Consider the following 204,403-nt stretch of genomic DNA (forward strand, 5'->3'; position numbering starts at 1 on the left):
GAACCCGGACGAGTTCGCGCTGGCCTTCGCCAAGGCCTGGTACAAGCTGCTGCACCGCGACATGGGTCCGGTCAGCCGCTACCTGGGCCCGTGGGTCGCCGAGCCGCAGCTGTGGCAGGACCCGGTCCCGGCCGCCGAGGGCGCCCTCGTGGGTGACGCCGACGTCGCCGCCCTCAAGGCGAAGGTCCTGGAGTCCGGCCTCACGACCGCCCAGCTGGTCTCCACCGCCTGGGCCTCGGCCGCGAGCTTCCGGTCCACCGACAAGCGCGGTGGCGCCAACGGCGCCCGACTCCGTCTCGAGCCGCAGCGCAGCTGGGAGGTCAACCAGCCCGAGCAGCTCGCGACCGTCCTGGCCACCCTCGAGGGCATCCAGCGGGAGTTCAACGAGGCTGGCGGCGCGCAGATCTCGCTCGCCGACCTGATCGTGCTGGCCGGTTCGGCCGCCGTCGAGAAGTCGGCGCGTGACGCCGGCGTCGAGGTGACCGTGCCGTTCCGGGCCGGCCGCACCGACGCCACCCAGGAGCAGACCGACGTCGAGTCCTTCCGGGTCCTCGAGCCGCGGGCCGACGCGTTCCGCAACTACCTGCGTCCCGGCGAGAAGACCCAGCCGGAGGTGCTGCTCATCGACCGTGCCTACATGCTCAGCCTGACCGCGCCCGAGATGACCGTCCTCATCGGCGGTCTGCGTTCCCTCGGTGCCAACGTCGGCGGCACCCAGCTCGGTGTCCTCACCGACCAGCCGGGCGTGCTCACCAACGACTTCTTCGCCAACCTGCTCTCCCCGGGCACCCGGTGGAAGGCGTCGGAGTCCGACGAGCACGTGTACGAGATCCGCGACCTGTCCACCGACGAGGTGAAGTGGACCGCCTCCGCGGTCGACCTCATCTTCGGCTCCAACTCTCAGCTGCGCGCCCTCGCGGAGGTCTACGCCAGCCAGGACGCCCGCGAGAAGTTCGTGGTCGACTTCGTCGCGGCCTGGACCAAGGTCATGGAGCTCGACCGATTCGACCTCGCCTGACAGTCTCCAACCGACGAGCCCGGCCGATCCAGCAGCGATCGGCCGGGCTCGTCGGCTCTTTCCGGCCGCCCCAACCGGGCGGCGCGGCCTGTTGCGCTACGACGGCAACATCCTGGTCCTGCTCGCCGACGGCGGCGACCACTTCGCCGCAGGCCGGCATCTTCTGTGTACGTGGTTGACGCTCGCCCGGCACGGCCTGGCGGTGCATCCACTCAGCCAGCTCATCGACTGCCCGGAGACCGCCGACCGGCTCGCCGAGCGGGTGGGCGGCCGACCGCTCGCGGTGTTCCGAGTCGGTCGACCCCTTGCCGAACCGGTCCGCTCGGCCCGACGGTAACCCGCCGCGAGAGCCCGGCGCCGGGCTGCGGATCGTTACTCGGGCGCGGCTTGCACGGCGAGGCGATCCTGTAGCCGTGCGTGCCGGAACTGGTATCGCGGGCCGACGGTGCGCAGGACATGCTTGGCCCGGGCGTCTTCGAGGAAACGCATCATCCGCAGCGGCGCATCGCCCTTACGGCGTAGCCAGACGAAGACGAGCAGCGCCCGCCACACCCGAGTCACCGTCACGCCAAGTCCCAGTCCGAACGCCAGGTTGAAGGCGATCGCGCCCGGCGAGGGCACGCCGGTGGTGAGGATGAGGATGCCCCCCAGCGCGAACACCGCACCGACCAGGAAGCCGCAACCGAGATCACGCTTCCAGCTGGTCCACGGACCGGCGGTGCTCCGGTCGGTGCCGGAGGGCCGGGTCCCCGCGTACGCGAGCATCAGCGCCAGGGTGAACAGCCCGGCGGTCACCAGCGTGTGGCTGGGACTGGGCACGTCTTCGCCGGGCTTGGACGCGTAGGTGATCCGCAGCCGTGTGAGCACGATCTCCGCCGCGGCGAGCATCAACCACACCAGGATGGCATTCGGGGTAGCCAACGAGCGCAGCCGATTGAAGGTCCACGCGCGAGGCTCGTCGGAGGTACTACCGAACATCAGGTCACCGCCTTGATGCGTGAGTAGCCCGGTGGTCATGCCGAAGAGCAGCCCGATGAGGATGGGCGTCCCGATGGGGGTGGTGGCTTCGTCGCCGAACTTGAGGAACAACCCCAGGACGATGGTGCCGATCGCCGCTGAGATGGCGAACGTCATGGCGAGCTGTTCGGAGAAGGGCAACCAACGGTAGACGCGCCACCAGGCCAGGTCGCGATCCCCGGTCGCGTCGAGCCGCCAGGCGAGCCGGCCGAGCCAACGTCGTGCCTGGTCGACCGTGTAGCTCGGGGGGGAACTGTCATCGTCGGGATCCTGGCCGTAGGCGTTGAGCAGAATGCTGTCGAGCAGGTACTCCTCGGCAGCTCTGCGGCTACGCCGACGTCCCGGGTCGAGCAGCTCGCCGAGCCGGTCCTCGTGCCCGTGCAGGTCGCGAACCAGGCTGAGCATCAGGGGGTTCTCCAGCGCCTTGACGAGGCCGTCGCGAGACCCGCCGCGCAGGCGCTGAAGTAGGCGTTTCCAGGTGGTCGTCGGCGGACCGGCGAAGCTCTCCAGATAGTCGGCGGCCTGCGCCGCGGTGGGAGGCATGAGCTCAAGGGTTGCCGCTCCGAACAAGAGGCCCCGCCTGGCGGCCGCGTCGCCCATCTCATCGCCGCGGCTGAGCAGCACGAATCGCTGCGCCGTCAAGGCGTTCAGCTTCTGCAGGACGGCCGGGCGCAACTGCGGCGGCACGGCGTCGAGGCTGTCGAGGACGAAGGCGACACGACCAGCGGCCAGCAGCTCGCGTACCACCTCCGGCCCGATCTCCTTCGATCGCAGGAACGAATAGGTGCGAAGCAGCTCGGATGTGGCCCAGGACAGGAAATCCTGGTGGCCCGGATTCCAGCCGTGCAGCCCCAGTATCACCGGCACGGGCGTACGGGCTCGGTCGGTCGGATCGAGCAGGCTGCGGTGGTTCAGCGCACTGAGCACAAGGTGCAGCGCGGCGCTGGTCTTGCCCGCCCCGGCGTTCCCGAGCAACACCACCCGCCCGGACGCCACGCCGCCGTAGACCTGGAGGAGATCCGCCAGAGTTCCGCTGTCGAGTTCGCCGAGACCGATCTCGTTCATCCCCGACAACGGTGCCTCGCGCCGTGCGGACCATGTCGGATTGACCGCAGCCTCCCTTGACGCGCCCAGGCTGCGCGTCGACCACTTCCACCGAAGCGGTATGGGTGGCAGCAGGCGCAGACCACGTTGTTCCAGCTCAGAGCCGACTCCGCCGCGCACGTCGTCGGCCAGCCGATCGACGACGCGGTCGGCCAACTCCGGTGCGGGATCCGGTCGGTGCGGGATCGGTTGCCAGAACGCGGCAACAACCCCTACGACGGACGCCAGCACGCCGGTGACGGCCTGGATGGGTCCGATGTGCTCCGGATTCGCGAACATGTCGTACCCGACGACGATGGCCCCCGTCAGTCCTATCAGGATGATCAGCGGCCGGGCTCGGCGGGGATTGAACATGGTGAGCAGGTTACCCAACGCGTCGCAGCCGGCACCGCCGTCCCGGCTGTGAGGCGGACGAGCCAACGCCGTTCAGTCCTGGTCAGGATGGCCCATCGCCAGCGGGTCCTTCGTCGGCCCGCACGGAGACCGACTTCGGTCGTGTGTTCGAAGCCAGACCCGCCGCCGAGCGGCTCTCGATGTCCTTCGCCTGCTGCTACGTCGTCGACTCGGACGAGGATCGACTCGATGTGCACCACCGCGCGAAGCGCGGTGATGTCGCCCTGAGCATTTCAGCGCGTCGTGAAGCTCGCCGACGAACCGATCCGGACCACCATCCGGCACGACCGTCGTCCTCGCGCTGGTCAGGCTCGCGGTGCCCGACCTGGCCCATGACATGATTGCGCCCATGGGGAAGCAGCAGGACGTCGGCGAGCCCGACCGTCACAACGGGTCGGACACCACCGCACAGCAGGCCGGCGGTGACAGCGTAGACGCACGGCTCGCCCTCGCGCAGGCCCCCACAACGCCCCAGATGACCCTTTTCGACCTGGCGTCCGACCCCTCGGCCGTGGTCCGTAAGGCGGTCGCCGCCCGGGCCGACGCGCCCGCGCAGGCACTGCGGCCGCTGACCCGAGACCATGATCGTGACGTCCGGGAGGCCGTGGCGCGAAACCCCTCGGCCTCGATCGCCAATCTGCTGCGTCTCGTCAAGGACGCCGACCGCTGGGTCCGCTGGGCGGTCGCCGGCAACCCGGCGTGCGACGAGTCGGTTCGCCGGGTGATGTCCGAGGCGCCCGACAAGGAGCTTCGCGGTCTGCTCGCGGAGACGCGGGAGCTGGAGCCCGAGCTGGCCGCTCGGCTCGTCGACGACGTCTCGCCCGAGGTACGGGAGCGACTCGCCACGCACACCCACGACCCGGACGTCATCGCCGCGCTGCTGGCCGATCGCACCGCGCGCGTACGTAAGGGGCTCGCCCGCAATCCGCGTACCAGCGCCGAGCAGCGCAGCGCGCTTGCCCAGGACCCGGTGGTCGACGTCCGCGCCGAGCTGGTCCGCGCGGTGGAGCTGGGCGAGGCGGATCTGGAACGCCTGATCGACGACCGGTCGGTGCAGGTCCGACTGGCGATGGCGAAGTCCGAGGTCGTCCCGCCGCACGTCCGGCAGGCCCTCGTCCGCGATCCCGACGAGACGGTGGCCGGCGCGGCGCGAGATTTCCGCCCGGGCTCCGGCCACGCCCCGGTGATCCGGGCTCCGCGCGTCGGTCACCGGCGTTCCGGGCCCGGCTCGGGTCGACGCGGCGGCGCGGAGCGCTGAGGTCACCTACCAGCACCACCTGACCGCTGGCCGGCATCCCGAACCCAAGGGTGCCGGCCAGCGGTGTACCCAGCCGGAGATCTTGGACAGTTCCCGTTACGCGCTAACGGAAACTGTCCAAGATCCGCTGGCCTCTGGCGTCGCAAACACCACGGTGTTGGAGGCGTAACTAATCGACGACCGTCATGATGTCAAGGCTAACTTTCTCCGAAAAGACTTGTACTTTCGTCGATGGATTGCATAAGTTGTTGATATCCATCGAAAGTTCTGAGTCGTCCGAGCAAAGTTCGCGGCGAGCTCCACGAAGTCGCGCTACCGCCTGCTCGGCGGTCGCTGCACCGTGCCTCGTCGCGGCCTGCCCGGTCGTGAACGGAGATCCATGGACGACCACGCCACCCGCTCCCACCACCACCTGTCCCGCAGATCCCTGATCGCCACCGGAGCCCTCGCCGCCGGAGCGCTGGGCGCGTCCGCGCCCGTCGTCGGCGCCGCGTTCGGGGGCGGCCCCGCCCGAGCCGCGGCCGGCGCCACAAAGAAGATCACCATCTACGCCGAGCAGTTGCCCGGAGGCCTGTACGGCTACGGGCTGGCACCCGGCCAGGCCACGGTGCCCGGCCCGGTGCTGGAGATGTACGAGGGTGACACCCTGGAGATCACCCTGGTCAACACCACCAGCCAGCGGCTGTCCATCCATCCACACGGGGTGGACTACAGCACCGACTCGGACGGCAGCCCGCTCAACGCCTCGTTCAACAATCCCGGCGAGACCCGGACGTACGTCTGGCGCTCGCACGAGATGGTGGCCGCGGCGGGTCGACGGTTCATGCCGGGCAGTGCGGGCTACTGGCACTACCACGACCACGCCATGGGCACCGACCACGGCACCGGCGGGTTGGCCAAGGGCCTGTACGGGGCGCTGGTCGTTCGACGCCGCGGCGACATCCTGCCGGAGAAGCAGTTCACGGTCGTGTTCAACGACATGATGATCAACAACAAGATGGCACCGGACACCCCGATGTTCGAGGCCAACCTGGGCCAGCGGGTCGAGTGGATCGCCATCGGGCACGGCGGCACCTTCCACACCTTCCACCTGCACGCGCACCGCTGGGCGGACAACCGCACCGGAATGCTGGAGGGCCCGAGCGACCCGAGCCTGGTGATCGACAACAAGGACCTCAACCCGGGCAGTTCGTTCGGCTTCCAGGTGCTGGCTGGCGAAGCCGTCGGGCCCGGAGCGTGGATGTACCACTGCCACGTGCAGTTCCACTCCGATGGCGGCATGGCCGGGATCTTCCTGGTGCGCAACGCCGACGGCAGCATGCCGCCGGGCGCCGAGGAGGCGATCCACCGGTTCCAGGGCCACACGCACACGCATGGAAGCTGAAGCGAGAGCGGGGACGCGGATGACCAGGAAAATACGACGAGCCCTCGCCGCGGTTGCGGCCATCGCAACACTGCTGCCGGCAACGGCGGCGGCAGCCGCACCGGCGACGACCCCAGACCAGAAGCCGGCAGCGGCCGCGGAGCAGAGGACCGCGGTCCTCGTCTTCCACGGCCCGGTGGCCGAGCAGCAGGATCCGGTGGCGCGCGCCGCGGCAGCCATCAAAGATCTTGGTGCCGGTCATGACATCGATGTCACGGTCACCACGGACCCCGCCGTATTCACGACGGCCGGGCTGTCCGCGTACCGCAGCGTGGTCTTTCTCTCCGCGACGGGCGCGGTGCTCAACCGCGACCAGGAGGCGGCGCTGCAGGGCTACATGAAGGCCGGCGGCGGCTTCGTCGGCATCGCCGACGCCGCCAAGGCGCAGGTCGACTCGGCCTGGTTCACCGGCCTGATCGGCGCCCGCCCGGCGGGCGCGATCCCGGTGGCCGAACCGGTGACCCGGGTGACCGCCAGCGGCGAGAACCCGCCGAACGAGACCAAGGAGAAGCTGACCGACGGCGACTCCGGCACCAAGTGGCTGGTCCGCACCCCGACGGCCTGGGTGGCGTACGAGCTGAGCGCACCCAAGGCGATCACCGGCTACGCGTTGACGTCGGCCAACGACTCCTCCGGGCGGGACCCGAGGGACTGGACGCTGCAGGGGTCCGCCGACGGTCAGAACTGGTCCACCGTGGACCAACGTGCCGGGCAGGTCTTCGCGGAGCGGTTCCAGACCCGTCGGTTCGACATCGCCACGCCCCAGGAGTTCAAGCACTTCCGGCTGAACATCACCGCGAACAGCGGGGAGCCACTGACCCAGCTCGCCGACCTGCGCCTGTTCACCGGCAGCACCGCCACCCCGGAGCCGCCCGCGGTGAACCAGGCGGTGATCGACATCCTGGACCGCAAGCACCCGGCCACGGCCGCGCTGCCGCTGACGCTGACCCGGTCGGACCGTTGGTACAACTGGGATCCGAACCCGATCGGCACGGTGCACACCGTCGCCCAGGTCGAGGAGCGGCACTACAACCCGGGCCCGGGCGCCAACGGGCCGTTCCATCCGGTGTCCTGGTGCCGGGACTACGACGGCGGCCGGTCGTTCTACACCGGCATGGGCCACACCGAGGGCAGCTACGGTGAGGCGGCGTTCCGGACGCACCTCGCCGGGGCTCTCGCCTGGACGACCGGCCTGCAACGCGGTGACTGCCAGGCGACGATCGCCGCGAACTACAAGGTCGAGCGGCTGACCGCGGCCAACCAGACCGGGCAGCTCGACCAGATCGGCGAGCCGCACGGGCTGACCATCGCGCCGGACAACACCGTCTTCTACGTCGGCAAGGCGGCCTGCCCGAGTGGCCCGGTCGTGGACTGGGCCGACCCGAACGTCGGCCTGGGCTGCGGCACCATCCACTCGTGGGACCCGCGCACCAAGGCCGTCAAGCTGCTCACCACCCTGGAGGTGATGGGCAACCGGGGCAGTGGCTCGGAGCTGGTGAAGAACGAGGAGGGTCTGCTCGGCATCGTGCCCGACCCCGGCTTCGCCGAGAACGGCTGGCTCTACGTCTACTGGATGCCGCACGACTCCATCGACCGGGTGCAGCGGGTCGGGCAGCGGACCATCTCCCGGTTCACCTACGACCGCGCGACGCAGACCATCGACCAGGCCACCCGCAAGGACCTGCTGCAGTTCCCGGTGCAGATCCACAGCTGCTGCCACGCCGGCGGCGGCATGGCGTTCGACGCCAAGGGCAACCTCTATGTGGGGTCCGGCGACAACAACTCGTCCGAGGGATCGCAGGGCTACTCCGGCAACAACTGGACCCAGGAATACCAGGGGATCTCGTTCCAGGACGCCCGCCGCACGTCGGGTAACACCAACGACCTGGCTGGCAAGATCATCCGGATCCACCCGGAGCCGGACGGCACCTACACCATCCCGCAGGGCAACCTGTTCCCACCGGGGACCGAGCGGACCCGACCGGAGATCTACGTGATGGGCGTGCGCAACATCGCCCGCCTCCAGGTCGACCCGGAGCACCAGTGGCTGACCGCCGGCTGGGTGGGCCCGGACGCCGCCTCGCCGAGCCCGACGCTCGGCCCGGCCAAGTACGAGACCGCCACCATCATCACCTCGGCGGGCAACCAGGGCTGGCCGTACTGCATGGGCAACCGGCAGCCGTACCGGGACCGCAGCAGCACCGACGCCACGGTGCTGACCGGCTGGTACGACTGCGGCAACCTGAAGAACGAGTCGCCGCGTAACACTGGCCTGGTGGACATCCCGCCGGCCCGGGACAACATGATCTGGTACTCCCCGGACGGCGGCGGCCCGGTGTTCCCGAAGCGGACCGACGGCAGCGGTCTGCCCACCTACGTCGCGGCCGACGCCACCTACACCCAGCCGTACCTGCGCGGCGGTGGCCAGGCCATCATGTCCGGCCCGACCTACCACCGCGACCTCGTCGACACCGACAGCGGCGTGGCCTGGCCGGAGTACTGGGACGAGAAGTGGTTCATCGGCGACGAGTCGAACCCGAACAACCGGGTCGCGGTCACCGTCGACCCGCAGGGCGTGCCGCAGGCCGCCCCGCCGGTGTACGCCGAGTCGCTGCGGGCCATCATCCCGAGCGGCAACGGGGACACCCGACTGCAGAGCTGGATGGACGCGAAGTTCGGCTCGGACGGCGCGCTCTACCTGCTGGACTACGGCGGCGGCTTCTTCAGCCTGCACCCGAACCAGAAGCTGATCCGGATCACCTACACCGGTGGCGCACCCACCCCGGTGCCGGCCGCGCACTCGGTCGCCGTACAGAACAAGCCGCTGACCGTGGCCTTCACCGGCTCTCGCTCCGGCGGTGTCAGCTACCGGTGGGAGTTCGGTGACGGCGCCACGTCGACCGAGGCGAACCCTCGGCACACGTACGCCCGGGTCGGCACCTACACCGCGAAGCTGACCGTCACGTACGCCGACGGTGAGACGGCGACGGTGCAGACCACGGTCACGGTGGGTTGCGCGGTGCCGGACAGCCGGGACACCGTGTGGCTCGGCGACACGGACACCGGGGTGCCCAGCCGTACGGTCGGTCAGGGCTGCACCATCAACGACCTGATCGACGACGAGAGCACCTGGCCCGATCACAACAGCTTCGTCCGACACGTGACCGCGGTGACCCGCGCGTTGCAGGACGACGGCCTGCTCAGCGCTCGGGAGACCGGCACGTTGACCCGGCTGGCCGCCGCGTCCGAGATCGGCCGGGACGGGCACACCGGGTACGAGCCGCTCTTCGACGGCACCGAGGAGTCGCTGCGCGGCTGGCAGCAGGCGCCGTCCGGGTCGTTCAGCATCCAACCGGACGGGTCACTGCGCTCCAGCGGTGGCCTGGGCATGCTCTGGCACACCAAGGAGCTCGCGGACTTCTCGCTGAAGGTGCAGTTCCGGGACATCGCACCGGGCACCGGCCGGGCCAACAGTGGCGTCTTCACCCGATTCCCGGACCCGCGGATCCCGCTGGAGCAACGCCCACCGGGCAGCTGCGGCACGGTCGGCTCGGCCCGGACCTCACCGGCCTGGGTGGCGATCTACTGCGGCCACGAGATCCAGATCTACGACGGTGAGACCGGCGAGCCGCAGAAGACCGGTTCGGTCTACAACTTCGATCCGGTGCCGCTCGCCCAGGCCGGTGTCACCCCGAAGGACCAGTGGAACGACTACGAGATCCGGGTGGTCGGGCAGCACTACACGATGATCCGCAACGGCGTGGTGATCAACGAGTTCGACAACACGCCGGGCAAGCAGTCATCGCGTGCCGGTGACCCGCCGACCGACCTCCGGCAGTTCCTCAGCGGCTTCATCGGGCTGCAGAACCACGGTGACAACGACCTGATCGAGTTCCGCAACATCCGTGCGCGGGAACTCTAGGAGAGAGCATGACCCGACGACTGACGGCTGCGCTGGCGGCGCTCCTGCTCACGGTGACCCCGTTCGCCGGTGCGCCCGCCTCCGCTGCGCCCGCCTCCGCTGCGCCGCGCGTCGCGGAACAGGTGCTGACCTGGACCGCCGACGACAACATCACCCGCTACAAGTCCGCACCCACCACGGCGGTGGCCGGCGCGACCACCATCATCTGGGAGAACAGCGCGGCCACCGGCAACACCACCGGGATGCCGCACACGCTGACCTTCGACACCACCACCGAGGGCTACAACCACGACGTCACGCTCAACATCCTGGCCAACCCGTTCGACGCGAACGACGGACGGCACCAGGCGACCGTGACGCTGACGCCGGGCCGGTACCGGTACTTCTGCTCGATCCCCGGCCACAGCCAGATGGTCGGCGAACTGGTGGTGACCGACGGCGGCGGAGGCGGCGACACCACACCGCCCACGGTGACCGCCGAGGTGTCGGGCGACCGTGACGCGGACGGCAACTACCTCGGCGCGGCCACGGTGACCGTCACGGCCACCGACGCCGACTCGGGCGTGGACACCGTCGAGTACCAGGTCGACGACACCAACTTCCAGCCGTACACGCAGCCGGTGGTCGTGACCGCCGTCGGGGACCACTCGGTGCAGTTCCGCGCCACCGACCAGGCCGGCAACACCAGTACGGTCGGCTCGGTGTCGTTCCGGATCGTCGAGCCGGACGAGGAGGACACCACCCCACCGGCGGTGACCGCCAACCTGGCCGGCGAGCAGGACGATGACGGCAACTACATCGGTACGGCCACCGCCACGCTGGCCGCCACCGACGCGGGGTCCGGCGTCGCCACCATCGAGTACTCGTTGGACGGCGCCGCCTTCACCGCGTACACCGAGCCGATCGTCGTCGACGGCGTCGGCATGCACATGCTGCACTACCGGGCGACCGACGTCGCCGGGAACACGTCGGCCGAGCAGATGGCCCACTTCACGGTCGTCGCCCCGCCGGTCGAGGACACCACCCCGCCGACGGCGACCGCCGCGGTCGCCGGCGAGCAGGACGAGAACGGCGCGTACGTCGGAGTCGCGACCGTGACCGTCACGGCCACCGACGCCGGTTCGGGTGTCGCGACCATCGAGTACGCGCTCGACACCGGCGGCTGGACCCCGTACGCCGCACCGGTCTCCGTCCGCACCACCGGTGCCCACACCCTGCGGTACCGGGCGACGGACACCGCCGGGAACACCTCCGCCGAGCAGTCGGCGACGTTCACGGTGGTGGCGGACGGCACCGACGCGTGCCCGGCGTCGGACACGCGGGCCACGGTGATCATCGGCGGTGACGACACCGGGGTCGCCAACGCCGACACCGGCGACGGCTGCACGATCAACGACCTGATCGACGAGGACGCCGCCTACCCGGGGCACGCGGAATTCGTCCGGCACGTCGAAACGGTCACCGGCGCCCTGGTGGTCGCCGGCACCCTCACCCGCCGGCAGCAGGGCGCCATCGTCCGGGCCGCGGCCCGATCGGACGTCGGCGCATGAATCACCGAACCTCATCGACAGGGAGTACAGCGATGCCCAGACGTACCGCCGCCAAGCTGGCCACCGTGACCGCCGTCGTCGCCTCCTCGGTGCTGGCCCTGGCGCCCAGCGCACACGCCGACCTGGTCACCTACTGCATCGGCACCGGCGGTGCGGTGACCGTGCCCAACGACCTGTACGTGCCGGCGGGCGAGTCCTGCGCGCTCACCGGCACCACGATCACCGGCAACGTCAGCGTCGCCGCCGGCGGCAACCTGGTGGTGGCCGGTGGCAATGTCAGCGGCGATGTCCGTGTCGCCGCGGACGGCTACCTGGACGCCACCGACACGACCATCGGCGGCAGCGTGGTGCTGGCCGCCGGCGGGTACGGCACGTTCCTCAAGGACGCCCGGACCGGCACCGTGGTCGTACGGCCGAAGGGCTCCGCGACGATCGACAGCTTCCTGTTCGTCGAGGCCTCGACGATCGCCGGGCACGTCACCACCGGCGCCGGTGAGGTCCGGCTGGACCGCAACACGCAGGTGGAGGGCAACCTCAGCAGCACCGGCACCTACTACACCGACGTGCACGACTCGTTCGTGGACGGCACGCTGTCGGTGCTGAACAGCGCCACCGGCAGTGTCGTGTGCGGCAGCGCCATCCGGGGCCGGGCCACCTTCGCCGGCAACCTGGGCGGCGTGCAGTTGGGCCCGAACGGCAACCTCGACGGCTGCGCCTCCGGCAGCTACTGGGGCCGGGACGTCAGCATCACCAACACCACCGGCGGCGTCACCGTCGACGACAACATCATCGACGGCACGTTGACGGTGACGTCCAACAACCCGGCCGCCCAGGTGGCCGCCAACAACCGGATCCGCGGTGGCGTGACCGGTGAGCAGGCGGGTGCGAACGCGGCACGGGCGACCCAGGCCGCGGCCGGTGGGGATCGCGACGAGGCCGGCGACCAGCGGGCGGCGGTCCGGCGTACGTCGGCGGTGCAGGAGGCCACCGCGTCCGGCGACGCCGGGCTCTAGACACGCGACGCCCGATCGCACCGGGTCGGACGCCACACGGCGTCCGGCCCGGTGCCGCGTTCGCTCAGTGGTGGGCGCGCTGGTCCGACCACGCCTGCCACAGCGTGGCGTATGGGCCGTCCCGCTCGACCAACTCCTGGTGGGTGCCGGTCTCGACGATGCGGCCGGCCTCCATCACCACGATCCGGTCCGCCGTCACGGCCTGGGTGAGCCGGTGCGCGACGATCAGCGCGGTACGCCCGGCCAGGGCGGCGGTCGCCACCCGTTCGAGCAGGCGGGCGCCGGCGCTGCCGGCCTCCGCGGTGGCCTCGTCGAGGATCGCCACCGGCGGGTCGGCCAGGATCAGCCGGGCGAACGCCAGTTGCTGGGCCTGCGCCGCGGTGAGCAGGTGACCGCCCGCACCGACCTCGGTGTCCAGGCCGTCCGGCAGTTGCTCCACCCAGCCCAGCGCGTCGACGGCGGCAAGCGCGGCGCGCACCTCGTCGTCGGAGGCGTCGGCACGGGCCAGCCGCAGGTCCTCGGCGAGCGGCCCGGCGAAGACGTGCACCTCCTGGGTGATCAGCGCGACCTCGCCGGCCGGCACCGCGACACGTCCGCCGGTCGGTTCGTGCACGCCGGCGATCACCTTGGCCAGGGTGGTCTTGCCCGCACCACTGCTGCCGACCACGGCGACCCGTTCACCGCGGGCGATCGTCAGGTCAACCCCGGCCAGCACCGGACGGCCCGGTACGTAGGCGAAGTCCAACCCGTGCACCACCACCGCGTCCGGCCCGTCGCCGGCGGTCGCCCGCTGCCGCGTGGGCGGGTCCAGGTCGGCGACCCCGATCAGCCGGTCCAACCCGGACGAGGCCGCCTGGGCGTCGTCGACCAGGGCCAGAGCCACGTTGATCGGGGTGAACAGGCCATGGAAGTACAGCGCCGCCGCGGTCGCCGCACCGATGCTCACGGCGTCCGCGCGCAACAGGAAGAAGCCGGTGGCCAGTACGGCCGCGAGTCCGGCGAACTCGGCGACGTGCAGCCGGGCATAGAACCGGGTCTGCAGTGCGATGCCGCGCAGGAGCAGATCCACGGCCTGCTGGGACTTGGAGGCGACGCGGTCCCGGTGCTCGTCGGCGATCCGGAACGCACGGATGGTCGACGCGCCGTCGATGGTGGCGAGCAGGTGGTGCTGCTGCGTGGCGACGGCGACGCGTTGCCGGGCATAGAGCGGCACGGCGTGGCGGGTGTACCAGCGGACCGTGTGCAGCTGGACCGGCACCGCGATCAGGGCCGCAATGAGGAAACGCCAGTCCAGCACCGCCATCCCGGCCAGGGTGAGCACGATGGTCAGCACGGCACGGGTGAACTCGGGAAGGGCGCTGCGGGCCGCCTCGGCGATCACCGCCACGTCGTTGGTGACCCGGGAGGTGAGGTCGCCGGTGCCGGCGCGCTCGACCTGGTCCAGTGCAAGGCGCAGGGCCGAGGAGACGAACCGCTCGCGCAACCGGGCCAGCATGCTCTCGCCGATCTGCGCGAGCAGGGCGACGCCGAGCCCGGCCAGCGCCGCCTCGACGAGCACGCCGGCCACCAGGCCGACGCCGGTGAGGACGAAATCCGCGGTGCTGCCGCCGGTGGTGGCGAGGTCGACGATGTGCCCGAGCAGCGGCGGGGAGACCAGGCCGGCCGTGGTGCCGGCGACCAGCAGGGCGAGCGCGCCGGCCAGCCGGGCCCGGTGTGGTCGTACCAGTACGCGGAGCTGTGCCCGGGTGCGGCGTCCGGTCGCGATCGGCAGCAGCGCGGTCGAAGTGGAGTCGGTCATGCCAGCACGGTCTCCCGGTACGTGTCGTTCTCGGCCACCAGATCGCCGTGCCTGCCGTCGGCGTGCACGGTGCCGCGGTGCACGACGATCACCCGGTCGGTCACCGCCAGCAACGCGGGGCTGGCGGTGACCAGGATGGTCGTACGCCCGTCGCGCATCGACCGCAGTCGCCCGGCGATCCGGGCCTCGGTCACCGCGTCGACCGCGGTGGTGGGGTCGTGGACGACCAGCACCGGCGGATCGCCGGCCAGCGCGCGGGCCAGCGCGATGCGCTGTCGCTGCCCGCCGGAGAGCGAGTGGGCCCGGTCGTCCAGCACGGTGTCCAGCCCGTCCGGCAGGTTGCGCGCCACCTCGTCGGCGTCGGCGGTGCTCACCGCCGCCTCGACGGTGTCCGGCCGAGCGCGCCCGGAGAGCGAGACACCGGCCCGGATGGTGCCGTCGAACAGGTCGGTCTGGTGTTCGACGGCCAGCACCACGGCCCGCAGGTCGTCCGGCGCGAGATCGGCGAGCGGTACGCCGTCCAGCTCGATCACCCCGGCGTCCGGGTCGGACGTGCGGCCGAGCAGGCGTACCAGCGTGGCCGCCTCGGCCGGATCGGTGGCGACGATTCCGACCAGCTCGCCGGGGGCGATGTCCAGGTCGAGCCCGCGCAGCGGCGGGCTGTCCAGCCCACGCAACGCGAGAGCACCCCGGGTCGGAGTAACCGGGCTCGCCTCCCCTCCGCGCACCGCGACGGGCGCGTCCAGGACGGCGGCGATGCGCCGGGCGGACGCCCGGCCCTGGGCGAGGTCCGCACCCACCCAGCCGAACGTCGACATCGGACCGACCAGGAACTGGGCCAGACCGAGCGAGGAGATGAGCTGACCGACGCTGATCTGGCCGCGGACCGCGAGCAGGCCACCGACGACCGCGATGACCGCCAGGAACGCGCCGCCGAGTGCGAGCACCACGCTCTTGTACGCGGCCTCGGCGCGGGCCGCCCGGACGGTCGCGGCGAGCGCGCCTCGACTGCGCTCGGAGTAGCGGGCGACCGCCGCGCTCTCGGCTCGCAGGCCCTTGATCACGCGCAGCCCGGTGACCAGGTCGGCGGCGATGCCGGAGGTGTGTGCGCCGTGCTCCTGCTCGGTCTCGCTGCGTGCCTCCAGCGGCTTGCCGAGTAGGCGGGTGAGCAGCATCAGCGGCGGAGTGCCCAGGAGCACCAGCAGCCCGAGTGGTATCGACACGGAGAGCAGCAGGACCGCTGCGAAGATCAGGCTGACGACCGCGGCCGTGCCATAGATGACCGCGATGGCGACCCCGCCGACCCGGGACGCGTCGCTGGTGGCGATCGAGACCAGGGCACCGGGCAACCGGTCGGTCTCGGCGCCGCCGCGCTCGTGCAGCACCCGGCGGGTCACCCGCAGCCGTAGACCGTGGGCCGCCTGTTCGGCGGCGCGCTCGGCGGCGCGTGCGCCGTACCGGAAGCTGTAGCTCAGGCCGAGGTAGACCGCGGCCAGCACGCCCAACCACAGGGCGAGGTCGCCGAGGCCGCCGGCGACCGCGCGGTCGATGATCACGCCGATCAGGAACGGAACCGACGCCTCGCCGGCCTGATGGAGGGTGGCCAGGAGCGTGCTCAGCGCGAGGGTCCGGCGCTGCCCGCCGAGCGCGTCGGCGAGCACACCGCGTCCGTCGCTCATGCCCAGGCCCGCTGGGCCGTGGCCAGAGTCATCCCGTTCCGGGCCGTCCGGGAGGCGTCGGCCGGCAGCGCCGGGTGTACGCCGCTGCCTGTGGCCAAGACGTGCTCCATCCCGCGTTCGTGGAATTAGGTGAGGCTAACCTACACTCACGGGTCGAGGCCGTCGCCCGGGGCCTCGCGCGCATCCTGGTGCGGCGTGCCGCCGGGCGGTCGGCAGCGCGCGTGGCGTCCGTATTCAGTGCGAGGTGAGCTTCCAGTAACCGCAGAAGTAGACGCGCGCCTTGGCGATGCCGCGATCGGTGCACAGGTGTCGGCGGACGGTCGTGACCATGGACGACTCGCCCGCCACGAAGGCGTACGGCGTGCCGGCCGGCAACGCCAGCTCACGCAGCGTGCGGATCACCACGTCGCTGCTGCCCGCAGGTGTGCCGCCGCGGTGCAACCAGGTCAGCGTGACACCGGCGGGGGTGCGTACCTCGATCTCGTGTTCGGCGGAACCCACCTCGATCAGCGCGATGGCCCGCGCCTGCGGCGGCAGCGCCTCGATGGCCGCAGTGACGGCCGGCATGCCGGTCTCGTCGCCGATCAGCAACTGCCAGTCGGTGTCGGCGGGCGGAGCGTATTCGGCGCCGTCGCTGAGCACGCCGACCTGGTCGCCGCGCGCGGCGGTGCGCGCCCAGGCCGAGGCCGGGCCGCCGTCACCGTGCAGCACGAAGTCGATGTCCAGCTCGCGGCGGTCGGCGTCCAGGCGTCGGACGGTGTAGTTGCGGACCACCGGGCGTACCTCCGCCGGCATGGCCTGCACGGCGGTCCACCACTGCTCGGAGTCCGGCAGGTGCAGGTCGGCACCGGGTGTTGGCGCGAGGAAGACGCGCGCCAACTGGTCCGGCCCCTCGTACGCGAAACGGTCGAGTTCCGCGCCGGTCAGGGTGATCCGCCGCAGGTGCGGTGTGAGCGGCCGGTTTGCGACGACCTCGGCGAGCATCGGGCGTCTGATCAGCCCGGTCTCGACCGGAGTGGTGTCGACGGTCATGATGGCGCTCCTTCGTGGATCGTGAACCAGGCTCTGCGGACGCAGCTTAGGTTAGCCTATCCTTTGAAGAAGTCGTGCCCGACCGAGGCCTGAGCACGCCAGGTGGCCAGCGGAGGCCTCGCCCCCGCTGGCCACCGGTCAACGCGGCCGGTCGTACGCCTAGACGCCGTAGCGCAGGTAGATGGTGTCGCCGACGTTCACGGTCGTGCCGCGGGTCGCGGCGGCCAGGGCGCCGCCGTCCTTGGCCACCTTCCAGGTGGAGGTGCCGCTGTTGGCCAGGCCGTTGATCGAGGTGATGGTGCCGGTCCCGGTGGTCGGGTTGACCGCGGTGACGCAGCCGCTGGGGGCGGCGGCACCGATCGCGGCGTCCAGGACGGTGCCGAGGGTGGTGGTGGCGGCAGTCGGGGTCAGGGTCACCGCGCACGGCCGGATGGTGCCGCTGCCGTTGTCGACGACGACGGCGAGCCTGGTGGCGGTGCCCGCGGTGAAGCCGCTGGCGGCGACCCAGGTGGGGGCGCCGGCGGTGACCGGGGTCGGGGGAGCGGCCGTGTAGCCGCCGCCGGCCAGCGCACGGACCGCGTCGATCGAGGCGTACGCCGATGGGGTGGTGTTGGTGGTCAGGTACTTGAAGCCGCCGCCGGCCAGCTGCTGCGCGCGCAGGAAGTCGATCGGGGTCTTGCCGGCGGCGGTGGTGAAGTCGGTGCCCTGGCTGGGGATGCCGCAGGCGTTGAGCCCGGAGACCGCCCACGCGTTGGAGTCGGTGTTGACGCCGAACATCGAGCTGAAGGCGCCCGACGCGTTGACGAGCTTGCCCTTGAGGAAGTTCTTCGCCTGGACGACGTCGGTGTCGGTGTTGGGTACGCCGGCCGCGCAGAGGGCGGCCATCGCGGCGCCGGTCATGTCGATGTCGCTGGCGGCGGCGAGCTGGGTGGGGTTGCCCTCGGCCTGGCTGAAGGTCCAGCCGCCGTCGTTGTGCTGGTTGTTGCGGATCCGGGTGACCGACAGGTTGAGCAGCGCCTGCGGAACGCGGGCGGCGCCGGTCTGGGTCTTCGCGCCAGCCAGGGCGAGGGTGGCGAAGATGGTGCCGTTGACGTTGGCCGGTGGGCCGTAGTAGCCGGCCGAACCGGTCTGCCAGTAGGCGATCGTGTCCGCGATCAGGTTGCGGGCCGGGGAGACCCGGGCAGGGTCGATGCCGGCGGCGTAGGCGTTCAGGACCCCACGCTCGTAGTCGGTGACGACGGGGGAGGCGCTGGGCCAGGACGCGGCGGAGAGTTGGTTGCGGTAGACGGTGCGGGCGTTCTTGGTGGTGTCGCCGCCCGGGTAGACGTCCACGGCCGCGGTGCCGGCGGGGGCGAACGCGCTGAACGCCCACTCGTTGGACAGGCCGCCGGTGGCGTAGCTGCCGTCGGCCGCCTGCAGGGTCCGCAGGTAGGCGACGCCGTTGGTCTTGGCGGTGGTGATCTGTGCCGGGGTCGAGGTCGCGGCCGCCGGAGCCGCGCCGGCCACCACCGTGACGACCGTGGCGAGAAGCGCGGCGGCCGGAGCGAGCGCGAGCGCTCTGCGGTGGACGCCGGAGTGCGGGCGTGAGGACATCGGGTCTCCTTGGGGTTGCGGGGCGCGACTGCCCTCGACCCGGGAGCCCGGCACGCAGGCCGGCGGAGCGGGGCGGGCCGGCCGCAGGACGCGTGGGACGGATACCGCAGGTGCTGCGTCACCACGTGGGTAGTCGGGCTGTGGACGGGTACGCCGTCCTCACCGTTGCGCGTCAGCCCCGGATTCCCACCGGGTTCCCCCACGCGATGACGCGGTCACCGTATGGGACGAAGCCCCCACCGCGCGCTGTTAGCTACGTGACACGGGTTCGCGTTGACGGCGTGGTGCCGCCTGTGGTCCGATGGCCGCGATCCAGCAGTCAGGGGAAGCCGGTCAAAGTCCGGCACTGGCCCGCAGCCGTAGGTCCCGTTCGGGACGAGTCGGATTACCTGGCTGGATAGAGCACCGCAGCGCCGTCGAGGTACACGGCGCGGAGCCAGGTTTCCGAGGGCTGTCCTCGGGGTCCGCGTCCGCGCCTGCGCCGCTACCCCCGAGAGAGTCGCCATGTCCCCACTGGTCAGTCGAACATCGCGGATCCACCTGGCGTGGCTGGCGCTCGCCGCGGCGGTGACCGTCGCCGCGTCGGCGCTCGTGGTGCCGACCCGTGCGGCGAACGCCGATCCGCTGGAGTCCTGCACCGACACCCGGGGCGCGATCGTCGCGGTCGACTTCGGCCCGTGGGGCGGGTCGGTGCTGCGGGGCTGCGACGCCACCCCGACCACGGGGCTGGACCTGCTGCACGAGGCGGGATTCACCACGACCGGAACCGTCCACGACGGCCCGGGCTTCATCTGCCGGATCGGGTCGCCCGCCTTCGAGTCCGGTGCCGAGCGCCCGGCGCTCGCCGACGAGCCGTGCGAGCTGACGCCACCGGCGACCGCCTACTGGTCGTACTGGATCGCGCCGGCCGGGCAGGACCACTGGACGTACAGCCCGCTCGGTGCGATGGCGCAGCGGCCGGGGCCGGGTGAGGTCGAGGCATGGGTCTTCGGCGGCACCGACATCGGCGGCACGACCGGTGCCCCGAGCTTCACCCCCGCCTCGGTCCGCGCGAGCGGCCCGGGTCCGTCCGGGACGCCGACTCCGACGCCGACCGGGACGGCCGGGCCGACCGACCCGCCGGTACGCCCGACCGAAGGCCAGGTCAAAGCCGTTGCGAGTTACCTGGTGGGGCAGCTCACCGACGGCGACCACGTCGACAACGGGGCGATCGACTACCACCGGACCATCGCCGTCGCCACCGCGCTGGCCGCGACCGGTGGGCAGGACCAGACCCTCACCAGGATCGTCGACTTCCTGCGGGCCCACGTCGACGCCGCGATCTTCCCGGACGGCGTCACCGCCGTGCCGCACCCGGCCACCATCGCCAACCTCGCGCTCCTGGTCACCAGCACGGTGGGCGACCCCCGCGCGTTCGGCGGCCGGGACCTGCTCGCCGCGCTCACCGACCGGGTGTGTACCAGGACCGACTACGACGCGGGCTGCGCCGCCGCCGGGGATTTCGCCGGGTCCACCACGCCGATGACCCACGCGACCGCGCTGCTCGCCCTCAAGCGGGCCGGCGTCACTCCGCCGGCCGCGACCGTCACCCGGTTGACCCAGCAGCAGTGCGCGGGCGGTGCCTTCGGCGGCATGTGGCTCGCGCCGGGCGAGTTCTGTGACCCGGACGTCGCCGGCACGAGCCTGGCCGTCCTGGCACTGCACGCGCTCGGTGGTCAGGAGGCCGCACTGGGGTCGGCCACGGCGTTCCTGACCGGTGCGCAGGAGACCGACGGCGGCTACCAGCCGTACACCGGGGCCGGGTTCACCGACACCTACGCCACCGGGCACGCCGCGCAGGCCCTCGCCGTGCTGGGCGACGCCGACCGGTCGGCCAGTGCCGTCGGCTTCCTGGTCAGCCGCATCGCCACCGGCGGCGGGCTGAGCCCGGACGTCAACAACCCGGACGCGGACCTGTCCGCCACCGGCGCGGCCACGCTCGCGTTGGCCGGCACGAACCTCGCCGCCCTCACCCACCCGCTGGGCGGCCCGCCGCCGGCCGGACCGAGACCCGACCTGGTCAAGGGGGTGGCCTACCTCGTCGCACCGGCCAACCTGATCGACGGCAGGTACTACGAGTCGTTCCCCGGCTACCCCGACTTCGGGCTGAGCATCGACGGCGCGTACGCCCTGGCCGCCACCGGCGGCGACGACACCCGGCTGCGGGCGATCGTCGAGTTTCTGCGCGGCGGCGGCGTGGTCGGTGAGAGCGGGTTCACCGTCGACACCTGGCTCGGTATCGGCACCGACTACGCCGCTGGCGGCGCGATCGGCAAGGTGGCGCTGCTCGCCCAGGTCACCGGGTACGACCCACGAGCCTTCGGCGGGCACGACCTGATCGCGGCGCTGCACGACGTGACCTGCACCAAGCTCGACGCGCAGGCCGGCTGCGCCGGCGCCGGCAACTACCGCTACGCCACCTCGGTCTTCGGGCAGTCGCTGGGCATCATGGCGCAGCTGCGGGCGGGCCGGGGCGAGGAGGCCACCGCGCCGATCACGTTCCTCAAGGGACTCCAGCGCGCCGACGGGTCGTTCCCCAGCCTGATCCCGGCCGCGAACGACGACCGGGACGTCGACAGCACCGCGATGGGCGCGATGGCCCTTGCGCTGCTGACCGACGACCCGGCGGCGGTCACCGCCGTGGACAGGGCGCTGGCCTGGATCGCCGGGGCGCAGAAGGAGCACGGCGGGTTCCCCGGCGCGGCCGGCGACTCCACCAACTCCACCGCGCTCGCGATCCAGGGCCTCACGCTGCGCGGCAGCACCTACCCCGGTCAGATCGACAAGGCGCTGGCGTTCCTGGCCGGTCAGCAGAACGACGACGGCGGGTTCACCGTCGCCGCCGGTGGCCAGGCCGGTTCGGACGTACGCGCCTCCACCCAGGTCGTCGGCGGTGCCACCGGCGTCTCCTTCGCCGCGCTGACCCGCGACGTCCACGAACTGCCGGGCTCGGACCCGTCGGGTACGCCGACGCCGACGCCGACGGCGACCGCGACTCCCACGTCGTCGGCATCCTCGTCGGCGTCGCCCAGCGCGACCTCGTCGTCGCCCGGCACCGGGGGCCACTCGTCGGGCAACCTGCCCCGCACCGGAGCGCCGATCGTGACGCTGGCCCTGCTGGCCCTGGTGCTCGTCGTCGGGGGCGTGCTGCTGCGGGTCGCCGCACGCCGCCGCGCGACCGCCGACCAGGGCGGTACGCCGTGACGACCCGCTGGCTCCGCCCGGTCGTGGCCCTGGCGATCGTCGGGGCGGTGCTCGCGCCCCCCGCGCCGGCGCTGGCCGACGCGCTGCCGATCGGCCAGTGCACCACCTCGTCCGGGGTGATCCTGGCGGTCGACTTCAGCAGGTGGGGTGGGCCGCTGCTGCGGTCCTGCGGCACCACCCCGACCACCGGGTATCAGCTGCTCAACCAGGGCGGCTGGCGTACGACCGGCACCCAGCACGACGGGCCGGCGTTCATCTGCCGGATCGGGTACGCCGGTCACCAGGGCGGCACCCAGTACCCCACCCCGGGGGACGAGAAGTGCGCGCTCACCCCGCCGGCCAGCGCGTACTGGTCGTACTGGCACGCCGACCCGGGGCAGAACAGTTGGGTCTACAGCCAACTCGGCGCGATGAGCTACAAGCCCCGACCCGGCAGCGTCGACCTGTGGATCTTCGGTGCCACCGACATCGGCGGCACCCAGGGACGGCCCACGGTCAGCCCGAACAGCGTCCGGGCCCAGAACAGCAGGCCGATCAGTGCCACCACCGCCCCGGCTCCCGCCGCACCCACGACCGCCGCGCCCGGCGTCGGGAAGCCACCGGCCGCCGGGAATCCGCCGGTGGTGGGCGTTCCCGGCGGCGGCAACCTCCCGCCCGGAGTCCCGCCGACGGGCGCACCGGTTCCGGTCCCGCCGGGCAGCACACCGACCGCGCCGGTCGCCACGGCCGCAGGCACCGTACCGCCGGGGCTGCCGTCCGCGTCGCCGACCGGCACCCCGGACGGGCCGCGCATCCTCGACGCGGCACCGACCCGGACGGCGTCCCGCACCGACAGCGGATCGGCGCTGCCGGCACTGATCACGGTAGGGCTGCTGGCCCTCCTGGCCGCGACCGGCGGTGTCGTCGCCTGGCGCCGCCGTCGTACCTGACCCGATGCGTACGCCCCGCGCCGGCCTCGGCCACCGCCTGGCGGTCGCCCGGCTGCCCCGGCCCCTGCACCCGGTGGCCTGGTGGCTGTGGGCGCTCGCGCTGGCCACCGCCGCCAGCCGTACCAGCAATCCACTGCTGTTGCTGCTCATCTTCGCGGTGCTCGGTCTCGTGGTCACCGCCCGTCGCACCGACGCGCCCTGGGCACGGGCGTTTCGCTACTACCTCGGTCTGGCGCTGCTGGTCATCGCGATCCGAGTGGTGTTCCGGTCGGTCTTCGCCTCCGGCATCACCCCCGCGGACCACATCCTGTTCCGGCTGCCGCACCTGCCGACACCCGACTGGTACGCGGGCATCCAGATCGGCGGCCCGGTGTCGTTGGAGGCGACCCTGTCCGCCACCGTCGACGGGCTTCGCCTGGCCTGCCTGCTGTGCTGCATCGGTGCCGCCAACAGCCTCGCCAACCCGAAACGCGCCCTGCGGGTCCTCCCCGGCGCCCTGTACGAACTCGGCGTCGCCGTCACCGTCGCACTGAGCGTCGCGCCGCAACTGGTGGAGAGCGTCCAGCGGGTCGCCCGTGCCCGCCGGCTGCGCGCCGGGCGGGCCAAGGGCATCGGCGCGCTGCGGGCGATCACGATTCCGGTCCTGCACGACGCGCTGGACCGGTCCCTGCGGCTGGCGGCCGCCATGGACTCCCGTGGCTACGGGCGGGTCGGCGCGGCCACCCCGGCAGCGCGTCGGCTCACCGGCGTACTCATGCTCACCGGAATGGCCGGCCTCTGCGTCGGCGCGTACGGCCTGCTCGACCCGGGGGTGCCCCGCCCGGTCGGGCTCGGCGGGCTCGGCGGCGGGGTCCTGCTCTGCGTCGCCGGCATCGCCCTCGGCGGTCGGCGGGTCTCCCGCAGCCGGTACCGACCCGACCCGTGGCAGTGGCCGGAATGGACGGTCGCCGGCTGCGGCGTCGTCACCGCCGTCGTGCTCGGCGCGGGTACCGGGTACGACCCCGCCGCGCTCAACCCGAGCCTCTATCCGCTGCACTGGCCCGTCCTGCCGCCGCTACCGGCCGCCGCGATCCTCGTCGCCGCCCTCGCGGCGGTCGCCGCGCCGACACCACCGCCCCGGCACCGACCCGAGCCCGCCGCCGGGCAGCGTCACGTTCCCAACACCGCAGGAGCACCCTCATGATCCGCTTCGAGCGCGTCAGCGTCACCTACGACGGCGCGCACCGACCCGCCCTGCGCGACGTCGACCTGAGCATCGACGAGGGCGAGCTCTGCCTGGTCGTGGGACACACCGGCGCGGGGAAGTCGACCCTGCTCGCCGCGATCAACGGCCTCGTCCCGCACTTCACCGGCGGCACCCTGGCGGGCAGCGTGCGCGTCGCCGGTCGGGACACCGCCCACCACCCACCACGGGAGCTCGCCGACCTCGTCGGTGTCGTCGGCCAGGACCCGGTCGCCGGGTTCGTCACCGACACCGTCGAGGAGGAGCTGGCATACGGCATGGAACAGCTCGCCCTCGACCCGGCGGTCATGCGTACCCGGGTGGAGGAGACCCTGGACCTGCTCGGCCTGGCCGACCTGCGCCACCGGGGCCTGCACGAGCTCTCCGGCGGCCAGCAGCAACGCGTCGCGATCGGCGCCGCGTTGACCGCCCACCCGCGGGTGCTGGTCCTCGACGAGCCCACTTCCGCGCTCGATCCGACCGGGGCCGACGACGTCCTCGCCACCATCACCCGCCTCGTCCACGACCTCGGCGTCACCGTCGTGCTGGCCGAGCACCGTCTCGAACGCGTCGTGCCGTACGCCGACCGGCTCATTCACATCGCCAGCGACGGCACCGTCCGGCACGGCGGACCGAGCGCGCTGATCGCCGGCAGCACCGTCGCGCCGCCCGTGGTCGAACTCGGCCGGCTGGCCGGCTGGACACCGCTGCCGCTGTCGGTCCGCGACGCACGCCGGCACGCCCCCACCCTGCGGGACCGGCTTCCGAGCACTCCGCCGCAGCCACACCGTCGGTCCCGGGCCAGTGCCCGGCCCGCGCTCACCGCGGCCGGCGTGATCGTCCGGCACGGCCCGGTCGTCGCCGTCCGCGGTGTCGACCTGACTCTGGTACGCGGTGAGATCACCGCACTGATGGGTCGCAACGGCTCGGGCAAGTCCTCGCTGCTCTGGGCGTTGCAGGGCTCGGGTCAGCGTGCCGGCGGCAGCATCGAGGTCCCCGACCCGGACGGCGGTGGTGCCGACCCGGGAAGGGTCGGAGCGAGCCAGGCCCGGCGACTCGTCGGTCTCGTCCCGCAGACCGCCACCGACCTGCTCTACCTGGACACCGTCGACGCCGAACTCGCCCAGGCCGACCGGGACGGCGCCGAGCCGGGCACGGCCCGTGGCCTGCTCGACTCGATCGCCGCCGGGATCGACGGCGACAGCCATCCCCGGGACCTGTCCGCCGGGCAGCAGCTCGCCCTGGTCCTGGCGATCCAACTCGCCGTCACTCCGGGCGTCCTGCTCCTCGACGAACCGACCCGTGGACTGGACTACCAGGCCAAGGCCGCACTGACCCGTACGCTCGACACCCTCGCCGGGCAGGGCCGTGCCGTCGTCGTGGCCACCCACGACGTCGAGTTCGCCACGGCCACCGCCGACCGGGTCGTCGTCCTGGCCGACGGCGAGATCGTCGCCGACGGTCCCGTACCGGCCGTGCTCACCGCGTCGCCGACGTTCGCCCCGCAGGTCGCGAAGATCCTCGCCCCGCTGCCATACCTGACCGTCGGGCAGGTCGCCGCCGCCCTGGCCGATCCGGCGGTGTCCGCGTGACGACCCGGACCGTCGCCGTGCGCGTGCCCACCCGCGCGGTCCTCGCCATCACCATGGCGTCGTTCCTGGGCTTCGTCGCGTTCCTGTGGCCGTTCGTCGTCGCGCCGGGGACCTTCGGCTCGACCCAGACGCCGCCGCTGATGTTCGGGGTGCTGCTGCTCCTCGTCCTCGCCGTGATCTTCGCCGAGATCGCCGACGGCAGGATCGACGCAAAGGCCCTGGCCATGCTCGGCGTGCTGTCCGCCATCAACGCCGCACTGCGACCGCTCGGCGCGGGTACGGCCGGCATCGAGACCGTCTTCTTCCTCCTCGTGCTCGCCGGTCGGGTCTTCGGACCCGGCTTCGGCTTCGCGCTCGGCTGCACCTCGCTGTTCGCGTCCGCCCTGCTCACCGGGGGAGTGGGGCCCTGGATGCCGTACCAGATGTTCGGCTGCGCCTGGGTCGGCATGTTCGCCGGCCTGCTGCCCAGGGCGAAGGGCCGGGCCGAGATCGTGCTGCTCGCCGGCTACGCCGCGGTCAGCGGATACTTCTTCGGGTTCATGCTCAACCTGTCGTTCTGGCCGTTCTCGCTCGACCCGACCAGCTCGATCGCCTACCAACCCGGTCTGCCGGTCGCGGAGCAACTCCAGCGGTACCTGACCTTCTTCACCGTCACCTCGTTGGGGTGGGACACCGGCCGGGCGGTCACCACCGCGGTCCTGGTCACCCTGGCCGGGCCGGCCGTACTCGGCGCGTTGCGCCGTGCGTCCCGACGCGCGAGTTTCCGGGCCACGGCGACGTTCACGCCCGCCGCGCCGACGGACCGGCACGCTGGCCGGTGACGGTGATCACCAGTTGACGTCCGACACGCCCGGGAACGACATGTGGGGTGTGACAACGGCGTCCTGACCTATATATGGTGTCGAGCGCAGCTGGTTCGACCACTCATCCGGAGTGGACGAGGCAAGAGGGAACCCGGTGGAAATCCGGGACTGTCCCGCAGCGGTGAGTGGGAACGACCGCCGTCATCAGCACTGGGCCGCCAAGCGGCCTGGGAAGCGACGGCCAGTAGGAGACCGGTCAGCCCGGTCGCGCCCGCGAGTCCGAAGACCTGCCAGCGCGCCGCGTACCCGCACCCGGGTGGGCGGCGGTCCGAGGCCGCGTGGGACGGCCGACGCCACCTGACCCACGCCCGTCGGGCGTGGCGTCCGCCGGTGTCTGTCCCCTCGTGCCCGGGCCATCAGGTCTCGAACTCGCGAGGAGTGAGTAGTGACGGTCACCGAGGTACTTCCGGCCAGCGGCGACGCGGCCCCGCCCGGCCAGCGCCGGACCCAGATGCAGGTCCGCAAGCGCGACGGCGCCAGCGAACCCGTGGATGTGAACAAGATCGTCCGGGCGGTCGAGCGGTGGGCCGACGACCTGGCCGACGTCGACCCGCTGCGGGTGGCCACCCGGACGATCAGCGGCCTGTACGACGGCGCGACGACCGCCGAGCTGGACCGGCTGTCCATTCAGACCGCGGCCGAGATGATCGGCGAGGAACCGCAGTACTCCCGCCTCGCGGCCCGCCTGCTCGCCGGCTACGTCGACAAGGAGGTACGCCGGCAGGGCATCACCTCGTTCAGCGCGGCGATCCGGATGAGCCACGCCGAGGGCCTGATCGGCGACGACACCGCCGCGTTCGTCGCCGCACACGCCCGTACCCTCGATGACGCCGTGGACGCGGGCGGCGACCGACGGTTCGAGTACTTCGGCCTGCGCACGGTGTACGACCGCTACCTGCTGCGCCACCCGACCAGCCGGCTCGTGCTGGAGACCCCGCAGTACTGGCTGCTGCGGGTGGCCTGCGGCCTGTCCGACACGCCGGACGAGGCGGTCGAGTTCTACCGACTGATGTCCAGCCTGGCCTACCTGCCCAGCTCACCGACGCTGTTCAACTCCGGAACCCGGCACACCCAGATGTCGTCCTGCTACCTGGTCGACTCCCCGCGCGACGAACTCGACTCGATCTACCAGCGGTACGCCCAGGTCGCCAACCTGTCCAAGTTCGCCGGTGGCATCGGCATCGGGTACTCCCGGGTCCGGTCCCGGGGCTCGCTGATCCGCGGCACGAACGGACAGTCCAACGGGATCGTGCCGTGGCTGCGCACGCTGGACGCGAGCGTCGCGGCGGTCAACCAGGGCGGCCGGCGCAAGGGCGCGGCCTGCGTCTACCTGGAGCCGTGGCACCCGGACATCGAGGAGTTCCTGCAACTGCGGGACAACACCGGCGAGGATGCCCGGCGTACCCACAACCTGAACCTGGCCAACTGGATCCCGGACGAGTTCATGCGCCGCGTCGAGGCCGACGAGATGTGGTCGCTGTTCGACCCGCACGAGGTGCCCGAGTTGCCCGACCTGTGGGGGGAGCGGTTCGACGCCGCGTACCGGGCGGCCGAGGCGCAGGGCCGCTACGTGCGGCAGGTCCCGGCGCGGGAGCTGTACGGCAAGATGATGCGCACCCTGGCCCAGACCGGCAACGGGTGGATGACCTTCAAGGACGCCTCGAACCGGCTGTGCAACCAGACCGCCGAACCGGGCAACGTGGTGCACCTGTCCAACCTCTGCACCGAGATCATCGAGGTGTCCAGCGACGCCGAGACCGCCGTGTGCAACCTCGGCTCGGTGAACCTCGCCGCCCACCTCGTCGCCGACGGCATCGACTGGGAGCGGCTGCGTGCCACGGTCCGTACCGCCGTCACGTTCCTCGACCGGGTCATCGACATCAACTACTACCCGACCCCGCAGGCGGCGGCGAGCAACCCCCGCTGGCGGCCCGTCGGGCTCGGGCTGATGGGTCTGCAGGACGTGTTCTTCGCGCTGCGGCTGCCGTTCGACTCGCCGGCCGCGCGCGAGCTGTCCACCCGGATCAGCGAGGAGCTGTACCTGACCGCCCTGGAGACGTCCGCCGACCTGGCGCGCCGCTTCGGCGCGCATCCGGCGTACGGGCAGACCCGGGCCGCCCGCGGGCAGCTGCAGCCCGACCTGTGGGGTGTCGAGGGTACGCAGACCGCGCGCTGGGACGCGCTGCGCGAGCGGATCGCGGCGCACGGGCTGCGCAACTCGCTGCTGGTGGCGGTCGCCCCGACCGCGACCATCGCCTCGATCGCCGGTTGCTACGAGTGCATCGAGCCGCAGGTGTCCAACCTGTTCAAGCGCGAGACGCTGTCCGGTGAGTTCCTCCAGGTCAACACCGCCCTGGTACGCGAGCTGAAGGCCCGTGGCCTGTGGACCGGCCGGGTCCGCTCGGCGATCAAGCGCGCCGAGGGGTCGGTGCAGGACGTCGCCGAGCTGCCGGCCAGTGTCCGGGAGCTGTTCCGCACCGCGTGGGAGCTGCCGCAGCGGGCGCTGATCGACCTGGCCGCCGCCCGCGCACCGTTCATCGACCAGTCCCAGTCGCTGAACCTGTTCCTGGCGTCGCCCACCATCGGCAAGCTCTCCTCGATGTACCTGTACGCCTGGAAGGCCGGGCTGAAGACGACCTACTACCTGCGGTCCCGCCCCGCCACCCGGATCCAGCAGGCCACCGTCGCCGTCGTCGCGCCCCTGACGACCGACGCGGAGGCGCTGGCCTGCTCGCTGGAGAACCCCGAGTCGTGCGAGGCCTGCCAGTGACCGCGACCGACCACACGACCGACACCGACACGAGGACCACGCACATGCTGCTCGACCCCGGAATGGACCTCACCCTCCGGCCGATGCGTTACCCGCACTTCTTCGACCGGTTCCGGGACGCCATCCGCAACACCTGGACCGTCGAGGAGGTCGACCTGCACGCCGACCTCGCCGACCTGGACCGGCTCTCGCCGGCCGAGCGGCACCTGGTCAGCCGGCTGGTGGCGTTCTTCGCCACCGGTGACACGATCGTCGCCAACAACCTGGTGCTCAACCTCTACCAGCACGTCAACAGCCCCGAGGGTCGCCTCTACCTGTCCCGGCAGTTGTTCGAGGAGGCGGTGCACGTCCAGTTCTATCTCAACCTGCTCGACACGTACGTGCCGGACGAGACCGAGCGGTTCGCCGCCTTCGCCGCCATCGAGAACATCCCCTCGATCCGCCGCAAGGCCGAGTTCTGCTTCCGTTGGATCGACTCCCTGAACGAGCTGCGGGAGCTGCGCTCCCGCGAGGACCGGCGCCGGTTCCTGCTCAACCTGATCTGCTTCGCCGCCTGCATCGAGGGCCTGTTCTTCTACGGCGCGTTCGCGTACGTCTACTTCCTGCGCTCCCGTGGCCTGCTGCACGGCCTGGCCTCCGGCACCAACTGGGTGTTCCGCGACGAGTCCATGCACATGGCCTTCGCGTTCGACGTCGTGGACACCGTCCGCCGCGAGGAGCCCGACCTGTTCGACGACGAGCTGGCCGACGAGGTCCGGCAGATGCTCACCGAGGCCGTCGAGTGCGAGGTGCAGTTCGCCGAGGACCTGCTCGGCCACGGCGTGCCCGGGCTGACACTCGCCGACATGCGCGAGTATCTCCAGCACGTGGCCGACCGCCGGCTCGCCCAGCTGGGCATCGCCCCGCACTACGGCTCGACCAATCCGTTCGCCTTCATGGAGTTGCAGGACGTGCAGGAGTTGTCCAACTTCTTCGAGCGGCGGGTGTCGGCGTACCAGGTCGGGGTCACCGGCACGGTCGCCTTCGACGACGACTTCTAGGACGCGGGACGACGCCCCGGCTACTGGTGCCAGCAGGGTCGGGGCGTCGGTCGCGCAGAGCGGATCACGCTCACCCGTCGCGGCTCGTCCACTCCAACGACCTGCAGTACTCCGGCGCGGTACGCCGGGGTCGCCGCGGTGTCGCGCCCCGGGTCGACAGCGCCGGGCCGTCGATCACCGCGAGGGCGGAACTCGCGGATCCACCATGGTCTTCGGCCCCGGGCCGCCTGCACCAGGCACTCGGCCGGTCAGGGCCGCACCAGCATCGTCCAGCCCGACGACGGCACGGACCAGGGGTGCGGTCCGGATCCGGCCGGTGGCCAGCTCGGCGAGCGCCAGGTCGAAGTGCGCCGCCGCGGAGTTGATGCCGACGACCGTGAGGTCGTTGAGCGTGATCTCCCGTAGGTCCGCGACGCTCGGCGTATCGGCGATCCCGACCAGCACGACCCTGCCGCCCGGCTCGGCCCGGCGCAGGGCGAGTTGGCCCACGCTCGGGGAGGGGCTGGTGTCGATCACCACGTCGTAGTGGTCCGTCGGTTCGGTTCCGGCCCGCCAGGCGTTGGCCGCACCGAGCGTGCGGGCCAGTTCCAGCGTGTGCCCCTGGACGCCGACCACGTCGACGCCTACGCCTCGTGCCGCGATGAACTGCACGGCCAGCAGCCCGAGGGTGCCGGGGCCGAAGACGCACACGCGCTGCCCCGGCCGCAGTTGCGCGGCCACGACCGCCCGATGCGCACACCCGGCCGGCTCGACCAGCGCGGCGGTGGTGTCGTCGACGCCGTCGGGGACCGGCCGCAGGCAGGCCGCCGGGACCCGCAGTTGCTCGGCCAGCGCACCCGGCCAGTTGCCGCGGATGCCGATCTCGTACCTGTCTTCGCACATCTGCTGGCGACCGGCCGAGCACCGCCGGCAGCGGCCGCACCCGATCACCGTGTCCGCGGTGACCCGCCGGCCGAGCCACCCTCGGTCCACACCGGCACCGAGCCGGGACACCACCCCGACCCACTCGTGACCCGGGACGAACGGTGTGATCTGCTCCCCGCTGGCCAGGTAGGGCATGGTGCCGGCGAGCAGCTCGGTGTCGGTGCCGCACAGCCCGACCCGGGCCACGTCGACGACCACCTCACCGTCGGCGGGAACCGGTGGGTCGACGTCCTCCACACGCCCTCGTCCCGGCCCGGAAATGACGAACGCGCGCATCGCGACAGTCTGACACGCGCCTATCTCCGGTGGCGTGGGCTGGCTATCATCCAGGTAGCTTTCGACCCCTGATGGGACTCCGCCGTGTTCGCACTCGACGATGCACTTCTCGGCTGGTTGATCTCCTCGGCCGGCACCGAAATGTTCCGCCGCCTGCGTGGCGACCGCGTCAATGCCACGATGCGCAAGGTCGTTGCGGAGGCCGTCGACGCCACGATCGACGAGGTGGCGCAACGCGGCCACCAGCTCGGCCCCGACGTCGCCGACGAGCTGCGGCGGGCGCTGCTGAGCCGCCGGGACGGCATCGGATCGGCCCAGGTCGGCGACCGCTTGGAACTTGAGACGACACTGCTGCGCTGGGTCGACTCGAGCGCGATGACCCAGCTTGCCGAGCGCGGCGACCCGACGACCCCCGAGCTCGTCGCGGAATGCCTGGCCCGCAACATCATTGTGAGAATTCATGCGAACGCGCGGGGTGGCGGAGCCCTCGCACCATTGTCGGACTGGTTGTGGCGGGGTGAGGCCGTCGAGATTCTGGGTCGGATCGAGTACAAGGTGGATCGTATGCAGGTCGCGAATTATTCGGGGAGTCATCTGCCCGGGGAGACGCCGGACTTCACCGGCCGGGAACGGGCCGTCGAGGAGTTGTCCGGGCGACTGGAGGCGCACGACCCGTCCGGGACCGTCGTGTCGATCAGCTCAGTGACCGGCATGGCCGGTGTGGGCAAGACCGCGCTCGCGCTGCACGTGGCGCACCGCTTCACGGCGCGGTTCCCGGACGGCCAGTTCTTCATCGACCTCTACGGGTTCACCCCCGGCCTGCCGCCGGTCACCCCGCTGGTGGCGCTGGAGCAACTGCTCGGCCAGGCCGGTGTGCCGAGCCACAGCATCCCACCGGACCTGGAGCGCAGGCAGGCCCGCTGGCGTACCCACATGGCCGGACGCGCGGCCCTGGTCGTGCTGGACAACGCGCTCAACGCCGCGCAGGTCGCGCCGCTGCTGCCGATGTCGCCCGGCAGCCTGGTGATCATCACAAGCCGTAGCCGGTCCGCCGGTCCGCCCGGCGCCCGGCCACTCTGGCTGGACGTGCTGACGCCGCCGGAGTCCGCGACCCTCCTGCGCCGACTGGCCGGTGCCGAGCGTTGCGCGGACGCGACGCAGGTAGCGACCGTGACGGAGCTGCTGGGCCATCTGCCGCTCGCGATCACGGTCGTCGCCGGCCGGATGAACGCCGACCCGACCCTCGACCTCGTCGACGTGCTGGCCGACCTGACCGACACCAACCGCCGCCTCGGCGAGAGCAGCGCGGAGTACGCCGGCATGCGGGGCAGCTTCGAGGTCTCCGTCGACCGGCTCGACGCGCCGACGATCCACGCGTTCCAGTTGGTCGGCGTCCACCCCGGCCCCAGCATCGGTCCCGGGCAGCTCGCCGCACTGCTGGACCGCCCCCTGTCCGAGGCCGCCCGCGTACTGCGCGATCTCGGCGACCGCAACCTGGTCAAGCCGCTGACCAAGTTCGGCGGCCGGCGCTACTACGAGCAGCATGACCTGCTCCGCGACTACGCCCGGGACCAGGCACGGGAGGCCCTGTCGCCCGAGTTCCGCAGGACGGCGGTGGCCCGCCTCACCCGGTGGTATCTCGACGCCCTGGACACGGTCGTACGGCACTGGTACGCGGCCGTACCGGCGGGCACCGACGACGGGTCGGGTCGGCTCCAGCTCGACGGCCCGGCCGACGCCCGGGGCTGGCTCGCCGCCGAGCAGGACAATCTGATCGCGCTGACCGCCGTCGCCGACGACTCGAACGCCGCGATGCTCGGCACCGCCGCCGCTCGACGGCTCTATCTGCTGGACCACCACGTGTCGGCCAACCGCCTCGCGCAGCGCAGCATGGAGACGTTCCAGGCACTCGGCGACCGGGGCGGCGCCGCCCGCGCCCAGCGGATCCTCGGCGACGTCGCTCGCGCCACCGGCGACTTCCCGGTCGCGATGAAGCACTCCTCAGGGGCGGTGAAGGTCAGCCGGGAGGTCGGCGATCACCTCGGCGAGGCCCTCGCGCTACAGAGCCTGGGTGATGTGCTGAGGCTGCGTGGCAGCTTCGTCGAGTCACGGCAGCAGTTCGAACGCTCGGTGGAGATCTGCCGCGAGGTGCACGAGCGGCGTGCCGAGGCCCACGCGCTGCGCGGGCTGGGCGACGCGTTCGTCGCCGTGGGGGATTACTCCACGGCCGCGCAGCACTACACGGTGGGGGCGGAGATCTTCGTCGACATCGGCGAGCGGCTGGGCGCCAACCACATCCTGCGCGGCCTGGGCGATGTCGCCGCCGGGCAGGGCGACCTCGTCCTCGCCGCCGAGCGATACCGCGAGGCCTTCGTCACCTACCAGGAGCTCGCCGACCGGTACGCCGAATCGCGTGCCCTGCGTGACATGGGCGACCTCGTCCTGCTGCTCGGCCAGCGCGCCGTGGCCGGCCAGCACCACGCCCGCGCGCTGAGCATCTGCCAGGACATCGGCGACCGGCTCGGTGAGGCGCACGCGCTGCGTGGCCTCGGCGACGTGGCCGCCGCCGAAGACCGGCCGGACGACGCCGAGCGGCACTATGTCGCCTCGTCGGCGCTCTGCGAGCGGCTGGGAGACCTCGTCGGGCTGGCCCAGGCCTGCTGGGGAGGAGGGCAGATCGCCCTGGCCCGGCAGCGGCCCGACCTGGCCCGGCCCCTGTGGGTCCGCGCACTGGCCAACCTGGAGCAGACCGGCCACCCGCTGACCGAGCGGGTCCGGGACGGGTTGCGCGACCTGCCGTCCCCCGACCCGCGATGACCGCGCAGCCCACCACCGCACTGGCGGACCTCTCACTCGTGGCGGGGCTCAGCGAGGCGTCGTGCGCGGCGCTGCCGCTGGCCCGCTGGGTACGCGAGGGCGCCGGCGCGGTCGCGGCGCACGTCACCCTCGTCGAGTTCTTCTCGGGACGGGACAGCCCGCTCGCGCCCGCCCTCACCCGCGTCGCCCGTGCCTGGCATGACGCGCTGCCGGAGCCCGCGCTCGCGGCGTTGCTGCCACTGGACTTCCGCACCGGCAGGACGGTCACCGACGCCCGGGGCAGCCGGGTCGAGGTCCAGCCCGCCACGCCGGGTGACGCCCGGCGGCTCGCCGAGATCGCCCGTCGTGCCACGAGCCTGGCCCGTCCCGTCTGGATGCCCGCGCCGACCCGGCCACCGCTGCACGTCACGCTCGCCCGCGAGCCGGGCGACGAACCGGCGGTCGTCGCGCCGGGCAGCACCGTACGCTGCGACGCCCTGCACCTCGCGGTCGCCACGGCACTGCCGTACGGCGGCATCGTCCACCAGGTGACCTACCGGCCGATGGCCGGCTACCCGACCGCGACGGGTTCCTCCTGACTGAACTGGGTGCGATACAGCTCCTGGTATCGGCCGCCGGCGGCGAGCAGTTCGGTGTGCCGCCCCCGTTCGACGATGCGCCCGCCCTCGACGACGAGGATCTGGTCGGCGGCCCGGATCGTGGACAGTCGGTGGGCGATGACCACACTCGTCCGGCCGGCCAGGGCCTCGGCGAGGGCGTCCTGCACCGCGGCCTCCGACGTGGAGTCGAGGTGGGCGGTCGCCTCGTCGAGGATGACGACCTGAGGGCGGGCCAGGAGCAGCCGGGCGATGGTGAGTCGTTGACGTTCTCCGCCGGACAGGCGGTACCCACGTTCGCCGACGACGGTGTCGAGCCCGTCCGGAAGGGAGCGGATCAGGCTGTCGAGCCGGGCCCGGCGCAGGACCTCCCACATCTCGTCCTCGGTCGCGTCCGGCCGAGCGAACGCCAGGTTGGCCCGGATGCTCTCGTGAAAGAGGTGCCCGTCCTGGGTGACCACGCCGAGTGCCGTACGGATCGAGTCGGCCGACAGGTCGCGTACGTCGACGTCGGCGAGCTTCACCGTGCCCTGCTCGACGTCGTACAGCCGTGGGACGAGCTGGGCGATCGTCGACTTGCCCGCTCCGGACGAGCCGACCAGGGCAACCATCTGCCCGGCTTCGGCGCGGAACGACACGCCGTGCAGCACCTCCTCGGCGTCACGCGTGTCGAGCTTCGCCACGTCCTCCAGCGAGGCGAGCGACACCTTGTCGGCCGACGGGTAGCCGAACCGTACCGAGTCGAACTCCACGGCCACCGGCCCGTCCGGTAGGGACCGGGCGTCGGACCGGTCGAGGATCAGGGGCTTGAGGTCGAGGATCTCGAACACCCGCTCGAAGCTCACCAGCGCGCTCATCACCTCGACGCGGGCGCTGGCCAGCGACGTCAACGGCGCGTAGAGGCGGGACAGCAGCAGCGCCAGCGCGACCACCGTGCCGGCGTCGAGGCTGCCCCGAAGGGCGTAGACACCGCCCACCCCGTAGACGAGGGCCAGGGCCAGTGAGCCGACGACGGTGAGCGCGGTGATGAAGATCCACTGGAGCATGGCGGCGCGGATCCCGATGTCGCGTACCCGCCGCGCCCGCGCGGCGAACTCGGCCGACTCCTCGGCCGGGCGCCCGTACAACTTGACCAGCGTCGCGCCGGGAGCCGAGAAGCGTTCGGTCATCCGGGTGCTCATCGCCGCGTTGTGCTCGGCGGCCTCGCGCTGCAACTGGGCGAGCTTCGCGCCCATCCGTCGGGCCGGCAGGACGAAGATGGGCAACAGCACCAGTGTCAGCACCGTGATCTGCCACGAGAAGCTGAGCATCACCGCCAGCGTCAGGGCCAGCGTGACGGTGTTGCCGACCACGCTCGACAGGGTGGTGCTGAACGCCCGCTGCGCGCCGATCACGTCGTTGTTCAGCCGGCTCACCAGTGCCCCGGTGCGGGTCCGGGTGAAGAACGCCACCGGCATCCGCTGCACGTGGTCGAAGACGGCGGTCCGGAGCTGGACGATGAGCCCCTCACCGATGCTCGCGGACAGGTAACGCGTCACCAGACCCAGGGCGGCTTCGGCCAGAGCGATCACGGCGATCAGCACGGCCAGACGAATCACGACGCTCGGATCGGCTCCGTAGGCGATGGCGTCGATCACGCGGGCCGCGAGCACGGGCGCCGCCACCGTCAGGGCCGCCGTCACCACGCTCAACAGGAGGAACCTGGTGATCAGAGCCCGGTGTGGCTGTGCGAACCGGGCGATGCGCCTGACGGTGGCCCGGGACAGTGGCCGTCGGTCCTTCGCGTTCATCGCGTGGTGCAGGGACGTCCACGCGGTCATTTCCATGCTCATGCCGTACCTCCGGAATGGAGGTTAGAACCTCAACCGAGATCGAGGTCAAGCGACTTCGTGCGGAGCGCGTCCTGTGCGCCGGCCGTCCCGGAGTTCCGCCCTTGTGGGTGATTAAGGAGGTATTGTCCCATTACCTCCATTTCGGCCGAGTCAAGGAGCATCTGTGGCCGTTATCAGCCCGGTGGCCGTCCGCCCCAGGGTCACCGCGATCCGTCGCCTGGCCACGGCGTTGGTCCTGGTCTCGGCAGCCACGGTGGTGGTCGAGGTGGCCGCGCCCACGGTCGCGCGGGCGGAGACGGTGCAGGTGCCGCTGGGCTCGGCTGCGGACTACGCGGTCCTCGCCGGCACGACGGTCACGAACACCGGTCTCTCCATGATCACTGGTGATCTCGGAGTGAGCCCGGGTACCGCCGTAACCGGGTTCCCGCCCGGCCAGATCGACGGCGCGATCCACTCGAACGACGGCCCGGCCGTACAGGCCAAGTCGGATCTGGCGGTCGGCTACAACAACGCGGTGGCGCGGACGACCACGGACATCATCTCGGGTGGCCTCGGCGGAACCACCAGGACCACCGGCGTGTACAGCTCCGTCAGCGGGACCTTCGGTATCGACGGCACACTGACCCTCGACGGCCAGGGTGACCCGAACGCCGTCTTCATCTTCAAGGCCGTGTCCACGCTCATCACGAGTGCTGACAGTCAGGTGAACCTGATCAACGGTGCCCAGGCCTGCAATGTCTTCTGGCAGGTCGGTAGCTCCGCCACGCTGGGTGCCAACTCCACCCTGCGGGGCGACATCCTCGCCTTCACCTCGATCACCGTGGGTGCGGGGCTGACGATCGACGGCCGGGCGTTGGCGGTCAACGGCGCGGTCACCCTGGACACCGACGTGATCACCCTGTCGACCTGTGTGCCGGGAGAACTGTCGATCACCGCACCGGAAACGGTCGACCTCGGTACGACCACTCCCGGCGGTACCGTCTCGGACAACCTGGGGACGGTGACGGTGACCGACCAGCGCCGGGTCGCGGACGCGGCCTGGATCGCGACGGTGGTCGCGTCAGACTTCGTCACCACCGGCAGCCCGGTCCGGACCATCGCCAGCGTCAACGTCTCGTACTGGTCGGGGCCGGCGACCTCGACGAGCGGGTCCGGCACCTTCACCTCTGGCCAACCCACGGCAGGGGACGCTCAGACCCTCAATCTGTCCCGGACCGCCTTCACCCTCACCGGCGGTGACGGTGTCAATTCCGCGACCTGGGACCCCGTCGTGTCCGTCCATGTGCCCTTCACGTCCGTGGTCGGTCAGTACACCGGGACGCTGACCTTCTCCGTCGCCTGACGTGCTCAGCGGCCGTCGGGGACGGCCATCTCGCCGAGCAGCGACCAGTCCTGCTGCGGCACGGTGGCGTTGACGATGCGCGGCGTCTCGGCCAGGTGCGGCGGCAGATCCTGCTGCGCCTTGCGGAAGTGCGCGGACTGCACGTGAGCCCCGCCGGCCTCGTCGTCACGAAACGCCTCGACCAGCACGTACTCGGTCGGGTCGTCCAGGCTGCGGGACCAGCCGAACCACAGGCAGCCCGGCTCGGCCCGGGTCGCCTCGGTGAATTCGGCGGCGATCCGGGGCCACTGCTCGGCATGCTCGGGCAGAACGCGGAACTTGGCGGTAATGAAGATCATGGCCCTCAGGCTACCCAGACCGGAGAGCCGACATCGCCCCGCGCCGCTCAGCGCAGCCGGCGGATGTCGCCGTACGCCCGGTAGAACCCACCTCGGCCGGACTCGCGGACCTCGGTCACCAGATAACGTGCGCCCGGCTCGCGGATGCCCTTGGGGAACTGCACCGACCAGTCGCGCCGGTAGCCGTCGGAGACCACCTGGACCCGCAGCCGACCCCGATCGTCCAGGCACTGCACCACCACGCCCGCGCCGGCGTCGCTGGTCACCTCGACCACGGTCGGCTCGATGGGCCGCGGCGCCTGGCGGGGGGCCTTGACGTCGAGCACCTCCGGCACGTCCCCGACCTGGGCCGCCCGGATCGCCGGCTCGCTGGCGTCGATGCAGGCCAGATGGCCGCTGGTGGTGACGACGTAGAGCCGGTCGTCGCGGTACTGCATCGAGTACGCCGAGCCGCAGCCGGTGCCGAGCTTCCACAGCCGGGTGCCCGCCGCGTCGAAGCAGTAGATCGAGGACTGGCTGTCGCCGGCGAAGACGTACTCACCGCCCTCGGCCGTGGCGCAGGAGAAGACCGGGGCGTCGCACCGGTAGCTGCGCTCGACCCGACCGTCCTTGGCCAGGCGTACCACCTGCCGGGTGCCGGTCCCGGCGAACACGCTGCCGCGTTCCTGCCAGCCGAAGAGCACCGAGCCGGTCGTGGTGTGCCACAGCTCCCGGCCGGTACGCCAGTCGTAGCCGGTGACCCCCTGGGAGTGGCCGTGGTAGAGGGCGTCGGTGTCGCAACGGACCATCCAGGCGGCGCGGCCCCGCCCCGGCCGGCGCCAGAGGAACTCGTCCTCGTGGTCGATGGCGGCGATCCCGCCGTCGGCGTCCGAGACGCCCAGAACGCCGTCGTGAATGTCCAGCCAGTAGATGTCGATCTCTGGGGCGATCGCGTACGCGACCCGGGGCACCTTGCCGGAGAGGTCGTAGACGTTGCCGTCGTCGCAGCCGGCGTAGATCCAGGAGTCGTCGGCGACCAGGCACTTCACCCCGTCGGGGAGGCGGACCTGGCTGCGCACCTGGGCGTCGTGGCCGAGGGTGGTGATCACGCCGTGCTCGTTGCCCACCATGCAGTGCTGCTCGTCGACGAAGATGCCGAAGGCGGGTGCGCCGGAGTTGTAGCGCCAGAGCACGGGGGCGGTGCGGGCGGTGGAGCGGGTGCTGACGATCTGTCGTCGGGAGACGCTGCGCTTCTGTCGGACGCCGGGGACCGCCGGGGCGTACCCCTTGCGGATCTTCTCCCCGATCTTCTTCGCCGCGGCGGCCCGGGCCCGGGCGTTGTCCGGATAGGCGCTTGCCTTGACCTGCCCCTGGTCGCCGATCCGGCCGTAACGCACGGTCAGTGTGGTGTCCTCGACGACGACCTCGTAGAACTTGTGCGCACCGTCCACTTCGGACAGTTCGAGGTAGGTCGTCTCCTGGGACATGGGGGCCTCCGAGGGGTCGGCGACCGGCCCGGCGGGGGCCGGCGCGGCGGCAGTGACCACACGCTAACCACCGCCCCCGACAAGATCCTCGACGTGGCGTTCTCGACCGAGCCGCCCGGGGGCACCGTCAGGAAAGCGGCGAGGCGCGGACGCCGCGACCGGCCGACCGGTGCGGCGGCGACACTCGCGGAGAGTGCGAGCGGCGGACCGCGCCGGATGTTATTGGTGCTTCTGGGCTTATTGTCCTAATATTCAAGCCCGCGCCCTCACCTTCACCAGTTCGACCCACCCCGGATAGGTACAGATCATGTTTCACATCGCGGGCGCGCTGCTGCCTGTACTGCTGGCGTTGCCGCCGACCGTGCCGGTTGACCTCGCCGCGCCGGATCAGTCGGACTTCTCGCTGACCGTCAGCCCGAACCGAATGGTCGTGCCGCCCGGCGAGATCGGGCAGCCTCGGCAGTTCACCGTGACGAACAAGGGGCCGTCGGCAATCGACGTGTCGGTGCGTACCGCGAGCTTCGTGGTGGATGCCGAGGGAGATTTCGTCTTCCGGTCGGACGTGCCGCACACGGCCATCGACTGGGTCGCGGTGCGGCCGGAGCGGCTTCGGCTCGCGGCCAATTCGGCCGAGATGGTGGACCTTCGGATCGCCCTGCCGCCGACCGCCGAGCCCGGCGAGCACCAGGTCGCGGTGCTCTTCTCGACGGAACCGCCGGCCGACACCCCCGGCATGAGTGTGCGCCGCAGTGTGGGGGCGCCGGTCTACGTCACGGTGCCGGGCGAGGCGGTGGACTCGGTGCAGGTGACCGAGCTCGGCGTCCCCGGCTTCACATTGGGCGGTCCGATGGCACTGACCGCCACCGTCCGCAACGCCGGTACCCTGCACCGCGACTTCGTCGCGGCCGATCGGCTGCGGGCCCAGGTCGCGGGGCAGGACGTGACGTTCGACGAGTTCACGCTGCTGCGCGACGCCAGTCGCCGGGTCAGTGCCCGATGGGAGGACCCGCCGCTGGCGTGCGTCTGTCAGGTGGCCGTCGCGGTGTCGAATCCGGACGGCTCGTCGGGGAGCGCGCGGGCAACCGTCGTCATCCTGCCGTTGCATCTGATGGGTACGGCAGCGGGGGGTCTTCTGCTCCTGGTCCTGCTCGGTTGGATGCTCCGGCGCGGACGGCGTGGATCTGCCGGTGCGGCGGAGGCGGATCCGATATCGGCCGACGAGGAGCGCCATGCCCTCGCGGCATGGTTTCCAGGAAGCCAGATTCGTCAGCCCCACGTCGGTCCTGATTGGTCCGCGCGGTCAGTCCACGCCGAACCATCGAGTGGCTCTCATGATTCATGACCGTGCGGTGATGCACGAGCAACGCCGTCATTGACCCATTTGTTCCGAAAACGCCTGATTGACGCCGAATGACTGCCATAGCCTGACTGCGGCTTATGGGGGTTGAGGCATGGTCATGGCGATGGTGAATGGCTTTACGGTACGACGGCGTCGAAGTGGTGCGGCCGGGTTGGTCGGCGTGCGCGCCACCACGACGTCCACGTCCGTGCACGGCTCGGACCTGCTCCGGTGAAGGCTCGCACCAGTACCCGGCGCGGTCGGATGTTCGGTCGGGAGAGACTCCGGCGCCGGACCGCCTTCGGTCTCGTCAGCACACTGCTGGCCACCCTCATCGCGGTGCTCAACCCGGTCGCCGCCGAGGCGGTGGGCACCGTCCTGTTCAACCAGCCCTTCCACAACAACACCCCGGACGGTCTCGGGCCCGTCTTCCTGCCCGCCCTGCCCCCGACCTCCACCACCCCGAACTTCGCCTGCCTGAGCGCCTCCGGCAACGCCAGCACCGGCGCCCTGCACAGCTGCGCGACGCAGACCGACGCACCCGGCAGCGGCAAGCTGCGACTCACCGACGCCACCATCAACCGGACCGGTGGGCTCTTCGGGGCGACCAGCGTGCCCACCGCGTCCGGGCTGGACATGACGTTCAACCTCTACCAGTACGGCAACACCGGCGGCGCGGACGGCATGACCCTGGTGCTCGCCGCGGTCGACCCCGCCAACCCGGCCGCGCCGGCCAGCATCGGCCAGTCCGGCGGAGCGCTGGGCTACACCGGCACCAGGAGCCTCCCCGGCCTCGCCAATGGCTACCTGGGCATCGGCTTCGACGTGTTCGGCAACTACAGCACCACCACCTATGAGGGAAGCGGCTGTACCGATCCGGCCTTCGTCACCGCCTCCAGAATCCCGGGCCAGGTGCTCGTCCGGGGCCCGGGCCGGGGCACGGTCGGCTACTGCGGACTGAACAGCACCGCCACCAACGGGTCCTCGCCGGTGGTCCCGCTACGGGCGAACACCCGCGCCGCCTCGGTCGTTCCGGTCGAGGTCGTGATCAACCCGACCACCTCGTCGTTCACCACCGCCTCCGGCCTGGTGGTGGCGTCCGGCCGGTACATGGTGGTCTTCAGGCCGGTCGGCGCCAGCGTCTCGCGGGTCCTGGAGGGTCCGCTGCCCGCCGTCGCCGCCGGCCTCTACCCCTCGCCGACCTGGCTGAACAGCAACGGGGTCCCCCGCCAACTCGCCTTTGGCTGGGTGGCGTCCACCGGGTCGGTGGTGGACAACCACGAGGTCGACAACGCCAACGTGGTGACCTTCAACCCGGTGCCCGACCTCAACGTGACGCAGACCAGTTACACCGGCCCGAACCCGCAGCCTGGTGACCCGGTCAACTACACGGTCGTACCGTCGGTCAGCGTCGGCTCCAACGAGGCCGCCCCGATATCGGTGACCGCGACCACGCCGACCGGTGTGGTGCCGGTCGGCGCCTTCGGCAGCGGCTGGGTCTGCGCGGCCCCGTCCGGGCAGACCGTCACCTGCACCAACAGCAACGCACCGTTCGCCAACGGGACCTCACTGCCGCCGATCTCGGTCGTCGCCATCGTCACCGGGTCGGGTGTCACACCCTCGATCATTCAGACCCAGTCGACGGTGACCGCGTCGTCCATCGACGCCAATCCCGGCATCTCCACCACCACCGTCGTGGGCACGCCACCAGCGACGCCGAGCGGGATCACCGTCTCGCCGGCGACGAGCACGATCGCCGGCGGCGTCGCGGTGACGGTCGGTGGGACGAACATCGCCGGGGCGACCGCCATCGAGATCGGCACCACGGCGCAGCAGCAGGCCGGCACGCCGGTCGTCCTGCTGCCCTGCCCGTCCGGCCCGGCGGCCGGCTGCTTCACGGTGAACGGCGACGGGACGCTGAGCATCTCGTCCATGCCCGCCCGCAGCAGCGCTGCCACGGTGAACGTCACCGTGGTGACCCGGGGCGTCGCCGCCGCGGCCAGCTACGTCTACACCGACGTGCCGGCCACCCCGGCCGCGCCCACCGCGACTGCCGGCCTGGCCAGCGCCACCGTGAACTGGACAGCGCCGGCGAGCAACGGCAGCCCCATCACCAGCTACATCGTCACTCCGATCCGGAACGGGGTGGCGCAGACCCCGATCACCTACGACGCGTCCACCACCAGCCGGGTGATCTCCGGGCTGACCGTCAGCGCGAGCTACACCTTCACCGTCGCGGCGGTCAACTCGATCGGCACCAGCGCGACGAGTCCGGCGTCCAACGCGGTGGTGCCGTACGCGGTCCCGGGTGCCCCGACCATCACAGCGGCCAGCGCTGGTGACTCGTCGGCGAGGCTGACCTGGACCGCGCCCAGCGCCAACGGCAGCCCGATCACCTCCTACGTGATCACTCCATACATCGGTGGGGTGGCGCAGACGCCGCAGACCTTCGCCAGCACGGCGACCACCCAGACGGCGACCGGGTTGACCCCGGGCACCGCGTACACCTTCACCGTGACGGCGGTCAACGCGGGCGGCGCCGGACCGCCCTCGGCGCAGTCCGCGCCGGTCACGCCGAACGCCTCGCCCAGCCTTGCGAACCCGCCGCCGCCCGCCGGCGAGGTCAGCGTCCCCTACAGCAGACAGCTCACGGTGACCGGTGGCACGGCGCCGTTCGCCTGGTCGATCAGCGCGGGCAGCCTGCCGCCCGGGGTGACCCTGAACGCGAGCACCGGTCTGCTCTCCGGCACCCCCACCACCGCCGGGACCTTCGATTTCACCGTCCGCGTGTTGGACGCCAGCAGCCAGTCCGCCACCCAGGCGCTGAGCATCGTCATCGCGCCGCTGCCCACGCTGACCTTCCCGCCGCCGCCGCAGGGGCAGGTCGGCATCGCCTACAGCACCCAGCTCACGGTGAACGGGGGCACCGGGCCGTTCGCCTGGTCGGTGAGCGCGGGTAGCCTGCCGCCGGGGGTGACCCTGAACGCGAGCACCGGTCTGCTCTCGGGAACCCCCACCACCGGCGGGAGCTTCTCCTTCACCGTGCGGGTGGTGGACTCGTTCGGCCAGGCCGCAATCAGGACGGTCTCCCTCGGGATCACCGCGTCACCGACGCTGACGTTCCCGCCGCCGCCGCCCGGCCAGGTCGGCATTCCCTACAGCACCCAGCTCACGGTCAACGGCGGTACCGCGCCGTTCGTCTGGTCGGTGAGCACGGGAACGCTGCCGCCAGGTCTCACGCTGAACGCGAGTACCGGTCTGCTCTCCGGCACCCCGACCACCGTGGGCAGTTCCACCTTCACGGTGCGGGTGGTCGACTCCTATGGTCAGCAGGCGACCCAGCCGGTCACCCTGGTGATCACCACCGGGCCGCTGGTCGTGATGAAAACCGCGAACGTGTCCACCGCGGCCGCCGGCGCAACGGTGAACTACACGATCAGCGTGACCAACACCGGCACGGCCGCCCTCAGTGGCCTGACCATCACCGACCCGCTCGGTGGGGTGCTGGACGACGCGACCTACAACGCCGACGCGACCGCCACCTCGGGCACCGTCTCGTTCGTCAGTCCGACCCTGAGCTGGACCGGCAACCTGGCCGCCGGGGCAGCCGCGACCATCACCTACTCGGTCACCGTGGCCACCCCGCCAACCGGTGACCTGGTGCTGACCAACACGGTCAAGTCGCCGCCGTCTGGCAACTGCGCCACCGGCAGCGTCGACGCCCGGTGTACGGCCAGCGTCCCGATCTCCGCGCTCACGATTGTCAAGACGGCGAACAGGACCACCGCGACGCCGGGCGACGTGGTCAGCTACACCATCACGGTCACCAACACCGGCCAGGCCGCCTACCCGGCGGCCACCTTCACCGATGCGATGGGCGCGGCACTCGACGACGCGGTGTACAACGCCGACGCGGCGGCGACGACCGGTGCCGCCTCGTTCAGCTCCCCGAATCTGACCTGGACCGGCATTCTGGCGGTCGGCGCCAGCGCCACCATCACCTACACGATGACCGTGCGTGCTCCGGACCCCGGTGACAAGGTCATGACCAACACGGTCAGCTCCGGCAGCCTGGGCAGCAACTGCCCGGCCGCCGCGAACGACGCCCGCTGCACCGTGACGGTCACCGTGCTGGTGCCGGGCCTGGTCCTGACCAACACGGCGAGCAGTTCGAACACGACACCCAACTCGACGGTCGGCTACACGGTGACCATCACCAACAGTGGGCAGACCGCCTACACGGGTATCAGTGTCGCCACCTCGCTTGCCGGGGTGCTCGGTCGGGCCACGTACAACAATGACGCGACCACCACCGCCGGGGCGCTGTCGTACACCAGCCCGAATCTGACCTGGAGCGGCGACCTCGCGGTCGGTGCGACGGTGACCGTGACGTTCAGCGTGACGGTCAGCCCCGCGACCACCGGCGAACCGGTGCTGACCAGCGTGGTGTCGTCCTCGGCGGTCGGCACCAACTGTGCCCCCGGCAGCATCGACCCGCGGTGCACCGCGTCGGTGACCATCCTGATCCCCGGGCTGACGCTGCTCAAGACGGCGAGTGTGCCGAGCACGACGCCCGGATCGGTGGTGGCGTACCAGATCGTGGTGACCAACACGGGTCAGTCCGCCTACCTGGGGGCGAGCTTCACCGACTCGCTGGTCGGGGTGCTCGACGACGCCGTCTACAACGGCAACGCCGCCGTGACCTCCGGGGTGGTCAGCTACAGCACTCCGACCATCTCCTGGACCGGTGACCTCGCCGTCGGCGCGTCCGCCACGGTGACCTATTCGGTGACGGTCAGCAATCCCGCCACCGGCAACCGGTCGATGGTCAACCAACTAGTCTCGCCGACACCCGGTGCCAACTGCGCCACCGGCAGCGCCGACCCGCGCTGCTCGACGACGGTCGCCGTGCTGCTGCCCGGACTGACGTTGACCAACACCCCCAGCGCGGCCACCGCCACGCCCGGCGACACGATCGACTACACGATCACCATCGCCAACACCGGCGAGTCGGCGTACCCGGCGACGACCAGTGTCACCAACCCGCTGGCCGGCATCCTCGACGATGCCGTGTACAACGCCGATGCCACGGCCGACAGCGGGATCGTGGGCGTCTCTGGGTCGGTGTTGACCTGGACCGGCGCGCTCGCGGTGGGGGCGACCGTCACCGTCCGGTTCTCGGTGACAGTGCAGAACCCCGACGCCGGAAACCGGGTGCTGACCTCGACGCTCAGCTCGACGGCGGCCGGCAGCAACTGCCCTCCCGCCACGCCCGCCGCGGCCTGCACCGCCACCGTTGCGGTGCTGCTGCCCGGGCTGACCATCGTCAAGACGGCGGACAGCGCCACCGCCGTCCCCGGCGGCGTGGTGACCTACACCATCACCGTGACGAACACCGGCCAGACGGCGTACGCGGCGGCGGCGTTCACCGACTCGCTGGCCAACCCGCTCAACGACGCCACCTACAACGGTGACGCGACCGCCACGTCCGGGACGGTCAGTTACGCCTCGCCCAACCTGAGCTGGGTGGGCGCACTGGGGATCGGCGCCGCCGCGACCATCACCTACTCGATGACGATCCTCGACCCCGACCCGGGCGACAAGTCGATGGTCAACACGGTGGTCTCCAGCACCCCGGGCAGCAACTGCGCCACGGGCAGCAGCGACGCGCGGTGCACCGCCACCGTGCGGGTGCTCGTGCCGGCGGTGGTCATCGCCAAGGTGGGCAGCGTGCCGACCACCACGCCGGGCGCGACGGTCGGTTATACCGTCACCATCAGCAACACCGGGGAGACCGCGTACCCGACGCTGACCGTCACCGACGCGTTGGCCGGTGTGCTCGACGACGCGGCGTACAACAACGACGCGACGGCCTCCGCCGGCACCGTCGGCTTCGTGAGTCCCAACCTGACCTGGACCGGTGCCCTGGCCATCGGGGCGTCGGTGACGTTCACCTACTCGGTGACGGTTGCCGACCCGGTCGGCGGCGACCTGATCCTCACCAACCGGCTCAGCTCGGCGGCTGCGGGCAGCAACTGCCCGACGGTCGGCGGCAGCGACGCCCGCTGCACGGTCAGCGTGCCGGTGGCCCGGCTGCTGCTCATCACCGCCACCGACGTCGCCACCACCACCCCGGGCGGGGTGGTCCGGATCAACAGCACCTACACCAACACCGGCCAGGTCCCCTACCAGGGCATCAGTGTCAGCCTCGACTCGAGCAGCTTCGGCACCGATGTCGTCGGCAACGGCGACCAGACCGCGTCCTCCGGCACGTTGACGATCAGCCCGACCGGCTCGGTCTGGACCGGTGACATTCCGGTCGGCGCGACCATCACGCTGAGCGGCAGCGTCACGGTGCTAAACCCCTACCCGGGCGACCCGTTGCTCACCGCCACGATGGTGTCGACCGCCCCGGGCAGCAACTGCCCGGCGGGTAGCACCGATCCGCGTTGCTCGCTCAGCGTCACCGTACTGATACCGGGCCTCGCGCTGAACGTCGTCGCGGACACGGCGACCGCCGTGCCGGGCCAGACCGTCGGCTACACGGTGACGCTCACCAACTCGGGGACCGCGCCGTACACCGCGATCAGCGTGGCCAACTCGCTGGCGTCGGTGCTGAGCGACGCGACGTACAACGGGGACGCGGTGACCAGCGCCGGAACCCTGGGCTTCGCCGGCACCACCCTGACCTGGAGTGGCGACCTCGCGGTCGGTGCGGTCGTCACGATCACCTACTCGGTGGTGGTGCTCTCGCCTGATCCGGGCAACAAGATCATGGTCAACACCCTGCAGTCCACCGCCGTCGGCAGTTCCTGTACCACGACGACTCAGGCGCCCGGGTGCACCTCGACCGTGCTGGTCCTGACCCCGGCGTTGACCATCAACAAGTCGACGACCGCGGTTGCGGCGCTGCCGGGCACCGCGGTGCCCTACACGCTGACCATCACCAACTCCGGGCAGGTCGACTACACCGCGACCAGCGTCGATGACGACCTGACCGACGTACTTGACGACGCCGCCTACAACGCGGACGCGAGCGCCACGGCCGGCACCCTCTCCTATGCCGCGCCGGTCCTCACCTGGACCGGCGACCTGGCCGTCGGCGCCACGGTGACGGTCACCTACACCGTGACCGTCGACAATCCGGTGGTCGGCGACGATGTGCTCACCAACGTCGCCAGCTCCGCCGCGGCCGGGGCCAACTGCCCGGTGGGCGGCACCGACCCCAGGTGCACCGTCGCCGTCGCGGTCGTCGACGAAACCCAACTGGCATTCACCAAGACCGCCAGCGCGGCCTCGGCCACCGTCGGGTCGGTGGTCACGTACACGGTGGTGGTGTCGAACTCCGGGCTCACCCCGTACCTGGGCGCGACCTTCGACGACTCGCTGGCCGACGTGCTCGGCAACGCCGTCTACAACAACGACGCCTCGGCGGGCGGGGTCGGCACCATCAGCTACGCACCGCCGGTGCTCTCCTGGACCGGCGACGTGCCGGCGGCCGGGTCGGTGACCATCACCTACACCGTGACGGTGCAGCCGCTCAGCGGCGACAACCGGATGGTCAACACGGTGGTTTCCAGTGCCGAGAACAACAACTGTGCCGCCGGCAGCGTCGACCCCCGCTGCACCGCGCAGGTCACCGTCGCGCAGGTGACCATCACGAACACGGCCGACATGGCCACCGTGCTGCCCGGCGGCACGGTCGTCCTCACCACCACCATCACCAACGACGGCGGCACCGCCTACTTCGGGGCCGTCGTCAACCTGGGCGGCGCCGACCTGCTCGACGACGCCATCCCGGTCGGCGACGTGGCATCCTCGGGCATCCTCGTCGTGGGACCCGGCGGTCTCAGCTGGGTGGGTGATCTGCCGGTCGGTGGTGTGGTGACCATCGCCAGCACCTTCCTGGTCCGGAATCCGGACCCAGGCGACAAGATCATCACGAGTACGGCCAGCTCCGCGATCCAGGGGAACAACTGCCCGGTCGGCGGCACCGATGCACGCTGCACCGTCCGGGTGGACGTACTGGTGCCCGCACTGAGCATCGTCAAGCTCGCCAACACGCCCGTCAGCACGCCCGGCAGCACGGTCAGCTACACCATCACCATCAGCAACACCGGCACCGCTCCCTACCTGGACGCGGTGGTCACCGACGACATGACCGGTGCGCTGGACGACGCGACGTTCGGCAACAACGCCACCGCCACCGTCGGCGACGTGTCGTACACGGCACCGACGCTGACCTGGACCGGGGACCTCGCGGCCGGGGCGAGCGCGGTCGTCTCGTACACCATGACGGTGAACAGCCCCGACACGGGCGACAAGCTGATGGTGAACACCGCTGCCTCGACGGTGGCCGGCAGCACCTGCCCGCCGGCCAGCTCGAATCCGGACTGCTCGGTGCTGGTGGCCGTGCTCACGCCGGGTCTGGGCATCACCATCACCGCAGACCAGGCCAGCGCCGTGCCCGGCGGCACCGCCGGCTACACCATCTCCATCGTCAACAACGGGCAGACCGCACAGAGCGGCGTCACGGTGAGCAACGCGCTGGCCGGGCTGCTGGACGACGCGACCTACAACGGTGACGCCATCGCGAGCACCGGTACGGTCACCTTCACCAGCCCGAACCTGCTCTGGTCCGGCACCCTCGCGCCCGGGTCGACGGCGACGATCACCTACTCCGTGACGGTCGCCAGTCCCGACAACGGCAATCGCCTCCTGACCAGCCAGGTCAGTTCTGCGGCCGCCGGCAGCAGTTGCCCCGTCGGCAACACCCTCCCGGCCTGTACGGCCACCGTGACCGTCTCGGTGCTCAGCATCGTCAACACGGCGAACGCACCCACCTCGGTGCCGGGCGGCACGGTCCGCTACACCACCACGGCGACCAACACCGGGACGACACCGCTGACGGCCATCGAGATCACGACCAACTTCGCCGGCTCGGTCGACGACGCCACGTACAACGGTGACGCCGCGGCCTCGACCGGCACCCTGGAGCTGGTGCCGAACACGTCATCGATCCGATGGACCGGTGACCTGCCGGTCGGCGCGGAGCTCACCATCACCCGCTCGTTCACGGTGCTCGACCCGGACCTGGGCAACCGGATCATGACCTCGGTGGTGAGCTCCACCGCCCCCGGCAACAACTGCCCGACGGGCGGCACCGATCCGGTGTGCACGGCGAGGGTCACGATCCTCGTCCCGGCGCTGACCGTGCTCAAGACCGCGGACCGGGCCACCACCGTCCCCGGCGGCCCGGTCGGCTACACGATCACCGTCACCAACGTCGGCGAGACCGCGTACACCGGGGCCACCGTCACCGACAGCCTGGCCGGTCTGCTCGACGACGCCACCTACAACGGCGACGCGAGTGCCAGCTCGGGCATCGTCACGTACAGCACGCCGATCCTCACCTGGACCGGTGACCTGGCGATCGACGGGTCGGTCACGGTCACCTACACGGTCACCGCCGACGACCCGCAGACCGGCGGGCGGGTCCTGGTCAACACGGTCAGCTCCGCCTCCGCCGGCAGCAACTGCCCGCCGGGCGGCTCCGATCCGGACTGCACCGTGACCGTGCAGGTGCTGCTGCCGGCCCTGAGCATCAGCAAGAACGCCGACGCCGGCACGACCACACCCGGTGGCGCGGTCGGCTACACCATCACCGTCACCAACAGCGGCCAGACCGACTACACCGGGGCCACCCTGAGCGACAGCCTCGCCGCCCTGCTCGACGACGCCACCTACAACAACGATGCGGTCGCCACCGTCGGCGGCGTGTCCTACACCGCGCCGACCCTGACCTGGACCGGTGACCTCGCCATCGGTGCCAGCGCCGTGATCACCTACTCGATCGGAGTGCACAACCCCTCCGACGGAGACCGGAGCATGACCAACACCGTCACGTCCACCACCCCGGGCAGCAACTGCCCGGCCGGGGGGACCGATCCGGCCTGCACGGTCACCGTCGCCGTGCTGATCCCGGCGCTGAGCATCACCAACGTCGCCGACGTGGCCACCACGACGCCGGGCAGTGTCATCCGGTTCACCGCGACCTTCACCAACACCGGGCCGACCCCGTACGTCGGCATCCAGGTGGTGACGGACGCCGCGAACGTGTTTGACGACGCCCGGCCCAACGGGGACCAGGTCGCCAGCTCCGGCACGCTGACCGTGGTCGGCGCGGAGGTGACCTGGACCGGTGACATCCCGGTCGGTGGTGTCATCGTCATCACCGGCACGGTCACGGTCAACGATCCGGACACCGGCAACCGGACCATCGCCAGCACCATCACCACCGACGCGCCCGGCAGCAACTGCTCGACGGCGGCACCCGGCCCCGCCTGCACCGTCACGGTCGCCGTGCTGCTGCCCGGCCTCGTCATCGAGAAGACCGCCGACAACCCCACCATCACGCCGGGTGGCACCGTCACCTACACCATCACCGCCACGAACACCGGCGAGACCGCGTACGTCGACACGACGATCAGCGACTCGCTCGCCGGTGTGCTCGGTGACGCCGTCTACAACGCGGACGCCACCGCCAGTTCCGGTGATCTCTCGTACGCGACGCCGGTGCTGACCTGGCGCGGTGACCTGCCGGTCGGCACCGCCGTGACGATCACCTACACCGTGACGGTCAGCGGCGACCAGGCGGCCGGCCGCATCCTGGGCAACACGGTCAGTTCCGACGCACCGGCCTCGAACTGCGCCGTGGGCAGCATCGACCCGCGGTGCGGCGTCCGCGTCGCGATCCTCATCCCAGGGTTGGGCATCACCAAGGCGGCGAACACCGCCACCGTCACCGCTGGCGGGACGGTCACGTACACGATCACGGTCACCAACACCGGGCAGTCGCCGTACACCGGTGCGACCGTCGCGGACTCGCTCACCGGCGTGCTCGACGACGCGGTCTACAACGCGGACGCCTCCGCCGACTCCGGTGCGGTCTCCTACGCGGCGCCGGTGCTGACCTGGACCGGTGACCTCCCGGTCGCGGGTGTCGCGGTGATCACCTACTCGGTCACGGTGAACTTCCCGGCCACCGGCGACCAGAGCCTCGTCAACACCGTCAGCTCCAGCACGGTGGGCGCGGACTGTCCGGGGTCACCGGGCTGCACCGCCACGGTCGCGGTCCGGATCCCGGCACTGACCATCACCAAAGCCGCGAACACCGCCACCGTCGTCGCGGGCGGAACGGTGCAGTACTCGGTGCTGATCACCAACAGCGGGCAGTCGCCCTACAGCGGCGTCACGGTCACCGACTCGCTCGTCGACGTCCTCGACGACGCCGTGTACGCCGGTGACGCCGAGACCACGACGGGTGTGCTGTCGTACAGCGCCCCGGTGCTCACCTGGACCGGCGACCTGCCGGTCGGCGCGACCGCGGCGATCAGCTACAGCGTCACCGTCAACCAGCCGGAATCCGGCGACGGGAGCCTGGTCAACACCGTGACCTCCGCCGCCCTCGGCAACACCTGCCCGGCCACCGGTGGCGCCGCCGACTGCACCGCCACGGTCACCGTCGCCGCGCAGTCGATCACCCTGTCCGGGTTGCCGGCCGGGTTCTCCCTGACGGGCCGACCCGTGCAGGTGGTGGCCCAGCAGGAGGCGGTCACCATGACCGTCACCACCAACAGCCCCACCGGGTACGCCGTCACGGTGCGCGGGCTGACCCCGGAGCTGGTGGGCGCGAATCCGGCGAACCCGTACACGATTCCGATCGAGAACCTGCGGGTGCGGGAGAGCGGCACGACCGTCTACCGGGAGCTGTCCGATGTGACGGCGGTGGTGGTGCACCGCCAGTCCGGGCCGTCGTCGGCCGGTGGCGACGCTATCGGCAACGACTACCAGGTGACCATCCCCGCGGTCGTAGCCGATGAGTACTCCACGACGTTGGAATATGTGGCGATCACCGAGTAACAGCCTGAGGAGCATCATGCGAAGGATCCCTGTCCTGGCGACCGTCCTGGCTGCCTGGGCGCTGACCGGGCCGGCAGCTGCTCCGGCGCAGGCGGCTGCTCCGACACCGAAACCGTCCGGGGCGGCCTCGCCGAGCGGGCCGTTGCTCAGCATCACCCTGGACGACGGCCGGACCGCGGTGGCAGCGGGCGACGAGTTGACCTACCGGCTCACCGTCCGCAATCTCGGTACGGCCAAGGTGGCGGGCCTCAAGGTCTCGCAGACCATGCCCACCGGGCTGACCCTCGTCTCCGCCGATCGCGGGGGCAAGGCTCGCAACGGCGCGGTCAACTGGTCGGTCGACCTCAAGGTGGGCCAGGAGTCCACGTTCACGACGGTGGCCAAGGTCGGCGAAACTCCGAAGGAACTGCTGAGACTCGCCACGGTGGCCTGTGCCACCGCCAAGGACGGATCGAAGCCGCTCGTCTGCGCGACACACTCCGACCAACTCCCGGCCGGTGCCGCCGCAACGCCGACCAAGGACGCCGGCGGCACATCCTGGCTCTGGTACGCCGGTGCCGTGCTGGCGCTGCTCGTCCTCGGCCTGGTCGCGTTCGTCCTGTTCCGCCGGTACCGGGGGCGCCGGGTGATGCCCGCACACGCCCACTCGACGCAGCGCTCGCCCGAGGGCACCGATCAGATGGCCGGCGCGGTCAGCCTGGATTGAGCGCCGCCCAGCGGGCGGCGAGGTGTGCCCGCCGGTCAGGCGACGGAGTGGGTCACCGTTCCGGTGTAGACACCGGCCACCGTGGCCTGCGAGATCTCCAGGCTCAGGGTGGGGTTCCAGCTCGCGCTGTTCAGTCCGTCGCCACTGGTCCTGGCGAAGGCGGTCGGGTCCGACCCGAGCGGCACCGCCTCGGCCGAGGTGAGTTGGCCCGGTACGAGTTGGCCGGCACCGGCGTTCTGGGTCGCCGGCCCCGACCAGTAGTCGATCACGCTGGCCGGGATCGTCTCCTCCGGTGTCCCGTCGCCGGTGGTGAAGTCGGTGGCGGTCACGGTCGCCACCCAGGTCGCCGCGAGTTGCGCACGATCGTCGATGACGGTGACGGTGCCGAGTTGCCCGTTGAGGATCTCGCCGGGCGCCGCGTCGCCAAGGTCGGCCGCTGCGGGCACCTCGATGCTGAGCTCGCCTCCGGTCACGATGACGGTGGCGGTGACCTCGCCGGTGCTGTCCGCCCACGCGGGCGTGCCGATGTTCAGCAGGCAGGCCGTCCCAATCAACACGGTCAATCCGAATGACCTCTGCATTGCCGTTCCTGTCTTCGCGTTCCCGGTTCACTTCCGCTGTGCGCACCTAGCGTAACGATCCCGTACGCTCGGTAGTTGCGAAGTGGACAAATGGGGCGTAGTTCAGCGACGCGATCGGCGGCCCAGGCGGAGCCAGAGCACCATGAGCGCCGCGCCGATGCCGCCCATCGCGAGGACCGCCGCGCGGGGCAGCTGCCGCGACACCGGGGCCGGGGCGCAACTCGTGGGCAGGTAGTCCACCGTCAGATCGCTCTGCGGCGCGGGAAGTCGCTGATCGGGAAACGCGGCCCGGTCGATGCCGCAGATGACCGGTCCTCCGGTGGTCTCGACCCGCACCACCGCCGTCGCCTCCTGACCGCTGCCGTCCCGTTCGACGCCGAGAACGCTGCCTCGAAGCAGTTCCCCTGCCGGCGGGGGCGGCCCGAAATCGGAGAAGGTGCCGACCAGCAGGATCGCCACTGACGCGCACAGGAACGCGATCGGGATGTGCGGGTAGGCCGGCTTGTTCATGCCGGTGAGGCTAGTGCGGGGGATCAAGTGACAGTCGCCGAGGCGAGCGGCACCCCGCTGATGGTGCCGCTGCCCCCGGACGCGATCCGCCGCGGCCTCACCGTCGCGCTGAAGCCGTGTCCTCACCGTCGCGTCGAGACCGTCACCTCACCGCCGCACTGAGGCCGTCACCTCACCGTCGCGTTGAGCTGGCGGTGTAGAAGGCGCTCGGGTCCGCGGCGAGGGACGCCTTGACCTGGGCGCTCCACTCGTCGGCGACGACCTCCAGGGCGTCGGCCTCGATGCCGTCGAGAGCGGCGCGGACGATGTCGGCGGGGTCGGCCTTGTCGCCGTGGTAGCCGGCCATCATGTCGGTGTCGGCGCTGCCCAGGTGCAGGCCGGTCACGAGGGTGCCCTGGCCGGCCAGTTCGATCCGGATCCCGTTGGTCAGGCTCCAGGCGGCCGCCTTGGCCGCGCCGTACGCGTTGGCCCCGTCGTAGGAGAACCACGACATGGCGGACAGGACGTTGAGGATGCCCCCGCCACCGTTGCCGCCGAGCACCGGCGCGAACGCGCGCACCATGGCGAGCGTGCCGTAGAAGTGGGTGTCCATCTCCAGTCGGATCTTGTCGAGATCGCCGGTGACCAGGTTCGTCCAGGTGGCGACCCCCGCGTTGTTGATCAGCAGGGTGACGTCCGGCGCGGCCGGCACCGCGTCCTCGATCGACCGCGGGTCGGTGATGTCCAGCCGGAGCCGTTCGACACCGGGAATGTCGATCAGTTCCGGGTTGCGGGCCGTGGCGTATACCTTGGCCGCGCCGCGCTCCAGGAGCTGTCGGGTGAAGTGTCGGCCGATGCCACGGTTGGCGCCGGTGACCAGCGCGATCGATCCGGAGATCCGCATGATTGCCTCCTGGCAGGTGCGCGAAAGAATCGGTACGCGGCTACGCTAAAACCTCACGTCGGCGTGAGGTGCAAGTCGTGTCATCGAGCAGGAGGCGGAACCGTGCGGATCGGGGAACTCGCCGCGAAGACCGGCGTCTCGGTACGGGCCCTGCGCTACTACGAGGAGCAGACCCTTCTGATCGCCCCACGCAGCGGGGGTGGCCAGCGGCACTACCCCGACAGCGCGGTCGACCGGGTCGAGCTGATCCAGACGCTCTACGCGGCCGGCCTGTCCAGCCGGACCATCCTCGACCTCCTGCCCTGCGTCGACGCGAAGGTCAACACCCCGCAGACCCGCGCCATGTTGCATACCGAACGCGACCGGATCGACCACCAGATCAGCAACCTCGTGCAGGCCCGGGACCGGCTCGACGCCGTCATCGCCTTCAGCGAGAGCCCGGCCAGCGGCTGCACCCGGCTGGACGCCCCGTCGTCGTAGCGCCCGCTGACGATCACGGGGCGGCGCACGCCGACTCCCACCGGTAGCCTTGCGACCAGCAGAAGCGGGCGTACGACCGCCGGCTTCAGCGGGGGATCGGGGGAGGGCTCGTGTCGCAGGTGCGGACCGGTTCGGAGTCGCGGGTTCACCCCGATTGGTGGTGGACCGTCTTCGGCCTCACTCTGGCGCTGGTCGGTCATGGGTTCGCCCTCGGCGCGGCGTACTTCCCCTACGTCTGGCAGGATGCCGGCACTGTTGATCTGGAAGCCGGCGGGCGGTTCGCGGTCTTCCTGATGATCATCTTCATGTTCGGGTTCGCGCAGACGTTCCTGGTGATCTGCGGGTGGCTCTTCGCGATGGGGCTCGGCGTGCGCAGGTTCTCGTGGGCGCTGGGGGCGGGCTGGGCCGGCGGGCTGGTGCTGATCCTGGCTGCCGCGGTCATCCGGGTCACCGTGCACGGCAAGCTGTTGGGTTGACCGACAGGACACGCCGGCGCCGTCCACCGCCGACATGTCCACTTAGGCTAACCTTGCCTAAGTAAGGCTGGCCTTGCGGCGGGCTGCTGGAGGCGTGCACCCGACGATGTGGGTCCGGAACCCCGCCCGGCACTGAGGTGCGGGGCGACGGAGACTGGACGGAGGGCCGGATGCGGCTGTACCTCACCGCACTCAACCCGACCGACGCCGTGCTGCACGGCTTCCTGCCCGCGGCGTCGTCGCTCGCGCTGCCGGTCACCGTGCTGACCGACCAGCCCGAGCGGTGGCCGTCCGACGTGTCGGTGCAGGGTTGCGTGGTTCGTGAGCCGGCCGCGGTCCTGACGGCCGTGGCGGGCGGGGAGCCGCCAGCCGCGCTGCTGTCCAACAGCGACCATCTGCAGGCGGCCACGGCGCTCGCCGCCCGCCGGCTCGGCCTGCCCGGCAAGGACCCCGAGGTGGCCCGGCGCTGCAAGGACAAGGCGGCCGCCCGTCGGGCGGTGGCCGAGGCGGGCCTCGACCCGGTCCGGATCGTCGTCGTCGAACCGGGCGCGGTGCCGGTGGTGGCCGCCGACATCTTCCCGGCGGTGGTCAAGCCGCGCGAAGGGGTGGCCAGCGAGGACGCCTACCTGGTGGCCGACCACCGGGAACTTGCCGCGCGGGTCGCCGAGATCCGTACCCGGCGGCCGGAGGTCGCACTGCTCGTCGAGGAGTACCTGGCCGGCGAGGTCCGTACCCACGAGACTCTCGGCGACGACGCCGACCTGGTCGTCCTGGGGGGCTGGCGCACCGGCCTGGGTCCGCCACCCACCTTCACCGAGGAGAGTCTCGACTGGGCACCCCCGGCGGTGTCGGAGACCGCCCAGCTCCGTAAGCAGTTGGACGCCCTGGGCGTCCGGTTCGGCGCCTGCCACACCGAGTACGTCGTGCAGGACGGCCGGGTCCGCCTCATCGAGGTGAACTACCGCCTGATCGGCGACCGGATGGACCTGATCCTCGCCGAACTGCTCGGGGTGCCGCTGTTCGAGTACGTCATCCGGCTGCACCTGGGGGAGCCGCTGGCCGCGTTCGACCTGCCCACCCCGAACACCGTCGAGCGGCACGCCCGGGTCGAGTACGTCTGCGCGGACCGATCCGGCCGGCTGGTGACCGCCCCCGGCCAGCTCGACGCGGACGTCGACGGCGTCCGGCTGGGCTGCCGGCCACTGCGCACGGTCGGCCACACCGCCGAGGTGACCGGCACCAACCGCGACTACCTGGCCGTCCTGCACGCCATCGGCCCGGCCGACGGCACGGTCCGGCGTACCCTCACCGACTTTCGCGCCGGTTTGCGCTGGGAGATCGCCGGATGAGCGACGACAGCGCGGCTGAGGCGTTCGGCCGGGTGCTCGACGCGCTGCTCCGCGAGGACCACCTCGGCCTGACCAGCCTGGGTCGCCCGGACGGACCGGGCTGGTGGCAGGTGCCGCACGACGCGGGGACGCTCCGGGTACCGATCCGACCGGACGGCTTCCAGCATCCGATCCGTACCGCCGCACCGGAGCTGCACGTACACCCCCCGAATGGCCCGCCGTACCGGGTGAACACTCTGGAGGGTCTGCTGGCGTTGCTCGTTCCGCACGGCGACGCCGACGCCGAGGCCGGCTGGCGGGACTTCACGGCGGAGTGCCGGGCCGACCTGCGCGCGCGTCGGCTGGCCGCCGAGGCCCGTCCCTCGGTGTACGCCACGGTGGCCGCCCGTCGTGCGGCCGAGCCCACCGGCATGGCCGCCGCACTGCTGGACGACGTGCTCGCCGCGCACGCCGGTCACCCCGTCTATCCCACCGACCGGTGTCGGCACGGTCTGACCGACGACGACCTGCTCCGGTACGCGCCCGAGCACGCCCCGAGCTTCCCGCTGCGCTGGCACCCGGCCGCCGCCTCGTCGGTTCGACTGACCGGGGAACTGCCGGCCTGGTGGCCCGTCGCGGACCAGCCCGGGGTGGTGCTGCTCCCGGTGCATCCGCTCACCGCCGCCCGTCATGACCTTCCCGTCGTGGATGGGCCGACGATCATGGTCCGTCCCACCCTCTCGATGCGGACGGTGGCGCTCGACGACGACCCGGCCACCCACCTGAAGCTACCGCTGCCGACCGCGACCCTCGGTGCCCGCAACCGGCGGACTCTGCACCCGGACAGCCTCGCCGACGGTGCCGCGGTGGCTGGTCTGCTGGACCGGATCGCGGCCACCGAACCGGTCTTCGCCGGTCGTGTCCTGCACGCCGACGAGCACACCCACGCGCACTGCGACGGCGACGAGCTGCGCGCGTTCCTGCTCCGCCGGTTCCCGGCCGACCTGGCCGGCGTCCAGGTGGTGCCGGTGGCCGCCCTCGCCGCGCCCGACCCGGTCGCCGGCACCGTCATCGAGCGGATCAGCGGCGGTGCGCCCGGCGCACTGCTGGAGTCCTATCTGGACCTGCTGATCGACTGGCACGTCTGTCTGTGGCTGCGCCACGGGGTGGCGCTGGAGGCCCATCCGCAGAACATCCACCTGCTGATCGACCCGGCCGGGACGCTTCGGTTGCTGTACAAGGACAACGACGGCGCCCGCCTGGACCACCGCCACGCGGGGCTCCCGCTGCGGGACGCCCGGATGTGGGTGAATGGTCCGCAGGAGTTGGCCGACGTGTTCGTCACCATCACGCTGCACCTGGCCGCGGCCGCGCCGCTGCTCGCCCTCGCCGCGCGCGGGGTGGCCGTACCCTCGCCGGCCGAGGCGCTCGCGCCGCGACTGGCCGCCGCCCGCGACCGGTGGGGCGCCGGGCCGGCGGCGCGGACCTTCACCGAGCGGGTGCTGACCGCCGGTCACCTGCCGGTCAAGGCGATGCTCACCGCCGGCACCCTGCTGCCCAAGCAGCGCCTCGGCTGCGCGGACATCAACAAGTACTACCGGCGTACCGGACCGAACTACCTGCGGGGGACGACCACGTGACGAGTACCCGCAGCGGCATCCGCCCGGTCAGCACCGCGGTGGGGACCGCCGACCGGGTCGCCGACCTGGCCGCCGCACACGCCGTCTTCGGCTGCCTCCTGCGCGAGGTCGCGGCACCGGACGGCGAGGCGACCATCGAGGGCGGGACGGCCCGGGTCCGGTTGCGCCACCTCGACGTGCTGCTGCGCTGCGCGGTCGACCGGGTGTCCCCGGTCGGCGCCCACCGGTACGCCGGCCCGGTGCAGCGCCTGACCCACACCGGCCCGTCAGCGCGGACCGGCACCTGGGAGAACCTCGACGCGGCGGGCCTGGCCACCCTGCTCGCCGACGAACTCACCGCCCGCACCGGCGCGCCCAACGACGAGTTCGTCGAGCAGGTCCTGGCCAGCCGTGACACGGTGACCGAGCTGCTGGGCACCAGACCGGACCGGGACCCGACCCCGACCGGGGAGCCGGCCGTCGACGCGTACGTCGATTCCGAACAGTCGCTGGTTCTCGGCCACCCGCACCATCCCGCCCCGAAGTGGCGCACCGGCGACGGCGAGGGCTGGCGGGCGTACGCGCCGGAGTTGCGGACCGCGTTCCGACTGCACTGGCTCGCGGTGCCGGACGACCTGGTGGCCGGCGCCGGGCCCTTCGACGCCCTGGTCGCGGCGCTCGACCCGCCCACACCGCCGCCCGGTCACCGGGTGCTGCCCGTACATCCCTGGCAGTTGTCCCTCGTCCCGCCGGTGGACGGTCGACTGCGCGACCTCGGGCCCGCCGGGGCGCCGGTGCGGCCCACCGCCAGCGTCCGTACCCTCTACGCCCCCGACGCCGACCTGTTCGTCAAGGCCAGCCTGCACGTACGGATCACCAACTGCCTGCGCAAGAACGCCCGCTACGAGCTGACCGGAGCGGTGGCACTGACCCACCTGCTCGCCACGGTGCCACTGCCGGCCGGGGTGGGGCTGCTGGCCGAGCCCGCGTACCGCACCGTGGACGAGCCCGGCGCGGACGAGGCGTACGGGACGATCCTGCGGACCGGGCTGCGACCGCACCTGCGCCCGGGGGAGACCCCGCTGCTGGCGGCTGCGCTGGCCGCCGCGCCGCTGCGGGTGGTGGACCCGGTCGACTGGTGGCGGGCCTACGTCGAGTTGCTGGTGCCGGCGGTGCTGCGGAGCTGGCTCGTACACGGCGTCGTGCACGAGGCGCACCTGCAGAACGTCGTCGTGGTGCTGGACCGGCGACGACGGCCGGTGGGGATGCTGCTGCGTGACCTGGAGGGCGTCAAACTCGACAGTGCGCGGCTGCCGGCCTGGCCGGAGGGGGTGCCGCCGCAGGCCCGCTACGGCCCGCTCGACGCCCAACGACGCATCGCCTACTGCCTGTTCGTCAACCACCTCGGGGGGATCAGCGGCGCGCTCGCCGACGCGTCGCCGCGCGTCGAGCCCGAGCTGTGGCGGACGCTGCGCGAGGTCGTCGAGGCCGTCTGCGCCGACCTGGACGACCCACCCGAACTGCGGGCGATGCTCGCCGGGGCACCACTGGTCGCCAAGGCGAACCTGCTGGTCCGCTGGCACCGGGACGCGGACCGGCACGCGCCGTACGTACCGGTGCCGAACCCGTTCGGCGACCCGCGATGACGCGGCCGGTCTACGTGCACGACCTGGCCGCGCTGGCGTCGGATGCCCGCTCGATCCGGTCGGTGCTGCCGGACCGGGTCGAGTTGCTCTACGCGGTCAAGGCCAACCCGGACCGGGGCGTGCTCGAGACCCTGGCACCGGTGGTCGACGGCTTCGAGGCCGCCAGCCGAGGCGAGCTCCGTCGGCTCGCCGAGGTGCTGCCCGGTCGGTCACCGGCCGCGTTCGCCGGCCCCGGCAAGACCGACGAGGACCTCACCGCCGCGCTCGCCGCCGGGGTACGCCGCATCCACGTCGAGTCCCCGGCCGAGCTGGACCGACTCGCCGCGATCGCCCGTTCGGCGGGCCGGTCGGCGGACGTACTGCTGCGGGTCAACCTGCCGGTGGCCGCACCGGGCGCGAGCCTGGTGATGGGCGGCGGGCCGAGCCCGTTCGGCATGGAACCCGCCGAGGCGGTGTGCTGCGCCCGCCGTCCGCCGACCGGCATCCGCGTCCGGGGTGTGCACGCCCACCTCGCCAGCGGGTTGGACGCACCCCTGGCCGGCGCGGTCGCCGCCACGGTGGTCGAGTGGGCGGTCCGCGAGGTCGGGGCCGAGGAGGTCGACGTCGGTGGCGGCATGGCGGTGGACTACGCCCGCCCGGGGACGCGGTTCGACTGGGCCGGGTACGGCCGTGCCCTCGCCGGGGTCCTCGCCGAGCATCCCGGGGTGCGGCTGCGCATCGAGCCTGGCCGGGCGGTGACCGCCTACTGTGGCGCGTACCTGACCGAGGTGATCGAGGTCAAGCGCTCGTACGGCGAGTGGTTCGTGGTGGTGGCGGGCGGCACCCATCACCTGCGCACCCCGGCGGCGAAGGGCCACGCGCAACCGTTCACCGTGCAGCGGCGTACCGGTGCCGGCGGCCCGCGCACCGACGGTGGGCCGCTCACCGTGGTGGGGCAGCTCTGCACGCCGAAGGACGTGCTCTCCCGGTCCGCCGACGCCGGCCCGATAGGGGTGGGCGACGTGCTGGTCTTCGCCATGGCCGGTGCGTACGCCTGGAACATCAGCCACCGCGACTTCCTCCTGCACGACCCGCCGGAGTTCCGGACCGGCGATCCACACGAGCTGGCCGAGGCGTGGGCCTCGCGTCATTGACCTGCGGCGTTTCGGTCGGTTCGTCCCGGGGCACTGGTCGGGTGGAGACGAGGAGGGCCTGATGAGTCGCGACACACCGCTACCGACCGTCCGGGCACGAAGGATGCTGGTGCTGGTCCTGCCATTGCTCGCGTTCACCTCCGGCTGTACCGATGGCGGGGAACAGGCCGGTTCGGATCCGTCGACCCCGCCACCGGCCACCGCATCCGCACCATCGGGCCAGGCCGACCAACCATCTCCGACCCCGAGCACCCAGGTGACCATCCCGACGTCGGCCTTCGTCGAACTGCCGCCCGAGATGCAGAAGTCCCCCCGACGGACGACGCCGGTCGCTGACGCCCTACCGAAGCTGTGCGCCAACGAGTTCGGCACCGGGGGACGGCAGGTCACCGCGAGCGCCTCGATGACCCTCACCTACAAGGAGCCCGACGATCCGGAGAGCAACGTGCCGCAGGGCCTGATCCATCAGACCATCTTCACCTTCGATGGCGACGGGGCCGCGGACCACCTGCGACGAGTGCGTGCGTCGGTGCAGGCGTGCCCCTCCTACAAGCAGGCTGGGAACCCAGTCACGGTCGAGAGCCGAGCGCTGCCGGGCGTCGGGGACGAAGCGTTGTTGGTGACCCGAGCGTGGGCCGAGACGAACCTGAACGGCGAGCGCACCGGCGGCGACGGGTCCAACCAGATCGTCGTGGCCCGTGTCGACAGTGTGGTCACCGTGTTTCACGATCAGGGGTGGGAGGGCGCCAGCGGCAATCCCGCGATCATGGATCGAGCCGTACGTGACGGGGTGAGGACCATCGACGCCTGGCAGCGCTAGCTCCGGCGGCTGCCAGCGACGATCTGGATGGGAGCTTTTGCCCGTACTGCGCGTATGGTGAGGGTGTCGCCCGGGCCCCCGGTGGCTGACCGCCCTCCGCCGTCGATTCGCCCACGAGCTGCCCCGATCCTGTCGTCGTACCGTCATCCTGGCGGACGACCGATTCTCGGTGGCCCCGCGTCGTCGGCCTCTCCCGCTGGCCAGCCGCGGCCGTTCGGGTCGCGACCACGCTCGTTGAGCATCAAAGGAATGTGAGCGCGATGGTCCACATCGCTCTGGGGCCGGAATCCATCGATGATCTGGTGAGGCGCATCGCCGACCGGGACCACGCCGCGTTCGGCCGCTTCTACCGTCGTCTCGTCACGGTCGTCTTCGCCCAGGTCTGCGGGATCCTCGGCAGCCGGGCGCTCGCCGTGGCGGTGACCCGAGCGGTCTTCGTCGAGGTGTGGCGGCTCGCGCCGTTGCCGGACTCCCGCACCGTCGACGGCGTCGCCTGGGTGACCGCGATCGCCGCCCGCCGGTCGGCGGACCGGCTCCGTGAGATCAACGGCCCAGTGCCACGCCTGGAGATCGGCTACGACGGTCTCACCGACCGTGAGTTGGCCGTCGGGCTGGGTGAAGGCCCCAGGAGTACGGTGGCAGCGCGCTGACGGACGGCGGGTGCCACCGCCAGATCTTGGACAGTTCCCGTTCCCGCGGAACGAAGAGTGTCCACTATTGGCGCAATTCGCACCACGATTGTGAGTGACATGGCCGAGATCCGATTGTCCGACGTGTTCGTGGAGCTGGCCGACACCCTGGTCGACGACCTCGACGTGCTCGACTTCCTGCATGTGCTGACCGAGCGCTGTGTCCAACTGCTGGGCGTCTCGGCGGCCGGGCTGCTGTTGACCGATCAGAAGGGGGCTCTGCAGGTGGTGGCCGCCTCCTCGGAGCGCACCCGACTGCTGGAGCTGTTCCAGTTGCAGACCGACCAGGGGCCGTGTCTGGACTGCTTCCACAGCGGCCAGCCCGTGTCGGTGGCCGACCTGCCCATCGGTGGCAGGTGGCCCCGGTTCACGGCTGCCGCGGCCGAGGTCGGGTTCGCGGCGGTGCACGCCCTGCCCATGCGTCTGCGTACCGAGGTGATCGGTGCGCTGAACCTCTTCGACGTCCAACCGGGGGCACTCGACGCGGACAAGCTCCGGATGGGGCAGGCGCTGGCCGACGTGGCGACCATCGGGCTGCTCCAGCAGCGCGCCATCGAGCGCGGCGACATCCTCACCGAGCAACTGCAGACCGCGCTGAACAGCCGGGTCCTGATCGAACAGGCCAAGGGCGTCCTCGCCGAACGCCTCCAGGTGGACGTGGGTGAGGCCTTCGTACTGCTGCGCGAGGGCGCGCGCCGGCACAACCGACGACTGTCCGATGTGGCACGGGCGATCGTCGACGGTACGGAACAACTCGCACCGTAGCCGGAAGTCGGACAATCATCCTGATTGTCGACTCAGTTCGTCCCGACGCGAACGCTCGCGGTGCCGGTGCCGGAAATGGCGCGTACGGTGGGGTTGTCGCCCAGGTCCCCGGTGGCCGCCAGCCTGCCGCCACCGGCCCGTGAGGGGCGCTCAACGATGTTCATCCCCCGCTCGACCGTCCTCAGTTCTCCGCTGCCGACCAACGAGCCGGAGAGCAACGCACAACTGCTGCGCCGGCTCTCCGCGCTGACCCTCGGCGATCCCGGCCGGGTACGGCTCCGCGCCCGGATCATCGAGGGCAACCTGCCGTTGTCCCGCCGACTCGCCGGCCGGTACGCCGGGCGCGGCGAGCCGTACGAGGACCTCGCGCAGGTCGCCGCCCTCGCCCTGGTCAAGGCCGTGGACGGGTTCGACGCCGACCGAGGGGTGCCGTTCTCCGGGTTCGCGGTCCCGACGATTCTCGGAGCCCTACGTCGACACTTCCGCGACACGACCTGGGCCATGCGGGTGCCGCGCCGAGCGCAGGAGCTGAACGGCAGGATGCGGGCCGCCACGGGGGAGTTGACACACCGACAGGGTCACCACCCGAGTGCCGCCGAACTCGCGGACCACCTGGAGGTGGGCGTCGACGAGATCCTGGCCGCCGTCACCGCGGCGCAGGTCTACCGCCTGGTGTCTCTCGACGCACCGAAACTCGGCACCGACGACCTGGAGACCCTTTCGCTCATCGGGGCCGTCGACACCGGCTTCGCCAAGGTGGACGACCGGATGGCGCTCCGTCCGTTGCTCGCCGCGCTTCCCGGGCGCGAACGTCGAATCCTCACCATGCGGTTCTACGGCGACATGACCCAGAAGCGGATCGCCGACGAGGTCGGGTTGTCGCAGATGCACGTCTCCCGGCTGCTGGAGAAGTCCCTGGCCCGACTCCGCGCCGGGATGACCGACTGACCGGTCGGGTCACCACAGCCCCGCGCTACAACTGGGCCTGAGCGGTCAGGATCTGTCGCAGGTAGGTCTTCGGCCGGGAGCCGACGGTCGAGCCGACGAGCTCGCCGTGCCGGAAGACCAGCAGCGTCGGCAGGGACATGACGCGGTAGTTCCGGGTGGCGCTCGGGTTCTCATCCGAGTTGAGCTTGGCGACCACCATCCGGTCGCCGAACTCCCGCGCCAACTCGACGAGGCTCTTCTCGATCATCTTGCAGGGTGGGCACCACTCGGCCCAGAAGTCGACGACCACGGGACGGTCGCTGGCCAGCACCAGCTCGGCGAACGTCTCGTCGGTGACGGTGACTAGCGAGCCGATGTCCGTTTCCTGGGGCATGTTTCCTCCCGGTGCGCGATCGCGTGGGTGAGCTGGGTGTGTAGTTGCTGGCGTACCGCGCCGAGCCGGTCGAGGTAGTCGTCGACCTCGGCGAGCTTGCGTCGCAGCACCAGGACCGAGTCCGGGCAGACGTCGCCGGACGTGTTGCCGGCCCGGAGGCAGGCGACGAACGGGCGGACGTCGTCGAGGGCGAAGCCGACGTCGAGCAGGGCCCGGATCTCCCGGACGACCCGTAGCTCGGCCTCGTCGTAGACCCGGTAGCCGTTGGCGGACCGTTGTGCCCGCACCAACCCCTGTGCCTCGTAGTAGCGCAGGGTGCGGGTGCTGGTGCCGACCCGTTCAGCCAGTTCACCGATCAGCATCCGACCTCCTCCGTCCGCCCGTCGCGACCACGCTAAACGTTGTCGTCGGCGTCAAGGCAACCCGCGCACGGTGACGTGACAGCCGGCTGGAGCGCGGTGCGCCGGGGGATCAGCGCGGAGGCAGCAGTGCGTCGACCAGGTCGCGTAGCGGTGCGACCAGGTCCTGCTCGGCGGCCGAGGCCAGCGGTTGCAGGCGCAGCGACGAGCGCAGCACGGCGATGCCGATGCCGGCGGCCAGCACCATCTGGGCGCGCAGCAGGACCGACTCGCTGTCCGCCTGGTCGGGCCGCCACCCGCGGGCCGCCGCCAGTTGTTCACTGGAGTGGTGCAGGACGCCGAGCCGGATCTCGTCGGCGCGTGCGTCGCCGGAGGACCGCAGCAGCAGGGTCAGTTGGGCCGAGAACCCGGCGTTGCCGAGGCCGGCGATGTGGCGGGCGATGGATTCGGGCACCTGGTCGAGCGGCACCGTGCCGGTCGTTCGGCGCAGTTCGTCGCCGGCGGCCAGCAGGCAGGCCTCGAACAGACCCTCCTTCGACGCGAAGTACCGGTTGATCAGTGCGACGTTGACGCCCGCGTCGTCGGCGATGTCCCGCACGGTCGTGGCCGCGTACCCGTCGCTGGCGAAGCGATGACGGGCCGCGTCCAGCAGGAGCTGGCGGGTCTCGGTGGCGTCGCGCCGCCGACGGGGGGCCGGCTCGTCGGCCGTCGAGGCCGTCTTCCCGGTCGCGCGGCCGGGCGGGTCTGCTGTCACGGCGCGTCCTCTCTCGCGGTGGCTGGCAGCGTAACCGCCTCGACACACGATGTAAACATATGTTGACTTTACGTCGTCCGCAAGCCGTCGGGGGGCCGTGGACGTGACGTAAACGACTGTTGACATCGCCCTCTGGCTGCGGATACTGGGCTAAGTCAGCAAGCGTTTACATCTAGCTCCGAGGACCTCATGACGCAAACCATCGAGGAGCCGACCAACGTCGACTCCGCCGTCGGCGTGGGCCCGCGCGCCAACACCACCCTCCTGGTGGTGTACCTGTCGCTGGGCGGCCTGGCGTTCGCGGTGCTGCAGTCGCTGGTGGCGCCCGCGCTGTCGACCATCGCCGGGGACCTGGCCGTCTCGACCGGCGACATCAGCTGGGTGCTCACGGCGTACCTCCTGGCCGCCTCGGTCCTCACGCCCATCCTCGGCCGGCTCGGTGATATGGTCGGCAAGCGCCGCGTCCTGATCGGCGTCCTGGCCGCCCTCGCCGTGGGTACGCTGCTGGCCGCCCTGGCTCCGAACCTGGCGGTGCTGATCGTCGCCCGCGCGCTGCAGGGGGCGGCCGGAGCGATCCTGCCGCTGTCGATCGGCATCGTGCGTGACGAGCTGCCCCGCGAGAAGGTCGGCGTCACCGTCGGCCTGCTGTCGGCGATCTTCGGCGTCGGCGCCGGTGTCGGCATCGTGGCCGCCGGCCCGATCGTCGAGCACCTGTCGTGGCACTGGCTCTTCTGGTTGCCGCTGGTTCTCGTCGTCATCGCGCTGCTCGGGGCCATCTTCGGGATGCCGGAGTCGCGGGTACGCACGCCGGGACGGCTCGACATGCTCGGTGCGACGATCCTGTCGATCGCGCTGGTGTCGCTGCTGCTGGCCGTGAGCAAGGGGCAGGGCTGGGGCTGGGGCGAGACGAAGACGATCGGCCTGTTCGTGGTCGGCGTGGTCGCGCTGGTCGCGTTCGTCCTGGTCGAGCTGCGGGTACGTGAGCCGCTCATCGACATGCGGCTGATGCGGATCCGTGGTGTGTGGGCCACCGACCTGGTCGCCCTGATCCTCGGCTTCGCGATGTTCGGGACGTTCGTACTCGTCCCGACCCTGCTCCAGCTCCCGCAGGCGACCGGGTACGGGTTCGGCAAGTCGGTGTCCCAGGCGGGCCTGTTCCTGCTGCCCACCGTCGTGATGATGGTGATCTTCGGCCCGCTGGCCGGTCTGCTGGACCGGCGCTTCGGCCCGAAGGTGCCGATGTTCCTCGGCGCGGTCTCGGTCGTCGTCGCGTTCGTGCTGCCCGCCCTCGCACACGGCGCCGCCTGGCAGGTGCTGCTCTCCGGGGTGCTCACCGGCGCCGGCATCGGCCTGGCCTTCGCGGCGATGTCCAACGCCATCATCGAGAGCGTGCCGGCCGCGCAGACCGGTGAGGCGAGCGGCGTGAACACCATCGCGCGGACCATCGGCAGCAGCATCGGCGCGGCGGTCGTCGCGGCCGTCATCTCGTCGCACAGCACGCCGCAGGGCCTGCCCACCGACGAGGCGTTCACCGCCGGCTTCTGGGTCTGCGCGGGCGTGGCCGTCCTCGCCGTGTTCGCCGCGCTCGCTCTGCCCGCCGCGCGTCGCCGGCACGAGGAGGCCGTCGCCGCGGGTGTCGACGACCTTCCGCCCGAGCCGGTCGAGCTGCACCTGCCGCACCTGCACCGACAGCACGTGGACGGCGGCTCGCCCCGCTGACCGGCGCGACCCCGACGCAGGCCGTGGCCACCCACCCGGTGGCCACGGCCTGTAGGTGTGGGTACGAGCGGCAGGTCAGGCGCGGCCGGCCAGGCCACGCAGGCCGACCAGACCGGGTACGGCGGCACGGCCGAGCTCAGCCCCGCTTGCCGGGTCGTGCCAGCTCACGGCATCGGTCTGGCCCAGGTAGAGGCGCTGACCGTCGGGGGTCAGCACGAGGCCGGTGACCGGCTGGCGGACCGACCACTCGCTGGAGACGCCGAGACGAACGAGATCGACGGTACGCACCGTCGTGCCGGCGCCGATGACGAGGCGGTCGCGGTCGGCGGCGGCGTGTCCGGCCCCGGCCCCGGTGGGCAGGGCGGCCGTCCGGCGGACCGTCAGGTCCTCGGTGACGATCTCCGCGACCGCGCCGGAGCTGACGTCGGCGACGAAGATCCGATCACCGCCCGGGCTCATGGCCATGGCGTGCCCGCTGGCGGGGGCCTCCCCGAACGGGTGCGGCAGGTCGATGCAGTAGGCCCAGCGCGCCGTCAGGTTCAGCGTGTGCACGAACGCGTGCACGTTGCCCGGTCGCCCGCTGACCAGGTCGCGGGTGTGCTGGTGGTCCGGCTGGTGGGTGTAGAGCGTGTAGAGGGTGCGGTCCGGGGCGAGCAGGGCCTGGCGTCCGTCGCCGCGCATCTCCTCCTCCGCGCCGGGCGGGACCGGCGACTTGTCCCGGGTGTTGAGCGGGCCGGGCGTCCTGGTGGCCAGGTCCACGACGCGGACGCGGTAGCGGTCCGGCGCCGACGCGGGCAGCCACTCGAGGACGAACAGGCCGGCCAGATCCTCGGTGAACGTCTCCGGTACGAAGTTGCCCCGCAACTCCAGCCGGTGCTTCTCGCCATCGACGTCGGCGATCAGCACCGGGGTCACGTCCCGCCCGGCCGGGCGTCCCCTGGTGACGTTCTCCGCGATCGGGGTGAGCGCCACCGTCGTACCGCTGGCCGAGACCGCCTGCGGCACCCACCGTCCGGGCAGCTTGACCGGGTTCGAGGCGCGACCCGTGCCGGTGTCGATCCGCCGAAGGGCGGTGTCGGCACCCTCGGCCGTGGTCGCGTAGATCGCCCGCCCGTCGGCGGTGGCGATGGAGTTCGGAACCGTCTGCCGCTCCGCACCCCACAGGACGCCGAGCCCACGGTCGACCTCGACGAGCAGCGCGTCCGGGACCGTACCGGCGGAAGTGGAGTGCGACCTGCGGACGCCGTCACAGCCGACCAGCGCGGCGGCGCCGGTACCGGCGAGCAGGGTCAGGACGGTGCGGCGGGAGACCGATGTGGTGGCCATCATGTGCGGTTGACACCGCCAGACCCGCCGGGGTTCCACGGTTGGCGGATGGAACCCACGCGCCGCGGGCGGTGTCATGAGTGTGAACAGTCAAGGAGGTTCCACTGGACGACGGAGAGCTCGTCACCCGCGCTCAGACCGGCGACCTGGAGGCGTACGACCTCCTGGTGGCCCGGCACACCGCGTCCGCGTACCGGACGGCGGTGCTGCTCGGTGCGGGCTCGGATGCGGACGATGTCGTGCAGGAGGCGTTTGTGAAGGGATACCGCAGTCTCGCCCGCTACCGCGGAGAGTCGTCCTTCCGCTCGTGGCTCCTCGCGATCGTGGCGAACGAGACGCGCAACCTGTACCGATCGCGCAACCGGCGAGACGGGCTCGTCCTGCGGGCCGTTGCGGCAGACCCACGGTCGGAGGTCGCCGAGGACGCCGCGGTCGGCGCGGTCCTCGCCGCCGAACGCCGCGCGACGCTGGTCGAGGCCCTGCGCCTGCTGCCGGTCAAGGACCGCGAGGTGATCGTCTGCCGATTCTTCCTCGATCTCAGCGAGGACGAGACCGGAACGATGCTGGGCTGGCCCCGAGGAACGGTGAAGTCACGGACCTCTCGGGCGCTGGCCAAACTTCGTGGCCTGCTCGACCGCGAGGGGGCCCTTCGTGGATGACCTGGAGCGGGAGCTGCGCGACCTGTCCACCTGGTTGGAGACACCCGACGCTCCCGACGTCACCGCCCGCGTACGCGCTCAGCTCACCGGGCCGGTACGACCACGCCGCCGTTGGCGCTACTACCTCGCGGCGGCGCTCGTCGCCCTGCTCGTCGCCGTGCTGCCACCGGGCCGGGCCGCCATCGCCGACGCCGTGGCGGGGCTGCTGCGGTTCGCCGGCGTCACCATCAGCACGTCGCCCGCGCCGACGCTGCCCACCGGTACTCCGTCGCCGTTGCCGTCGCAACGGACGGTCGCCCTCGACGAGGCGCAGCGGCAGGTGCGGTTCCCGATCCGGCTACCGGCGAGCCTGGGCCCGCCCGAGCAGGTGCTGGTCGCCGACGCCGACGACAACGGCGCCTACCGGGTGGCCACGCTGCTCTACCGAGGCGGAGCACTGCGCGTCGACGCCTTCGACGGTCTTCTCGACGCGGCCTTCCTGAAGCAGGCGAGCGGACCGGGGGTGCAGTGGGTCCAGGTGCACGGCGACTTCGCGGTCTGGATCGACGGCCCGCACCAGTTGACCTATGTGGACCGGGCGGGCGAGGTGCGGGTGGAGACCGCGCGGCTCGCCGCCTCGACTCTGATCTGGCAGGAGGCCGGCGTGTGCTACCGGCTCGAAGGCGACGTCACGAAGGAGACGGCGGTCGAGATCGCCGAATCGCTGAGGTAGGGGAGAGGCGCGTGATGAGGTCATCAGCACGGTTGTTCCTGGGGTCGGTGGTCCTGCTGGCGGGGTGTACGACCGCGGGCGGGCCGGCCACGCCGGTCGGCGCTCCGGCCACCACGGCAACGGCGAGCGCCCCGACCGGGTGCGGCTCCCGGATCGAGACCGGGTCACTGCCCGACTGGGCGACCGCCGGGTTCAGCGGGGACGCCCGTGTCCCGCACGTCTTCGGCGCGAAGGGGGACATCCTCGGGGTGCTCTTCGGTAACCCGCTCACGCACGACAGACGGGACGGGGCCAACAACAAGATCCTCTGGGTGGCCCGTCCCACCACGGCCCCGTCCGGCACCACCGCGCCGGCCACCCTGGCCATCACGGCGACGCTGGACGGCACCGACACGCGGGTGACCCACGAGGTCCGCGGTGGGCCCGGCCCCTCAATCATCGACATGCCCCGGCAGGGCTGCTGGCACCTCGCACTCAGCTGGGCCGGGCGTACCGACACGATGGACCTCGTCTACGCGCCCGGTTAGGTGGTGCGGGTCGCCGCCGTCGAGAACTGTTCGTTGACGAGCGTCAGCAGGGCGGCGTGGGTGTCGTGGTCCGCGGCCACGAGCAGTCCGCCCACGCCGGTGTGCAGTGGCTGCCCCTGGAGGCCGGTCACCACACAGCCGGCGGCCTGGCACAGGGCGATCCCGGCGGCGAAGTGCACGCTGTCCCGCAGGTTGCCGTCGGTCACGTAGGCCGCCCGCCGGCCCGCCGCGACCCAGGCCACGGCCAGCGTCGTGGAGAGCACCCGGGGCCGGAACCGCTCGCCGAACTCCGGGTGGGCGAGCAGGCGTACGGCCTGGAACGCGGGACTGTTCGGAAACGGCGGATCGAGGTTGACGTCCACCAGCCGCGACTCGGCCGAGGGGCGGAGTTGCTCGTCGCCACCGTCGTGGCGAACGTAGGCGTGCTCGCCGTCGGTCCAGAACACCTCGTCGGCGAAGGGGTCGGCCGACGCCGCCACCGCGAGCCGCGCGCCGGACCGCAGGGCGACGTTGACGGCGACCAGGGCCGTGCGCGCGGCGAAGTTCAGGGTGCCGCACAGCGGGTCCACCAGCCAGGTGCGCTCGGCGACACCGGTGCGTCCGCTCTCCTCGCCGATCACCGCGTCGTCCGGTCGGGCTGCCCGCAGGACGTCGAGGATGGCCTTCTCCGCGTCGATGTCGGTGGCGGTGGCGAAGTCGCTCGGGGACTTGTGGAAACGAGTGAGGGGGTTGCCGTACTGGGATCGCACGACGGCCGCCCCGGCCTCCGCCGCGGCCAGCACCAGGTCCCGATCCGTGATCGTCATGGCTGCAGGATAGAACGTGTCTGACGGGGTCGGGGTACCCCGAAAACCGTAATTCGATCTTACCCTGCGCGGTCGGCCCTGAGCTGCAGAGATAACGCTCTCACGGATGGTGGGAGAGTGCTTGACGCGCCCGTGATCCAGACGCAACGATGCATTTACATTCTTCACACCACCAGGCGTGATCGGCGCACGCCGCCCCCCGCACCGCGAAAGGACCTACCGTGCGCAGATCCCTGAGATCGTGGCTCGGCGCCGTGCTGAGCACGATCCTCGTGGTGGGCGGCATCTTCGCCGTGCCGCCCGCGGCCAGCGCCGCACCGTTCACCGTGCTGGTCTTCAGCAAGACGGCCGGATTCCGGCACGGCTCCATCACCCCGGGCATCACCGCCATCCAGCAGCTCGGCGCGGCCAACGGGTTCACCGTCGAGGCCACCGAGGACGCGGGCCAGTTCACCGACGCCAACCTGGACCGGTTCGGCGCGGTGATCTGGCTCTCCACCACCGGCGACGTGCTCAACGCCGCCCAGCAGGCGGCGTTCGAGCGCTACATCCAGGGCGGTGGCGGGTACGTGGGCGTGCACGCCGCCTCCGACACCGAGTACGACTGGCCCTGGTACGGCGGGCTCGTCGGGGCGTACTTCGCCTCGCACCCGGCCGAGCAGAACGTCACCGTCAAGGTCGCCGACCAGGTGCACCCGTCCACCCGGACGCTGCCGCAGCGGTGGAGCCGGTTCGACGAGCTGTACAACTACCGCGTCAACCCCCGGGGCAACGTGCATGTGCTGGCCACCCTGGACGAGAGCACCTACACCGGCGGGAGCATGGGGTACGACCACCCGATCTCGTGGTGCCAGAACTACTCCGGCGGTCGGGCCTGGTACACCGGCCTCGGCCACACCGACGCGTCGTTCACCGAGGCGAACTTCCGTCAGCACCTGCTCGGCGGCATCATGACCGCGGCCGGCGAGGTCGGCGCGGACTGCGGCGCCACCGTCAACAGCAGCTTCCAGCAGGTCGAGCTGGCCAAGGGCGCGGCCGAGACGGGTGAGCCGATGAGCCTCACCGTCCTGCCGGACCGGGGCGTGCTGCACACCTCCCGCAACGGCGTCATCCGGCACACCGACGCGGCGGGCAACACCAAGATCGCCGGCACTCTGCCGGTCTACACCGGGGACGAGGAGGGCCTGCAGGGCATCAAGGCCGATCCGAACTTCGCCACCAACCGCTGGGTGTACGCGTACTACGCGCCACCACTGAGTACCCCCGGCGGCGGCGCACCGGCCGAGGGCACCCCGGCCGAATTCGCCGTCTGGAACGGCGTCAACCGGCTGGCCCGGTTCACCGTCAACGCGGACAACACCGTCAACCTGGCCAGCGAGACGCTGATCCTGGAGGTGCCGACCAGCCGGGGGATGTGCTGCCACGTCGGCGGCGACATGGACTTCGACGCGGCCGGCAACCTCTACCTGTCCACCGGCGACGACACCAACCCGTTCGACTCGGCCGGGTTCACCCCGATCGACGAGCGGGCCGGCCGTAACCCGGCCTTCGACGCGCAGCGCACCTCGGGCAACAGCAACGACCTGCGCGGCAAGGTGCTCCGGATCAAGCCGAGCGCGGCCGGCGGCTACACCATCCCGGCCGGCAACATGTTCGCTCCGGGCACCGCGCGGACCCGGCCGGAGGTCTACGCGATGGGCTTCCGCAACCCGTTCCGGATGAGCGTGGACAAGGCCACCGGCATCGTCTACCTCGGTGACTACGGCCCGGACGCGGGCACCGCCGACCCGAACCGGGGACCGGCGGGCAACGTGGAGTTCGCCCGGATCGACCGGCCCGGTTTCTACGGCTGGCCGTACTGCACCGCCCGCAACGACGCCTACAACGACTACACCTTCCCGTCCGGCCCGTCCGGGCCGAAGTTCAACTGCGCGGGCGGGCCGGTGAACAACTCACCCAACAACACCGGCATCACCCAGCTGCCGCCGGCCATTTCGGCCTGGCTGCCGTACGGCGGATCGGGCTCCCCGCCGGAGTTCACCGGTGGCGGCCTGTCCCCGATGGGCGGCCCGGTGTACCGGTACAACCCGAACAGCACCTCCGAGGTGGCGTTCCCGGAGTACTACGACGGGACGTACTTCGCCGGCGAGTTCGGCCGTCGCTGGATCAAGAACATCAAGCTCGACTCGACCGGCCAGCCGTTGAAGATCAACCCGTTCCCGTGGACCGGCACCCAGGTCATGGACATGGAGTTCGGCCCGGACGGCGCGCTCTACGTGCTCGACTACGGCACCGGCTGGTTCAACGGCGACGCCAACTCGGCGCTGTACCGGATCGAGTACGCGCGCACGGGCAGGGCACCCCGTCCGGTGGTGTCGGCCACCCCGACCAGCGGCACCGCGCCGTTGACCGTGGCGTTCTCCTCGGCCGGGACACTCGATCCGGACGGTGACCCGTTCACCTACGCCTGGGACTTCGACAACAACGGCACCACCGACTCGACCGCGCCGAACCCGAGCTTCACGTACACCACCAACGGGACGCGCAGTCCGACGCTGACGGTCCGGGACACCACCGGCAAGACCGCCACCGCCAGCGTGGTCGTCACGGTCGGCAACAGCGCCCCGGTCGTCACGGTGAACACCCCGTTGAACGGGCAGACGTTCAACTTCGGGGACGCCGTGCCGTTCAACGTCACCGTCACCGACGCCCAGGACGGAGCGATCAACTGTGCCCGGGTGAAGGTGAACTACGTCCTCGGCCACGACTCGCACGGTCACCAGCTCGGCAGCGTGCAGGGCTGCTCCGGGGTCATCCAGACCTCGGCCGACGGCGAGCACGACTCCGCGGCGAACATCTTCGGCATCATCGACGCCGAGTACACCGACCTGGGTGGGGGTGGCCAGCCGGCGCTGACAACGCACACGCAGGCGGTACTGCAACCGCGGGTACGCCAGGCCGAGCACTTCGGTGACTCGTCCGGCGTCCAGATCGTCGCCGGGGCGGCCGGACACGGCGGCGCCGCGGTCGGCTACATCGACAACAACGACTGGATCTCGTTCCACCCCTACAACCTGACCGGCATCCAGTCGTTCAGTGCCCGGGTCGGCGCACCGGCCGGCGGCGGCGGCACAGTGGAGCTGCGGGTCGACTCGCCGACCGGGCAGCTGGTCGGCTCGGCGACCGTCGTACCCACCGGTGGGTACGCCAACTTCGCCACGGTCACCGGTGGGGTCACCGCCCCGACCGGCACCCGGACCCTGTTCCTGGTCTTCAAGGGCGCCGGGCCGTGGTTCGACATCGACGAGTTCACCCTGTCCACCAGCCCCGGCGGTCCCGGGCCCGACCCGGACCCGGACCCGCCGACCGGCAACCTGGCCCAGGGCAAGCCCGCTCGGGCGTCCAGTTTCGAGGGAGCCTACGTCGCCGGGAACGCGTTCGACGGCGCGCTCGGCACCCGCTGGGGCAGCGCCTTCAGTGATCCGCAGTGGATCGACGTGGACCTGGGCGCCTCGTACGCCATCAACCGGGTCAAGCTGACCTGGGAGGCGGCGTACGGCAGTGGCTACCAGATCCAGACCTCGCCGGACGGGGTCAACTTCACCACGATCCGGACGGTGACCGGTGGCGACGGCGGAGTGGACGACCTGACCGGTCTGACCGGTACCGGCCGCTACATCCGCCTCAACGGCACCGCACGCGGCACCGCCTGGGGCTACTCGCTGTTCGAGTTCGAGGTGTACGGCGGCACCGGCGGCCCGACCGGCCCCGGCACCAACCTGCTGGTGAACAAGCCGACGCTGACGTCCAGCAACGAGGGGGCCGACGTGACCGGCGCCCAGGCGGTGGACGGCAGTCTCACCACCCGCTGGTCGAGCACGTTCTCCGATCCGCAGTGGATCCGGGTCGACCTCGGCAGCCCGACCGCGATCGGCCGGGTCAAGTTGAACTGGGAGGCGGCGTACAGCAGCGCGTACATCATCCAGACCTCGAACGACGGCACCACCTGGACCAACGTCAAGACGGTGACCGGCGCGGACGGCGGTGTGGACGAGCACACCGCGCTCGGCGCCAACGGTCGCTACCTACGGATCTACGGCACCGCCCGGGGGACCGGGTACGGGCACTCGCTCTGGGAGTTGGAGGCGTACGCCAGCTGAACCACCACCGAGAACGTGGCCGGCACGGGTCCTTCCGTGCCGGCCACGGCCGTTGTCGTCGGCCTTCGGGGGACCCCCGCGGTGAGAGGGATCATGCCGTCTGGCTAAAGTCGGCCCTGGTTGGTTAGCCTAACCTAACTTTGAGCGCGGCAGTGGCTCAGCTCACCCCCCGAACGAACGGAAACTCACCATGCAGGCATGGCGTCCGGTCCTGGCCGTGGCGGCGCTGAGCGCCGTGCTCGCCGGGCTCACCGGCTGTGGCAGCGACTCCGACACCGGCGATGCGGCCGCCGCCGCCTCCGGCCCCTGGTCGTTCACCGACGGGTCCGGCCAGGTCGTCAAGACCGACAAGACCCCCAAGCGGATCATCGCGCACGCCGGCGAGGCCGCCGCGCTGATGTCCTTCGGCATCAAGCCCGTCGGTGTGTACGCCGACGAGTCGGTCAAGACCGACCTCAACCTGAAGAACCTCGACCTCACCGGCATCGAGATCCTCGGTGAGGAGTGGGGCAAGATCGACGTGGAGAAGGCCGCCGCCCTGCGTCCGGACCTGATCGTCGCCGACTGGTGGCCGGCCGAGAAGGCGCACTCCGGCATGGAGGAGGGCGTCGACGAGAAGAGCAAGAAGATCGGCGAGCTGGCGCCCGTCGTCGGGGTGACCTACGGCAAGTCGATCGTCGCGCTGGCCGACGGGTACGAGAACCTCGCGAAGAGCCTCGGCGCGGACGTGAGCAGCCCGCAGATCGCGGCGAACAAGAAGCGCTTCGAGGAGGCGCTCGCCACGTTCAAGCAGGCGACCGCGGCCAAGCCCGGCCTGACCGTCGCGGCGATGTCGCCCGCCACCGAGAAGCTGTACGTGGCCAACCCGGAGCACGCACCGGAGCTGCTGGACTTCCAGAGCTGGGGCCTGAAGGTGCTCAACCCCGCCAGTCCGGACCCGGCCTTCCCGTACTGGGAGAACCTCAGCTGGGAGAACGCGGACAAGTACCAGCCCGACCTGATCCTGTGGGACGGCCGCTCCTTCACCCTCACCGCCAACGCCGAGTGGGGTAAGAAGCAGCCGACCTGGTTCAAGATCAAGGCGGCCAAGGCCGGGGCCACCGTGTCGTGGCCGACGGTCTGGCTGCACTCGTACGGCGACTACGCCACCGAGCTGGACAAGCTGACCGAGGCGGTCAAGGCCGCAGATCCGAATGTCGGCAACTGACCGGTACGCGAGGCGCGCACCGACGCGAGGCGTACGGCGGGCCCCCGCCCTCGGGCTGGGGCTCGTCGCCCTCTGCGCGCTCCTCGCACTCGTCGGTTTCCTCAGCGTGACGATGGGCTCGCGGTCCATCGGCCTCGGCGAGGTGCTGCGCGCTCTCGGTCACGTGGGTGCGGGCGACGGTTCGATCACCAGCACGGTCACGCTGGAGATGCGGGTGCCCCGCACCCTGCTCGGCATCCTGGTCGGCGCCGCGCTCGGCGTCGCCGGGGCGATCCTGCAGGGCGTCACCCGCAATCCCCTCGCGGACGCGGGGATCCTCGGCATCAACGCCGGCGCGGCGGCCTTCGTGGTCTTCGCGATCACCGTGCTCGGCATCAGCGGCGTGAACGCGTACGTCTGGTTCGCCTTCGCCGGAGCGATCGCGGCGCTCGCGCTGGTGTACGCCATCGCGTCGCTCGGTCGCGAAGGCGCCACCCCGGTCAAGCTGGCCCTGGCCGGTGCTGCCGTCACCGCCGGCCTGACCTCGGTGACCAGCGCGATCCTCATGACGAACGTGGACGCGCTCAACGAGCTGCGGTTCTGGCAGGTGGGCTCGCTCGCCGGCCGGTACGCCCCGATCCTGACCGGTGTCGCGCCCTTCCTGCTGCTGGGCCTCGTGGTGTCGCTGGGTCTCGGGCGGGCCATCAACGGCCTCGCGCTGGGCGAGGACGTGGCCCGTGGCCTCGGCCAGAACGTGACCCGCACCCGGGCGGCGGCCTTCGCCCTGGTGGCGGTGCTCGCTGGCGCGGCCACCGCCGCCTGCGGGCCGATCGTCTTCGTCGGGCTCGTCGTGCCACACGTGGCGCGGTTCATCTGCGGGCCCGACTACCGCTGGATCCTGCCGTACTCGATGCTGCTGGCACCGGTCGTCCTGCTGCTGGCCGACGTGCTCGGCCGGGTGGTGGTCGTCCCGGACGAGCTGCAGGTCGGTGTGGTCCTCGGGTTGCTCGGCGCGCCCGCGTTCGTCGCGATCGTGCGCTACGGCCGGCTGTCGGAGGTGTGAGCACATGACGACGACAACGACGGACCTGCCCGTGGACCCGCCCGCTGCGGCGGCGCGGCTGCGGGCCAACCGGCGACGCCGAGCCGGACGCTCCACCGCGGTGACCGGCGCGCTGACGGTCGCCGTGGCCGCCCTGTTCGTGCTGACCATGATGGTGGGCAGCTTCCGCATCGGCGCCGGTGAGGTCATCGCCTCGGTGCTGCACCTGTCCGACAACCCCAGCGTCGACTTCGTCGTCCGTGGGCTGCGCCTGCCGACCGCCGCCGCCGCGCTGGCGGTCGGGCTCGCGCTGGGCGCCTCCGGGACGATCTTCCAGCAGTTGCTGCGTAATCCGCTCGCCTCGCCGGACTTCGTCGGCATCACCTCGGGCGCCGGTCTCGCCGCCGTCTCCGGAATCGTCATCTTCTCGGCCGCCGGGCTCGTCGTCAGCGGGTTCGCCCTCGGCGGGGCGATCGTCGCCGCCACGCTGATGTACCTGCTGGCCTGGCGGGACGGCGTCAGCGGCTACCGCTTCATCCTCATCGGCATCGGTGTGTCGGCCTTCTTCGAGGGCCTCATCGGCTACGTGCTCACCCGAGCCCAGCTCTTCGAGGCCCGCCAGGCCATGCACTGGCTGACCGGCTCGGTCGGGCAGGCCAGCACCACCGAACTGCGGCTGCTCATCGGCGGCCTGCTCGTCCTGCTGCCGATCGCCGTACTGCTGCAACGGCCGCTGCGCGCCCTCGAACTCGGCGACGACGCCGCCCGCACCCTGGGCACCCGCGCCGAACTCAACCGCGCAGCCCTGCTCGGCACCGCGATCGTGCTGGTCGCCCTGGCGGTGGCCGTCGCCGGCCCGATCGCCTTCGTCGCCCTCGTCGCCGGCCCGATCGCCAACCGGCTCCTCGGTCCGGCCACCGGTGGCATTCTCGCCGCCGCGCTGGTCGGTGCGGCGCTGCTGCTCAGCGCCGACCTCGTCGCCGTGCACCTGCTGCCCACACCGCTGCCCACCGGCGTGGTGACCGGCGCGGTCGGTGCTCCCTATCTGCTGTGGCTGCTGGCCACCTCCAACCGGCAAGGAGCGGGCGGATGACCCGACTGCGCGCCGAGGGGCTGACCCTCGGGTACGACGACCGGACCGTCGTGGACAACCTCGACGTCACCGTGCTCGACGGTAAGGTCACCGCGATCGTCGGTGCCAACGCCTGCGGCAAGTCCACCCTGCTGCGGGGCCTGGCCCGGCTGCTCCTGCCCCGCAGCGGCTCCGTCCTGCTCGACGGCAAGGCCCTCGGCGACCTGCGTACCATCGACGTGGCCAAGGTGCTCGGGCTGCTCCCGCAGACCCCGGTCGCGCCCGACGGCATCACCGTCGCCGACCTCGTCTCCCGGGGCCGTTACCCCCACCAGGGCTGGTTCCGCCGTTGGACCGACGGCGACCACGACGCGGTCTCCCGGGCCCTGGACGCCACCGACACCGCGGAGCTGATCGACCGTCCGATCCGGGAGCTGTCCGGCGGCCAGCGGCAACGCGTCTGGGTCGCCATGGCCCTGGCCCAGGACACCGACCTGCTGCTCCTCGACGAACCCACCACCTACCTGGACATCAACCACCAGGTCGAGCTGCTGCGGTTGCTGCGCAAGCTGAACGCCGAGTCCGGCAAGACCATCGTCATCGTCATGCACGACCTCAACCTGGCCTGCCGCTACTGCGACCACGTCATCGCGATGTCGAACGGCGCGATCGTCGCCGAGGGCGCCCCCACCGACGTGGTCACGGCCGAGCTGGTCGAGAAGGTCTTCGGGCTCAGCTGCGTCGTCGTACCCGACCCGATCGCCGGCACACCGATGGTCGTACCCACCTGAGGTTCAGTCGTCATCGTCGGCCACCGGTTCCGAGCCCACGCAGCGCAGCTTCAACTCGTACTCGCCGGCCGACCCCTCGAACCTGACCTCGACGTCGTCGTCCGGGCCCCGGTCCACGTCGCGGACCCGGAAGCCCTGCGCGGGCGCCCAGGAGACGAGGCGTACCCCACCGGCGCCGCACTCGGCCACGGCGGTGCCGCCCGCCGTGGCGAACACCCGGCGGGGCCCGGAGCTGGCGGACGGCGCGGCGCTCGACGGGCCGACGCCGGGGGTCGGCGCGGTGCCCGTCGTGCCGGTCGGTGCGGGCTCGGGCGAGGCGAGCGCGCGCTCGATCTCCGCCGCGCTGCGTATCCCGCCGGGGGTGCCGGTGATGCTCTCGCCCACCAGGCGGATCGCGCCCACGCCGATCAGGGTGGCCACGGCGGCGGTGGCCACCCAACCGGCGGTGACGAGGATCGGACGACGACGCATCCCCCGACTATCCCCGATGCCGGGTTGTCGCTGGCACATCCGGACGCTAAGGGACGGTTAACGTGGGCTCCGGCCCCGGCCGCAGCGGCTAGCCTGCCAGCTGTGGCCCGCCTGCTGCTCATCGAGGACGACCTGACCATCCGTACGCCGCTGATCCGGGCACTGCGCGAACGCGGGCACGCGGTGGCCGCGGCCTCGACCGCGCTGGCCGGTCTGCGCGACGCGCTGGACGACCGCCCCGATCTCGTCGTCCTCGACCTGGGTCTGCCCGATCTGGACGGCCGCGAGCTGCTGCGGATGCTGCGCGCGGTCAGTTCGGTGCCGGTCATCGTGGCCACCGCCCGCGACGACGAGGCCGAGATCGTCCGGGTCCTCGACGCGGGCGCCGACGACTACGTGGTCAAGCCGTTCACCGCGGCGCAGCTCGACGCCCGTGTCCGTGCGGTGCTCCGGCGGGGCACCTTCGGCACCGACGCGCAGGACCCGTCGCTCGCCGTCGGCGGTCTGCGGATCGACCCCCGGGCCCGGCAGGTCACGCTGGACGGGGCACCGGTCGAGCTGACTCCCCGCGAGTTCGACCTGCTGCACCATCTCGCCGGCCGGCCCGGCCAGGTGGTCACCAAACGCGAGCTGCTCACCGAGGTCTGGCAGATCCCGTACGGCGGCGCCGACAAGACCGTCGACGTGCACCTGTCCTGGTTGCGCCGCAAGCTGGGGGAGAACGCCCAGCAGCCCCGCTACCTGCACACCGTGCGCGGGGTGGGCGTACGGCTGGAGGCGCCGGGGGAGCAGCGGTGAGGGCTCGCCTCGCGCTGCTGGTCGCGGCGGTCAGCGTCCTCACCCTGATCGCGTTCCTGGTGCCGTTGGCACTGCTGGTACGCACCGTCGCCGAGGACCGGGCCACGGTCCGGGCCACCGCCGACGCGCAGAGCCTGGTGCCGGTGGTCGGCACCGCCGACGTGGCGACCATCCGGCTCACCGTCGAACAGCTCGCCGTGGAGTCCGGCCGGTCGGTGAGCGTCTTCCTCCCCGACGGCACGGTGCTCGGCGCCCCGGCGCCGCGTACGCCCGCCGTGGCCCTGGCGGCGCGTGGGCAGAGCCTCACCGGTGAGTCGGAGGCCGGCCGGGAGGTGGTCATCGCGGTGCAGGGCCGGGCGGACGGCACCGGGGTGATCCGGATCGTGGTTCCGCGGCACGAGCTGACCGACGGGGTGACCCGGGCCTGGCTGGTGCTGGCCCTGCTCGGGGTGGTCCTGGTGCTGATCGGGCTGGCCGTCGCCGACCGGTTGGCGCGCACGCTGGTCCGGCCGATCAGCGAACTCTCCGCGGTGTCGAACCGGCTGGCCAACGCCGAACTGGACGCCCGGGTCGTACCTGCCGGGCCGGCGGAGCTGCGCGAGGTGGCCGGCGCGCTCAACCACCTTGCCGGTCGGATCCAGGTGCTGCTGGTGCAGGAGCGGGAGCAGGTCGCCGACCTGTCGCACCGGCTGCGGACGCCGTTGACGGCGCTGCGGCTGGAGGCCGAGTCGCTGCGCGACCCGGACGACGCGGCCCGGATCACGGCCGCCGCCGACGGGCTCGAACGGGCGGTCACCGGGTTGATCCGGCAGGCCCGTTGGCGCAATTCACCGGCGGTGGGACCGACGCCGACCTCGGACGCCGCGGCGATCGTCGGTGACCGGGTGGCGTTCTGGTCGGTGCTGGCCGAGGACACCGGCCGAGCGGTCACCCTCGACCTGGCGCCCGGCCCGCTCCCCGTCGCGGTGCCCGCCGACGACCTGACGGCGGCCGTGGACGCCCTGCTCGGCAACGTCTTCGCGCACACCCCCGACGGCACGCCCTTCGCCGTCCACCTCGTGCGGGAGGCGGGGGAGGTGCTGCTCACCGTCGCCGACGAGGGCCCGGGCATGCCGGCCGGGGCGGTCCGGCGAGGTGCCAGCGCGGCCGGGTCGACCGGCCTCGGCCTGGACATCGCCCGCCGGGCCGCGCAGGCCGGCGGCGGTCGGTTGGAGCTGCGTACCGGCCCGCGCGGCGGGGCGCGGGTGCTGCTCCGGCTCGGGGTCGCCGCCACCGCGACGGCGGACGGCACGGTTTAACCCGGCCTTAGCGTTCGGACAGCGCGACGCTATCGGAATCCGGCCGATCCTCGACAGGACAACCGAGGAAAGGTGGACACCACGATGAAGCGCAGCGCACTGCTCCTGGCGACGGTCGGTGGGACGGCGGTACTGGCGGTGGCCGGGGTCGCCCTCGGCGTCAGCGCCGCCGGAGACCCGCCGGCCGGCGGTACGGCACTGGCCGCCGCCACCGTCGACCCGACGGCCACGGACGCACCGGACGACAGCGCCACCAGCGGCACCACCCCCACGCCGGGAGCCAGCGGTACGCCGACCAGCGGCACGCCGTCGGCCGGCGCGACGGCGGGTGGGGCCGTGGACCAGCAGCGGGCCGGCGAGATCGCGCTGGCCCGGGCCGGCGGAGGCCGGATCGTCGAGGTCGAGGCGGAACAGGAGCACGGCCGACCGGTCTGGAGCGTCGAGATCGTCGCCGGCGACACCGAACACGAGGTGGACGTCGACCGGGACAACGGCACGATCGTGAAGGCCGAGCAGGAGCCGGTGGACGACGACGGCCACGACAGCGACGACGACCGGTCCGGCGACGACGACCGGTCCGGCGATGACGGGGACAAGTCCGGCGACGACGACTGATGCCAGCGGATGCCGCCGCCGGCCATGGGCCCACCGTGGCGGGCGGCGACACCCGTCTGCGGACCGGTTCGCGGACCGTAGGCATATGCGGTGTGGTCCCGGGTAGCTGCCAGCCATGGCGCGGTACACGAAACCCGAGCTCAGAGAGCAGATCAAGGAAGAAATCAAGGCTTCTGACAAGGGCGGCCGGCAGGGCCAGTGGTCGGCACGCAAGTCGCAACTACTCACCCAGGAGTACAAGAAGCGCGGCGGGGGATTCCTGGGCCCCAAGGACGAGCGGCAGAAGTCGCTCCAGCGGTGGGGCAACGAGAAATGGCAGACGAAAGAGGGCGACACCCGTGCCCGCCAGGGCGGCACGACGAGTCGTTACCTGCCCAAGAAGGCCTGGGACCAGCTCTCGGCCGGCGAGAAGCGCGCGACCGACACCAAGAAACGCGAGGCGTCCCGGTCCGGCAAGCAGTACGTGGCCAACACCGGGCCGGCCAAACGGGCACGAAAGGACGCCACCTCGAACCGGGGACGGCTGTCCGAGATGTCGGTCGCCGAGGCGACCAAGCTCGTTCGTGGCCTCGACACGCGGCAGCTCAGGGACGCGCTGCGACGCGAACGCGACGGCAAGGGACGCAAGACGCTCATCCAGCGTCTTGAGGCGGAACTCAACCGACGTTGATCAGCACCCGGGCCAGCGGACGCCGGGTCGTGCCGTCCGCCGCGGTCAGATCGGCCCGCCGCCGAAGCCGATCTCGGGTCGCGGTCAGCTGATTCCCAGGTTCGGCCAACGTTCACCGTCCGCTTGTGGCGAGGCCACCGGACGGGATGCCCTCCCACCTAGCCTCACCAGGGCAAACGCTTCCGAAAGAGGTGAGGTTTCCACCCATGTCCCTGCGTCACATCCTGGCGGGCCTGGTCGTTCTGCCCGCGCTCGCCGCTCCGGTGGCCGCGCACGCGGCACCCGCGGACAGCGCCAGCGCGTTGCGGCCCCAGAAGACCCACTTCGACCTTCAGGCGCACCGCGGTGGCATCGGCATGACCACCGAGGAGTCGCTGCAGGGCTTCGCCAAGGCGATGCGCCTCGGGGTCACCACGCTGGAGCTGGACACCCAGGTCACCAAGGACAAGAAGGTCGTGGTCAACCACGACCGCCAGATCAGCGCCCAGAAGTGCGTGGACACCGCACCGGTCACGGTCGGCGACCCGATGTACCCGTACGTCGGCAAGTACATCAAGGACCTGACGCTCGCCCAGATCAAGACGATGAACTGCGGCTTCCAGCAGCTCCCGGGGTTCCCTGAGCAGGAACAGATCAGGGGCTTCCGGATGGTCGAGCTGAAGGACGTGCTCAACCTCGTCAAGAGCTACCGCGCCAAGGACCTCAAGCTCAACATCGAGACGAAGGTCGAGGCGGGAGCGCCCGAGCAGACCGCACCCCGTGAGCTGTTCGTTCGCCGGGTCTTCGAGGAGATCCGCCGCTCCGGGATCGAGAAGCAGGTCACCATCCAGTCGTTCGACTGGGGCGCGCTCAAGGAGATGCACCGGCTCGCGCCGAAGTGGCCGCTGGTGGCCCTGACGAACTACGACTTCCTTCAGGTCGGCAAGCCCGGCGCGTCCCCCTGGCTCGGCGGTATCGACGCTGACGACTACGACGGTGACTTCGTGAAGGCGGCCGCCGCCATCCGTGGCGTCACGGCCCTGTCGCCGAACTACGGATTCCCGCAGAACGGGACGATCAGCGACCCGAACTTCCGCTTCTACCCGGACGAGACGATGGTGGCCGAGGCGCACGCACGTGGCCTGAAGGTCATCCCGTGGACCTGCGACGACCCCGCCACCGTGGCGGCGCTCATGGACCTGGGCGTCGACGGCATCATCACCAACTACCCGAACCGGGTCCGTGACCTGATGGCCGAGCGCGGTATGCGTCTGCCGAAGAGCTACCAGCCCCGCCACTGATTCTCCTGCGCCTGAGAACGGCCCCGTGAGCTGCGGTAACGCGCTGGCGGGGCCGTTCGGCGTCGAGGTCCTGGACGGCCCGGTCCCACTTTCGATTCTCGGTGGAACACCTGAGACAGAACTCAGGGCCGGGCCGGGGTAGCGCCCGGAGGCCGCTCGGGTGTCGACGACCAGATGATGCTGCACATGAAACGTGCTGCGTTCTTCGTGATCGCCGGGCCGGTCTGCATCGTGGCCTACGGGCTCGTGCGCCTGTGGGGAAAGTCCGACGACGTGTACGGCCCGGGGTTCGACTGGCAGGCCGCGCACCTGATCGGCCTCGCGGGCATGGTGTTCTTCGTTCCGGCGGTCCTGGCGCTGGCCCGCCTGCTGCCGCCCAGCCGATGGCGCAACGGGGTGGTGGTCCTCACCCTGGTCGGACTCGCCGCGACCATGGTGCAGATCGGCGCGGACATCGTGGAGGGACTGCTGGCCGCCGACCGGCCGGAGATGTCGGCCCTCAGCGCCGACTTCAAGGACATCCCCGGCGTCGAGATCGCCTTCTACGACGTCGTACCCCAGTTCTTCTTCCTCGGCCTGGTCGTCCTCGCCGGGATGCTCGCCGCCCGTCGGCGGCTGCCGTGGTGGAGCGTCCCCCTCCTGCTGATCGGCATCGTCCTGCCGGTGGCCACGCTGGACCTTCTCCCGCTGAGCGGCCTGTGCATGCTGGTGGCGCTCGCGCCGGCCCTGCCGGCGCTCGGACCGGACGGGTTCGGTGCCGATGCCGGTGCCGGCACCACCTCAGCCGGCACTGGGATCGCGATATAGTAGGTGCCGGCAGAGCGCCTGCCAGCGCCCAGTGTGGTCGCCCACGCCGCACCACACGTTGAGGCCAAGAGTCTCCGACTCCGCGCGGTGGTCAACCTTCGACGTGCCGGTCACGTCGCCTGTTCGGTGCGGGGCGTGGGGCCGCATCGGAGGCGTCATGTCTGATCAGAATCCCCGCCGGAGCCCAGCCTCGGGGCGTGCACGCAAACGTGCGATCCGGGAGCAGGCGTCCCGCACCGGGGTGGCCTACTCGGTGGCCGCCCGGCAACTCAGGGCGGTCGGTCTTCAGCCCGGTGAGACCCTCTCCAGCTATGGGCGGACGATCTATCCGAGCGGCTTCGACTCGTACCGCCAGCTGCTCGTCGACCGCCGTGAACGGCGATCGTTCGAGGAGCGGGTGGCGGACACCAGACGGGCCGCCAGTCTGCCGGCCGGTCGGGCCCAGCACCTCGTCGAGCGTTTTCCGCCCACCCGGAGGGCTGGGGTGGGCCTCCTCTACCACGGCGAAGCCCGCCGCGAACTGCTGGCGATGGTGTACGTCGCGGTCGCCGCCGAGGCACCGGGGTTGCTGCCCGAGGTGGGTGACCTGGCCTGGGTCGCGGAGATGGGCGAGGACACCGCGGTCGACCTGGCGTACGCGGAGGTGGACCACGAGGCCCGCCGCCTACTCGATCGGGAGCCGGTGGCGCTCTTCGCGGCGATCGAGAAGGCGTTGGCCGCTGCCGAAGGCAGCGCGGACTGGCAGATCCGCCAGGAGGCGATCCGGCACGCTGCGCTCTTCCGCACGATGATGACCCCCCGCCTGGGGTCCGCGGGCGAGTTCTACGTGCCGGGACTTCCGATCGTCGGGGTACGGCAGATTCTCGACGCGCTGCTCATCGTCGCCGAGGACGGACATGCTCCGGGCACCCGGGTACGTGTGCTCAGCGAGCCGTACGCGGGCCGAGTGGGCACGATCATCGGCGCCCGGTGGGGAGGGTCGGGACCGCCGGTGGGCTATCTCGTCTGGCTCGAAGGCGCGAAGGCGGCGTTCTCCGCCCGCGCCGACGACTTGGTCGTGCTGGCCGGCCAGGCGTCCCCGCCGCGCTGACAAATTGCATGAAAACATTTCAATGTGTACGTGATCCGACAGTGCGCAGCGAAGCTGTTCGATAGCCTCTGAGCTGGGAAAACGTCCCGATCTGCGTGATCGGGCCTGCCCAACTCTCCGATGCCACTGCCGGGCATTCCACTGCACAAGGAAGGGTTTCTCATGCACGCTGTGTTCCATCGAGGCCTGGTCCTGACCGGCCTGGCCGTCGCTGTCGGGCTCGCAGCATCATCGGCCGGGGTGGCCGCTCGGCCGGGCAGCGTCCCGCCCGCCGGCAACGCCCCCGCCGATTCGTCGTCGTTGGCCGCCGTACCCTGCAACCCGCTCTGGGACCTGCTGAACAGCACCGGTCGCAACGGGCCGTTGGCGATCGGCCTGACCGCAGATCAGCAGCTGATCAAGTTCGCGGTCAACCGACCTCAGTGGGCCTGCGCCATCGGCGTGGTCGACCTGCCCGGCATCGAGGACCTCGTCGGTATCGACTACCGGGTCCAGGACGGCAACCTGTACGGCGTCAGCGGCGCTGGCGGCGTCTACACATTGTCCACCCGCACCGCCGTCGCCACGAAGGTCAGTCAACTGACCATCGCCCTCGCCGGCACGTCCTTCGGCGTCGACTTCAACCCGGCGGCCGACCGCCTGCGGATCGTCAGCAACACGGGCCAGAATCTGCGACACAACGTCAACGTCGGTGGCGTCACCCTCGCCGACAGCGTCCTCACCTATCCGCCGTCGGTCGTGGCCGCCGCAGGGGTCTCCGGCGCGGCCTACACCAACAACGACCTCAGCCCGACCACCGCCACCAGCCTGTTCGACGTCGACACCAGCCTCGACCAGGTCGCGCTTCAGGTCCCGGCCAACTCGGGCCAACTCTCCGCCACCGGCGCACTCGGTGTGGCCGCCGACCCCCGAGCCGGCTTCGACATCTACAGCGCGCTGCGCGCCGGGCGCGCGGTCAGCAACAGCGCCCACGCCGTGTTCAACGGCTCCGGCGTCAGTCGGGCGTACAGGGTCGACCTGCTGACCGGCGAAGCCCAACCGACCGGCGCCTTCGACGCGGCATACCTGGTCACCGACCTCGCACTGCGCCTCGACCAGCCGTGACCCGTTGGCCCCGCCGCCGTTCTAGCGCTCGACGGCGGCGGGGCCCCGGTCCTCGAACTCGTACGTGGTGGTCAGGCCCTCGGGCAGGTCGGGGACCAGGGCGTTGGTGCCGTCCACGACCTGGACGTAGCGCTTGCCCTGCAGGAACGAGTAGCTGCCGTCGGCGACCTGCTCGATCCGGAAGAGCTGCGTCTGCGCGGCGGGATCGCACGCCCGGGCGTGGACGCTGCCCGGGGCCGCGTCGTGCACGACGGTCATGCAGACCTGGCCGGCGTCGCGCGGCGCGGCCAGCATGATCTGGAATCGGTCCCCCCGGGGCCGCAGGACCCACAGCGCCCGGTCGTCGATGCCCCGCTCGGTGGTGGCCCGTACCTGGTCGTCGGTGCGGCCGATCGCCAGCACGGCTCCGGCCAGGCCGGGCATTCCGATCAGGACCTGCCGGCGGCCGGCGAGGATGTCCTGCGGTCCCGGCGGAGCGGTCAGCGGCGGGGCGGTGACGGGCGGGGCGGTCGACGGTGCGACCACGCCGGCCGGACCGACACCCTGGACCGGTGCCTCGACGTGGTTCCGCGCCGCCAGCAGGGTGGTGCCGGCCGCACCCACCAGCACGGCCAGCCCGGTGGCGGTGATGGCCGCGCGACGTCGCCGACGCTCTTCGCTCCGGCGGCGCAGGTGCTGCGCCGTCGGCAGGGTCGTGACTCGCCGGACCTCGTCGACGATGGCCGTGAGGTCGTCGTGCGGATCAGCCATGGGAGGCCCTCTCCTGGTGCGCCTCGTTCAGCAGCTCGGCCATCGCCCTCCGACCGCGGGCGAGGTACGTCTTGACGGTCCCGATGGGCGCCTGCATCTCGGCTGCCACCTCGGCGACGCTGAGATCGTTCAGGTGGTGCAGCACGACGGCGCGGCGCTGGTTGGGGTTGAGCCGCTGAAGTGCCTGCAGCAGGGCGACGTGGTCCTCGTTGAGGCCGGGCACGCCCTGGTCGACGGCTGCCCGACGGTGTGCGCGGATCCGGTTGAACGTCTTGCGCCAACTGCTCACCGCGGTTCGGGACGCGACCCGGCGGACCCACGCCTCCGGGCTGTCCGCCTCGCGCACCGTCGGCCAGCGCTGCCAGGCCCGCATGAACGCCTCGGCGACGGCGTCCTCCGCCTCGCTGCGGTTGCCGGTCAGCGCATAGACGTGACCCACGATCCGGCCGGCGCAGGCGGCGTAGAAGGCGTCGAACTCCTCGGCGTCACGCATCTGACCTGCGCCCCCCTTCGCCTGCTCGTGCCGTCGTCATCGCGCATGGAACCCGCAGGGGGAATCCGGTCGCACCGGCGCGGTCGAAGATTGTGGCTACCGTCACATCCGAAGTGATCAACCTAACGAGCAGGTCAGGCGTCATCGTGCCGTCCCGGGAGAGGCCCGAGGCGGAGAGGACGATGTGCGACGACGGCAACGACGCGCCCTGACAGCCGGAGTGCTCGCGACCGCATTGGTCGCGGCGGGCCTGACGGCCCATCCGGCGCAGGCGCAGGAGAAGCCGGAGGCCCCGGTCTCCGGCTCTCCGGGCACCTTCACGCTGATCACCGGCGACCGGGTGTTCCTGAGCGCGGACGGTGACTTGGAGATCCAGCGGGGACCCGGGCGGGCCGCCATCTGGTTCGTGAGCAGCCGAGAGGGCGGCCACCAGTACGTCGTCCCGGTGGACGCGCTGCCGTTGCTGCAGGACGGTCGGCTGGACCGACGGCTGTTCGACCTCACCGCGCTCGGCGAGTTCGGCTACGACGACCGCGCTGCCGAGTTGCCGCTGCTGGTCGCGTACCCGCAGAACCAGGCTGCGCAGGCGCGGTCCGCCGCCGTCGGGGGTTCCGCGCGGGTACGGGCCGACCTGCCCGCCGCCCACGCGTTGGCCGTGCGGGCGGGCCGGGACGACCGGGTCGAGCTGTGGTCGTCGCTCACCCGCGGTACGTCGTCGCAGCGCACCCTCGCCGCCGGGGTGACCCACGTGTGGCTGGACGGCAAGCGCAAGGTCTCCCTGGATCACAGCGTGCCGCAGATCGGTGCCCCGTCGGCCTGGCAGGCCGGCTTCGACGGCACCGGGGTCACCGTCGGTGTCCTCGACACCGGGATCGACGCCGGCCACCCCGACTTCGCCGGGCACCTCACCGAGGTCCGGGACTTCACCGGCGGCAACGACCCCAGCGACAACGTCGGCCACGGCACCCACGTGGCGTCGACCATCATGGGCAGCGGCGCCGCATCCGACGGCAGGTACCGCGGTGTGGCGCCGGGCGCGAAGCTGCTCGTCGGCAAGGTCTGCGCCACCACCGAGTGCCAGGACTCGGACATCATCACCGGTATGCAGTGGCTCGCGCCGCAGGTCAGGGTGGTCAGCATGAGCCTGGGCGGCACCGACACGCCCGCTCTCGACCCGCTGGAGACCGCGGTCCAGGACCTGAGTCGCCAGTACGGCACCCTCTTCGTGGTCGCCGCCGGCAACGAGGGCAAGCCGAAGTCGGTCTCCTCGCCGGCCACCGCCGACGACGCCCTCGCCGTCGCCGCGGTCGACGCCGACGACCAGCGGGCGTACTTCTCCAGCCGGGGTCCCCGCATCGGCGACAACCACATCAAGCCCGAGATCAGCGCGCCGGGCGTCGACATCGTGGCGGCCGCCCCGGGCGGCGGTTACGTCGCGATGGCGGGCACGTCGATGGCGACTCCGCACGTGGCGGGTTCGGCCGCGATCCTCGCCGGCCAGCACCCGGACTGGTCCGGCCCCCAGCTCAAGGCAGCCCTGATGGACTCGGCCAAGCCGGCCGGCGACGACAGCCTCTATGAGCAGGGCGCGGGCCGGCTGGACATCGGTCGTGCGGTCGCCCAGCCGGTCGCCGCCGAGGTCGGTGCCATCGACTTCCCGGTCCAGCGGTGGCCGCACGCCGACGACACCCCGTTCACCCAGGTCGTCGCGTACCGCAACGCGGGCACCACGCCGGTCACCCTGTCGCTGTCCGTGGCCCCCGCGCCGGCCGGCATGATCACGGTCAGCCCCGCCACGCTGGTGGTGCCGGCCGGTGGCCGCGCCGAGGCGACGATCAGCGTGGACACCCGGGTCGACGCCGCTGACGGCGTCTACCAGGGCGCGCTGACCGCGACCGGTGCCGGTGACCTGCGGGTGCGTACGCCGTTCGCGCTGAATCGGGAGATCGAGAGCTACGACGTCCGGCTCGACCACACCGGGCGGGACGGCAAACCGGCCACGGAGTACACGACCGTGGCGGCGAACCTGACGACCGGCGAGTTCACCACCCTCGACGCAGTGCCGGGCGGTGGCACCCTGCGCCTGCCCAAGGGCCGTTACGCCCTCTACAGCACCATTCACGAGGGCACCGCGTCGACGCTGCTCGTGCAGCCGGTACTGGACGTGCACGGTCCGGTGACCGAGGCGCTCGACGCCCGTACGGCACGGCCGGTCGCGCTGACCGTGCCCCAGCGGGACGCCGCGCCGATGTCGATCAACGTGAGCGCGAACTGGAACGACGGCTTCCGCTACCCGGGCGTGCAGCTCAGCGGGGTGTCGTTCGCGGACGTCTTCTTCGGCCGGATCGGGCCCGCCGTCGCGGCCCCTGAATTCGCCGCGACGCTGGGTGTCGGGCTCGCCCGTCCGGGCAAGGACGGGACCTTCCGGAACAGCCCCTACACGTACGACCTCGCGTACGTGCGTCAGGGCGACATGTTCACGGGCCTGACCAAGAAGCTGTCGCCGGCGAACCTCGCCACCGTCAAGGCGACCTACCGGAGCCAGTCCACCACCGCGACCGCCGCCCGGTTCCACCGCGCGTCGGCTCCCGGCGGCCCCGGCCCGATCGGCTCGAACACGTCGATCGACCTGCCGTTCCACGCCACCGAGTACTACAACACCGACGGTGGCATCGTCTGGACGTCCACGTTCCTCGAGGGCGACAACCTCACCACCCAGGAGTCCACCTACCAGCCGGGCAGGACGTACACCCAGACCTGGAACGCGGCGCCCTTCGGACCGACGGTGAGCCAGCCTCCGGCGTGGTCACCACTGGGCTACGCCGGCCGCGACGGAGACACCATCTCGCTCGCGGCACCGCCCCTGTTCGGTGACGCCACCGGCCGCCCGGCCAGCCGGGACGACCTGCCGGTGCACTACCGGTTGACGCGCAACGGCACGGAGATCGGCACCGCCGACGGCCCGTACGCGGACTTCCCGGTGCCCGCCGCCAAGGCCACCTACCGGTTGGAGGCGACGGTCACCCGCGGCGCTCCGGACACCCTGTCGACGTCGGTCTCGGTGGCCTGGACCTTCACCTCGGCGCACACGACCACGCCGCAGCCGCTGCCCCTGACCACGGCCCGGCCGAGGCCCGTGCTCGACGACACCAATACGGCTCGGGCCGGCCGGACGATGCTCATCCCGGTGGCCCTGGACCGGCAGCCCGGCTCGGCGGCCGCGTCCGGCCGGACGCTCGGCGTCTCCGCCTCGTTCGACGACGGCCGGACGTGGGTCGCGTTGCCGGTGCTCGGGGGCGTCGCCGTCATCGCCCATCCGCGTCGAGCCGGCTTCGTCGCCCTGCGCGTGCAGGCCACCGACACCGCCGGCAACACGGTGACGCAGACGATCCAGCGGGCCTACCGGATCGCCTGACCCACGATCCGGGGCGGCGGCTGCTCGTCGCCGCCCCGGATCGCGGTCTCAGCTCTGAAACTGCTCCTCGTAGTGGGCCACCACGGCCCGGTGCTCCTCGGTGGGGCTCCCGGCGTACGCCTCCTGGGCGAGCGTGACCGCCTCCCGCCAGTGCCTGCGCGCCCGGCCCAGGTGCCCGGCGGCCCGGTCGAGCTCGGCCAACCGCTCGTGCGCGGCGGCCTGCCCCAGCCATGCGCCGAGGTCCTCGGGATCCAGCGTCGCCCGCCGTCGGCAGCTCGCGAGGGCCTGCTTGAACAGGGTGCGGGCCAGGATTGGGTCGTCGTCGTTGTCCCGTACCCAGTCGCCGAGGGTCTGGCAGGCCGCGGCCAGGTCGCGGTGGAAACCACCGTTGCGCGGGCTGCGGTGTACGAGGCCCTGCACGATCTCCAGCGACCGCTCGAGATTGCCACGGACCTCCTCCGGCTGCCCGTTCGCGATGGCGAAGTCGGCCGTCCGGCGAAAGGCGGTGGCCAGGTCACGTTGCGCGTCGGCGCTGTCCTCGTCGGTGTCGGCCAGGCGCTGGGCCAGGGACATCCCCGCCACGACGTGCTGCTGTGCACAGGCGAGGTCGCCGACGCCGAGATCCATGTCGCCGAGCCGCCAGTACGCGGCGAGCAGCTTGCGCTGGTAGGCGACGTTGTCCGGTGCCGCGGTGGCCAGCGCCTCGACGATCGCGGCGGCTTCGGTGCTGAGCTGCTGGAAGCGCTCGGCGTCCGCGCCGCTCGCCCCGACGATGTCCGCCAGGGCGCTCACGGCGTCGAAGAGGTTGTCCTGGAGATCCTGGTCCTCCGGGGTCTCCTCGACGAGGTCACGCCAGATCGACAGCGCCTGTTCGAGCAGTTGCTGCGCCGCCGCGGGATCCTCGGCGCGGCACACGGCGGCGAGCGTGGCCAGGCAGATACCCAGATCACGGCGCAGGATCGGCTGCTCCGGATCGGCGTCGACCAGATGTTGGTGGATGCGGAGCGACTCCTGCGCGGCCTCCCGGGCCTGGTCGACCTCCGCGACATCGAGGGCCAGCTGCGCGACCTTCTGGTAGCTCAGGCCCACGTTGCGCTGGTACCGCAGGTCGTCCGGGTCGGCCTGGCTCAGCCGCAGGTCGATGGCCAGCGCCCGCGCGTAGTGGCCGCGCGCCTCGTCGACCCGACCGAGTCGGCGCGTGAGGCGGCCCTGGCTGTCCAGCGCCGCGCTCAGCTCGATCTGCACCTGCGTGTCGCCCGGCCGAGCTTCGGCCAGGCCGGCGAGCAGGTCGAGGATCTCCTGCCCCTTGGCGGCTGCGGCGACGGTGCTGCCGATGGCCTCCAGCGCGTCCCGCTCGCCGCCGGCGAAGTCGAGGTACGCCGGATGCTCGACCGGGAAACCCAGGGTCACCTCGCCGAGGAACGCCGCGACGGTCAGCTCACCACCGAGGTTCGGCAGCAGCGTCTGCGCCAGTACGGCCAGGTCGTCGAACCGGCCGGCGACCCGGAGGTGGTGGACGCCCTCGGTGAGGGTCTCGAACCCGGCCCGTTCGGCTTCGATGATGCGCTGGCACACGGCGGCGGCCCGCCGGTGCCGGTCGATGCGCGCCTCGCCCTGCAGGGGTGCCAGGGCCTCCCGGAGCCAGGGTTCCACCAGCACCCCGTCGTCGTCGCGCAGGACCAGCGTGAGGCCGTGCAGCCGGTGCAGGTGCGCGCTCGCCGCGGCCACCTCCTGCTCGGTGGGCTCCCGCTCGTGTAGGGCGAACGCGAGGTCGTCGCCGGACAGGGCCAGGGGGATCCGCAGCACCGCGGCCTGCAGCAGCGCCTCGTGCTCGGCCGGGCTCAACAGCTCCAGCAACTCGGCGAGCAGCATGTCCCGGGTGCCGAGGGTGATCGCCTGACGGGCCGCCTCGGCGGCGTCGGGACCGTTCGCCGCCGAACGGAGGAGATCGAGCCGCTCCTGTTCGGCGAGCCGGTGCAGCCGCTCGGTCACCTCCGGCAACCGGGCCTCGCCGGCCCCGGACAGCAGGGCGTCGGCGAACTCCACGAGGCGGGGATGCCCACCGACGGCCTGCACCACCGATTCGCGGTCGTCGAAGGAGAGTTCCCGCAGACCCGGCAGGCGCAGCAGCATCCGGCGCAGCTCGGCGTCGCTCAGCGGCGGGACCTCGAGCCGTGCCAGTGGCACCTCGACCGGTACCGGATAGCGGCTGGTCACCAGGATCTTGCCGCGCTCGGCCGCGCGGCACAGGTCGTCGAAGACCTCTGCGAAGCCCGCGTCGAGGAAATCGTCGCCGCCCACCGTGAGGTTCTGCTCGAAGTCGTCGAAGACGAGCAGCAGACGATCCGTCCGCAGGGCCTCGGTGACCGCCGTCAACGCGGCCGTCTGGTTCCCGGGATCGCCGATGGCCGCGCCGGCCGGGGTGGCGGCGACGGCCGCGATCAGCTCGGGCGGGTTCCAGGCGCCGCCGTGCACGACGATCGACCACGGGTCGTCGAGGTCGTCCCGCAGCCGGTTGACCGCCCGGCCCGCGAGCGCCGTCTTGCCGATGCCGGCGGCCCCGGTCAGCACGATTCCGTTGACCAGCCCGGGCTGACCGGCGGACGCGATCTCGTCCCGCAGGATCTGCGTCACGATCCGCAGCTCGGCTCTCCGGCCGACAAGATCACCCAGCAGCATCTCGCGTACCCCGACGCCGGTGGGCAGTTCGGTCGGGTTGCTGAGCGGTACGGGCTGCGCCGCGCTGTCCCAGAGCGGGCCGTCCGACGACGCGAACAGCGTCGGCACCGCGTACTCGGGGCGGTTGGGCGTCCGCGCCCCTACCGCTTCGTCGAACAGCTCCGACCGGGCCATGGCCAGCGCCGCGGCGACAGACGTGTTGTCCTCGGCGAGCGCCCGGTAGACGCTGGTCAGCAGGCGGGTCGCGTACGCGTCGGTCACCGTGGTCTGCATCGCGATGACCCGGTCGGCCCCGTGTCGCAGCAGAGTCGTCGCGAGCCCGGTGTCGGCGTCCGCCGCGCCACCGCAGCTGGACAACACGATCAGCGGGAGCGGCCGTCCACCGCGCCGCAGCGCGCGGACGAGGTCCTCGGCCTGTACGTCGACCGCGTTGCCCTCGCGGTCCTCCAGCTCGACCCCGTACGGGGAGCCGTGCGCGGACAGGTGCAGGACGTGGTACGCGTCGCGCCGCAGCGCCTCGGCGATCTCCTGCGGGCCGGCCACCTCCAGGATCGTGACCTCGATCTGGCCGAGTTCGCCCACCACGTTGACGATGGCCTGCATCTCGGCCTCGATGTCCAGCGCGGGGTTCTCGGTGTGGGTGGGCGCGCCGACCGCGACAAGGATCTTCATCGGCCCGGGGGTGGGCGGGGCGGCCAGCTCGCGTACGCCCGTGACGGTCCGGGTGAAGCGCACCCCTCGGACCGTGGCCAACACCCGCTGGTCGAGGAGTCGGATCATCTCGAACGGAAGCTCGTGGGCCGGACCGTCCGCGGTGACCACGACATCGAGCACCGTGCCGTCGTCGGCGGTCGTGACCAGCGTGGTGAGCTGATCGAGGGAGTCGGCGTCGAAGAGCGCCGCGGAGAGCCGTTGCCCCAACTGGGCCAGCCGGGCCTCGGCGTTCGGCAGGTCCAGCAGTGCCCAGACCTCGTCGCGGCCGAACGGCAGCGGTTCGTCGCGGTCACACAGCAGGGTGCCGGCGAGCGTGGCGGTGCTGAGCAGCCGGCCCTGCTCGACACGCACCGCCAGGCGCAGCTCGTGGCGGGCCGCGGAACCCATCGTCCCGCAGCGTTGCCGCAGCGCCTCGACCAGGGCGTCGACTCCGCGCTCGCTCATCGTGCGGACCTGGTGCAGCGGGCCGGCGTGCCCGGGTAGGAAGGCCGGCAGGTCGTCCCGCGTCGCGCCGGGGAGCAGCACCGGCAGCACCGCGGCACCGGACTTCTCGTCACCGCCAACCATGTCGCGGATCGCTCGCGCCGCCTGCCACAGCGCGGGATCGGCGGTGCCCGGGTCGTTGGTGGCCGCGATCTCGCGGTAGAGCGGCGAGCCGATCAGCACCACGGCACCGGCCGAGGCCAGGTCGGCGGCGGCCAGTTCGGCTGGCGTGGAGAGCAACCGGGCATCCAGCCCTCGGGCCCGCAGCAGGATCCAGAGGTCCCGAACCGCGTCAACGTGCACTGCGTCGTCAGGTGCGTACGCGAGGACGACCCGACCGATCCCGCCTGTCATGCGCGACAGCATGCCAGGCGTGATCGCCGGGTCATGATCGACCCGACGTCGTCCCGAAGGCGCCCGCTCCACAGGCGAGTGTCAGGTGGTGAGCGCGGAACAGGCCGTGGCGATCGCGGGCGGTAGGCCGGTGTCACCGCAGTCGAGTCCCGCGTCGGCACGGCCGACGAACTGCCAGGCGCCGGTCACCCGCCGTAGGAAGAGCTGGGGGTCGGCGAGGACACCGTTGCCGGCCGTCGTGACGACCACCCTCGCGTAGCCGTTACGGCAACCCAGCACGGCAACCTTGGCCACGGTCTGCCCCGGCTCCTCGCCGTTGAGGGAGTCCTTCACCGCGGCGGACAGGGTCGGGACCGCGCACGAGGCGTCGGCCGTGACCACCGCGGCTGGCCCGTTGGGCACCGGGCGCACCGGCGGGTTGGTTACGGGGTCCGTGCCCTGCCCGGTCTCGGGCGGCGCTGGCTGGCCGGCCGGGGGCGGCCCGGACGGGGTGGGGGCGGACGTGGCGCTCGGCAGGGTGGCCGTCGGCGTCGCCGTGGACGCGCTGGAGCTTCCCGAGGCGGTCGGCAGCGACGAGGCCGCCGTCCGGTCCGCATCGCCGCCGCAGCCGGAGCTGAGCGCCACCGTCGTCACGACGGCGGCCATCGTCCAAGCGACTCTTCGCATTCCCATGTCCGCTCCTGGTGAGTGTCGCCGACCCCGGCTCGGCCGGTTCGGCCGCCGGTTGGGCCCGAAGCTAGGCGACCAAGCGAGAGGAAACCTGGAACGAACCTTGACGATCCGTTCAGCCTTTCGACCATCCACGTCTGTCACTGTGCTCGGGCCGCTGTCGGTCGCGACGAGCGCCTGCCGTAGGCGCTGAACCGATGTCCGTCGCTCGGCGCGAATCGTGACGGCGGTTATGACCGCGCCCAGTCCCAGGGCGCTCACGGGAGGAGAACGGAATGAGATTGTCCGACAGACGGCACGGGCCGCGAAGAGTGGCCCGCTTGGTCGCCAGCACCGCCGCGCTGCTGGTGGCGGGGGCGGGCGCACTGGCCGTCGTCGCCACCCCGGTGCAGGCGTCCAGCATCAACGGCCCGATCACTCGGGACGAGGTCCTGGACCGGGCGCAGAACTGGGTCGACCGGGGCTTCACGTACACCCAGGACCAGAGTGTCGCCGTGACCGACGAGGAGGGTTCCCACAAGTACCGCCGGGACTGCTCCGGACTGGTCTCGATGGTCTGGCACCTGAACAAGAAGTCGGATGGTTGGGACTACAACACCGACGACTTCCTGCGCGACGGAAACGCGATGTGGTACACCCTGGGCAGCATCAACGAGTTCCAGCCTGGTGACGCCATGGTCCGGGACGGTCACATGGAGCTCTTCGCCTTCTGGGTGAATCGTAGTGACCACAGCAAGGGCGCGTACGTCTACTCGTTCAACACGTCGGGCGAGACGGTGCGGAACCCCTACCGGAACAGCAACAAGGGGAATCTGGGCAAGAACACCTGGACGGACCTGCAGAGCTTCCGTCCGATTCGCCGCAGCGGCCTGACCGCGCCCCCACCTCCGCCGGCACCTCAGGCGCCCCCGAGTTCGGGTGTCTCCGGTGACTTCAACAATGACGGCAAGGACGACATCCTGGCCCGGAGCGCCGGCACCGACGAGATGTTCCTCTACCCCGGCACCGGATCGTTCACGACCGACCGGATCCTTGGGACATCCATTCGGGTAGGCACCGGCTGGGGGCAGTACAACATCATCCTCAGCGGCGACTTCAACCAGGACGGTAAGTCCGACGTCATGGGCCGCAGGTCCGCTGACGGCACCCTCTGGGTCTACTCCGGCACCGGATTGTTCATCAAGGACCGGGTGTTGAACTCGCCGGTCCGTGTGGGCACCGGCTGGGGCCAGTTCGATGCAATCATCAGCGGCGACTACAACCAGGACGGCAAGGCCGACATCGTCGCCCGGCGATCCGTCGACGACGAGTTGGTGGTCTATCCCGGTACGGGGGTAATCGCGACCGATGCCGTCCTGGCGCTGCCCACGATCCGCGTCGGCGTGGGCTGGGGTGGATTCGACGTGTTCACCAGCGGCGACTTCAACCAGGACGGCAAGTCCGACATCGTCGTCCGAGGAACCGACGGGGTGCTCTGGCTCTACCCGGGCACCGGATCGTTCACGACCGACCACGTCGTCGATCCGGCCATCCCGATCGGCAACGGGTGGAACAGCATGAACGCGCTGACCGCCGGTGACTTCAACCAGGACGGCAAGTCGGACGTCGTGAGTCGCAAGTCCAACGACAACACCCTCTGGATGTATCCCGGCACGGGTTCGTTCACCACCAACCGGGTCCTGTCGTCCCCGGGACGGGTGGGAACGGGCTGGGGCGGTTACGACCGGATCAGCTGACGTTCCACCTCGCACGCGGCCGGGCCCGTCTCCGACGGGCCCGGCCGTGTCACGCCGTGGGCTATGCCGGCTGGCGTGCCCCGCCGGCAAACTGATCGGGGATCACCATTCGGGGCAGGGTCCGCGGCAGCGCGCCGACGCCCTCCTCCTGCGCGGCACGTTCGTACGCGTACAACCGGACCAGGTCGTTCATCCGGTAGAAGACGCCCTGGTAACCCGGGCCGGTGACCGCCTCGACGAGCCGTGCGTCCGCCAGTTGCTCCAGCAGCTCCTCGGCCTCGTCCAACGGGCGGCGAAGGAGGGCGGCGGCGGGGCGGCAACCGATCCGGGGTGAGCCCTGCAGGCCGAGGAGCCGGAACAGCCGTTGCGCCGCTGGGCCGAGCGCACGGTAGCCGGTCTCGACGTTGAGCCGTACCGCCAGCCCTCCGACCGCCAACTCGTCGAGGCGCCCGTGCTCGTTGCGCAGGCGTTCGGCGAACCAGGCCAGCGGCCGGTGCGGGCGGGCGGTTAGCCGCGCGCCGACGATCCGCAGTGCGAGGGGGAGACCCGCGCACACCCTGACCAGGTCGGCGGCGGCCGTGGGCTCGGCGGCCAGCCGGTCCGCGCCGACCAGCCGGCGCAGCAGGTTGATCGACTGGTCGGGGCTGAGCATGCCCAGTTCGAGGTGGACGGCGCCGGGGATGGTGGTCAGCCGAGCCCGACTGGAGGCGATCAGTGCGCTGCCCGGAGAACCGGGGACCAGCGACCGCACCTCCTCGGCCCCGATCGCGGAGTCGAGCACCACCAGCACCCGCCGGCCGCTCAACGCGGCCCGGTACTGGCCGAGCTTCTCCGCCGTTGTCGGTAACCGTTCGACGTCGGCGACTCGGAGCGCCCGTAGGGCCTGGTTGAGGACCTCGTCGAGCCCCGCACCCGGGATCCCTACGAAGATCTGGCCGTCGGGGTAACTGTCCGCGAGCAGGTGGCCGAGCCGGATGGCCAGCACCGTCTTGCCGACTCCGCCCGGCCCGGAAATCACCAACGGTGGTCGGCAGCCGTCCGGCCTCGGCGGGCCGGACAGCGCCGCCGTCGCCGCTGCCGTCTCGGCGTCCCGCCCGGTGTGATCCGGCAGGTCCGCGGGGAGCTGGCAGCCCGGGTGGATCGCCCCGGAGCCGCGGCTCCGAACCGCAGGCTGCTCCTCGTCGTGCAGCAGCTCGCGGTGCAGATCACGCAGCTCCGGGCCGGGCTCCACGCCCAGTTCCTCGGTCAGCAGTGCGCGGGTACGGGCGTACTGGTCGAGTGCCTCGGCCCGGCGGCCGGCGAGCCGCAGCGCGCGCATCAGGTGGAGCACGATCGGCTCACTGAGCGGTTCGCGTTCCAGTGCGCGACTGAGCCGGTCGACGACCTGGCTGGACCGGCCCTGCCGTAGTTCACCGCCGGCCCACTCGAGCAGGATGCTCACCAGTTGGCGGTGCAGACCCTGCCGGAACCGGGCCGCCCAGTCGCCGGACATCCCGCCGAGTGGCTCGCCACGCCACAGGTCGATGGCCGTCCCGAGTAACCGCGCCCGCTCGGGATCAGCGGACTCCATGGCCCGCGCACGCTTTACCTGCTCAAGAAACTGGTAGAAGTCGACGCGCTGTGCCGGCAGTTCCAACAGGTAACCGCCGCTGCGCCGCCCGACGGTGATCGGCACGTCCACCGCCGCGCCCGCGACAGCGAGCAGCCGCCGTAGACGGGTGAGGTACGTGTAGAGAACCCCGCGGGCGTCCGCTGGCGGAATGTCCTCCCACACCCGTTCGACGAGCATCTCGACCGGCACACACCGGTTGGCGTTGACCGCCAGCGCGGCGAGCACTCGCCGCTGTTTCGGTGGCCCGAGGTCGATTGGTCGACCCGCCACCCTGATCTGAAAATCGTCCAATAATCGAAGTTCCACGGCATCGCCCCCGCGCCCGCAGTCTTCTCCCGTATCCAGCACTCGGCCGACGTGGTACGGGAGACCCAGGATGCGACCGAGCAGAGACGACCATAGTGGAGGAAGATCGTCCAAGTGGGGCGGTGTACACATCTGGACACATCGCCTACTGGCGCGACGCCCTCGCCTGCGGCAGGGCCGGCGTGGCGCTGCCCTGGCCGGCACCGGTCGGTGTCGCCGTCGACGCGGTCAACTCGACCGGTATGTCGCGGCGGGCCAGACGGCGCAGGAGGTCCCGAATCTGGAGCTTGTCGGCGGTCGGGACCGAGTCGTCGAGCAGTCGTTGACGGATGGCGCCCATGTCGGCGTCGACCTCGGCCATGGCCCGTGGGCCGGGTGCGACGCCGGCGCTCGGCATCGCGAGCGGTCGGATCGCGGCGGCGATGGAGAGCCCGAGCGTGGCACAGAGGCTGCGCACCTTGGCCAGCTCCGGATATTGCTGCCAGTCGCCGGCAAGCCAGCGGAACAGTGTCGAGCGGCTGACGCCGGTGTGCCGCGCGAGATCGCCGACCGTCCAGCCATGGTCCTTGTGGGCGTCATTGACTGCCTGGCGAACGAACTGCGCAAAAGCCATCTGGGGTGTGATGGGAGTCGTGCCCATGCTCAGACGTCGCCTCCCTCGGCCTGCTGATGCTGCGGATGTGGCGTCTTCTGCGATCGTCTACCAGCTTCTGGCGTCGTGCCGCGTCGACCGGCTGGGCCCCGCTACTCGTTCGAGGTCAGTCGGGTACTCAATCGCCGCTGAACGTGATCTGGGTTCGGCTTCGCGAATCGGGTACCGTCCCCTCTCACACCGTCGTGCACCAACTTGGCTGCCCGCCACAGGGACGCCGGAACGGAGGGACACAGCCGTGAGGTTCCATGCAGTCCGCGGGGCCGGCCTGGTCGTGGCGATCACCGCGCTCGCGCTGAGCGCGGGATGTGCCAAGAAGGACGACAGTGAGGTCCAGGCCAGCGGGGTCAAGCTGATCCAGCAGGGCAAGCTGACCGTCTGCACCCACCTGCCGTACCCGCCGTTCCAGTCCAAGGACGCCAGCGGCAAGGTGACCGGGTTCGACGTCGACATCATGGATCTGGTCGCCAAGGAGTTGGGCGTCGAGCAGACGATCGTCGACACCCCGTTCGAGGGGATCAAGTCCGGTCAGGACCTGAACACCGGCAAGTGCGACACGGCCGCCGCCGGCATGACGATCACCGCGGAACGGCAGAAGGTGATGGACTTCGCCGACCCGTACTTCGATGCGACCCAGGCGATGTTGGTCAAGGCCGGCAAGCCATACAAGTCGCTCGACGACCTCAAGGGCAAGAAGCTCGGCGTGCAGGCGGCCACCACGGGCCGTGACTACGCCCGGAAGTTCGAGAAGGAGAAGGGCCTGCAGCTCGTCGAGTTCGAGGATCTCGCCGCCCTGCAGCAGGCCCTCGCCAACGGCCAGGTTGAGGCCGCCATCAACGACCTGCCGGTCTGGACCGAGTACCTGAAGAAGAACCCGGGCGGGTTCACGGTGGCCACCGAGTTCAACACCGGCGAGCAGTACGGGTTCCCGGTGAAGAAGGACAGCAACCCGGAACTGCTCAAGAAGATCAACGAGGTGCTGTCCAAGTCCAAGCAGGACGGCACGTACGGCCAGATCTACGAGAAGTGGATCGGCAAGCGCCCGAGCGCGTGATCGAAGCTCCGGACCGGAGGGCGTGCGAGGCGCGCGCCCTCCGGATGGACCACCTCTGCGAAGACAAGGATCGACGACCGTGAAGTTGCGACGCCGCCAGCGTGAGCGGCTGTCCCTGTGGCTGCAGTACCTGGCCTTCGTCGCCATCATCGCCACGGTGCTGTACGCCGCGGACTGGGGCCGGTTGAGAGCCGCGTTCTTCCGCGTGGACATCATCGAGTCGATGTTCCCGACGATCATCACCGTCGCGTTGCGCAACACGATCCTCTACACGCTGGGCGCGTTCGCCTTCGGCCTGGTGTTCGGCACCATCCTGGCCCTGATGCGGCTGTCCCGGGTGGCGCCGTACCGCTGGGTCGCGACGGCGTACATCGAGCTGTTCCGGGGTCTGCCCGCGCTGCTGGTGCTCTTCCTCGTCGGGTACGGCATTCCCATCGCCTTTCCGGAGCGGGAGATTCCGGGCGGCGTGTTCGGGTCGATCGCGATCGGCCTCGGGTTGACCGCCGCGGCGTACATGGCCGAGACCATCCGCGCCGGCATCCAGGCCGTGCCGAAGGGGCAGATGGAGGCGGCACGTACCCTCGGCATGTCGCACTTCACCGCCCTGCGGACGATCGTCGTCCCACAGGCGTTCCGGATCGTGATCCCGCCGCTGACCAACGAGCTCATCCTGCTCACCAAGGACTCGTCGCTGGCCTACGTGCTGGGCGTGACGGCGCAGACCATCGAGGTCACCAAGTTCGGCCGGGACATGCTCAACGACCGGGTGAACGCCACCCCGCTGCTGGTGGCCGGCCTCGCCTACCTGGTCATCACCCTGCCGCTGTCCCAGGTGGTACGACGCCTCGAACTCCGATACGCCAAGGCCCGGTGACCCGCATGACGACCGCCGCACCCCGTCCCGCCGTCGAGATCCGCGACCTGCACAAGTCCTTCGGGCCACTGGAGGTGCTCAAGGGCATCGACTTCGAGGTCGGCGAGGGCGAGGTGGTGTGTGTCATCGGGCCCTCCGGCTCCGGCAAGTCGACGTTGCTGCGGTGCGTCAACCTGCTGGAGGAGCCGACCGCCGGCCGGATCTGGGTGAACGGGACCGAGATGACCGACCCGGACGTCGAGATCGACGCGGTACGCCGTGGCATCGGCATGGTCTTCCAGTCGTTCAACCTGTTCCCGCACCTGACCGTGCTGAACAACCTCACCATCGCCCAGCGCCGGGTGCTGCGGCGCGGCCGCGCCGAGGCCGAGCGGATCGCGCGGGACAACCTGGAGCGCGTCGGCCTGTCCGACAAGGCCGACGTTTTCCCGGCACAGCTCTCGGGCGGGCAACAGCAGCGCGCGGCGATCGCCCGGTCGCTGTCGATGGAGCCCAAGCTGATGCTCTTCGACGAGCCGACCTCCGCACTCGATCCGGAGTTGGTCGGCGACGTGCTCACCGTCATGCGCACGCTGGCCGAGGACGGGATGACCATGATGGTCGTCACCCACGAGATGGCATTCGCCCGGGACGTCGCCGACCGGGTCGTGTTCATGGACGGGGGCGTCGTGGTGGAGCAGGGGCCGCCGCAGGAGGTGCTCGGCGCGCCGAGGCACGAACGGACCCGTTCGTTTCTCGCCCGGGTCCTCGACCCGACCCGCGTCGCGCAGCTCGGTCAGCCCGACCAGTAGCCCGCGCCGGGGTTTCATACTGCCGGGATACGACCCAGACGGGATGCCCTAGCAAATCCATTAGCTTCAATATTATGATCGCATCTCGAATCGGGGTGCGCTCACGAGGCGTGCCGTCCTGTTGCGGAGGAAGCATGGTTCGCTGGCGTACCCTCACTGGCCTGTTGGCCACCGCGTTGGCCGCGGTGACCGCGGCCAGCCTCACTCTCGCGGCACCGGCCGCCGCGGCCGACAGCCCCGTGACGCCGAACGTGGTCGGTGGCAGCCGTGCCGCCCAAGGCGAGTTCCCGTTCATGGTGCGGCTCTCGATGGGCTGCGGCGGGGCCCTCTACAGCTCCCGGCTGGTGCTCACCGCGGCGCACTGCGTGGGCTCCACCGGCACCAACACCAGCATCACCGCGACGCTCGGGGTCGTCGACCTCCAGTCGTCCAGCCGGATCACCGTGCGATCCAACTACGTCTACCGGGCACCCGGATACAACGGCGCCGGCAAGGACTGGGCGTTGATCCGCCTGGCGACGCCCGTCACCACTCTGAGCACGCTGAGGATCGCCAACACGACCGCGTACGACAGCGGCACCTTCACCGTCGCCGGCTGGGGCGCCGCACGTGAGGGTGGCGGGCAGCAGCGGTACCTGCTCAAGGCGACCGTCCCGTTCGTCAGCGACTCCACCTGCAACTCCAACTACGGCGGAGACCTCATCCCCGCCGAGGAGATCTGCGCCGGCTACGCCAGCGGCGGTGTGGACACCTGCCAGGGTGACTCGGGCGGCCCGATGTTCCGGCGCGACGCCAGCAACGCCTGGATCCAGGTGGGCATCGTCAGCTGGGGCAACGGCTGCGCCCGGCCCAACTACCCGGGTGTCTACACCCAGGTGAGCTACTTCGCCTCGTCGATCGCCTCGGCTGCCGCGAGCCTCGGCGGCTGACCGTAACGACCGATGGCGGCCCGGACAGCGATTGTCCGGGCCGCCCGCGCGGTGCGTTGTCTCGGGTGGGCGAGAGGCCGGGACGGGAACCCGGAACCCGGGGCATCGAGACATGCCCTAGTGCTGCGCGAGAGCCGGGATGCCGTAGTGCTCGTCGAGAACCTGCATGGCGGCGCCCGCGGCGATCACGTCCGCCCCGAGGCTGGACACGGTGACGTCCGTGGTGAGCCACTCCGCGCGTCGCGCGTCCGCGTGGACGGCCTTCTCGACCGCGGCGAGGTAGACGTCCGCGTGCCGTAGCAGGTCCGCACCGGCGAGGACGACGTGGGCGAGGTCCAGGGTCTGCAGCAGATTGACGACGCCGACGGCCAGGACGTGGGCGGCTCGGGCGGGGTCTCCGGCATCGGCGGCCTGGTTGTGGACGATCTCCAGGCAGCCGTGGCGTCCGCAGACGCAGAGGGGGCCGTCCAGTTGGACGACGGTGTGGCCGAACTCGCCGGCGTTGGTGTGTGAGCCGCGGTGGGCGGTGCCGCCGAGCCAGAAGCCTCCGCCGATGCCCGACTCGACCATGATGAGTGCGGCGTCGCCGAACGTTCCGCCGTGCCGCCACGCCTCGGCCGTGATGCCCGCGGTCACGTCCTTGTCGAGATGCACCGGCAGGCCGAGGTGCGCCTCCGCGATCTCCTTCAGGGGTACGTCGTGCCAGTGCCGCAGGCCGTGTGCGTCCCGGACCACCCCGTGCTCATGGTCCAGCGGGCCGATCATGCCGAGCCCCACTCCGGTCAGCCGGCCACGAACGTCGGTGCTGTCGGTGATCGCGTCGATGCCGGACTTCAGCGCGTGCAGGAGTTGTTCCGGGGTGAAGTCGGCGGGCAGCGGGCGGACCGCCGAGTGGTGCACGGTGCCGGCCAGGTCGACCAGGACAAGTCGTAGGGTGCGTCGGGCGACGTGGGCGCCGATGGCGTACCGGCTGTCCGGGACCAGTTCGTAGACGACCGCGGGCTTGCCGATGGTGGGGCGACGGACGCCGGCGGTACGGATCAGACCGTCCGCGATCAGCCGGGCGATGACCTTGGACACGGCCTGCGGTGTCAGGCCGGTGGCGGTGACGACGGTGGCCCGTTCGAACGTCCGCACGGTGCGTCCCACGGCCATGACCAGTGCCTGGTTGTAGCCGCGCAGGAACGTCACGTCCGCAGTCGTGCGAGTCATCTCACCACCATATTACGCAACGCTGTTGCTAAAGTCGCTCCGTGGATTCGTTGAGCAGAGGTCGTCGCCTCGCGGCGGTGGTCGCCCTGGCCCTGGGCGGCGTCGCGGTGGGCCTGACCGAGTTCGTGGCGATGGGCCTGCTGCCCGAGATCGCACGCGGCCTCCTTCCGGAGCAGTACGCCGTGTCGTCCTCGGACGCGGTGGCCCGGGCGGGTTGGATGATCACCGCGTACGCGCTCGGCGTGGTCGTGGGCGCACCGCTGATCGCCGCGCTGAGCGCGCGGCTGCCCCGCAAGAAGCTCGTACTCGGGCTGCTCGTGCTCTTCGTCGTCGGCACGATCGCTTCCGCGATCGCCCCGACGTTCGGCCTGGTGCTGGTGGCGCGGTTCGTCGCCGCGCTGCCGCACGGCGCGTACTTCGGCGCGGCCGGCCTGCTCGCGGCGACGCTGATGGGTCCCGGGAACGAGGCCCGGGGCTTCGCCACCGTGCTCAGCGGCCTCACCGCGGCCAACGTGGTCGGCGTACCGCTGATCACCCGACTTGGTCAGGCCGCCAGTTGGCGTGCCGCGTACCTGGTCATCGCCGGAGTCTTCCTGCTCACCCTGCTGGCGGTGCTGGCGGTCGTACCGGAGGTCGCCGCGTCGGCCGACGGCTCGCCGATGGCCGAACTTCGTGCGCTGCGTACCTCGCAGGTCTGGCTGGTCGCGGCCGTCGGGGCGATCGGCTTCGCCGGGTTCTTCGCGGTCGACTCCTACATCGCGCCGGTCACCACCGACGTCGCCGGCCTGTCGGCCGCGACCGTGCCGTGGGCGCTGGTCGCGGTGGGTCTCGGCATGACCGTGGGCAACGCCCTGGCCGGCTGGCTCGCCGACCGGGACCTGCGCCGCAACATGATCATCGGCTTCGTCGCGATGATCGTGAGCATCGCCGTGTTCAGCCTCATCGCGTCGACCCGGGTCGGCCTCTTCGTGGGTGCGTTCCTGGTCGGCGCGACCAGCCTCTATCTGGGCCCGGTCCTGCAGGGCCGCCTGATCCAGGTCGCGCCGGGCGCGCAGCTGATGGGCGCCGCGGTGAACCAGTCGGCCATGAACATCGCGAACAGCCTGGGCGCCGCCCTGGGCAGCGTCGCCATCGCCGCCGGGCTCGGCTACCTCGCACCGGCCCGGGTGGGCCTGGTGCTGGCGGTCCTCGGGCTGGGACTGGCGGGTGCCAGCTTCGCGGCCGAACGACGCACGAGCGCCCGGGAGCCGGTCGCCGTCGGCAACTGAGCCGGTGGCCGACTCCTGCGCACAGCGCCGAAGCACCGGCCCGCAGTGGGTGGCCGGCGGTTCGTAGCACGCGTGGGGGATGCTGGGTCCGTGCAGATCACGATCCTCGGCCCGCTCGCCGTCGACGGACGGCCGGTCCGGGGCGAGCGGCTCGCCGCGGTGCTCCGCGCCCTCGTCGACGCGCGCGGGCGGGCGGTCTCCACCACGCTGCTCGTGGAGGCCGTCTGGGACGGCACCCCGCCCGACGACGCGACCGGCGCGGTCCAGGCGCTGGTGTCCCGGGTACGCCGTCTCGGGCTGCCGGTGGCCGCGGTGCCGGGCGGCTACCGTCTGCCCGCCGAGGAGATCACCGTCGACGCGGTCGAGGCGCGGGCGCTCGTCGAGCGCGGGCGTACCGTGCTGGGCGCCGGCGACGTCCTCGCCGCCCGCAGCTCGGCCGACCAGGCCCGCGGCCTGTTCCCCGAGGTCCCCGAGCTGGACACCGCCGACGACACGCGCCTGTTCGCGGACGTCGCCGCGCTGCGGGCACAGGCGGCACTGGCCGGTGCGGGGCCGTTCGACGAGGTCGACCTGCGCCGGCTCGTCGCGCGTACGCCACCGGACGAGCCGTCGGCCGCCCTGCTCGTCCGGGTGCTCGCCGCCCAGGGCCGGGACGCCGAGGCGCTGGAGGTCATCGAACGACTTCGCGCCGAACTGGCCGACCGGTACGGCACCGACCCGTCGCCCGTCATCACACAGGTACACCTGGCGCTGCTGCGCGGCGAGCTCACCACCCCGCCCGTCGCGGCGGCACCCCGCAAGCCGGTGCGGATCGCACTGCCCGCCGCGTGGCGTCGGCCGGTGACCGTCCTCGTCGGTCGGGAACGGGACGTCGCCGCCGTGGGCGGGGCACTCACCGAGGCGCCCCTGGTGACGATCGTGGCGACCGGTGGCGCGGGCAAGACGCGACTCGCGGCCGAGGTGACACGTCGGGCGGCGGCGGCCGGGCGTCCGGTACGGGTGATCGAGCTCGCGGGTCTGCGCTCGCCCGACGAGGTGCTGCCCACCGTGCTCGCGGCACTCGGCGGAGCGGACACCACGGCGACCGGCAACAACCTGGGCCTGGAACGACGGGTGCTGAGCCCCGAGGAGCGGCTGCGCGCCGTGGCGCCGGACCTCGACGGGCTGGTCGTGTTGGACAACTGCGAGCACGTTCTCGACGCGGTGGCCACCGTCGTCGCGGACCTGCTCGCGGTGACCGCGCCGGAGGTCGCCGTGCTCGCGACGAGCCGGGCCCCGCTCGGCCTGGCCGGTGAGCTGGTCCACCGGCTGACCGCGTTGCCGGACGCCGACGCGCTAGCCCTGATCGAGTCCCGGGCACGGGCCGGCGGTGCGGTGCCGACCTGGGACACCGCGCGGGCGCTGGAACTGTGTCACCGGCTCGACAACCTGCCGCTGGCGCTGGAACTCGCCGCCGCGCGGCTGCGGCACATGCCGATCGACGACGTGCTCGCCGGGCTCACCGACCGGTTCGCGCTGCTCGACGACGCACTGCGCGGCCTGCCCGAGCGGCACGCGAGCCTGTGGGCGATGGTCGACTGGAGCCGGGAACTGCTCGCGCCGGACGACCGTGAGCTGCTCCAGCGGATCGCGGTCATCCCCGCGCCGTTCACCGCCGACCTGGCCGCCGCGGTCGCGCGGACCCCGCACGTACGACGTGGTCTGGCGACGCTCGTCGAGCAGTCCCTGCTGACCCTGGTCGAGGGGGACGGCCCGCCCCGCTACCGGATGCTGGAGACCGTCCGGGAGTACGGCGAAGCCCGTCTCGACGCGGTCGGTGAGCGGAATCCGGCCATGGACGGGCTGGTCGGGTGGGCCCGGGAGGAGGCGGTCGGGCTCGCCGGCCACTTCGTCGGCCCGGGCCAGATCGAGGCGATCGCCCGCTGCGCCGCCGAACAGGACAATTTGATCGCGGCTCTGCGCTGGGCACTCGAACAGGACGACGAGCCGGCCGCGGTCGACGTCGCCACCGTGCTGTTCCACCTCTGGACGGTGCACGGACTACACCTCGAGGTCACCAACTGGGCGCGGATCCTGCTGCGCGTCGACGACCCGCACTGGCGGCGACACTCGGCGATCACGCACGGCCGGGCCGCTGGACGACCACTGCCCGACGCCGACCGGCTCGCCTGGATCGGGATGCTGGTCGGGGTCAACGCCGGCGTCAGCGGCGACCTCCGGCTCGCCGTACTCGCCCGACGGACGCTGCGGACGCTGCTCGCCGAGCGGCCCGACGAGGTGTCGTCCCGACAGACCGTGCTCGCGTCGGCGTTGCCGGCGTTCGACTCGTACGACCCGGACGAGAGCATGAAGGGCACCGCCGAGCTGATCGCGCACCCGGACCCGTACGTGCAGGGGCTCGGCCTGTTCGCCCGCGCGGCGATCCGGGAGAACGGCGGCATGTCCGAGGAGTCGATCGCCGACGCCGAGCAGGCGTACCAGCGCTTCGAGGTCGTCGGCGACCACTGGGGCATGGCGATGGCCGCCGGGGCCGCCGGGCAGTTCATGATCGTGCACGGGAACGGATCGGCCGAGTGGTTGGCGCGCAGCCTCCGGCACATGGAACTGATCGGCGCGACGCAGGACGCCCGGTCGATCCGGGTGCGCCTGGACGTGCAACTCGCGCTGTCCGGCGATCCGGAGGCGGAGGGCCGGCTGCGTGAGACGGCCGTACCGGGCCACGCCGAGGAGATGGACGCCGCGCAGGCGCGCCTCGGACTGGCCCATCTCGCCTGGCAGCGCGAGCGGTACGAGGAGGCCCTGGGCTACGCCGACGAGGTGACCCGGAACCTGGCCGCGTTGTCCGGCGAGCCCCGGCAGCCGCGGGCCATCCTGCGGGTCGCGGTGGCGGTCCTGCACCTGCGGGTGGCGCAGGTGTGGCCGTCCTCGCGGGTGGACGCCGACGCCCGAGCGGTCGCGTTGCTGGCGCTCGCCCGCGACGACGCGCTGGCGTCGCGGGACCTCCCGGTGATCGGGTCGTGGGGGCTGGGTGGGGCCGAACTCGCGGCGTACCGGGGTGACATCGGGACCGTACGGGAACTGGTCGTGCTCGGCACGCGGATCGGCACCCACCTCGGGTTCCTCGCTCCACCCGGAGACGCCGAACGGCTCACCGCCGCCCTCGGGGACGAGGAGCAGCGTGAGCCGTTGCTGGCCGCGTGGCGCGAGCGACCGGTCGGCGCGGTCACCGCCCGGATCCGCGAGCTGATGGACGACCTGCTCGCCTAGGTCAGATCTTCTTGCGGTACGCGCGCAGCGCCAGCGGCATGAAGATCGCCACGAAGCCGGCGCACCAGGCGAGCGTCCACCACACGTGCGAGCCGACCGGAGTGCCGAGGAACAGCCCGCGCACCGCTGCCACCAGGTGGGTCATCGGGTTGACGTCCACGAAGGCCTGCATCCAGCCGGGCAGGGTGTCGGCGCTGACGAACACGTTGGACGCGAAGCTCAGCGGCATGATCAGCGCGAACATCAGGCCCTGTACGGCGCCGGGGGTACGCACCTTCATCGACACGAAGACCGGCAGCCAGCTCAGGCAGAGCGCGAACAGCACCGCCAGCAGGCAGCCGGCGATCGCCCGCAGTGGATCGGAGTCGATCCGGAAGCCGAGCAGGTAGCCGATCGCGAGGGTCGAGATCGTGACGATCACGTACCGGACGACGTCGCCCAGGACCGCGCCGACCAGGGGCGCGGAGCGGGGGATCGGCAGCGACCGGAACCGGTCGAAGATGCCTTTGGCGATGTCGGTGTTGAGGTTGACGCCGATCGCGATGGCACCGGTGGCGATGGTCTGCGCCAGGATTCCGGGCAGCAGGAACTGCAGGTAGTCGTGGGTGGAACCGGCGACCGCGCCGCCGAAGATGTAGACGAAGATGATGAGGAACAGCACCGGTTGCAGCGTGACGTCGATGAGCGCCTCGGGCGTACGCCAGGTCTTGATGAGGCTGCGCTTGGCGAGCGCCAGTGAGTGTCGGACCAGCCGGAACGGTCGCGGGTTCGACACGGCCGTCGAGAGCGCGCGGCTGGTCGTGGGTGGTGCGCCGGTCAGGGTGCTCATGCGGCGACCTCCTTCGGGCTCGTGGTGTCGTCTTCGGATGCCGTACGCCCGGTGAGGGTGAAGAACACCTCGTCGAGGCTCGGCAGGTGCAGGGAGAGTTCGGTGACCGCGATGCCGGCGCTGGCGAACCGCGCGACGCTCTCGGTCAGGGCCGCGTCATCGCTGACCGGCACCGCGAGCACGCCCTTGCGGATCTCGTCGGCCTGCGCGCCGGAGCTGACCTCGGACAGGATCGACGCGATCCGGGGCAGGTGTGCCGGGTCGGTCGGCCGCACCTCGAGCGTCTGACCGCCGACCACCCGCTTGAGGCCCTCGGGTGTGTCGTACGCGATGACCCGGCCGTGGTCGATCACCGTGATCGCGTCCGCGAGCGCGTCGGCCTCCTCCAGGTACTGTGTGGTGAGCAGGACGGTCGAGCCGTTGGTGACCAGCGACCGCACCACGTCCCACATGTCCTCACGCTTGGCCGGGTCGAGCCCGGTCGTCGGCTCGTCCAGGAAGATCACGTCCGGCGAGCCGACGAGGCTGGCGGCCAGGTCGAGCCGCCGTCGCATGCCGCCGGAGTAGGTCTTGGCCTGCCGGTCGGCAGCGGCGGTCAGGTCGAACCAGTCGAGCAGTTCGGCGGCCCGCCGGCGGGCGCCGGCGCGACCCAGCTCCAGCAGCGTGCCGAACAGCTCCAGGTTCTGCCGTCCGGTCAGGTCCTCGTCGACCGAGGCGTACTGGCCGGTGAGGCCGATGGTCTGCCGGACCCGCTCGGCGTCGCGTACGACGTCGAAGCCGCTGATCCGGGCGGTGCCGCCGTCCGGGGTCAGGAGCGTGGAGAGGATGCGTACGGCGGTGGTCTTGCCGGCGCCGTTGGGGCCGAGCACCCCGAGCACCGTTCCCCGGGGCACGGCGAGGTCCACGCCCTGTAGCGCCCTCGTCTTCCCGAAACTCTTGACGAGGCCCTCGGCCTCGATCACCAGGTCAGCTGTCATGCCGTAGAGCGTGCCCGGGTCGCCTGACACCGCCCCGACACGCCACCGACACCGGTACCGACACGGTGCTGTCAGCGGCCCATGGCCGGGCTCACTCGCCCGTTCCGACCTTCCGGAACGCGCGGGCCAGCTCGACCAGGTCGAAGCCCGCGAAGTGGTCCAGGAACCGTCGTCGCACGGCGGTCAGGTGGCTCGGCCAGGACTCCTGCAGGCGGGCGAAGCCGGCGTCGGTGAGGACGGCGTTCCAGCCCCGGGCGTCCTCGTCACTCCGGGCGCGCTCGACCAGGCCCTGGGTCTCCAGTCGGATGATGGTGCGGGTCATCCCACTCAGGGAGAGCTGGCACTCGGCGGCGAGCTCGTTCATCCGCATCCGGCGGCCGGGCGCCTCGGAGAGGACCCGCAGGGCGTTGTACTCGGTCAGGGGCAGCTGGCGTTCGCCGATCATGTCGGCGTCGATCGTGCGGGGCAGCACGTACATCAGCTGGCCCAGGGCGCGGACGAGCGTCTCCTCGTCGGGGCTGAGGGGCCGCAGGGGTTCGGCGGGAGTGCCTGGCATGGCATCCAGCATAGTTGCTTGAGCCAACAAAGGTCTCGTTCGGGCGTGACGGCACCCACAGCGCCAAAGTTTGCTTGACCAAGCAATCACTGGATAGCGTTCGGGTCGCCAGGTACGCACCTTGAAGGGGATTCACCATGACCAGGATCGGCATCATCCTTGGCAGCACCCGCCCGGGACGCAACGGCGAGGCCGTGGCCCGCTGGGTTCTCGACAACGCCAAGCAGCGCACCGACGCGGAGTTCGAGCTGATCGACCTGCTCGACTACCAGCTCCCGCACCTCGACGAGGCGTACCCGCCCTCGATGGGCCAGTACACCCAGCCGCACACGCTGCGCTGGGCCAACACCATCGCGTCGTTTGACGGGTTCGTGATGGTCACGCCCGAGTACAACCACTCCACCTCGGGTGCCCTGAAGAACGCGATCGACTTCCTCTACGGCGAGTGGAACAACAAGGCCGTCGGGTTCGTCAGCTACGGCTCGGTCGGCGGCGCGCGTGCCGTGGAGCACCTGCGTCTGATCTCCGGCGAGCTGCAGATGGCCGACGTGCGGTCCCAGGTGGCGCTGTCGCTCTTCACCGACTTCGAGAACTTCAGCGTCTTCAAGCCGGGTGAGCACCAGAAGGACACGCTGCACGTCACCCTCGACCAGGTCGTGGCCTGGAGCACCGCGCTGGCTCCGCTGCGCAAGCAGTGACCACGCGCGTCAGCTCGTAGCAATGGGGGAGTCCCCGCCGCCGGGGAGGGCGGCGGGGACTTCCGCTATGACGCGCGTGCTACCGCAGCGCGAGGGTCCGGGCATCCGCGGCGATGACGCTGGCGACCTCGGCCGGCACCAGCTTTCCGGCCTGCCGGTCCGCGTAGGTGGCCAGCTCGGCGTACTGGGCGTGCGCCAGCTTGATGGTCATCGCGCTGAGGGCGGTCGCGTCGGCGCCGGAGGTGAGGATCAGGTATCCGAGCCCGGCCTGGCTCACCGTCACGGTGAACGTGCTGGTCGCGATCGCGGTTCCCTCGGGGCCGGTCACCTCGGTACGCACGGTGTGCTTACCGGCGATCAGCTTGGCCAGGTCGAGCTTGCGCCCGGCCGCCGACTTCCTCCCGTCCAGCGTCACGGTGACGGTGTCCGCGTTGGTCGCGGCGACCGCGATCACCGGAGACTGGGCCCGGTCCAGCTTCGCACCGTCGACCGGCGAGGTGATCGTCACGGTCGGGTCGGCGGCGGGCCGCTGGAGGAACCCGGAGTTCCAGCCGACCAGTTCGGACGCGCGGTTGGTGATGATCGCGTCGGTGCCGATCCGCTCCAGCCGCTGCCAGAGACCGGCGGAGTCCATCGTCCAGGCCATCACGGCGACGCCGGCGGCGTGCAGCGGGCCGACGACCTCCGGCTTGGCCAGCAGCGCGTTGCCGTCCGGGTTGTACGCGGTCAGGTGCAGTTCCTTGGAGATCGCCACCGGGTCGGCGTCGAGGTTGCTGCGCAGCAGGCCGAGCGGCAGTTCGGGGGCGAGCTCGAAGGTGTACCTCAGGGCGTCGACCTCGAAGCTCTGGATGAACACCCGACCCATCATCTGCTCGTCGCGGATCACCTGGATGATCGTCGCGACCTCGTCCTTCGTGTGCTTGCCCTTGATCTCCACCAGCAGGTTGCCGCCCCGGGTCCGCAGGTCGGCGAGCTGTTCGGCCAGGGTGGGCACCCGCTCGCCGACGTAGTGCGGGCCGAACCAGGAGCCGGCGTCGAGCGCCTTGATCTGGGCCGCGGTCAGGTCGCGGATCCGGCCGGTCCCGTCGGTGGTCCGGTCGACGGTGTCGTCGTGCAGGATGAACGGGATTCCGTCCTTGCTCGGCTGGACGTCGTTCTCGATCCAGTCGGCACCGCCCCTGCGTGCGATCTCCTGTGCGACCAGGGTGTTCTCCGGCGCGGCGGCGGACGCGCCGCGGTGCGCGATCACGGTGAACGGGCTGCCCTCGGGGCGCAGGTAGCCGTTCGGGGCCAGCTCGGTGACGGTGACGTCGTCGTACGAGACGGTGGCGCCGTTGACGAAGAGCCCCTGCACCCCGTTGGCGGAACGCTGCAGGCTGCTCGTGCGCATCGCCTCCCGCCCGTCGAAGATCCAGCGGGCCTGGTTTCCGTGCACCTCGACCGCGACGCGGACGTCCCGGCCGGTGCCGGCGGCGTACGGTGCCGAGGCGGTGTTCGTCACGACCCAGGCGTTGGCCGCGGTCCGCTGGGCGAATTCGAGGCCGTTGGCGGCGGTGGTGCCGCTGCGCATGGTGGCGATCCACCACGGGGTGGCGCCGTCCGCCGGCACGTCGATCCCGAGCGAGGCCCAACGGGTGGCGGCGGAGACCGATTCGAAGCGCATGGTCGCCTCGAGTCGGAAGTCGTTCAGGTGCCGCCCGAAAGTGATCTTGTTGTTCTCGCTGGAGCTGGCGGAGGTTCCGTACAGCCGGCCGTTCTCGACCTTCCAGGTGCCGTCGACCGCGTTCCAGCCGGCGGGCAGCGACCCGGAGGTGAAGTTCTCCGAGACCACGACGTTGCCCGGCTCGGCGGTCGCGGGCGGCGAGGTCGCGACGGTCACGGCCACGGCGACGCCGGTGACGGCGAGCGCGGTGACGGCGGCGGCGACCCGGGTACGCGTGGCGAGGGGCCGCGCCATGGCTCGGTCGGGCGCGGATGGTGCGGGTAGGACAGTCATGATCGGACGGTACGAAGCACACCCGAACTCATGCTCGAGTGAGCGTGGCCGCCGCCGGAACGCTGGGTGTACGAGGTGGCCGCCCGCCCGGGACGGCCACCTCGTCAACGACGAGAGGAAATCAGTCGACGTTCGGCGGTGCGGTCCGGGCCGCCTCCGCGAGCGCCGCGGCGGCGTTGGCGTACGGGTTGTAGGTGTAGGTGCGGGACAGGCCGGACGGGATCGTGAAGTACTCGGCGGCAACCTTCGCGGGGTCGCTGGCCAACTCGCCCCGGGCCGGCACGTCGTTGCCGTCGTCCCAGCCCCAGGGTGCGTTGGCCGAGTTGGTCGAACAACTCCAGGTGCCCGAGCCGCAGTCGCCGGTGGTGTCACCGGCGAAGGTGCCGAGGCTGGCGAACAGGCTCGGGGTGGCCCGCTGCGCCCACAGGCCGCCGGGGGCGAGCATGTCGATCAGTTGGTACCGCACGTCGCGGTCGTTGCCGTTGCTCGGCGTCTCGGCGACGGTGGACGGGTAGTAGATCAGACCGTCACCGTTGATGTTGTACTGCGGGTACGCCTTCAGGCCGTGGCCCTGCGCCTCCTGCGCCGTCACCGGGTGCTGAAACGAGTCGTGCGGCGAAGCCTGGAGCTGCAGCGTGCCGTCGACGCTCTCACCGCCGCCGGTCCAGGTGCTGCCGGTCGGCGTGTAGGAGAAGAAGTCGGTGTGCGCCACGGTCACGGCCCCGCGCAGCACGCCGTACGTCGAACCGTCGCGCTCGATCGTGAACAGCACACCTTCGGCGTCGTTCTCGTGCTCGGTCTCGAAGAACGGGTGGTCCGTCCAGTCCCGAGGGTGGAAGAACAGGTACGTGATGTACCAGTGGGTGCTGGTCTCGACGACCGAGTAGTACCCGTACGCCGCGAGCGAGGTCCCGCTCTGGCCAGCCCGATCCCAGTTGTTGCGCCCGTTCAGGTCACCGTCGAAGTCGACCATGGTGATGTAGTCGGACTGGCCGCCCAGGGCGTGGCTGCCGGTGGCGTCGACGTCCTGGTAGTGGATGGGGGCCCAGCGAAGGGCGAGCTCGGCCCGGCTGACGGCGGCGCTCGCGGGCGCTGGCGTCACGAGCTGTGCTGCGGCCAACGTCGCCGCGGCACCTGCCGCTGCCAGCGCCCGCGCCACCCGGGATCGCCGGGCCTTGCTGCTTCTCTCGAGCATGGTGTGCTCCTGCGTCCGGAACGGATAGATCGCAACGAATAATCGTGGACGCGGTCGCCCGGCGCGTGTCGGCCGGGCGAAGAGAAGTTGGCTGGAGCCCGACGTGCGGATGCCGACGATCCCGGGGGCGAAACTCAACCGATGCGGTACTGGTCGCCGTAGACGGCGAACACCAGCGGCGTGTTCAGGCCGAAGTTGCCGTTGTTGAGGAACACCCGCTGGGCCGTGTCGACACGGGACGTGTCCGAGTGGGCCTCCTCCTTCTTCATCTCGATGACCCGCTCGTCGAGGAAGGCGTTGAGCCAGGTCCGCTCGTCACCGCCCTGGGCCGGCGGCCGCGTCCGGGCGAGCGCGCGGTTGCGGATCGACCGCATGCCCTCGTACCCGTGCATCACCGCGGCGTCGTAGTAGGCGAACTGGCCGAGCGCCCGGACCCCGTCGGCCTTTCCGTCGCGTACCGAAGGGTTGAAGTAGACCCGGTCCCGCTCGGCCTCCTGGGCGGCCCGGAACGTCGCGTCGGTGGCGGCGGTCCGCCAGTCGCGGGTGAAGTTGGGGTCGAGCCCGGCGTGCGAGGGGGTGCCGTTAACGGCGCGCAGCGCCGGCAGGTACGAGGCCAGCACGTTGCCCGGCTTGGTGCGCGTGTACGCCTCGACGAGTTCGAGCATGTCGCCGGTGCCGGAGCAGAAGCCGATGATGCCGGCCGTGTAGCCCCGCCCGTCGCCGATGTCCTCGATGTAGGAGAACTGCGCGCGCCAGTCGAGCGAGGAGTTCTCGGCCGCCGAGACGATCTGCATGGCGACGTCCTTCTTCGCCGGGTCGTCGAGGTTGGCGCCGGCCGGGGGAGTGGGCGTGGGGGTGGGGGTGCCGCCGCCACCGCCGGGCAGGGTCCACAACTGGTTGGTGGAGCCGGCGCAGCTCCAGATCTGGAGCCGGGCGCCGTTGGCCGTGCTGCGGTCCGTGACGTCCAGGCACTTGCCGGAGCCGGTGTTGACCAGAGTGCCGTTGCTGGGCGTCCACTTCTGGGCGCCGGTGTTGTTGCAGTCGTACAACTGCACCTTCGCGCCGTTGGCGGTCGACGCGGCGGTGACGTCCAGACACTTGCCGAGAGCCCGGATCGAGTTGTCGGAGTTGCCGACCGTCCACGTCTGGGCCGTGCTGCCGTTGCAGTCCCAGAGCTGGACCGCGGTGCCGTTGGCCGGGTTGGCCCCGGCCACGTCGACGCACTTGCCCCCGAGGCCGGTGATCGGGCCGGCTGTCGCCGCGCTGGCCGACGGTAGGCCGTAGCCGATCGCCGCGACGGCGATCAGCAGGGCGCCCACGGCGTACGCGGTTGTCCTCTTGCGCATCATGGTGCTCCTCGGGGGGCGGGGCGGCGCGAAACATCAGGAAACTGTATTAACAGATAACAGTACGTCGATGTCTTGTCAATCGATGGTCGCCGCCGGTGACCGCGCGTCCCGCGCGCGGTCACGGATCAGGCGAAGCGCGCCAGAACCGCCGTGCGGAACTCGTCCCACTCGCCGTCGAAGGCCGGGTCCGACCTGGTCGACGACAACGCGTAGTACCGCAGCAGCAGGACCAGGTTGCGGTTTTGCAGCACCGCGAGAGCGACGTTGTCGCTGGTGGACGTGGTCTTCTCGTAGACCGGGTGCCGTTTCACCAGGAAGCCGGGCCAGTCGCGCTCGGTCAGCGGGCGGACCTCGACGAACTCGTCGTAGGACGCCATCGTTCTGCCGTCCTGCTTCCACCGCGGGATGTGCACCTTCTTCGGGCAGGCGTCGGCCACCGCCCGCAACTCGGCGAGACTGGCCACCGCCGCATCCTCGTCCGGGTAGACCAGCGCGAACTGGAAACGGAACCGGGGGCGCTCCTGGCCTATGCCGTCGTCCGTCACATCCGCTTTCGCCGTCACCGTGAGCACCTGAGGATCACCGGGCGTCTTGGGTTCGACCTGGTCACCGGGCTTGCGCAGCGGCTCCGGTAGGTAGGTGCACAGCGCCGGGAGGGTCCCGTCGTACGGCCAGTCGTAGCCCTTCCAGCCGGTCCCGAGGCCCTCCGGCGGCAGCAGTAGTGCCTGCACGGTCTCGACGTCGAACGGCGGTGGTGGCGGGGACGTCGTCGGGGCAGCGGCCGGACCGCCTTTCGGTGTGCCGGGGCAGCCCGTCACCAGGGCCACGGCACAGGCGGCGGCACAGATGGCGCGGAGGGTACGCCCTGGCACCGACATCATGGCATTGTCACACTCCGATGCGGGTGGTGCTGCCCCGCGATGCGTGCCGGGCCAGTGCCCTCAGCTCACGGCCTTGGCGAGGGCGTCGCCGACGGCGGCGCGTACCGGGTCGGGGTTCGCCCAGCTCCAGTTCGGGTGGGCCCGGTTGGTGAGCAGGGCGAGCACGAGCTTGCGGTCGGGATCGACCAGCAGCGAGGGACCGGCGAAGCCGGTGTGCCCGAAGGTCCGCGCGGAGGCGAGCCGGCCCATGAACCATGGCTGGTTGAGGACGACGCCGAGGCCGTGGGCGGCGGTGCGGTTGGGGCGCTCCGGGTCGATGGCGGGTTTCCCCGCGTTGTGGTTGGTGAGCATCCGTCGGACGGTGCCCGCGGCGAGAATGCGCCTGCCCTGGTAGGTGCCGCCGTTGAGCAGGAGTTGGCCGATGGCGGCGAGATCGGTGGCGGTGGCGAAGATGCCGGCGTGGCCCGCGACGCCGCCGAGGTGGTTGGCGACATCGTCGTGGACGACGCCGCGCAGCAGGCCACGGGAGGAGCGGGCGTCGGTGGCGACCAGCCGGGTGGCCTTGGCGCCGCTGGACAGCCAGGTGTTGGGTTTGAAGCCGGTGTCCCGTAGGCCCAGTGGCCCGGTGAGGTTGGTCTTGAGGGCCTGGTCGAGGCGTTGGCCGGTGACCTTCTCGACGATCTTGCCGGCGGCCATGAGTCCGACGCTCGAATAGCGGAAGGTGCTCCCGGGCACGGCGCCGGAGACGAGCGGGGTGGCGAGCACGGCGTTCCAACGGGCCGCGTCATCGGGCAGGCCGGTGACCTTGGCACCGACCGGGAGGCCGCTGGTATGGGTGAGCAGCATCTCGACGGTGACCCGGTCCTTGCCGACGCCGGTGAAGCCGGGCAGGTAGTCGCGGACCGGGGCGGCGAGGTCGACCCGCCCCTTGTCGACCTGCTGGAGCAGCAGGATGGCGGTGTAGACCTTGGTGACCGAGGCGAGGTCGAAGACGGAGTCGGGGCGCATCGCGACCCGTTGGCCCGCCGGGAGCAGTTTCGGGCCGGCCGCGTACCGGAGTGCCTCCCCGACGGCGGTGTGCACCGTCGTCTTCCCGTCCACCAGGACGGTGGCGACCGCGCCCGGGAAGCCGCTGTGCCGCAGGGTCTGCGGCGTGGCGGGCAACTGACGCCGGAGCAGGGCGGTCACGTCCGCGGCATAGCGGGCCTGGTTGGCCGGCGGGGTGCCGCCGCCCGGCGCCGGGGTGCCGCTGGGCGTGCCGCTCGGCGCCGGGGCCTTACCGGCCGCGCCGAAACCCACCCGGTTGCCGGCGGCGTCGGTCGCGGTGACCGAGTCGCCGGGGTCGGTCCAGCCCGGGGCCGGTCCGCCCTTCTCGCCGCAGCCGGTGAGGGCGGCGGCCGTGGCGGCCAGGCCGGCCCCGAGCAGCGTACGACGGGCAACGGGCATGCCGACGATGGTGGCAGCCGCCCCCGGCGTACGCCAGTCGGCCCTCCGGTCAGCGTAGCCCGGCGAAAAGGTCGTTCTCGGGTGTCGGAGCGCCCGTGACGTCCCGGACCCGGACGAAGGTCTCCATGCCCATCAGCTCGGTGAACCGTTCCCGGCCCAGTTGGAGGAAGAAGATGTTCTCGGTCTGGCTGGCGTGTGTGGCCAGCGCGTCGTACTTCTGCGTGCCGTAGCTGCTGGTGTCCACCCAGGTGGTGATCTCGTCGTCGGGCAGCCCGAGCTGCGGCTCCGACTCGTCCGGCTCGGCCCACTCGACGCCGAGTTCCCGCATGATCCGGCCGAACTCGCCGAGGGCCGTGCGGGGCACGGTCGTCCAGTACACCTTCGCGGGGACGTCGGTCTTCGCGACGGCGGCCATCGTGATCCGGTGGGCCTGGATGTGGTCCGGGTGGCCGTAGAAGCCGTTCTCGTCGTAGGTGACGATGACGTCCGGCTCGTACTGTCGGATCAGCTCGGCCAGCCGGTCCGCCGCCTCGTCGACCGGCGTGATCCAGAACGCGCCGGGCTGGTCGTTCGTCGGCCAACCCATCATTCCGGAGTCGGCATAGCCGAGCGTCTCCAGGTGGGTGACCTTCAAGACCTCGCAGCTGGCCTCCAACTCGGCCTGGCGCATCGCCACCACGGAGGCCGGGTCGTGCCCCGGGTCGCCGGGCTTGACCCCGCCCGGGCCGTCGCCACATCGGCCGTCGGTACAGGTCACCAGCACCGTCGTGACCCCCTCCGCCGCGTAGCGGGCAAGGACACCACCGGTGCTCGTCGCCTCGTCGTCGGGGTGGGCGTGCACCGCCATCAGGGTCAGAGGTCGTTCAGCCATGCCCTCACCCTACGAGGCTCGGCGCGCTGGCACGGGCGGCATCCCTCCTTCCGGCCCGCGTACTCCTTACATGAAGTTGCGGGTGTGCAGGGCGGAGAGCGCGGCGGCCTCGTCGGGGCGGAAGCCCAGCCGGACCAGCCGGCGCTGGCGGCCCTGATCCATCGCGTTCTGCAACTCCTGCACCCGGTCGAAGCCGGCCGACACGTCATCGGGGTGCCAGCTTCCCGCCGCGAGCAGCACGAGCGCGTCGAAGACGTCCGCGTTGAGGCCCGCGGTGTCGACGAGCGCGTCGTGGCGGCGGTGGATGGCCGCACGCAGCCGGTCGCGCAGCAGCGGGTCCACCGTCGCCTGGTGTTCGAGGTGCGCCATGCCGAACACCACGTGCCGGCGCTCGTCCTGCATCGCCAGCCAGCAGATCCGGCGGGTCACCGGGTCCGGAGCGTTGCGCTCCAGGAACGACAGGAGGTCGACGAAGCTCCCCTCGCCCAGCACCGAGAGCAGGAACGAGGCCAGCGCGAAGTCGGACTCGGCGACGAGCGTGAAGAGCGACTGGCGGCCGCCGGCCGACGACGTGCCCAGCTCCGCGCCCCGCAGCAGGGCCCGTCGGGTGAACACCTCCATGTGCCGAGCCTCGTCGGCCATCTGCACGGCGAGAAGCTGCATCACCTCGCGGAAGTGCGGGTGGATCCGCCCCACGAACCGTGCGGGCACGACGAGTGCGGCCTGCTCGTTCTCGACGAGGTAGGTCATTACCTGCACCACCGCGGCCTCGACGTCCGTCGGCAGGGTGAACGCCTCGTCCCACGGCACCGCGGCCTCCGGGTCCCACTGCCGTGCGGCTGCCTGCGCGTACAGCTTGGGCGCGACGTCGGCCCACACCAGATCGCGGTCGTCCAGGTCGAACCGGGCCTCGGGGCCGCCGGCCTCCAGCAGCGCGCCACGCGCGCCGAGCCCCCAGCGGGGCGGTGGCCGGCTGCTGAGCGCCGACGGCAGGGCGGGCCCGGCCCGCTCCGCACCGAACCAGCGGTCGTCGTCGGCCCCGCCGCGAACGACCACCGCCACCAGGTCGCCGCGGTCCGCCGGATCCGGCCACTCGACCCGGTGACCCCGACCGCGGCACCAGGCCGGCAGGTGTACGGCCAGGGCGGGATCCCGACCGGAGACCGCCAGCCGGCCACCGGGCGGCAACCCGGCCAGGGCACGCTTCACCAGCAGGTGCGCGCCCCGGCCGAAGCCCAGCCCGCCGAGGTTGACCTCGGCGTCGGCGGCCGGCGCGGTGCTCATGGTCGGTAGTCCGGAGCCGTCACCCGCCCGTCCGGGGCGTAGAACCCGGTCGCGTCGACCGCCTCGGCGAGAGCGTCGTAACCCGTGGTGCGGCCGGCCTCCCAGGCGGTGAGCCCTTCGAGATCGAGCAACGGCCGGACCTGCGGGTCGGCGTACGACATGCCGCGCAGCAACGTGCCGAAGAGCTGGACCCCGGGGGACGCCGGCTCGCGGACCGTCATGTTGCAGTGGTCGTACCGCGCGGTCTGCGCGATGATCCGGGTGCCGTCGGGCGGCAGTGTGCCCTCCTGGACGAACGCCAGATGGTTGGCGTCGATCATGCAGGCCGCGTCCACCTCCTTGGCCAGCAGGGCCCGGGCGGCGTCGCGCTCCCCACCGATGTGGTCGCCGTGCAGGCCGACGCCGACGTCGAACCGGCGCACGTCGACGTCGACCCCGGCCGCCGCGAGGTGGCCCAGCGGGATCAGCGTCGCCTGCGGACTGTCCACGGCGCCGACGCCGACCACCAGGCCGGCGAGGTCCTCGACCTGTCGCACCGGCGAGTCGGCGCGCACCACCACGACCGAGCTGAGGTCCCGGTCGGTGTCGCGCATGGTGAGAGCGGACACGGCGACGTCGTTGGCCGCCGCCAGCCGCTCGGCCCGGAGCCAGGCGAGGGGCGAGTTCCACGCCGCGTCGATCCGCCCGGCGACGAGGTCCTCGACCTGCCGCTCGTAGTGGGAGTAGAGGACGAAGTCGAAATCCAGGCCCCGCCCCCGCAGCCAGGTGCGGAAGCCCTCCCAGATGGTCACCACCTTGGGGTCGTACGCGACCGCGCCCATCAGGACAGTCGGCGCCGGCATCAGCGGTTGGCCTCGTCGAGTAGTGGCAGCCCGGTGGCGACCCGGCCGACGAAGTCGTGCAGGGCGTCGGTGGTCGGTGCCATCACCCGGGCCGCGCGGGAGTCGCGGAAGCGGCGCTCCAAACCCAACTCCTTACGGAACGCGCTGCCGCCGCAGAGCTGCATCGCGCCGTCGGTCACCCCGGCGACCGTCTCGCCGGCGAGCGCCTTGACCTGCAACACCCGCAGCATCGCGTCCTCCCGGCTGGTCTCCAGCGCGGTGAGGGTGTCGCCGAGGAAGGCCCGCAGAGCGTCGGTGCGGATCTTCAGCTGGGCGTAGGCGCGTCGGGTGACGGGCGCGTCGCGAAGTGCCGCTCCGGTGTGTGTGAGCGTGGTGCCGGTGAGGTGCCGGCCGGCCTCGGCGACCGCACTGTCGGCGAGGCCGAGGCAGAACGCGGCGTTCAGCACCAGGAACCAGGGCAGGACCACGCCGAGCGCGGTGTCGAGGCCGGCGCCGTCGGCGGCGATCATCGCGTCGGCGGGAACCCGGAGCCCGTCGGCCGTCATCGGCCGGGAGCCGTTGCCGCGCAGGCCGAGCCCGTCGAAGTCACCGGCGACAGTCAGGCCCGGGCTGTCGGCCGGCACGAGCCACAGCGTCATCGGCCCCGCCCCGGGGGTCAACGGAAGGCTCGACCAGACGTAGCTGTTCGCCTCGCCGGCCGAGGTGACCCAGCTCTTTCGGGCGTCGAGCCGTACCGAGCCGTCGTCGGTCGCCGCCGCGGTGCCGGTCGGCGACCAGAAGTGGCTGCGCGAGCCGAACTCGGAGAACGCCAACGTGGTCAGGTGGCCGCCGGAGGCGATGGCCGTACGGACCTCACGCGGGCCGTGCGCCTCGATGACGGCGGTCGCCGCGTAGTGCATGAGCACCACCATCGCCGTGGACCCGCACTCGGCGGCGAGCCGTTCGATGAGCTCGGCGACCGTACGCATGCCCTGGCCGCCCCCACCGACCTCGGGCGACGAGGCCAGGCCGAGCAGGCCGGCCGCGCCCAGGGCATCGACGCCCTGCCGGGGGAAGGCCCCGTCCCGGTCGACGGTCCCCGCCTGGGGTCGGATCACCTCGTCGATCAGCGTGCCGAGCACGTCGGAGTCATCGGTCGTCGGTTGGGCATTGTCGAGGGTGGTCGTCATGCGGACGTCCCTTCGATCGGGCCGGTGGGACCGCCATCGAGGCTATCCGATGCGCATCCGCTGAGCGACGACTCGTCGGGTGCACGGGAGATCAGACGCGACCGCTCCGTTCCGGTGTCACCGGAGCCGCGAAGAACTCGGCGAGCGGGTCGACCATCCTCGGGTACGCCCGGTTGATGGCGTCGTGGCCGCTGCGGGGAATCACCAGGGTGCGCGCCCGGGGCAGGGCGCGGGCCAGTGCCTCGTTGAGGTCGACGTAGTAGGGCGGCCCGTCGGCGCCGCAGGTCAACAGCACCTCGGCGGTGACTCCGGCCCACCGGTCGGCCGGGCCGTCCTGTGCCCGGATCAGGCTGGACTCCTCCAGTGTCATCGGCAGCAGGTCGCCCATCGTGCGCCCGATCGGGGTCCGCAGGAACGCGCGGATGATGGCGACCCGTACGCGGAAGGGGAGCTTCGCCGCCGCCATCTGCGGGTTGATGCCGGCGGCCGTGATGGCGAGGCCCTTGGCGATGTCGCCCGCGCGGGCCGCCGCGCGCGCCGGGTCGAGCCAGGCGGCGGGAAAGCCACCGTCGATGGAGATCGCGGCGTCGTAGAGGGCGAGCCGGTCGATCGGCAGTCGGAGCGCGGCCTCGAGGGCGATGAAGCCGCCGGAGCTGTGGCCGATGACGTTGCCGGAGCCGGTGTGCTCCAACACCACGGCGAGGTCGTCGATGTCCTGCCCGAAGGTGTAGGGCTGCGACCGGGGTGGGGCGTCCGCCCGTCCGCGCCGGTTGAACAGGTGCACGGTGAACCGGTCGGCGAGCGCCGCGGCCAGCCGGCGGTAGACGTCGATGGTGACGCCGCCGCCGTGCACCACGACGATTCCGGGCCCTGCTCCCGTGGAGTGCAGCGCGATCGTCGCGCCGTCTCGTGCCCTGATCCGCTCCATGACCGGCCCACCCTTCCGCGAGGACAATAACTGCGAACGCCGTTTGCAATTTACAGTAGATCGGTGAGCGACGCACCTACGAGGTCCGGTGACGGCGACGCCGCCCGGCAGCCGATCTGGAGCAGGCCCGAACGCGGTAGCCGAGGGCCCGCTCCGGCACACAGCCGGGACGAGATCGTCACGGCCGCCATCGCACTGGCGGACGCCGAAGGTCTCGCCGCGGTGTCGATGCGTGCCGTCGCCGCCGCGCTGGGCACCGGTGCCGGATCGCTCTACCGGTATCTCTCGTCCCGGGACGACCTCCTGGACCTGATGACCGACCGGGCGGTGGGGGAGCTGCGGTCGCACCCACCGGCGGAGGGTGACTGGCTGGACGCGATGCTGCTGGTGGCCCGCCGGCAGTTGGCGCTGCACCAGCGCCATCGGTGGTTGGTGGAGGTCATCCACCGCCCGTCCGGGATCGGCCCCGAGAGCCTGGCCTGGTTCGACGACTGCCTCCGGATCCTGGAGCCGGTCCGCTGTGGCGCCACCGCCAAGTTCGAGGCGATCGCCATGGTGACCGGTGTGGTGACCCTCTTCGCCCGCAGCGCGGCGAGCGCCGGGTCGTTCACCCTCGCCGGCGCGGACCTCGCGGCGTACCCGCACCTGGTGGCGGCCTTCAGCCAGCCCCCGGCGCCCGCGCCTCGGACGGACCTCTTCGAGCGGACCCTGCGCGGCCTGCTGGCCGGGCTGCTCCTCGCCGAGCCCGCCGAGCGGGGCTGAGCAGCCGACCACGGGCCGCCGACCGTTCCTGCGGGACACGTCGCTGGTGGCCGAGCAGCCGCAGGGATGGTCCCGGCAGGGAATCGCCGAGCAGAGCGACTGCCAGCAGGCGTTGGCCGTGGAACTCGCCAAGCACCGCGGTGGCGGGATGGACCAAGAAGCTGGCGTACGCCGGCGGAGTGCACGCGGTGGGGTTGCCGACCAACTCGCCGCCGTAGCCCTCACCGGCGGCCGCTTCCTGATCGATATCCGCCCGGAGCCGGCCCGGTGGCCGCCGGTCGGTGGGTCAGGCCCCGCCGGGCGGCCGACCCGCGAACTGGTGCGGAACAGCCGAACCTCGGGGCCGGCTGGTCTAGGTTTCGGTGGTGAGGCCCGCGTCGGCTGGTGAGAGGTGAGACCGTGACCGAACCCGATCTTGAGAGCCTGCGGGAGCGCGCCGCGAGCGGTGACCGCGACGCGGTCGACCAGCTCGTCGAGCTCGCGGGTGAGCGAGGTGACCTCACGGAGCTGCGCAGCCTCGCCGACGGTGGCAACACCGACGCCGCGGCTCAGCTCGTCGAACTCGCCAGCGAGCGCGGCGACATGGACGAGTTGCGGCGCCTGGCCGACGGCGGCGACCGCGACGCGGCCGATCAGCTCGTCGAATTGGCCGCTGAGCGGGTCGACGTCGCCGAGCTCCGGCGGCTCGCCGACGGTGGCAACCGCGACGCGGCGGACGTTCTGGCCGACCTCACCGACGAGGCCGAGGCCGAAGACCCGGAGTAGCCGTACCGGTCGCTCGCTGGTGGCGCCGGGTGTTCGACGGTTGCGGGACCCCCGTCGAACACCCGGCGCCGGCCCGAAGGCCGCCGGCCGGCCGATCAGGCCTGCGCGGCCCGGATGGCGTCGCGCAGCGGCGTGCTCGGCCGACCGATCAGCCGGCTGAGGTCGTCGCTGTCGGTCGTCAGCTCGCCGATGGCGATCGAGTTGTCGAGCGCGGCGACGAACCCGGCGGTGCCGGCGTCGAGGCCGACGTTCTCCAGGGCCGAGGCCAGCTCGGCGGCGGACAGGTCCTGGTGGACGACCGTGGTGCCGGTGACCTCGGTCACCGCGGCGGCCAACTCGTCGAAGGTGAACGCGGTGCCGCCCAGCTCGTAGACGGCGTTGCCGTCCTCCTCGCGGGTCAGGGCCGCGGCGGCTGCCGCCGCGTAGTCGGCGCGGGTCGCGGCGGAGACCTTGCTGCCACCGGTGGCGCCGAGGATCGTGCCCGTCTGCACGTACTGCGGTAGCTGGTCGGTGTAGTTCTCGGTGTACCAGCTGTTGCGCAGCGCGGTGTACGTCAGGCCGGACGCGGCCAGGACCTCCTCGGTGGCCTTGTGCTCCGGCGCGAGCGGGTTCGTGGTGGTGTCGGCGCCCAGGATGCTGGTGTAGACCAGGCGCTCGACGCCGGCCAGCTTGGCCGCGTCGATGACCGCGGTGTGCTGGGCCACGCGCTGACCGGGGGTGTCGCCGGAGATGAGCAGCAGGCGGCGTACGCCGGCCACGGCGCCGGGCAGCGTCGACGGATCGTCGTAGTTGGCCTGGCGGATCTCGACACCGCGCGCGGCGAGGTCGGCCGCCTTCTCCGGGGTGCGGACGATGGCGGCGATCTCGGCAGCGGGCACACCGGTGTCGAGCAGCTGCTCGATCACCAGGCGGCCCAGTCGGCCGGTGGCACCGGTGACGGCGTAGGTGGGCATGGCAACCTCCGAGAAGACGATGGCAAAACCGTAAGCACTTACGAATCTACAGCACTTCCTCGTCTGAATCCGCAGGGTAGGCTGGTGAGGTGAACGACATGCCCTCCCAGGACCCGGCGGGGCCTACCCAGGAACTCGTCAGCGATGTGTTCGCGCGGGGCTGCACCTCCCGCGCGGCCTTCGAGGACGTCACCTCGAAGTGGGCCTCGCTGGCCCTGTTGGCGCTCGGCGAGGGTCGGTACCGGTTCAATGCGCTGCGGCGGCGCATCGACGGTGTCAGCGAGCGGATGCTCTCCCAGACCCTGCAGACCCTCGAGCGCGACGGGATGCTGACCCGCGAGGTACTGACGGCGATCCCTCCGCGCGTCGAATACTCGCTGACCCCCCTCGGGGCCCGGGTCGCCGAGCAGTTGCGCGGCCTCGCCGACCTGCTGGAGGCCTCCGTACCGGAGTTGCAGACCGCCCGCGACGCCCACGAGCGCGACCGGGCCTAGGTGCTCTGCGCGCAGATCCTGGTCATCTCGGCCAGGTAGCTGGCCAGCGTGGGCAGGCCGACCTCGGCTCGGCGAAGATCGACATCGTGCTCGTCCCGGTCACGCCTTGAGCGTCTCACGAGGTGGCACTCCGTAGCTGGCGTGGTAGCGCGCGGTGAACCTGCTGTGGTTGGCGAATCCCCACCGACTGGCGATCGCGGAGACGGTGTCCCGGTGCGGGTCGGCCCGCACCAGGTCGTGGTGGGCCCGGTCGAGTCGGATCCGGCGCAGGTACGCCATCGGGGTGGTGCCGAGATGCCGGCGGAAGGCGAGTTGGACGGCACGTACCGAGACGGCGGCGGCGTTGGCGATGTCCGCCGCGCTGATGTCCCGGTCGGCGTGCTCGTCCATGAACGTGATTGCCCGGCGCAGGGTGGCGGTGCTGGCGTCCCGTCGGTCCTCGATGGTCGGATCGGTGACCGCCGTGTTGGGAAAGACGGTGAGCGCCGCGGCGGCGAGCATCCGTGCGGCGTTTCCGATCACCAGCGGCTGCGCGCTGGCGATCGGGTTGGTCAGCACGACGTCGGTGATGTAGCTGGTGGTGTTGCGCCACTGCCGGGCGAGGGCGGTGGCCGCGGGCCCGAGGTCGGTGAACCGGATCTGACCGGGGCGCCGGGCCGGCGCGGCGGCGGCGACCTGTGCCAGCACGCCCAGGTCCAGCACGCAGAGCTCCACCGCGCCGGGTTGCCAGCGCAGGGTGGACGGCATGGTGGGCTTGGTGGCGAGGAAGACGTCGCCGGGCGTGAACCGGTCGGCTGAGCCGTCGCAGCCCGGTCGACCCGGGCGGTGCGGGTGTGGCCGATGACCAGGCCGTCGATGTCCCGCACGCCGATGTCGAGGTTCGCCGTCTGCCCGGCGGTCGCGAGGGCGAACGGCCCGGTGTCGACCCGGCGGTGGAGCAGTCGGTATCCCAGGTCCCCGCTGCTGATACGGAGATCCGGGTCGTAGGTCGTGGCCAGGAACTGGTGGATGGCCACCGGATCTCGGCTGTCGAATTCTCGGGTCTGCACTGGTGACGTCATCCGCTGTCTCCGTCGAGGGAGGATTGCCGCCGAAGGGTGGACCGGGGCCGGCGGTGGGAGGGGTGGAACGTCGCGAGCGGGACGGCGGCGACCGGTCGAAGCGGGTGTCGGGTCTGGGCAGACCGTTGATCTTTTCTATTGCGCAATATCTAGCGATGGGAATTTCACCATACGACAATCATCGACGTCACGCCCACGATCCAGAACGGTCTGTCGGCTGGTTGACTTCGCTTTCCGGCTACCCCGTGCGGTATTCCTGCGCGTGCTGACCTAGTCACCTCGGCGCTGGCGACGGAATCCTGATCACGATCTTCCCGGGACGTCGGAGGACGACCCGGCCGCTGCCGGGCGACCGGCCAACGGGAGGGGGTGCACGTTGGACGGTACCGATCCAGACCGTGTCGTTCGGCTGGCGGTGGCCGAGGCACTGGCCCGGGTGGCGGACGAGGACAGCCTCGGGCTCGGCGAGGGGGACGCGCTGGAGAGCCTCGGTGCCGGCCTCCGCGAGGTGCTCCGCCGCGCACTCGACGACCGGGTGCCGTTGGCCACCCCGCACTTCGTCGACCTCTGCCGCGACCTGGGCCTGAACCGCGACTCCATGGACCTGCTGGGGCACTACCTGTTGACGGCGCTGTTGGCCCACCACGTGGGGCCGGACGCCCTGATCCGGGTCGGCGTGCTCCTCGGCACCGTCCGGCGCTATCTGCCCGCTGCCCGTCCACCGGCGCTCCCGAACCGGCACCCGGCGTCCCGGCGACGTGACCCGCGCTCGGACAACAGCGCGGTGGGCCGCTACCGCCGGGCGAAGTTGCCGGAGCACGTGCCCAGTCCACCGAGCTGGACGTGCACCGGTTGTGGCCGCGAGTGGCCGTGCGCCACCAAGCAGAGTCAACTCCTCGCCGAGTTCGGTGGAGCGCGTGCCGCGCTCGCCGTGTACCTCGGTTCCTGTCTCGTCGCCGCCGCCCAGGACCTGCCGACGCTGCCGCTGCCCCGTGCCCGGCTGCGCTTTCTGGGCTGGCTGCCCCGCGCCCGGATCTGACCCCGGTGCGGCCCGACGCCTGACCGGACAACCAGATCCGCGCGGGCTCTAGTCAAGAACGACATCGATGCGATGGAATGTCATTCCCGCACCACATCCTGGGGGAGGACGTCGATGTCGTCCACTTCGTCGGCCGCCGGCATCCGTGCCCGGGTCGCCACGGTCCTGGCCGGAGTGCTGCTCATGGCCCTGCCCGGCACGCCGGTAGCCGCGGCTCCGGCGATCGCCGACCCAGCCGCACCGGCCCAGCCGGGCCCGCCGCACATCGTCGGTGAGCAGACCGTCCCCGCCTACTCGTACGCCGATGCGATCCGGGAGAGCGTCTGGGTCCAGACCCGGGCCGACACCGACGGCGACGGCGTACGGGACCGGGTGGCGGTCGACCTCGTCCGCCCCCGGGAGGCAGCGGCCGCGGGGATCCGGGTACCGGTCATCATGGACGCCTCGCCGTACTACCTGTGCTGTGGTCGGGGCAACGAGAGCGAGCGCAAGACGTACGACGCGGCCGGCGTGATCGCCAAGGCGCCGCTGTTCTACGACAACTACTTCGTCCCGCGCGGCTACGCGTTCGCGGCGGTGGACCTCGCCGGCACCGCCCGCTCCACCGGGTGCGAGGACGTCGGTGGCCGGGCCGAGGTGGGCAGCGCCACGGCGGTCGTGGACTGGCTCAACGGGCGGGCCAACGCCTTCACCGCCGACGGTCAGCCGGTCCGCGCGGAGTGGAGCACCGGCCGGGTCGGCATGATCGGCAAATCGTGGGACGGCTCGGTCGCCAACGGGGTCGCCGCCACCGGCGTACCGGGGCTGGCGACCATCGTGCCGATCTCGGCGATCTCCAGCTGGTACGACTACCAGCGTTACCAGGGCGTGCTGCGCGCCGCCGACTACCCCGGCTACCTGCACTCGTACGTCAACGGTCGTGGAGACGAGGCCTGCGCCCAGGTGCTGGCGCGGCTCCGCACGGACAGCGCCGAGGAGACCGGCGACTACAACGCGTACTGGGCGCAGCGCGACTACCGGCCCGCAGCGGGTCGGGTCCGGGCCAGCGTGTTCGTGGCGCACGGGGTCAACGACCTGAACGTCACCACCAACCAGTTCGCCCGCTGGTGGCAGGAGTTGGCCGAGCAGGGCGTGCCCCGCAAGCTCTGGCTCCACCAGGCCGGCCACGAGGACCCGTTCGACGTCCGGCGGGCCGAGTGGGTGGCCACCCTGCACAGCTGGTTCGACTACTGGTTGCAGGGGCTGCGCAACGGGATCATGGACGAGCCGCGGGTCGACCTGGAGACCGCCCCTGGTGTCTGGACGACGCAGCGGGACTGGCCGGCGACCGGCACCCGGAAGGTTCGGGTCGCCCTCGGCGCCGGTGACGGCGTGACCGGCACCCTCGGCGGGCGCGGCGCGCGGCCGGGCCAGGAGCGGTCCTACGTCGACGGGTCGCTGACCGAGTCGGCGCTGGTCGCCGAGCCAAGCACCGCGGCCGCCGGCCGGTTGGTCTTCCTCTCCGGCGCGCTCACCGCGCCGGTGCGGATCTCCGGCAGCGCCTCGGTGCGGTTGCGGATCCGGGTGGACCGACCGACCACCGAGCTGACCGCCCGACTGGTCGACTACGGCACCGCCGAGCGGATCCAGTACGGCAGCTCGGAGGGCGTACGGACGCTGGCCACCGAGTCCTGCTGGGGAGCGGCCACGGCGGCCGACGACGCCTGCTACCGCGACACCGAGGAGATCACCGCGGTCACCGACCACGCGGTGCTGACCCGCGGCTGGCTCGACGCCGCGCACCACCGCTCGCTGCGGTTCAGCTCCCCACTGCGGCCCGACCGCTGGTACACGGTGACCGTGCCGCTGAACGCGTACGACGCGGTGCTGCCGGCCGGGCACCTGCTCGGCCTCGTGCTCGGCCAGAGCGACCCGGAGTTCACCGAGACCGACGACCAGGACGCCACCGTCCGGGTCGACCTCGGCCGCAGCGAGCTGATCCTCCCGCTCGTCGGCCGGGCCGGGCTGCCCAGGGTCGACGTCGCGCCGCCGGTGGTCACCGCGCCACCCGCTCAGCCGGCACCCGCGCGGACCGGCCCTTGGGACAACCGGCAGCTTCCCTGAGCGCGCGGCACGACCGGGCGGAGGTATTCATCGTGGCCCCGCGCCCCGTACAACGGCTGTTCATCGCCCTCTTCGAGGCTTCTTGATCGGACGAGCATTGACTTGATCGAGGAGAGGCTCTCACGTGAGGGACAAGCAATCCGAAGAGGCCGAGCGCGCGCAGTTGTCGCGGCGCAAGCTGGTCAAGTACGCGGGCGTCGGCGCGACGCTGGCCGCGGCCAGCCCGCTGGTGGGCGGGGCCGCGGCGTGGGCCGACGAGGAGCGCCGGCCCGGCGACGACAACAGCGACCGGGGCAGCTCCAAGAACCGGGCGTGGCGCGCTGGTGACCACCACGTCCACTCGGAGTACAGCGGCGAGTTCGACACCACGAAGTCGCCGATCGTCTTCCACAAGGGCGCGGACGCGGTCTACCCGATCGTCACCAACGCCATCATGGCGAAGAACTTCGGTCTGACCTGGGCGATGTGCACCGACCACGGCGGACCGACCCACTCCAAGGTGAACATCGAGCAGGCGTACCCCGACCTGCTGCGCTCGCGCAAGCTGGTCCCCGAGGTGCTCCAGTTCTGGGGCATGGAGTTCGACGCGCCGTCGCTGGACCACCACACGCTGATGATCCCGCGGCACGACGACGAGGCGAAGCAGCTCTTCGAGCTGGAGAGCCGGTTCGCCAAGTACGACGCGTTCCCGACCGACCCGGCCCGGGACACCGAGGCCAAGATGGTGGAGTTCCTCAAGGTCGCCCGGGGAATGCCGCACAAGCCGCTGGTGATCGCCCACCACGCGTCCCGCTCGGCGCCGGGGCTCGGCGTCTACGGCCAGGACACCCCGCGCGAGTTCCGTAACGGCAACAACGCCGCGCCGGACGTCTACATCGGCTTCGAGGGCGCGCCGGGCCACCAGGCGGGCCCGCTCAACGGCGGTAAGCGCGGCGGGTACGGCAACCACCCCACCTACGGCGGCTTCGACCAGATGACCGCGCGGGTCGGCGGGCTGTGGGACTCCCTGCTCGGCGAGGGACGACGCTGGTGGATCACCGCCACCTCGGACTCGCACGTGCACTGGACCCGTGGCGGCTCGGACTTCTGGCCGGGCGAGTACAGCAAGACCTACGTGCACGCCCGTCAGGACTACGGCGACATCATGGACGGCCTGCGCAACGGCCGGATCTGGGTGACCACCGGTGACCTGATCCGCAGCCTCGACGTCACCGCGAAGTCCCAGGGCAAGACCGCCGAGGTGGGCGAGACCATCACGGTCAGCCGGCGCAGCCGCACCGATGTCGAGATCGAGATCACGTTCCGCCCGCTGGACGGCGTGAACGGCAACGGAGACCGCCCCGAGGTCCGCCGGGTCGACCTGATCGTCGGCCAGATCACCGGCCCGAGCGCCAACCTGGACGCCGACACCAACCCCACCACCAAGGTGGTGGCCCGGTTCGGCCCGCGGGACTGGCGTCGCCAGGGTGCCGACTACGTCATCCGGCACACCCTGCGCAACGTCGAGGCCGACACCTACGCGCGGGTCCGCGGCACCAGCACCGACGAGGCGGAGCCGCTCGCCGACGGGCTGGAGAGCCCGTGGGACGACCTGTGGTTCTACTCGAACCCGGTGTTCGTGCACGTGCGCTGACACCAGGCGCGACGGCGGCTCAGCGGTCCGCCGGCACGGCTCGACGCACGATGGTCGGGCGGTGCCGGCGGACCGCTTCGTCGTCGGGTTGACCTCGAGCGCACTCGAATACCTAGCGTGACCGGACGGGCCCGCCGCCCCCGTTCGCGCGGCACAGACCCTTCGGAGGGCTTCATGCGCTACCGCGTCCTCGGCGGTACCGGTATCCAGGTCAGCGTCCACTGTCTCGGCACGATGATGTTCGGCGCGGTCGGCAACCCCGACCACGACGACTGCGTCCGGATCGTGCACGCCGCACTGGACCGGGGGATCAACGTCGTCGACACGGCCGACATGTACTCGGCCGGAGAGTCGGAGGTGATCGTCGGGAAGGCGCTACGCGGCCGGCGCGACGACGTCGTGCTGGCCACCAAGGTCCATTTCCCGATGGGCGAGGGACCCAACCGCGGGGGCAACTCCCGGCGCTGGATCGTCCGGGAGGTGGAGGAGAGCCTGCGCAGGCTGGGAACCGACTGGATCGACCTGTACCAGGTGCACCGGCCGGATCACACCACCGACGTGGAGGAGACCCTGGGCGCCCTCACCGACCTGGTCCGGGCCGGAAAGATCCGCGCCTTCGGCTGCTCGACGTTCCCGGCGGAAGAGATCGTGCAGGCGTCCCACGTCGCCGAACGGCGGGCGCTGGGACGATTCCGCACCGAGCAGCCGCCGTACTCGATGCTGGCCCGGGGGATCGAGGCGTCGGTGCTACCGGTGTGTCAGCGCCTCGACATGGGCGTGCTGGTGTGGAGCCCGCTCGCCTCCGGTTTCCTCTCCGGCCGGTACCGGTCCGGTCGGCCGGTCGACCTCGGTGCCGGCCGACCCGCGCTCACCCCGGCCCGCTTCGACCCCGCGTTGCCGGCCAACGCGGCCAAGTACGCCGCGGTCGACCAACTCGTCGCGCTCGCCGACGAGATCGGCTGCACGCTGCCCGAGCTGGCCGTGGCGTTCACGGTCGCGCACCCGGCCGTCACCTCGGCCATCATCGGCCCGCGCACCATGGAGCAGTTGGATGGTCTGCTGGCGGGCGCGGCGCTGACCCTGGACGACGCCGTGCTGAACCGGATCGACGAGATCGTCGTGCCCGGTACGAACCTCTACCAGCCCGACGGGGTGTGGGCGCCGCCAGCGCTCACCGACGCGTCCCTGCGGCGACGGCCGCTGTCCGAGCGCGCCGCCGCCTGACCGGAGCGCCGCACCGGCTGCCGCACCGGCTGTCCGCCAGCTCAGGTGCGGCGGCGGGTGCGGGTGGCTGGCGCCCGCCGCGTGCGTGCCGTCGGCGCCGATCCGGTCGGCAAGGGTGCCGGCGTGGGAGGGGCCGGGTCGGGCTTCACCTCTGCGACCACCTCGCAGAGGTCGCGGAGCGGGTCGACGGCCTGGGCCGAGCAGGCGACCCGCTGTAGCAGGGCCCGCAGGGTCGCCTCCTCGGCCGGCTTGAGCGTCGCCAGCAGGTGTGACTCGACCTTCCGCAGCGCCAGCCTCCAGCGCTCCCACGCCGCGTGCCCGGCGTCGGTGACGTCCACCAATCGGCTGCGCCGGTCGGCAGGGTCGGCTCGACGGACGACGAACCCCGGTCCTTCCAGGTCGTCGATCACGTAGGTGAGCACGGTGCGGTCGATGCCCAACTCCTCGGCGATCGCGCCCTGGTTCCGGGCTGGACCGTTGATCGCCGCGGTGAGCACCTGGTAGCCGCGCGGGCCACCGGGAAACTCGGCGAGCGCGTGCTCGGCCGCCCGGACGTAGCCACGAAAGACGATCCCGAGCATCCAGCCCAGGTCGTCGTCGAGCGGATCGGGCCGGTCCCGCGCGTCGGTGGCAGACGTCATAACCCGAGAGTAGCGCAGTGAGCGAGACCTTGTTAGCAGAAGATGTTCTGCATGGCATAAGGTTTAGCCAACGGCGCATCGTCCGAGGCGTCGCGGGACACGGGAGGCTTGCAGATGAGCGACTACGGCCACGACCTGGTCTTCGGATCGTTCACCAGCCCCGGCAGCGACGATCCGGACCACACCGTCGGGCTCGCCGTCCTGGCCGAGCAGGTCGGGCTGGACCTGGTCACCTTCCAGGACCACCCGTACCAGCCGGCGTTCCTCGACACCTGGACGCTGCTCAGCTACGTCGCGGCGCGGACCAGCCGGGTGCACCTCTCGGCGAACGTCACGAACCTCCCACTGCGCCCGCCGGCGGTGCTCGCCCGCAGCGTGGCCAGCCTGGACCGGCTCACCGGCGGCCGGATCGAACTCGGCCTCGGCGCGGGAGCGTTCTGGGAGGCCATCGAGGCGATGGGCGGCCGGCGGCTGACCCCGGGGGAGGGCGTACGGGCGCTGGAGGAGGCCATCGAGATCATCCGCCAGCTCTGGGACGCCGACACGCGTGGCGGGGTACGCGTCGACGGCGAGTTCCATCGTGTGGTCGGTGCCAAGCGCGGCCCGGCGCCCGCGCACGCCGTGCCGATCTGGCTGGGCGCGTACAAGCCCCGGATGCTGGCGCTCACCGGCCGTCGGGCCGACGGCTGGCTGCCCACGCTCGGCTACCTCCAACCCGGCGACCTGGCCAAGGGCAACGCGATCATCGACGACGCCGCGGTGCAGGCCGGCCGCTCGCCCCGGGACGTGCGGCGGTTGCTCAACATCTCCGGCCAGTTCTCGGCCGTCGGCCGCGGCCCGCTCAACGGGCCCGCCGACCAGTGGGTGCAGGAGCTGGCCGAGCTGGCGTTGGAGGAGGGCGTCAGCGCCTTCATTCTGGCCACCGAGGACCCCGACGACCTGCGTCGATTCGCCGGCGAGGTGGCCCCTGCCGTCCGCGAGCTGGTCGCGGCCGGGCGCGACGCCGAGATCGCACCGGAGCCGGAGCCGGAGCCGGCACCGGTCGTGACGCGGCCGGCACGGGCTTCCCGCCCGAGCGTGACCGGTGGCGCGTTCGCCGTGGTGCCGACCCCCGACGACGGCCGGCGGCGCAGCGACCGGCGGGTCTGGGACGAGTCGACCCGGCCGACCGGCCCCGCGCGCGACCCCGCGCGCACCTACACCCCGCACGAGCAGGCCACCGGTCAGCATCTCGTGCAGGTGCACGACGGCCTGCGCGCCGAGCTCGCCCAGATCCACGACCTGATCGAGCAGGTCGCGGCCGGTGAGATCGACGCGGGCACGGCCCGGTCCCACATCAACACCATGACGATGCGGCAGAACCGGTGGACGCTCGGCGTCTACTGCGAGTCCTACTGCCGCATCGTGACCACCCACCACACCATCGAGGACCAGTCGCTCTTCCCTCGGCTGCGCCAGCGTGACCCCCGCCTCAACCCGGTCGTCGACCGGCTGGAGCAGGAACACCACGTCATCCACGACGTGCTGGAGGGCGTCGACCAGGCCCTGGTCGCGTACGTCGGGGCCGCGGACGGACTGGCCGAGCTGCGCGCCGCGGTGGACCTGCTGACCGACGCGCTGCTGTCGCACCTGAGCTACGAGGAGCGCGAGCTGGTCGAGCCGCTGGCCCGGCTCGGGGTGGGCTGATCGCGCCGCCCCGGCTCGTTCAGGAGTTGCCCAACCTGACGTGAGAGACTACTTTCGAAACATGTCTCTCAAGAATCCGTACGGGGATTTCGAGATCACCGAGCCGCAGGCGCTGCGGGCGCTGGCCCATCCGGTCCGGCTGGCGATCCTTGAGCACCTGCAGCGGCACGGCCCGGCCACCGCCACCGGGCTCGCACCGCACGTCGGCGCCACACCGTCGGTGGTCAGCTGGCACCTGCGACACCTCGCGACGTTCGGCCTGGTCACCGACTGGGATGGCGCCACCAGCAGGCGTGAGCGCTGGTGGCAGGCCGTCGCCCGGGGCTTCCGCTTCACCCCGCCCGAGAACGCCGAGGGGCAGGCCGCCACCCAGCAGCTGCGCGGCGAGATCTTCGCCCGACTCGCCGAGGTGCCCCAGCAGTGGCTGCTGCAGGACGAGCCCCGACTGGACTCCGAGTGGCGTGGTCTCGCCGGCACGTCCGACACCCGATTCGTGGCCACCGCCGACGAACTGCGGCAGCTGGAGGAGTCGATCGAGGAGCTGATCGCCCCGTTCGTCCGCCGCAAGGAGGAGAGCGCGCCGGCCGACGCCCGGATCGTCCGGATGCTGCGCTACCTGCTGCCCGAGCCCGGCGACGACCAGGCCGCGTCGTGACCACCGTCGGCACCGCGCCCGCACCGGCCCTGCACCGCGACCGGCGGTTCCGCACCTTCTGGATCGGCGAGACGATCTCCCAGTTCGGCGACCGGGTCAGCGAGCTGGCCCTGCCGTTGATCGCCATCTCCCTGCTCGCCGTGACGCCGGCGCAGGTCAGCGTCCTCACCGCGCTGATCTGGCTGCCCAACCTGCTGGGCGTGTTCGTGGGCGCGTGGGTCGACCAGCGCACCCACAAGCGCCGGCTCATGATCATCGCTGACCTGATCCGCGCGGTGGTGCTGCTCAGCCTGCCGGTCGCCTACCTGTTCGACGCGGTCACCCTCACCCAGCTCTATCTCGTGGCGCTGCTCACCGGTGCCGGGGCGGTGCTGTTCGCCATGGCACGCCAGGCGTTCTTCGTCGCGCTGGTGCCGCCGTCGGCGTACGTCGACGCGAACAGCAAGCTGAGCATGAGCCGTGCCGCCTCCTTCGTGGCCGGCCCGGCCGTCGGCGGTGGCCTGGTCCAGGCGGTGACCGCGCCCATCGCGGTCGTCGTCGACGCGGTGTCCTTCCTCGGCTCCGCGCTGCTGCTGCGCGGCATCCCGGTCACCGAGGTCGCGCCGCCGCCGCAGCGGTCGTCCACCCTCAGCCTGGTCCGCGAGGGGCTCGTGCTGGTGGTGCGTCACCCCGTGCTGCGCGCCGCGCTGGGCTGCACGAGCACCGTCAACTTCTTCACCTTCATCGCCACCGCGCTGTTGGTGCTCTATGCCAGCCAGGACCTTGAGCTGTCGGCCGGCGCCATCGGCATCGCGTTGGGCGCCGGCGCGTTCGGCGGGCTGGCGGGTGCGGCGTTGGCACCGCGGGTGTCCCGCGCCATCGGCCTGGGTCGTACGGCGATGCTCGGTGTGGTGCTCTTTCCCGCGCCGCTGGCGCTGACCGCGCTGGTGGGCGGCCCGACCTGGGCGAAGGTCGGCGGGCTGGCGGCCATCGAGCTGGTCTCCAGCGTCGGAGTGATGCTGATGGACGTCAACCTGAACGCTCTCATCATCGCGGTCACCCCCGCCGACGCGCTGGGCCGCCGGGCCGGTGCCTACAGCGCCGTCAACTACGGGATCCGGCCGCTCGGTGCGCTGGTCGGCGGTGCCCTGGGCACCACCATCGGGCTGCGGCCGACGCTGGTCGTCGCCGGCCTGGGTGGCGCGCTCGCCGTGCTCTGGCTGCTCGCGTCGCCGGTGCGCTCCATCGCCACCATCGACGAGCCGGCAACCTGACCACGCGGCGGGGGCGGTCGCCGCCCCCGCCGCGGGCCGGGGGAGCGGCCCGGTGCGCGGGCCCGCTCAGCCGGCCGCCGCCAGCAGCAACCGGGCCAGCTCGGCCGGCTGGGACACCATCGGCCAGTGGCCGGTGGCCATGGTGACCAGTCGCCAGCTCTCGTTGGTCAGCAGCTTGGCGACGGTGTCGTTGGGCTCGGGCCCGTCGAGCAGGCATTTGACGTACGTCGTGGGCAGCTCGCCGAGGGGGCGGGTCAGCACGGCCGGCTCGGTGAGGCTGGCCCCGGGGTGCGGGGTGGCGCCCCCGATCAGCCGGGTGACCTGCTCGTCGGTGAGCCCCTGACCGTCGACGTCAGCGGCGCTCGGCGTAGGCCAGTAGCCCCCGTTGTCGGCGATCACCGACTCCAGTGCCGCCGGGCCCTGCCACCAGCCGGACGCGAACGACCCGCCGTCGACCGGCACCTCCGAGTCGACGAAGACGACCCGGGTCAGCCGGTCGCCGATCCGCGTGGCCGCCTGACCCACCGGGATGCCCGAGTAGCTGTGCCCGACCAGCACCACGTCGCGCAGGTCGCGCCGCTCGATCTCGCCGACGACGTCCTGCACGTGGGTCTGCTGCCCGGCCGGCACGCCCCGCTTCTCGGCGAGGCCGGAGAGGGTCACCGGGTGGGTGCCGTGGCCGACCGCGCGTAGCGGTGGCAACACCTCGTCCCATGCCCACGAACCCAGCCACGCGCCTGCCACCAGTACGAACTCTGCCATGCCCCGGACCCTAACCCGACCCTGCGACACCGCCGCCCGGCCCCGGTCGGCGGGCCGGGTCGCGATCGGTCAGGCGTGGTCCAGCGGCGGCGGGCCGGCGTCGACCGACATCCGGTAGATGCGGATCGGGTACGCGACGGCCGAGTGCCCACCGTTGAGCCCGGCGGTCAGGTGCAGTTGGGCGGCCGGCAGCCAGAGCCGGGCGTCGGCGTCGATCCACATCGCGTCCACCCAGACCAGCCGGGGGTCCGTGACGAGCGTGCGTACGTTGCCGTCCGGTGTCAGGGTGAGGATGCGCCGAGCCGCCACGTCGCTGAGGTAGATGGTGCCGGCGGCGTCGATCGCCGTACCGCCGGTGCTCGGTGTGTCGCACCACCGTTCGACCCGCCGGGCCACCTCGCCCGCGGACACCGACGGGTCGTCCAGCCAACGGGTACCGATCCGGGACATCCCGCCGGAGGACGGTTGGTAGTACAGCCACCGGCCGTCGGGTGACACCTCCAGTTGGTCGGCGTTGATGTGGATCTCGCCGCCGTCCGGGTCGCGCAGCGCCCGGCCGTCGGCGACCATGGGCCCGCCCACGGTGCTCGGGTGCCCGTCCAGCACCCGCCGAGCCTGCCCCGAGTCGAGGTCGAGCACGATCAGGCCGGGTGCGCCGGCGTCGGTGAGGTAGGCGACGCCGCCGTGGAACCGGACGTCGTCCACGTAGCTGGTTGCCCGTACGGCCGCGGCGAGCTGGTAGACCCGCTGCACCCGGTCGCTGCCCGGGTCGACGACGATCAGTCGAGCCCCACCGGGCACCTGCGGGGCACCGAGCTGCGGCGCACCCGAGTCGACGATCCACAACCGGCCGTCCGGGCCGGCACGAAGACCGTTGACGTGCACGAACGCCCCGTCCGGCCGGTGGCCCACCCGATTCCACGCGGCATCCGGGTACGGCTCGCGCCGACCGTCCGGCAGCGCCTCGACCACCTGCACGCCCGGCCCGTCCGCCGACGGGTAGCTCAGGAACACCCGGCCCGGCAGGGTCGTCACGCCCGTGCACACCCGGTCCTCGTCGAGCACCGGGGTCAGCCGGGGATCCTCCCCGGTGGGCAGGCTGGGCATCGGTGCGCTCCTCACCCGCCCGGCGGCGGCCTCGGTGTGCGTGGCCGACGGGACCCGACCACCCGCCGCGCGGTATCCCCGGGCCGCGCCGCACGAAACCGCCGGACGCGCGGCCGCTCAGCTGGCCGGGCCAGGCCGGTCGACCAGGGCGGCGAGCCGCTTCGGGGCGAGCAGGCAGTAGCTCTCGGTGAGCAGTTCGGTGACCTCGTCCCAGTCGGTGTCGTCGTCGACGACCATGCCCAGCACGGTCGGGCTCCAATCCGGCTTGTAGAACGGATGCCCGCTGGCCACCAGCCCGGCGATCTCGTCGGGTGGCGACCGGAAGGTCAGCAGGCAGGTCGGACGGTCCACGTCGACGGCGCGCGCATGGCCGGGGTCGACGGTGCGCACGTGGGCGACGGTCCGCTTGCGGATGCGCCAGCGGGTGCCCACCCAGGCCGGCTCCTCGTAGCTCTCCGGCAGCCCGAGGCAGATCGGCCGCAGCCGGTGGAGGACCTCGGGTGGAACGTCTCCGGGTTCGGTCACGGTCGGGCACCCTAGTCGGCCGGTCCGACAATTCCCGCCGACCGAGGTGTGAGCGCCGGGTCGGCGCGCGTGTCAATAGACCCACGTGCATGAAATGGGGTGTGATCGCCGCGCTTGGCATCGGTGTCGGCCGATGGCCTTGGCGCTGGTGGCGGTGCCAGGATGGCCCCGGGTGCCCAGTCCTGCCACGCCACGCGCCGTCGCCGTCGCGTCGACCGAGAGCCGATGTTGTGATCCGACCCAACGGACCGCTGTGACCGCCGCACCGAACGCCGGCCCGGGCCGTCCCACCAGCGTTCCGGCCGAGGTACTGCGGCGTGCTGCCGCGTACCCCGAACGCCCCGCCGTCGTGGACCGGGGCGGCACCCTGCGGTACCGCGAGCTGGTGACCGCCGCGACCGTCCTGGCCGGCGCCCTCGCCCGGGAACTGCCCGCCTCGGCCGACCGGCGCAGCGGACGCCCCGACCCGGGCGCGGTGGTGGCGGTGCTGCAACCGCGTACCGCCGCCGCGGTCGTCGGTCCGCTCGCCGCGATGTTCTGCGGTGCCGCCTTCCTGCCGCTGGACCCGACGTTGCCGCCGGCCCGGATCGCCCGGATCCTCACCGACGCGCGGTGCCGGGTCGCGGTCGCCGCCGAGGAGTTGGTCGACCGGCTGCCCGCCGACGTCACCGTCGTCCGTGCCGGACGTGAGGAGCACCTGCGGCTGCCCGAGCCGGACGACCTGGCGTACCTGCACTCCACCGGGGGCTCGACCAGCCAGCCGAAGCAGGTCGAGGTCGCCCACCGGAGTCTGTGGACCGTGCTGGACTGGTACGCGACGTTCTTCCGTCTCGGGCCGGGCGTGCGTACCGCCGCCTTCGGTGACCTCTCCGTCGACGCCGCGCTGCTGGACCTCTGGGCGCCGTTGATCCGAGGCGCGACGGTCGTGCTCGCCGACGAGGAGGTGGTGCGCGACCCGGAGCGGATCGTGGAGACCCTTCGTCGGGTGGACCACTGCTTCCTCAGCACCCCGCTGACCGAGTGGCTGCTGCGCTCGATGGTGGACACCGGACGGCTGCGTACCCTCGCCACCAGGGGTGACCGGCTGCGGCTCTGGCCACCCGCCGGGTTCCGCGCCGCGGTGCACAACCTGTACGGCCCCACCGAGGCGACCATCCTGGTCACCGCCACCGGCGACCTGCGTCGGTACGCCGACCGGAGCGCGCCCCCGCCGATCGGCCGAGCGGTCGCGGGCGCCCGGCTGACCCTCGTCGGCGACGGCGAGGGGGAACTGGTGATCGGCGGCCCGGTACTGGCCCGGGGCTACCGGGTGGCCGGCGCCGAGACCGCGACGGCGTTCGGGCCCGGCCCCGGCGGGGCGTCGCGGCTCTACCGCACCGGCGACGTCTGCCGGCGCGATGCCGTCGGTGAGTTGCACTTCGTCGGCCGGGTCGACGGTCGGGCCGGGCACCGGTGACCCCGGTGCCGGTGGTGCCTGCCCGGCGGATCCGCCAGGATGGGCCGGGGACGTCGCCGGGCCGGCGCCCCCGACCCATCCCACCCCGTGCCCGTTGAGGAGCGCCGTGCCGTCGACCCTGCTCTCCCGCCGTGACCTGGACTTCCTGCTGCACGACTGGCTCCAGGTGTCCAAGCTGGTCGAGCGCCCTCGCTACGCCGAGCACTCCCGCGAGACGTTCGACGACGCCCTGGACCTCGCCGAGCGGGTGGCCACCGAGCAGTTCGCGCCGCACAACCGGGCCGCCGACCTCGCCGAGCCCACCTTCGACGGGCAGCGGGTGCACCTGATCCCGCAGGTCCGCGCGGCGCTGGACAGCTTCGCCGAGACCGGCCTGCTCACCGCCGCGCTGGACGACTCGGTCGGCGGCCTGCAACTGCCGCACGCCGTCACGGCGGCCTGCCTCGCGTGGTTCCAGGCCGCCAACGTGGCCACCTCGGCGTACCCCTTCCTCACCCTGGGCAACGCCAACCTGCTGCTGGCGCACGGCAGCCCGGAGCAGGTCGACACCTACGTCCGACCCATGCTCCAGGGCCGGTTCTTCGGCACCATGTGCCTGTCCGAGCCGCACGCGGGCAGCTCGCTGGCCGACATCACCACCCGCGCCGAGCCGCAGCCGGACGGGACGTACCGGCTCTTCGGCACCAAGATGTGGATCTCCGGCGGCGACCACGAGCTGGCCGAGAACATCGTCCACCTGGTGCTGGCGCGCATCCCCGGCGGCCCGCCCGGGGTGAAGGGCATCTCGCTGTTCATCGTGCCGAAGGTCCTCGTCGGGCCGGACGGGTCGCTCGGCGACCGTAACGACGTGGTGCTGGTCGGGCTCAACCACAAGATGGGCTTCCGGGGGACCACCAACACCCTGCTCAGCTTCGGCGACGGCGGTCACCTGCCGGCCGGCCGTGCCGGCGCGGTGGGTCACCTGGTCGGCCCGCCGCACCAGGGGCTGGCCCAGATGTTCCACATGATGAACGAGGCCCGGATCGGCGTCGGGGCCGGCGCGACCGCGCTGGGCTACACCGGCTACCTCAAGAGCCTGGCGTACGCCCGGGAGCGGCCGCAGGGCCGGCCGGTCGGTGCCAAGGACCCCGCCGCGCCGCAGGTGCCGATCATCGACCACCCCGACGTACGGCGGATGCTGCTGGCCCAGAAGAGCTACGTGGAGGGGGCGTTGGCCCTGGTGCTCTACTGCGCGCGGGTGCTCGACGAGCAGAAGACCGCTGCCAGCGACGCCGACCGCGAGCGGGCGCACCTGCTGCTGGACGTACTCACCCCGATCACCAAGAGCTGGCCGTCGCAGTGGTGCCTGACCGCCAACGACCTGGCGATCCAGGTGCTCGGCGGCGCCGGCTACACGCGCGACCACGACGTGGAGCAGCACTACCGGGACAACCGGCTCAACCCGATCCATGAGGGCACCCACGGCATCCAGGCGCTGGACCTGCTGGGACGCAAGATGACCATGGGCAACGGCGTCGGCCTGACCCTGTTGACCGACACGATCCGGGACACCGTCACCCGGGCCCGGCAGGTCGGCGGCGAGGCTGCCGACCTGGCCGACCGGCTGGCCGACGCGGTGGACCGGATCGTGTCGGTCACCCGTCGGCTCTGGGCCGATGGCGACCCGGTCGCCGCGCTGGCCAACGCGAGCGCCTACCTGGAGGCGGTCGGCCACGTCGTGATCGCGTGGATGTGGCTGGAGCAGGTGCTGGTCCTGCCGCCGCAGGGGTCCGGCGACGCCTTTCACGCCGGAAAGCGGCAGGCGGCGCGTTACTTCTTCAGCGTCGAGTTGCCCCGCACCGGCCCGCAGTTCGATCTGTTGGACAGCCGGGACCGGACCACGCTGGACATGCGCGCGGACTGGTTCTGAGCGGGCCCGACCCCGTCCGACCTCACCGTCGCCGGCCCTGATGGTGCATTGCCGCCTGCCCTCCCTTGACCACGCCCAGGATGATCACGATCACCAGCGCGATGGCCCCGATGATGATCAACCAGCGGACGGCTTCGAGGAGCAGCCCGAGCAGGATCAGCACGCCAGCGACCACGCCGACGACCCAGAGCAGTGCACGCATGTCCACCTCCGGTAAGCGGTCGCGCCCGCGGCGGCGACCCCGCGTCACCTTCCCGCTGCGGCCGACACCATGCCCGAACGGCGTGAAAAGGCGGCCGTGCCCGGGAGGCCAGCTCAGCCGGCGGTACGGGCGACGTAGACGGTGTTGGCGGACTGGCCCCCGGTCAGCGGGTTGGCGAACGGCACCACGTGCGCCTGCGCGGTCGCGAACACCTCGGCGAGCGCAGCGCTGAACTCGGCGTCCGGCGGGTCGTCGGACCAGAGCGCGAAGACACCCTCCGGGCGCAACAGGGCGGCCAGCCGGCGCAGACCGGCCGGTGGGTAGAACGCGGCGTGGCTGGGGTGCAGGACGTTGCGGGGGGAGTGGTCGACGTCGAGCAGCACCGCGTCGAATCGCCGCCCGGGCGCCTCGGCGTCGAAGCCGGTGTCGCCGGCCACCGCCGCGAAGAAGTCGGCCAGCACGAACCGCGTACGCGGGTCCTCGGCGAGCCCCGCCGCGAACGGCAGCAGCCCCTGCCGGTGCCAGTCGATCACGTCCTCGATCGCCTCCACCACCAGCAGTGAGCGCACTCGCGGGTCGGCCAGCGCGGCGCAGGCGGTGTAGCCCAGCCCGAGGCCACCGACCACCACGTCGAGCGAGTCCCCGGCCAGCTCCGCCAGGCCCAGCCGGGCCAGCTCGATCTCCGCGACGGGGAAGAGGCTGGACATCAGGAACTCGTCGTCGAGCTTGACCTCGTACACCTCGACCTGGAGCGCCGGGTCCCGACGTCGCCGCAGGCTGATCGCACCGATGGGGGTCTCCCGCCAGGCCAGCTCCTCGAAACGCGCGCCCACGGGTGCTCCCTCGCCGCCGGATTCGTCCCCGAATGGTACCGGTCGGTGCCGCAACGCCCACTCTGGGTCCACGGGACATCGACGCAACGCATATCCTGTGCCCGGGCGATCCACCGAAAGGGACCTCATGCCGTCGCGGCAGGACCAGCTGCACTCCTACCAGTTCAGCGTCCAGCGGGCGGTCGCCGCCCTGGTGATGCGGGAGACCGACCCGGCCCAGTCACCGTTTCGGCGGCTGGCCGGCGCGGGCCTGGCCAGCGTGCTGGTCGCGGCGATCGGGCTGGGCGGCTCGGCGCTCTACGGCCTGTTCGCCGGCGGCGGCAACGGCTGGCGCGACGCGGGCGCGGTGATCGTGGAGAAGGAGTCCGGCGCCCGGTTCGTCTACCGCGAGCAGAAGCTGCATCCGGTGCTCAACTACGCCTCCGCGCTGCTGATCGTCGGCGCGGAGCGCTCCAAGACCGTGCTGGTCTCCCGCCGCTCGATCGACGGCGTCCCGCGTGGGCTGCCGCTGGGCATCGCGGACGCGCCGGATTCGCTGCCCGCCCGGGGTCGGTTGGCCACCACGGCGTGGACGGTCTGCTCGACGAGCCCGGCCGGTGCGGCACCGCGCTCCGCCCTGCTGATCGGCAGCGAGCCCGACGGCGGCCGGCCGCTCGGCGACGAAGCGCTGCTGCTGCGCCACCCCGACGGCGGGCTGCACCTCGTCTGGCACCAGCGGCGCCACCTGATCCGTGATCCCAACCGGGTGCTCGCCGCGCTGGCCACCACCCGGGCCCGGGCGGTGCCGGTGGCGCCCGCCCTGCTCAACTCGTTGCCGGCCGGCCTCGATCTGGCCCCACTTGCGCTACCGGACCTGGGCGAGCCGGCCACGCGGGTGCCGGGCGCCACGGTCGGCCAGGTCTACCTGGTGCGCAACTCGGGCGGCGGTCGGCAGTACGCGGTGGCGCTCGACGCCGGGCTGGCCGGGATCACCGAACTGCAGGCCGGGCTGTTGCTGGCCCGCACCGGGCAGGGCGAGCCGGAGTCGATGACGCTGGGTCGGTTCGCCGCGCTGCCCACGGTCCCCGATCTCGCGCCGAGCGGCCCGACCGCCCCGCCGCCTGCCCCGCCCCGGCTCGCGGCCGTCGACGACGCGGCGCTCTGCACCCGGGTCGGCGACGACGGTGGGGTCGGCGAGGTCCGCTGGGGCGTACCGCTGCCGGACCTGGCCGCCGCGCTGCGGGCCGCCCAGGCCGGTGGCGCCGTGCTCGCCGACCACGTCGTGGTGGAACCGGGGCGCGGCGCGGTCGTCGAGGCCGCCGCGGGGCCCGGCGCGTCCGGTGGCGCGGTGTCCGTGGTCACCGACCTGGGCCGGCGGTACGTGCTGGCCGACCGGGACGTGCTCGCGATGCTCGGTTACCGCGACGTGCGGCCGGTGCGCCTGCCGGCCAGCCTGGTCAGCCTGGTGCCGGCCGGTGCCACCCTGGATCCGGCCGCCGCACGGGCGGTCGCCGCGCCCGCCTGAGCGTCAGCGCAACCCGCCGGCGGCGTGGGCGTCAGCCGGCCGGGCGGCGCAGGACGGTGACCGCGAAGGCCGCGTCGTCGCGCCACGGGCGCAGGTCCCAGGTGGCGAAGCGGTGCTCCACCCGCAGTCCGGCGGCGACCGCGTCGGCGTCGAAGGCGCTGAGCGGATAACCGCGTTCGGTGCCGAAGCCCACCGCCAGCACGCCGTCCGGGCGCAGGTGCTCGGCGACCCGGCGCAGCACGTCCGGCTCGGTCCCGACCGCGACGAAGGCGAGCACGTTGCCGGCCAGCACCGCGGCGTCGAACGGCTCGGCCTCGCCGGCCGCCGGCAGGTCCAGCTCGGCCAGGTCGGCGACCAGCCAGTGCGGGCCGGGGTAATCGGCACGGGCGGCGGCCACCAGCGCGGGGTCGGCGTCCACCCCGACCACGGTGTGCCCCCGCTGGGCCAGCGCGGCGCCCACTCGGCCGGTGCCGCTGCCGGCGTCGAGGATCCGCGAGCCGGGCGGCACCAGAGTGTCCACCAGCCGCGCCTCGCCGGCCAGGTCCGCTCCCTCGGCCACCAGCTTGCGGAACCGGTCGATGTACCACTGCGAGTGCTCGGGGTCGGTGTCGGTAGCCCAGCGGGTCGGATTGGCCATGAACCCACCGTAACCGGGCCGGCGGGGAGCCCGTGGGCGACCCGGGGAGCAGGTCAGGGCAGCCGGGCCACGGTGACGAACTCGTTGTGGGTGAAGACCCGGCCCAGCGCCCGGTGGAACGGGAACGAGAACTGCCGGGTGACGGTCAGGCCGAGCTCCTGGCAGGTCCGGGCCGCCTCGGCGAAGCCGACGAACCGAACGTGTGAGGCGTCGCTGGCGTACCCGCGTTCCTGCGGCGTGATGAAGACGGCGGTGCCGCCGGATCGCACGTACGGCAGGTAGGAGGCGATCACCTCCCGTGCGTCCGTGGCGGGCAGGTGCTCCAGCAGGTGGGCGGCGAGCAGCGCGTCGAACGCGCTCGGCCGGGCGTGCTCGCTGTTCTGGAACTCCTCGACCGTGTACGCCTCGAAGCCGGCGGCCCGGGTGTGCGCCACCGAGGTCGGGTTGTGGTCCACCCCGACGCCGTTGCCGTCCAGGTTGGCCAGGTTGCGGCCCAGGCCGGAACCGACGTCGAGGGTGTGCCCGAGCCGCAGCCGGCGCAGGTTCCACCGGTAGGGCGCCTGTACGTCGAGCAGCCGCTTCCAGCGGGCGCCACCGAGCCGTCGCAACCGCTCGGTGTAGTCCTCGCCCACGGTCTGCGTTGGACCACGCTGCTCTGTCTGACCCATCGCCGGCTCCTCGCCTGCCCGATCCTGACCTGCACCGATGCTACGGATCAGGTGGCACACCAGCGGTGTCATCGGCCGGCGATTCGTCGGCCGATGACACCGCTCGGTCAGCCCTTCTCGGCGCCGCTGGTCAGCCCCTCGGTGAGCAGCCGTTCACTGGCGAAGAAGAGGATCACGATGGGCAGGGTGAGGATGACCGACCCGGCCATCAACACCGTCTTGGGAACCTCCACCCCGTCGGCGAGCTGGGACAACCCGAGCGACACGGTCCACCGGTCGCGCTTGTCGACCAGGAACAGCAGGGCGAACAGGAACTCGTTCCAGGCGATCATGAAGTCGTAGAGGGCGACCGCCATGATCGATGGTGCGGCGAGCGGCAGGCTGACCCGGCGGATGATGCCGAGCCGGCCGGCGCCGTCGATCGCTGCGGATTCCTCCAGGCTGACCGGAATGGTCTCGAAGTAGTTCTTCAGCATGTAGACCGAGACCGGCAGCGTCTGCGAGAGGTAGACCAGCACCAGGCCGAACAGCGAGCCGCGCAGGTGGACCCAGGTGAAGGCCACGAACAGCGGGATCGCGATGACGATCGACGGGAACAGGTAGACGGCCAGGAACAGGAAGTCGACCTGCCGCCGGCCGAAGAACCGCAACCGGGCCACCGCGTACGCCCCGGGGATCGCCACCAGCAGGGTGAGCAGGGTCGCCGCCACGGCGACCAGTCCACTGTTGCGGATGAAGGTGAGGAACCCCTGGCCACCGTCGTCGGTGGACCTGAGCACCTCGGTGTACGTGTCCACGGTCAGCTCGCCGAAACCGACCACCAGCGAGCCGGGGTCGAGCAGCAGCCGCTCGATGGGGCGTACCGACAGGACCAGCATGTAGTAGAAGGGGAAGACGGTGACCACCAGGAACGCGGCGATCACCAGGCGACGCAACCAACGCAGGCTCACCGTCTCGACGAGGTCCCGGTCCATCAGCCCACCCTCCGTCCGAAGAAGCGCAGGTAGATCACCACGAACACGATGAGCACCACGGCCAGCACGACCGCCTGCGCGGCCGCGGCGCCGATGTCGGTACGCGCGGTGAGGAACTCGTACACCCGGACGCTGACCACCTCGGTGCCGGCGGCCCCGCCGGTGAGCAGGTAGACGTCGTCGAACTTGTTGAACGTCATGATGAACCGCAGCACGCCCAGCAGGGCGATCACCGGCAGCAGCTGCGGCAGCAGGATGTGCCGGAACCGTTGGGTGGGGGTGGCGCCGTCGACCCGGGCGGCCTCCTCCAACTCACCGGGCACCGCCTGGAGCCGGGCCAGCAGGAAAAGGAACGCGAACGGGAAGTACCGCCACGCCTCGAACGCGATCACCGTGGCCAGCGCGGTCGACTCCTGGGACAGGAACGGCACCGGGGCGTCCCAACCGAGTAGCCGCTGACCCCAGTCGTTGACGATGCCGAGCTGCGGGTCGAGCATCACCTGCCAGACGAAGGTCACCGCGACCACCGGCGCCACGTACGGCAGCAGCATGGACGCCCGGACCAGGGTGCGACCGCGGAACGGCCGGCGGACCACCAGGGCGGCGACGAGGCCGAGCAGGATCGACCCGACGGTGCCGCCGAGGCTGTAGATCAGTGTGGTCCAGAGCGTGCCGGCGAAGCCGGGGGTGTGCAGCACCCGGTCGATGTTGTCCATGGTGAACTCGCCGAACAGGCCGGTCTTGCGCAGCGTGGCGAGCCGGACCCGCTGGAAGGCGAGCACCACCGTCCAGACGATCGGTACGCCGATGACGGCGATGGTGACGAACAGGGTCGGTGCGACCAGCGCGAGCCCGGCCCGGGACTCGCGGCGGCGCAGGGTCAGTGGTCGGCGTCGGCGGGCCCGGGTCGGCCGCTCCCCGGTAGGGGAGCGGCCGGTCTCGGGCGCGGTGGTGGTCAATTGACCCCGGCCTTGATGGCCTCGACGTCCTTCTTGGCCCGGCCGGCGGCGGCCGCCGCGTCGGACTTGCCGGAGATGACGTCGTTCAACGCCTTGGGCACCGGCAACTCGCCGAGCATCGCGCCGACCAGCTTGCCCTGCCCCTGGGTGAGGCCCCAGCGCTGGAAGGTGTCCGGGCTGCGGCGCAGGTTGGCCAGTACCTCGTCGCCGTATACCTCGGCCAGCGGCTTCTTCACGTCCACGCCGGCCTGGCTGGCGTTCCACGCGGTGAGGAACTTCTCCGGCTCGGCCACGGTGCCCTTGCGTACCGGGAAGCGGCCCTCCGGGGACATCCCGAACCAGCGCGGGTAGCCGGCGTCGAGCAGGTATTCCACGAAGGACTTCGCCGGGTCGGCCGCCGCGCCGTCGAGGACCGCCCAGGAGCTGATCTCGCCGTACTGGGCCGGCTCGGTGCCGTTCGGGCCCTTGATCGCGGTGACGAAGCCGCTGTTCTTCGCCAGGAACGCCGGGTCGGCCTGACACTGCGGGCAGGTCGGCTTGGCGTCGTTGCGCAGCCCGGCCAGCTCGTCGAGGATGAACGGCGACCAGACCACCATGGCCGCCTTGCCGGCGAAGTAGGTGGCCCGGGTGGTGTCGACGTCCTGCGCGCCCTTCACCGAGCTGGTGCGGATCAGGTCGCCGTAGAAGCGGAACGCCTCCACACACTGCGGCGAGTCCAGGGTGACCGCGCCGCCGTCGTCGGTGAGCTGACAACCGTTGGCCAGTGCCAGGTGCTCGAATGTCTGCTGGGTGAACACGTCGCTGGGTGCGGTCGCCGCGGCGATCCCGGCGACGCCACCGGTGTTCAGCTTGGCCGCGGCTGCCGTGATCCGTTCGTACGTGTCGGGGGCGGGCAGGCCGGCGGCGGCGAAGAGGTCCTTGCGGTAGACGAGGAGCTGCCCCCAGCCGTCACTCGGCACGGAGAGCTGCTTGCCGTCGTCGGAGGTCAACTCCAGTGCGCGGGGTGAGAAGGTCTGCCGGCCCAGCTTCTCGACGATGTCCGCGTTGGCCGAGGTGTGCAGCAGGTCGTTGCCGGCGAGCGTACGGATGCCGGCCAGGGAGACCGAACCGACCACGTCGGGCAGGTCGCCGGCTGCGGCGTTCGCCGCGATCAGGGAGGGGAACTGGTCCTCGTTCACCGTGACCAGCTCGACCTGGATCCCGGTCTGCGCGGTGAAGTCGGCGATGATCGCCTTGGTGGCGGTGACCCGGTCGGCCACATCCTCCAGGCTCCACACGGTGATCTTTTTGCTGTTGCTGTCGGATCCGTCGTCGCCGCAGGCCAGCAGGGTGGACCCGGCAAGTGCCATGATCAGGGTGGTGGCGAGTATCCGCCTCGGAGGTGCTGACATCGGTGGCACTCCTCTCGAAGGGTACATGACGGATTCAACACCTTCGATAGATCAATAACAAGACATATAGCGATTTCTTGCCTATCCTGGAGCCCAGTGCTACCGGGATGTGACACATGGGCAACTGGGTTGTCTCGCTCGCGGGGCCTCGACGGATCAGCCTCGAGCCCTGTCCGCCGGATCCGCTCGGCCCAGGCCAGGTCCGGGTCCGCACCTGCTACTCGGGCATCTCGGCCGGCACCGAGCTGACCCTCTACCGCGGCAGCAACCCCCGACTCAGCAAGGACTGGGACGACGTCGCCCGGATGTTCGTGCCCCGGCAGACCCCGGTGCCCTACCCGCTGATCGGCTTCGGCTACGAGGAGGTCGGCGAGGTGGTCGAGGTGGCCCCGCAGGTCATCGACCGGCACCCGGGGCAGTTGGTCTGGGGCATCTGGGGGCACCGCGCCGAGGCCGTGCTGGCCGCCGAGGCGGTCCGTCCGTTGCCCGCCGGGCTGGACCCACTGGCCGCGGTCTTCGCCCGTCCCGGTGCCGTGGCGCTGACCGCCGTGCTCGCCGGCGACCTGCACCTCGGCGACTGGGTCGGTGTCTTCGGGCAGGGCGTCATCGGGCTGCTGGCCACCCGGCTCGCGGTGCTCTCCGGTGCCCGGGTGGTGGCGGTCGACCGGGTGCCCACCCGGCTCCTGCAGGCCGCCCGTTACGGCGCCCGGTCGACCGTGGAGGCCGGCGTCGAGTCCGCCGCCGGCGAGCTGCGCCGGGCCACCGGTGGCCGGGGCGCGGACGTCTGTCTGGAGCTGTCCGGGGCGTACCCGGCGCTGCACGAGGCGATCCGGTCCACCGCACACGCCGGCCGTGTCGTGGCCGCCGGCTTCTACCAGGGCCAGGCCGACGGGCTCGGCCTCGGTGAGGAGTTCCACCACAACCGCATCCAGTTGGTGGCCGCCCAGGTCTCCGGCCCCACCCCCGCGCCGAGCATGGCCGGGCGATGGACCGGCGACCGGGTGGCACAGACCTTCATGGAGCTGGTGGCCGAACACAGCGTCGACCCGTTGCCGCTGGTCAGCCACATCGTCGACGCCACCGCCGTCGCCGACGCCCTCGCGCTGCTCGACCGCGGCGCCGGTGACGTCCTCCAAGTGGTGCTGAGGTTCTAGATGACCACCATCGCGCTGGCCTGCCAGGAACAGCTCCTGCCGGGCACCGACCTGATCCAGAAGTACGCCCTCGCCACCGCCCTTGGTTACCAGGGCATCGAGCTGCGGGGGCGCGGCGACCTCGCGTTCGCCGACCGGCTGCCCGAGCTGCGCCGGGCTCGCGCCGCCGGGGTGGTGATGCCCACCGTCTGTGTCGAGATGGACCACTTCATCGGCGACTTCGACCCGGCCCGGTCCGCCGACGCGGTCCGCAACCTGCGCTCCCAGCTCTCGGTGATCGCCGAGCTGGGCGGTGTCGGGGCGCTGACGCCGGCATCCTGGGGAATGTTCTCCCGGCGGCTACCACCGTTCGAGCCGCCGCGCCCGCCGACCGGTGACCGCAGGGTGCTCATGGACGCCCTGGGCGAGCTGGGTGAGCACGCCCAGGCCGAGGGGGTCAGCCTCTTTCTGGAACCCCTCAACCGGTACGAGGATCACATGGTCAACCGGCTCGACGAGGCGGCCGCGCTCTGCGCGGCGGTCGGACTACCGTCGATCCGGGTGGTCGCCGACACCTTTCACATGAACATCGAGGAGGACGACGTGCACCGGGCGCTCCGCACCGCCGCGCCGTACCTTGGCCACGTGCAGGTCAGCGACTCCAACCGATATCAGCCCGGCGCCGGGCACCTGGACTGGCCGGCGCTGGTGCGTACCCTGCTGGAGCTGGACTACCGGGGCTGGCTCGCGCTGGAGTGTCGGCTGCGCGGCGACCCGGTCCGTGCCCTCCAGCAGGCCGCCACCGTGTTGCGACACGCTCAGCCCCGGCGGGCCGCGGCATGACCACCGGAGCCGCGCCAGCCCGTACCGGCGGGCCGGCCGACCTCGCCGGGCTGCGCCAGCTCGCCGTCGCCACGCTCGACGCCAACTGGGAGCACGACCACACCGTGCCCTCGCGCACGCTCTACCCGCACCAGTGGAGCTGGGACTCCGCGTTCATCGCGATCGGGCTGGCCCAGGTCCGTCCGCACCGGGCCTGGCGGGAGCTGGCGAGCCTGTTCCGGGCACAGTGGGCCGACGGTCGGGTGCCGCACATCGTGTTCAACCCGGCGATGCGCGTCGGCGCGTACTTTCCGGGGCCCGAGCTGTGGCGTTCCGCCATCGCCGAGGGAGCACCCGCCGTCGACACCTCCGGCCTGGTGCAGCCGCCGGTGCACGCCCTCGCCGCCTGGCTGGCGTACCGGCGGGCGCCCGGTCCGGCCAGCCTGGCCGCGCTGCGCCGGCTCTATCCCGCGCTGGTCGCCCAGCAGCGCTACCTGGCCGACCGGCGGGACCTGGGTGGCGACGGGCTGGTCTGCATCGTGCACCCGTGGGAGTCCGGGCTGGACAACAGCCCGGCCTGGGACGAGCCGATGGCCGCGGTGCAGGCCGAGGCGGCGGTGATGCGCGCGTACCGTCGGCACGACACCATGCACGCCGACGCGGCGCACCGCCCCACGGACCTGGACTACGCGCGTTACCTGGCGATCGTCGCCGCCTACCGGGACGGCGGCTACTCCGATCGGTCCCTGGCCGACGGCCACCCGTTCCTGGTGGAGTGCCCCCTGTTCAACGCGGCGTTCGGGGCGGCCGAACACGCGCTGGCCCGGATCGCCACGCTCCTCGGTGCCGACCCCGGGCCGCACCGGGCCCGCGCGGCCCGGATCACCGAGGCCGTGGTCCGCCGGCTGTACGACCCGGCGACCGGCACGTTCGCCCCTCGCGACCTGCGCACCGACCGGCTGGTCGGTCCTCGTACGGTGCTCGGGCTGGCGCCGCTGCTCCTGCCCGACCTGCCGACCGCGCAGGCCGACGCGCTGGTCGTCGAGGCCCGGTCGGCGCGCTTCGGGGTGGCCCGACGGATGGACCGGCCGCTGCCCAGCCACGACCGGACCGCGCCGGAGTTCGAGCCGTTGCGCTACTGGCGCGGGCCGAGCTGGCTGAACCTCGGCTGGCTGGTGCGACGCGGCCTGCTCGCGCACGGGCACCCGGACCTGGCCGCCGGGTTGCGCCACTCGATGATCTCGCTGGTGGCCGGCGCGGGCTGCCACGAGTACTTCCATCCGGACACCGGGGCCGGGCTGGGTTCGCCGGCCTTCGGCTGGACCGCGGCGCTGCTGCTCGACCTGCTGGCCGAGGACGTCGAGGTCGAGTCGGACTGAGCCGGTGCCGGTGGGGACGGGCGGCCCTCGGTTCGCCGCGCCGACGGCGCAGTTTGCCGGCCCCGGCCGGGGGTAACCGCCCGAGCGTGACCGACAGGGCCGGCGAAGGGCAGTTCCCGCACTTCATCGACGCGGTGTCCCGACGCTCCGGTCTGCCGACCGAGCAGGCTGCCGCCGTCGCCCGCGCCGTGCTCCAGACGATGGCCGAACGGGTGACCGGCGGCCCGTCCGACGACCTCGCCGGGCACCTCCCGGACGACCTCGACGGCTACCTGACCGATCCGCCCGCCGATCCGCCCCCGGCGGTGACCATCGAGCCGGACACGAGCGTGGCCGGGCTGGACCTGAGCGCCGACGGACCGGACACCGGCGTCGCCGGGCTGGACCTGGAGGTGCCCGAGGTGGGCGGCGGTCAGACGGCCGCGAGTCGGCCGGTGCCGGACGCCGGGCCGGCGGCGTTTCTGCGCCGGGTGGGCCAGCGCGCCGGGGTGGACCCGACCACCGCCCGGACCGGCACCGGAGCCGTCTTCGCCACGTTGCGCGAGGCGCTGACCGTGCGGGAGTTCCGGGAGATGGTGGCGCGGTTGCCGCGCGACGATGACGGCGGAATCGCGCCGGTGCCGCCGATCCGCTGACGGTGCCGTGCTGCGCCATCGGGACGCCGCCGGCCGCCCATGCCGGGTGTCGATGGTCCGACAGGGTAGGTGTCGGCGGCGCGACCGGATCTTGACAACAGGGAAATTCCACCTCGCAAGGAATTGATTGCTGCAAAAACCGTTGCCGATGGCCGTGTTAGGCGAAAATCCGCCGTTACGCCAGGGGGATGATCGGACGATGTTCGCCGTCCGTCGTCCGAGCCCTGAGTCGACCCTTCGGCTTGACTCTCGTCAATGATCTTTCCCGAAGCCCATCGAACCCTATGCTCCTTCCATTGTGAAGTCCTGGGGGGGATCATGATCACAATCGTCTATCACCGCGCGTATCGCGCGATCGTCTGTAGTGGATCAGCGTGCGCGTCCTGAGATGGCAACCTCGACGCTGATCCATCGCTTCGGCGATGCGGCCGCAGCTCGTCCCGACCGTCCCGCCGTGCTCGGCGACACCGGCCCACTCGACTACGCGGCCCTGGCCGCCCTGGCCGGCGGGCACGCCGACCTGCTGACCGTGGCCGGCGTCCGGCCCGGTGACCGGGTGGGACTGTTGACCACACACGGCGCCGGCACCATCGCCGCCATCCTCGGCACGCTCGCCGTTGGAGCCGCCTACGTGCCGCTCGACCCCGGCTTTCCGGAGCAGCGGCTACGCCACCTGCTCGACGGCGCCGACGTCACCGTGGTGCTCTTTGGCGGTGAGCACACCGAGCTGGCCGGACGACTCGCCGCGGACCGACCCGGCCTGCGGGTCGTCCCGGCCGTCGACGTGCGCCCGGCACCGCTGCGACCGGTGCCGGTGGACCCGGACGCCCTCGCGTACGTGCTGTTCACCTCGGGCTCCACCGGTCGGCCCAAGGCGGTCGGGCAGAGCCACCGCAACCTGATCCACGTGGTGGACAACCAGATCGCCACCCTCGACCTGCGGCCGGACGACCGACTCAGCCTGCTCGCCTCGTTCAGCTTCGACGCGGCCATCCCCGACCTGTACCCGGCGCTGCTCACCGGCGCCGCCGTCGTCCCCGTCGACCTGCGCCGCCACGGCCTGGCGTACGCCGCCGAGCAGTTGGCCCGCCACGGCGTCACCGTCTACCACTCGACCCCGACCGTCTTTCGGTACCTGTTGGACACTCCGGGCGTCGAACGGCTGGACCGGGTCCGGGTGGTGCTGCTCGGTGGCGAGCAGGCCAGCTACGCCGACGCCGCCCGTGCCCGGGGCCACTTCGCCCCGGGCTGCGTACTGGTCAACGGCTACGGGGCCACCGAGATGACCTTCGCCGCCCGGTACGCGCTGCCGCTGGGCGACGTCGACCCCACGGCCACCGGGCCGCTGCCGATCGGCACCGCCCTGCCCGGGTACGCGCTACGGCTGGCGCCGGACGGCGAGATCGTGGTGCGCAGCCGGCACCTCGCCCCCGGCTACCTGGACCAGCCCAGCGACCGGTTCGGCAGCGACCCCGACGGTGTGCCGGCGTACCGCACCGGCGACCTCGGTGAGCTGCTGCCCACCGGCGAGCTGCGCTGCCTCGGCCGGCTCGACCGACAGGTCAAGGTGCGCGGGTTCCGGGTCGAGTTGACCGAGATCGAGGCGCTGCTCGCCGTCGAGCCGGCCGTCGCCGAGGTCCGCGCCATCGTCCGCGCAGGCGAGCTGCTGGCGTACGTCCGGCCGGCCGCGTCGACGGTGGACACCGCCGGGCTGCGGGCCGCCCTGGCCCGGCACCTGCCCGAGTACGCGTTGCCCCGCGCGGTGGTGAGCGTCGACGAGTTCCCGCTGACCGTCAGCGGGAAGATCGACGAGCGGGCGCTGCCGGACCCGCCCCGGCCCGTGTCGGCGCAGGACCACCCGGCCACCGCGACCGAGCGGATCGTGCACGACATCTGGTGCGCGGTGCTCGGCCGGGACGAGGTCGGCCGTGACGACAGCTTCTTCGACGTCGGCGGGCAGTCCCTGCTGCTCGGCCAGGTGCAGCAGCGGCTGACCGAGCGGTTCGGCGTACGGCTGCCGATGTTGCGGCTCTTCGACCACCCGACGGTCGCCGCCCAGGCGCGGTTGGTCGACCCGCCGCCACCCGCCACCGCGCCGAGCACACCGGTGCCGGCCGCCGTCATCGCGGTGCCCCCGCCCGCCGTCACCGCGGCGCCCCCGCCCGCCGTCATCGCGGCGACCTCGCCGGCCGAGCCGGACGCCGTGCGCGAGTACACCGGCGACGAGATCGCCGTGGTCGGTCTCGCCGGCCGGTTCCCCGGGGCGCCCGACGTGGCCACGTTCTGGTGGAACCTGTGCGCCGGGGTGGACGCCATCCACGACCACAGCGACGAGGAGTTGGCCGAACTGGGCGTCGGCCCGGGGCTGCGCGCCGACCCCCGACACGTCAAGGCCACCGGCCGGCTCGACGGGGTCGCCGACTTCGACGCGGAGTTCTTCTCCTTCGGCGACCGTGAGGCGGCCCGCACCGACCCGCAGCACCGGCTGTTCCTGGAGACCGCGTGGGAGGCGCTGGAGGACGCCGGCCACGACCCGTCCCGGTTCCCCGGCCTGGTCGGCGTGTACGGCGCCACCTCGGTCAACCGCTACTTCCTGTTCCACCTGATGGACAACCCGGCCGTGGTGGGCGACGTCGACCCGGACGACTGGGAGGCCCGACTGATCGGCCGGCAGCTCACCGACCACCTGCCCGGCCAGGTCGCGTACCGGTTGGGGCTGACCGGGCCGGCGGTGGCCGTGCAGAGCGCCTGCTCCAGCTCGCTGGTCGCGGTCTGCCTCGCCGCGCAGAGCCTGGCCGACTACCAGTGCGACATCGCCCTGGCCGGCGGGGTGAGCGTGACCTGGCCCCGGCACCGGCACACGCCCGGCGGCCTGGCCTCGCCGGACGGTCGCTGCCGGGCCTTCGACGAGGGCGCCCAGGGTGCCGGCTTCGGCTCCGGCGTCGGCGTGGTGGCGCTGCGCCGACTGGCCGACGCGCAGGCCGACGGCGACCGCGTGCTCGCGATCCTGCCGGGCTGGGCGGTCACCAACGACGGCGCCGACCGGGCCGGCTATGCCGTCCCCGGGCCGGCCGGGCAGGCCGCCGCGGTGGCCGGCGCGCTCGCCGCCGCCGAGGTCGCCCCCGGCGAGGTCCGCTTCATCGAGGCGCACGGCAGCGGCACCCCGCTCGGCGACGCCATCGAGGTGGCCGCGCTGCACGAGGTGTACCAGGGCACCGCTCCCGCCGAGACCTGCGCGCTCGGCTCGGTGAAGACCACCATCGGCCACCTCGACGCCGCGGCCGGCATCGCCGGGCTGATCAAGGCCGTGCTCGCCGTACAGCACGGCGTCATCCCGCCGAACCTGCACTTCACCCGCCCGCACCCGGAGATCGACCTGGCCGCCGGCCCGTTCTACGTACCGACCAAGGTGCGGGACTGGCCGGACGCGCCGCGCCGGGTCGCCGGGGTCAGCTCGTTCGGCCTGGGCGGCACCAACGCGCACGTCGTGGTGGAGCAGCCACCCCCGGCCGTACCGCTCGACGTCGAGCCGGGCACCGCGCAGCTGTTGCCGGTCTCCGCGCGTACGCCGGTCGCGCTGCGCGCGGCTCTGACCCGGCTGCGTCGGCACCTGGCCGGCACCACCGCCCCCGCGCTCGCCGAGGTCGCCGCGACGCTGGCGCTGGGCCGGCGCGAGTTCGGCCACCGGGCCGCGGTGATCGCGACCGACGCCGCCAGCGCCGTCGCCGCACTGGACGAGCTGCTGACCACCGACGCCCGGGTGACCGGGCCGGCCGGTCCACTGCGTGAGCTGGCCGCCGGCTGGGTCGCCGGCCGGGAGCTGGACTGGACGGCCCTGTACCCGGCCGACGGCGTCCGACGTACCTCGCTGCCCACCTACCCCTTCCAGCGGCAGCGGTACTGGATCGACCCCCCTCAGAAAGGTGTGCGGTGACCTGGTTCCTCTCCGCCGGCAGCCGCGATCCGGCACCGGTGCAATTGTTCTGCCTGCCCTATGCCGGCGCGGGGGCGAGCGCGTTCCGCCACTTCCCGCGCCAGTTCGGCCCGGACGTCGAGGTGCTGCCCGTACAGCTGCCCGGCCGGGAGAACCGGATCGGCGAGGACGCCCGGTTCCAGGTCGCCGACGTGGCGCGGGCGATCGCCGGGCGGGCCGACCGGCCGTACGCCATCTACGGCCACTCGATGGGCGGCCGGGTCGGCTTCGAGGTGGTTCGTGAGCTGCGCCGGGCGGGGCTGCCGCTGCCGCTGCGGCTCTACGTCGGCGGCGCCCGCGCGCCGCACGTCACCGCGCCGAGCGTGTTCGACGGGCTGTCGACGGTCAACGACGACGAGTTGCTGCGCCGGCTGCGCGTCGGCGGCGGGTTGCCGGCCGAGGTGCTGGAACACCCCGAACTGGTCGAGCTGCTGCTGCCGCTGCTGCGCGCCGACTTCGAGCGGGTGGACGGCTACCGGTACCGGCCCGAGGAGCCGCTGCCGGTGCCGATCGTGGCGTTCAGCGGTCGGCGCGACCAGGCGGTGACCCGCGAGCACAGCGCCGCCTGGCGGGAGCACACCGCCGCCGGCTTCACCCTGCACGAGATCGACGGCGGACACTTCTTCCTGCACGACGCGCTGGCCGACCTGGCCGCCGTCATCCGCGCCGACCTGAACGCCGCACGGGCCGCCGCCCTCGACGCCGATCTCGTCGAGTCGGCCACCCCCGGCGGGCACCGGGTGCCACTGGGCGACACCGGCTGGTCGGTGTGGCGCGACGCCATCCTGCGCAGCACGGGCTTTCCGGCCGACGGGTTGACCATGCTGTCCGCCCCGCACGCCGCCGCCGCGGCCGACGAGTTGCTCGCCACCGGCACCGGTGCCGAGCTGTTCGACAAGGAGTTCGCCGAGGCGATGGCCACCAGCGGCCGGCGGCTCACCGAGCTGGCCGCCGACCCGCTGCTGCGCGAGGCGGTCACCTGGCAGAACCGGGGGGCACTGGTCGCCCTGGACGGGCTGGTGAACGGTGGCCCGGACGCACCCCGCAACGTCCGCCGCCGGGACCGGGAACGCGCCCTGCTCAAGTACTGGCAGCGGTACTGCGGAAAGAACGAGACCGTCGGCTTCTTCGGCCCGAGCTGCTGGGTCACCATCGACCCGGAGCTGCCGGTCGCCGCCGAGGTGCGGGCGGGCGCGGCCCTGACCCGCCGCCGCTGGGTGTGGTTCGAGTCGTGGGCGCTGACCGCGTACGCGCGGCGGATCGGTACCGACCTGGCCGTGCGCGCCTGGTGGCCGCCCCGGCTCGCCCCGCAGCTGAGCCTCGCCGGCCGGGAGGTACACCGGCCGGGCCGACCGCCGGTGCCGCTGTCCCCGGTCGAGGCGGCGCTGCTGGCCGCCGCCGCCGACGGCCGCCCGGCCCGCGACCTGGTCGGCGACCCGGCCATCGGACTGCGTCGGCCGGAGGACGGGTACGCGCTGCTCGACCGGCTGGTGGAGCGGGAGCTGATCACCTGGGACGCCGCGCTGCCGGTGAGCCCGGACGCCGAGGAGGTCCTGCGGCAGCGGATCGCGGAGATCGGTGACGCCGAAGCCCGGATCGCCGCCCGGACCGGCTTCGATCGGTTGTGCGCCGGCCGGGACGCGGTGGCCACCGCCGCCGGCGACCCGGACCGTCTGCGTGTCGCGCTGGACGCGCTCGACGAGACGTTCACCGACCTGACCGGGCAGCCGGCGCAGCGCCGAGCCGGACAGATGTACGCCGGCCGGACGCTCTGCTACGAGGACAGCAGCCGGGACCTGGACGTGGTCGTCGGCGCACCGCTGCTGAACGACATCGCCGCGCCGCTGGCCGTGCTGCTGCGGGCCGCCCGCTGGCTCGCCGGCGCGCTGGAGCAGGCGTACGGGGCGGTGTTCCGCGAGTTGTACGACGAGTTGCGGGCCGACGCCGGTGACGCGCCGGTGGCCCTGTCCGACCTGTGGTTCCTGGTACAGGGCCTCTTCTGGGGCAGCGGGCCACGCCCGGTCGACGCGGTGGCGGCCGAGTTCGCCGCCCGCTGGGCCGGGCTGTTCGGGCTGGCCGAGCAGCCGCCCGGCAGCACCGACGTACGACTGAACGTGGCCGACCTGGCGGCCCGGGTCGACGAGGTCTTCCCGGCCGTCCGCTCGGACTGGTCCAACGCCCGACTGCACAGCCCCGACCTGCAGATCTGCGCGGCCGACGCCGCCGCGCTGGCCCGGGGTGACTACACCGTGGTGCTCGGCGAGCTGCACGCCGCCTGGCCGTCGTTCGACTGTCAGGTGTTCACCCCCGCGCACCCGGACGTGGAGCGGCTGCGTGCCGCGCTGGCGGCCGACCTCGGCCCGCGCCGGATCCGGCTGCTCTTTCCCAACGACTGGCCCCGGCGCACCAGCCGGGTGGCCGAGGCGCTGATCGGCCCGACCGATCGGCAGTTGGCCTTCGCGCCGGCCACCAACCCCGAGCCGGCCCGGGTGCTGCCCACCGTGGCGCTGACCGTGCGGGACGAGGACGGCCGGCTCATGGTCAGCGCCGCCGACGGGCAGCAGTGGTCGCTGACCGAGGTGTGTGCCGGTCTGCTCAGCGCGCACGCCGTGGACGGGTTCAAGCTGGTCGCCGCCGCGCCGTACACACCACGGATCACGCTGGACCGGCTGGTGGTGGCGCGGCAGACCTGGCGTACCACCGTCGGCGCGTGCGGTCTCGGCACGGTGACCGGGGAGCGGGCGCGGTTCCTGGCACTGCGCGACTGGCGGCGTCGGCTGGGCCTGCCCGAGCAGGTGTACGTCAAGCTCGGCACCGAGACGAAGCCGTGCTTCGTCGACCTGAGCAGCCCCGCCTTCGCCAACATGTTCTGCGCCATGGTGCGGGCGGCCGGTCGGGACGGCGGCGACGACACGACCGTGGTGGTCAGCGAGATGCTGCCCACCCCGGCGGACGCCTGGGTGCCCGACGCGGCGGGCCGGCGCTACTTCAGCGAGCTGCGACTGCACATCGTGGACACCGACGAACCGGAGCCGGTCCGATGAATCACCTGTTACCCCTCGGCTCGACCGGCTGGTCGGTGTGGCGCGACGTGGTGCTGCGTACCGCCGGTTTCCCGGCCGACGGGCTGGCCGCCTTCGCCGCCCCGGACGCCGCCGCCGCCGCGGACGCGCTGCTGGCCGGCGCGGACACCGCCGCCGAGCTGTTCGAGAAGGTGTTCGCGGAGGCGCTCGCCGACGCCTCGGCGACCGCCGGTCAGATCGCCGCGGACCCGCTGCTGCGCGAGGCGGTCACCTGGCAGAACCCGGCCATGTTGACGGCCCTGGACGGGCTGCTGCGTACCGACCCGACGGTACGTAACCACTGGCGGCGCCGGCGCGAGCTGAGCCTGCTGCGCTACTGGCAGCGCTACTGCGGGAAGGCCGAGACGATCGGCTTCTTCGGCCCGGTCTGCTGGGGCGTCCTGGACCCCACCGACGAGGCGACCCGGCTGCACCCGGGACCGACGCTGCTGTCCAGCCGGGAGGTGCACTTCGAGGCGTGGGCGCTGATCGCGTACGCCGATCGGCTCGCCGACGACCTCGACGTACGCCGCTGGTGGGCGCCGGCGCTGGCGCCGCACCTGAGTGTGGCGGGCCGGCGACTGCACCGGCCGCTGCACCCGCCGGTGGAGCTGTCCGCGCTGGAGGCGCGGCTGCTGGCCGGCTGCGACGGGCGCACCTCGGCCGTCCAACTGGTCGAGGCGACCCTCGCCGACGCGGACACCGGCCTGCGCTCGGCCGCCGACGCGTACCTCCTGCTCGACCGGCTGGTCGAGCGTGGCCTGCTGACCTGGGACGCCGGCCTGCCGATCAGCCCCCGGGCCGAGCAGGTGCTGCGGGAGCGGCTGGCCGCGATCGGGGCCGGTGAGCTGCGCGCCGAGGTGACCGCCGGCTTCGACCGGCTCTGCGCGGCCCGCGACGAGGTCGCCGCGGCGGCCGGCGACCCGGACCGGTTGGGTACCGCGCTGGAGGCGCTGAACGCCGAGTTCACCGCGGTCACCGGCCGGCCCGCCACCCGGCAGGCCGGTCAGATGTACGTCGGCCGCACGGTGGTCTACGAGGAGACGGCCCGCGACCTCACGTACACCGTGGGCGCGACGGTGCTCGACGCCCTCGCCGCGCCGCTGGCCGTGCTGTTGCAGGCCGCCCGGTGGCTGACCGCCGAGATCGGCGCGGCCTGCGAACGGCTCCTCGCCGAGCTGTACGAGGAACTGCGTGCGGACGGGCCGGTGCGGCTGGCCGACGTCTGGTCGCTGGCGCAGGGGCTGCTGCTCGCCCCGGACGGGCCACTGGCCGCCGCCGGAGCCGGCTTCACGGCCCGCTGGGCGGAGCTGTTCGACCTGGCCGCGCTGCCAGCCGGCCAGACCGAGCTGCGGCTGAGCAGCGCGGAGCTGACCGAGCGGGTCCGGCGGGTGTTCCCGGCCGACGCTCCGGGTTGGCCGTCGGCCCGGATCCACAGCCCGGACGTGCAGATCAGCGCCGTCGACCTGGCCGCGCTCAACCGGGGAGAGTTCCTGCTGGTGCTCGGCGAGCTGCACCCGGCACACGTCCCCTTCGACAGCGCGGTCTTCGCGCCGTTCCACCCGGACCAGGCGGCGCTGCGGGCGGGTCTGGACGCCGAGCTCGGGCCGGCCCGGGTCCGGGTGCTCTATCCCGAGGGCTTCCCCCGGGTCACCACCCGCACCACGTACGGGCTGACCAGCCCGGCCGACCGGCAGCTCGGCATCGACACCGCCCGGGGGGCCGAGATCGACCGGCTGGTGCCGGCGACCGAGGTACGGGTGGTGCCGGCCGGCGACCGGCTCGCGGCGGTGCTGCCCGACGGCAGCCGGTGGCCGCTCATGGAGGTCTTCGCCAACCTGCTCGGCTCGCTGTTGCTGGACAGCTTCAAGCTGCTCGATCCGGCGCCGCACACGCCCCGGATCACCATCGACCGGCTGGTGGTGGCCCGGGAGACCTGGCGGATGACGGTCGGGGACAGCGGCCTGGCCGGGCTGAAGAAGGAGGCGGACCGGTTCCTCGCGGTGCGCCGGTGGCGGGCGCGGCTCGGCCTGCCGGAGCGGGTGTTCGTGAAACTCGGCACCGAGGTCAAACCCTGCTACGTGGACCTGACCGGCCCGCTCTACGCCCAGTCGCTCTGCGCCATGGTCGACGCCGCCGCCCGGACCGGGCCGGACGTTCCGATCGTGGTCAGCGAGCTGCTGCCGACACCGAGCGACAGCTGGGTCACCGACGCGTCCGGCCGCGGCTACGTCAGCGAGCTGCGCCTGCAAGTCACCGATCCGAGCAGCTACCCCGGGGGGAACGGGTGACCGACATCCTGGCCATCAGCGGCGTACGGGGCGAGGCACTGCCCTGGCCGGACGCGACGATCGCCGAACTGGTGGCCGCGCAGGCCGCCCGCACGCCGGACGCGGTGGCGGTGCGGCAGTGGGACAGCCGACTCAGCTACGCCGAGCTGCTGGGCCGTGCCGCCGGGGTGGCCGCCGCGCTGCGCGAGCGGGGCGTCGGTCGGCAGACCCGGGTGGGCGTGTGTGGCGCCCGGCGACCCGAGCTGGTCGCCACCGTGTTGGGGGTGTTGCTGGCCGGCGGCTGCTATGTGCCGCTGGAGCCGGGGGGCCCGCGTCGGCGGTTGCGCGGGATCGCCGCCGACGCGGGCGTGTCCCTGGTGGTCGGCGACGCGGCCGAGGCGGAGTTCGGCGACGCGCCCGGCGTCGAGGCGATCGCGCTGCCCGGCCCGGCCCCGCTGGCACCCTGCCCGGCCCGCCCGGGTGACCCGGCGTACGTGCTGTTCACCTCGGGCTCGACCGGCCGACCCAAGGGCGTGCTGACCAGCCACCGCAACGTGGTCGAGTTCGTCACCGGCGTGGTCGCGCTCAGCGGCGCCGGCGCCGACGTACGCAGCCTCGGCATCGCCTCGCTCGGCTTCGACGCGGCCACCATGGACCTGTTCGTGCCGCTGCTGCTCGGTGGCACGGTGGAACTGCTCGGCGCCGAGGACCGCGCCGACCCGGTCCGGCTGGCCCGGTTCATCGCCGCGCACGAGGTCAACTGGGGCTTCATCACGCCCACCGTGCTGGCCATGCTGGACCCGGCCGAGCTTCCCGGCTGGCGTACGGTGCTCTGCGGCGGCGAGGCGGTGCCGGCCGCGCTGGCCGCCCGGTGGGCGCCCGGCCGCCGCTTCCTCAACGGATACGGACCCACCGAGACGACGGTGCTGGCGGTCAGTGGCCCGTTGAGCGCCACCGAGACCGACCCGGTGCCGATCGGCCGGCCGCTGCCCAACCACCGGGCGTACGTGGTGGACGCGGCACTGGACCCGGTGCTGCCGGGGGAGACCGGTGAGCTGCTGATCGGCGGGCCCGGTCTGGCCGACGGCTACCTGGGCCGGCCGGCGTTGACCGCCGAGCGCTTCGTCCCGGACCCGTTCTCCGGGCTGCCCGGCGAGCGGCTGTACCGCACCGGCGACCTGGTCCGGCAGGACCCGGACGGGCGGATCGTCTATCTCGGCCGCGCCGACCGCCAGGTCAAGATCCGGGGGCAGCGCATCGAGCTGGGCGAGGTGGAGGCGGTACTGGCCGACCTGCCCGGGGTCACCGGGGTCGCGGTCGAGGCGCTGCCCGGCCCGGCCGGTGTCGAGCTGGTCGCGTTCCTCACCCCGACCGACGCGCCGGACGACGCCCAGCTGCGGTCGTACGCCGGCAGTCGACTGACCACGGCGATGCTGCCGGCCCGGGTGCTGCGCCTCGCCGCGCTGCCGGTCAGCCCGGTCAGCGGCAAGCTGGACCGGTCGGCGTTGCGTGCGCTGGCCACGGCGGCCCGCGGCACCGCACCCGCCGACACCGCGACGGACGCACCCGGCGGGTCGGTGGCGGCGGCGGTGGCCGACATCTGGACCCGGCTGCTCGGCGCGGCACCCGAGCCGGCGACCGACTTCCTCGCCGCCGGCGGCAACTCCATCGCGGCGATGCGGCTGGTCGCCGCGCTGCGCGCCGAGCTGGGCCGGCAGGTCGACACCCGCGAGGTGTTCACCGAGCGCACCTTCGGTCGGCTGGCCGAGCGGGTGGCCGCCGCGCCGGCCGGCGACGACGGGCTGCGCACCGGCAACCCGCCCACCCTCTCCCCGCCGCAGCGCCGGCTGTGGTTCGTCGACCAGCTCGCGCCGTCCAGCGCGCCGTACAACATCGCGGTGGCGCACCGGCTGCACGGCCCACTGGACGTCGCCGCCCTCGGCCTGGCGCTGCGGGCCGTCGCCGAGCGGCACGACGTGCTGCGCTGGCGGATCCCGCAGACCGCGGGCGTGCCGTACGCGGTCTGCGCCGAGCCGACCGACGTTGCGGTGCCGGTGGTCGACCTGACCGACAGCGCCGACCAGGCACCGGAGCTGGCCCGGATGCTCGCCGCCGGTGCCGCGCACCCCTTCGACCTGGCCACCGGGCCGCCCTGGCAGGTGACCGTCTACCGGCTCGGTCCGGCCGAGCACGTGCTGGCCGCCACCTGGCACCACGCGGTCTTCGACGGCTGGTCCGAGCGGGTCTGCTACGACGACCTGGCGGCCGGCTACGCCCAGGCGGTGACCGGCCAGCCGCCGACGCTGCCGGAGCTACCCGCCCGGTACGCCGACTACGCGGTGTGGCGGGCCGACCGGGACCGGCTGCGGGGTGACACCGACCTGGCCTGGTGGAGCGGGCACCTGGACGGCGTACCGACCGTGCTGGACCTGCCCCGGGACCGGCCCCGGCCGGCGGTGCAGACGTACGCCGGCGCGGAGGCGACCGTCCGGCTCTCCGCCGAGGCCGACCGCGCGGTCCGCGAGTTGGCCGAGCGGCGGGGCACCACGGTGGCGGCGGTGCTGCTGGCCGCCTTCGGTGAGCTGATCGCACGGCTCACCGGCGGCGACGACCACGTGCTCGGCGCGATCGTCGCCGACCGGCGGCTGGCCGCCTTCGACGACGTGATCGGCTTCTTCATCGACACCGTGCCGGTACGGGTCCGCACCGGCGGGGCGAGCTTCGCCGAGCTGGTCGACCGGTGCGCCGGAGAGCTGCACGAGGCCACCGCCCATCCGGGGGCGCCGCTGGAGCGCATCGTGGAGGCGCTCGGCGTCGGGCGGGACACCGCCCGCGCGCCGCTGGTGCAGGTGCTGTTCAACGTGCTCAACTTCGCGCCGCCCCGGCTGACGTTGACCGGGCTGACCGCCGAGCCGGTGCCGGTGCCCAAGCCGGGGTCACCGTTCGACATCACCGTCTACGTGGTGCAGCACGCCGGACGCGTCGGCGTCGAGGTGGTCTACAACCCGGACCTGTTCGACGCCGCGCGCATCGACGACCTGCTCGCCGACCTGGCCGAGCTGGTGGGCGCGCTGGCCGCCGCGCCGGACACGTCGGCCCGCGAGGTGGCCGCCGCGCTGCCCCGGCCCACGGTGCGGGTGCCGCAGCTCGGCGCGATGACGGTCGCCGGCGGCGACCCGACCGGCCCTCCGGCGGGGTTGGTGCCCGCCGGCCCGGACGGGCTCACCGAGACCGAGGAGCTGATCGCCGGCATCTGGCGGGAGGTGCTGGAGCGCGACCGGGTCGGGGTGACCGACAACTTCTTCGACATCGGCGGGCACTCGCTGGCGCTCGCCGCCGTGCACGCCCGGCTGACCTCGGCCACCGGCCGCTCCATCCGGATGCTCGACCTGTTCCGGCACCCCACCATCCGGGCGCTCGCCGCCAGCCTCGATGGCGCCGCCGACCGGCCGGAGCTGGCCCGAGCGGCCCTGCGGGCCGCCGCCCGCCGCAGTCGTACCCGCCGTAACCCACCTCGCCGCCCCGGCGGCACCGCGTGACGAAGGACAGTCTGATGAGCAACCCGATCGCAGCCGACCTGCCCGACGACGCCACCGACCTGCTCGACGAGGGCATCGAACCGATCGCGATCGTCGGCCTGGCCGCGCGCCTGCCCGGCGCGGCCGACGTGCACGAGTTCTGGCGCAACCTGGTCGACGGGGTGGAGTCGGTCACCGAGCTGACCCGGGAGGAGCAGTTGGCCCGGGGCGCGACCGTCGAGGAGGTCGACGACCCGGGCTGGGTGAACCGCGCCCCGCTGGTCGACGGCTACGACGAGTTCGACGCCACGCTGTTCGGGATGACCGCCCGGGAGACCGAGCTGACCGACCCGCAGCACCGGCTGTTCCTGGAGACCTGCCACACCGCGCTGGAGGACGCCGGTTACGACCCGGCCCGCTACGACGGCGCGATCGGTGTGTACGCCGGCACCGGCGGCAACACGTACCTGCACCGCAACGTGCTGCGCAACCGGCGGGTCGGCGGCAGCCCGCACGGCGCGGTCTCCATCGCCACCGGCAACTCGCCGAACTACGTGGCCACCAACGTGTCGTACCGGCTGGACCTGCGCGGGCCGAGCTTGACCGTGCACACCGCCTGCTCCACCTCGCTGGTCGCGTTCCACCTGGCCTGCGAGGCGCTGCGCAACGCCGAGTGCGACATGGCGCTCGCCGGTGGCGTCAACATCGAGCTGCCGCACGTCGGCTACCTGGGCATGGAGGGCTTCACCTCCCCCGATGGCCGGTGCCGGCCGTTCGACGCCGACGCCAACGGCACGGTGTGGGGCAGCGGCGTCGGGGTGACTCTGCTCAAGCGGCTCTCCGACGCGATCGCCGACGGGGACGCGATCCGTGCCGTGGTGCTCGGCAACGCGATCAACAACGACGGCGCCGGCAAGGTCGGCTTCACCGCGCCCAGCATCGACGGGCAGGTGGGGGCGATCGCCCAGGCCGTGGCGATGGCCGACATCGACCCGCGCACCATCAGCTATGTCGAGGCGCACGGCACCGGCACCGCGATGGGCGACCCGATCGAGGTGGCCGCTCTCTCCGCGGTCTACACCAAGGACACCGACGACCGGGGGTGGTGCGGCATCGGCTCGGTGAAGTCGAACATCGGCCACCTCAGCCAGCCCTCCGGCATCGTCAGCGTGATCAAGACGGTGCTCGCCATGGAGCACGGGTTGATCCCGCCGACCATCAACTTCGAGACGGCGAACCCGGCCGTCGAGTTCGCCGACACCCCGTTCTACGTGGCGAACACCCTCACCAAGTGGGACGCCGAGGGCGGGCCGCGTCGGGCCGGGGTCAGCTCGTTCGGCATCGGCGGCACCAACGCCCACGTGGTGCTGCAGGAGGCGCCGGCCGCGTACCGCACCGAGCGGCGGACGCCGCCCGCGCACCTGCTCCAGCTCAGTGCCGCCACCCCGAGCGCCCTGGACGCGGCGGTGCAGCGTCTCGCGGACCACCTGGACGGCACCGCCGACGCCAGTCCGGCCTACCTGGGCGACGTCGCGCACACCCTGCTGGTCGGCCGCCGTCCGCACCCGTACCGCCGAGTCGTGGTCGCCACCGACCTGCCCACGGCGGTCACGGCCCTGCGCGATCCCAAGCGCGCGCAACGCGGGCCGCAACCATCGACCGACCGTCCAGCCCCGACCGTGGCATTCCTGTTCTCGGGTCAGGGCTCCCAGTACGCCGGGATGGGCGCGCAGCTCTACGCCGAGCAGCCGCACTTCGCGGCGGCCGTCGACGAGTGCGCCGAACTGCTCCGCCCCGAACTGGGCCTGGACCTGCGTGACCTGATCTTCGGTCGGGATCCGGAGGCGGGGGAGAAGCTCACCGAGACCCGCTACACCCAGCCGGCGTTGTTCACCGTCGAGTACGCCCTGGCCGCGCTCTGGCAGGCCGCCGGAGTCAAGCCGGCCGCGATGATCGGCCACTCCATCGGCGAGTACGTGGCGGCCACCGTGGCCGGGGTGCTGAGCCTGCCGGACGCCGTACGGGTGGTCGCCGCCCGGGGCCGGCTGATGCAGTCACTGCCCGCCGGCTCGATGCTCGCCGTCGCGTTGGACGAGTCGGTGGTCGCCGGAATGCTGCCCGAGGGGCTCTCGGTGGCCACGGTCAACGGCCCCGGCACCTGTGTGGTGGCCGGTGAGACCGCCGACGTCGAGGCGTTCGCCGCGACGCTGAAGGGCAAGTCCAAGGCTCTGCGCACCTCACACGCATTCCACTCGCCGATGATGGAACCGATTCTCGCCGAGTTCACCGCGTTGATGGCCACGGTGCCGCTGCGCCCGCCGACGGTGCCGTTCCTGTCCAACGTCACCGGCACCTGGATCACCGCCGAGCAGGCCACCGACCCGGCGTATTGGGCGGCGCACCTGCGCCGGCCGGTCCGCTTCGGTGACTGCGTGGCGACCCTGCTGGCGGCCGGCACCTGGCAGCTCGTCGAGTGCGGCCCCGGCCGCCAGTTGGCCAGCCTGGCCCGGATGCAGGTCGCCAAGGGCACGCCGGAGCAGCGCGCGCTCACCCCGCTGGGCAGCCTGCCCGCCGCCGGGGAGAACACCGGCGACCTGGCCACGCTGCTCGGCACCGTCGGCGCGCTGTGGTGCGCCGGCCTGCCGGTGGGCCTCGACGTCGACTCGGCGGCCCGACGGGTGCCACTGCCCACGTACCCCTTCGAGCGTCGCCGCTACTGGATCGAGCCGGACCCGGAGCAGCAGGCGGTCGCCGCGCCGGTGGAGACCGGGCCGCGGCCGCTGCCCGAGTGGTTCGCGGTTCCGGTCTGGCGGCAGGCCGCGCCGTCGCCGGCGACCGGGCCGCTGGGCCGCTGCCTGGTGTTGACCGCGGGTCCGCGCGGCGAGGCGCTGGTCGCCGGCCTGCGGGCCGTCGGCGCAGATCCGGTGGTGGTACGCCCCGGCGACGCCTTCGTCGCCACCGCGGACGGCTACCTGCTGCGCCCCGGTGAGCGGGCGGACCACGACGCCCTGGTCGCCGCGCTCACCGCCGACGGTGGGCTGCCGACGCGGCTGCTGCACGCGTTCACCCTGGACGGCGCCCCGACCGGCACCGACATCGCGGCCACCTGGGCCGCCCAGGAGCTGGGTTTCTTCAGCGCCCTGCACCTGGTGCAGGCGCTCGCCGGTGCCGGCCTGACCGGCGAGGAGGGCGACCTCTCGTTGGATCTGGTCACCGCCGGCACCGGGGACGTACGGGGCGACGACCTGTGCCGCCCGGAGCACGCCACCCTCGCCGGGTTGGCCCGGGTACTGCCCGCCGAGCTGCCCGGGCTCGCCGTCCGGCTGATCGACGCGGACCCGACCGACGACACCGCCGACGCGCTGGTGGCCGAGCTGCGCCGCGCCCGGGAGCCCGAGGTGGCGCTGCGCGGTGGGCGCCGCTGGGTGGCCGACGTCGAGCAGGTGACGATCGACGCCGAGGGCGAGCCGGGCGCGTTGCGCGACGGTGGCCGGTACGTGATCACCGGTGGTCTCGGCGGCATCGGCATCACCCTGGCCGAGGACTTCGCCACCCGGGCCCGGGCGAAGCTCGTACTGCTGGCCCGGTCCGGGCTGCCCGAGCGCGAGCGGTGGGACGACCACCTCGCCGTGCACGGTGACGACCGGGCCGGCCGCGCCATCGCGGCGATCCGCCGGATGGAGGCCGCCGGCGCCGAGGTGCTGGTGCTCGCCGCCGACGTCACCGACCCGGCCGACCTGCGGCGGGTCCTCGACGCCGCGCAGGCCGCGTACGGCGGCATCGACGGCATCGTGCACGCGGCCGGGCTGCCCGGCGGCGGGATGGCGGAGGTCAAGGAGCGGGCCGAGGCCGAGCGGGTCCTGGCCCCGAAGCTCGCCGGCACGCTCGCCCTCGCCCAGGTCTTCGGTGACCTGCCGCTCGACTTCGTGGTGCTCTGCTCGTCCATCACCGCGGTGGTGGGCGGCTTCGGGCAGGTCGACTACTGCGCCGCCAACGCGTTCCTCGACGCGCACGCCCGCTCCGGGGCGGACTGGCGTGCGCCGGTGCTGTCGCAGAACTGGGGCGGCTGGGCCGAGGTGGGCATGGCGGTGGAGACCGCCGCGCCGACCGGGTTCCGGGCGGCTGGCCGGGACACCGTGACCAGCGCGGTCGACCACCCGGTGCTCACCACGAAGGTCACCGGGCCGGCCGAGACCGTGCTGCACGGCCTGGTCTCCGCGAGTACCCACTGGCTGCTCGACGAGCACCGGATCGGTGGTGTGCCGGTCGTTCCGGGCACGGCCCACCTGGAGTCGGTGCGGGCCGCGGTGACCGCCGCGCTGCCGGCGCCGGCACCGGGCGCGGCCGTGGAGCTGCGTGACGTGGTCTTCCTGGAGCCGTTCGCGGTGCCCGACGGCACCGTCGCCCAGTACCGGGTGGAGCTGACGCCGGCCGACGACGGCGGCACCGACTTCGCCGTGCGGAGCCTGGCCGGCGGTCGGCTGCGGACCCACGTGCGTGGTGCGGCCGGTTGGACCGACGAGCCGGCCCCGTCGGCCAGCCCGTCCGTCCCGACCGGTCGGCGGGTCGACGACGACGCCTCGTTCGGTCGGGGTCGGACCAGCATGCTCACCTTCGGGCCGCGGTGGGCCGCGCTGGGCGAGCACCACCTGGCCGATGGTGTCGAGGTGGCGGTCGTCGAGGCTCCCGCGGCGGCGTCCGGTGACCTGTCCGCCTGGGGTCTGCACCCGGCGCTGCTGGACGTGGCGACCGCGTTCGGCCGGGGCCAGGGCAGCGGCACCTACCTGCCGCTGTCGTACGGCCGGATCGTGGTGCGCGGGTCGCTGCCGGCCCGGTTCACCAGCGAGTTGCGGCACCGCGCCGGTGGCACCGACGAGGTGGTCACCGCCGACCTGTCGCTGCGCGACCCGGATGGGCGGGAGCTGGTCGCGATCAGCGACTTCGTGCTGCGCCGGGTCGACCAGAGCGCGGTCACCGGCGGCCTCACCGAGGCGTCCACCTCGGACGCGGCGCCGGTGGCGTCGACCGAGGACATCCGGCCGGTGGACGGGGCCGAGGCGTTCCGCCGCAGCCTCACCGCCGGCCTCGGCGCCCAGGTGGTCATCGCCACCCGCACGGTGGACGACATCCGGAACCGCGCCGGTCGGGTCACCACCGACAACCTCGCCGACGACGAAGCCGTCACCGGCCCGACCTCTTCCGGTCTCGCCGCGAGCAGCGCCGCACCGGGCACCGAGCTGGAGATCACCATCGCCCGGGTCTGGCAGGACGGGCTCGGGGTGGCCGAGGTCGGCGTCGACGACGACTTCTTCGCCCTGGGCGGCAACTCCCTGGTCGCGGTGCAGTTGATCGCCGCGATGCGCAGGGCGACCGGGGTGAAGCTGCCGATGCGCAGCCTCTTCGAGACTCCCACCGTGGCCGGACTGGCCGCCCGGATCGAGGAGCTGCGCGCCGCGGCCCCGACCGACGAGCCGGCCGCGCCGGCATCCATCCCCACCATCCCGCGACTGCCCCGCGCGTGACGAGAAATCCGGAGTAGAGAGCATGAGCGACACGATCGCCACGCTGCCCGTGGTCGTCGAATCCGACGGCCGGGCACTGACCGAACTGATCACCGACCGCCGTACCGAGCTGCGCGCCACCCTGTCCGAGCAGGGCGGCCTGCTGTTCCGCGGCTTCGACGTGGGCGGGGTGGACGGCTTCGACCGGGTGGTCCGGGCGCTGTCCGGGGAGCCGCTGACCTACACCGAGCGGTCCTCACCACGGCACGCCATCAAGGGTCGGGTGTACACCTCGACCGACTACCCGCCGGACGAGGAGATCTTCCTGCACAACGAGAACTCGTACCAGGCGCGTTGGCCGTTGACGCTGTTCTTCTACTGCATCACCGCGCCGCAGACGCTGGGGGCCACCCCGCTGGCCGACATCCGCCAGGTCTACCGGGAGATCGACCCGGCGGTACGGGAGGAGTTCGTCCGTCGACGCTGGATGCTGGTGCGTAACTTCCACGAGGACTTCGGCGCGACGTGGCAGCACGTCTTCGGCACCGACGACCGGGCCGAGGTCGAGGCGTACGCGGCGGCCAACCGGATCACGCTGGAGTGGGTGGGCGCCGACGGGCTGCGTACCCGGGCGGTCCGCGACGCCGTGCACCACCGGCCCGGCTCGGACACCCCCCGGTGGTTCAACCACGCCACCTTCTTCCACGTGAGCAGCCTGGCCAAGGACCTCCAGGAGGGGTTGCTGGCCATGTTCGGCGCCGACGGGCTCCCGTCGAACACCTACTACGGCGACGGTGGCGAGATCCCCGCCGACGTCATGGACCACCTGCGGGCCGCGTACCGGGCCGCCAGCGTCCGCTTCGACTACCAGCGCGACGACGTGCTGGTGGTCGACAACATGACCGCCGCGCACGGTCGGGAGCCGTTCACCGGCCCCCGCAAGATCGCCGTCGCGATGGCTGAACCGCACAACCCCGAGAGTGGAGAGCAGTGATGGCCGAGCCCCGATTCCTGGTCGTGCGCAACGACGAGGAGCAGTACTCCATCTGGTCGGCCGAGCGGGACCTGCCGGCGGGGTGGCACGACACCGACTTCGCCGGCACCCGGGAGGAGTGCCTGGCGCACATCGACACCGTCTGGACCGACATGCGACCCCGATCGGTACGCGAGGAAGCGTCATGACCAGCGAGTGGACCTTTCCGGCGTCCTTCGCCCAGGAGCGGGTGTGGACGGCGAACCAGCTCGACCCGGACTCACCGGTCTACAACGTGTCCGTGTTGTGGCGGTTCCCGACCGGCATCACCGCGGCGCAGGCCGTGGAGATCCTGGGCCAGGTGGTCGCCCGGCACGAGTCGCTCCGTACGCATCTGCGGATGGTCGACGGTGCACTGGTGCAGGTCGTCCGAGCCGCCGAGCCGCTGGAGCTGCCGGAGCTGGACCTGTCCGACCTGCCCGCCAACGAGCAGACGGTCCGCTACGACGAGACGCTGGCCGAGCTGGCCCGGACCCCGATCCCGCTGGACGCCCCGCCGCTGTGGCGGGCCCGGCTGGCCCGCTTCGCCGAGGACCGGGTCGGGTTGCAGCTCGTGGTGCACCACGCGATCTTCGACAGCCACTCCGTGGTGCTCCTCGACGCCGAACTGGCCGCGTTCGCCCGGGCCGCGCTGACCGGCGCGCCCGCCGACGTGCCCGAGCTGCCCATCCAGTACGCCGACTTCGCGGTCTGGCAACGCGAGCAGCTCACCGACGAGGAGGTGGACCGGCAGCTCGCCTTCTGGCGTGAGCACCTGGCCGGCGCGCCGGCGGTCACCGGCCTGCCGCTGGACCGGCCGCGCCCCGCCCAGCTCGACTTCGCCGGCGACGAGGTGCGCTTCGACCTTCCCGAAGGGCTGCTGGACGAGATCGGGCAGCTCGCCGCCGGGACCTCGACCACCCCGTACATGGTGCTGCTGGCCGCGTTCGGCACGCTGCTGTCCCGGCTCTCCGGTGACCCCGAGGTGGTGGTGGGCATCTCCACCGCCGGCCGGGACTCCGCCGAGCTGACCCCGCTGATCGGCATGTTCGTCAACCCGGTGGCGCTGCGGTGCGACCTGACCGGCGACCCGACCGTCACCGAGCTGCTCGGCCGGGTCCGTGTCGGCCTGGTGGACGTGATGGAGCACGCGCAGACCCCGTTCCAGCGGATCGTGGGGGCGGTCGCCCCGCACCGCGACCCGTCGGTGCAGCCGGTGTTCCAGACTGCGCTGAACCTCATCCCGGACTCCGGGCTGGACCCGGTGGCGCTGGGCACCACCAAGGACGACTTGGCCTTCGACATCACCGACGGCACCAGCCGCCTGGTCTACCGGACCGACCTGTTCGACCGGGCCACGGCCGAGACGATCGTCGCCCGCTACCTGCGTCTGCTCACCGCCGCCGTCGCCGACCCGGGGACGCGGCTGTCCGCGCTGCCCCTGCTCGCCGACATCGAACGCACCCTGCTGCGCTCGTGGACCGGCACCGGGCCGGCGGTCACGTCCACCACCCTGGTCGCCGAGCTGGAGCGGCAGGCCGCCGCCACCCCGGCCGCGGTCGCCCTGATCTGCGACGGGGAGGAGCTGAGCTACGCCGAGCTGGCTGCGCGGGCCAACCGGCTGGCCCGACTGCTGGTCCGCCGCGGTGCCGGCCCGGAGGCCCGCGTCACGCTGCTGCTGCCCCGCTCGGTGGAACTGGTGGTGGCGATGCTCGCGGTGCTCAAGTCCGGTGCGGCGTACCTGCCGGTGGACACCACCTATCCCGCGAACCGGATCGAGTTCCTGCTGACCGACGCGGAGCCGGCGCTGGTGCTGGCCACCCCGCAGACGGCCGCGCTCGCCCCGGCGGACGCGCTGGTACTGGATCCGACGACCGCCGCCGACCTGGACGGCGCGGACCTCACCGACGACGACCGCCGGGCGCCATTACGCCCGGAACACCCGGCGTACCTGCTCTACACCTCCGGGTCCACCGGCCGCCCGAAGGGCGTGTTGGTCGAGCACCGGGCGGTGACCGCCTACCTGGCCTGGGCCCGGGACACCTACCCCGGCCTGGCCGGCACCGCGCTGCTGCACTCGCCGGTCTCGTTCGACCTCACCGTGACCGGGCTGTTCGGCCCGCTCACCGTCGGCGGTACGGTCCGGCTGGCCGGCATCGACACACCGGCGGCCCGGGCCGGCGGACCGCCGACCTTCCTCAAGGTCACCCCCAGTCACCTGCCGCTGCTGGACGACGCGCTGTCGCCCACCACCGACCTGGTGATCGGCGGGGAGGCGCTGACCGGCGAGCAGTTGGCCGGCTGGCGGTCGGCGCATCCCGAGGTGGCGGTGATCAACGAGTACGGTCCGACCGAGGCGACCGTCGGCTGCGTGGCGGCCCGGATCGCGCCCCGGCAACCGGTGGCCGCCGGGCCGGTACCGATCGGCCGGTCCACCTGGGACACCCGGGTGCACCTGCTCGACAACGCCCTGAACCCGGTGCCGCCGGGTGTGGTCGGCGAGCTGTACGTCGCCGGGGCGCAGCTGGCCCGGGGCTACCTGCGCCGGCCGGCGCTCACCGCCGAACGCTTCCTGCCCTGCCCGGACGGGCCGCCGGGGGAGCGGATGTACCGCACCGGCGACCTGGCCCGCTGGCGGGCCGACGGGGCACTGGAGTACCTGGGCCGCCGGGACAACCAGGTCAAGGTCCGGGGAATGCGGATCGAGCTGGGCGAGATCGAGTCGGTGCTGCGTGCCCGCCCGGACGTGGACGTCGCGGCGGTCGTGGTCCGTGTCGACGCTGGCGAGCCGAGGTTGGTCGCCTACCTGGTCGGCCGGGCGGACGAGGCGACGCTCGCCGCCGAGCTGGCCCTTGACCTGCCCGCCCACCTGGTGCCGGACGCGTTCGTCCGGCTGGACGTGTTGCCGCTGACCCCGAACGGCAAGCTGGACACCGCCGCGCTGCCGGCCCCGGCGGCCGCCGCCCCCGAGGGCTTCCTGGCGCCGCGTACCGACGCGGAGGCGCTGGTCGCCGAGGTCTACGCCGAGATCCTGCAGGTGGAGAAGGTCGGCGCGTTGGACGACTTCTTCGCCCTGGGCGGCAACTCGTTGCGCGGCATGCGGGCGATGGCCCGGATCCGCGCCGAGGTGGACGTCGAGTTGCCGATGCGGGCGCTGTTCAGCAGCCCGGTGGTGGCCGACCTGGCCGCCCAGATCGAGCAGCGGATCGCCGCCGAGCTCGACGGGCTCTCCGAAACCGAGGTCGCTGCGCTGCTCGCAGCGGATAAGGACACCCCCGCATGACCGACGTCAAGGAACCGACCCGCGACGCCGCCCGACAGGCGTTGATCGCCCAACGGCTGCGCCGCCGGTCGGGAGGCACGCCCGCCGCGCGGGTCACGCCCCGCCCGCCGGACGCCGAGGTGCCGCTCTCGTACGCCCAGGAGCGGGTCTGGTTCATGGACCAGCTCGCGCCGGGCGAGGCGGCGTACCACATCGCGGTGCCGCTGCGGGTCCGCGGCCCGCTGGATGTCGCGGCGCTGCGCCGCGCGCTGGCGGATCTGACCCGGCGGCACGAGGCGCTGCGCACCCGGTTCCCGGCCGACTCGGACGGCCGGCCCACCGTCGTGCTGGACGACGTGGTCGAGGTGCCGCTGACCGTGCTGGACGCCGCCGACGAGGCCGCCGCGCAGGCGCTGGTCGACGCGGCCGCCGCCGAGCCGTTCGACCTGGCCAACGGGCCGCTACTGCGCGCCCTGCTGATCCGGCTGGCCCCGACCGAGCACGTGCTCTTCCTCGGCCAGCACCACATCGTCGGCGACGGCTGGTCGGTGGACGTGCTGCTGCGCGACCTGATCACCCGCTACCGCGACGGGGAGTTGCCCGCCCTGCCGGTGCAGTACGGCGACTTCGCCGTCTGGGAGGCGCGGGAGTTGGCCGGGCCGGGTGCCCGCCGACACCTGGACTGGTGGAAGGAGCGGCTGGCCGGCATCACCCCGCTGGAGTTGCCGCTGGACCTGCCCCGACCGGCCACCCAGACCTACCGGGGCGACTTCGTCGAGTTCACCCTGGACCGGGAGGCCACCGAGGGGCTGGCGGCGCTGACCCGCTCCTACGGGGGCACGCTGTTCATGACGTTGCTCGCCGCGTACCAGGTGTTCCTCGCCCGGCACTCCGGGCAGGACGACTTCGCGGTGGGCGCGTCGGTGGCCGGCCGGTCCGCACCGGAGCTGGAGAACGTGGTCGGCATGTTCATCAACATGCTGCCGCTGCGTGCCGAGCTGGCCGGTGACCCGACCTTCACCGAGCTGCTGGAGCGGACCAGGCGGGCGGTGTTGGACGGGTTCGAGCACGCCGAGGTGCCGTTCGCGCGGGTGGTGCACGAGCTGGGGCTGCCCCGGGACGTCAGCCGCTCGCCGGTCTTCCAGTCGATGTTCGTGCTGCAGAACTACGAGATGGGCCGGTTCTCCGGGGTTGCGGACGACGCCGGGGTCGACTTCGAGTGGCATCCGATGGAGCTGCGCGCCACCCGCTTCGACTTCGAGCTGCACGCCGTCGAGACCGGCGACGGGCTCTGGGGCAAGCTGGTCTTCAACACGGACCTGTTCACCAGGGCCACCGTCGAGCGGATGGCGCACCGGCTGACCACGCTGCTGCGCGCCGTGGTCGCCGCACCGGACCTGCCGGTCTCCGCGCTGGACCTGCTCGCTCCGGCCGAGCGGGCGCTGCTGGCCGGCTGGAACGACACCGCCGGTGACTTCCCCCGGCAGCAGACCCTGCACGCCCCGATCGAGGAGCGGGCCGCCACCACGCCGGACGCGGTGGCGTTGCGGTTCGCCGGTCGTTCGGTGACGTACGCCGAGCTGAACGCCGCGGCGAACCGGGTGGCGCACCGGCTGCGCGCGGCCGGGGTGGGCCCGGAGACCCTGGTCGGCGTCTGCGCGGAACGGTCCGTGGAGCTGGTCGCGGGCCTGCTCGGCGTGCTCAAGGCCGGCGGCGCGTACCTGCCGCTGGACCCGGAGTACCCGGCGGACCGGTTGGCCTTCATGGTCACCGACGCCGCCGCGCCGGTGGTGCTGGTGCAGGAGCACCTGCGCGACATGCTGCCGGCCACCGACGCCACCGTGCTCGCCCTGGACGACGCGACGGTCTGGGCCGACCAGCCGACGAGCGACCCGACGCCGACGGCCGGCCCGGCGCACCTCGCGTACGTCATCTACACCTCCGGCTCCACCGGCCGTCCCAAGGGCGTGCCGAACACCCACCGGGGCATCGTCAACCGGCTGGACTGGATGCAGCGCACCTACCGGCTCGGCGCCGACGACGCGGTGTTGCAGAAGACCCCGGCCAGCTTCGACGTGTCGGTGTGGGAGTTCTTCTGGCCGCTGCGCGAGGGCGCGCGGCTGGTGCTGGCCGAGCCGGGCGGCCACAAGGACGCCGGCTACCTGCGTGACCTGCTGGTCAGCGAGCGGGTGACCACGGCGCACTTCGTGCCGTCCATGCTCACCGTCTTTCTCGCCGAGGACGGCGTGGACGCGGCGAGCGACCTGCGCCGGGTGATCTGCAGTGGCGAGGAGCTGCCGGTCGCCGCGGCCCGGGACTTCGCCGCCCGGCTGCCCGGTTGCGGCCTGCACAACCTGTACGGCCCGACCGAGGCGGCGATCGACGTGAGCTCCTGGGCGTGCGATCCGGAGCTGCTGGACGAGCTGGTCAGCGTGCCGATCGGGGCGCCGATCAGCAACCTGCGGCTGCACGTGCTGGACGCCCGGGGCAACCCGTGCCCGGTCGGCGTCGCCGGGGAGCTGCACATCGGTGGGGTCGGGTTGGCCCGTGGCTATCACCGTCGGGCCGCGTTGACCGCGGAGCGGTTCGTGCCGGACCCGTTCTCGGGTGAGCCGGGCGCCCGGCTGTACCGCACCGGTGACCTGGCCCGCTGGCGCCACGCCCCCGGCGTGCGGCCGGGTGGCGACGCCGGCGCGGCCGACGGACCGGCCGGTGTGCTGGAGTTCCTCGGCCGGATCGACCACCAGGTCAAGCTGCGTGGGCTGCGCATCGAGTTGGGTGAGATCGAGAGCGCGCTGCGCGCCCAGCCGGAGGTGACCGAGGCGGTGGTGCTGGTCCGCGAGGACACCCCGGGCGACAAGCGGCTCACCGGATATCTGGTCGGCGCGGCCGAGCACGACGCGGTCAAGGCCGCGTTGAAGGAGACGCTGCCCGAGTACATGGTGCCGGCCGCGTTCGTCACCGTGGACGCGCTGCCGCTCACCCCGAACGGCAAGCTGGACCGCCGGGCGCTGCCCGCGCCGGTGGTGACCCGCGCCGCGTCGGTGGCGCTGGTCGAGCCGCGGAACGACACCGAGCGGCTGCTCGCCGGCATCTGGTCGGACGTGCTCAAGGTGGACACCCTCGGCATCGACGACGACTTCTTCGACCTGGGCGGGCACTCGATGCTCGCGACCCAGGTGGTGGCACGGATCCGCAAGGCCGAGCACGGCGGGCGGCCGGTCGGTGTGATGGACCTGTTCCAGCAGCGGACCATCCGTGACCTGGCCACGTTCATGTCCGGCGGCGGCGAGGGCGACGGGCCACGCCGGCTGCTCTACGAGCTGACCAAGCCGATTCCGACGGCCCAGCGGGTGATCACCTACGTCTGCGTGCCGTACGGCGGCGGCAGCGCGATCGTCTACCAGCCACTGGCGGACGCGCTGCCGACCGGGCACGCGCTCTGGTCCCTGGCCATCCCCGGGCACGACGTGGGGCTCACCGAGGACGCGCTGCCCTTCGACGAGCTGACCACCCGGGTCGCCGACGAGATCCTGGAACGCGTCGAGGGCCCACTGGCCCTGTACGGGCACTGCGGCGTCGGCAGCGCGATCGTCGCCGAGGTGGCCCGCAAGGTGGAGGCCGCCGGCCGGGAGTTGACCGCGCTCTACATCGGCGCGATGTTCCCATTCGCCCGTCCGAAGGGGTTGTTCGCGGCGGTGCGTACCCGGCTCGAGAAGCTCAAGAGCAACCGGCACTACGCGAGCTGGCTCAAGTCGATGGGGGTGGACACCGACGAGCTCGACCCGGAGCAGGCCGACCGGATCATCAGCAACATGCGGGCCGACTCCCGGGCATCCGAGGAGTACTTCACCGACCTGCTCGGCCGGCGCGCGGTGAAGCTGCGCGCCCCGATCATCTCGGTCGTCGGCTCGGAGGATCCGGTCACCGACTACCACACCGAGCGGTACGCCGAGTGGCAGTTCCTCAGTGACCGGCTGGGGCTGGTGGTGCTCGACCAGGCCGGACACTTCTTCCTCAAGTACCGGGCGCAGGAGCTGGCCGAGATCGTCACCCAGGTGCACCCGGCCGTCGTCGCGGGCGACGTCGGGGCGCTGACCCCGCAGGCGCGCGGCGCGGACGCCGGCTGGGCGGTGGCCGCGACCCGGGGCGTCGAGGCCACGGCCGGTCCGGAGCAGCCGGTGGTCCGGCCGAGCATGACCCGGTTCGTGGCGGTCACCGCCGGGCAGTTGGTCTCCACCACCGGCTCCGCGCTGACCGCGTTCGCCCTGCCGATCTGGCTCTTCACCCGTACCGGCTCGGTGGCCAACCTGGGTCTGCTCTGGGCGCTCGCGCTGATCTGCGGCGTGCTGGTGTTGCCGATCGCCGGCGCGATCACCGACCGGGTCAGCCGCCGGAAGATCATGATGATCGCCAGTTGCAGCGCCGGTTCCATCCAACTGGTGCTCGCGGCATTGCTCTGGACCGACAACCTGGCGCTCTGGCACATCTACGTCCTGGTGGCGCTGAGTCAGGTGGCCGGGTCCTTCCAGCGGATCGCGTTCCAGTCGGCCGTGCCGCAGCTGGTGCCCAAGCGCTACCTGGGGCACGCGATGGGCATCACCCAGCTCTCCAACGGCTTCGCCATGCTGCTGATGCCGGTCTTCGCCGCGGGTCTGCTGGCCGCCATCGACCTCAAGGGCATCCTGGTGCTGGACGTGGTCAGCTACCTCGTCGCGGTGCTGACCCTCGCCGTGGTCCGCTTCCCCGACCTGCTCGGCTGGCGACCCAAGGAGCGGCTGCTGGTGGCGATCGCCAACGGCCTGCGCTACTCGTGGCAGCACCGTGGCTTCCGGCTGATGCTGGGCTACTTCGCGCTGGGCAACATCTTCCTGGCCCCCGCGCTGGTGCTCACCACCCCGCTGGTGCTCTCCTTCGGCAACGCCACGCAGGTGGCCCAGGTCGCTCTCGCCGAGGCGCTCGGCGCGGTGGCCGGCGGTGTGCTCATGTCGCTCTGGGGCGGCCCTCGGCACCGCCGCATGATCGGTGTGCTGATCGGCAACCTGGGCACCGCGGTCGGCTGCGTCCTGGTCGGTTTGGACGCGTCGGTGGCGATGATCTGCGTCGGGGCGTTCTGGCTGGCCATGTCGATGACCACGGCGCAGTCGATCTACGCCACCATCGTCCAGGTCAAGGTGCCGCAGCGCTTCCACGGACGCGTGTTCAGCCTCAACCAGACCATCTCCTGGTCGACGCTGCCGATCGGCTTCGCACTGATCGCACCCGGGGCGACGAACCTGTTCGAGCCGATGTTCGCCCCGGGCGGGGCGCTCGCCGGGTCGGTGGGCGCGGTGATCGGCACCGGCGCGGGCCGGGGCATCGGGTTCGCGTACGTCTGCTTCGGCGCCGCGCTGATCCTGATCACCCTGGGCGGGTTCGCGATCCGGCTGCTGCGCCGCTTCGACCTGGAGGTGCCGGACTCGCTGCCGGACGACCTGATCGGTGCGCAGGAGCGGGAACGCCGCCTGGCGGCCCGCGCCGAGCAGCGCGAAGAGGAGCGGGTGCCGGTCGGGGTGTGACCGACGCCGGGCCGCCGCGCTGTCTCAGGGCAGTCGCGGCGGCCCGAGATCATCTTGGCGAATGCGCGGCCCCGCCGGTCGGCGACCCAACTGCGTACCGCCGCCAGCGATCTCCTGCGCGCCACCGGCTGCGACCCCACAACCGCGAACCAAGAGGTACGCACGGCAGCCCAGCACGGCGAGGACTCCGTCCGAGCGGGATGAGCTGACGGACCCATGATCGTGCTCGATCCAGGAAACAGTGGCCTCGCCCTGCGAGCGAGGGCACTGGAACCAGGATCGTGCACGATCACCCTGGGCTGACAGCAGGCACTCGCGTCAGCCCAGGAGGGCCCGGGTGACGTCGGGCCGGTTGAGCGCCGACGCGCACCAGACGAAGTGGCCGTCCTGGCCCGTCGGGTCGTACGCGGTCGCCGTGATCAGCGAGTACGCGGCCCGATACACGAGCAGCGCAGTGTGGTCGTAGTCCATCCGGGCCTCGATCAGAGCAAGGAGATCGTGCTCGACCCGTGGCGCGTCGGGTCCGTACATGTCGAAGATCGCTGCCGCGATCGCCGCGTCGAACGCCGGATCACCTTCGGTCGTCAGGAAGCCCCAGTCGAGCACCGCGCTCGGCTGGCCCGAGGCGTCGACCAGGACGTTCCCGGGAACCAGATCACCGTGCACCACGGCTCGCCGGCCGCTGTCGACGGCGAGTAGGCGACTGGCGAGTGCCCCGGCCTTCTGCTCGAAGTCATCGACTGCCCGGCTCAACACCGGTCGGAAGCGCTCGACCCGGCGTCCGGCAAGCCGCGCGAGGGCCACCGGGAAGTCCTCGCCGGCCGCGAACAGCGGCGAGGCCTCACCCAACACCGGCAACTCACGGGCCGCCGCAAGCCCGCCGCCAGCGGCAAGCGCGGCGACCACATCGACGAAGATCGCGTACGCGTCCGCGTGTCGCACGGCGCCGGCCGTGAGGGCGGCTGCCAACGTCGTACCGGTCAGTCGCCGCTCGATCGTGACCACTCGATCCTCGACGGCCTCCACCTGCACGATCCTCGGTACGCGAAACACGAACGGCTTCGCGTCCAGGGCCTGGTAGAACGTCGCCGTCCGGCGCGACGACTCGACCGAACCGGCGAACCAGATCTTCGCTACACGCGAGTCGTCGATCTCGTAGACCGCGCCCTCCATTCCCTCGCCCAGCAGCTTGGGCACGGCCGTGCCGATCCACCGCCGGAGCACCCGGGCCGCCTGATCGTCCGAGACGCGGCTCATTGCGACATCGACTCGGCCTCGGGCAGCTCCTCCGGCTCGGCGACCCAGGCGGAGAAGACCGGCACCCCGTGCCAGGGACCGGTGCCCCCGTCGGCCCGGGTGTCGGTGGCCACCGCGACCACCGCGTACGGGTGCCCGAAACGCAGTTCGGCGGTACGGGCGATGCCCTCCGGTGGCAGGCTGACCACCCCGAACATGCCGGTCACCGCGGCTGCCTCGAAGCCGTACCGGCCGTACCGGGCCATCGCCACCTGCCGCGCCTCGAAGCCCTGCACCGGCCGGTCGAGCGCTGTCGCGAGGGCCGCGGTGGCGGCCGGGAAACCCAGCGCCGATGCGGTCAGCTCCTGCTCGCTACGGGCGGACCAGCAGGGGAGCAGGGCTTCGTGCCGCTCCTCGCGCCCGTTCCGGGCCCGGGTCCGGACCCGCTCCTCGCGCAGCGTCCACAGCGGAGTCGCCCCGAGCGGCAGGTCGAACAGCGAGCGGCGACCGGCCGGTTCTGCGCCGTCGGCCGCGCCGGCACTGAGCTGGTACGCGGCAGCCAGCACATCGGCGGGTGGCACGTCGGGCGCGGCGGCCACCGACAGGACCACCAGGCCCGCGCCATCGGCCGCCTGGGCGGGCGCGGCGTGCACGATCACGTCACCGGCCCGGGTGGTCGTCACGATGGCGCCCCGGTGGCCGTGGCTCGGGCTGCGCAGCACCCGGCGCAGGCGACCCGCCCAGGCGCTGTCGGCGCCGAGGGAGCCGGCGTCGGCGACCTCGAACGGGTTGGCCCAGGAAATCCGGGTGGCCTGTGCGCTGGCCAGGGCGAACACCACGTCCGGGCGGACCTGCAGGGGGAACCTCTCGATCAGCCCGTAGGTGTGCTCGCGCGCCCAGGCGTCCAACCCGGCGTGGTCGGGCAGTACGCCGACCTCGGTACTCGCGGGCAGCGCGGCCCGCCACCCGGCCGGCCCGCCGTCGCCCTGGCCCGGTCGATGCCAGAGCGCGGTGGCGGCGGCGACCAGCGGGTGCGGCGCGTCCAGCAGCGCGCGGGTGACCTCGACGGCGCTGGCCAGGTCGGTCCCCAGGGCCTCGGCCAACTCCTCGGCCACGGTCGGGGCGTCCCGGTCCAGGCTGGTCGCCGCCGTCGCGCAGAGCGCGAGCAGCAGCCAGGCGCCGAGCGGCGACGCGACGTGATGCCGGTCGCCGATCGTGGCGTGCAGTCGCTCGGCGTACCCGGAGAGCGGCCCGTGCAGGTCGGTCGTCATGCCCCCACTCTGCCCGCCCTCGCCCGGGCCGGCATCCCCGCCGGCCCGGCTCACGAGAACAGCTCGAACGGTTCGTCGACCTCCTGGCCGGCCAGCAGGGGCGTGATCAGCCGGGGGAGCTGCCCGGGGTAGAACCGTTCCCGGCTGGCCACCACCTCCGGCAGCGGCCACCAGCGGAACCCGAAGTAGTCCTCCCGCTCGTAGTCGAGGCGGTGCGCCTCGTCCACGTCCGGCCCTGGGCCGGCCAACCGCACCACGACGACCACCTCGTCCTGGACGTGGCGTAGCTGGCGGTGCCGGAAACTCGCCCGCCGCCGCCAGGTCGGCATGCCCACCTGGTCGACGGTGACGGCGATGCCGGTCTCCTCCAGCAGCTCCCGCACGGCCGTGTCCCGGTAGGTCTCCCCGGGGTCCATGCCGCCGCCGGGCAGCTCCCACCAGGTGCCGAGCTGGGGATGATCCGGGTCGTGGGTGTGAAAGAGCAGCACCCGGTCGGTCCCGTCGAGCACCACCACCCGTACCGCGCGTCGCTCGAGGATCGGCAGGTCGTCGGGCAGCTCAACCATCGGTGGAGCCGAGCGCCGTCGCCGTACCCGGCAGACTCCTGGTGCGCACCTCGATGGTCACCCAGCACCCTCCCGTCGTACCGATTGCCGGCATCAGTCTGCCGTAGCACCGCCCGCTCCGGCGGCCGGTGGGTCGACGGGTAGGCTGCCCGCCGTGGCTGGTCTGTTGAGGAACGTGGCGGCACGCATCACCCGAGTTGGCGCGGTGATCCCATCGCCCCGGCGTACCGGGCCGAGTCCGGCGCGGGTGGCACGCCGCCGTCAGGTGAGCGCGTTGCAGCGGCGGGAGCTGACCTACGCCCCCGAGCGGGACGGCCAGGCCGACCCCGGGGAGATCGTCTGGACCTGGGTGCCGTACGAGGACGACCCCCGGCAGGGCAAGGACCGGCCGGTGCTGGTCGTCGGACGGCACAGCCGGACGCTGTTCGGGCTGATGCTGTCCAGCCAGAGCGAGCGCGACGGGCAGCGGCACTGGTTCGCGCTCGGCCCCGGCGAGTGGGACCGGGACAACCGGCCGAGCTGGGTCCGGCTGGACCGGGTGCTCACCATGCGCGAGGACAGCATCCGCCGCGAGGGCGCCGTGCTGGACCGGCCTCGGTTCGACCGGATCGGCGAGGCGCTGCGACACAGCTACGGCTGGCGCTGACCTACCGGCTCGGACCGACTGCGGCGTCGCGCGCGTCCGGCGCCGGGTACGGCTGCTCCGCGAGCAGCCGGGCCAGGTGGGCGCTGTTCAGCGCCAACGCCTTCGTGGTACGGCCGGTGGTGTCGGGCTTCGGGCCGGCGTCGCGGTAGTCCACCTTGTGCAGCGCCTCGCCGACCCAGTAGGTGGCGCCGGCCGCGGCGCAGGTGAACCCGACCTCGTTGAGTGCCTGCTGCACCTGGCCGATGGTGTGGTGCGCGCCGTCCTCGTTGCCGACGACGGCGACGCCGGCCACCTTGCCGTAGGTGAGCAGCCGGCCCTCGGCGTCGGTCTCCGAGAGTTCGGCGTCGAGGCGTTCGAGGACCAGCTTGCACACGCTGGACGGCTGACCGAGCCAGATCGGTGTGGCGATGATGAGCACCTGGGCGGCCAGCAGTTTGGCCCGGATCGATGGCCAGCCGTCCCCGTCGCCCTCGTCGGTCGACACCCCGAACCGCACGTCGTGGTCGACCACCCGGACCACCTCGCCCTCGACGCCCTGCGTCGCCAGTTCGGCGAGCACTTCCCGGCCGAGCTGTTCTGAGCTGGACGGGGCCGGGGACGGCTTGAGGGTGCAGTTGAGCACCAGGGCGCGAATGCTCGCCACGTCTGTTCCTCTCGGACGGGGTCGGGCTGTCCGCCGCTTCATACCCACGCCCCGTACCGCGACACCTCGCGCCGAGACTGACCGGCCTTCGGCCGCCGAATCGGTTGACAGAAGCGCTCTGAGCAGTATATTCAACCTATCGGTTTATAAGCCGGATGGTTGAGGGATGGCGATGACAGCAGATCCGGTCAGCGCCGTGTTCGCCGCGCTCGCCGACCCGACCCGGCGGGCCATCCTGGCCCGGTTGGCGACCGGCGAGGCGACGGTCAACGAGCTGGCAGAGCCGTTCCCGATCAGCGTGCAGGCGATCTCCAAGCACCTCACCGTGCTGGAGCGGGCCGGGTTGATCGTGCGGACCCGCGAGGCGCAGTGGCGGCGGTGCCGTCTCGACCCCGCGCCGCTGCGCACGCTCGCCGAGTGGGTCGAGCAGTACCGCCGGCTCTGGGACGACCGTTACGACACATTGGACGACTACCTGAGCGACCTGAAGGGAAACAGCCATGAGTGAGCTCCGTGACCTCGTGATCGACCTCCCGTCCGACCGGGAGATCAGCCTCACCCGTTCCTTCGCCGCCCCGCGTGAGCTGGTCTACGCCGCGCACACCCAGGCCGAGCACCTGAAGCACTGGTGGGGTCGGGGTAACCCGCTGGACGTCGAGATCGACTTCCGGGAGGGCGGCCACTACCGGTACGTCGAGCACGCCGACGACGGCAACGACTACGCGTTCCGCGGCGAGTTCCGGGAGATCGTCGTGCCGGAGCGGATCGTGCAGACCTTCGAGTTCGAGGGCATGCCCGGCCAGGTCGCGGTGGAGACGGTCGTCTTCGACGAGCAGGACGGCCGTACCGTGGTCACCAGCACGACCCGGTTCGACACCACCGAGCAGCGTGACGGCATGGCCGAGTCCGGCATGGCGCAGGGCGCGGCCGATTCCTACACGGCACTGGACCGGCACCTGGCCACGCTGCGCTGAACTGCCCGGTCCGGGCGTCGCACGCGGCGGCGTCCGGACCGGGACCGAATACCCGTTGGACCGAACCGCCGGCGGTGGCATGGTGTCCGGATGACCGAGGACGCGTCACGGTGGGTGGTCGGATGGGTCCGGGCCGACTTCGGCCTCGACCTGGCCACACTGGACGAGGTGACCCACGGCGCCGACCAGCACGCCCGCCTGTGGCTGGGCCAGGCGGCCGACGGTTCCCGGTACGCGGTCAAGCTGAGCGGTGGCGGCACACCGGCGGGCCTGGTCGTCATGGCGTACCTGGCCGGGCAGGGGGTGCCGGGCATCCCGGCGCCGCTGCGTACCCCCGATGGGCGGTTGTGCAGTGAGCGCGACGGCCGCCGCCTCTCGGTGGTGCCGTGGGTGTCCGACCACCGGGCACTGGACGGTCCGATGACCGACGCGCACTGGCGCTCGTACGGCGAGGTGCTGGCCGCCGTGCACGCGGTGCCGGTGACCGACGAACTGCGACGGCTGCTGCCGCCGGGCGGTGCGGCGTACCCCTTGATCGTGGCCGCTACCCGCGCGGTGGCCGAGCGGCTGCGCGCCCCCGACCTCGGCGATCCGCTGGTCGCCGACCTGGCGGGCGTCTGGTCGGTGGTGGCCGACCGGGTGTCCGTGCTGATCGAGGAGGTCGAGCGGCTCGCCGCCGAGCGGCCCGGCCCGTCGGTCGTCTGCCACGGCGACCCGCACCTGGGCAACCTGCTGCTCGGCCCGGACGGGCAGGTCTGGCTGATCGACTGGGACGACGCGGTGCTCGCCCCAGCCGAGTGTGACCTGATGTTCGTCGTCGGCGGAGTGCTCGCCTTCGCGCCGATCACCGCCGAGCAGGAGGTGGCCGCCCTCGCCGGCTACGGTCCGGCCGACATCGATCCGACCCGGTTGGCCTGGTTCCTCGCGGTCCGTGCGCTCGACGACCTCAGCGACTGGACCAGCCAGGCACTGGACGCCGACGCGACCGCGGCCGACCGAACGCGAGCGGCCCGGATCGTGCGGGGACTGGTGTCACCGGTCGGACTGATCACTCTCGCGGACGCGGCGCTGCGAAACCTCGACCCGGCACGTCGATGATCCGGTGCGGCGTGGGCGAGGGCTCGCTCAACGCTCCGCCAGGCGAGCACTGTCGACGAGTTGCCGGGGCGGCCGAGTGGTGCCCAGGCTCTTGGCCTGATACATAGCCGCGTCGGCGCGGCTGAGCGCCTCGGTGAGCTGAGCCGGGCCGGTCACCGGAGCGAGCCCGACGGACGCGGTCACCCGGACGCTGCGCCCGGCGAGGCGGATCGGGGAGGCGACGGTCTCGCTGAGCCGCTGGGTGGCGTGGGCGATCCAGCGTCGGTCGACGGTCCGGCTGGTGAGCAGGCCGGCGAACTCGTCCCCGCCGAGACGGGCGACGAGATTGTCCCCGGCGAACCCGGCCAGCCGATCGGCGACGCTGATCAGCACCTGGTCGCCGGCCGCGTGCCCGTACCGGTCGTTGATCTGCTTGAAGTCGTCCAGGTCGAGCACGACGGCGACCAGTGGCTGCCCGCCCGCGTCGGTGAGCAGCGTGGCCGCGAGACGGTAGAAGGCGCGTCGGTTCGGCAGCCCGGTGAGCGGGTCGTGGCTGGCGGCGTGCCGCTCGGCGTCGAGCTCGGCCTGCAGGTGACTGATCTCGGCCTCGGCGCGCACAGCCCGACGGCGTAGCTGCCACGAGGAGAGCAGCGCGCCCGCAGCGCAGATGCCGGAGGCGACACTCATCGGATCCGGCACCAGCCCTCCCATCGCGGCGACCGCCTCCAGCCTTCGGCCGGCGCGGCGCGCATGCCGCGTCGGGCCCAGTTTTCCCCTGGTCGTTGCCCCTTTCGGGGTAACTCATTGTGAACGGATGGGCACCGTGCACGTGCGTTATCATGCTCGCCGTGCGGTGCAGATGCAATAGCAGATGCACGTGCAGCACCGTCCGATATCGATATTCGCACCCTCGCCGGCAGCGCCCCTCGCGCGGGCATCGGCGGGCTCCGTGAGCAGAGAGACACCCTCATGCAGCAGCCGCCGAACGGCGTTCCGATCCACCAGTTGCCTCCGCTGAGCTGGCAGAAGAGTCGCCGCAGCAACCCCAGCGGCAACTGTGTCGAACTCGCCGAACTCCCCGGTGGCGCCGGTATCGCGGTCCGTAACTCGCGACATCCGGAGGGGCCGGCACTGATCTACACAGTGGACGAGATCACCGCCTTCGTGCTCGGCGCGCGCGACGGTGACTTCGACAACCTGATCAACTGAGCATCCCGGGATGCGGTCCCGCCGGTGGGACTGAAACACCGGTCCGGAGGATGTTCACCTCACTGTCGGTTCATGGCATGCTTACACGTCGGACGGGCCGGGGCGCCCGACCACCAGGGTCGGTTTCCGGAGGTCCGCACGTGACGATGGTTCCCGCCGAGGGCGGCCCGACGACCGGGCCGACCGTGCTGCGCATGCTGCTCGGAGCCCAGTTGCGGCGCCTGCGGGAATCCAGCGGGGTGACCCGGGAGGGCGCCGGATGGGAGATCCGGGCCTCCGAATCCAAGATCAGTCGAATGGAGCTGGGTCGGGTCGGCTTCAAGGAGCGCGACGTCTCCGACCTGCTCACCCTCTACGGCGTCACCGAGGAGCAGGAGCGCGAGGCGCTACTCAAGCTCGCCCGGGACGCCAACAGCCCCGGCTGGTGGCACCGTTACGGCGACGTGCTGCCCACCTGGTTCCAGTCGTACCTGGGCCTGGAGGCGGCCGCCGCGCTGATCCGCAGCTACGAGGTGCAGTTCGTCCCCGGCCTCCTGCAGACCCGGGAGTACGCCCGGGCAGTCGTCCTGCTGGGCCACGGCGCGGCCGGCCCCGCCGAGATCGACCGCCGGGTCGGGCTGCGGATGCAGCGCCAGCAGTTGCTCCGTCGCGAGCACCCGCCCCAGCTCTGGGCCGTGGTGGACGAGGCGGTGCTGCGCCGCCCGATCGGTGGCGTCGACGTGATGCGTGGCCAGTTGACCGCGCTCATCGAAGCGACCAAGTCGCCCAACATTCGGCTCCAGGTCATCCCGTTCGCCGCCGGTGGCCACGCCGCCGCCGGTGGCGCCTTCACCATCCTGCGTTTCGGCGACCAGGAGCTGCCGGACATCGTCTACATCGAACAGCTCACCAGCGCCATCTACCTCGACAAGCGCGACGACCTGGACTATTACGCCGTGGCGATGGAACGCCTCTGTGTCGAGGCCGAGCCGCCGGAGCGTACGCCGGAGATTCTCGGCCGGCTGCTCGACGACCTCTACGCGCGCTGACACCGCGAGCGGGGCGGCGGCCGCGCGGCGGTTGCTACTAGCATGGTCAGCGACCGGCGACAGTGGACGGACAGCACCGAGCGGGTGTGCGCCGAGTCGTGGAGGCAGCCTTGACCACCGATGCTTCGGGTAGCACGACCGGCTCCGTGAGCGACCGGATCGACACCTCGATCGCCCATCCGGCCCGCCGCTACAACTACTGGCTGGGCGGCAAGGACAACTTCCAGGCCGACCGGGAGTCCGGCGACGCGATAGCGGCCGGCTTCCCGACCATCCGCACCGCCGCTCTGGAGAACCGCCGCTTCCTGCAGCGCGCGGCCGGCTACCTGGCTCGCGAGGTCGGCATCCGGCAGTTCCTCGACATCGGCACCGGCATCCCGACCGCCAACAACACCCACGAGGTCGCCCAGGCCATCGCGCCGGAGTCCCGCGTGGTCTATGTGGACAACGACCCGATCGTGCTCGCCCACGCCCGGGCGCTGCTGAGCAGCACCGCCGAGGGCGCCACCGCCTACATCGACGCCGACCTGCGTGACCCGGAGCAGATCCTCACCCACCCGGAGCTGCTGCGCACCATCGACCTGTCGCAGCCGGTCGGGCTCATGCTGGTGGCGGTCCTGCACTTCCTGCCCGACGGCGACGACCCGTACGCGCTGGTGCGGCGACTGCTCGACGCGCTGCCGGCGGGCAGCTACCTGGCCGCCTCGCACGCCACGCACGACTACCTGCCCCCGCAGATCGCCGAGGAGGCCAAGGCCGCGGCCAAGGGCGGCGGCCCGCACGGGCTGATCAATCTGCGTACCCGGGGCGAGTTCACCCGCTTCTTCGTCGACCTCGACGTGGTCGAGCCGGGCATCACCTCGGTCGCCGAGTGGCGGGCCGAGGACGAGCCGGAGCCGCGCCCCTCGGTTGCCGAGGTCAGCATGTACGGCGCGGTCGCCCGCCGGCCCTGACTCCGGCCGGCCCGCTCACCCCCGCCGGCCGATCTCGGTGACCGGCTTCGACGACGTCCCCGAGGCCGCCCCGGCCAGCGCCCGCTGCCCGCCGTCCCACGCTGCTCCTGACCGACCCACCGGGCCGGGCCGGCCATCGGTCGGCCCGGCGCCCCGCTCTCCGCCACCCGCACGACCGGCCATTTCGGTACGCAGGGGAGGAGTGGGTCGGGACCGGGCGGCGCGGGTGGTCGGTACGGGATCGGCCAGGCAAACTGGGTAGGCCATGTCGCCGTTCACCCCCACTCTCCGTCTCCACGACCGCTACGTTCTGCACGAGCGGATCGGTCTCGGAGGCATGTCCGAGGTGTGGCGGGCCGACGACGAGGTGCTCGGCCGACCGGTCGCGATCAAGGTGCTCGCCGGGCAGCTCGCCGCCGACCCGCAGCTGCGGGCCACCATCCAGCGTGAGGCCCGCGCGGCCGCCCGGCTGACCCACCCGCACGTGACCCAGGTGTACGACTACGCCGAGGCGACCCTGGCCGGCGGCGCCGTGGTGCCGTACCTGGTCATGGAGTTGGTCGATGGCTACAACCTGGCCGACCGGCTGCGTGCCGGGCCGCTGCCGTGGCCGGAGGCCGTCCGGGTGGCCGGGCAGATCGCCGCGGCGCTGGCCGCCGCGCACCGGATCGGCGTGGTGCACCGCGACGTCAAGCCGGGCAACGTCATGCTCACCGACACCGGTGCCAAGGTGCTCGACTTCGGCATCGCCGCGCTCGGTGGGCCGCATCACCCGCTGGCCGGGCAGACCGGCGAGCCACTGATGGGCACTCCGGCATACTTCGCACCCGAGCGGCTGGTCGCCGGCCCGCCCGACCCGGCCAGCGATGTGTACGCCCTCGGCGCGCTGCTCTATCGCACCCTCACCGGCCAGGCGCCGCTGCCGGTGCAGAGCTGGGAGGACGCGTTGGAGGTGCACCGGCGCGGCACCCCCGTGGCGCCACTGCGGGTGTCCGGCCTGCCGTCCGACATCGCCGAGCTGACCGTCGCCTGCCTGTCCGCCGACCCGACCCGTCGGCCGACCGCGGCACAGCTCGCCACCCGGTTCGGCGCCGGCCAGCCGGTCGAGCCGCCCACCGAGCTGTTGCGCATCCTGCCGGCGGCGCACCCGCCCACCCTGATCGACCGGTCAGCGGCCCGCCCGCCCGCCGCCCCGGATGGCGTCGCGCCGCGCCGCCGCCGATCGCGCCGACCCCTGGCCGTGCTGGTCGCGGCCGGCCTCGCGGCGCTGGTCGGCCTCGGCGCGCTGCTCGCCCAGGAGCTCGGCGCACCCGACTCCTCGCAGGTCGCCGGCCCCACGCCGACCAGCGCCCCGGCACCGGCGCCCACCACGAAGAGCCCGACGCCCGCAGCGCCGTCCTCGCCGCCGGCGACCGCCAGCAGCGCCGCGCCGTCGACCGGCGGCCAGCAGGTGCCGGTCAGCCTCCGGCAGGTCAGCAACGAGTTCGCCGCGATACTCTCCCAGGCGCAGGCCCGCGGCGAGATCGACCGCAAGACCGCCGAGGACCTGCGCGACGACCTGGCCGACCTCAACCGCCGCTCGAAGGACCGCGCCAAGCACGTCGCCGAGCTGCGCGAGCGCATTGCCGAGCTGGTCGACCGGGGTCGGCTGCCGGCGCGGACGGGCGCTCAGCTCGACGCACTACTTACCCAGGCCGTCGATTTCTCCACCGGCCGTACCGACGACTGACACTCCGTCAGCACCGCTGGCATGATGGTCCGATGCGGACACGGCTCATCTTCGTACGGCACGGCGAGTCGGTGCACCAGGTCGAGGGTTTCGTGGGCGGTCCGCACGGCTGCCAGGGCCTGACCGACCGGGGCCAGGACCAGGCACACAAGCTGGCCAGCCAGCTCGCCGGCAACCTGGCGGTCGACCGGCCGTTGGTGGTCTACTCGTCCGTGCTGCGCCGAGCCGTCGAGACCGCGCAACCCATCGCCGCCGCCTTCGGCATCCGTCCAATCGCGGACTGCGGCCTGTGCACCTGGCACACGCCGTCGTACGCCGACGGGCTGCCGATCGCCACCTTCCAGGCCGATCACGCCGTCGAGGGCGGGGGTGTGTTCCGGCCGTTCGAGAAGGGCAACGAGAGCTGGGCCGAGCTGGTGGTCCGCGTCAGCCGGGCGATCGTGGAGATCGCACAGCGGCACCAGGGCAGCACGATCGTCCTGGTCGGCCACAGCGAGACCGTCGAAAGTGGATTCCACGCGCTCGCCGCCCAGCCGCTCTTTCGGGCGTTCGACATGGAGGTGGCCCCGGCGTCCATCACCGAATGGACCACCGAGGACGACACCACCCGCTGGCCACCCGCCCGGTGGACGCTGCGGCGCTTCAACGACACCGGCTGGTGGGCTAGAGCGTGATCCAGTAACGACGCGCAGGCCCGAGTTCGGTGTCCCGGACGTCCTCCAGGACGCCGCCGTGGCGCTCGATCGTCTTCGCCGAGGCGATGTTCTGCTCCTCGCAGGTGACCAGCACCCGATCCAGGCCCAGCGCCCGCGCTTCGTCGAGCATCCGGCCCAGTGCCCAGGTGGCCAGCCCACGCCGGCGCGCGGACGGTCGGATGCCGTACCCGATGTTGCCGCCGACCCGCAGCAGGTAGTCGTTCAGCTCGTGCCGCAACGCGATCGCGCCGAGGATGCGATCGCCCTCGACGACCCATCGGTACGTGCAGTGCACCCGACCTTCGCTCAACGGCTTCGCCGGATCCGACTCGTCCGACAGCCGGGCGATCCAGGCCGCGAAGCCGGCGGCCGACTCCACCTCGTCCGAGGGCAGCAGCCCGGCGCCGTCCTCGTGGACCCCGGGCCCCCACTCGTGATGCGACTCGAGCCAGGCGGTGTGCAGGCGGACGGTCGGGGCGATCAGTTCGGGCATGTGGCGACGATAGCGGCCGAGGCCAGGGGGAGCCGTACCGGACTGGCGGCTCCGCGGCGGCGGCCACCCGGATGGCCGCCGCTACGGTGCCGTTCGTCGTTCCTAGCAGGCGGGGGTGCTCGAGTACTGCATGGTGTGGACGCCGAGCGTGTTGGTCTCGGTCGCCTTGAAGGTGGAGATGACGCCGTACGCGATCGACCGGCAGGAGCTGTCCGGCCCGTTGTTGACGACGACCTTGCGCTTGACGACGTTGTAGCTGCAGTTCTTGAAGTTCCAGGTCCACGACCGGTTCCAGGTCGCGGTGTCGGGGATGTGCTTCCAGAGGCCGTACGTCACGGTGACGCCGCAGGTGACCGCGGCACTCGCGGGAGCCGGGGCGACCAACGCCCCGGCCACCGCGCCAGCGGCCAGCAGCAGTCCTAACGACTTCTTCGATGTCTTGCGCACAGGATCCTCCTTGTGCCCGTCCGAAGCACGGTCACCGCGCCTCGTGCCACATCCGTGGTGGCATCGATGATCGCAACCATCTCGGCGTACCGGACCGAACAGCCGCAGTACTGAGGAGAACTTGAGAATCGCTCGTCGGGTGTCAGCTCAAGCGTTCGTCGCTGTGCGGGAAGGTCTCGCGGAGGGCCGGGTCCAGTGGGCGGCCGGTGGTGGGCTCGATGAACAGGTCGGCCAGCAGAAGCTCGGCGAGGTGACTCGGGTTGACGCCCGACTCCTTCCGGCCGAGGGCCTGTAGCGCGCCGCCCAGTCGTAGGGCGGCCTTCGCCACGCTGGCGGGCAGACGGGCGACGCGGCGACGGCGGCCGACCGCCTCGGCGATGCGCGCGAGCATCTCGTCCCAGGTGAGGTTCTCGTCGGCGATCGGCAGATCCGTACCGCGACGCTGCTCCAGAGCGTCAACCGCGACGTCGGCCACGCTGCGTGCCGAGACCGCCGCGGTGCCGCCGACGGGGGCCACCAGGGGTGCGCGGGACCGCGCCCACCGGTCCAGCGGGCCGGCCCAGTTGGGTAGCCGATCACCGGCACGGCCGAAGACGAAGGGCAACTCGATGACGGCGACCGGTAGCTCCGGGCCGGCGGCCGCGCGTCCCTCCCGGGCCTGCTCCACCCTGCAGCGGATGTACGTGTGGCGGGCCGCGAGCCGCCACTGCGGATGCAGCCGTTCGTAGTAGGTGTAGTACGAGCCCATGATGACCCCGCGGGTGAGGCCCTCGTGGCGCGCGGCGGTGAACAGTCGCACCACGGGCTCGACGTTGTCCCGGCGGAACACCGGATAGATCGGCTTACGCACCGGGCGCTGCTCGTCCGTCCGGGTCGCGTACACCACGCCGTCCTGGCCGGCCAGCAACGGCCGGAGCTCCTCGATCGAGGCCGACTCGACATCGACCAGGTGGTCGACGCCCGCACGGGCGGTACGCGCCACGGTGGTCACCTCGTGGCCGCGCTCGCGCAGCACCTCCACGACATGGGCGCCGATCAGACCACTTCCACCCACCACAAGAATTCGCACGTCGCATCGTCCACTCTGGAACGGGTGGCTTGTCAAGCGGCGAGGCCGGCGGCGGCCCTGCTCACCCGAAGGAGAGGAGTGCACCGCGCTCGTCGAAGACGGCCGTGCCCGCCCACGCGATCTCCCAGCGGTTGCCCTCGGGATCGGCGATGTAGGCCGATCGCCCGCCCCAGGACCGGTCGGTCGGCTCAGCCACCACGGTCGCGCCCGCCGTGACGGCGTCGGTGAAGGCGGTGTCGACCTGCCCACGGGTGTCCACGTTGCAGGCCATGGTGACGCCGGACCAACCACCGGCCGGCGCCGCGACGCCGGGCCCCGCCTCGGCGGCCAGCTCCGGCAGTGGATAGAGCGCGAACAGAACGCCACCGAGCAGGAACGCGGACCAGCCGTCGTCGCTGGCCGGCAGCTCAGGCCAGCCCAGCGATCGGTAGAACGAGCGCAACGCGGCGATGTCCCGCGCGCCCAGGGTGATCACGGACAGTCGTGGAGGGAGCGTGCTCATGGTTTCGATCATGCCCGATCCGACTGTGAACGTCAGCCGACCCGGACCGGATCGCCCTCGCCCACGCGACCGGCGCGGACAACCCGGGCGTACGCCCCGACGCACGGCTGCGCGCCCACGCCCGGCACCGGCTCGACCCGGTTCAGGCGGGCGGGCACCCGCAGGGCCTCGGTCTCCCGGGGCAGCGGACCGTGGGCCAGCGTGGGCACTGCGCAGCGCGGCGTCGGGGCGAGCACGGCGAGCACCAGGTCTGGACCGATCCGCAGTTCCTGGCCGATCCAGTCGTTCTCGCCGAACGCGTCGCCGGGAGTGTCGAGCACCAGGTTGGTCCGGTAACGCTCCACCGTGCCGGCCCCGGGCGGCAGGTCGGCGGCGATCCGGTCCAGCGTGGCGGTGGTGACCAGGTGGATCGGAGCGAAGTCGAAGAACGTCCCGGGCACCAGGGACCCGAGCCGATTCTCGTCCGCCGGGACCTCGTGCGCCAACCCGGCGGCCAGTACCGCGTCCGGGTGGGACCGCAGCAGCGTGGCGTCGGCCGGCACGGTGTCGACCAGCGTCACGGGGCGGCCCACCGCCGCCGAGAGCGCCACGTCGATGTCGGACTCCGCGGTGGACATCTGCCGGCCGTCGGGCAGGGTGATTCGCGCCGGGTCGGGTGCCGCGCCGGTCGCCCGCAGGGTGAGCAACGCGCGCCACCGGTGCGGTTGCTTGGCGCTGGCCACCCGACCGGTCTCCCGATCCAGCAGGGCCAACGCGCGGTCACCCGCGACGCCGGTCTCGCCCACCTCGGCGGCCGGCAGCCGCTCGCCCAGCAGCGACTTCACCGGATAACGCCGCACCTGCACCAGCCGCCCGGAGATCACCGGACCACCCTAGCCGGGCGGATCGCCCGCACCACGCTCAGTCGAGGCTGGCGCCGACCACCTCGCCCGGCTCGGTGCCCGCCCGGGCGTACACCTCGCCCTTCGGTGTCCAGATGGCCGACCGGCCGGCGGCCTCGGTGTAACCGCCACCGGTGGATCCGGCGAAGCTCGCCACCGCCACCCAGACCCGATGCCCGGTGGCGATCCGGTGTGCCCGCTGGTCCGGCACGGCGGCATCGCTGGCGAACTCCAACACACCCGCCGCGTACACGTCCATCCCGAGCGCGGCGGTCTGCGCCGCGTGCGCGGCAACGCCGCTGTCCTTGCAGATCGCCAGCCCCAACCGCCAACCGTCCACATCGAGCACCGCCGGCGCGTCGCCCGGCCGGAACCGCCGGGCCTCCGCGTCACCCAGCCACACCTTGCGGTACGCCACCCGTACCCCCTCGCCGGTCACGGCCAGCATCGCGATGTGGTCACCGGCGACCGGTGCGCCGGCCAGGGCCAGCGCGCCCGCCTCGGCGCACGCCTCGACCAGCGGCGCCAACCGGGGATCGTCGACCGGCACGACCGGGGCTTCCAACTCGTACCCGGTCAAGGAAAGCTCCGGAAAGAGCACCACCCGGGCGCGCGCCGCGCGGACCGCGGCGGCGTGCGCCCGCGCGTTCGCCGCGACATCCAGGGGTACGCACGGCGGCTGCGCCACCGCGAGCCGCAGCGGGGCGCGTTCGTCCCGCGCGCCCGGGCGGTCCGCCTCTTGGCTACCTCTCAGGTTCACTTCGTAGCGTGGAAACATGATGCGAACGTCGCACGCCGTGCTCGCCACCGGAAGACCCGCGGTTGCGGCCGAGCCGCCGCAGGGCGGGATCGTCGGGTACGTCAGCGACCTGGTGGAACGACTCGGCGGGCCGGGCGCCGGCCTCGCGGTCGCGCTGGAGAACCTGTTCCCGCCGATTCCCAGCGAGGTGATCCTGCCGCTGGCGGGCTTTGTGGCCGCCCAGGGCCGGATCAGCCTGGTCGGCGCGATCTTCTGGACCACGCTCGGCTCGGTGTTGGGCGCGCTGGCGCTCTATCTGATCGGGGCATCGCTGGGCCGGGACCGGACGCGCGCCATCGTGTCCCGGCTGCCACTGGTGAAGCTCAGCGACGTGGACCGTACCGAGGCGTGGTTTCTCCGCCACGGTGTGAAGGCGGTGTTCTTCGGTCGGATGATCCCGATCTTCCGGAGCATGATCTCCATCCCGGCCGGGGTGGAGCGGATGCCGGTGACCACGTTCCTGTTCTACACCACGCTGGGCAGCCTGATCTGGAACACCACCTTCGTGCTGGCCGGTTACCTGCTCGGCGACAACTGGCACCTCGTCGAGGGGTACGTCGGCATTCTCCAGAACGTGGTGATCGTGGCCTGCGTGGCCGCCGTCGCCTGGTTCGTCGGGTCCCGCGTACTACGTGCCCGGCGAGCCTCCGGTGGCACCGCCCCCTCGGAGCAGGTCGGGCCGGACCGTGCCGTGCCCGATCCGGACGGACGCGGCACGCTGTACCGGGGCGGTTCGTGGGCCGGAGACAAGCGCTAGCCGCGGTGCGCCTCGGTTCGCGCGCGCTGTGTTGGTGCGGTGCATGTTGGCGCGGGCTGTCGCGCCCCCGTGCTCCCCGCGCGCGCCCGCGCGTGTCCCCGCGCGCGCGTCGCGCGCGTCGCGCCCCCCGTGCGCGTCGCGCCGCGCGTACCCCAAGCGCCTCGCGCCGCGCAGCCCCGTCGATCTAGGGCATATCGTTGCTTTCGTAGATCAACTAGCGACGATATGCCCTAGATCGACGGGGGAGGGGGCGGGGGGGGGGGGGGGAGGGCCACCGCGCCTGGGGTCTGGTGGTGCTATGGGCGTTTCGCGCC

157 protein-coding genes, 1 pseudogene and 2 riboswitches (1 of these 160 cut by a window edge) are annotated in these 204,403 nt (G+C 72.1%); of the genes and pseudogenes, 94 read left to right on the forward strand and 64 right to left on the reverse strand.

Going from position 1 to position 204,403, the window contains the following annotated elements:
• Both katG and ACFQGL_RS06195 read left to right on the forward strand, forming a co-directional pair.
• Positions 1–1,018 carry the 3' portion of a catalase/peroxidase HPI gene (gene katG / locus ACFQGL_RS06190; protein ID WP_377506678.1) on the forward strand. Its footprint begins 1,259 nt before the window's first position, so 1,018 of the gene's 2,277 nt are visible here — the last part of the coding sequence; its start codon lies off the left edge, out of view; its stop codon occupies positions 1,016–1,018.
• Positions 1,019–1,109: 91 nt separating this feature from the next.
• Positions 1,110–1,355: a hypothetical protein gene (locus ACFQGL_RS06195; RefSeq protein ID WP_377506681.1), complete on the forward strand. Its 246-nt coding sequence runs from the start codon at positions 1,110–1,112 to the stop codon at positions 1,353–1,355.
• Positions 1,356–1,390: 35 nt separating this feature from the next.
• Here the strand turns inward: ACFQGL_RS06195 and ACFQGL_RS06200 are convergent, their stop codons facing one another.
• Positions 1,391–3,295 (reverse strand): NACHT domain-containing protein, encoded by a 1,905-nt coding sequence (locus ACFQGL_RS06200; protein WP_377506684.1) that lies wholly within the window; start codon positions 3,293–3,295, stop codon positions 1,391–1,393.
• A gap of 586 nt (positions 3,296–3,881) precedes the next feature.
• Here ACFQGL_RS06200 and ACFQGL_RS06205 point away from each other — a divergent pair.
• From ACFQGL_RS06205 to ACFQGL_RS06225, 5 genes are all read left to right on the forward strand, one after another.
• On the forward strand, positions 3,882–4,790 hold the full coding sequence (locus ACFQGL_RS06205) for a hypothetical protein (protein ID WP_377506687.1): 909 nt from the start codon (positions 3,882–3,884) through the stop codon (positions 4,788–4,790).
• A gap of 379 nt (positions 4,791–5,169) precedes the next feature.
• Positions 5,170–6,174: a multicopper oxidase domain-containing protein gene (locus ACFQGL_RS06210; RefSeq protein ID WP_377506690.1), complete on the forward strand. Its 1,005-nt coding sequence runs from the start codon at positions 5,170–5,172 to the stop codon at positions 6,172–6,174.
• A gap of 19 nt (positions 6,175–6,193) precedes the next feature.
• Positions 6,194–10,135: a ThuA domain-containing protein gene (locus ACFQGL_RS06215; RefSeq protein WP_377506693.1), complete on the forward strand. Its 3,942-nt coding sequence runs from the start codon at positions 6,194–6,196 to the stop codon at positions 10,133–10,135.
• 8 nt (positions 10,136–10,143) lie between these two features.
• On the forward strand, positions 10,144–11,685 hold the full coding sequence (locus ACFQGL_RS06220) for an OmpL47-type beta-barrel domain-containing protein (RefSeq protein ID WP_377506696.1): 1,542 nt from the start codon (positions 10,144–10,146) through the stop codon (positions 11,683–11,685).
• 32 nt (positions 11,686–11,717) lie between these two features.
• A complete protein-coding gene (locus ACFQGL_RS06225) occupies positions 11,718–12,698 on the forward strand; it encodes a hypothetical protein (RefSeq protein WP_377506699.1) in 981 nt (326 codons plus the stop codon).
• 64 nt (positions 12,699–12,762) lie between these two features.
• On the opposite strand, the gene ACFQGL_RS06230 is transcribed toward ACFQGL_RS06225, so the two are convergent.
• The 4 genes from ACFQGL_RS06230 to ACFQGL_RS06245 all read right to left on the reverse strand — a co-directional run bounded on the left by ACFQGL_RS06230 (position 12,763) and on the right by ACFQGL_RS06245 (position 18,800).
• A complete protein-coding gene (locus ACFQGL_RS06230) occupies positions 12,763–14,496 on the reverse strand; it encodes an ABC transporter ATP-binding protein (RefSeq protein ID WP_377506703.1) in 1,734 nt (577 codons plus the stop codon).
• On the reverse strand, positions 14,493–16,175 hold the full coding sequence (locus ACFQGL_RS06235) for an ABC transporter ATP-binding protein (protein ID WP_377506706.1): 1,683 nt from the start codon (positions 16,173–16,175) through the stop codon (positions 14,493–14,495). Before ACFQGL_RS06235 ends, ACFQGL_RS06230 begins: the two co-directional genes overlap by 4 nt.
• 234 nt (positions 16,176–16,409) lie before the next feature.
• Positions 16,410–17,207, reverse strand: coding sequence for a siderophore-interacting protein (locus ACFQGL_RS06240; protein WP_377506709.1), 798 nt, complete (start codon positions 17,205–17,207; stop codon positions 16,410–16,412).
• Positions 17,208–17,366: 159 nt separating this feature from the next.
• Positions 17,367–18,800, reverse strand: a complete 1,434-nt coding sequence (locus ACFQGL_RS06245) for a prenyltransferase/squalene oxidase repeat-containing protein (RefSeq protein WP_377506712.1) — start codon at positions 18,798–18,800, stop codon at positions 17,367–17,369.
• 297 nt (positions 18,801–19,097) lie between these two features.
• Positions 19,098–19,211, forward strand: a riboswitch (cobalamin riboswitch).
• Between the two features lie 93 nt (positions 19,212–19,304).
• Between ACFQGL_RS06245 and ACFQGL_RS06250 the strand changes: the two genes are divergently transcribed.
• The 7 genes from ACFQGL_RS06250 to ACFQGL_RS06280 all read left to right on the forward strand — a co-directional run bounded on the left by ACFQGL_RS06250 (position 19,305) and on the right by ACFQGL_RS06280 (position 30,459).
• Positions 19,305–22,043 carry a prenyltransferase/squalene oxidase repeat-containing protein gene (locus tag ACFQGL_RS06250; RefSeq protein WP_377506715.1) on the forward strand — a complete coding sequence of 913 codons (2,739 nt, stop codon included), beginning with the start codon at positions 19,305–19,307 and terminating at the stop codon, positions 22,041–22,043.
• On the forward strand, positions 22,040–22,972 hold the full coding sequence (locus ACFQGL_RS06255) for a hypothetical protein (RefSeq protein WP_377506718.1): 933 nt from the start codon (positions 22,040–22,042) through the stop codon (positions 22,970–22,972). Before ACFQGL_RS06250 ends, ACFQGL_RS06255 begins: the two co-directional genes overlap by 4 nt.
• Positions 22,973–22,976: 4 nt before the next feature.
• Entirely contained in the window at positions 22,977–24,155 is a 1,179-nt protein-coding gene (locus tag ACFQGL_RS06260; protein WP_377506721.1) for a CbiQ family ECF transporter T component, read from the forward strand.
• Complete coding sequence (locus tag ACFQGL_RS06265; protein ID WP_377506724.1) at positions 24,152–25,786, forward strand: ABC transporter ATP-binding protein; 1,635 nt, start codon at positions 24,152–24,154, stop codon at positions 25,784–25,786. Before ACFQGL_RS06260 ends, ACFQGL_RS06265 begins: the two co-directional genes overlap by 4 nt.
• Positions 25,783–26,607: an ECF transporter S component gene (locus ACFQGL_RS06270; protein ID WP_377506727.1), complete on the forward strand. Its 825-nt coding sequence runs from the start codon at positions 25,783–25,785 to the stop codon at positions 26,605–26,607. The genes ACFQGL_RS06265 and ACFQGL_RS06270 overlap by 4 nt, the downstream gene beginning before the upstream one ends.
• Positions 26,608–26,681: 74 nt before the next feature.
• Positions 26,682–26,898: riboswitch (cobalamin riboswitch) on the forward strand.
• A 202-nt stretch (positions 26,899–27,100) separates the two neighbouring features.
• Positions 27,101–29,419 carry a ribonucleoside-diphosphate reductase subunit alpha gene (locus tag ACFQGL_RS06275; RefSeq protein ID WP_377507187.1) on the forward strand — a complete coding sequence of 773 codons (2,319 nt, stop codon included), beginning with the start codon at positions 27,101–27,103 and terminating at the stop codon, positions 29,417–29,419.
• A 44-nt stretch (positions 29,420–29,463) separates the two neighbouring features.
• On the forward strand, positions 29,464–30,459 hold the full coding sequence (locus tag ACFQGL_RS06280; RefSeq protein ID WP_377507190.1) for a ribonucleotide-diphosphate reductase subunit beta: 996 nt from the start codon (positions 29,464–29,466) through the stop codon (positions 30,457–30,459).
• A 174-nt stretch (positions 30,460–30,633) separates the two neighbouring features.
• On the opposite strand, the gene ACFQGL_RS06285 is transcribed toward ACFQGL_RS06280, so the two are convergent.
• Positions 30,634–31,659, reverse strand: a complete 1,026-nt coding sequence (locus ACFQGL_RS06285) for a zinc-dependent alcohol dehydrogenase (RefSeq protein WP_377506730.1) — start codon at positions 31,657–31,659, stop codon at positions 30,634–30,636.
• Between the two features lie 84 nt (positions 31,660–31,743).
• On the opposite strand from ACFQGL_RS06285, the gene ACFQGL_RS06290 reads away from it, so the two are divergent.
• On the forward strand, positions 31,744–34,476 hold the full coding sequence (locus ACFQGL_RS06290) for a tetratricopeptide repeat protein (RefSeq protein ID WP_377506733.1): 2,733 nt from the start codon (positions 31,744–31,746) through the stop codon (positions 34,474–34,476).
• The gene (locus tag ACFQGL_RS06295; RefSeq protein WP_377506736.1) at positions 34,473–35,054 is read left to right on the forward strand and encodes a hypothetical protein; all 582 of its coding nucleotides are present in this window, start codon (positions 34,473–34,475) and stop codon (positions 35,052–35,054) included. Before ACFQGL_RS06290 ends, ACFQGL_RS06295 begins: the two co-directional genes overlap by 4 nt.
• Here the strand turns inward: ACFQGL_RS06295 and ACFQGL_RS06300 are convergent.
• Complete coding sequence (locus ACFQGL_RS06300) at positions 35,027–36,904, reverse strand: ABC transporter ATP-binding protein (protein WP_377506739.1); 1,878 nt, start codon at positions 36,902–36,904, stop codon at positions 35,027–35,029. The two genes, ACFQGL_RS06295 and ACFQGL_RS06300, sit on opposite strands and share 28 nt — an antisense overlap.
• Before the next feature lie 163 nt (positions 36,905–37,067).
• Here ACFQGL_RS06300 and ACFQGL_RS06305 point away from each other — a divergent pair, with 163 nt between their 5' ends.
• Positions 37,068–38,246: an ice-binding family protein gene (locus ACFQGL_RS06305; RefSeq protein WP_377506742.1), complete on the forward strand. Its 1,179-nt coding sequence runs from the start codon at positions 37,068–37,070 to the stop codon at positions 38,244–38,246.
• A 5-nt stretch (positions 38,247–38,251) separates the two neighbouring features.
• Here the strand turns inward: ACFQGL_RS06305 and ACFQGL_RS06310 are convergent, their stop codons facing one another.
• Together ACFQGL_RS06310 and ACFQGL_RS06315 are read right to left on the reverse strand one after the other, a co-directional pair.
• Complete coding sequence (locus tag ACFQGL_RS06310) at positions 38,252–38,584, reverse strand: putative quinol monooxygenase (RefSeq protein ID WP_377506745.1); 333 nt, start codon at positions 38,582–38,584, stop codon at positions 38,252–38,254.
• Between the two features lie 47 nt (positions 38,585–38,631).
• The gene (locus tag ACFQGL_RS06315) at positions 38,632–40,050 is read right to left on the reverse strand and encodes a WGR domain-containing protein (RefSeq protein WP_377506748.1); all 1,419 of its coding nucleotides are present in this window, start codon (positions 40,048–40,050) and stop codon (positions 38,632–38,634) included.
• Positions 40,051–40,357: 307 nt separating this feature from the next.
• Here ACFQGL_RS06315 and ACFQGL_RS06320 point away from each other — a divergent pair, with 307 nt between their 5' ends.
• From ACFQGL_RS06320 to ACFQGL_RS06330, 3 genes are all read left to right on the forward strand, one after another.
• Positions 40,358–41,392, forward strand: coding sequence for a COG1361 family protein (locus tag ACFQGL_RS06320; protein ID WP_377506751.1), 1,035 nt, complete (start codon positions 40,358–40,360; stop codon positions 41,390–41,392).
• 228 nt (positions 41,393–41,620) lie between these two features.
• A complete protein-coding gene (locus ACFQGL_RS06325) occupies positions 41,621–53,311 on the forward strand; it encodes a DUF7927 domain-containing protein (protein ID WP_377506754.1) in 11,691 nt (3,896 codons plus the stop codon).
• A gap of 16 nt (positions 53,312–53,327) precedes the next feature.
• Complete coding sequence (locus ACFQGL_RS06330) at positions 53,328–54,017, forward strand: hypothetical protein (RefSeq protein ID WP_377506757.1); 690 nt, start codon at positions 53,328–53,330, stop codon at positions 54,015–54,017.
• Between the two features lie 35 nt (positions 54,018–54,052).
• On the opposite strand, the gene ACFQGL_RS06335 is transcribed toward ACFQGL_RS06330, so the two are convergent.
• Together ACFQGL_RS06335 and ACFQGL_RS06340 are read right to left on the reverse strand one after the other, a co-directional pair.
• On the reverse strand, positions 54,053–54,574 hold the full coding sequence (locus ACFQGL_RS06335) for a hypothetical protein (protein ID WP_377506760.1): 522 nt from the start codon (positions 54,572–54,574) through the stop codon (positions 54,053–54,055).
• A gap of 126 nt (positions 54,575–54,700) precedes the next feature.
• Positions 54,701–55,108, reverse strand: a complete 408-nt coding sequence (locus ACFQGL_RS06340) for a hypothetical protein (RefSeq protein WP_377506763.1) — start codon at positions 55,106–55,108, stop codon at positions 54,701–54,703.
• Positions 55,109–55,135: 27 nt separating this feature from the next.
• Between ACFQGL_RS06340 and ACFQGL_RS06345 the strand changes: the two genes are divergently transcribed.
• Entirely contained in the window at positions 55,136–55,270 is a 135-nt protein-coding gene (locus ACFQGL_RS06345; protein WP_377506766.1) for a hypothetical protein, read from the forward strand.
• 10 nt (positions 55,271–55,280) lie between these two features.
• On the opposite strand, the gene ACFQGL_RS06350 is transcribed toward ACFQGL_RS06345, so the two are convergent.
• Entirely contained in the window at positions 55,281–55,991 is a 711-nt protein-coding gene (locus tag ACFQGL_RS06350) for an SDR family oxidoreductase (RefSeq protein ID WP_377506769.1), read from the reverse strand.
• Positions 55,992–56,093: 102 nt separating this feature from the next.
• Here ACFQGL_RS06350 and ACFQGL_RS06355 point away from each other — a divergent pair, with 102 nt between their 5' ends.
• The 9 genes from ACFQGL_RS06355 to ACFQGL_RS06395 all read left to right on the forward strand — a co-directional run bounded on the left by ACFQGL_RS06355 (position 56,094) and on the right by ACFQGL_RS06395 (position 64,947).
• Positions 56,094–56,471: a MerR family transcriptional regulator gene (locus tag ACFQGL_RS06355; RefSeq protein WP_377506772.1), complete on the forward strand. Its 378-nt coding sequence runs from the start codon at positions 56,094–56,096 to the stop codon at positions 56,469–56,471.
• Between the two features lie 110 nt (positions 56,472–56,581).
• The gene (locus ACFQGL_RS06360) at positions 56,582–56,947 is read left to right on the forward strand and encodes a hypothetical protein (protein WP_377506775.1); all 366 of its coding nucleotides are present in this window, start codon (positions 56,582–56,584) and stop codon (positions 56,945–56,947) included.
• A 170-nt stretch (positions 56,948–57,117) separates the two neighbouring features.
• Complete coding sequence (locus ACFQGL_RS06365) at positions 57,118–58,296, forward strand: ATP-grasp domain-containing protein (RefSeq protein ID WP_377506778.1); 1,179 nt, start codon at positions 57,118–57,120, stop codon at positions 58,294–58,296.
• Complete coding sequence (locus tag ACFQGL_RS06370; RefSeq protein ID WP_377506781.1) at positions 58,293–59,915, forward strand: IucA/IucC family protein; 1,623 nt, start codon at positions 58,293–58,295, stop codon at positions 59,913–59,915. Before ACFQGL_RS06365 ends, ACFQGL_RS06370 begins: the two co-directional genes overlap by 4 nt.
• A 38-nt stretch (positions 59,916–59,953) precedes the next feature.
• Positions 59,954–61,540: an IucA/IucC family protein gene (locus ACFQGL_RS06375; protein ID WP_377507193.1), complete on the forward strand. Its 1,587-nt coding sequence runs from the start codon at positions 59,954–59,956 to the stop codon at positions 61,538–61,540.
• Positions 61,537–62,673 carry an alanine racemase gene (locus ACFQGL_RS06380; protein ID WP_377506784.1) on the forward strand — a complete coding sequence of 379 codons (1,137 nt, stop codon included), beginning with the start codon at positions 61,537–61,539 and terminating at the stop codon, positions 62,671–62,673. The genes ACFQGL_RS06375 and ACFQGL_RS06380 overlap by 4 nt, the downstream gene beginning before the upstream one ends.
• Before the next feature lie 61 nt (positions 62,674–62,734).
• Positions 62,735–63,493, forward strand: a complete 759-nt coding sequence (locus ACFQGL_RS06385; protein ID WP_377506787.1) for a hypothetical protein — start codon at positions 62,735–62,737, stop codon at positions 63,491–63,493.
• Positions 63,494–63,795: 302 nt separating this feature from the next.
• Entirely contained in the window at positions 63,796–64,143 is a 348-nt protein-coding gene (locus ACFQGL_RS06390; protein WP_377506789.1) for a sigma-70 family RNA polymerase sigma factor, read from the forward strand.
• A 99-nt stretch (positions 64,144–64,242) separates the two neighbouring features.
• The gene (locus ACFQGL_RS06395) at positions 64,243–64,947 is read left to right on the forward strand and encodes a GAF and ANTAR domain-containing protein (RefSeq protein ID WP_377506792.1); all 705 of its coding nucleotides are present in this window, start codon (positions 64,243–64,245) and stop codon (positions 64,945–64,947) included.
• 32 nt (positions 64,948–64,979) lie between these two features.
• On the opposite strand, the gene ACFQGL_RS06400 is transcribed toward ACFQGL_RS06395, so the two are convergent.
• Complete coding sequence (locus ACFQGL_RS06400) at positions 64,980–65,111, reverse strand: hypothetical protein (RefSeq protein WP_377506795.1); 132 nt, start codon at positions 65,109–65,111, stop codon at positions 64,980–64,982.
• Between ACFQGL_RS06400 and ACFQGL_RS06405 the strand changes: the two genes are divergently transcribed.
• Positions 65,104–65,895, forward strand: coding sequence for a SigB/SigF/SigG family RNA polymerase sigma factor (locus ACFQGL_RS06405; RefSeq protein WP_377506798.1), 792 nt, complete (start codon positions 65,104–65,106; stop codon positions 65,893–65,895). The two genes, ACFQGL_RS06400 and ACFQGL_RS06405, sit on opposite strands and share 8 nt — an antisense overlap.
• Positions 65,896–65,920: 25 nt before the next feature.
• On the opposite strand, the gene trxA is transcribed toward ACFQGL_RS06405, so the two are convergent.
• From trxA to ACFQGL_RS06420, 3 genes are all read right to left on the reverse strand, one after another.
• Positions 65,921–66,268, reverse strand: a complete 348-nt coding sequence (trxA, locus tag ACFQGL_RS06410; RefSeq protein ID WP_377506801.1) for a thioredoxin — start codon at positions 66,266–66,268, stop codon at positions 65,921–65,923.
• Positions 66,238–66,630: a MerR family transcriptional regulator gene (locus tag ACFQGL_RS06415; RefSeq protein ID WP_377506804.1), complete on the reverse strand. Its 393-nt coding sequence runs from the start codon at positions 66,628–66,630 to the stop codon at positions 66,238–66,240. Before ACFQGL_RS06415 ends, trxA begins: the two co-directional genes overlap by 31 nt.
• 109 nt (positions 66,631–66,739) lie before the next feature.
• Positions 66,740–67,381 carry a TetR/AcrR family transcriptional regulator gene (locus ACFQGL_RS06420; protein ID WP_377506806.1) on the reverse strand — a complete coding sequence of 214 codons (642 nt, stop codon included), beginning with the start codon at positions 67,379–67,381 and terminating at the stop codon, positions 66,740–66,742.
• A gap of 189 nt (positions 67,382–67,570) precedes the next feature.
• Here ACFQGL_RS06420 and ACFQGL_RS06425 point away from each other — a divergent pair, with 189 nt between their 5' ends.
• Positions 67,571–69,100, forward strand: coding sequence for an MFS transporter (locus tag ACFQGL_RS06425; protein WP_377506809.1), 1,530 nt, complete (start codon positions 67,571–67,573; stop codon positions 69,098–69,100).
• Positions 69,101–69,175: 75 nt separating this feature from the next.
• Here ACFQGL_RS06425 and ACFQGL_RS06430 read toward each other — a convergent pair whose 3' ends face one another.
• Positions 69,176–70,429: a YncE family protein gene (locus ACFQGL_RS06430; RefSeq protein WP_377506812.1), complete on the reverse strand. Its 1,254-nt coding sequence runs from the start codon at positions 70,427–70,429 to the stop codon at positions 69,176–69,178.
• 200 nt (positions 70,430–70,629) lie between these two features.
• On the opposite strand from ACFQGL_RS06430, the gene ACFQGL_RS06435 reads away from it, so the two are divergent.
• Genes ACFQGL_RS06435 through ACFQGL_RS06445 form a run of 3 tightly spaced genes read left to right on the forward strand, consistent with a single transcriptional unit; the run spans position 70,630 to position 72,324 of the window.
• Positions 70,630–71,085, forward strand: a complete 456-nt coding sequence (locus tag ACFQGL_RS06435) for an RNA polymerase sigma factor (protein ID WP_377506815.1) — start codon at positions 70,630–70,632, stop codon at positions 71,083–71,085.
• The gene (locus ACFQGL_RS06440) at positions 71,078–71,797 is read left to right on the forward strand and encodes a hypothetical protein (protein WP_377506818.1); all 720 of its coding nucleotides are present in this window, start codon (positions 71,078–71,080) and stop codon (positions 71,795–71,797) included. The genes ACFQGL_RS06435 and ACFQGL_RS06440 overlap by 8 nt, the downstream gene beginning before the upstream one ends.
• A 14-nt stretch (positions 71,798–71,811) precedes the next feature.
• Entirely contained in the window at positions 71,812–72,324 is a 513-nt protein-coding gene (locus ACFQGL_RS06445) for a hypothetical protein (protein ID WP_377506821.1), read from the forward strand.
• On the opposite strand, the gene ACFQGL_RS06450 is transcribed toward ACFQGL_RS06445, so the two are convergent.
• Positions 72,321–73,130 (reverse strand): inositol monophosphatase family protein, encoded by an 810-nt coding sequence (locus ACFQGL_RS06450; protein WP_377506823.1) that lies wholly within the window; start codon positions 73,128–73,130, stop codon positions 72,321–72,323. The two genes, ACFQGL_RS06445 and ACFQGL_RS06450, sit on opposite strands and share 4 nt — an antisense overlap.
• Positions 73,131–73,351: 221 nt before the next feature.
• On the opposite strand from ACFQGL_RS06450, the gene ACFQGL_RS06455 reads away from it, so the two are divergent.
• The 5 genes from ACFQGL_RS06455 to ACFQGL_RS06475 all read left to right on the forward strand — a co-directional run bounded on the left by ACFQGL_RS06455 (position 73,352) and on the right by ACFQGL_RS06475 (position 81,381).
• Complete coding sequence (locus ACFQGL_RS06455) at positions 73,352–77,290, forward strand: ThuA domain-containing protein (RefSeq protein ID WP_377506826.1); 3,939 nt, start codon at positions 73,352–73,354, stop codon at positions 77,288–77,290.
• 190 nt (positions 77,291–77,480) lie between these two features.
• Positions 77,481–78,497, forward strand: a complete 1,017-nt coding sequence (locus ACFQGL_RS06460; protein WP_377506829.1) for an ABC transporter substrate-binding protein — start codon at positions 77,481–77,483, stop codon at positions 78,495–78,497.
• Entirely contained in the window at positions 78,478–79,539 is a 1,062-nt protein-coding gene (locus ACFQGL_RS06465; protein ID WP_465263520.1) for a FecCD family ABC transporter permease, read from the forward strand. The genes ACFQGL_RS06460 and ACFQGL_RS06465 overlap by 20 nt, the downstream gene beginning before the upstream one ends.
• A 4-nt stretch (positions 79,540–79,543) precedes the next feature.
• The gene (locus ACFQGL_RS06470) at positions 79,544–80,611 is read left to right on the forward strand and encodes a FecCD family ABC transporter permease (protein WP_377506835.1); all 1,068 of its coding nucleotides are present in this window, start codon (positions 79,544–79,546) and stop codon (positions 80,609–80,611) included.
• The gene (locus ACFQGL_RS06475; RefSeq protein ID WP_377506838.1) at positions 80,608–81,381 is read left to right on the forward strand and encodes an ABC transporter ATP-binding protein; all 774 of its coding nucleotides are present in this window, start codon (positions 80,608–80,610) and stop codon (positions 81,379–81,381) included. Before ACFQGL_RS06470 ends, ACFQGL_RS06475 begins: the two co-directional genes overlap by 4 nt.
• Positions 81,382–81,384: 3 nt before the next feature.
• On the opposite strand, the gene ACFQGL_RS06480 is transcribed toward ACFQGL_RS06475, so the two are convergent.
• Positions 81,385–81,852, reverse strand: coding sequence for a septum formation initiator (locus ACFQGL_RS06480; protein ID WP_377506841.1), 468 nt, complete (start codon positions 81,850–81,852; stop codon positions 81,385–81,387).
• A 102-nt stretch (positions 81,853–81,954) separates the two neighbouring features.
• Here ACFQGL_RS06480 and ACFQGL_RS06485 point away from each other — a divergent pair, with 102 nt between their 5' ends.
• The 8 genes from ACFQGL_RS06485 (at position 81,955) to ACFQGL_RS06520 (ending at position 89,514) form a co-directional block, all read left to right on the forward strand.
• Positions 81,955–82,650: a response regulator transcription factor gene (locus ACFQGL_RS06485; RefSeq protein WP_377506844.1), complete on the forward strand. Its 696-nt coding sequence runs from the start codon at positions 81,955–81,957 to the stop codon at positions 82,648–82,650.
• Positions 82,647–83,948 (forward strand): HAMP domain-containing sensor histidine kinase, encoded by a 1,302-nt coding sequence (locus ACFQGL_RS06490; protein ID WP_377506847.1) that lies wholly within the window; start codon positions 82,647–82,649, stop codon positions 83,946–83,948. The genes ACFQGL_RS06485 and ACFQGL_RS06490 overlap by 4 nt, the downstream gene beginning before the upstream one ends.
• Positions 83,949–84,032: 84 nt before the next feature.
• Positions 84,033–84,563, forward strand: coding sequence for a PepSY domain-containing protein (locus tag ACFQGL_RS06495; RefSeq protein WP_377506850.1), 531 nt, complete (start codon positions 84,033–84,035; stop codon positions 84,561–84,563).
• 115 nt (positions 84,564–84,678) lie between these two features.
• A complete protein-coding gene (locus tag ACFQGL_RS06500; RefSeq protein WP_377506853.1) occupies positions 84,679–85,233 on the forward strand; it encodes a DUF5872 domain-containing protein in 555 nt (184 codons plus the stop codon).
• Positions 85,234–85,439: 206 nt separating this feature from the next.
• The gene (locus ACFQGL_RS06505) at positions 85,440–86,513 is read left to right on the forward strand and encodes a glycerophosphodiester phosphodiesterase family protein (protein WP_377506856.1); all 1,074 of its coding nucleotides are present in this window, start codon (positions 85,440–85,442) and stop codon (positions 86,511–86,513) included.
• Positions 86,514–86,699: 186 nt separating this feature from the next.
• Entirely contained in the window at positions 86,700–87,320 is a 621-nt protein-coding gene (locus tag ACFQGL_RS06510) for a hypothetical protein (RefSeq protein WP_377506858.1), read from the forward strand.
• A 157-nt stretch (positions 87,321–87,477) separates the two neighbouring features.
• Positions 87,478–88,410, forward strand: coding sequence for a hypothetical protein (locus ACFQGL_RS06515; RefSeq protein ID WP_377506861.1), 933 nt, complete (start codon positions 87,478–87,480; stop codon positions 88,408–88,410).
• 162 nt (positions 88,411–88,572) lie between these two features.
• Complete coding sequence (locus ACFQGL_RS06520) at positions 88,573–89,514, forward strand: DUF4394 domain-containing protein (RefSeq protein ID WP_377506864.1); 942 nt, start codon at positions 88,573–88,575, stop codon at positions 89,512–89,514.
• Positions 89,515–89,535: 21 nt separating this feature from the next.
• Here the strand turns inward: ACFQGL_RS06520 and ACFQGL_RS06525 are convergent, their stop codons facing one another.
• The gene (locus tag ACFQGL_RS06525) at positions 89,536–90,264 is read right to left on the reverse strand and encodes a hypothetical protein (protein ID WP_377506867.1); all 729 of its coding nucleotides are present in this window, start codon (positions 90,262–90,264) and stop codon (positions 89,536–89,538) included.
• The gene (locus ACFQGL_RS06530) at positions 90,257–90,757 is read right to left on the reverse strand and encodes a SigE family RNA polymerase sigma factor (RefSeq protein WP_377506870.1); all 501 of its coding nucleotides are present in this window, start codon (positions 90,755–90,757) and stop codon (positions 90,257–90,259) included. The genes ACFQGL_RS06525 and ACFQGL_RS06530 overlap by 8 nt, the downstream gene beginning before the upstream one ends.
• Before the next feature lie 220 nt (positions 90,758–90,977).
• On the opposite strand from ACFQGL_RS06530, the gene ACFQGL_RS06535 reads away from it, so the two are divergent.
• Positions 90,978–94,172, forward strand: a complete 3,195-nt coding sequence (locus tag ACFQGL_RS06535) for a S8 family peptidase (protein WP_377506873.1) — start codon at positions 90,978–90,980, stop codon at positions 94,170–94,172.
• A 48-nt stretch (positions 94,173–94,220) separates the two neighbouring features.
• Here ACFQGL_RS06535 and ACFQGL_RS06540 read toward each other — a convergent pair whose 3' ends face one another.
• Positions 94,221–98,402 carry a CHAT domain-containing protein gene (locus ACFQGL_RS06540; RefSeq protein ID WP_377506876.1) on the reverse strand — a complete coding sequence of 1,394 codons (4,182 nt, stop codon included), beginning with the start codon at positions 98,400–98,402 and terminating at the stop codon, positions 94,221–94,223.
• An 81-nt stretch (positions 98,403–98,483) separates the two neighbouring features.
• Complete coding sequence (locus ACFQGL_RS06545) at positions 98,484–99,074, reverse strand: hypothetical protein (RefSeq protein ID WP_377506878.1); 591 nt, start codon at positions 99,072–99,074, stop codon at positions 98,484–98,486.
• A gap of 317 nt (positions 99,075–99,391) precedes the next feature.
• Between ACFQGL_RS06545 and ACFQGL_RS06550 the strand changes: the two genes are divergently transcribed.
• Entirely contained in the window at positions 99,392–100,807 is a 1,416-nt protein-coding gene (locus ACFQGL_RS06550; protein WP_377506881.1) for an FG-GAP repeat domain-containing protein, read from the forward strand.
• Positions 100,808–100,868: 61 nt separating this feature from the next.
• Here the strand turns inward: ACFQGL_RS06550 and ACFQGL_RS06555 are convergent, their stop codons facing one another.
• Both ACFQGL_RS06555 and ACFQGL_RS06560 read right to left on the reverse strand, forming a co-directional pair.
• Entirely contained in the window at positions 100,869–102,857 is a 1,989-nt protein-coding gene (locus ACFQGL_RS06555) for an AfsR/SARP family transcriptional regulator (RefSeq protein WP_377506884.1), read from the reverse strand.
• Between the two features lie 109 nt (positions 102,858–102,966).
• Positions 102,967–103,365, reverse strand: a pseudogene (locus ACFQGL_RS06560) (helix-turn-helix domain-containing protein); the annotation flags it as partial.
• A 250-nt stretch (positions 103,366–103,615) separates the two neighbouring features.
• Here ACFQGL_RS06560 and ACFQGL_RS06565 point away from each other — a divergent pair.
• The 4 genes from ACFQGL_RS06565 (at position 103,616) to ACFQGL_RS06580 (ending at position 107,025) form a co-directional block, all read left to right on the forward strand.
• Complete coding sequence (locus ACFQGL_RS06565) at positions 103,616–104,431, forward strand: basic amino acid ABC transporter substrate-binding protein (RefSeq protein WP_377506887.1); 816 nt, start codon at positions 103,616–103,618, stop codon at positions 104,429–104,431.
• Positions 104,432–104,510: 79 nt separating this feature from the next.
• Positions 104,511–105,305 (forward strand): amino acid ABC transporter permease, encoded by a 795-nt coding sequence (locus tag ACFQGL_RS06570; RefSeq protein ID WP_377506890.1) that lies wholly within the window; start codon positions 104,511–104,513, stop codon positions 105,303–105,305.
• Between the two features lie 5 nt (positions 105,306–105,310).
• Complete coding sequence (locus ACFQGL_RS06575) at positions 105,311–106,096, forward strand: amino acid ABC transporter ATP-binding protein (RefSeq protein ID WP_377507196.1); 786 nt, start codon at positions 105,311–105,313, stop codon at positions 106,094–106,096.
• Between the two features lie 134 nt (positions 106,097–106,230).
• Positions 106,231–107,025 (forward strand): S1 family peptidase, encoded by a 795-nt coding sequence (locus ACFQGL_RS06580; protein WP_377506893.1) that lies wholly within the window; start codon positions 106,231–106,233, stop codon positions 107,023–107,025.
• A gap of 117 nt (positions 107,026–107,142) precedes the next feature.
• Here ACFQGL_RS06580 and ACFQGL_RS06585 read toward each other — a convergent pair whose 3' ends face one another.
• Entirely contained in the window at positions 107,143–108,237 is a 1,095-nt protein-coding gene (locus ACFQGL_RS06585) for an ROK family protein (RefSeq protein WP_377506896.1), read from the reverse strand.
• A 41-nt stretch (positions 108,238–108,278) separates the two neighbouring features.
• On the opposite strand from ACFQGL_RS06585, the gene ACFQGL_RS06590 reads away from it, so the two are divergent.
• Both ACFQGL_RS06590 and ACFQGL_RS06595 read left to right on the forward strand, forming a co-directional pair.
• Positions 108,279–109,505, forward strand: a complete 1,227-nt coding sequence (locus ACFQGL_RS06590) for an MFS transporter (RefSeq protein WP_377506899.1) — start codon at positions 108,279–108,281, stop codon at positions 109,503–109,505.
• Between the two features lie 90 nt (positions 109,506–109,595).
• Complete coding sequence (locus ACFQGL_RS06595) at positions 109,596–112,772, forward strand: BTAD domain-containing putative transcriptional regulator (protein ID WP_377506902.1); 3,177 nt, start codon at positions 109,596–109,598, stop codon at positions 112,770–112,772.
• 1 nt (position 112,773) lies between these two features.
• On the opposite strand, the gene ACFQGL_RS06600 is transcribed toward ACFQGL_RS06595, so the two are convergent.
• From ACFQGL_RS06600 to ACFQGL_RS06610, 3 genes are all read right to left on the reverse strand, one after another.
• Positions 112,774–113,601, reverse strand: coding sequence for an ABC transporter permease (locus ACFQGL_RS06600; protein WP_377506905.1), 828 nt, complete (start codon positions 113,599–113,601; stop codon positions 112,774–112,776).
• Positions 113,598–114,578, reverse strand: coding sequence for an ATP-binding cassette domain-containing protein (locus ACFQGL_RS06605; protein ID WP_377506908.1), 981 nt, complete (start codon positions 114,576–114,578; stop codon positions 113,598–113,600). Before ACFQGL_RS06605 ends, ACFQGL_RS06600 begins: the two co-directional genes overlap by 4 nt.
• A gap of 91 nt (positions 114,579–114,669) precedes the next feature.
• Positions 114,670–115,134, reverse strand: a complete 465-nt coding sequence (locus tag ACFQGL_RS06610; RefSeq protein WP_377506911.1) for a MarR family winged helix-turn-helix transcriptional regulator — start codon at positions 115,132–115,134, stop codon at positions 114,670–114,672.
• A 137-nt stretch (positions 115,135–115,271) separates the two neighbouring features.
• On the opposite strand from ACFQGL_RS06610, the gene ACFQGL_RS06615 reads away from it, so the two are divergent.
• Positions 115,272–115,832 carry an NADPH-dependent FMN reductase gene (locus tag ACFQGL_RS06615; RefSeq protein ID WP_377506914.1) on the forward strand — a complete coding sequence of 187 codons (561 nt, stop codon included), beginning with the start codon at positions 115,272–115,274 and terminating at the stop codon, positions 115,830–115,832.
• Positions 115,833–115,911: 79 nt separating this feature from the next.
• Here the strand turns inward: ACFQGL_RS06615 and ACFQGL_RS06620 are convergent, their stop codons facing one another.
• From ACFQGL_RS06620 to ACFQGL_RS06665, 10 genes are all read right to left on the reverse strand, one after another.
• Positions 115,912–117,828, reverse strand: coding sequence for a glycerophosphodiester phosphodiesterase (locus ACFQGL_RS06620; RefSeq protein ID WP_377506917.1), 1,917 nt, complete (start codon positions 117,826–117,828; stop codon positions 115,912–115,914).
• Between the two features lie 121 nt (positions 117,829–117,949).
• Positions 117,950–119,023, reverse strand: coding sequence for a hypothetical protein (locus tag ACFQGL_RS06625; protein ID WP_377506920.1), 1,074 nt, complete (start codon positions 119,021–119,023; stop codon positions 117,950–117,952).
• Positions 119,024–119,157: 134 nt separating this feature from the next.
• A complete protein-coding gene (locus ACFQGL_RS06630) occupies positions 119,158–120,369 on the reverse strand; it encodes a chitosanase (RefSeq protein ID WP_377506923.1) in 1,212 nt (403 codons plus the stop codon).
• Between the two features lie 128 nt (positions 120,370–120,497).
• Positions 120,498–121,250 carry a hypothetical protein gene (locus tag ACFQGL_RS06635; protein ID WP_377506926.1) on the reverse strand — a complete coding sequence of 251 codons (753 nt, stop codon included), beginning with the start codon at positions 121,248–121,250 and terminating at the stop codon, positions 120,498–120,500.
• 63 nt (positions 121,251–121,313) lie between these two features.
• Complete coding sequence (locus ACFQGL_RS06640) at positions 121,314–122,699, reverse strand: serine hydrolase domain-containing protein (RefSeq protein WP_377506929.1); 1,386 nt, start codon at positions 122,697–122,699, stop codon at positions 121,314–121,316.
• A 49-nt stretch (positions 122,700–122,748) separates the two neighbouring features.
• Complete coding sequence (locus ACFQGL_RS06645; RefSeq protein WP_377506932.1) at positions 122,749–123,570, reverse strand: PIG-L family deacetylase; 822 nt, start codon at positions 123,568–123,570, stop codon at positions 122,749–122,751.
• A gap of 66 nt (positions 123,571–123,636) precedes the next feature.
• The gene (locus ACFQGL_RS06650; RefSeq protein ID WP_377506935.1) at positions 123,637–124,854 is read right to left on the reverse strand and encodes a ferritin-like domain-containing protein; all 1,218 of its coding nucleotides are present in this window, start codon (positions 124,852–124,854) and stop codon (positions 123,637–123,639) included.
• A complete protein-coding gene (locus tag ACFQGL_RS06655; RefSeq protein ID WP_377506938.1) occupies positions 124,851–125,696 on the reverse strand; it encodes a phosphate/phosphite/phosphonate ABC transporter substrate-binding protein in 846 nt (281 codons plus the stop codon). The genes ACFQGL_RS06650 and ACFQGL_RS06655 overlap by 4 nt, the downstream gene beginning before the upstream one ends.
• Entirely contained in the window at positions 125,696–126,865 is a 1,170-nt protein-coding gene (locus ACFQGL_RS06660) for an acyl-CoA dehydrogenase family protein (protein ID WP_377506941.1), read from the reverse strand. The genes ACFQGL_RS06655 and ACFQGL_RS06660 overlap by 1 nt, the downstream gene beginning before the upstream one ends.
• Positions 126,866–126,956: 91 nt before the next feature.
• Positions 126,957–127,793, reverse strand: coding sequence for an alpha/beta fold hydrolase (locus ACFQGL_RS06665; RefSeq protein ID WP_377506944.1), 837 nt, complete (start codon positions 127,791–127,793; stop codon positions 126,957–126,959).
• 63 nt (positions 127,794–127,856) lie between these two features.
• On the opposite strand from ACFQGL_RS06665, the gene ACFQGL_RS06670 reads away from it, so the two are divergent.
• Positions 127,857–128,555, forward strand: coding sequence for a TetR/AcrR family transcriptional regulator (locus ACFQGL_RS06670; RefSeq protein WP_377506947.1), 699 nt, complete (start codon positions 127,857–127,859; stop codon positions 128,553–128,555).
• 399 nt (positions 128,556–128,954) lie between these two features.
• Positions 128,955–129,320, forward strand: a complete 366-nt coding sequence (locus ACFQGL_RS06675) for a hypothetical protein (RefSeq protein WP_377506949.1) — start codon at positions 128,955–128,957, stop codon at positions 129,318–129,320.
• Positions 129,321–129,415: 95 nt separating this feature from the next.
• Here ACFQGL_RS06675 and ACFQGL_RS06680 read toward each other — a convergent pair whose 3' ends face one another.
• Positions 129,416–130,273 (reverse strand): SDR family oxidoreductase, encoded by an 858-nt coding sequence (locus ACFQGL_RS06680; protein ID WP_377506952.1) that lies wholly within the window; start codon positions 130,271–130,273, stop codon positions 129,416–129,418.
• A 98-nt stretch (positions 130,274–130,371) separates the two neighbouring features.
• On the opposite strand from ACFQGL_RS06680, the gene ACFQGL_RS06685 reads away from it, so the two are divergent.
• Positions 130,372–130,767, forward strand: coding sequence for a winged helix-turn-helix transcriptional regulator (locus ACFQGL_RS06685; protein ID WP_377507199.1), 396 nt, complete (start codon positions 130,372–130,374; stop codon positions 130,765–130,767).
• Here the strand turns inward: ACFQGL_RS06685 and ACFQGL_RS06690 are convergent.
• Positions 130,764–130,886, reverse strand: coding sequence for a hypothetical protein (locus ACFQGL_RS06690; RefSeq protein WP_377506955.1), 123 nt, complete (start codon positions 130,884–130,886; stop codon positions 130,764–130,766). The genes ACFQGL_RS06685 and ACFQGL_RS06690 overlap by 4 nt on opposite strands.
• On the reverse strand, positions 130,867–131,514 hold the full coding sequence (locus ACFQGL_RS06695; protein WP_377506958.1) for a helix-turn-helix transcriptional regulator: 648 nt from the start codon (positions 131,512–131,514) through the stop codon (positions 130,867–130,869). The genes ACFQGL_RS06690 and ACFQGL_RS06695 overlap by 20 nt, the downstream gene beginning before the upstream one ends.
• Positions 131,515–131,600: 86 nt before the next feature.
• Here ACFQGL_RS06695 and ACFQGL_RS06700 point away from each other — a divergent pair, with 86 nt between their 5' ends.
• The 5 genes from ACFQGL_RS06700 to ACFQGL_RS06720 all read left to right on the forward strand — a co-directional run bounded on the left by ACFQGL_RS06700 (position 131,601) and on the right by ACFQGL_RS06720 (position 137,827).
• The gene (locus tag ACFQGL_RS06700) at positions 131,601–131,822 is read left to right on the forward strand and encodes a hypothetical protein (RefSeq protein ID WP_377506961.1); all 222 of its coding nucleotides are present in this window, start codon (positions 131,601–131,603) and stop codon (positions 131,820–131,822) included.
• A gap of 382 nt (positions 131,823–132,204) precedes the next feature.
• Complete coding sequence (locus ACFQGL_RS06705) at positions 132,205–132,867, forward strand: hypothetical protein (RefSeq protein WP_377506964.1); 663 nt, start codon at positions 132,205–132,207, stop codon at positions 132,865–132,867.
• A gap of 114 nt (positions 132,868–132,981) precedes the next feature.
• Complete coding sequence (locus ACFQGL_RS06710; protein ID WP_377506967.1) at positions 132,982–134,970, forward strand: Xaa-Pro dipeptidyl-peptidase; 1,989 nt, start codon at positions 132,982–132,984, stop codon at positions 134,968–134,970.
• A gap of 124 nt (positions 134,971–135,094) precedes the next feature.
• Complete coding sequence (locus ACFQGL_RS06715; RefSeq protein ID WP_377506970.1) at positions 135,095–136,603, forward strand: CehA/McbA family metallohydrolase domain-containing protein; 1,509 nt, start codon at positions 135,095–135,097, stop codon at positions 136,601–136,603.
• Between the two features lie 174 nt (positions 136,604–136,777).
• Complete coding sequence (locus ACFQGL_RS06720) at positions 136,778–137,827, forward strand: aldo/keto reductase (protein ID WP_377506973.1); 1,050 nt, start codon at positions 136,778–136,780, stop codon at positions 137,825–137,827.
• A gap of 41 nt (positions 137,828–137,868) precedes the next feature.
• Here ACFQGL_RS06720 and ACFQGL_RS06725 read toward each other — a convergent pair whose 3' ends face one another.
• On the reverse strand, positions 137,869–138,468 hold the full coding sequence (locus ACFQGL_RS06725) for a MarR family winged helix-turn-helix transcriptional regulator (protein ID WP_377506976.1): 600 nt from the start codon (positions 138,466–138,468) through the stop codon (positions 137,869–137,871).
• Between the two features lie 114 nt (positions 138,469–138,582).
• Between ACFQGL_RS06725 and ACFQGL_RS06730 the strand changes: the two genes are divergently transcribed.
• From ACFQGL_RS06730 to ACFQGL_RS06740, 3 genes are all read left to right on the forward strand, one after another.
• Positions 138,583–140,154, forward strand: a complete 1,572-nt coding sequence (locus ACFQGL_RS06730; protein WP_377506979.1) for an LLM class flavin-dependent oxidoreductase — start codon at positions 138,583–138,585, stop codon at positions 140,152–140,154.
• A gap of 61 nt (positions 140,155–140,215) precedes the next feature.
• Positions 140,216–140,809, forward strand: coding sequence for a helix-turn-helix domain-containing protein (locus ACFQGL_RS06735; RefSeq protein ID WP_377506982.1), 594 nt, complete (start codon positions 140,216–140,218; stop codon positions 140,807–140,809).
• Positions 140,806–142,062, forward strand: a complete 1,257-nt coding sequence (locus ACFQGL_RS06740; RefSeq protein ID WP_377506985.1) for an MFS transporter — start codon at positions 140,806–140,808, stop codon at positions 142,060–142,062. The genes ACFQGL_RS06735 and ACFQGL_RS06740 overlap by 4 nt, the downstream gene beginning before the upstream one ends.
• A gap of 66 nt (positions 142,063–142,128) precedes the next feature.
• On the opposite strand, the gene ACFQGL_RS06745 is transcribed toward ACFQGL_RS06740, so the two are convergent.
• The 3 genes from ACFQGL_RS06745 to ACFQGL_RS06755 all read right to left on the reverse strand — a co-directional run bounded on the left by ACFQGL_RS06745 (position 142,129) and on the right by ACFQGL_RS06755 (position 144,456).
• Positions 142,129–142,824 (reverse strand): alpha/beta fold hydrolase, encoded by a 696-nt coding sequence (locus ACFQGL_RS06745; protein ID WP_377506988.1) that lies wholly within the window; start codon positions 142,822–142,824, stop codon positions 142,129–142,131.
• Between the two features lie 69 nt (positions 142,825–142,893).
• The gene (locus ACFQGL_RS06750) at positions 142,894–143,931 is read right to left on the reverse strand and encodes an L-dopachrome tautomerase-related protein (protein ID WP_377506991.1); all 1,038 of its coding nucleotides are present in this window, start codon (positions 143,929–143,931) and stop codon (positions 142,894–142,896) included.
• A 117-nt stretch (positions 143,932–144,048) separates the two neighbouring features.
• Complete coding sequence (locus tag ACFQGL_RS06755) at positions 144,049–144,456, reverse strand: MmcQ/YjbR family DNA-binding protein (protein ID WP_377506994.1); 408 nt, start codon at positions 144,454–144,456, stop codon at positions 144,049–144,051.
• Between the two features lie 253 nt (positions 144,457–144,709).
• Here ACFQGL_RS06755 and ACFQGL_RS06760 point away from each other — a divergent pair, with 253 nt between their 5' ends.
• Together ACFQGL_RS06760 and ACFQGL_RS06765 are read left to right on the forward strand one after the other, a co-directional pair.
• Positions 144,710–145,912: an AMP-binding protein gene (locus tag ACFQGL_RS06760; protein WP_377506997.1), complete on the forward strand. Its 1,203-nt coding sequence runs from the start codon at positions 144,710–144,712 to the stop codon at positions 145,910–145,912.
• A gap of 106 nt (positions 145,913–146,018) precedes the next feature.
• Entirely contained in the window at positions 146,019–147,821 is a 1,803-nt protein-coding gene (locus ACFQGL_RS06765; RefSeq protein ID WP_377507000.1) for an acyl-CoA dehydrogenase, read from the forward strand.
• A gap of 22 nt (positions 147,822–147,843) precedes the next feature.
• On the opposite strand, the gene ACFQGL_RS06770 is transcribed toward ACFQGL_RS06765, so the two are convergent.
• Both ACFQGL_RS06770 and ACFQGL_RS06775 read right to left on the reverse strand, forming a co-directional pair.
• Positions 147,844–148,023: a hypothetical protein gene (locus ACFQGL_RS06770; protein ID WP_377507003.1), complete on the reverse strand. Its 180-nt coding sequence runs from the start codon at positions 148,021–148,023 to the stop codon at positions 147,844–147,846.
• Between the two features lie 113 nt (positions 148,024–148,136).
• Positions 148,137–148,856 (reverse strand): polyamine aminopropyltransferase, encoded by a 720-nt coding sequence (locus tag ACFQGL_RS06775; RefSeq protein WP_377507006.1) that lies wholly within the window; start codon positions 148,854–148,856, stop codon positions 148,137–148,139.
• A 127-nt stretch (positions 148,857–148,983) separates the two neighbouring features.
• Here ACFQGL_RS06775 and eccB point away from each other — a divergent pair, with 127 nt between their 5' ends.
• Positions 148,984–150,360, forward strand: coding sequence for a type VII secretion protein EccB (eccB, locus tag ACFQGL_RS06780; protein ID WP_377507009.1), 1,377 nt, complete (start codon positions 148,984–148,986; stop codon positions 150,358–150,360).
• Between the two features lie 31 nt (positions 150,361–150,391).
• Here eccB and ACFQGL_RS06785 read toward each other — a convergent pair whose 3' ends face one another.
• The 5 genes from ACFQGL_RS06785 to ACFQGL_RS06805 all read right to left on the reverse strand — a co-directional run bounded on the left by ACFQGL_RS06785 (position 150,392) and on the right by ACFQGL_RS06805 (position 154,989).
• Complete coding sequence (locus tag ACFQGL_RS06785) at positions 150,392–150,997, reverse strand: class I SAM-dependent methyltransferase (RefSeq protein WP_377507012.1); 606 nt, start codon at positions 150,995–150,997, stop codon at positions 150,392–150,394.
• Between the two features lie 53 nt (positions 150,998–151,050).
• Positions 151,051–151,665: a methyltransferase domain-containing protein gene (locus ACFQGL_RS06790; protein ID WP_377507015.1), complete on the reverse strand. Its 615-nt coding sequence runs from the start codon at positions 151,663–151,665 to the stop codon at positions 151,051–151,053.
• A 107-nt stretch (positions 151,666–151,772) separates the two neighbouring features.
• Positions 151,773–152,639, reverse strand: coding sequence for a carbohydrate ABC transporter permease (locus ACFQGL_RS06795; protein ID WP_377507018.1), 867 nt, complete (start codon positions 152,637–152,639; stop codon positions 151,773–151,775).
• Positions 152,639–153,598, reverse strand: coding sequence for a carbohydrate ABC transporter permease (locus ACFQGL_RS06800; protein ID WP_377507021.1), 960 nt, complete (start codon positions 153,596–153,598; stop codon positions 152,639–152,641). Before ACFQGL_RS06800 ends, ACFQGL_RS06795 begins: the two co-directional genes overlap by 1 nt.
• Positions 153,595–154,989 (reverse strand): ABC transporter substrate-binding protein, encoded by a 1,395-nt coding sequence (locus ACFQGL_RS06805; protein WP_377507024.1) that lies wholly within the window; start codon positions 154,987–154,989, stop codon positions 153,595–153,597. The genes ACFQGL_RS06800 and ACFQGL_RS06805 overlap by 4 nt, the downstream gene beginning before the upstream one ends.
• A gap of 116 nt (positions 154,990–155,105) precedes the next feature.
• Between ACFQGL_RS06805 and ACFQGL_RS06810 the strand changes: the two genes are divergently transcribed.
• The 13 genes from ACFQGL_RS06810 (at position 155,106) to ACFQGL_RS06870 (ending at position 187,114) form a co-directional block, all read left to right on the forward strand.
• Positions 155,106–156,143: a zinc-dependent alcohol dehydrogenase gene (locus tag ACFQGL_RS06810; protein WP_377507027.1), complete on the forward strand. Its 1,038-nt coding sequence runs from the start codon at positions 155,106–155,108 to the stop codon at positions 156,141–156,143.
• On the forward strand, positions 156,144–156,965 hold the full coding sequence (locus ACFQGL_RS06815) for a TIM barrel protein (protein WP_377507030.1): 822 nt from the start codon (positions 156,144–156,146) through the stop codon (positions 156,963–156,965).
• Positions 156,962–158,323: an MGH1-like glycoside hydrolase domain-containing protein gene (locus tag ACFQGL_RS06820; RefSeq protein ID WP_377507033.1), complete on the forward strand. Its 1,362-nt coding sequence runs from the start codon at positions 156,962–156,964 to the stop codon at positions 158,321–158,323. The genes ACFQGL_RS06815 and ACFQGL_RS06820 overlap by 4 nt, the downstream gene beginning before the upstream one ends.
• Positions 158,324–158,409: 86 nt before the next feature.
• Positions 158,410–158,958, forward strand: a complete 549-nt coding sequence (locus tag ACFQGL_RS06825; protein WP_377507036.1) for a DUF2267 domain-containing protein — start codon at positions 158,410–158,412, stop codon at positions 158,956–158,958.
• 388 nt (positions 158,959–159,346) lie between these two features.
• A complete protein-coding gene (locus tag ACFQGL_RS06830) occupies positions 159,347–162,892 on the forward strand; it encodes an AMP-binding protein (protein ID WP_377507039.1) in 3,546 nt (1,181 codons plus the stop codon).
• Positions 162,889–165,975, forward strand: coding sequence for a thioesterase domain-containing protein (locus ACFQGL_RS06835; RefSeq protein WP_377507042.1), 3,087 nt, complete (start codon positions 162,889–162,891; stop codon positions 165,973–165,975). Before ACFQGL_RS06830 ends, ACFQGL_RS06835 begins: the two co-directional genes overlap by 4 nt.
• Complete coding sequence (locus ACFQGL_RS06840) at positions 165,972–168,284, forward strand: lantibiotic dehydratase (protein WP_377507045.1); 2,313 nt, start codon at positions 165,972–165,974, stop codon at positions 168,282–168,284. Before ACFQGL_RS06835 ends, ACFQGL_RS06840 begins: the two co-directional genes overlap by 4 nt.
• On the forward strand, positions 168,281–171,802 hold the full coding sequence (locus ACFQGL_RS06845) for an amino acid adenylation domain-containing protein (protein WP_377507049.1): 3,522 nt from the start codon (positions 168,281–168,283) through the stop codon (positions 171,800–171,802). The genes ACFQGL_RS06840 and ACFQGL_RS06845 overlap by 4 nt, the downstream gene beginning before the upstream one ends.
• A gap of 14 nt (positions 171,803–171,816) precedes the next feature.
• Entirely contained in the window at positions 171,817–177,303 is a 5,487-nt protein-coding gene (locus ACFQGL_RS06850) for a type I polyketide synthase (RefSeq protein WP_377507052.1), read from the forward strand.
• A 22-nt stretch (positions 177,304–177,325) separates the two neighbouring features.
• Positions 177,326–178,276 (forward strand): TauD/TfdA family dioxygenase, encoded by a 951-nt coding sequence (locus tag ACFQGL_RS06855; RefSeq protein WP_377507055.1) that lies wholly within the window; start codon positions 177,326–177,328, stop codon positions 178,274–178,276.
• Complete coding sequence (locus tag ACFQGL_RS06860; RefSeq protein ID WP_377507058.1) at positions 178,276–178,464, forward strand: MbtH family protein; 189 nt, start codon at positions 178,276–178,278, stop codon at positions 178,462–178,464. The genes ACFQGL_RS06855 and ACFQGL_RS06860 overlap by 1 nt, the downstream gene beginning before the upstream one ends.
• A complete protein-coding gene (locus ACFQGL_RS06865) occupies positions 178,461–181,577 on the forward strand; it encodes a non-ribosomal peptide synthetase (protein WP_377507061.1) in 3,117 nt (1,038 codons plus the stop codon). Before ACFQGL_RS06860 ends, ACFQGL_RS06865 begins: the two co-directional genes overlap by 4 nt.
• Positions 181,574–187,114 (forward strand): non-ribosomal peptide synthetase/MFS transporter, encoded by a 5,541-nt coding sequence (locus tag ACFQGL_RS06870; protein WP_377507064.1) that lies wholly within the window; start codon positions 181,574–181,576, stop codon positions 187,112–187,114. Before ACFQGL_RS06865 ends, ACFQGL_RS06870 begins: the two co-directional genes overlap by 4 nt.
• A 318-nt stretch (positions 187,115–187,432) precedes the next feature.
• On the opposite strand, the gene ACFQGL_RS06875 is transcribed toward ACFQGL_RS06870, so the two are convergent.
• From ACFQGL_RS06875 to ACFQGL_RS06885, 3 genes are read right to left on the reverse strand one after another with little or no spacing between them, the layout of a single operon-like run.
• Positions 187,433–188,371 (reverse strand): phosphotransferase, encoded by a 939-nt coding sequence (locus tag ACFQGL_RS06875; protein WP_377507067.1) that lies wholly within the window; start codon positions 188,369–188,371, stop codon positions 187,433–187,435.
• Complete coding sequence (locus tag ACFQGL_RS06880; RefSeq protein WP_377507070.1) at positions 188,368–189,621, reverse strand: serine/threonine-protein kinase; 1,254 nt, start codon at positions 189,619–189,621, stop codon at positions 188,368–188,370. Before ACFQGL_RS06880 ends, ACFQGL_RS06875 begins: the two co-directional genes overlap by 4 nt.
• Positions 189,622–189,671: 50 nt before the next feature.
• Positions 189,672–190,187 carry an NUDIX hydrolase gene (locus tag ACFQGL_RS06885; protein WP_377507073.1) on the reverse strand — a complete coding sequence of 172 codons (516 nt, stop codon included), beginning with the start codon at positions 190,185–190,187 and terminating at the stop codon, positions 189,672–189,674.
• 154 nt (positions 190,188–190,341) lie between these two features.
• Between ACFQGL_RS06885 and ACFQGL_RS06890 the strand changes: the two genes are divergently transcribed.
• Positions 190,342–190,833 (forward strand): type II toxin-antitoxin system PemK/MazF family toxin, encoded by a 492-nt coding sequence (locus ACFQGL_RS06890; RefSeq protein WP_377507076.1) that lies wholly within the window; start codon positions 190,342–190,344, stop codon positions 190,831–190,833.
• 1 nt (position 190,834) lies between these two features.
• On the opposite strand, the gene ACFQGL_RS06895 is transcribed toward ACFQGL_RS06890, so the two are convergent.
• On the reverse strand, positions 190,835–191,476 hold the full coding sequence (locus ACFQGL_RS06895; RefSeq protein WP_377507079.1) for a flavodoxin family protein: 642 nt from the start codon (positions 191,474–191,476) through the stop codon (positions 190,835–190,837).
• 172 nt (positions 191,477–191,648) lie between these two features.
• Between ACFQGL_RS06895 and ACFQGL_RS06900 the strand changes: the two genes are divergently transcribed.
• From ACFQGL_RS06900 to ACFQGL_RS06910, 3 genes are all read left to right on the forward strand, one after another.
• Positions 191,649–191,984 (forward strand): ArsR/SmtB family transcription factor, encoded by a 336-nt coding sequence (locus tag ACFQGL_RS06900; RefSeq protein ID WP_377507082.1) that lies wholly within the window; start codon positions 191,649–191,651, stop codon positions 191,982–191,984.
• On the forward strand, positions 191,977–192,450 hold the full coding sequence (locus tag ACFQGL_RS06905) for an SRPBCC family protein (protein ID WP_377507085.1): 474 nt from the start codon (positions 191,977–191,979) through the stop codon (positions 192,448–192,450). The genes ACFQGL_RS06900 and ACFQGL_RS06905 overlap by 8 nt, the downstream gene beginning before the upstream one ends.
• A gap of 90 nt (positions 192,451–192,540) precedes the next feature.
• Positions 192,541–193,548, forward strand: a complete 1,008-nt coding sequence (locus ACFQGL_RS06910) for a phosphotransferase enzyme family protein (protein ID WP_377507088.1) — start codon at positions 192,541–192,543, stop codon at positions 193,546–193,548.
• A gap of 27 nt (positions 193,549–193,575) precedes the next feature.
• On the opposite strand, the gene ACFQGL_RS06915 is transcribed toward ACFQGL_RS06910, so the two are convergent.
• Positions 193,576–194,226, reverse strand: a complete 651-nt coding sequence (locus ACFQGL_RS06915) for a GGDEF domain-containing protein (protein ID WP_377507091.1) — start codon at positions 194,224–194,226, stop codon at positions 193,576–193,578.
• Positions 194,227–194,496: 270 nt separating this feature from the next.
• On the opposite strand from ACFQGL_RS06915, the gene ACFQGL_RS06920 reads away from it, so the two are divergent.
• The 5 genes from ACFQGL_RS06920 to ACFQGL_RS06940 all read left to right on the forward strand — a co-directional run bounded on the left by ACFQGL_RS06920 (position 194,497) and on the right by ACFQGL_RS06940 (position 199,120).
• Positions 194,497–194,736: a DUF397 domain-containing protein gene (locus ACFQGL_RS06920; RefSeq protein WP_377507094.1), complete on the forward strand. Its 240-nt coding sequence runs from the start codon at positions 194,497–194,499 to the stop codon at positions 194,734–194,736.
• A gap of 140 nt (positions 194,737–194,876) precedes the next feature.
• Positions 194,877–195,764: a helix-turn-helix domain-containing protein gene (locus ACFQGL_RS06925; protein WP_377507096.1), complete on the forward strand. Its 888-nt coding sequence runs from the start codon at positions 194,877–194,879 to the stop codon at positions 195,762–195,764.
• Between the two features lie 110 nt (positions 195,765–195,874).
• Complete coding sequence (locus ACFQGL_RS06930) at positions 195,875–196,717, forward strand: SAM-dependent methyltransferase (RefSeq protein ID WP_377507099.1); 843 nt, start codon at positions 195,875–195,877, stop codon at positions 196,715–196,717.
• A gap of 265 nt (positions 196,718–196,982) precedes the next feature.
• A complete protein-coding gene (locus tag ACFQGL_RS06935; protein ID WP_377507102.1) occupies positions 196,983–198,446 on the forward strand; it encodes a serine/threonine-protein kinase in 1,464 nt (487 codons plus the stop codon).
• A 32-nt stretch (positions 198,447–198,478) separates the two neighbouring features.
• The gene (locus ACFQGL_RS06940) at positions 198,479–199,120 is read left to right on the forward strand and encodes a histidine phosphatase family protein (RefSeq protein WP_377507105.1); all 642 of its coding nucleotides are present in this window, start codon (positions 198,479–198,481) and stop codon (positions 199,118–199,120) included.
• Here the strand turns inward: ACFQGL_RS06940 and ACFQGL_RS06945 are convergent.
• The 6 genes from ACFQGL_RS06945 to ACFQGL_RS06970 form a co-directional block, all read right to left on the reverse strand.
• A complete protein-coding gene (locus tag ACFQGL_RS06945) occupies positions 199,110–199,634 on the reverse strand; it encodes a GNAT family N-acetyltransferase (protein WP_377507108.1) in 525 nt (174 codons plus the stop codon). The genes ACFQGL_RS06940 and ACFQGL_RS06945 overlap by 11 nt on opposite strands.
• A 102-nt stretch (positions 199,635–199,736) precedes the next feature.
• A complete protein-coding gene (locus ACFQGL_RS06950; RefSeq protein ID WP_377507111.1) occupies positions 199,737–200,081 on the reverse strand; it encodes a hypothetical protein in 345 nt (114 codons plus the stop codon).
• A gap of 142 nt (positions 200,082–200,223) precedes the next feature.
• The gene (locus ACFQGL_RS06955; RefSeq protein ID WP_377507114.1) at positions 200,224–201,150 is read right to left on the reverse strand and encodes an NAD-dependent epimerase/dehydratase family protein; all 927 of its coding nucleotides are present in this window, start codon (positions 201,148–201,150) and stop codon (positions 200,224–200,226) included.
• Between the two features lie 61 nt (positions 201,151–201,211).
• The gene (locus ACFQGL_RS06960) at positions 201,212–201,652 is read right to left on the reverse strand and encodes a VOC family protein (protein ID WP_377507117.1); all 441 of its coding nucleotides are present in this window, start codon (positions 201,650–201,652) and stop codon (positions 201,212–201,214) included.
• A gap of 32 nt (positions 201,653–201,684) precedes the next feature.
• A complete protein-coding gene (locus ACFQGL_RS06965) occupies positions 201,685–202,515 on the reverse strand; it encodes an MOSC domain-containing protein (protein WP_377507120.1) in 831 nt (276 codons plus the stop codon).
• Positions 202,516–202,552: 37 nt separating this feature from the next.
• The gene (locus ACFQGL_RS06970; protein ID WP_377507123.1) at positions 202,553–203,311 is read right to left on the reverse strand and encodes a nitrilase-related carbon-nitrogen hydrolase; all 759 of its coding nucleotides are present in this window, start codon (positions 203,309–203,311) and stop codon (positions 202,553–202,555) included.
• Here ACFQGL_RS06970 and ACFQGL_RS06975 point away from each other — a divergent pair.
• Positions 203,310–204,089, forward strand: a complete 780-nt coding sequence (locus tag ACFQGL_RS06975; protein WP_377507126.1) for a DedA family protein — start codon at positions 203,310–203,312, stop codon at positions 204,087–204,089. The genes ACFQGL_RS06970 and ACFQGL_RS06975 overlap by 2 nt on opposite strands.
• Positions 204,090–204,403: the final 314 nt, after the last annotated feature.

It is taken from the genome of Micromonospora vulcania, from assembly GCF_042658605.1.
Classification (GTDB): domain Bacteria; phylum Actinomycetota; class Actinomycetes; order Mycobacteriales; family Micromonosporaceae; genus Micromonospora; species Micromonospora vulcania.

Excerpts from the sequence above, each read along its gene's own strand:
- ACFQGL_RS06205 (WP_377506687.1), top strand. The coding sequence starts at position 3,882 with ATGGGGAAGCAGCAGGACGTCGGCGAGCCCGACCGTCACAACGGGTCG.
- ACFQGL_RS06210 (WP_377506690.1), top strand. The coding sequence starts at position 5,170 with ATGGACGACCACGCCACCCGCTCCCACCACCACCTGTCCCGCAGATCC.
- ACFQGL_RS06215 (WP_377506693.1), top strand. The coding sequence starts at position 6,194 with ATGACCAGGAAAATACGACGAGCCCTCGCCGCGGTTGCGGCCATCGCA.
- ACFQGL_RS06220 (WP_377506696.1), top strand. The coding sequence starts at position 10,144 with ATGACCCGACGACTGACGGCTGCGCTGGCGGCGCTCCTGCTCACGGTG.
- ACFQGL_RS06225 (WP_377506699.1), top strand. The coding sequence starts at position 11,718 with ATGCCCAGACGTACCGCCGCCAAGCTGGCCACCGTGACCGCCGTCGTC.
- ACFQGL_RS06230 (WP_377506703.1), bottom strand. The coding sequence starts at position 14,496 with ATGACCGACTCCACTTCGACCGCGCTGCTGCCGATCGCGACCGGACGC.
- ACFQGL_RS06235 (WP_377506706.1), bottom strand. The coding sequence starts at position 16,175 with ATGAGCGACGGACGCGGTGTGCTCGCCGACGCGCTCGGCGGGCAGCGC.
- ACFQGL_RS06240 (WP_377506709.1), bottom strand. The coding sequence starts at position 17,207 with ATGACCGTCGACACCACTCCGGTCGAGACCGGGCTGATCAGACGCCCG.
- ACFQGL_RS06245 (WP_377506712.1), bottom strand. The coding sequence starts at position 18,800 with ATGTCCTCACGCCCGCACTCCGGCGTCCACCGCAGAGCGCTCGCGCTC.
- ACFQGL_RS06250 (WP_377506715.1), top strand. The coding sequence starts at position 19,305 with ATGTCCCCACTGGTCAGTCGAACATCGCGGATCCACCTGGCGTGGCTG.
- ACFQGL_RS06260 (WP_377506721.1), top strand. The coding sequence starts at position 22,977 with ATGCGTACGCCCCGCGCCGGCCTCGGCCACCGCCTGGCGGTCGCCCGG.
- ACFQGL_RS06265 (WP_377506724.1), top strand. The coding sequence starts at position 24,152 with ATGATCCGCTTCGAGCGCGTCAGCGTCACCTACGACGGCGCGCACCGA.
- ACFQGL_RS06275 (WP_377507187.1), top strand. The coding sequence starts at position 27,101 with ATGCAGGTCCGCAAGCGCGACGGCGCCAGCGAACCCGTGGATGTGAAC.
- ACFQGL_RS06280 (WP_377507190.1), top strand. The coding sequence starts at position 29,464 with ATGCTGCTCGACCCCGGAATGGACCTCACCCTCCGGCCGATGCGTTAC.
- ACFQGL_RS06285 (WP_377506730.1), bottom strand. The coding sequence starts at position 31,659 with ATGCGCGCGTTCGTCATTTCCGGGCCGGGACGAGGGCGTGTGGAGGAC.
- ACFQGL_RS06295 (WP_377506736.1), top strand. The coding sequence starts at position 34,473 with ATGACCGCGCAGCCCACCACCGCACTGGCGGACCTCTCACTCGTGGCG.
- ACFQGL_RS06300 (WP_377506739.1), bottom strand. The coding sequence starts at position 36,904 with ATGAGCATGGAAATGACCGCGTGGACGTCCCTGCACCACGCGATGAAC.
- ACFQGL_RS06310 (WP_377506745.1), bottom strand. The coding sequence starts at position 38,584 with ATGATCTTCATTACCGCCAAGTTCCGCGTTCTGCCCGAGCATGCCGAG.
- ACFQGL_RS06315 (WP_377506748.1), bottom strand. The coding sequence starts at position 40,050 with ATGTCCCAGGAGACGACCTACCTCGAACTGTCCGAAGTGGACGGTGCG.
- ACFQGL_RS06320 (WP_377506751.1), top strand. The coding sequence starts at position 40,358 with ATGTTTCACATCGCGGGCGCGCTGCTGCCTGTACTGCTGGCGTTGCCG.
- ACFQGL_RS06330 (WP_377506757.1), top strand. The coding sequence starts at position 53,328 with ATGCGAAGGATCCCTGTCCTGGCGACCGTCCTGGCTGCCTGGGCGCTG.
- ACFQGL_RS06340 (WP_377506763.1), bottom strand. The coding sequence starts at position 55,108 with ATGAACAAGCCGGCCTACCCGCACATCCCGATCGCGTTCCTGTGCGCG.
- ACFQGL_RS06350 (WP_377506769.1), bottom strand. The coding sequence starts at position 55,991 with ATGCGGATCTCCGGATCGATCGCGCTGGTCACCGGCGCCAACCGTGGC.
- ACFQGL_RS06365 (WP_377506778.1), top strand. The coding sequence starts at position 57,118 with ATGCGGCTGTACCTCACCGCACTCAACCCGACCGACGCCGTGCTGCAC.
- ACFQGL_RS06370 (WP_377506781.1), top strand. The coding sequence starts at position 58,293 with ATGAGCGACGACAGCGCGGCTGAGGCGTTCGGCCGGGTGCTCGACGCG.
- ACFQGL_RS06380 (WP_377506784.1), top strand. The coding sequence starts at position 61,537 with ATGACGCGGCCGGTCTACGTGCACGACCTGGCCGCGCTGGCGTCGGAT.
- ACFQGL_RS06385 (WP_377506787.1), top strand. The coding sequence starts at position 62,735 with ATGAGTCGCGACACACCGCTACCGACCGTCCGGGCACGAAGGATGCTG.
- ACFQGL_RS06395 (WP_377506792.1), top strand. The coding sequence starts at position 64,243 with ATGGCCGAGATCCGATTGTCCGACGTGTTCGTGGAGCTGGCCGACACC.
- ACFQGL_RS06405 (WP_377506798.1), top strand. The coding sequence starts at position 65,104 with ATGTTCATCCCCCGCTCGACCGTCCTCAGTTCTCCGCTGCCGACCAAC.
- ACFQGL_RS06400 (WP_377506795.1), bottom strand. The coding sequence starts at position 65,111 with ATGAACATCGTTGAGCGCCCCTCACGGGCCGGTGGCGGCAGGCTGGCG.
- trxA (WP_377506801.1), bottom strand. The coding sequence starts at position 66,268 with ATGCCCCAGGAAACGGACATCGGCTCGCTAGTCACCGTCACCGACGAG.
- ACFQGL_RS06415 (WP_377506804.1), bottom strand. The coding sequence starts at position 66,630 with ATGCTGATCGGTGAACTGGCTGAACGGGTCGGCACCAGCACCCGCACC.
- ACFQGL_RS06425 (WP_377506809.1), top strand. The coding sequence starts at position 67,571 with ATGACGCAAACCATCGAGGAGCCGACCAACGTCGACTCCGCCGTCGGC.
- ACFQGL_RS06430 (WP_377506812.1), bottom strand. The coding sequence starts at position 70,429 with ATGATGGCCACCACATCGGTCTCCCGCCGCACCGTCCTGACCCTGCTC.
- ACFQGL_RS06445 (WP_377506821.1), top strand. The coding sequence starts at position 71,812 with ATGAGGTCATCAGCACGGTTGTTCCTGGGGTCGGTGGTCCTGCTGGCG.
- ACFQGL_RS06450 (WP_377506823.1), bottom strand. The coding sequence starts at position 73,130 with ATGACGATCACGGATCGGGACCTGGTGCTGGCCGCGGCGGAGGCCGGG.
- ACFQGL_RS06460 (WP_377506829.1), top strand. The coding sequence starts at position 77,481 with ATGCAGGCATGGCGTCCGGTCCTGGCCGTGGCGGCGCTGAGCGCCGTG.
- ACFQGL_RS06470 (WP_377506835.1), top strand. The coding sequence starts at position 79,544 with ATGACGACGACAACGACGGACCTGCCCGTGGACCCGCCCGCTGCGGCG.
- ACFQGL_RS06475 (WP_377506838.1), top strand. The coding sequence starts at position 80,608 with ATGACCCGACTGCGCGCCGAGGGGCTGACCCTCGGGTACGACGACCGG.
- ACFQGL_RS06480 (WP_377506841.1), bottom strand. The coding sequence starts at position 81,852 with ATGCGTCGTCGTCCGATCCTCGTCACCGCCGGTTGGGTGGCCACCGCC.
- ACFQGL_RS06495 (WP_377506850.1), top strand. The coding sequence starts at position 84,033 with ATGAAGCGCAGCGCACTGCTCCTGGCGACGGTCGGTGGGACGGCGGTA.
- ACFQGL_RS06500 (WP_377506853.1), top strand. The coding sequence starts at position 84,679 with ATGGCGCGGTACACGAAACCCGAGCTCAGAGAGCAGATCAAGGAAGAA.
- ACFQGL_RS06505 (WP_377506856.1), top strand. The coding sequence starts at position 85,440 with ATGTCCCTGCGTCACATCCTGGCGGGCCTGGTCGTTCTGCCCGCGCTC.
- ACFQGL_RS06510 (WP_377506858.1), top strand. The coding sequence starts at position 86,700 with ATGAAACGTGCTGCGTTCTTCGTGATCGCCGGGCCGGTCTGCATCGTG.
- ACFQGL_RS06515 (WP_377506861.1), top strand. The coding sequence starts at position 87,478 with ATGTCTGATCAGAATCCCCGCCGGAGCCCAGCCTCGGGGCGTGCACGC.
- ACFQGL_RS06520 (WP_377506864.1), top strand. The coding sequence starts at position 88,573 with ATGCACGCTGTGTTCCATCGAGGCCTGGTCCTGACCGGCCTGGCCGTC.
- ACFQGL_RS06525 (WP_377506867.1), bottom strand. The coding sequence starts at position 90,264 with ATGGCTGATCCGCACGACGACCTCACGGCCATCGTCGACGAGGTCCGG.
- ACFQGL_RS06530 (WP_377506870.1), bottom strand. The coding sequence starts at position 90,757 with ATGCGTGACGCCGAGGAGTTCGACGCCTTCTACGCCGCCTGCGCCGGC.
- ACFQGL_RS06540 (WP_377506876.1), bottom strand. The coding sequence starts at position 98,402 with ATGACAGGCGGGATCGGTCGGGTCGTCCTCGCGTACGCACCTGACGAC.
- ACFQGL_RS06545 (WP_377506878.1), bottom strand. The coding sequence starts at position 99,074 with ATGGGAATGCGAAGAGTCGCTTGGACGATGGCCGCCGTCGTGACGACG.
- ACFQGL_RS06555 (WP_377506884.1), bottom strand. The coding sequence starts at position 102,857 with ATGTGTACACCGCCCCACTTGGACGATCTTCCTCCACTATGGTCGTCT.
- ACFQGL_RS06575 (WP_377507196.1), top strand. The coding sequence starts at position 105,311 with ATGACGACCGCCGCACCCCGTCCCGCCGTCGAGATCCGCGACCTGCAC.
- ACFQGL_RS06580 (WP_377506893.1), top strand. The coding sequence starts at position 106,231 with ATGGTTCGCTGGCGTACCCTCACTGGCCTGTTGGCCACCGCGTTGGCC.
- ACFQGL_RS06585 (WP_377506896.1), bottom strand. The coding sequence starts at position 108,237 with ATGACTCGCACGACTGCGGACGTGACGTTCCTGCGCGGCTACAACCAG.
- ACFQGL_RS06600 (WP_377506905.1), bottom strand. The coding sequence starts at position 113,601 with ATGAGCACCCTGACCGGCGCACCACCCACGACCAGCCGCGCGCTCTCG.
- ACFQGL_RS06605 (WP_377506908.1), bottom strand. The coding sequence starts at position 114,578 with ATGACAGCTGACCTGGTGATCGAGGCCGAGGGCCTCGTCAAGAGTTTC.
- ACFQGL_RS06610 (WP_377506911.1), bottom strand. The coding sequence starts at position 115,134 with ATGCCAGGCACTCCCGCCGAACCCCTGCGGCCCCTCAGCCCCGACGAG.
- ACFQGL_RS06615 (WP_377506914.1), top strand. The coding sequence starts at position 115,272 with ATGACCAGGATCGGCATCATCCTTGGCAGCACCCGCCCGGGACGCAAC.
- ACFQGL_RS06620 (WP_377506917.1), bottom strand. The coding sequence starts at position 117,828 with ATGACTGTCCTACCCGCACCATCCGCGCCCGACCGAGCCATGGCGCGG.
- ACFQGL_RS06625 (WP_377506920.1), bottom strand. The coding sequence starts at position 119,023 with ATGCTCGAGAGAAGCAGCAAGGCCCGGCGATCCCGGGTGGCGCGGGCG.
- ACFQGL_RS06630 (WP_377506923.1), bottom strand. The coding sequence starts at position 120,369 with ATGCGCAAGAGGACAACCGCGTACGCCGTGGGCGCCCTGCTGATCGCC.
- ACFQGL_RS06635 (WP_377506926.1), bottom strand. The coding sequence starts at position 121,250 with ATGTCGGTGCCAGGGCGTACCCTCCGCGCCATCTGTGCCGCCGCCTGT.
- ACFQGL_RS06640 (WP_377506929.1), bottom strand. The coding sequence starts at position 122,699 with ATGCCCGTTGCCCGTCGTACGCTGCTCGGGGCCGGCCTGGCCGCCACG.
- ACFQGL_RS06645 (WP_377506932.1), bottom strand. The coding sequence starts at position 123,570 with ATGGCTGAACGACCTCTGACCCTGATGGCGGTGCACGCCCACCCCGAC.
- ACFQGL_RS06650 (WP_377506935.1), bottom strand. The coding sequence starts at position 124,854 with ATGAGCACCGCGCCGGCCGCCGACGCCGAGGTCAACCTCGGCGGGCTG.
- ACFQGL_RS06655 (WP_377506938.1), bottom strand. The coding sequence starts at position 125,696 with ATGCCGGCGCCGACTGTCCTGATGGGCGCGGTCGCGTACGACCCCAAG.
- ACFQGL_RS06660 (WP_377506941.1), bottom strand. The coding sequence starts at position 126,865 with ATGACGACCACCCTCGACAATGCCCAACCGACGACCGATGACTCCGAC.
- ACFQGL_RS06665 (WP_377506944.1), bottom strand. The coding sequence starts at position 127,793 with ATGGAGCGGATCAGGGCACGAGACGGCGCGACGATCGCGCTGCACTCC.
- ACFQGL_RS06680 (WP_377506952.1), bottom strand. The coding sequence starts at position 130,273 with ATGCCCACCTACGCCGTCACCGGTGCCACCGGCCGACTGGGCCGCCTG.
- ACFQGL_RS06685 (WP_377507199.1), top strand. The coding sequence starts at position 130,372 with ATGCCCTCCCAGGACCCGGCGGGGCCTACCCAGGAACTCGTCAGCGAT.
- ACFQGL_RS06695 (WP_377506958.1), bottom strand. The coding sequence starts at position 131,514 with ATGCCGTCCACCCTGCGCTGGCAACCCGGCGCGGTGGAGCTCTGCGTG.
- ACFQGL_RS06710 (WP_377506967.1), top strand. The coding sequence starts at position 132,982 with ATGTCGTCCACTTCGTCGGCCGCCGGCATCCGTGCCCGGGTCGCCACG.
- ACFQGL_RS06720 (WP_377506973.1), top strand. The coding sequence starts at position 136,778 with ATGCGCTACCGCGTCCTCGGCGGTACCGGTATCCAGGTCAGCGTCCAC.
- ACFQGL_RS06725 (WP_377506976.1), bottom strand. The coding sequence starts at position 138,468 with ATGACGTCTGCCACCGACGCGCGGGACCGGCCCGATCCGCTCGACGAC.
- ACFQGL_RS06730 (WP_377506979.1), top strand. The coding sequence starts at position 138,583 with ATGAGCGACTACGGCCACGACCTGGTCTTCGGATCGTTCACCAGCCCC.
- ACFQGL_RS06735 (WP_377506982.1), top strand. The coding sequence starts at position 140,216 with ATGTCTCTCAAGAATCCGTACGGGGATTTCGAGATCACCGAGCCGCAG.
- ACFQGL_RS06745 (WP_377506988.1), bottom strand. The coding sequence starts at position 142,824 with ATGGCAGAGTTCGTACTGGTGGCAGGCGCGTGGCTGGGTTCGTGGGCA.
- ACFQGL_RS06750 (WP_377506991.1), bottom strand. The coding sequence starts at position 143,931 with ATGCCCAGCCTGCCCACCGGGGAGGATCCCCGGCTGACCCCGGTGCTC.
- ACFQGL_RS06770 (WP_377507003.1), bottom strand. The coding sequence starts at position 148,023 with ATGCGTGCACTGCTCTGGGTCGTCGGCGTGGTCGCTGGCGTGCTGATC.
- eccB (WP_377507009.1), top strand. The coding sequence starts at position 148,984 with ATGCCGTCGCGGCAGGACCAGCTGCACTCCTACCAGTTCAGCGTCCAG.
- ACFQGL_RS06785 (WP_377507012.1), bottom strand. The coding sequence starts at position 150,997 with ATGGCCAATCCGACCCGCTGGGCTACCGACACCGACCCCGAGCACTCG.
- ACFQGL_RS06790 (WP_377507015.1), bottom strand. The coding sequence starts at position 151,665 with ATGGGTCAGACAGAGCAGCGTGGTCCAACGCAGACCGTGGGCGAGGAC.
- ACFQGL_RS06795 (WP_377507018.1), bottom strand. The coding sequence starts at position 152,639 with ATGGACCGGGACCTCGTCGAGACGGTGAGCCTGCGTTGGTTGCGTCGC.
- ACFQGL_RS06805 (WP_377507024.1), bottom strand. The coding sequence starts at position 154,989 with ATGTCAGCACCTCCGAGGCGGATACTCGCCACCACCCTGATCATGGCA.
- ACFQGL_RS06810 (WP_377507027.1), top strand. The coding sequence starts at position 155,106 with ATGGGCAACTGGGTTGTCTCGCTCGCGGGGCCTCGACGGATCAGCCTC.
- ACFQGL_RS06815 (WP_377507030.1), top strand. The coding sequence starts at position 156,144 with ATGACCACCATCGCGCTGGCCTGCCAGGAACAGCTCCTGCCGGGCACC.
- ACFQGL_RS06820 (WP_377507033.1), top strand. The coding sequence starts at position 156,962 with ATGACCACCGGAGCCGCGCCAGCCCGTACCGGCGGGCCGGCCGACCTC.
- ACFQGL_RS06830 (WP_377507039.1), top strand. The coding sequence starts at position 159,347 with ATGGCAACCTCGACGCTGATCCATCGCTTCGGCGATGCGGCCGCAGCT.
- ACFQGL_RS06840 (WP_377507045.1), top strand. The coding sequence starts at position 165,972 with ATGAATCACCTGTTACCCCTCGGCTCGACCGGCTGGTCGGTGTGGCGC.
- ACFQGL_RS06850 (WP_377507052.1), top strand. The coding sequence starts at position 171,817 with ATGAGCAACCCGATCGCAGCCGACCTGCCCGACGACGCCACCGACCTG.
- ACFQGL_RS06855 (WP_377507055.1), top strand. The coding sequence starts at position 177,326 with ATGAGCGACACGATCGCCACGCTGCCCGTGGTCGTCGAATCCGACGGC.
- ACFQGL_RS06860 (WP_377507058.1), top strand. The coding sequence starts at position 178,276 with ATGGCCGAGCCCCGATTCCTGGTCGTGCGCAACGACGAGGAGCAGTAC.
- ACFQGL_RS06865 (WP_377507061.1), top strand. The coding sequence starts at position 178,461 with ATGACCAGCGAGTGGACCTTTCCGGCGTCCTTCGCCCAGGAGCGGGTG.
- ACFQGL_RS06870 (WP_377507064.1), top strand. The coding sequence starts at position 181,574 with ATGACCGACGTCAAGGAACCGACCCGCGACGCCGCCCGACAGGCGTTG.
- ACFQGL_RS06875 (WP_377507067.1), bottom strand. The coding sequence starts at position 188,371 with ATGAGCCGCGTCTCGGACGATCAGGCGGCCCGGGTGCTCCGGCGGTGG.
- ACFQGL_RS06880 (WP_377507070.1), bottom strand. The coding sequence starts at position 189,621 with ATGACGACCGACCTGCACGGGCCGCTCTCCGGGTACGCCGAGCGACTG.
- ACFQGL_RS06885 (WP_377507073.1), bottom strand. The coding sequence starts at position 190,187 with ATGGTTGAGCTGCCCGACGACCTGCCGATCCTCGAGCGACGCGCGGTA.
- ACFQGL_RS06900 (WP_377507082.1), top strand. The coding sequence starts at position 191,649 with ATGACAGCAGATCCGGTCAGCGCCGTGTTCGCCGCGCTCGCCGACCCG.
- ACFQGL_RS06905 (WP_377507085.1), top strand. The coding sequence starts at position 191,977 with ATGAGTGAGCTCCGTGACCTCGTGATCGACCTCCCGTCCGACCGGGAG.
- ACFQGL_RS06910 (WP_377507088.1), top strand. The coding sequence starts at position 192,541 with ATGACCGAGGACGCGTCACGGTGGGTGGTCGGATGGGTCCGGGCCGAC.
- ACFQGL_RS06920 (WP_377507094.1), top strand. The coding sequence starts at position 194,497 with ATGCAGCAGCCGCCGAACGGCGTTCCGATCCACCAGTTGCCTCCGCTG.
- ACFQGL_RS06935 (WP_377507102.1), top strand. The coding sequence starts at position 196,983 with ATGTCGCCGTTCACCCCCACTCTCCGTCTCCACGACCGCTACGTTCTG.
- ACFQGL_RS06940 (WP_377507105.1), top strand. The coding sequence starts at position 198,479 with ATGCGGACACGGCTCATCTTCGTACGGCACGGCGAGTCGGTGCACCAG.
- ACFQGL_RS06945 (WP_377507108.1), bottom strand. The coding sequence starts at position 199,634 with ATGCCCGAACTGATCGCCCCGACCGTCCGCCTGCACACCGCCTGGCTC.
- ACFQGL_RS06960 (WP_377507117.1), bottom strand. The coding sequence starts at position 201,652 with ATGAGCACGCTCCCTCCACGACTGTCCGTGATCACCCTGGGCGCGCGG.
- ACFQGL_RS06975 (WP_377507126.1), top strand. The coding sequence starts at position 203,310 with ATGATGCGAACGTCGCACGCCGTGCTCGCCACCGGAAGACCCGCGGTT.
- ACFQGL_RS06970 (WP_377507123.1), bottom strand. The coding sequence starts at position 203,311 with ATGTTTCCACGCTACGAAGTGAACCTGAGAGGTAGCCAAGAGGCGGAC.